Origin of the sequence: Pacificoceanicola onchidii, from assembly GCF_004804335.1 — a bacterium.
Lineage (GTDB): Bacteria > Pseudomonadota > Alphaproteobacteria > Rhodobacterales > Rhodobacteraceae > Pacificoceanicola > Pacificoceanicola onchidii.
This window is the reverse complement of record NZ_SRXY01000001.1, coordinates 839,906-1,061,555: the sequence shown is the minus strand read 5'-3', so window position 1 is coordinate 1,061,555 and position 221,650 is coordinate 839,906. Positions and strand designations below refer to the sequence as shown.

The window sequence follows — 221,650 nt, the reverse complement described above, 5'->3', positions numbered from 1 at the left end:
GGCCGGCATTCCCGAAGGTGTGGTCAACATCGTCACGGGTGACGGGCGTACCGGCGCGGCTCTGGTTGAGCATCCCGACGTGGACAAGGTGGCCTTCACCGGCTCCACCGATACCGGCAAACGCATCATGAAAACCGGTGCGGACACCGTCAAAAAGGTCAGCCTTGAACTGGGTGGCAAGTCGCCGGCGATTGTCTTTCCGGATGCCGAAATGGATGTCACGATACCCGGGCTCGCCACGGGCATCTTCTTCAATGCGGGTCAGTCCTGCACGGCTTCGTCCCGGATCTTTGCGCACAAGAGCGTGTACGACAAGGTCGTGGCTGGCCTTGAAGCGGAGGCCAACAAAGCCATCATTGGCCCCGGTCTCGATCCGTCAACCACCCTTGGACCGATCACGTCGGACGAACAGTTTCAAAAGGTTTGCGGATACATCGATGCGGGACGCAATGATGGCGCCGAGATCGTCTTTGGCGGCAAGCGTTGGGGCAACGAGGGCTATTTCGTCGAGCCGACAGTTCTCGCCAACACCACCAACGACATGTCGGTGATCCGGGAAGAGATCTTTGGTCCGGTCGTGTGCGTCATTCCGTTTGGTGACGACGATGGTCATGACGAACTGGTGCAAAAGGCGAACGACACGGACTTCGGCCTTGGCGCCAGCGTGTTCACCCGTGACATCGGGCACGCGCACAAACTGGCGCGTCGGATCAAGGCAGGGACCGTTTGGATCAACACGCACCTGCCCAACGACGTGGCCCTGCCTTTCGGCGGCTACAAGCAGTCTGGTTATGGCCGCGAAATGGGTTTCGAAGCTGTCGAGCTCTACACCCAGGTCAAAACCGTTCTCGCAAAACTCTGATCAAGAAAACCGTGACTGCCGCCCGCGTGATTGGGCGGCGGTCACAACAGACCATAGGAGGCCGGCATGACGGACTACATTATCGTTGGCGGAGGCTCGGCTGGTTGTGTTTTGGCAAACCGGCTTTCCGCAGACTCGAACGCACAGGTGACACTGCTCGAAGCGGGAGGATGGGACAAAAGCATGTTCATCCACATGCCCGCGGGCTACCTGCAACTGATGAACACGGGGCAGCTTGACTGGGGCTACCACACCGCACCGCAAAAGAACCTCTTTGATCGCAAGATGTTCTGGCCACGCGCCAAGGTGCTTGGCGGCTGTAGCTGCGTCAACGGCATGATCTACATGCGTGGCCATCCGAGCGATTATGACCAGTGGGGGCAGCTTGGGAACCGTAATTGGTCGTATGACGAATGCCTTCCCTACTTCCGCAAAATGGAGACGTGGAAAAACGGCGCGGACAAGTTCCATGGCGGAACAGGGCCATTGCAAACCAGTCTCGGCGCGGTCAATCATCCGCTCGCCAAGGCTTTCATCGAAGCAGGACTGCAAGCGGGCTACCCGGCAAACGGTGACGTGAACGGCGCGGAACAGGAAGGGTTTGGTCCTTGCCCGGGCACGCTGAACGTGAACGGCCGGAAAGTTAAGCGGTCCAGCGCCTCCCAGGCGTACATTCACCCGGTCAAAGACCGCAGCAATCTCAACATTATTACCGGCGCCTATGCGACCCGTGTGATCGTCGAGAATGGCCGCGCCGTCGGGGTTGAATATGTTCAGAAGGGCAAGAAGAAAGTCATCCGCGCTTCGCAGGAGGTGATCTTGTCCGGCGGGGCCATCAACTCGCCGCAGTTGCTTCAGCTTTCGGGTATCGGGGATGCTGAGCATCTCGGATCGCTTGGGATCAAGGTTCAGGCTGATCTACCCGGTGTCGGTGAAAACCTCCAGGATCACCTGGCACTTGGCGTGAAACAACGCACATCACAGCCCGTTTCGCTGTTGCCGATGGTGAACCCGATCCGCTCTGCTATGGCTTTGGGTCAGTATTGGCTGACGGGGGGTGGTCCTGCCGCACACCACGGCATCGAAGCGGTGGCATTTGTTAAACCGCGCGAAGAGGCCATTGCATCGGAACTGCAGTACCACTTCATCATGCTCATGTATGAAGATCACGGGCGGAAGATCATCCCGGAGCACGGATTCATGCCGTACTTCAACATCACGCGGCCGAAAAGCCGGGGCAATATCCGCATCAACTCCACTGACCCGTCCAAGCATCCGACGATCCAGCCGAACTACTTTGATGATCTCGACGATCTTCGGGTAATGCGGGACGGCATCAAGGTGACCCGTGATATCATCGCGCAAAAAGCGTTCGATCCGTATCGGGGCGAAGAATACGCGCCGGGCAAGAACGTGCGTACCGATCAGGAGATTGATGACTTCATCAAAAAGAACACCGAGTCGATTTATCACCCGGTTGGCACCTGCAAGATGGGCTCGGACGATATGGCTGTTGTGGATGATCGTCTGCGGGTGCGTGGCGTAGAGGGGCTGCGCGTCGTCGATGCGTCTGTCATGCCGACCATCCCGACGAGCAACACGAACGCCCCAACGATCATGATCGCCGAACGCGCGTCGGACTTCATCATCATGGGCGAGCAGGGCGCTGCCGTGCAACCGATGTTGCATACAGCCTGACACGAACCGACAATACATCGGAGGGGGCAGGCTACGGCCCCCTCCCAAGAACGAGGCCACGACCCCAATGTCCAAACGCAAAGCCATCATTTCCTGCGCTGTTACCGGTGCCATCCACACACCTTCAATGTCTCCGCATCTTCCGGTGACACCAGAAGAGATCATCAACCATTCATTGGCGGCGGCCGAGGCCGGTGCCACGATCCTGCACCTTCATGCGCGTGACCCTGAAACCGGGCGTCCGACGCAGGATCCGGACGCTTTTCGTGCGTTCCTGCCCCAGATCAAACAGGCCACCGGTGCCGTAATCAATCTGACAACCGGTGGCAGCCCGCACATGCCCGTCGAAGAGCGCATGCGCCCCGCCGCCGAGCTCAAGCCAGAGGTTGCGTCTTTGAACATGGGCTCAATGAATTTTGGTCTGTATCCGATGCTTGACCGGTTCAAAGAATTCAAATTCGATTGGGAGCGGGAGCATCTGGAAAACAGCAGGGATCTCGTGTTCAAGAACACTTTCAAGGACATCGAACACATCTTGCGAACCGGCAATGACAACGGGACGCGGTTCGAGTTCGAGTGTTATGACACCAGCCACCTGTACAGCCTTGCGCACTTCGCGGACCGCGGGTTGGTCAAAGGGCCGTTCCTTGTGCAGACCGTGTTCGGCTTGCTGGGCGGGATCGGGGCCCACCCCGAAGACGTCATGCATATGAAACGGACAGCAGATCGACTTTTTGGGGATGATTATGTCTGGTCCGTTCTCGGGGCTGGGCGCAACCAGATGAACATTGCCTCTATGGCCGCAGCACAAGGTGGAAACGTTCGGGTTGGCCTTGAAGACTCGCTTTGGATTTCTCCCGGAACCCTTGCGGAAAGCAATGCTGATCAGGTCAGCAAAGTCCGCGGCATTCTGGAAGGTCTGAGCATCGAGATTGCAACGCCGGATGAAGCCCGCTCCATTCTGGGACTCAAAGGCGGCGCAAACGTCGCGTTCTGATCTGGACGACGGGCCAATTTACTCGCCGCGGGCCTATGCTCGCGGCGCTCTCTATTTCTTGGAAGCCTTCGGCATAGGCACGATCTTTTCCTGCTCGGAGTCTTCGAGTTTCGATGCGATGTGTTTCTCGTAACGGTGCGCAGAGGATTCCAAATCGTCCTTCAGTGCGTTGAATACACCGTCTTCATCCCGGGCAATCAGTGCATTGATCAGCCTGTCATGCGTTTCCGTTGCGCGTGAAAAAAAGTCTTCAGCATCCCGAATTTCGGCCAGAGCCTCTGCAAGGTAAGGACCGGACCTCATCCAGAGCAGTTCAATCAGCTGTAGCAGAATCTCTGAGCCGGACGCGCGATACAGTGCGAAATGGAACTCCTGGTTGGCTGCCAAAACACCGGCGCTGTTGCCTTCTGCGAGGTTGGATTTCATTTCCAGGTTGTGGCGCGTCATCTTGCCGATCAGAGCATCGTCTGCGTTTTCGACGGCCTGTCGTGCCGCGCTTCCTTCGAGTGAAACCCGAATTGAGGTCAGCTCGACAAACTCGCTGCGTTCAAGCGCCGGAACCTGATAAGTGCGGTTTGCGCGCTGCACGATCATCCGCTCTGCCAGAAGGCGCTTCATGGATTCCCGGACGGGCATTTCGCTGGTGCCGAGCGCCTTGGCCATACTTCGGATCGTCATGGATTGACCGGCCCGAAGCTTGCCCTGCAACAGCGACTGTCGCAGTTGATCGTAGACTCGCTCCGCCAAACTGCGTGTGTCTACCGCTTCCACCGGTCCCGGTTCATTATTCATCGTCTCGCCCTCTTGGCAGGTGTGAACGCACCCTGCGTGGCTTTGCCGATTTCCGCTCTGGCCTCATACCAAGATGGACCGTGGTCCGGCTGCGTTGGTCTCAACATGACTGTTTGTAGTGTATTTGACGCAGCTGAGAAAGAACAGGATTGATCGTAGAGCATTCCTCGAATGCGGATCAGTACCGTGTTGATCATAAAGCGGTTTTCAATTTTCGGGAGGTGAAATTGGTTTTTTCCCCTCCCTGAAGCGGTCGCGATCATTGAGCCGGTGCTTCCTTCTTCCAAAATCGTGCCAGCGACGGGCAAATCCAATGAGAAACCCAGTGCTTCGAAGGGTTTTGGCACGGGAATTGCTTGCCTTTTGGTCAAGCTCCGGCGTGCCGGGCTTGATCTGAACCGAATTTCACTTTGGGAGGACGAGAAACGTGGAACATATGAAATCAAAGCCGACGATCAGTCGGCGCACTTTGCTGAAATCTGGGTCGGCCGCGCTGGGCGGTACTCTGCTCGGAGGGCTGGCCGCGCCCGCACTTGCACAAACGAGCGACGAGCTGACGGTCATGATTGCGCAGCCGCATGTGGGCGGGGCAAAGATCGCTGCCGCGACCTTCGAGGAAAAGACCGGTGTCAAAGTGAACATCGATGTCATCCCGCTGGGCCAAGTCTACCAGCAGGTTGCTCTCGATCAGCAATCCGGTGCGAACCGCTATGATGTTTTCCAGTGCTGGTATTGCACGATTGGCGCCGTGGCGGCGAACGGTCTGGGCCAGGACATCACCGACCTCATCGAGCGGGACAAGGCCGAAATCCAGCCGGATGACTATATTCAAAACGTCTACAATCCCTATTCGCTCTACAACGGTCGCCGTTTTGGGCTGCCATTCGACGGCGACAGCCATGCCCTGTACTACAACAAGGAAATCTTCGAACGGCTGGGCGAAAAGCCGCCAACCACTTGGACTGAGTTGAACGCCATTTCTGCGCGGGTGACGGAACAACTGAAAGGCGATGGCGTTCACGGTCATTCCTTGATCGGACTTCCGGTGCCGCTTCTGAATGTTTCGACGTTTGCAAACCGGGTTGCGAACTTCGGGGCGGAGTTCCTCGACGCGGATGGCAACCCGACCTTGGACACGCCGGAAATGCTTGCCGCTGCGCAGAGCATTGCAGAGCTCGCGCCGAATGCTTCGCCGACACCGCCTGAAGTAGGGTACACCGAAGGGCTGGCCCTGTTCCTGAGTGGCAAGGCTGCGATGACTGAAGGCTGGATGGATCTCGGCATCAATGCGCAACAGGACGCGGATTCCAAGATCAAGGATCAGTGGGGGGTGCTGCCTCTGCCGACGCTTGATGGCGATGCATCCAAGAGCCGCGCGGCGCTGAACGCAGGCTGGAGCCTGTGCCTGTCCTCCAAAACCGAAAAGGAGGAACTCGCTTGGGAATTCCTGAAATGGGCGTCCGGCGTCGAAATGGCTGAGACAATGATCGCTACAAACGGCACCGGGATCGACCCGTTCCGACGGTCCGCGGTCAACAGTGAGGCCTATGTCACGGCAAACGCGCAATCGCAGCCGATCGTCTCGGTTGCTCTGGAAAATGCCATGTCCTGGCCCACCGTGCCGGACGCGCCGCAACTTCTGGAGATTCTGAGCCGCGATCTGGCCTCGATGTTGGCTGGTAACAAGTCGCCTGAAGACACGATGAAAGGTGTTCAGCGCGCTTGGGATCGCATCCTCGGCTAAACTGTGCGCCGCTCGGTTTTGATCGGGCGGCGTTTGCCGTTCATCGCAAAGCGAACTGCCGTTGTCTGCTCCTGTCAACAGGTGGTGTTCCCCAAACCAATGGGGTCGGGGCGTTTTGAGGAACGATAAAAACAAACCAACACACGAGAGGGCAAAACATGCTCAAATTTTTGAAAGCTGCCGCATGTGCAGTTGCCGTGACGTTTCCGGTTGCAAGCTGGGCTGACACTGCTGGCGCTGCATTTTCGGAGGCAGCGACCGCTGTTCTTGACACTGCCGGCTATGCGGTTGTCGCGACCTTCAAGGTCAAGGAAGGCGAGGTTGAACGCTTTGCCGAGGAGATGAAAATCAACGAAGCCGCCAGTAGGATGGAGCCGGGTATTCTTGACTATCGCTCTTACCAGGATCCCAAAACGCCCACGCTTTTCGTAAACTTCGAAGCGTACAAGGACCAGCAGGCTTTCGATGATCACGTGGCAACGCCCCACGTGCAGCGTTTGCTGCCGATCCTCGAAGACATCCTGACCGAGCCGATCGGGATTCAGGTTCTGGTCAACTACTGATCTCATCAAGCGCCGCCAGTGTCCGACATTGGCGGCGCTTTTTCGCGGTAAAGCGGCAAGGACGCGGCACGGTTCTCGCTTTCAGGCCAATCCAAACTGATGGAACTGATCCGGCAGATCATCCAGATCAACTATATCGTCCGTGTCCAGCACAGCGGCATACTTCAGAACGCTCACAAGCTCCCGAATGTTGCCTCTCCAATCATAAGATTTCAGCGCCTTCCTCGCGACAGTGGACATTTGGCCGCTTTTCCCATGGGCTTTGAACATGTCCGTGCACAGACGCTCTATGACATCGTCCTTGTCTTCGCGATTCCTGAGAGCGGGAATTTCGATGCCCACGGAGGCAATGCGGTAGTAGAGATCGCCTCTGAACTTCTTTTCGCTCATTTTCTCTTTCAAGTCGTGAAGTGTCGCGGAAACCACATTGATATCCACGCTGATGGGTACGCTTGAACCCAGCGGTGTGACTTCTTTCTCGGACAGAACCCGCAACAGGCGCACCTGTGAATTCAATGGCATATCGCCAACCTCGTCGAGGAAAAGCGTGCCGCCGTTCGCGTCTAGGACGCTGCCTTGCGAGCCTTCTTTTGCAGCCCCCGTGAACGCCCCAGGCAGGTATCCGAACAGGATGCTTTCGAACAGTTCTTCGGGAATGGCCGCGCAGTTGATCGGGACAAATGGTTTGTTCGCGCGCGAGCTTTCCGAATGCAGGGCCTTGGCAAATGCGCCCTTGCCTGTCCCGGTCTCGCCAGTCAGCAGAATGGACAAGCCACCTTCAAACGCGCGTTCCGCAATGTTCACGGATCTTTGCAGTTTCGAGTTCTTTGCGATCAGGTCTGAGAGGGTGGGCTCCGCAAGGTCTGCTTTTTTGGCGGTTACGGGGCGCCGCCGCGATGCTTTCACGTTGTTTTGAGTCTGGGGGGTCAAGCCGCCAATATTGTGCGATCGGACGTAGAGGTTTTTTGCGTCCTTGTCGCCGAACACGAGCGGTTTGCTGTTTGTGATCGCATCGAAAAGGTTCTCCGGTGTCATGCGCAGCACTTTTTCCAGGTAATTCTTGCAAGCAATTTTCGTATGATTTTTAGGGCTTAGTGGGGATTCATCCGGAAGCGTGGTAGCGATCAGCCGTCCGGAATCGTCCAGCGCCAGAAGCTCGCTGTTGGCGATGTCGCTGAAGGAACTGACGCTTGCGATCTGAAGTACGGAGTACTTTTTGAATCGCTTGGTGAACCAAACGTTTTCGATCCGCTTTGCCGCCTGTTTGACCAACTGAAGGGTGATTTCCTGTTCCGGGCGCGTGGTTTCCCGTGGGGTTGTGACGTTGAGAACAGCCGCGATTCGCCGCTGCGAATCCAGAATCGGCGCCGCTGTGCAGGCCAGGCCGGTCAGGTTCGTGGAGAAATGCTCCTTGGCAACAACGCTGACCGCCGCGCCTGTGCTGATGGCTGTGCCGACACCATTGGTTCCCTGCGCGGCTTCCCCCCAGATTGAGCCGTTATACAAAGAGAACGCGCGGGCGTCGTCTTCAAGGCCGGGCGGAATGAAATTCTCAAGCGTGATGCCCTCACTGTTCGTCAAGGTCACCAAATAATCGTGGTTCTTCAGCCGCAGGAACATGTTCTGAAGCTCTGATTTGGCTTCAAAAATCAGATCATCCAAACGGTCTGACGTCTCTCGCAACTCTCGTTGTGTCAGAACATCCGGTTTTGAAATGCGATCAGCAGAGAGTCCGTACTCCTCCTCGCAACGGATCCAAGAGGCTCTGATATAATTCGGCGTTGGCGATTCCGAACCGCCTGCGCCCCGTACCATGTCCAAACCCATGTCTCTCTCCCCCTGCTTCTGGGGACATCCTCCAACGTCCCTTTCCGTGATCTGTGATCACGAATAAAGCTCGAGGCTAATGGGTTTGCTGGAAAAAGCAACGATTTGTTTGCGTCAGATTAGAAGAAGAAACGATGGGGAGTTAGCTTCTGGCTACTACGGGGCCTCCCTGTTTCCAGACCCTCGTTAGTCATTTCTTCGGCTACTCACCTGCTGAACTTGCGAATAGGCGCCCTCAAGGCAAAAGGCTGGAGAGATAAGGGGGGCTGCCCTGTCCGTCTGATAAGCAATTGTTTAAAAATAAAAATCTCCGGACCTTCATTGGCATTAGAAGAAAAATCGCACGCTTCTTCAGTTTGGCACGATTCCTGCTTCCAGTGTGTTGGCAGCCCTGAATCGCCTCAGGGCGAGAGAAAAATGCCCGAGGGAGGAAGATATGCAGATCTTTGGGACCATGGCGCACAACCGTGAGCGGCCGAGTTTGCCGCATCTGTTGCGCGGCCGGAGCTTGGAGCTTGAAAACCTGGGAAGGCGCACAAGATGAGACCACTCATTCGCAAGAGATCAACAGCAGGCTGGATGATGCTGCTTCCGGTATTGGCCGGTTTGGGCGCGTTCTTCATTTATCCCTTTGTCTACCTGATCGGGCTTTCTTTCAGCAAGTCCACTTTGGCCAACACGTTCCAGAAATGGGTGGGCTGGGACAACTTCGATTGGATGTTCACAGGTACCAACTTCACATCCAGCATCGCGACCACAGTCATTTTCGCAATCACCGTATCAATTGTTCAGCTCATTCTCGGGCTGCTGATCGCATATCTGCTCTACACGTCCGTCAAAAACGGGCGCGTTCTGCGCGCCTTGATTTTGCTGCCTCTGATGACACCGCCGGTCATGGTCGGGATTGCGTGGAAGCTGCTCCTGAGCCCCACCGGGTGGATCAACAGCCTCTTGTCGCAGGCAGGGTTGATCGAGCAGCCGATTTCGATCCTGGGGGATCAGCGGTTTGCCTTTCCGTCCATCATGCTTGCCGATACATGGCAATGGACGCCGTTCATCGTGATCCTGTCCTACGCTGCGCTGCAGTCCCTGCCCGAAGATGTTTTCGAGGCGGCGGCGCTCGATGGTGCGCACGCGCGCACAACTTTCTTCAAGCTGACGCTTCCAATGCTGGCACCTGCTCTGCTGTCGATCCTGCTGATCCGAATGATCATGGCGTTCAAGACCTTTGATCTTGTGTTTGTCCTGACGCAAGGCGGCCCGGGTGGGCAGACCGATGTCTCTACCTACACGATCTGGCGCACGGCGCTGCAGGAGTTCGACCTTGGTCTGGCTGGGGCGCAAACCCTTCTGTTCGCCATCGTTATTTCGCTGGTCACGCTGCCGATCGTGTTTCTGAACAACAAAGCGGAGGCGCGGCTATGAGGACGACGATCCAACAACCCAACTCGCCCCAGAATGGGGAGACGTTCCAGTTCAAGCCTGAGCTCTTGACCCTTTCCAGAACATGGAAGCCAAAGGCCGAGGAAGGCCGTTTGCGCAAGATGATTTTTGTTTGGATCGCGCTGGCAGTGATCGTCATCTTCTTCATGCTGCCCATCGCTTATCTGTTCTCGACCTCGTTCAAATCGCCGGTCGACGTGGTGGACGGCTCGTTTTTCCCGAACGCGGTTGAGGCGGAAAACTGGCCAAGGGCGTTTGCGCAAGTGCCGCTTTGGTCGTTCATGCGCAACTCGATCCTCGCGGCGGCGTTCAGTGTCTTTGTCACCTTGGGCGTGGCCGTGATGGCAACATACGCTATGCTGAAGCTGGAAGTCGGGAAGTCGTTCCTGCCCGATATGATCCTCGCATCCTATGTGGCCCCGCCGATCATTGCCCTGATCCCGATGTTCGTGCTGATGCAAAAACTCGGACTGCTGAATTCGATTGCCGGCATGGTGCTGATCTACGGGCTCATGAATGTGCCGGTCGCCTTCTGGCTCATGCGCAGCTTTGTCTTGCAAGTACCCAAGGCTCTTGATGAGGCCGCATGGCTCGATGGTGCCAGCTACTTCAAAACCTTCTTTCGGGTGACATTGCCGCTGCTCTATCCGGCCATGATCGCGACAGGGCTGATCTGTTTCATCCTGTCGTTCAACGAGTTGCTGTTTGCGCAGGCCATGACGTTCGACTCTGACAGCCGGACACTTCCGGTGGGTATTTCGCTCTTCCAGGGCGAGCGCCGTGTCAACTTCGGCCAGATGGCGGCCGCATCATCGGCTGGGATCATCCCGGTCTACTTCATCGCACTGTTTTGCCAGAAGTGGCTGATCGGTGGCTTGACCCAAGGCGGCGTCAAGTAAGCCAATACCCGGAGAACGAGAAAATGGCGAAAATCGACATTATCAACGTACAAAAATACTACGGATCATATCATGCACTCCGCGAAGTTTCGCTTTCCATCAAGGAAGGTGAGTTCATGGTTCTGGTCGGGCCTTCGGGATGTGGGAAATCCACGCTTCTGCGGTCCATCGCCGGGCTGGAAGATATCTCGGGGGGTGTGATTGCGGCCAATGATCAACCGGTGAACGATCTCTCTCCGCAAGAGCGGAATATCGCGATGGTCTTCCAGAACTACGCGCTCTATCCGCATTTAACAGTGAGAGAAAATCTGGCGTTCAGCCTCAAGATCCACAAGTTCGAAAAGAGCGAAATCGACCGCCGCATCAAATTGGCCGCCGATATGCTTGGATTAACGGACTATCTGTCCCGCAGGCCCAAAGCATTGTCGGGCGGTCAGCGTCAGCGAGTTGCCATGGGCCGCGCGATGGTGCGCGAACCCACGGCCTTTCTGTTTGATGAGCCGCTGTCAAACCTTGATGCGCGGTTGCGTGTGGAAATGCGGACTGAAATCCGCAACCTGCAACGCAAACTGAGAACAACGGCGGTTTACGTGACCCATGATCAGGTCGAGGCCATGACCATGGGCGACCGGATTGCCGTGGTGAACAAGGGGGGCATCGAACAGGTGGGCACGCCGCTTGAGCTGTATCGTGATCCCAACAACATGTTCGTTGCCGGGTTCATCGGCTCGCCTCCGATGAACTTCATCTCCGCACGCGCAGATGGTCATCAGGCGGTGTTGGAAGACGGTCAGGTTGTGACGATTCCGGTGAAAGCGCACGGCGATATCAGCATCGGCCTGCGGCCCGAACACATCTTCCTCGACAAGCTGGAGCATCATCACACACTCAAATGCAAGGAAAGTCGGCATTTTGATCTGGGATCGTCGCTGCAGTACTTCTTTGATCTGAACGGCACTGAAATTGAGGTCTCCGCAAGCGGAGACGTCAGATCGCACAGCGGCGTCGAGATCCAGATCCATTTCGATCCCAACGACCTTCTGGTCTTTGGGGCAGACACGAAGCGGATCCGGTGATGCCAACTCGCTAAAGAGTCGCCCGAAGTCAGCAGGGGCGCTAGGGTGATGCTGCTCCTGCTGTTTTCGGGTTTTACAAAGCTGTTGTCAGGGAGGCTGCCATCGTCTGTGTCGCAAGAAATTCTGAACATCATGATTGCCGTGGGCGGATCGCGCCGTCTTGCGGCCCGCTGAGGGCGTGAGCATGGGCAGTTCCGTCGGCGTTAAGCTTTCCCAGAAGCAGGCTCTTGCGCTAACCCCGGAGCTGGTTCAGTCGATCAAGCTGCTGAGCAAAAGCGGTCCTGAGCTGGACGAGTTCGTAAAGGACCGTTTGGAAGAGAACCCGTTTCTGGAAAAGCCTTCAGACGTCCCAGCGGGGCCCGCGCAGCCTTCGGCAAAAGTGCCGGGCCCCGATCCGGCAGGCGCGCGTTCCATGGGGGCACAATCCAGCGGCGGCTCTGCGTCTGTCAGCACCCAAGATCTGCTTGGCCAACTTCCCGACACAAGCGTTTCCCTTGTGGAGCACATCGCGTCCCAGATCCGATTGCATTTCGAAGACCGCTTGGATCGTTCAATCGCGTTTCAGATTGTCATCTCTTTGGACGAAGACGGATACCTGCGCAGGCCGCTCGAGAGTTTGGCCGCCGAGCTTGGTATCGCCGAAGAACGCGTTGCGACGGTCTTGAGCGCCGTTCAGAGCTTTGACCCGGCAGGCATAGCGGCCCGGTCCTTGGGTGAATGCTTCCAACGTCAGCTGGAGGACAAAGGCCGGTTTCCCCTGACCATGAAGGCGTTACTCGCCAATCTGGACTTGCTGGCCAAGGGCGAGACAAAAAAACTGATGCGCCTTTGCGATGTCGATCGCGAAACACTTGTGGGTATGGTCAACGTTCTGCGCACGCTTGATCCGAAACCAGCCCGCCGGTTCGATTGCGAGCCAGTGCCTCAGGCGGTGCCCGATGTCTATCTGACCAAGAGCGGCGAAGGTGGCTGGAAGGTCGCGTTGAACCCGCAGGCCCTTCCCCGCGTGTTAGTGAATCGGGACTACTATTCCGAAGTTGCCCGCGGACTGGACGGGGAAGAGGAGCGGAAATTCGTTGTTGATTGCATGACAAGTGCTAATTGGTTGGTGCGGAGCCTTGACCAACGCGCGCAAACCATCCTGAAAGTTGCAACGGAAATCGTGAGGAAGCAGGGCCAGTTCTTCTCCCACGGGGCGTCGAAGCTGGTTCCCCTGAGCCGAACCGATGTTGCGGAGACGCTCAAGATCCATGAATCTACGGTTAGTCGAGCGGTCGCCAACAAGTACCTTCAATGCGATCTGGGCGTATTCGATCTCGGATATTTCTTCTCTGCAAAACTCTCCGGCACGGACGGGGAGACCGTGCTTTCGGCGGAAGCTGTCCGACATAAGCTCGTTCAGCTGATCGAGGGCGAAACCCGCGACAAGGTGTTGTCGGACGATGATTTGGCGAGCAACCTGCATGCGGATGGCATCCATATCGCCAGACGCACCGTCGCCAAGTATCGGGAAGAATTGAAAATACCATCGTCTTCAAAACGGCGCAGGCGATTGAAGGCGAACGCCCTGTTGGCGTGATAGCTGCATCGGTCGTTTTCTTGTGAAGCGTGCCGGCTGCGCCGAACTTGGCACAGTTCTTGCTCCTATGTTCATGAGAACTCAAATCGGGAGGATAAGCTCATGAAACTTGCAGGAAAAGTTGCCATCGTCACGGGCGGAAGCAAAGGCATCGGCCTTGCCGTAGCCAAGCGCTATGCAGAGGAAGGGGCGACGGTCGCTGTTGTGTCGCGCAAGCAGACGGATTGCGATGCGGCTGCGGCGGAAATCACTTCTGCGGGCGGCAAGGCGTTCGGGATTGCTTGCGATGTCAGTGATCTTAGCCAGCATCAGGCCTTGATTGACGCGGTTGTCGAAAAGGCTGGAAAAGTGGACATCCTGTTCAACAACGCCGGCGTGTTTGATGCGCGGCTTTTGCTTGATCTGACCGAGGAACACTGGGACTACGTCTGGGACATCAACGTCAAAGGCGCCGCCTTCATGCTGCAAAAAGCGGCACAGCAAATGGTCAAACAAGGTCATGGCGGCCGGATCATCAACGTCTCCTCCGAGGCCGGACGGCGCGGTGCGCGACTGTGTTTCCACTACGGCGCGGGCAAGGCAGCACTCATTCACATGACGCAAACGGCGGCTTTTGAGCTAGCGGAGCACGGTATCAACGTGAACGGGATTGCGCCGGGCGTGATCGACACGGACATGTGGGTCAAGGTGGACCGCCAGTTCGGCGAAGACGCCGGGAAAGAACCCGGTCAGGTCAAGGCAGAGCTCGACAAAATAGTGCCTTACGGGCGTTTTGGCGTGGTCGAAGACATGACAGGCGCGGCTGTGTTTCTGGCCTCCGAAGACTCGGAGTACATGATCGCTCAAACCCTGAACGTTGACGGTGGCCGGGTGCCGGGTTGAGCCGCTCTACCGCCGGGGATTGTGGTTGAGCATCCTTGACAGATCCTGGGTGGGCAACGCTCACCCAGATCGCTTTTGGTACCGCAAACACGAGGTTTGGATTTGCCGACTTATACTTTGGACGGGCTCAGTCCGCGATTGCCGGACACTGGGGACTACTGGATCGCCCCGGACGCCAACGTGATTGGCAATGTCGCACTTGATGATGGCGTCTCGATCTGGTTCGGCTCAACCGTGCGTGGTGACAACGAACTGATTTGCGTTGGTGCCGGGAGCAATGTTCAGGAAAACTGTGTATTGCACACGGACCCCGGCTTCCCACTTCGGATCGGTGTCAATTGCACCATCGGGCACAAGGCGATTTTGCACGGCTGCACAATAGGGGATGGCGCACTGATTGGCATGGGTGCCACGATCCTGAACGGAGCTGTTATTGGCGAAGGTGCCTTGATCGGCGCGGGCGCGCTGATCCCGGAAAACAAAGTCATTCCACCGCGCGCCTTGGTCATGGGCGCGCCGGGGCGGATCGTGCGTCAACTTGAAGAAGCGGAGTCGAAAGGGCTAGAAGCATCAGCAGTGCACTACCAGCAACAGATGCGGCGCTTCAGAGGTGGCCTCGCGGTAGTGTAATAAACCAAATGGAGAGGTAGAGGTCTTGTCCTTATCCGGATTCCCCTGTCTTTCAACAAGTGAACTTCGCAAAGAGGGTATTCCCGAGCCTTGGACGTTCGGCCATGAAGACATTGTCCGGTTTTCAGAACTTGATGTCCTGAACCACGTGAACAATGCGGCTTATGTCGTTTGGCTCGAAAACGCCCGCATTTCGTATTTCGTGAACTACGGGATTTCCGATTACGTCTCCGAAAACCGGCCGACCCTTGTCGTGCGCAGCCTTCAGCTCGACTACCACGCCCCTTTGCATCTGGGGCAAAAGTACATCGTTGCCACCAGAAGTGCGCAGTACGGCCGAACGTCCTGGACGATGAAGCACGCGATCTTTTGTGACGGGGACGTCAAGGCCGAAGCGGCCTGCACGATTGTCACGATCGACGGCAAGACCGGCAAATCCGTCCCATTGAATCAATCGCTCATTGATACGATTTCGAAACGCGATAGCGCGGTGAAACGCGACAGGCGATAAGCGGTTAAGCCTTGGACCGCTGAAGTATCATCCCACGTATCGGTGTGACCTTTGGAAATGGAAACGGCCGCCAACCCGCCAGGTGCACAAAGCCTCGGGCGGACGAGAAAGAATTCTTGTCTCGCAACCGGATCAGCGCCAGAGTTTTTCGGCATGTCCCAATCGATCCGGAGGCTGAGTATGTCGAACCGTCGTTCCAGAGCCGGAGGCCGCGCGGCGCGCGTGGCGTCGCGCATGAACCCCGGAGAGGAGGTTCCGAACCCGGCGCCGTCCGGATTGCCCGGCGGGCAATACCGTCCTTTGACGGAAAGCCAGTGCGCCGCCATTGTTGATGCTGCTTTCCGGCTTTTGGCGACCATCGGCATTGGCGATGTTCCCGAGGTTGTGCTAGACCTTGCACTGGCGCGGGGCTGCAAAATCGATAGTCATGGGCGGCTGATCTATAGCCGCGATTTCGTCGAGGACATCATCGCGTCTACACCGAAATCACTGACGCTCTTTGGTCAGGACCCAAAACATGATTTCGAGGTCAGCAAGCAAGCTGTGCGTTTCGGTACTGGCGGTGCAGCCGTGCAAACACTTGATCTGGAAAGCGGCGCATATCGGCCGTCCACGCTGCGGGACGTCTATGATTTTGCGCGGCTCGCGGATCAATTGGAAAACATCTGCTGGTTCACGCGCTGTTGCGTTGCCACCGATATGGCGGACATTTTCGATCTGGACGTGAATACCGCTTACGCCATAGCGAGCGGTACCACGAAACCGATTGGCAACAGCTTCAGCTTTGGCAGCCACGTGGACGCCTGCGTAGACCTCTTTGATATGATCCTCGGTGAGCCGGGCGCTTTCAAAAAGCGGCCGTTTTGCAAGGCACATATCTCGCCGATCATTTCCCCAATGCGCTATGGTGAGGACGCTGTGGACGTGGCTCAGGCGGCGCTGCGCCACAACATGCCCGTGAACACGATCATTGCCGCCCAATCCGGGGCGACTGCGCCTGCGCCACTGGCCGGCATGTTGGCGCAATCGCTTGCCGAGACCCTTGCCGCGCTGGTTCTCATTGATCTGCTTAAGCCGGGCCATCCGGTGATCTTCTCGAATTGGCCGTTTGTCGTGGACCTGCGCACCGGGGCTTTTGCCGGGGGAAGCGCTGAAATGGCGATCCTCAACGCGGGGTCGGCTCAGCTCACGAACAGCCTCGGGCTCATTTCCGGTGTCGCCGCCTCCATGACAGATTCAAAGCTGCCCGACGCGCAGGCGGGTTATGAAAAAGGGCTGACAACGCTGGCGGCCGGATTGGCCGGCGGCAACTTGGTCTACGAATCCGCAGGCATGTTCGGCAGTCTGCTTGGCGTGTCGTTCGAAGGATTCGTCATCGACAACGATATCCTCGGTTCCGTTCAGCGGGTTGTGCGCGGCGTGGAGGTCAACGGCGAAACGCTGAACCTCGATGCGATAGAACAGGCCATTCGGGGCGAAGGACATTTTTTGGGAGGGGATCAGACCTTGGCCGCGATGCAGCGTGACTACTTCTATCCGCCGCTCAGCGACCGGAACAGTCCGGATGCGTGGGCCGAAGCGGGCGGTGTGGACATGCAGGGCCGTGCAAAAGAGCGGGCAAGAGCGTTGCTCAGCCAGCATTTCCCGACACATATCAGCGCGGCGACCGATGATTTGATCCGCGCACGTCACAAGATTCATTTTCCCAAAGAGCATATGCATTAGCGGATGGCCACACGGACGGCCTGCTTGCAATCAGGAGTGGTGTTCGGCCAAGAATACGCGTTCTATATAGGAGTAATCGCCAATCCGGTTCAGAAGTTTCGAAAGGACGCGCAATGCCCCAGGACGCCCCGATTTGGCAGTGGCCCGCCAACGAAATCGTTCGGGCAACACAAGCCGGATCTGTGTCTGTTTCCGAGGTCACGGAGGCGGCCATCGCGCGCATGGAACAGGTCAACCCTGACCTGAATGCCGTGGTCGAAAGTCTTGCGGATGAAGCAAGGGCACAAGCTGCAGCGCTCGATGCGCAGGGCGCGCCAAAAGGGCCGCTGCATGGCGTGCCGGTCACGATCAAGATCAACGTCGATCAGAAAGGATACGCCACAAGCAACGGTGTGGCCGCGCTCAAGGATCTGATTGCGCCGGACGATGCGCCGGTTGTGCGCAATCTGAAAGCAGCCGGTGCGATTGTGATTGGCCGTACAAACACGCCTGAATTCTCCTTTCGTGCGGATACCGACAACCCGCTGTTTGGGCGCACGCACAATCCTTGGGGGCGGCATGTTTCGCCGGGCGGATCCTCTGGCGGGGCCGGGTCTGCGGTCATGGCCGGGATCGGGGCGTTGGCGCATGGCAATGATATTGGCGGCTCGCTGCGGTTTCCGGCTGCGGCCAATGGGGCGGTTACGGTCAAACCAGGGCTGGGCCGCGTGCCCGCATGGAACCCGAGCCAGTCGGTGGAGCGCGGCCTGCTCGCGCAATCGATGTCGGTGCAAGGGTTGCTTGCACGCAACGCAGCCGATCTGCATCTGTCCATGCCGTCCCTGATTACTCCGGACCCGCGCGATCCGTTTCACGTTCCGATGCCATGGCAGGGGGCGCCTTTGGAGCGCCCGATCCGGGTTGCCTTCACCCGCGATGACCTTGGCTTCGGCCTGCATCCGGAGGTTGGCACGGCACTCGACAAGGCCGCCTCTGCCCTGTCGAACGCGGGCTATGCCGTGGAAGAGGTGGACCCCCCGCTGGCTTTCGAGACCGGAGAGGTCGGATACCGCTCGTTGATGACCGAGGTTCAGGCGCTCCTGAGAGAGGACATTCGCAAATACGGTTCGGAGACGGTGAATGCCTTGTTCGACATCTACTTTGCCGAATATCCGCCGTTCGAGAACCGCGAAGCGCTCGCCATGCTGGCCAAGCGTACCCATTACGCACGGCAGTGGTCCCTGTTTTTGCAGGACTACCCGCTTGTCCTGACCCCGTTCATGGTGACGCCGTTTTTCAAACCGGGCCGCGACACCGAAGGAGTGGACGGCGTGCGCGAAGTGCTCGGGCAGGCGCATTGGTCCTTCATCATGAACTTTCTCGGGTTGCCCGCCGGGAACATGCCGACCCATATCGCCCAGATGCCGGGCGGTGCACAGCCCGTCGGCGTGCAGATCGCCGGGCGCAGATGGCGCGAAGACCTGATCGTCGATGCGATGCAGGCGATTGAGGCGCAGATCCCGCCCGTGTGCACAACGTTGTGGGATCAGATAGGCTGACGCGGACCTTGGCCGGGCTGGTGCAGGAGCGAGATAACAAGACCCGCGCGGAGGTGCCGGGGCTGGGGCGGGTGCCGGTGGTTGGCGGGTTGTTCCGGACGAAGGATTCCTCGAAAGACCGCACGGAACTCATCATCATGATCCGCCCCCGCGTCATTCATAATGCGGCGCAGGCCGGGGATGTGACTGCCTATTGGCGGAATAAGCTCAATGGGGCGAATTCTATTCTGAGCACAGGGCTGGGGGCGCCGCGGCATACGGTTTCGGATGTGGTGCGGTAGGGGAAAGGACGCGAAAAAGGCAACTACCGCAAACTCGTGAGCTGATTATTCCTAGTCTTCGTTGACATCAATGTTAGCCGCCACATTTCTCATATGAATGTCGAATTCGTCAATGTTAGAAAATATTACTACGAAATTCCTATTTTTATCTAGGCAATAGATCTTTCCTTCGTCATCTCCAAGGAACTCTTGGTTTACCACTGCAGGAATTGTTTTCTTAAATATAGCAAGAAGATCGCTTCTGGGGTTTAGCTTCAAGTCATTCAAAGCAGAATCTACCTTTTCCCTGCCAGAAATCACCGTTTTCTTTGCAATTTTTCTCTTTCCGCCCACGTTCTTCAGTCCTCAATCAAGTCAACTTCGGTTGGTTCAGGCTGGTAGGTGCGTGTCTTACCGCTTTCAGGCGCGACACTTGGATTCATGACAACGCCATCGCCGACAGTCATCTTTTTTGTCTCGTAGTCGTATGTAGCGACGCTGTGAACAACGACAACTCCCTTGCCCGTCGCACCCTCGATCTAAGATGGATCAATCTTAGCATCTGACGTCGTCACAAGCCAGAGTTCCTTGGTGCCGCTACCAGGCAAATTCGAAAGTGCATCAATGTGGCCCTGTAGTTGATAATCTCCTGTTTTCAACCCGATGGTGCCACTAGTGGCCTTGACTTCAATAAAGCCGAGGCCGAACCCCTTTTCGCCAGAAGTAATTACTACTCCTTCAAGGCCGAGACGGCTTACTGCTTCTGACACCACTTTACTGTCTGGAATCACGTTGCTCCAACCGTTTTTGCTTAGGACTGCGCGTTCGGCCGAATAATGCTTACTGGTGTTTTTGGGGAGACCCATTGAGCGGAGTACCGCGTTTTCAAATGTGTTGCCACCCCACCAGTATTTTTCTGGTGCTCCTAAAATTTGTCGCCTTGAGGCTTCGTACCACAGCTGAGAAGCGGGCATCGGTTTCATCTCGTTTCCGCTTGGATCCCTCAAATTCACCGGATCGTTGAACGAATAGGAATACCTGTTCGTCCCAACCCCAGCCTTGGTCACCTCGAACCAGTCCGGCTGGATGAACACTGCCAACTCTGGGTCGTAATACCGGGCGTTGAGGTATTGCAGTCCCGCGCCCGCGTCATAGCGCTCACCGATCCAGCCTTTGGTCTCGACAGGCGGGGCGATCTGTTCGATCCAGGGGGACTACTGACAAAAGTCGAACCGACCGCAGTGTTGCGCCGCCAAAAGTGAAGACCTTCGCGCAGATAGCGTTTGCTTCTGGCTGGGATTTGGCGATTCTATGCAGCAAGACAGTGCAAAACAGGACCGTTCCCCATGTTTACCAGACGAACCATGATTGCCTCCCTTGCCGCTTTGGCCACGCCCGGCTTGATCCGGCCCGCTTTGGCCGCGCCGGGGGATTGGGATGGGTGGGATGTTCAGGTGACTCCCGAAGCCTTCGATCTCGAAACCAGCAATCCGTGGGGGCTGCATCCGCGGCTTCTGCCACGGCGGGTCAAGGCGAATGCCGATCTCAAGCCCGGTGATGTGCATGTGGATGCGGTTGCCCGATATCTCTACCACATCGAGGAAGGCGGTACGGCGATGCGCTATGGTGTGGCGATTGGTCGGGACGGGCTTTATGAGCCGGGCGTCTACACCATCAAGCGCAAGGCGAAATGGCCGCGCTGGGTGCCGACCCCGGCGATGATCAAACGCGAGCCCGAGAAATACGCACGATGGGCCGATGGTGGTCAGCCGCCGGGTCCGGGCAATGCTTTGGGCTCAAGGGCCTTGTACCTCTATCAGGGCAGCCGCGACACCTACCTGCGCATTCACGGCACGCCTGCGCCGCGCTCCATCGGAACGCGCGCGAGTTCAGGCTGTGTGCGGATGGTCATGGCCCATATCAACACGCTCTATGACAACGTGGACAAAGGCGTGACCGCCTATCTCTACCCGACGGACGGCAGCCCGCTTTAGAGCCTCAGGTTTTGAGGCGGAGGCTCTAACTCTGAGGGCGGGTGCAGATCGGGTTCCCGGCGGAGGTGCGCAGCGGCAGCTGTGTCGTCTCCACTGGCCCTTTGTGCGTGTACCAGAAACACCCATCCGTCGGGTTGATCCGCGCCGTGGTCAGATCCTGGAACGGCGCCGCGATGGAGGAGACGGAGTCCGGCACGGTCACGATCCCGCCCGTAGGCGCGCCGTCTCCACCGGGAACCGGCTCGCAGGCGGCAAGACCCAAAAGGGCAACTGGCAAGGCAAACAACGTCAAAGTTTTGGTCATTGGGTCCGTTCCACTGATACCGTTTCGCCCAAACTTGCACCGGATTGATCGCACCGCAAGACCGCACCCGCGTTAACCGCTCATCACACTTGCCTGAACGCCGATTCCGGGCCATAGATTGGCACAGGGCAGGCGATGGCGTCGCCAGCGTTATGAGACGCGCCCTACTCACCCATCCTGAACGCCGGGGTCTTGCTTTTCCGTTTGGCGGGGAGGGGAGATCGTTCCTCTTGTCGTCTGCACAACGAAGAGGAATGTTCCGATGGACCGTCCCGATTTTTACCGTTTCCACCAAGGTGACCGCGTTTTGCCGTTCGCTTCCGAAGAATATGATGCGCGGCTTGCGGGCCTGCGCGCGCGCATGGAAGAGGCCGGTGTGGAGGCCTGTGTTTTCACCTCCATGCACAACATCGCCTATTATTCCGGATTTCTCTACTGCAGCTTTGGCCGCCCCTACGGCCTTGTGGTGACAGAGACCGAAAGCGTTACCATCAGCGCCGGCATCGACGCGGCGCAGCCGTGGCGGCGCTGTCATGGTGACAACATCACCTATACCGATTGGAAGAGGAACAACTATTGGCGGGCGATCCTGTCCGTCACCGGCGAAGGGCGTGTGATCGGGTATGAAGGCGATCACCTGACTTTGGCACAGCGTGATCTGCTTGAAGACTTTCTGAAGCCTTCCGCCACGCTTGATATCGCGCCGGCTACAATGGTGCAGCGGATGCACAAATCTCCTGCTGAACTGGCGCTGATCCGGCATGGTGCGAATGTTGCCGATGTCGGCGGTTTTGCGATCAAGGATGCCATCCGCGAAGGCGCGCGCGAGATTGACGTGGCCATGGCGGGCCGTGATGCGATGGAGCTTGAGATTGCGAAACGTTTCCCGGATGCGGAGTACCGCGACACCTGGGTTTGGTTCCAATCCGGAATCAACACCGACGGCGCGCACAACCCGGTTACGGCACGGCAACTGCAACGCGGCGATATCCTGTCGCTCAATACTTTCCCGATGATCTCGGGCTATTACACCGCCCTTGAGCGCACGATGTTTGTCGGAGAGGTCGATGACGCCTCGCTCAAGATTTGGGAAGCCAACGTGGCGGCGCATGAATATGGCATGTCCTTGCTGAAGCCCGGTGCAAAGTGCTCGGAGGTCACTGAGCAGATCAACGCCTTCTTCGCCGAGCGCGACCTGCTGCAATACCGCACCTTTGGTTACGGGCATTCGTTCGGGGTGCTCTCGCACTACTATGGCCGCGAAGCGGGGCTGGAACTGCGCGAGGACATCGACACGATGTTGGAGCCGGGCATGGTCATTTCGATGGAGCCGATGCTCACCATCCCCGAAGGGTCGCCGGGCGCGGGTGGTTACCGGGAGCACGACATCCTGATCATCACGGATGAGGGGAATGAGAACATTACCGGCTACCCTTATGGTCCGGAGTTCAACGTCGTCGGTTAAAGTACAGAAGGGTTACGCCTTGCGTTTGCCGTAAGGCGTTTCCCCAAACCGTGCCTTGAAATGGCGGGACAATACCCCGGCGGAGGTGAACCCGGTGGCCACCGCCACGTCCGTAACGCTCATATCGGTTTCGGCAAACAAAGCCCGCGCCTTGTCGAGCTTGATGTTGCGATAGGTCGAAGCCGGGGCTTCGCCCAGCACGGAGGTGAACAGACGTTCCATATGGCGGCGCGACAGGCCGGCGTTTTCGGCCAGTGTATCGAGCGGCAGGGGCTCTTCGACGTTAGCGTACATGGCGCGCAGCACGTGCAGGAGCTTGGGATTGCGCGAGTCGATGGCGCGCGCGATCGAAGAGCGCTGTTCCCGGTCCGGAGCGGAATCGGCGGTGTTCAGGCACATGTCCGCCACGGCTATGGCAAAGTCTTCCCCGTGATCTTCGGCGATCATCCTCACCATCATTTCAGTCGCCGCGGAGCCACCGCTGCAGGTCACAAGATTTCCATCCACCTCGAACCGTGCGCGGGACGGGGAGAGATCAGGAAAGGCTTCGAGAAACCCCGGCTGGTTCTCCCAATGCAGGGTGAAGCGTTTTCCATTCAGCAGACCGGCCCGCGCCAATGTGCCCGCTCCCGAGCAGATACCGCCAACCCGTCCGCCAAAGCGTGCATGCTTGCGTACCGCTGCAACAAGGTTTTCCGGAGCCATCTGGATACCGTTGTTTCCCGAGCAGACCAGAAGATGAAGATCGCTTGAAATGCAGGACAGGTCGCCCTGGGCGCCTATCTCGATTCCAGAGGACGATTGAACCGGTCCACCGTCGGATGACAGAACACGCCATCCATAAAGCGGCTTTTGCGACAGTTGATTGGCGATGCGCAGCGGGTCAAGCGCCGATGAAAAGGCCAGAAGCGTGAAATCCGGCACCAGCAGAAACCCGAACCACCGGGTTTGGGGCACGCCGTCGAGTGGATATCGAAACGCTCCTGCCGGAATCAGCGCCTCGTTCGGTGCGTTTGGTGTGGTGGTTTTTGTCGTCATGTTTGGCCGAAGTCTGCGTCGGAGCGGTAAGCGCATAATGCAGCCAGAGCCAAACCGGGCGCAAGGGCAGGTCAGTCCGAGTTTCGGACTTCCCGCACCCAGGCGACAATCAGATCGCGGTCTTCGATGTCCATCTCTACCGCGTTGGGCGGCGGCATGGCGTGGCTGAGGCCCGCTTGCAGGTAAATCTGATCCGCATGGCGCGCCACATCCGCCTCGGTCTCCAGCACGATATCCTTGGGCGCCCAGCGGATGCCGTCCCAGGACGGCTCCCGCGCATGGCACATTGAGCAGCTGCCAACCACGGCATAATAGGCGTCTTCGAACCCTTCTGCGCTGGCGTATTTCTCTTCAAAGGGAGTCATGGCGCGGGCTTCGGCCTCTTCATAGGTCTCGCCGCCCCGCACAGACGACAGCCAGGCGATGATCACCATCAGGACTACGGTCACAAACCACGTCCAATGCGGTCCTTTCCCCGTCTTGTGCATGGTGTTGAAGTAATGCCGGATGGTCACGCCGGTCAGGAAGATCAGCGAGGCGATGATCCACGAGTATTCCGTCGCAAACGACAGCGGATAGTGGTTTGACAACATCAGGAAGACCACCGGCAGGGTCAGATAGTTGTTATGCGTCGAGCGCACCTTGGCGATCTTGCCGTATTTCGCATCCGGCGTGCGTCCGGCCTTCAGGTCCGCCACAACGATGCGCTGATTGGGCATGATTTGGAAAAAGACGTTGGCTGTCATGATCGTGGCCGTAAACGCCCCGAGATGCAGCAAGGCTGCGCGCCCGGTGAAAATCTCGTTATAGCCCCATGACATGAACACGAGCATGGCAAAGAGCAGCAGCATCAGCAGCGTCGGCTGCTCGCTGAGTTTGGATTTGCACAGCGCATCGTAGATCAGCCAGCCGACGGTCAGCGATCCGCCCGAAATCAGCACCCCTTGCCACAGAGACAGGTCCGCTTTGGTCGGATCCAGCAGGAAAAGCTCCCCACCCACCCAGTAGACAATCATCAAAAGCGCCGCGCCGGACAGCCACGTCGTGTAGCTCTGCCATTTGTGCCATGTCAGATGCTCCGGCATTTCCGCAGGGGCGACAAGGTACTTCACCGTGTGATAAAACCCGCCGCCGTGGACTTCCCACTCTTCGCCATAGGCCCCTTTGGGCAGGCTCTCCGCCGGTTTGAGCATCAAATCCAAGGCGATGAAGTAGAAGGATGCCCCGATCCATGCCATCGCAGTGATGACATGCAGCCAGCGGACGCTGAAGGCGATCCAGTCCCAGATGATGGCCAGGTCGTACATCGCTCTCTCCTGATTTTCTGTTGCTTTCGCCACACTAGGCTCTTCTTATTACCTCTGCTATCTCTGACAAAAACCAAGCAGCATCAAATAAAACCGAAGAATGTCCTACATCGACAACATCCGCACCTTTGTTCGTGTCTATGAATTGGGCAGCATGTCCGCGGCTGGGCGGGATTTGCGCATTTCGCCGGCGGTGACCTCCTCGCGCATTTCGCAGCTTGAAGAGCACTTGGGCGTACGGCTTTTCCAACGCACCACACGCAGCCTGACGCCGACTGAGCAGGGCAAAAGCTTTTATCGCGGTGCGACGGATATCCTTGAGGCCATCGAAGGCGCGGAGGCGCAGATTGCCAATATCACGGAGAACCTGCGCGGGGCTTTGTACGTTGCCGCGCCTTTGGGGGTTGGTCGGCGTTTGATCGCGCCGCAAGTTCCTAGTTTCCTTGAGCAATATCCGGAGGTGAGCGTCCGCCTGCGTCTGACGGATCGCAAGGTGGACTTGACCACCGAGGGACTCGACCTTTCGTTTTTCCTTGGCCAGCCCGAGGACAGCACCCTGCGTATTCGCAAGATTGCCGATGTGCCGCGCGTTCTCTGCGCCGCGCCGTCCTATATCGCAAAGCGCGGGATGCCGCAGAGCGGGGATGATCTGGTGAAGGACAGCCACGAATGCCTCAGCCTGCGCTTCCCGGGGGCGACGGAGTTTCAATGGCTCCTGACCACCGAGGACGGGCCAAAGCGGTTCCGCGTCTCGGGGCGCTATGAGTGCGACGACGGCGATGTGCTAACCGATTGGGCGCTGGCGGGGCAGGGGGTGGCGATGAAGCCGATTTTTGAGATTGCGGATCACCTTGCCTCGGGCGCTTTGGTGCCGGTTGCTGTGAGTACGCCACCCGAGCCGATCCAGATGGCCTGCCTCTTCACCCACCGCCGCATGCAGGACCCGAAAACGCGCCGCTTCATGGAGTTCATGATCGAGCGGATTGCAGGGCAGGTGCGGGGGTGAGGCCCTGTCCGCGCAGCGGCAAACTCTCCGGGGGAGAGTTCGCGGGCAGAACGGGCGGTACCCCGGACGGGTCGTGATGTGGTTTTTCGACCCCGAAGCGACTTTTTCTAAATTGCCGAGTTCTTCCACATCGAGCCTTCGGTATTCTGGATTGGCGTATATTGCCGCTGATGCAATGGCCTTGAGCGGCCGTTCATCTCACCCCAGGCGCGGAATCAAGGCCGCAGGCCGCCGCGCCATCGACGGGCCGTCCCCACGGCACGGCGATTGGTTTGTAGCTGGGCGTTACACCGGCCTAGCGCGCCAGTGGCTGGGATAAATTGAGGGGATCAACGGTTGCATCGCCGCACCACGGCCCGTCGATAGGCGCGGCTTGAGTTTTTTCCAAGAGGTCCCGGATCAGGCTCGGGACGGGTGTGGGCAATAACTGCACAAGGCCAAATCTCGACATCTGGCCTGCTCACATTCAAAGACCGCTTTGTCCGCAGTCCTGCAGTCCAATCACAGACCAGCGAACGGCGGGCTATACCTTAGACGTTTACGCAAATAGGGACACTCTGAAGAAGTGACTTTCTCGCTCAGAACACCTCAACTCCCCCGATACGTGCTCATCCCATAGGGCGAGAGCAGCAGCGGGACGTGATAGTGCGCGTCCGGGTCTGATGCGCCGAAGCGGATCGGGACTTGGTCGAGGAATAGAATGTCCCCTTCGGCCTGACCAGTGCTGCGCAAGTAGTCCCCGGTGAAAAAGATCAGCTCATAGTGACCAACCTTGAACTTTCCTTCCGGCAAGATCGGCGCGTCTGTGCGGCCATCGGCATTTGTCACCGTCTCTGCTATCTTTTTGTGCGAATTGCCCGAGACACGGTAGAGCGCGATACGGATGCCTTCCGCGGGGCATCCCCGTGCCGTATCAAGAACATGCGTAGTGAGATAGCCTGCCATTGAATGGTCTCCTGTCAAATCTGCGTCTGTTTTTTATGCGGCAGCGCATGGCAAGGGCAAAGGTCCCCTGCCAGAAGGCTCTTTCAAAAAGAATTTGAAAAACTGCCGGCATTTTCTGGTTTATGAAGCGTACAAGCAGAAGGAAAGTCAAGTGACACGTTATCCCCGCGACATGGCTGGATATGGCCCCCGGATCCCCAATGCCAACTGGCCGGGCGGCGCAAAGATCGCTGTACAGATCGTGCTGAACTATGAGGAAGGCGGTGAAAACAACGTCTTGCATGGGGATGCGGCTTCGGAGGCCTTCCTGTCGGAAATCACCGGCGCGGCGCCTTGGCCGGGGATGCGGCATTGGAACATGGAAACCCTCTATGAATACGGCAGCCGCGCCGGGTTCTGGCGGGTGCATGATCTTCTGAAGGATACGCCGATCACGGTCTACGGCGTTGCCACGGCTTTGGCGCGCGCGCCGGAACAGGTGAAGGCGATGAAGGATGCAGGCTGGGAGATCGCGTCGCACGGTCTGAAATGGATCGAACACAAGGACATGTCCGCCGAGGAAGAGCGCGCTCAAATCCGCGAAGCAATCCGTTTGCACACCGAAGTTGTCGGCGAGCCGCCGCGCGGCTGGTACACCGGGCGCTGTTCGATGAACACGATCGATCTTGCCGCCGAAGAGGGCGATTTTGCCTATATCGCAGACAGTTACTCCGACGATTTGCCCTATTGGACGACAGCCGGGGGCCGCGATCAGCTGATCGTTCCCTACACGATGGACTGCAACGACATGCGCTTCGCCATTCAGGCGGGCTACACCCAAGGTGCGGATTTCGAGGCGATGGTGCGCGATGCCTTTGACGTTCTCTATGCCGAAGGGCAGGCGGGTGCGCCCAAGATGATGTCGATCGGCCTGCATTGCCGTCTGATCGGACGCCCGAGCCGCATGGCGGCGTTGAAGCGCGTCATGGACTATATGCAGAGCCATGAGGGGGTCTGGTTCGCCACGCGCGAACAGATTGCCGATCACTGGGCCTCAGAGCATCCCGCGCCCGAAGGCGTGCCGCCGTCGCAGATGGACAAGGAGACCTTTGTTGCCGCGTTTGGCGGGGTGTTTGAGCATTCACCGTGGATCGCCGAAGGGGCGCATGGCTTGGAGCTTGGCACCTATACCGACAGCGCCGCCGGGGTGCACAACGCGCTGGCCCGTGTTTTCCGGTCAGCAAGCGAGGAGCAGCGCCTTGGCGTACTGAATGCGCACCCGGATCTTGCCGGGAAGCTGGCCGCTGCGGGGCGTCTGACCGCTGAGTCTACCGCCGAGCAGGCGGGTGCCGGACTGGATATGCTGACCGACGAAGAGCGAGAGACGTTCACCGAGCTGAACACGCACTACACGGAAAAACACGGCTTTCCCTTTATCATCGCGGTAAAGGACAACACCAAGGCGTCGATTCTTGAGGCCTTCCACCGCCGCATCGACAATGACAGGGCCACCGAGTTCAAAGAGGCCTGCAAACAGGTCGAACGCATCGCCGAATTGCGCCTGATTGAGAAGTTTGGCGCATGAAGATCACGGCGACCCCTTTGACGGCAGAGGCTTTCGCGCCCTTTGGCGAGGTGCTCGACACAAGTGGCGCGCCGGACAAGATCATCAACCAAGGTCTGTGCGGGCGATACCACGATTGCGCCACGCTGGACTTTGACGAAGGAGGCACGGCAGGCATCAGCCTCTTTCAGGCAGAGCTACGAGCCTTGCCTTATGAACTGACCCTGCTGGAGCGCCACCCGCTCGGCAGCCAGGCCTTTCTTCCGATGTCCATGGACGGCTTTCTTGTCATCGTCGCACCGGACGACGCAGGCAAGCCGGGCGTGCCGCAGGCCTTCCTGACGGCCTCCGGCCAAGGGATCAATTTCCACCGGAACACATGGCACGGCGTCCTGACGCCGCTGTCCGGCTCCGGCCTTTTTGCCGTGATCGACTGGATCGGCGACGGCATCAACCTCGAGGAATGGGAACTCGAGACACCGGTTCTTGTTGAAGGACCGGACACTGCAACCTGACAAGACGCCGGGCCAACCGGTGCGCATCATCAACAGAGGGAACACCCATGACTGATACGTCCATCGGAACGCCGGAACAGCTCCGCGATCCCAACTACACGCCGCCAATGATCAAGGCGGTGCCGCTTGGCATCCAGCACGTGCTGGCGATGTTTGTCTCCAACGTCACCCCGGCGATTATCGTTTGTGGCGCGGCGGGCTTTGGGTTCGGTTCGAACTCGCCCGACTTCCCGCAGATGATCTACATGATCCAGATGTCCATGTTCTTTGCGGGCATCGCGACCCTGTTCCAATCCATCGGCCTCGGCCCGGTAGGCGCACGTTTGCCGATTGTGCAGGGGACTTCCTTTGCCTTCATCCCGATCATGATCCCGCTGGTTGCGGGCAAAGGGGTGGACGCCATTGCGGTGCTCATGGGTGGCATTGTTGTCGGTGGCCTCTTCCACGCGGTTCTGGGCCTGTTTATCGGCAAGATCCGCTTTGCCCTTCCGCCGCTGGTGACGGGGCTCGTGGTGACGATGATCGGTCTTGCGCTGGTCAAGGTCGGTATTCAGTACGCTGCAGGCGGTGTTCCTGCCATCGGAAAGCCTGAATATGGCAGCGCCATCAACTGGTTGATGGCAAGCACTGTGATTGTCGTCACGCTGGGACTGAAGTTCTACGCGCGCGGCATGCTGTCGGTCTCTGCCGTGCTCGTTGGCCTGATCGCGGGTTATGCGTTGGCCTTTGCCTTGGGCGAAGTGAACCTTGGCAACGTTGGCCGTGCCGCGAGCTTTGCCCTTCCGAACCCGCTGCACTTCGGCATCGAATTCTCCGTCGCTGCGGTGATCGGTTTCTGTCTGATGTCCTTTGTCTCGGCGGTGGAAACCGTGGGCGATGTCTCCGGCATCACCAAGGGCGGCGCAGGCCGCGAAGCTACGGACAAGGAAATTCAGGGCGCGACTTATGCGGACGGGATCGGCACGGCGATCTCCGGTCTCTTCGGCGCGTTGCCGAACACGTCGTTTAGCCAAAACGTCGGCCTGATTGCCATGACCGGTGTTATGAGCCGCATGGTTGTGACCATCGGCGCGATTTTCCTGATCGTCTGCGGCCTGATCCCGAAAATCGGCGCTGTGATTTCTTCGATCCCGATCGAGGTTCTGGGCGGCGGCGTGATTGTCATGTTTGGCATGGTGGTCGCGGCGGGCATCTCGATGCTGTCTGATGTGAACTGGAACCGCCGCAACATGGTGATCTTTGCCATCGCCCTGAGCCTTGGCCTCGGGCTGCAACTGGAGCCGGGCGCGCTGCAGTATTTGCCGGGCACGATTAAGGTGCTCGCCACCTCCGGCATCCTGCCAGCAGCCGTAATCGCCATCGTCCTCAACCTTGTCCTGCCCGAAGAGCTTTCGGATGAGGCGACCGAAGAGGTCAGCGGCGGCATGGCCGGCCATGGGGGCGGCAGCCTTCCAGGGGAGTGATCCTCAGTCTCTGAAACAAAGAAGCAAAGGCCCCCCAAACGGGGGCCTTTTTCGCGCTGCGCTCTTGATCCGGACCAAGGCTTCAGGCACGCTTGAGCAAGGCCTTGCTCGGGCCTCCGCCCTCCTTTCGGGAAGCATCCCACATGCCGAGCGCCATGATTTTTGGTCTGACGTGCCGGGCAAACACATGCGGAGGGGTTGTGCGTATCGCCCGGCAGAGGAGCAATCCCATGCGTCTTTCCGCACCGCTTTACCGCCTCAAACGCGAGGCGCGCCTGTTGTCCCGCCGTGACGCCATTCCCATGCACGAAGCGCTGGATCGCCTGGCACGGCAGCAGGGCTTCCAACGTTGGAGCCATCTTGCGGCTGAGCAGGCGCGACAATCTCCTGCCGCGAAACTGCTTTCAGACCTTTCGCCCGGTGAGCTTGTGCTGATCGGAGCGCGTCCGGGGCAGGGCAAGACTTCGATGGGTCTGGAGCTGGCAGCGCGGGCGCAGACGCTCGATCGCCTGGGGTGTTTCTTTACGCTTGAATACACGCGGCGCGATGTTGACGTGCTCTTGAGCCGTATCGGCGCATCGCAAACGGAAAGAACCCTGTTGGTTGATACGTCGGATGCAATCTGCGCCAGACATATTCTTGAGCGCTTGGAGTCTCTCGGCAGGCAGGCGCTGGTTGTGGTCGACTACCTGCAACTCCTCGATCAGAAGCGCAGCAACCCACCGCTTGATGCGCAGCTCCGCGATCTCAAAACGTATGCACAGAGAACCGGTACGATCTTCGCCGTGATCTCGCAGATTGACCGCAGTTTTGAGCTGACGGACCGGAATATGCCGGGGCGCGATGACATCCGGTTGCCCAATCCGGTTAATCTGGGCGTGTTTGACCGGCTGTGTTTCCTGCACGAGGGGCAGATTCAGGCTGAACGGGCGGCGTGATTGCACGCCAAATGGGCGGCGAATTGATCCTTCGCCGCCATCTTGAAACACTGACAAAGACGGGGCAGGGTCCGCCTGAAGATCACAGTGAAGGGCCCTCTGAGATGTATAAAAAAGGTGAGGTTTCCTACCAGCCGCTCCCGCTTCCTGACCGGGTGCAAAAGCCTGACGTGGAAGCTTTGGAAGCCGTGCAGGGCTTTCGCGACTACATGCGCAAACGGCATTCCGTCCGGGACTATTCGGATCGGCCCGTGCCCAAGGAGATCATCACCACTTGTATCGAGGCCGCCGCAACCGCGCCTTCGGGGGCGAACCATCAGCCGTGGCACTTTGTTGCGATTTCCAATCCCGAGATGAAAGCCACCATCCGCGAAGCTGCCGAGGAAGAAGAGCGCGGCTTTTATGGCGGCGGTGGGGGTGATGAATGGCTGGCGGCTCTGGAGCCGATTGGCACAGGGGTCGAGAAACCGCACCTGACCAAAGCGCCGTGGCTCATTGTTGTCTTTGCCCAACGGTTCGGGCTGACCGAAGATGGTGAGCGATACAAGAATTACTACGTGCCGGAAAGCGTCGGGATTGCCACGGGGATGCTGATTACAGCGATCCATCAGGCCGGGCTCGTGTGTCTTGAACACACGCCCAACCCGATGAAGTTCCTGCCTGACATGTGCGGACGCCCTTCGCATGAGAAAGCCGTCATGATCCTGCCCGTTGGCTGGCCGGCGGAAGAGGCCACCGTGCCAGCCGTCGCCAAGCGGAAGAAACCGCTGGACGTGGTAATGTCAACGTTCGACTGAGGCTAGAAGTCGACCTCTATCGCAACCCCGCGCTGAACGGCGAGGTCAACAACGGCCGCTGCTGCAGCAAGATCCTGCAGACCCACGCCGGTGCCGTCAAAGAGGGTGATTTCATCGTTCGATGTGCGCCCCGAGTGGGTGCCGTTGATCACGGCGCCAAGCTGAAGGACGTCCTCTTCGCGGATCAGACCATCGGCCACGGCATGTTGCGCCTCGCCGATGCTGATGGACTGCGCGACCTCGTCGGTGAACACTGTTGCGCGGGTGAGCAGCGCGGCCTCGACCTCTTGCTTCCCTTTCGTGTCGGTGCCCATGCAGGCGATGTGCGTTCCGGGTGAGACGTGATCCGCCATCAACGAAGGTGCAAAGGCCGAGGTGATCGAGATGATCACATCCGCATCCCTCATGCCGGGCAGGTCCACCGCGTCGAACGGAACTCCAGCGTCCTTTGCGACTGCCTCAAGGTTCGGAAGCATCTCCGGGTGGTAGTTCCAGCCGATGACCTTCTCGAAACGCCGCTGTTCCAGCGCCGCACGCAATTGAAAGGTCGCCTGATGGCCCGCCCCGATCATGCCGATCACCTTGGCGTCGTTCCGCGCCAAATGTTTGATCGACACGGAAGACGCCGCCGCCGTGCGCAGCGCGGTCAACAGGTTGCCGCCGACCATAGCCGCAGGCTTTCCGGTGTCCGGATCAAACAGGAACACGGTGGACTGGTGGTTGATCAGCCCGCGTTTCTCAAGGTTGTTCGGCCAATAGCCTCCGGCCTTCAAACCCAAAGTCAGACCAGCCTGGTCGAAGCCGCCTTTGAACCCATAAAGCGCGTCTTCATGACCGATGGCTTCGCGCACCACCGGGAAGTTGTAGGCGTCTTTTGCGGCCATCGCTGCAAAGACTTTCTCCACGGCGTCAAAGGCCGCCTCGCGGGTCATCAGACCCGCGATTTCACTTTCAGGAATAAGGAGCATGGTTTGCCTCAGTACGCCTTGCCGCGCGCCGAGACGGGCCAGACCGTCTCAACCTTGCCGTTCCGCACGCCGACGTACCAATCATGTACGTTGGCCGTGGGATCGCAGTGGCCGGGGACAAGCCAGAGTTTGTCGTTGACCGAAAGCACGCCGCCCTTGTCCATGACCACGCCGTGCTCGTCGGAGCACTTGATGTACTCCACGTCGTCGCGGCCAAAGATCACCGGCAAACCGCTGTCCACCGATTGTGCCTTGAGGCCCGCGTCCACGATGGCCTTGTCCGCCTTGGCGTGAGACATAACGGAGGTCAGGATAAAAAACGCGTTCTCCCATTCGCCCCGGTCGATGCGGTTGCCGTCCTTGTCGAGAATCCGGCCATAGTCCGCATCCATGAAAGCGTAAGAGCCGCATTGTAGCTCGTTATAGACACCGGAGTTGCTCTCGAAATAATAAGACCCCGTACCGCCGCCGGAGACCAACTCGCATGCGATCCCCTCGGCCTTCAACCCGTCCACGGCGTCTTTGACCTGCGCAATGGCGATGTCCAGCTTGGCCTTGCGGTCTTCATAGCTGTCCATGTGCTGCATCGCGCCCTGGTAAGCTTGAATGCCGGTGAACTTGAGGCCGTCCGCTGCCTCGATTGCCTTGGCGATCTCGACAACCGCTTCGGTGGTTGTCACCCCGCAGCGCCCGGCGCCGCAGTCAATCTCGACAAAGCATTCTATCTGTGTGCCGTGCTTTTGCGCCCCTGCCGACAGGTCCGCCACATTGGCCACGTCGTCAACGCAAACGATGGTGCGTGCGCCAAACTTTGGCAGTCGGGCAAGGCGGTCGATCTTGGCCGGATCGCGCACCTGATTGGAGACCAGCACGTCTTTGATGCCGCCTCGGGCAAAAACCTCGGCCTCGGAAACCTTCTGGCAGCAAACGCCAACCGCGCCGCCCAGCTGTTCCTGCAACTTTGCCACATCCACGGATTTGTGCATCTTGCCATGCACCCGGTGGCGCATGCCGTGGGCCTTGGCGTAATCGCCCATCTTCTTGATGTTGCGCTCCAGCGCGTCGAGGTCGAGCACAAGCGCGGGTGTCTGAATGTCCGCAGCATCCATGCCGGGTTTCGCCGGGATGTCATAGCCGACTTCGTATTGGTCAAGGTCTGTCATATCTTTCATCTTACTCTTCCTGTTCAGTCGGGCCAGTCTCAGGATGTCATCCAGGGCAGCCGGTCCAGATCAACGTTGCCGCCGGTGACGATCAGGCCAACGCGTTTGCTTTTGAAGGCTTCGGGGTTTTTCAGAACGCAGGCCATCGGCACGGCGCTTGACGGTTCCATCACGATGCGCAGGTGCTTCCAGATCAGCTTCATGGCATCCACGATCTCCTGTTCGGAGGCCGTGTAGATCTCGCTCACGTGGTTGGACACGAAATGCCATGTGCGCTCTTTCAGCGGCACGAGCAGCCCGTCTGCCACGGTCGTTGGCGCGTCATCGGCGATGATGTATCCGGCCTTGAAGCTGCGATAGGCGTCATCCGCCTGTTCCGGCTCTGCCGCGATCACCTGCGTTTCCGGGGCGAGGGTCGCCAGTGTCAGGCAGGTGCCAGAGATCATGCCGCCGCCGCCGATGGGCGCGACAACCATGTCGAGGCCGCCGGTCTGCTCCATGAACTCCTTGGAACAGGTGCCCTGTCCGGCAATCACGCGCGGATCGTTGTAGGGGTGAACAAAATCACCCCCCGTGGCGTCCTGCACCTCGGCGAAGGTGGCCTCGCGCGAAGTGGTCGAAGGCTCGCACTCTGTGATCACCCCGCCATAACGGCGCACCGTGTCTTTCTTGGCCTGCGGAGCGGTGCGCGGCATGACCACGTTGCAAGGAATGCCCCGCCGCATCGCCGCATAGCTCAGGCAGGAGGCATGGTTGCCGCTGGAGTGGGTGGCGACGCCGCGCTTTGCCTCGGCTTCGGACAGGCCGAACACCGCGTTGCACGCGCCGCGCACTTTGAATGCGCCGGGCTCCTGAAAGTTCTCGCATTTGAAGAACAGATCCGCGCCGGTGAGCTCGTTCAGATAAGCTGAGGTGCGCACTTCGGTCCGGCGAATGTACGGTTTGATCCGTTCATGGGCGGCGAGCATGTCCTCATAGGTCGGGATATCCATGGTCATGTCCTTCATGCGGCAGCCCTTTGCGACGTTGCGCGGGTTGCACGGTAGTGTTCCTGGGCAGCGGCGACGCCGGATCCGAGTTTGATCGGGAGGCCGAGATCGGCCATGACCATCTCTGCCGTGGCAAGCCCGGAGAGGGCCATCACGTCCGTCAGGCTGCCCAAATGGCCGATGCGGAAGACCTTCCCCGCCACTTCGCCAAGTCCGGTGCCAAAGGCCACGCCGTAAGTCTGCGCGGCGTGCTCGACAATCTGCGTGGCGTTGAAACCCTCCGGCGTACGAATGGCGCTCACCGTATCAGAGTAGACATCCGGAGAGGTGGCGCAAAGCTCCAGCCCCCAGACGCCCACCGCCGCGCGTACCCCATCGGCGATCCGGGTGTGGCGGGCAAAGACGTTGTCCAGCCCTTCGGCCAGCAGCAACTGGCACGCGTCGTTCAATCCGTTCAGGAGGCCAACGGCGGGCGTGTAGGGGTAGGCATTCGCCGCATAACCCTTGGCCATGTCGCTGATGTCGAAATAGGTGCGCGGGAGCTGTGCGGTTTTGCTGGCGGCAATGGCTTTCTCCGAGAACGCCGTGATGGCAAGGCCCGGCGGCAACATGAAACCCTTTTGCGACCCGGCCACACCCACGTCGATCCCCCAGTCATCGAACCGGAAGTCCATCGAGGCGATCGAACTCACCCCGTCCACAAACAGCAGCGCCGGATGTTTTGCATTGTCGAGCGCGCGGCGCAGCGCCGCGATATCGGATTTCACGCCAGTTGCGGTCTCATTGTGTGTGGCCAGAACGGCCTTGATCTCATGGCTCTTGTCCGCTGCGAGGATTTCCTCGTAGCGATCCGCTGGCAAGCCGTCGCCCCAAGGGGTTTCGATCACCGTAACCTCAAGCCCATGGCGCTGGCACATGTCGATCCAGCGGTGAGAGAACATGCCGTTACGCGCAGCGAGAATGCGATCCCCGGCAGACAGCGTGTTGGTCAGAGCCGTCTCCCAACCGCCCGTACCGGTGCCGGGGAAGATGAAGACCTCGGCCGAGGCGCTTTGCAGAACACGCCGGACGCCGTCCCGCGCCGGATGCAGGATTTGACCGAACAGCGGTGACCGATGATCGATCGTCGGCATGTCGCAGGCTTTGCGCAGCTGTTCGGGGATGTTCGTCGGGCCGGGAATAAACACCGGGTTCTGAAAGCTCATGACTCGTCTCCTTCCGTAGTGACAACCACCTTAAAAGGACCGGGTTTCCGAGGAAATTTTTTTGAAAAAGTATTTCATAATGCTAAATGGGAGGATTACCGCATGAAAAGCAGTGCGTTAGAATTTTTCATAATGTGAATGTCGTTTTCAGAAAGGTAAGAGAAGCCCGATGACCCAAGCCGAATCCCCCCAGCGCAAGCGCGGCAGACCCCGTGGATGGGACGACAAGACGGAACAGAACACGATCAAATCGCTGGACCGGGCGATGGCGGTGTTTGAACACCTGAGCGCAGCCTCCGGCATGACCCTGACGCGGCTTGCCGATGAGACCGGGCAATCCCCAGCCACGGTCTACCGTATTCTTGTGACCCTTCAGGGGCGGGGCCTGGTAGAATTCGATCCCGAAGAACAGGTCTGGCACGTCGGAGCCCGGGCGTTTGCGATCGGCGCGGGATTTCTGCGGCGCACAAGCCTAGTGGAGCGCGCCCGCCCGATCATGAGGCGGCTGATGGAGCAGACCGGGGAGACGGCGAACCTCGGGATCGAAAAGGATGGCGCGGTCCTGTTCCTGGGGCAGGTTGAAACGCGATCTGCCATTCGCGCGTTCTTCCCGCCCGGAACGCTTTCTGCCATGCATGCGTCCGGGATTGGCAAAGCGCTTCTTGCATTCATGGACGCTCGGCGATTGGACTGGGTGCTGAGGGCGCCTTTGGAGCAGTTCACGGAGTGCACACTTACAGAGCCAGATGCCCTGCGTGATGATCTGGCGCAGGCCCGCGCGCGCGGTTACGCGGTGGATGACGAAGAAAAGAATACTGGCATGCGCTGCATCGCGGCCCCGGTGTTTGACATGAACCGCGAAGTTGTCGCCGGGATTTCCGTGTCCGGCCCTGTAAGCCGCATTGGTCCCGATCAAATCGCGCAGCTTAGCCTGCCGGTGATGCAGGCTGCGGCAGAGTTGAGCGAAGCGATTGGAGGTGATCCTACCGCAGGCGAAGGGATGCGTGGCGATTGACGTCCTTGTAGAGCAGGTAGCGGAACTTGCCGGGGCCACCCGCGTAGCAGGCCTGCGGACAGAAAGCGCGCAGCCACATGAAGTCCCCGGCTTCAACCTCAACCCAATCGGCGTTCAGCCGGTACGCCCCCTTGCCCTCAAGCACGTACAGCCCGTGTTCCATGACATGGGTTTCCAGGAAAGGAATGACCGCGCCGGGTTCCAGTGTCACGATGGTCACGTGCATGTCGTGACGCAGATCATTGGGGTCCACGAAGCGGGTCGTCGCCCATTTGCCATCCGTATCCGGCATCGGCGTTGGCGCGACGTCCTGCTCATTGAGGAACAATGGCTCCGGCGTGTCGAGCCCGTCTACCGCCTCATAAGCCTTGCGGATCCAGTGAAAGCGTACAGCGGCATTGGAGGTGTTGCGCAAGCTCCAGTCGCTTGAGGGCGGCAGGTAGGCATAGCCCCCTTCTGTCAGAGTGTGGCTCTCGCCGTCCACCGTGACATCGGCTGCGCCTTCAACAACAAAGAGGACACCCTCGGCCTCCGGGTCCGTCTCGCCACGATCAGAGCCGCCGCCGGGCATCACTTCCATGATGTATTGCGAGAAAGTTTCGGCAAAGCCGGTCATGGGCCGCGCGATGACCCACAGGCGTGTATCTTCCCAAAACGGCAGAAAACTGGTGGTTATGTCACGCATAGTGCCGCGCGGAATCACGGCATACGCCTCTGTGAAGATGGCGCGATCGGTCAGGAGCTGGTCCTGACCGGGAAGGCCGCCTTGCGGGGCATAGTATTTCGAACGCATGGATATGTCCTGACGAGCAACAGTGCTTTGCAGAGTAGGCGGGGCTGGCCGGCAAGGGCCAGAAGAAAAGCACCGACAGCACCCTTCGGAAAGATTTGATAATCGGAAGGGTGGTGCGGGGTGAGGTCCCGGATCAAGTCCGGGACAGGGGTCCTGACCCTAGCGCCCCCGGAAAATCCGCGCTGCCCCAATCATCTCTTCGAGCGATGCAATCCGGTCTGCACTTTCCGAGCGGGCCTGGATCCCGGCGATGAGCGCTTCGATCAGGAAGTTGATGGCGAGGGTCGAATCCCAAGAGGAGGGCGCTTCGACCATGCTGCGGAAGGTGTGCGTGGCGTGTTTTTCGATGGGAGAGCCCCATTGATCGGTGAACAGCACGATATTTCCCTGCTGCTGAACGACGAACTCGGACAGCCGCTCCAGTTGTTTTTCGTAGCGGCGGATGTCGAAAATCACGAGGGTGGTCTGCTCGTTCATGTCGAGCAGCGATTGCGGCCAGACACTGGGCGAGGCGTCGAGCAGCGATACGCCCGGCCGGATAATCTGCAGGTGATTGAAGAAGTAGTTGGCATTGGACCGTGTGATCCTACCGCCGATCAAGTGGATGTTCCGCGATGGATCGGCCATCAGGTCCGTGACGGCCTCGAACTCATCCGCGTCCAGTCGATCAATGGTGGCATTGATGTTTCGGGACATGGCAACCGCGAACTGGCTGATGATGTGGTCGTTTCGGCCATTGATCCGGGAGGTGTCGAGCTTTTCCAAAGGCTCCTTGACCCGCGCGGCGACCTCCTCGCGCATGGCGTCCTGAAACGAGGAAAACCCGTCGAACCCCAGCTTGCGTGCAAGCCGGACAACCGAAGCCGTTGATACTTCCGCGCTTTCCGCGAGTCGGGTGATGGATTGCAACCCGCTCATCAAGCCGTCGTCCAGAAGCGTAGCGGACAGCCGCCTTTCAGCGGCGGTCAAAGTGGCCTGCTGTTCGCGCAGCATGTCGCGGATGAGCGGCGGGGTTCCGGGATCTGCCTCCGTCTTGGTCATTGGCCTTGTGAATCCTCCGAATGAAAAAGAAACAATGTTGACATTTGATCTCTCTCTGTAGTGATCTTTACACAATCAACTCTGGGGGACAAGAAATGGATGCGCTGGGATGGCCATCGGTGGCGGTCATGGGAAAGATCGGGGCGACTCCGTTGGCCTTGGTCTGTGAACATGCCTCTGCCTTTATCCCCCCGGCGCTGGCCGGGCTAGGGCTTTCCGAGGAGGCTAAAACGTCGCATGCGGCGTGGGATATCGGTGCGCTCGATCTCGCAAAGCGATTGAGTGTGCGCCTGTCTGCGCCGCTTGTGGCCGGGCAGATTTCCCGGCTGGTCTACGATTGCAACCGTCCTTTGGAAGCACCGGGCAGCATCCCGAATGTCAGCGAGGTTCATGCGGTTCCCGGCAATCAGGCTCTGACAGCGGCGGACCGGCAAGCTCGGTTCGATGCGGTCCATGAGCCGTTTCACGCCGCCGTGGCGGACGTGCTTGATCGTCAGTTGGCCGCGTTTCCAGGCGCAGTCGCGCTGATTACGGTCCATACGTTTACGCCCGTTTTTCATGGACAACGGCGGGAGGTGGAGATCGGCTTTCTCCATCATGCGGATGCTCGCCTGGCCAAGGCAGCCGTCGCGCATGAAGCGCAAGAAGGACAGATGAAAGCTGCTTTGAACGCCCCGTATTCTGCAAGCGACGGCGTGACATACACTTTGCAAAAACACGCGGATTCGCGCGGCCTGCGGTCCGTGATGATCGAAGTCCGCAACGATCTTGTCGACACACCGGCCAAGGCGGAAACCGTTGCGGATCACCTGGCGCAAACGCTCATGGCCGCGCTTTCGGATGTGCCGGAGGTGGTACAATGATCCTGCTTCATCGCTACATCGCCATAGTGGACCGGATCAATCGCGCCATCGGGCGCTTTGCCATGTACGGCATCTTTGCGCTGATGGCTGTTCTGCTCTGGTCTTCGATTTCGAAAACCTTCTTCACCCCATCGCTCTGGACTCTGGAAATGGCGCAGTTCCTGATGGTGGGGTACTACATCCTTGGCGGGCCATACGCGATCCAGATGGGATCAAACGTGCGTATGGACCTGTTCTACGGCCAGTGGTCCACACGGCGCAAAGCGGCGGTGGACATCGTCACGGTCTTCTTCCTGCTGTTCTACCTCGGCGTTCTGCTCTGGGGCGGGATCGACAGTACGGCCTATAGCTTCAAATACGGCGGCGAACGCAGCCCGACGGCGTGGCGACCCTACATCTGGCCCATCAAGGTCACCATGTGTTTTGGCATTTCGCTGATGTTGCTTCAGGCGGTGTCGGAGCTTTTCAAAGACATTCTGCGACTGCGCGGAGAAGAGGTTCCCACCCATGTCGTATGAATTCATCGCGATCTTCATGTTCGCCACGATGATGGCGATGCTGCTCACCGGACAGCGGGTCTTTGGCGCGATTGGCTTTGTGGCCGTCATCGCAGCGCTTGCGCTTTGGGGGGATCGGGGCGGTTATGATCTCGCGTTCTCCTCGGCCATCAAGCTGATGAAATGGTACCCGCTGCTGACCCTGCCGATGTTCATTTTCATGGGCTACGTCTTGTCGGAATCCAAAATCGCGGATGATCTTTACAAGATGTTCCACGTCTGGATGGGCGGCGTGCAGGGCGGGCTGGCCATCGGAACCATTGGCCTGATGGTGCTGATCTCCGCCATGAACGGGCTCTCCGTTGCGGGCATGGCGATTGGTGCGACCATCGCCTTGCCCGAGCTGCTCAAACGCAACTACGACAAACGCATGGTGACAGGGGTCATTCAGGCCGGATCATCGCTTGGCATCCTCGTGCCGCCCTCCGTTGTTCTGGTCCTTTATGCGATGATCGCGCGTCAGCCGGTGGGGCAGCTTTGGCTTGCCGGTGTTGTGCCTGGGCTGATGATGGCGACGCTGTTCATCATCTATATCGTCATCCGCTGCCGCCTGAATCCGGACCTTGGCCCGGCGCTCAGCCCTGAAGAGCGGGACATGCCCATGGCCGAAAAGCTCGCGCTCCTGCGCGCGGGTCTGCTCCCGGTTGGCATCTTTGCGGTGATGATGGTGCCCTTTGTGAACGGCTGGACAAGCCTTGTAGAAAGCTCCGCCATCGGCGCGATTGCGGCTTTCCTGGCCGCCGTTGCCAAAGGCCGGATGAACCGGCAGGTGTTTGAAACCACAGTGCGCAATACCCTTGGCATCACCTGTATGTTCATGTGGATCATCCTCGCCGCCCTTGCCTTTGGCGCGGTGTTTGACGGGCTGGGCGCGGTGAAGGCGATTGAATCCCTCTTCACCGAGAAACTCGGCCTTGATCCGTGGATGATCCTGATCCTGATGCAGCTCAGCTTTATCCTGATGGGCACGTTCCTTGATGACACCGCCATGCTGGTCATCGTCGCGCCGCTTTATGTGCCGCTGGTCAAGGCGCTGGGCTTTGATCTGATCTGGTACGGTGTGCTTTACACAATCACCTGCCAGATCGCCTACATGACGCCGCCCTTCGGCTATAACCTCTTTTTGATGAAAGCCATGGCCCCGGCAGAGATCACCCTGCGGGACATCTACGGCTCGATCCTGCCCTTTGTGCTGGTGATGGTGGGCGCGCTGGCGCTGGTGATGGCCTTCCCGCAGATCGCGCTTTGGCTGCCGAAAACTGTTTACGGATACTGACAACCATAAGACCCGCAGAACCGGGCCAACCCATTGAATCGACAAGGAGAGAAGACATGACCACAAGAAGAAAGTTCCTCACCTCAGCGGCCGTCGCCCCGGCTGCGGCGCTCGCCACCCCGGCGCTGGCGCAATCGACGATCAAATGGCGGATGCAGACCTATGCCGGTGCTGCGCTGGCCGAGCATGTGATCGATCCCGCGATCAAGATGTTCAACACTATTGCGGGCGACCGGATGCAGATCGAGCTTTTCTATGCCGATCAGCTTGTGCCCACGGGCGAGCTGTTTCAGGCGATGCAGCGCGGTACGATTGATGCGGTGCAGTCCGATGACGACTCCATGGCCTCGCCCACCGAAGTCACCGTCTTTGGCGGCTACTTCCCGTTTGGCTCGCGCTACTCGCTCGACGTGCCGGTGCTGTTCAATCAGTACGGCCTGAACGAGATCTGGGACGCGGAATACTCCAAGGTTGGCGTCAAGCACATCAGCGCAGGTGCGTGGGATCCCTGCCACTTCGCCACCAAAGACCCGATCCGCAGCCTCGCCGATCTCAAGGGCAAGCGCGTCTTTACCTTCCCGACCGCGGGCCGCTTCCTTGCGCAGTTCGGCGTGGTGCCGGTGACCCTGCCTTGGGAAGACATCGAAGTTGCGGTTCAGACTGGCGAGCTTGACGGCATCGCATGGTCCGGCATCACGGAAGACTATACCGTCGGTTGGGCGGATGTGACGAACTACTTCCTGACCAACAACATCTCGGGCGCCTGGGCGGGCAGCTTCTTTGCCAATATGGATCGCTGGAACGAACTGCCGGAAGACCTGCAAACGCTGTTCCGCGTCTGCTGTGACCAGTCGCATTACTACCGTCAGTGGTGGTATTGGGGCGGCGAAGCCTCGCTGCGCGTGAACGGTACCAAGATGGAGCTGACCACGATCCCCGATGAGGAATGGGCCACTGTCGAGGCGGCGGCTGTCAAGTTCTGGGACGAGATCGCAGCGGAATCCGAGACCAAGGCGAAGGTTGTCGAGATCTTCAAGAAGTACAACGCCGACATGCAGAAGGCCGGACGGCCTTATCGTTACGGCTAAGATACAAAAGGCCGGGGCCGCATCGCGCGGCCTCGGTTTCTGAGGAGTAAGACATGGCAGACGATGGATCAAAACAGGACGCGGTCTGGCCGTTGCCGAAGTTTTACTTTTCTGTCGACATAGGCGGCATTGGGAAAATCCCGTTTCAGGAGGTCTCCGGTCTCGATGCCGAAGCCGAGCCGATTGAGTATCGCGCCGATGACACAGAGGCGTTTTCGACCATCAAGATGCCGGGGCTCGCGAACCATGGCAATGTGACGTTGAAGAAGGGCGTCTTCGTCAAGGATAACAAGTTCTGGGACTGGTACAGCCAGATCAAGATGAACACGATCAAACGCGAGAGCGTGACGATTTCTCTCTTGGATCAGGAGGGCAATCCAACCATGGTCTGGAAGCTGAGAAACGCGTTCCCAGTGAAAATCACGGGCACGGATTTGAAGTCCGACGGGAACGAAGTGGCCGTGGAAACCCTCGAGATCGCCCATGAAGGGGTGACGATTGAAAATGCCTGAGGAAGGAAGAGCGCCATGACGTTCGAAGAGTTGAAAGCGGAGGTTGAAGCCGGGATCGTCGATACGGTTCTTGCCTGCATCGTCGATATGCAGGGCCGCCTGATGGGCAAGCGCTTCCACGCCGGGCATTTCGTGGCAAGCGCCTGGGAAGAGACCCATTGCTGCAATTACCTGCTCGCCACCGATCTGGAGATGGCCACGCCCGAAGGGTTCGCGGCCACGTCCTGGGAGAACGGCTACGGCGATTATATCATGAAGCCTGACCTTGAGACGCTACGCCCCGTGCTGTGGCTTGAGGGGACGGTTATGGTGCTCTGCGACGTGCTCGATCATCACACGCATGCGCCGGTGCCGCATTCCCCGCGCCAGATGCTCAAGGCGCAGGTGGCGAAGCTGAAAGAGATGGGGTTCGACGCCATGATGGCGACGGAGCTGGAGTTTTTCCTGTTTGAGAAGAGCTTCGACGAGATCCGCAAAGGCGGCTACCGCGATTTGACCCCGATCAGCGGCTACAACGAAGACTACAATATCTTCCAGACCACCAAGGAAGAGCATGTCATGCGCCCGATCCGCAATCATCTGTGGACTGCTGGCATACCGATCGAGAACTCCAAGGGCGAAGCCGAGGCCGGTCAGGAAGAGCTTAACATCAAGTATGCTGATGCGTTGGCGACGGGCGATCACCACACGATTGCCAAACATGCGGTAAAGGAGATCGCTTGGCAAAAGGGTCATGCGGTCAGTTTCCTGCCGAAGTGGCACCCGGACCGTGTGGGCAGTTCCAGCCATGTGCACCAGTCGCTCTGGAAAGATGGCGCGCCTGCGTTCCATGATCCGGATGACGCACTGGGTATGAGCGCCCTGATGAAGAACTACGTGGCGGGCCTGCTGAAATACGCGCCGGATTACACGTATTTCCTCGCGCCCTACATCAACAGCTACAAGCGTTTCCTCAAAGGCACTTTTGCCCCGACCCGGATCATCTGGTCTGTCGACAACCGCACGGCGGGCTTCCGGCTTTGCGGCGATGGCACCAAGGCCGTGCGGATCGAATGCCGGATTGGCGGCTCGGATATCAATCCATATTTGGCCATGGCGGCGATGCTTGCGGCGGGGATCAAGGGCATCGAAGAGGGCCTCGAATTGCAGCCTCCTGCCGAGGGTGACGTGTATCAGGGTGAGACGGGGCTGATCCCCGGCAATCTCGATGCGGCGCGGGCTACTTTGAAAGAGTCCGCCGTGATGCGCGAAGCCTTTGGTCACGAGGTCGTCGATCACTACTGCCGGGCGGCAGAGGTGGAACTGGAAGAATTCGCGAAAGCGGTGACGGATTGGGAAATTGCCCGAGGGTTCGAGCGGGTTTGAACACCGGGGACCGAGAGGCGCTGCCTCTCGGGCACTCCGGGATATTTTTGCAGAAAAGAAGCAGGGGCGCGGCTCCTGAAATGTGGAGGTTTGGCAATGGGCCGGACATTGGAGTGCATCTCGCCGATAGACGGATCGGTGTTTGCGGCGCGAGAGGTGGCGGATCTGGCCGCCGCGCGCGAGAAGATCGCCGCGATGCGCGTGGCGCAGGCGACCTGGGCGGCGCGTCCGTTGCAGGAGCGGGTTGATCTCGTCATGGCGGGCGTCGCCGCCGTGGGCGCGATGAATGATGAGATTGTGCCTGAACTGGCGAAGATGATGGGTCGTCCGGTGCGTTTTGGCGGTGAATTTGGCGGCTTTAACGAGCGCGCCAGCCATACGGCTGCAATTGCCGAAGAGAGCCTGGCGGACATTGCGGTGGGTGAGGACCAGACCTTCCTGCGTTATATCAAGCGCGTGCCGCATGGGGTGGTTTTTGTCGTGGCGCCGTGGAATTACCCTTACATGACGGCAATCAACACGGTTGCCCCTGCGTTGATTGCGGGGAACGTCGTGCTGCTCAAACACGCAACGCAGACCTTGCTCGTCGGCGAGCGGATGGCACGGGCCTTCCATGAGGCGGGTGTTCCGGCGGATGTTTTCGACAATGTCTTTCTCGATCATGACACCACATCGGCACTGATTTCCGAGAAGGCTTTTGATTTCGTCAACTTCACCGGGTCTGTCGGTGGCGGGCAAGCGATGGAGCGTGCAGCGGCGGGGACCTTCACCGGTGTTGCCACAGAGCTAGGCGGCAAGGACCCAGGTTATGTCATGGACGACGCCGACGTCGATGCGGCAGTGGATACGCTGATCGACGGGGCGATGTTCAATTCCGGGCAGTGCTGCTGCGGGATCGAACGGATTTATGTGCATGAGAGCCTATATGAGACGTTTCTCGAGAAGGCGCTTGCGGTGGTGCGCGGTTACAAGCTGGGCAATCCTCTGGACAGTGAGACGACCATTGGTCCCATGGCAAATGTCCGCTTCGCCAATGAGGTGCGCGCCCAGATCACCGAGGCTGTAGCGGCCGGCGCCACCGCTCATGTCGCGCCCTTTGCAGAGGATGATGGCGGGGCCTATCTGACGCCGCAGGTGTTGACCGGGGTCACCCACGCCATGCGGGTGATGCGCGATGAGAGCTTTGGCCCCGTGGTTGGCATCATGCCGGTGAAAGACGACGCTGAGGCGATCGCGCTGATGAACGACAGCGAATTTGGCCTGACCGCGAGCCTCTGGACAAAAGATGTCGAGCGGGCACAGCGCGTGGGTGATCAGATTGAGACCGGCACGGTGTTTCTCAACCGGGCGGATTATCTTGATCCCGGCCTGTGCTGGACCGGCTGCAAGAACACTGGGCGCGGAGGCGGCCTTTCGGTGATTGGCTATCACAACCTCACACGTCCGAAATCCTACCATCTCAAGAAAGTAACGTCATGAGCCTGACTGGAAACTGGTCGTACCCCACTGCGGTGAAATTCGGGGCAGGGCGGATCGCTGAACTGCCGGAGGCCTGTGCGCAGGCGGGCATGACGCGTCCTTTGCTTGTCACGGACAAGGGATTGGCGGATTTGCCGATCACCCATCAGACGCTGGATATTCTCGAAGCTGCCGGGCTGGGGCGCGCGCTGTTTTCGGAAGTCGATCCGAACCCGAATGAAAAAAACCTTGAAGCGGGTGTTGCGGCGTATCGGGACGGCGGTCATGACGGGGTCATTGCGTTTGGCGGCGGCTCCGGGCTCGATTTGGGCAAAATGGTTGCCTTCATGGCCGGACAGACGCGCCCGATTTGGGACTTCGAAGACATTGGTGATTGGTGGACCCGCGCCGATGCCGACGCGATTGCGCCGATCGTGGCGGTGCCGACGACGGCTGGGACCGGCTCGGAAGTGGGCCGCGCTTCGGTGATCACCGACTCGGTCAGCCATGTGAAGAAGATCATCTTCCACCCGAAGGTGTTGCCTTCCGTAGTGATCTGCGATCCGGAACTGACCGTGGGCATGCCGAAGTTCATCACGGCCGGGACGGGTCTGGATGCTTTTGCGCATTGTGTCGAGGCGTTCAGCAGCCCGCATTATCACCCGATGAGTCAGGGCATTGCCTTGGAAGGCATGCGGCTGGTGGTGGAGCATCTTCCGCGCGCTTACGCGGATGGTACGGATCTGGAGGCGCGCGCGCAGATGATGAGTGCGGCGGCCATGGGCGCGACGGCGTTCCAAAAAGGGCTTGGCGCGATCCATGCGTTGTCTCACCCGATTGGCGCGGTGTTCGGCACGCACCATGGAACAACCAATGCGGTTTGCATGCCCGCGGTTCTGGACCTGAACGCGCCGCTGATTGCCGATCGGTTTGATCGCGCCGCGTCCTACATTGGCGTCGAGGGCGGCTTTGACGGCTTCCGCGCGTTTGTGCAGGACTTCAATGACAGTTTTGCCATTCCGAAAAGACTTGCGGATATGGGCGCATCTGCGGACCGGATTGACGAACTGGTGCCGATGGCTCTGGCCGATCCGTCCTGTGGCGGCAATCCGGTGGAACTGACCGAAGCCAACGTCAAAGCGCTCTTTGAGGCCGTCATCTGAGCGAAACCCTGCCCCGGCCTTGGGCCGGGGCCTTTGCTCTAAGTCACGGTGAATTGCCCCATCATGCCGCAATCTTCGTGTTCCAGAATGTGGCAGTGGTACATGTAGGGCGCCTCTGTCGGGGCGTCGTAGTCAAACCGGACAAGCACTTCTGACCAGCCTTCTTCGACATGCACCATATCTTTCCAGCCCTGCGCGTAGGCGGGCGGCTCCGCGCCGCTTTGGCTCAGGATACGGAAGGAGCAGCCGTGGATGTGGAAGGGGTGAAGCTGATCATCCACGGAAATCCGCCAGATCTCCGTGTCGCCTTTCCGCACGGTTTCATCGATCCGGTCCATTTTCATCGGCAGGCCGTTGATCGCCATCGCCCCGGCGGTGCCGCAGACATTCTCCCAGGCCAAGGCGAGCGCAGAGAGGTCCGCGCCCACGTCCATCTGCAACGCAAACGAACGTGTCACTGTTGCATCTGACCGCTTCGGCGGGGCGAGGGTGGCCAGCGATTTCGGCATGGAGCCGGTGAACCCTTTTTCCGCGGCTCGGGTCAGCGTGAGGGCCGTTTGGGCTTGGTTGCCGCCAAAGAGACTGGCCAAGAACCCGCCGCCGCCACTGAAATCGACCGTGAGCGCGTTGGTTTCAAAGGCACTCATATCAACCAGGATTTCATAGCGTTCGCCGGGCGACATCAGGATACTGGCCGCCTCGACAGGCGATGATAGGAACCCGCCATCCGAAGCAATCACCGTGATCGGCCTGGTTTCCATGGACAGGTCCAGAAAACGCGCATTGCAGGCGTTCAGGATGCGCAGGCGCACCAAACCTGTTGGGACGGTTTGGGCGACGGGTGCAAGCGCGCCGTTGACAACAAGCGTGTCCCCTTCAAATCCGTCTTCGAAGACTTCGGCTGAGAGCGTATAGGTCATCTGGCCACTTTCATCGAACATCTTGTCCTGCAGCACCAAAGTGAAGTCATCGACGCCATAGGTTTTTGGCAGATCCGCCGACAGGCTGGCCTCGTCTTCGATGAGCAGGACACCGGCCAGCCCGTGATAAGTCTGCTGCGCCGTTTTGCCGTGCATGTGTGGGTGGAACCAGTTCATGGAGGCGTGCTGAACAATGGGCACATCAGGGGACCACGTACCGCCGTCCGCGATTTCCTGATGCGGCCCGCCATCTACGTCGCCGGGAATATGCAGGCCGTGCCAATGCAAGGTGGTCACATCGCCAATGCCATTGCTGACGTCGAAGGGCAGGGTCTGGCCCTGTTTGGCCCGTATCACCGGTCCGAGATACCCTTGATTGATGCCCAGTGTCCGGCTCGCGGCTCCGGTGCCGAAATCATGGGTGCCGGGGCCGAGCGTCAGGGGGATGCGGGCGTCTATACCACCTGTCACGTCGGTCATCGGGATCAGGGGCAGCGGGCGGGGCGTGCCTTGCGCCCAGGCAAGTCCGCCGCCTGCCATCAAGATGCCAGCGCCGCTTGCCTTGAGAAAACCTCTGCGGTTCATTAAACCCTCCGATGAATATCAACCTTTGTTGATAAATGATATCGATGGGCAGTTTGTCAACTATGATTGATAAAAGAGACGACAGCTTTCTTGGGCAAAACATCAAGGGCATGATGATGACACTCATCGCCCGCTGGAACGCGCAGATGGACGAAGCCCGCGCCGAGACGGAGTTCGCTGCCGTACGACCCGCTGATATGCGTGTCTTTGCACAGCTGCGTGGACGGACCGTCAAACTGTCGATCATTCACCGCGAGATGGGGTTTTCCCGTCAGGCGGCGCAACAGGCGGTCGACCGATTGGTCAAGCAGGACATGATCACGGTGCAGCCGGATCCGGACAGTCGCCGTGACAAGCTGGTTTCAATAACCGAGAAAGGGCAGCGGTGGCGCGCCATCGCTGCCGATCAGATCAGGCAGATCGAAGCAGAGATTTCGGGAACGATCGGCGAGGATGCCAAAGAAGAGTTGCGCGCGGCGCTGCTGGCCTTGGTCAAGGTTTCCTGACGTCGCCAAACTCCAGCCACGCGCGCTCATCTGTCGAAAGCGCATCGGATATGATCGCCTCATAGGCCTCAAGCTCTTTGTCCGAAAGGTTTCCTTCCCAGGTTCCGCACCGCCCGCTGCGGAAGAAGTCACTGTCAGACTTCATGAAGCCTTTGCCGCCTCCGGGGGCATAGCGCGCGGCGTTGGCTTTCATGTGCGCGAACCCGGCCACCGCAATCAGTTGATCCATGACATGCGGCGGGTGTTCAACCTTCAGTAACCCGGCGACCTTGGCGAACGTCCCCGGCAAATCGCGCAGCATGTCTGCATAGTGGAACACGGTTACATTGTCTTTTTTCGCCCGAGCCAGCGCAGCCTGATAATGCCGTAGAATATGGGCGAGCGGGGCCAGATCGGTATCAAACCCTTCCGCCCCGCCGTCCAGAAACCGCCGGAACGCCACCCCGTCCGGATCGTCCTCTGGATACCACAGGCCAAAGAACGGCATCGGTATGTTCAGAGCGTGTTTGCGGAACGAGAAATGCACGTCAAGCGGATGGCGGAACACACAAATGTACTGCGCTGCACTGTCCAAAGGCAGCCCGTCGAGGGGCGTGTGGCTCTTGAGGCAACGGCGGGCCGTCATGGCCTCAAGACGTTCGGCAACCTCGGCCATGTCCCGCAGACGAATGTCGACCCAGGGCGTCTTGAATGACACGTCCGGTTCCACTTCCGGATCGCCGGACAAGAGCAACGCCACGATGGTCTGCATCCAGGTTGTCCCGGATTTTGGCGGTGTGGCCACGATCACGTCGTCGGGTCGAATGTTTACCCTGTCCCAGCGCCGATTGTCCGTCAGCGGGCCAAGATAAAGTTTGCGATCCGTCATGCCGGGCCTCTTAATCCTCGATTGGGTTCTCGCCGGTGTAGGTCCATCTGTACGCAGGCGGGGTCGGACCTTTATTCCGCCCGCCCTGCTGCATCTGTTCCCAACCATGCGCCATGGCCCCAACCGAGCGGGACAGGCAGAAAAGCCCCCGCGCCAACGGCCCGGCAAACCCCAGTTCAGCGTAGATCACCGCCGTGGCGCCGTCGATGTTCATCGGCACGGGTTTGCCTTTTCGGGCGTTCAACTCGGCCTGCAAAGCCCGCCCGATCCGCGCAAACCGTCCGGATACGATCCCGGCGGCGGCGGCCTCATCGACAAGGTTCATTAGCCGCGGGGCGCGCGGGTCTTCGGGCTTGTGAAAGCGGTGGCCAAAGCCGGGGACGAACGGGCTTTGCTCGGCTTGCCAGCGGTCAACGGCCTTGGCCGTTGCCGTATTCAATGTGGCGCCACCCGTGGCAGCCTCATCAATTTGGGAATAAAGATGGACCGCCTGTTCCCCCGCTCCGCCATGTACGTCGTCCAGCATGTTCACCGCATTGGCCATCGCCCCGTTCAGGCTCAGACCGCAAGTCACGGCCATGCGCGCCGCCGCAATCGAAGGCGCTTGCGGGCCATGGTCCACCGCCGCAACAAGGGCGCATTCGAACAGGCGTGCTTCTGCTTCCGACGGCAGAGCGCCGCGCGTCATCAGCCAGACCATTTGCGGAAAACTGACGTTTCCGATCAACTCTTCGATCGGGTGTCCGCGCATACGGATCTTGCCCGGCGCCATGTCGATGATTTCGGTTTGCCACCAGTCAGACACGTCACTTGTCATATCGCACCGCTTTCCTTCAGGCCGTTGATTTCGGCCTCTGACAACCCGAGGCTCTCCCAGATTTCGCTGTTGTGTTGCCCAAGTTCCGGCGGGGGCGTGTCCACAGTGGGCGCGTCTCCGTCCAGTTTGAATCCGGTTGTGACCACGTCAATATCCCGTCCCACGCCCGGCACGTCTTCGTAGCGGTGCAGGAATCCACGGTCGGCGACCTGCGGCGTCTCCAGCACTTCCGGCACGGTCAAAACCGCCCCGGCGGGCACGCCGATCCGGTTCAACTCCTTGGCCCAATCGCGGGCGTCGCGGGTTTTCAGAACAACTTCCAGCTCCGCGCGCAGAGCGTGGCGATTGGCCTTGCGATCTTCGCGCGTGGCGTAGTCCGGGCGCGCCCGAAGCGCAGCAAGCCCGAGATGGTCCGTCAGCAACACCCACTGCTCATCCTTGTTGGCGGCAATGTTCAGCACGCCGCCTTTACAGGCAAAGGTCCCGGAGGGCGCGGATGTTGGATTTTCGTTACCGTTCGCGCTCGGCTCGACCCCGGCAATCAGGTGGTTGGACACAGCCCAGCCCATGGTGGCCAAAACGGATTCGAGCATGGAGACGTCGAGAAACGCGCCGCGCGGAGAGGCATTCAATGCGGCGGCAACCGCAAAGGCGGCGGTCATCCCGCCCACCGTATCCGCCACAGGATAGCCGACCCGCAAAGGCGCGCTGGCCTCATCCCCGGTAACCGACATCACGCCGGATGCACCCTGGATGATCTGATCATAGGCGGGCCGGTGCACCCAAGGGCCTTCTTGCCCAAAACCGGAAATGGCGCAGTAGATCAGCGCTGGATGACCTGTCTTCAGCGTCTCATAGTCCAGCCCCAGCCGCTTCATGACACCGGGCCGGAAGTTCTCGACCAGCACATCGGCTGTCTTCAACAGCCGCAGAAACAGCGCTTTGCCTTCGGGATGTTTGAGGTTCACTGTGACAGACTTTTTCCCGGCATTCTGCGCAAGGAAAGACACGCCCATTCCGGTCTTGTTCAACTCCGGGTCCGCGCCCAACTGCCGGGCCAGATCACCGCGCCCCGTGGCTTCGACCTTGATGACCTCGGCTCCCATATGGGCCAGCTGGTGGCAGCAAAACGGCCCTGCCAGCACGTTGGTCAGGTCCAGAACGCGGATGCCGGTCAGGGGTTTGGCCATGGGTTCGCTCCGGTTTTACGGGTTGGCAGCGGTGAGCGCCGCGAGGTTCGGCAGCGCCTCGAAGTACCGCGAGATCCCGTCCGTCAGAGGGAACAGATCGGCCTGCAAGGCGTGGTAGATGTCCGGTTTACCATGGAATTGCCGCGCTGTGGGTTTGCCGTCTTCGCCAAGCTCCGGGAACCAGCCGCCTTTGGCATGGTCAACAAAATGGCCTTCGGCAAATTGCCAAAGCTTGCGATAGGCGGCTTCGTCTTCGGTCGTGCCTCCGATCTTCAGCAGCGAGGCGTAAACGCCAATCGCCTCGCACACCGGCCACCAATAGCGATCCGGGATCGCTGGGGTGCCGTCGAAGTTCAGCGTGTAGGCCAACCCGCCGTCCGCACGCCACGCATCGGCCAGAGCGGTGCCTGCAACCGCGCGTGCGGTGTCGACAGCCTTTCCATCCGGGCGGCCGCTCAGGTCCCAATGCTGCAGCTGAAGCCTTGCAAGCTCAAACGAGTGCCCCGGTGTGGTGCCTGCGGGGCGGAACATCGGATTGCCGGAATACTCCGGATCAACCTCCCAATCAGAGGTGTAGTGCTCCGGCAGTCGCCAGTCATAGTCAGGCGCCATCTGCCCCATGAAGAAGTCCAGAATCCGCCCGGCCTTGCTCAGGTAGACCTCTCGGCCCGTCGCTTCAAACGCGCCAAGCAGGGCTTCGACGCCGTGCATGTTGGCGTTCATGCCGCGATAGGTCGAAAACGGTGTCCAGTCGCGGTTCCATTCATCCGCAAACAACCCCGGCCCGTCTTCCCAATAGTGCTGGTCCAGCTTGGCTGTCACGTCATCAATCACCGCATCCGCATCCGGATGCCCGGCCAGTTTTGCGCTCGATCCGGCCAACAGAACGAACACATGACCATAGGCCAGTTTGCGGCTGTCGTGCACCGCATCGCCATCAAGCGCCCAGAGGTACCCGCCGTTGTCCTTGTCGTGGTGATGGCTTTGCAAATAGCGCATGCCCTGATCGATGATTTCATCGCACCCCGTCACACCGGCTGCTTTGCCCAGAGCATAGGAATGAACCAACCGCGTCGTTGTGTGAAGCTCTTGCACGGTGTCAGGCAGCGGCGCGCCGTCGTAGTCCAGCACGTGAAAGCCCGGCTTGTCACCGAGGCTGGCGCGAAACACTTCAAAGAGGCGCAAGGCGTCCTGCGCAAGCCAGCGGCGGTGCACCGGGTCTGTCAGCCAGGTTTTGTCAGTCTGGGATGCGAGGGGCAGTGCCATGGCGTGTTCTCCTGTTTGCGCAGAACCCATAGCAAAGGCGCCACGGACCTCAAGCAAAGATTTTAGCGCTATCAGCCCGCGTAGAGGGTGTTCTGGCCGTCCGCTGCACGCTTGGGCGGAATCGGTGGCGGAGGCGATTAATTCTTGCCCGATCCCGCATGATTTTTCATCATGTGCACAGGGGGGAAGCGCGTTTTTGGTCAAAAATGCGCCTTTGCGTTTCTCATCACAAAAAACCGCCCGGATAGTTCCGGGCGCATCCACTCAGGAGGAACCGTTGTTCAATCGATTTAACGCCGCAGCATTCGCTGCATCCGTCGCCCTCATGGGCCTGTCCACCGCCGCGGCTGCCGAGACCGATGTGCCTTTCGCGCTCGACTGGAAATTCGAAGGGCCGTCCGCGCCTTATTTCCTTGCCGTTGATCAGGGGCTCTTCTCCGACGCGGGCCTGTCCGTTGAAATCAGCGAAGGCAAAGGTTCGCTCGACGCCATTCCAAAGGTCGCCACCGGTGCTTTCCCGGTTGGGTTTGCCGACATCAACAGCCTGATGCGCTTCCTCGATCAAAACCCGGACGCGCCGGTCAAGGCTGTCATGATGATCTATGACAAGCCGCCATTTGCCGTTGTGGGCCGCAAGTCACTTGGCGTTTCGGCTCCCGCTGACCTGCCGGGCAAGGTGCTTGGTGCGCCGCCGCCGGATGGCGCATGGGCGCAGTTCCCGATCTTTGCCGCTGAAAACGGCCTGGATATGAGCGCAATCACCGTGGAGCCGGTCGGCTTCCCGACGCGCGAGCCGATGCTCGCCGAAGGCAAGGTTGCGTCTGTGACCGGATTCTCCTTCTCCTCGACGCTGAACCTCAAGCGTCTGGGCGTGCCTGCCGATGACATCTCGGTTATCCTGATGGCCGATCACGGTGTTGATCTTTACGGCAACGCGATCATCGTGAACACCGATTTTGCCGCTGAGAACCCGGAGGTGGTTTCCGGCTTCCTCGGTGCAATCGCCGGTGGCTGGAAAGCGGCGATTGCCGATCCGGGCACAGCGGTGGATTCGCTGCTCAAGCGCAACCCGGCGGCTGACAAAGACCTCGAAACCGAGCGTCTCCAGATGGCCATCGATGCCAATGTTCTGACTGATTACGTCATGGCGAACGGCATTGGCGGGATCGATGCGGATCGCATGGCCTCCGCCATCGAGCAGACCAAATCGGTCTATGAATTCAGCGCCGAGCCGGATGCGGCGCTCTACTTCGATGACAGCTTCCTGCCCGCCGCTGACGCGCGCATGCTGAAGTAATGGCAAAGGGGCATCGGCGGTCTTCGCCGGTGCCCGCCAGATCCTGAATGACAAATCTCATTGATATCAAGGGCGTGACTCACGCCTACAAAACGCCGAACGGCCCGTTGCCGGTTCTGAACAATCTCAACATGGCTGTGCCGGAAGGGGAGTTTTGCGCCGTTGTGGGCCCTTCGGGCTGTGGGAAATCAACCCTGACACGGCTGGTGGCCGGGCTGATGAAGCCTGACGAAGGGGAGGTCTGGCTGCACGGGGAACTTGTCAAATCCCCCCGCAAGACCGTGGGTATGGCCTTCCAGAACCCCGTCATGCTGGAATGGCGCACCATCCTTGAGAACGTCATTCTGCCGCTGGAAATCGTCGCGCCGCGCATGTCGAAGGCGGACAAGACAGAGCGCGCCATGGAGCTTCTGGCGCTTGTCGGTCTTGAGGGGTTCGAGAACAAGCGCCCCTCCGAACTGTCGGGCGGTATGCGCCAGCGCGCCTCGCTGTGCCGCGCTATTGTACACAAGCCGGACGTTCTGATTATGGATGAACCGTTTGGCGCGCTTGATGCGTTCACGCGCGAGGATCTCTGGCAGACCATGCACGCCCTGCGCGCCAAGGAGCCGTTTACGGCGGTGCTCATCACGCACGATTTGCGGGAAAGCGTGTACCTTGGCGATCAGGTGATCGTTCTTTCCGGACGCCCGGCCACCACGCAATTTGTGCTGGATGTTCAATATCCGGGCGATGGACTGCGTGATCTTGACGGGCTGTACACGCCGGAATGTGCCGACATGCTGCATGTCCTGCGCGACCAGATCAAAATCGCCCAAGGGCGCGAACCGGAGGAGGCGCACTGATGCAGACGCTCAAGAAAATCGCCATTCCGGTGCTTGCCATTTCGGTGTTCGTGGCCCTTTGGGAGCTGCTTGTCTGGGCCAACGGCTGGCCGAATTACGTCATGGCTTCGCCATCGGATCTGCCCGAAGCTTACGCTCGCTTCTGGAACCTCTTCCTGATCGGGAGCTGGCAGACGCTCTGGCGCACTGTTGCCGGTCTTGCCCTCGCCGTTTTCTTTGGCACGCTTCTGGGCATGATCATGGGCTTTTCCAAAATCGCCCGAGATGCGCTGTACCCTTTGCTTGTCGGCTTCAACGCGGTCCCGAAGGCGACGCTTGTACCCGTTCTTGCGCTGCTCTTCATCGGCCAGCACAATTTTAACACGGTGCTGATGGCATTCCTGATCAGTTTCTTCCCGATTGCCGTGTCCGTGGGCATTGGCCTGTCGACGCTGGAGCCGGAGTACCGCGACATTCTGCGCTCCCTTGGGGCCAGCCGGATCACGATTTTCCGCAAGATCGCGCTCCCCAAGACCCTGCCGGAGTTTTTTGGCGCGCTGAAGGTCTCCGCCACGCTGGCGTTTATCGGCACCAACCTTGTCGAGATCATCTCGCCGCATGGCCGGGGTCTCGGGGCGCTGTTCCTCTCCGGTCAGACCAACTCGAACTATCCGCTGATGTTCGCCGTACTGATCGCGCTCGCGGTGCTGGGGATCGTGCTTTACTACGCGGTTGTCGCTTTGGAGCGCATTTTCGCGGGCTGGGCCGAGCGTCCGCAGCACTAAACGTCATGATCATCTCCGCCGGTGCAGTTGCATCGGCGGAAATACGCGCCCGATGTATTTGCTAAATTGCATATTAACCTTTTTCCATGATAGCGGGCATCGGTCAGGGTCTTGCGGCCCATCAAAGTGCCCCTGGGGTGCCGATCACGGCATAAGCGCGGAAGAATAGATGCAATACAGGCATGAGTTTGGCCTTACGGATATTCCGGCGCCTTTGCGGCACCTGTATTTCCAATGGACGGCTCTGAAACAGCCTGGGCGCATTCCGGAGCTTTCGCAGATCAAGTTTGATGTCCTGCTGGAAGAAGATCATGCTCTGGTCGTCGCAGAAGTCGTACGTGATGAAGACGGGAACGCCATTGATTTTGTCGTGATTTTTGTCGGGGCGGCGGTGTCGCGCGCGTCTCAGTCCAACATCGTCGGGCAGCGCCTGAGCGAAGTACCGGGAAAAGGGCCGGGGTCCAACATCTGGGACCTGTATCAGGTCATGGCCTCGCAGCGTGATCCGGTTCTGGCCGCGCTGGACTATGTGGGGCCAAACCCGGAATTCCACTCGACCCGCCAAATCCTGTGCCCATTGCGCGGCGAAGACGGCACGCAGACTGTTCAGTTCATCCTGGCTGATGTCATGTTAAGCGAAGAGCCGGTGCCGAACCGGCCTGAAGACCTGCGCTGGACCGGCCCGCGTTGACGCCACAGATAGGGCGTGCAATCTGACGCCATGCTGGAGATCTTCCTCAAGACACTGCCGTTTTTTGGTTTGATCGGCCTCGGTTACGGGGCCGCAAAAACGCGCTTCTTCTCAGAAGAGGCCGCGGCCAGCATCACCAAATTTGTCTTCTACTTTGCCCTTTCGGCGATGCTACTGCGATTCTCCGCCAATCTCAGCTTTTCCGAGATTTTCGATCCGATGCTGGCCGCCGCCTACCTGTGGGGTACGGCCTTTGTCTATGGCATCGCGATTGGCGTCGCGTTCTTCCGTCGGCTCGATACGGCAACGTCAGCGATCGAGGCGCAATGCGCGGCCATCGGCAACACCGGCTTTCTTGGCGTTCCAATGCTCGCCGTGCTTCTGGGGCAGGAGGCCGTGGGGCCGATTATCCTGATCTTGTCGATTGATCTGATCGTGTTTTCTACGCTGCTGACCATTCTGGTGACCGGAACGCGCGGTGACGCCCGTGGGGCGCGGGTGGTCCGGACCGTATTCATGGGGCTTTTGAAAAACCCGATGATCGTCTCCATCGCCATCGGTCTTGGCATATCTGCTAGCGCCTTGCCGGTGCCGGAGGTGATCAATTCGTTTCTGGAAACACTCGGGGCGGCGGCCACGCCAGGCGCGCTTTTTGCCATCGGCGCTTCTCTTGCGTCCAAGTCCGCAGAGCGGATCGAGGTAGCTGCATGGCTGTCCTTCGCCAAGCTGGTTCTGCACCCGGCCTGTGTGGCGGCCGCTGCTTACATATTCTTTCCGGTGGATGCTTACAAAGCCTCTGTCGCTATTTCGGCCGCAGCGCTGCCAGTGGCGGGCAATGTGTTCATTCTCGCACAGCACTACGGTGTCGCGCCGCAGCGTGTGTCGGCCTCCATCCTTGTCTCCACCGTTGTCAGCATCCTGACCGTCAGCGTTGTGATCGGGCTCGTTTCGGTTCGATAATCGGCCCGCTGTCGCGGGAAAACCCGACTACCCACATGCTGTATGGTTTCCTAAGGTTAACCAATATTTCAGGGAGACCGACATGGAGTTTCAGGAGACTCAGCCCATAGAGCAGGGCTTTGCACCGATTTTCAAAGAACAGATTGCGCCGCATTTGGGTGCTTTGGAAGGGCAGCGGACCGAACTCAAAGCCAAGGGCGCGCAGCAGTTCAAGATCGCGCTTGGCATCGGGGTGGTTCTGGCGATTGCCATCATTGCCTATACGGGCGCATCAGCTGGCGGCATTTTCGGCGGGCTGGGTGCTTTGTTGGTCGCGGTGATTGGCGGCGCGGTGGCCAAGGGGGGACAATCGGGCAAATATACAGGCGCTTTGTCGGACCTGATCATGCCCCCGGTTTGCGACTTCCTTGGCGATACGCATTACGACAAGCGGCCTGGTGAGGTGTTTGACACCCACGCGCTGAGCACCATCGGCCTTGTCGACCTGCACGATCATTCGAACTTCGAGGATCGGATTGCAGGGCAGTATCGTGGTCTGAGTTTCGAGCTGGTGGAGACGCATCTGTCGCAGGACGTGAAGGAAAGCGACGATCGCACCACGTCCAAACAGATCTTCGACGGGTTGCTGATCCGCATTGGTCTGCCGATTCATGCCACCACCGACATTCTCGCAACCCGCGCCGTTGGCAACGTGGGTGGGGCGGTGCTGGGCTTTCTTGCCGGTGAAACCGGGCGCGGCATGCCGTCTGTGGATACGGGCTATGCGCGGTTCGAGGCGCATTACGATCTGCATGCCAAGGAGCCGGATGCCGCGATGACGCTGATGAAAGAGCCCTTGCTCGATGCGCTGATCGACGTGGGCGATGGCGAAGCGGACAAGGGCTCCGAAGGCTTTCGTGCGGCGTTCGAGGGCAAGGGTCTGTGGCTGGCGCTGGCGCGCGACGGCAAGTTCATGGAGATCGGCGGGATCGACACCGGCACTGATCAGATCAATGACACCTTGCATCGGATATTCAGCGACATGGCGTTGATCCGGCGGGTGATTGACCGCCTTCTGGATGACCCGCCCGCCGCGTGAGCGCGCGGACGGCGTGTCTTAGTCCACTTCGATCACGGATTTGTCGATAGCAAGAACGTAGCCGCGCTTGGCCACGTTCTTCACGAGCAACGCCGAAACAAGCTGATTCCCCAGCCCGTCGCGCAGACGTTTGATCCGCATCGCCCCGGCGCTTTCGTCGCAATCGACTTCCGCTTTTCCGGAAATCATCGCTTCGATCTGCGCGCCGGTGAGGATGTCATCATCCATGCGCGCTTCGGCCAGAACAGAGAGCGTTTCCATCAACGCCTCGGTCAGTTTGAACCCGGTGGAGTTGAGGTAAACCGTTTTCTCCTCGCGTGAGATCACAAGGCTTGAAACCTCGATCCCGGACCGCTCGATCTGCGCCATGCGCCGGTTAATCCCGACCAGCATGACCAGAAAAACCAGTGCCGCGATCAGCATGGCGGCGGCAAAGATCAGCAGGACAAAAATCACCATGCGATAGCTGGTCAGCGTGTCGCCAAAGGCGGTGCCGCTCTGCGCCAGAATTTCCAGCAGCTTGATCTCGGACGGGCCGGTCAGAAGGTCATTTTCGACAAAGATCCGCTCTACCCGCGCGTTGAACGCGTTGGCGTCGGGCAGGGTCAGCATCAGCACCGTGGCCACGGCCACCAGCAAAACAACAATCGCCGCGATTCCTCCCGCGACGATTCTGGTCCCGGAGCGCCGGGTGTCAGTAACGGAGGTAGTAGGCACCGGCATTGGCCCTCTTGGCTTCGGATGGCGATTGTTCGGACAGGCCCACGACGTTCAGTAAGACCCAGCCACCCGAGGCCAGACGCGCGGCGGCGGTTTGCTTTGCGGCGGATTTGCCGGGGCAGGCGCCGGGCAGGGACAGGATACCGTAATGCAGGCGCAAGGGGCTGTCCTGCTTGGCCTTGTATTCCACGTAGCACTCCGCCTGCGCGGCGGCAGGCAGGGCGGCCAAAAGGCCCGTGGCGAGGATAAGAGCGGCGATATGTTTCATGTCCCCAACCTGCGCCGGGGCGGCGCGAAATTCAATAACGCTTGGGGTTTGCGGCGTGGTTATCGGATATCCGGGCGGTGTTATTGCTTGGCTTTGAGGGCCGGGGTCAGGGTTTTCTCACGGGCCGCCGATCAGTCGGAGGCCAACCCAAAGATCATTCGATTTGCCCAAAGGAGAACCCCCATGTCCCGCAAATTCATTACCGGAGTGCTTATTGTTGCGGCCACCATCACGGCCCTTGCCACGGCACCTGCCCGCGCGGGTGACAGAGACCAGCTGCGCAAGGTTATCATTGGCGCCACGGTCTTCTACCTCACCGCACGCATGATCGACGAGCTGTCGCGGCAGGGCGTTCGGATTGATGGCCAACGGCACAGCTATGACTATGACAGGGGCCGTCGTCATGACTGGGACAAGCCGCGTCACCGCCGCGTCCTGCCGGGAAGCTGTGTGCGCAAGATCGAAATCCGCGACAAGTCGCGCCGCGTGATGCCCTATCGGTGTCTCAAGCGTAACAATGTCCGAGTGCACCGTCTGCCGGATCGCTGCGAGATCAACTGGCGTGGCCGCAACGGCATGCGCACCGGCTACAAGGTGCGTTGCCTGAAACGTCAGGGCTATGAGATCGCACAACGCTGGTAACGGAATAATCGAGCAGAGCAGGGGAAGGGCGTCTTTCGGGGCGCCCTTTTCTCTCGGAACTGAAGTGACAAGCTTATTAGGGTTTGACAAAATTTGAAATCAAGCCGGAAGAGCTTGGCAAGTCGATGACTGCTCAGTAAGCTAATCTAATAATAAAGAATTTGAGCCGAACGATAAGGCGTACCAGTGATATGGCAACAACACTCCCTCTCTTGGATAAGGTCATTTTTTCAACCGTGGAGGAAGCCGAGGAACGTGTCGAAACGGCCCTCGAATGCGATATTCTTTACTACTACGGAGAGTTGCGGACTGGTGCGGTTCCCTATTTTCGAGATGTGGTCGAGATTTTATGTGATCGCCAGGGAAAACGCGATGCACTAGGTTTGTGCCTGACTACGCCGGGCGGGCAGGCAGAAGCTGTTGAAAAAATGGTGGAAATAATTCGTCACCATTACGACTACTTTTACACTATTGTACCGCGAGCTGCGATGTCAGCCGGAACTATTCTGTGCATGGCTGCGGACAAAATCTACATGGATTATGCATCGTCCCTTGGGCCTATTGATCCTCAGGTTCCTGACCGGGAGGATAAGTTTCTGGTGCCAGCTTTGGGATACCTGGATAAAGTTAACGAGATGTTGGAGAAGAGTCGAGATGGTACGATTACCCCGGCGGAGTTTCAAATGCTGCAAAATCAAGACTTGGCAATGCTTGCCTTTTATGAACAGTCAAAGAACCTATCGGAGTCACTTCTGAAAAAGTGGCTGACAGATTACAAATTTAAAGATTGGGATACGCATCGTACGAACAACCCAGGCGCCCCTGTCACTTACTCTGAAAAGCTGGCTAGAGCGGAAGAGATTGCCGCCAAGCTTTCGAATAATCAGCTTTGGCATTCTCATGGGCGTATGATCGGTATGCAGAAGCTGCGAGATGAGTTAAGGCTTGAGATCGAAGACTACGGGTCGGTGACTGAGCAGCGAGAGGCAATCCGCCGATATTGTGACACATTGACCGGGTACCTTGAGCGTCAAGGTTCTCCGTTCTATATATTTAATCGTCACGTTCAGTAGGAGTAGAGCATGTCGATCGTTGAGAAAGTGGAAGTCGCTCTCAACAATGATGAGCGCACCCGTGATGTAAATTTTGAAGAGCAACTCAAGGCTTACGAAGAGTTTCGGAAGCGTATGGAGGCGGCCGGTGTTGCGCCCAACAAGCAGGATTTCAGCATTCCTTTGATCGAGAGAATCGGTACGTTCAGCTTTTCGAGTTGATGTGACTGTTCAGTTCTTCCGCATATGGACAGTGCGGATGCGAGCGATTATCTCGGCAGGATGGCCAAGAAACCGCAAAAAGCTGCTGACCCGAATTACAAGGTGATCGCCGAGAACCGGCGCGCACGCTTTGACTATGCCATCGAGGAAGACATCGAGGTTGGCATCATTCTGACTGGCTCTGAAGTCAAATCCCTGCGGGAGAACTCTTCGAACATCGCCGAAAGCTATGCGGCGGTCGAAGAAGGCGAGCTGTGGCTGGTGAACTCCTACATCGCGCCTTATGAGCGCGCCATGTTCAAACATGAGGAGCGTCGCCGCCGCAAACTTCTGGCCTCCAAGCGCGAGCTTTCGCGGATGTGGAACGACACCCAGCGCAAGGGCATGACGCTTGTGCCACTGGTGATGTACTTCAACCACAAGGGCAAGGTGAAGCTGAAGATCGGCATCGCCAAGGGTAAGAAGAACCACGACAAGCGCGAGACCGAGGCCAAACGCGATTGGTCCCGTCAGAAGCAACGGCTTCTCAAGCAGGGATAGAGGCTGCGGGGAATTCCCGTGATCTTTCCCGGCGACCGGACTGGGCCAATCTGTCACACCCATATCCGCCCGATGAGGGCGCGAACAAATGGGTGAGAGTATGGAATTGATTGCAAGCTTGCTGGCCGGTGCGGTTGGCGGAAACGCGGCCGGTGGCCTCCTGAAGAACCTCAATCAGGGAACCCTGATCAACTCGCTTGCGGGCATCGTCGGCGGGGGCCTCGGCGGCACGATCCTGAGCATGCTGGGCGCGCCGGATGCGGCAGGCGCAATGGGCGAAGCGGGTGGTCTCGACATCGGTTCCCTGGTTGGTCAACTCGCCGGTGGCGGTGTTGGCGGTGGCGTGATGCTGGCGGTCGTCGGCTTTATCCGCAACGCCGTCAGCAAATAAGCGCGACGCATGGGGCATGGTGCTGCAAATGCAGCCCATGCCCTTGTCAGTCTGCGCTGCCGGGACTAAGGACGAAGAGACTTTTCCTTAGATTCCCGGGGGCGTTCCCATGGCCAACGATGATCCCAAGACGCTGGTGTCGACCGAGTGGCTGGCGCGGCATCTGAAAGACCCGGATCTGCGCATTCTGGATGCCAGCTGGTATCTCCCCGGCATGGGCCGTGACCCCAAGGCGGAGTATGAAGCCGGTCACATTCCGGGCGCGCGTTTCTTCGACATCGACGAGATTTCCGACGGGCGATCCGATCTGCCGCATATGGCCCCGCCGATCGAGAAGTTCATGTCCCGGATGCGTGCCATGGGTGTCGGCGATGGTCATCAGGTGGTGATCTACGACGGCAAAGGCCTGTTCTCCGCCGCCCGCGTGTGGTGGACCTTCAAACTGATGGGCAAGGATGACGTCGCGGTGCTGGATGGCGGCCTGCCAAAGTGGACCGCCGAAGGCCGCGAGATCGAAGACATGCCACCACTGGTACGCGACCGTCACATGACGGTGCAACGCCGGGCCAACATGGTGCGGGACGTCACGCAGGTCTCGGCCGCGTCCAAACTCAAGGACCATGAAATTATCGACGCACGCGGCGCGGCTCGGTTCCGCGGTGAAGCGCCAGAGCCGCGCGAGGGCCTGCGCTCCGGGCATATTCCGGGCTCCAGGAATGTTCCGTTTGACACGCTTCTGACCGAGGCAGAGACCATGAAAGAGCCCGCGGCGCTGAAAGCCGTGTTCGAGGCAGCGGGTGTGGACCTGTCCAAACCGGCGATCACCACCTGCGGCTCCGGCGTAACGGCAGCGATTCTCAGCCTTGCGCTCGAGCGCATCGGTAAAACCGATCATTCATTATATGACGGGTCTTGGAGTGAGTGGGGGCAATTCCCCACGCTGCCCGTCGCGACCACAGAGGACTGACAGATGTTCGAATCCCTCAAGGAGCAACCAGCGGATAAAATCCTTGCGCTTATGCAGGCGTACAAGGAAGACCCCCGCGAGCAGAAGATCGACCTTGGCGTCGGTGTCTACAAGGACGCCAGCGGCAACACCCCGATCATGCGTGCCATCAAGGCGGCGGAAAAGCAGCTGTGGGATAAGGAACAGACGAAGGCCTATACGGGCCTTGCCGGGGATCCGGCCTATGGTGACGCGATGGTCTCCTTGGTTCTGGGCGACGCGGTGCCCCGCGCCAACGTCGCCGCGGCAGCGACGCCGGGCGGTACCGGCGCGGTGCGTCAGGCGTTTGACCTGATCAAGATGGCGAACCCGTCGGCAAAGGTGCACGTCTCTGACCCGACATGGCCGAACCACCTGTCGATCCTCAAGCACATGCAGGTCGAAACGGTGATGTACCGCTACTTCGACAACGACACGCGCGGCGTCGATTTCGATGGCATGATGGCGGATCTGGAAAAGGCGGATGCGGGCGATGTGGTGCTGGTGCACGGCTGCTGCCACAACCCGACGGGCGCAAACCTGAACATGGTGCAGTGGAAAGAGCTCGTTGCACTCCTGAACCGCAAAGGCCTGATCCCAATGGTCGACATCGCCTATCAGGGCTTTGGCGATGGGCTCGAAGAGGACGCGCAGGCAGTGCGCCTGATCGCTTCCTCCTGCCCGGAGACGCTGATCGCGGCCTCCTGCTCGAAGAACTTCGGCATCTATCGCGAGCGCACCGGTCTTCTGATGACCGTCGCGAACGAAGGCGGCAACCAGAAGCTCAATCAGGGCACGCTGAACTACCTCAACCGCCAGAACTACTCCTTCCCGCCGGACCACGGCGCGCGTTTGGTGACCATGGTTCTGTCCGATCCGGCCCTGCGCGCGGATTGGGCGGCTGAACTGGAAGAGGTGCGCCTGTCGATGCTGGGTCTGCGTGAGCAGCTGGCGTCGGAACTTCAGCGTCTGTCCGGCTCGGACCGCTTCGGCTTCATCGCCCAACACCGCGGCATGTTCTCCCGCCTCGGCGCGAGCCCGGAGCAGGTGGAAAAAATGCGTGCGGATTCCGGCATCTACATGGTCGGTGATTCTCGCCTGAACATCGCGGGCCTGAACAAGACGACTGTGCCGATCCTCGCCAAAGCGATCATCGACGCGGGCGTTTGATCCGTGCGCGAGGCGGGGCATAGCCCCGCCCTACGGTAAGGTGCGATTTAGAGAAACGGCGTCTCTGCAGGAGGCGCCGTTTTTCTTGGTTTTTGCCCAAGAATAGACCGGGGTCATCCGTGCGCCGTGCGGCTGTCTTCCGGGGCGTCCGCGCGGTCTTCCGGACCATAATCGCGCAGGACATGGCAAACTTTGAGCCGGTAGTCTTCGAACAGGTCCTTGCGGCCCGCCGATTGCGCTTTGCGGTGCTGGGCCAACTGACGCCAGCGGCCCACCGCTGCCTCGTTTTCGAAGAAACTGATGGAGAGCAGCTTCTGCGGATTTGTCAGACTCTGAAATCGCTCGACGCTGATGAAGCCTTCGATCTCTTCTACCAACGGACGCATTTCAGCAGCAATGTCGAGGTAAGCGTCGGTCTTACCGTCTTTTGGTATGACTTCGAAGATAATGGCGATCATAGTTGTCTCCTCCCCCTGTGCTTCTTTTCTGTCCAAATATCCCGGGGGAGTCACGCACTTGTGCGGGACGGGGGCAGGGCCCCCGGTTCCTCCGTCGGGGCAGATGTCAGGAACGGGCGCAGGAGCGCCATCGGATGCGCCCGGAGCGAAAGGCGCAGGGCAACGTAATCTTCAACCACCTCCTGCCCAAGGCTCATGGCGGGCAGGTTGGCGGCAGGCTCATGAATGGCTTCCCCGTCCATATCCAGTGCAAAGAGCGGCAGTTCCGGCCCGTTGGTCAGCGCCTTGGCCTCCCAAAGTGCGGAGCGGCGGGGCAGGTCCAGAGCGGCGAAGCAATCCGCCTCGGCCAGACGCGCCAGCAGCTGCGGGCCAAGCCCTGCCCGTCGCCAGACATCGCGCACCGTGGTATAGCCATTGCCGCGTGCCGCCGTGATCCAGTTTGCATCCTCTTCGGCCAGCCCCTTGATCTGCCGAAACCCGAGGCGCAGGGCCAGGCCGCCGCCTTCGTCCGGCTCCATCCGGTTGTCCCAGAAGCTGGCGTTGATGCAGACGGGGCGCACCGTGACCCCATGTTCGCGCGCATCGCGGACGATCTGCGCCGGGGCGTAGAACCCCATCGGCTGGGCATTGAGCAGGGCGCAGGCAAAGATGCCGGGGTGGTGCCGTTTGATCCAGGCCGAAGCATAGACCAGCAGGGCAAAGCTCGCCGCGTGGCTTTCCGGAAAACCGTAAGAGCCAAAGCCTTCGATCTGGGAAAAACAGCGCTCCGCAAAATCCTGATCGTACCCGTTATTCGCCATGCCGCGCAGGAACCGCGTGCGAAATTCGGAGACATTGCCGTGCTTCTTGAAGGTGGCGAGGGAGCGGCGCAGGCGGTCCGCTTCCTCCGGTGAAAACCCCGCGCCGGTGATGGCGATCTGCATGGCCTGTTCCTGAAACAGCGGCACGCCGAGCGTTTTGCCGAGCACCTTGCCCAGCTCATCCGACGGAAACTGCACCATCTCCTCGCCATTGCGGCGGCGGATGTAAGGGTGAACCATGTCGCCCTGGATGGGACCGGGGCGGATGATGGCGACCTCGATCACCAGATCATAGAAACAGCGTGGTTTCATGCGCGGCAGGAAGTTCATCTGCGCCCGGCTTTCGACCTGAAACACCCCGATGGTGTCCGCATCGCAGAGCATGTCATAGACGCGTGCATCCTCGGGCGGCAGGGTGGCGAGGCTATGGGTCTTGCCGTGGTGAAAGGTGATCAGGTCAAAGGCCTTGCGGATGCAGGTTAGCATCCCGAGGCTGAGCACATCGACCTTCAGGATGCCAAGCGCGTCGATGTCATCCTTGTCCCAGCAGATCACCGTACGGCCCTCCATGGTGGCGTTTTCGATCGGGACAAGCTCATCCAGCCGCCCTTCGGTGATGATGAACCCGCCCACGTGCTGGCTCAGGTGCCGGGGGAAGCCCATGATCTCGCGCACGAGGGCAAGCGTCAGGCGCAGTTGCCGGTCACCCGGATCAAGCCCGATCTCGCGCAGGCGGTGATCCTCTACCGCTTCATTCGAAAAGAACCCCCAAAGCTGTGAGGACAGCGCGCCGATGGTGTCCTGACTGAGCCCCATGGCACGGCCCACTTCGCGGATCGCCCGCTTGCCCCGGTAATGGATCACCGTGGCGCAAAGCCCCGCGCGATGGCGGCCATAGCGCTCATAGATGTGCTGGATCACCTCCTCGCGCCGCTCATGCTCGAAATCCACGTCAATGTCCGGCGGTTCATCCCGCGCCTCGCTGACGAAGCGCTCAAACACCATGGTGCCGACCTCGGGGCTGACGGAGGTCACGCCGAGCGCATAGCAGACCACCGAATTGGCCGCAGAGCCGCGCCCCTGACAGAGGATATCGCGCGAGCGGGCAAAGGCGACGATGTCGCGGACGGTGAGGAAATAGGGTTCGTATTTCAGCTTGGCGATGAGGGTCAGCTCATGCTCCAGCATGGCGCGCACCTTGTCCGGCGCACCCTGCGGGTAGCGCCAGCCGAGGCCCTCATGCGCCAGCCGCGAAAGCCGTTCCGTGGCGGTTTCCTTATTGGTGATCTCGGACGGGTATTCATAGCGCAGCTCGGCAATGTCGAAGGTGCAGGCCTCCGCCAGCGCACTGGCCCGATCCACGGCATCTGCATGTGGCCCCAGCAGGGCGCGCATCTCACCCTCCGAGCGCAGTCTTTGTTCGGCATTGGCCAAGGCAGACCGGCCAAGCTGGCTGACCCGGCAACCGCTGCGAATGGCCGTCAGAACATCCGCCATGCGCCGCCGCGCGCCGTGGTGCATCACCGGGGTTGCGGTTGCCACCGTCGGCAGGCCAAGGCGGTTTGCCAAAGCGGCCAGCTCGTCCAGATAGGCTTTGCCCTCACCGCGGTAGGCCGGGGCCAGCGCCAGTGCCATCTGCCCGGCAAAGCGGCGCGACAGCTGGTCCGCCTTTGCAGCCCATCCGCCCGCGCCGGGCGTCTGCCCTTGTGCCTGTGACGGCGGGTGCAGGATCAACCGCAGCCCCGGCATGTCCGGGGGCAAGTCCTCAAGGCCGAGGTCGCAGGCGCCTTTCTCGGCCCTCAGCCGCCCTTTGGAAACCAGGCGGCAGAGCCCGCGCCAGCCCTCCCGCGTGGCGGCCAGACAGGTAATCTCCACCTCATCACGAAACACCAGCCGCGCCGCCGGGATCAGCCGGGGTACCCGGTCGATGCAGATCTGCGGGGGCTCCCCCGGATGCCCCTCGGGCAGGGGCGGGCCAATTGCGCCATCCTTCGCCTCGAACCTGTGGCGCTCCGAGATCTGGTGGCGGATTTCCTTGGCCTGGCTGTGCGCGCGCACGATCCCGGCCACGGAGTTCACATCGGCTATGGCAATCGCCTCAAGGCCCAGCAGCGCGGCACGTTCCATGTACTCCTCGGGATGAGACGCCCCGGTGAGAAAGGTGAAGTTCGACGTGATGCACAGCTCCGCAACCATGCACCTTTATATGTTCTCTTTTTGTTCCATGGCGAGTCCTTCCGCCTCCATCCTGGCAAAAAGACCCAAAACCGGGCCAAACCCCGTCTGTTTGCAAATCCGCCCCCCAGCGCATACCCTGCGCGCCAATCAAGAGCACCCGGCGCCCCGGCCTCTTTTCCACGAATCTTCCCCACACGCATTGGAGCCCCCATGACGCAGGTTAAATCCGGCGATACCGTTCGCATTCACTACACAGGCACGCTCGCGGACGGCAGCGTCTTTGATAGCTCGCAAGGGCGCGATCCTCTGGAATTTCAGGTTGGTTCCGGACAGATCATCCCCGGCCTCGACAAGGCCATTCCCGGCATGACCGCCGGCGAGAAGAAAAAAGTCGACATCCCGGCAGACGAGGCCTACGGCCAGCCGAACCCGCAGGCCATGCAAACCGTGCCGCGCGCCGACATTCCTGCAGACATCCCGCTTGAGGTCGGCCTGCAACTGCAGGTCCAGACACCCACCGGGCAGGTCATGCCGGTGACCGTGACCGAGATGACCGAAGAGCAAGTGACGCTGGACGCCAATCACCCGCTGGCGGGCAAGGACCTGACCTTCGATTTTGAGCTGGTCGAGATCGTGTGACCGGCCACAGGCCTTCACACCAATCCGTAGGGCGGGGTTATACCCCGCCCTTTTTCTTGGACACCCCTTTCAGCTGCGCAGCACAATAGCTACGGTCAGCCAAAACTGCCGGAGGACATCTCTATGCCCATGCACATGGCCGATATCGGCGGGCTTCGCCTGCATTACCGCATCGACGGACCGGAAGACGGCACGCCGGTTGTCTTTGCGAACTCGCTTGGCACCGACTTCCGCCTTTGGGACCCGATCCTGCCGCTGCTGCCCAAGGGCCTGCGCATCCTGCGATTTGACAAGCGAGGTCATGGCCTCTCCGATTGCCCGCCCGGCCCGTATTCCATGGGAAACCTCGTCAGCGATACGGCCAAGCTCATGGATCACCTCGGATTCAAGGACGCCATCTTCGTCGGGCTCTCCATCGGCGGCATGATTGCCCAGGGGCTTGCGATCAAACGGCTTGATTTGGTCCGCGCCATTGTCCTGTCCAACACCGGGGCCAAGATCGGCACCCGCGACATGTGGCAGGACCGCATCGACGCGGTTGCCAAGGGCGGTCTTGCCGCCGTGGTGGACCCAACCATGGAACGCTGGTTCGCCAAACCCTTCCACGCCACCGAAGACTTTCACGCCTGGCGCAACATGTTCCTGCGCAGCCCGGCAGAAGGCTGGATGGGCTGCGGTGCGGCGATTGCCGGAACGGATTTCATCACACCAACGTCTGGCCTGCGCCTGCCTGCGCTTGGCATTGCGGGCAGCGAAGATGGCTCCACCCCGCCGGATCTCGTGCGCGAGACACTGGCACTCATCCCGGGTTCCGACATGAAGCTGATCAAGGGCGCGGGCCATCTGCCCTGCGTCGAAAAACCGGAGGAGTATGCGGCGATCCTGACCGATTTCCTGAAGGCGCAGGGCGCGGTCTGAGCGTTTGGCCCGGTTCCTGCTGATCCACGGGGCGTGCCATGGGGCATGGGCTTGGCGTGATGTGATTCCGGCGCTTGAGACGCTGGGCCACGAGGCACGGGCCATCGACCTGCCATCTCATGGTGCGGACCAAACCCCTGCCTCAAAGGTCACCCTCGAAACCTACGCCGAAGCCATCGTCGCCGCGCTGAAGCTGGACACGATTCTCGTTGGTCACTCGATGGGCGGTTTCCCGATCTCCCGCGCGGCGCAGATCGACCCGCGCAACATCGCGCGATTGGTTTATCTGTGCGCCTATACACCATGGCCGGATCTCAGCCTGAGCGAGATGCGCAAGCTGGTGGACGAGCAGCCTCTGGTCCCGGCGTTCCGGCGCGGCGCGGATGGCGTGACAATGACCTTCGACAAGAGCATGGCCCCCGATCTTTTCTACCACGATTGCCCGCCCGAAACCGTGTCCTTCGCGCTCGGAGCGCTTTGCCCACAACCCATCGCCCCGATGCAAACGCCCTTGCCGAACCATGCCGAAGTCACCCTGCCGCGCAGCTACATCACCTGCCGGGACGATCGCGCCATTCCGCCGGGGCTGCAGGAGCTGATGGCGGCCAAACTCCCGGCGCAGGACCGGCACAGCCTGCCTAACTCGCACTCGCCGTTCTTTGCCGCGCCCAAGGCCCTTGCCCAAGTGCTCGACAGCATCGCCCGCAGCGCCTAAACGAAGGCGAACCACAGGAGCACAGCCATGCCCGCATCCCCCTTCGACAGCGCCCATCTCAGCCCGCTTTTCCCCACCGGAGAGACCGCGCGCCTGTTCTCCGACAGCGCCGAGGTGCGGGCCATGATGCTGGTCGAAGGGACGCTGGCGAAGGTGCAGGGCGCCCATGGCGTCATCCCCGAGATTTCAGCCGCCGCCATCCATCGCGCCAGCCTCGAATTGCAGATCGATCCGGGTGGTCTGGCCAAGGCCACCGGCGAAAACGGCGTCAGCACCCCTGCCGTCGTTGCGGCGTTCCGCGAGCTGATGCAAGCGCCGGAGCACGCGCAATACCTGCACTGGGGCGCCACATCGCAGGATATCCAGGACACGGCCCTGATGCTCCGACTGCGGCAGGCGCTGGGCCACGCGGAACAACACTTGGGCGCGATCCTCTCTGGCCTCGCGTCCCTTGCCGAAGACCACGCACACACCCCCATGGCCGCCCGCACTTATGGCCAACACGCCACGCCGACCACCTTCGGCGCGCAGGTGGCGCAATGGGGCTGGCCGCTTGTGACGCTCAGGGCCGAATTGGCGGACCTGCGCGAAACCTGCCTGCTCGTCAGCCTGTCCGGCGCAGCCGGAACAGCCTCCGTTCTGGGCCCGGATCCGGCGGCTATTCGTAAGGAACTTGCCGAAAAACTCGGCCTCGGCGATCCGCAAAGAAGCTGGCACACGGACCGCACCCCGATCCTGCGCATCGCAGGTTGGATGAGCCGCGCCGCGCTCGCCTGTGGCAAGATGGGACAGGACCTGATCCTCGCCACGCAATCCGGCATCGGGGAAGTCATCCTCGGCGGCACCGGCGCCTCTTCCACCATGCCGCAGAAACAGAACCCCGTCGCGCCCTCCGTGCTCAAGGCTCTCGCGGCCCATGCGCAAGGTCTGCAGGCCACGCTGCAAGGTGCTGCGGTGCATGGTCAGCAACGCGATGGCGCCGCGTGGTTCACCGAATGGCTGACGCTGCCACAATTGGTTCTGACAGCCACGGCGGCGCTGACACACGCCGCCGGGCTGGCTCAATCCATTCGGCCCAATGCGCAGGCCATGCATAATGCCCTGGACGGCACCGGGGGGTTGATCCTCGCCGAGGCGCTGTCCTTTGCCCTCGCCGAACACATGCCGAGGCCCGAAGCACAGGCCGCGACCAAGACGCTCTGCGCAAAGGCTCGCGAAACCGGCACGCCGCTCGAAGAGATCGCTTTGGCCGCTTATCCGGCCCTCTCAAAGGCCCTTTTCGAGACCAAAAGCCAGACCGGAACCGCCCCCGAAGAGGCCCGCGCCTTCGCAGCCGCCGCGCGCGGCTGACCCTTCGCGACATCCCCGGTCGCATTCCGGCTTGCAACGCACAAAACCCCGGCGCACCCTCCTTTCAAACTTCGCAGGGGGCGGCTTACCGGCTGTTTCTTTGTGCTCAAAATATCCCGGGGAGTCGCCGCAGGCGGCGGGGCAGCGCCCCAAACTCGCCCCCAACCGTTTGCGAAAGGCCCTGACATGAAGCTGCAAGACCTCGACATCATCGTCACCGCCCCGCCGCATCCGGGCTGGGGCGGGCGGTATTGGATCCTCGTCAAACTCACGACGGCTTGCGGCATCACTGGCTGGGGCGAGTGTTATGCCGCTTCCGTCGGGCCGGACGCCATGCAGGCGGTGATCAGGGACGTGTTCCAAAGGTATTTCGAAGGCGAAAACCCCGAGAACATCGAGCGCCTCTTCCGCCGCACCTATTCCTCCGGGTTCACACAGCGCCCGGACCTCACCGTCATGGGCGCTTTTTCCGGGTTGGAGATCGCCTGCTGGGATATTCTCGGCAAGCAGCGCGACCGGCCAGTCTGGGCGCTCATTGGCGGCATGATGAACGAGCGTATCCGCGCCTACACCTACCTTTACCCGCTGCCAAAGCACAATCTGACGGATTTCTGGACAAGCCCGGACCAGGCGGCAGAGGCCGCCGCCGATTGCGTTGCGCGGGGCTACACGGCCGTCAAATTCGATCCCGCCGGCCCTTATACCATGCGCGGGGGCCATCAGCCCGCCATGTCTGACATCACGCAATCCGTGGCTTTCTGCAAAGCCATCCGCGAAGCGGTGGGCGACAAGGCGGACCTGCTCTTCGGCACTCATGGCCAGTTCAACACCCATGGCGCAATCCGGCTTGGACAGGCGCTTGAGCCGTACAACCCGCTCTGGTTCGAAGAGCCGATCCCGCCAGACAACCTGCTGGAGTTTGCCGAGGTTGCCCGTGCCGTGCGCATTCCCGTCGCCACCGGGGAGCGGATGACCACCCGTTCGGAGTTTGCCACGGTCCTGCGGTCCGGCGGGACGAAGATCCTTCAGCCCGCCTTGGGACGGGCCGGGGGCATCTGGGAGTGCCGCAAACTTGCGGCCCTCGCCGAAAGCTTCAACGCCGAAATGGCTCCGCATCTGTACGCGGGCCCCATCGAGTGGGCCGCCAATATCCAGCTGGCCACGGCGATTCCCAATCTGTTGATCGCCGAAACCATTGAAACCGATTTCCATGATGACCTGATCAAAGGCAGCATTCGTGTGGAAGAAGGTTTTGTTCCCGCGCCGCAGGCCCCCGGCCTTGGCATCGACGTGGACGAAGCGCTGGCCCGCGCGCATCCCTACACCGGCTCGGGCCTGCATCTCGAAATGCAGGATGCGCCCTGCAATTACGCCGAAGGCAACGATTTCCAGGGCGGTGCCCCGGCCAGCGATCCCTGATCTCGCCTTTTGAGAATCGCGCTGGTATACTGCCTCAAACGCCAATTCGAGATGTAAGCCGTGAACGTCCAGAACCCGCCCGCACCACCCAGCGAAATGGCCTCGAACGCCGCCGATGCCGCCGCGTTTCTCAAAACTCTGGCGCATGAGGGTCGCCTGATGATCCTGTGCCATCTTGGCTCGGGTGAAAAATCCGTGGGTGAGCTTGAAGAGCTTCTGGGCATTCGCCAGGCCGCCGTCAGCCAGATGCTGGCCCGTCTGCGCGAAGAGGGCCTCGCGGTGACACGGCGCGACGGCAAAACGATCTACTATTCCCTCGCCGATGAAAACACCTCGCGTGTGATTGGTCTTCTGTACGAGATGTTCTGTGCGGGGCCGGATGGCGACTGCGCCTGAGACCGGCTTCACCGGCCCAGACCTCTGCAGGCTGAGCGCTCGTCAGGCAGTTGACGCGCTGAAATCCGGGGATGTGTCGCCGGTCGAGCTTGTCGAAGCGTCCCTCGCCCGGATCGAACAAACCTCCCCGGCCATCAATGCCACTGTCACGCTCTGTGCGGAGCGCGCCCTGGAGGCCGCGAAGGCGGCGGATCGGGATAGCCCGCTGGCCGGGCTTCCGATTGGCATCAAGGATCTGACCCCTGTCGCTGGCGTGCGCACCACATGGGGCACACCTGGTCTTGCGGAATTTGTCCCCAAGGTATCCGATCCTCTGGTGCAGCGGCTGGAGGCACGCGGCGGCGTGGTCATGGGCAAGACCAACTCCCCGGAAATGGGGGCCGGGGCCAATACCTTCAATCCGGTGTTCGGGGCCACGGTGAACCCCTGGGACGCCCGCATGAACGCGGGCGGCTCTTCGGGTGGCGCAGCGGCCAGTCTGGCTGTGGGCGAGACATGGCTCAGCCATGGCTCGGATCTGGGCGGCAGCCTGCGCACGCCGGCCAGTTTCTGCGGCATTGTCGGCCTGCGGCCTTCGCCGGGTATCGTTCCGGGCGGCTCAGATCCGTTTGATACCTTGCCGGTACAAGGCCCCATGGCCCGGGATGTCGCCGATTGCGCGTTGTTCCTCGATGTGATGGCCGGGAGCGCGCCCTCGGCCCCGCTCTCCAGTCATGCGCCCGCGCAGAGTTATCTCAGCGCCTGCCTCGCTCCGGCGGGCGACATTCGTATCGCGTTTTCTGCGGATCTTGGCGGCTGGGCGCCGGTGACTTCGGAGATGGAAGACATTTTGCGTACGGGCCTCTCGGCCCTGACCGGCGAAGGGGTCTCTCTGGAAGACGCAAGGCCGCCTCTGCGCGGTGCCGAAGCGTGTTTCCGGACCCTGCGCGCGTTGGGCTTCTGGGCCGGTGCCCGTCAGACACCGGAGCGCATCACACGCCAGTACAAACCGGCGCTCAAACAGAACATCGCCGATGGCGCAGCGCTGCGCCCCGAAGATATTGCAGACGCGTTGATCACCCGCACGCGGCTCTTTACGGACATGGCGGACTTCCTGTCAGAGTTCGACGTGTTGGCCTGTCCGGTAACCGGCTTGCCGCCGCTGCCGCAGGAGATCGAATACCCCACAGAGGTGGCAGGGGTCCCGTCCCGAGATTACCTGTCCTGGCTGTGTTTTGCATTCCCGGCGACCCTGTGCAGCCTGCCTGCCCTGTCTTTGCCGCTTGGCTTCACACAGAGCGGCTTGCCGGTTGGTGTGCAGCTGATCGGCAAACCGCGCGGCGAAGGGCGGCTTCTGCAAATCGCGCGTGCATTGGAGGCCCGCATCGGGTTTGCACAACGTCCAATTGATCCGATCGTTCGGTAAATCTGTTCAGGGAAACGGGCGTTTACGCCCGGTGGTAGGGGCTTCCGGCCATGATGGAGGCGGCGCGGTAGAGCTGTTCTGTCAGCATCACCCGAACCAGCATGTGGGGCCAGACCATCTTGCCAAACGACAGGCTCATGTCCGCCTCAGCCCGCAGGCTCGGGTCAATCCCGTCTGCGCCGCCAATCACAAACGCCAGATCGCTCGCGCCGTCGTCGCGCACGCGGCCCATCCAAGTGGCAAACTCCGGTGACGTCATCAGCGCGCCGCGCTCATCGAGGCAGCAAAGCGTGGCGCCCTCGGGCAGGGCGCGCCGCAACAGCGCCGCCTCGCCGGCCATGCCGCCGCCCTTGCGGTCATCTACTTCATGAACAGAAACCGGGCCGAGGCTGAGCGCCCGCCCGGTTCGGTCGAATCGTTTGATGTAGTCGTCGATCAGGTCGCGTTCCGGCCCCTTGCGGAGACGGCCCACCACGCAAAGATGGATGCGCATCAGCGGGTCACGCGCCGCCCGGCGCTGCCCCCTTGGACATCGGCACCCACATCTTTTCGAGTTGGTAGAACTCGCGCACTTCCGGGCGGAAGATGTGAACCAGAACGTCGCCGCTGTCGATCAGGACCCAATCGCCGGTTTCCTTGCCTTCGATCTTGGCAAGCACACCGCAGTTCGATTTGAGAACGTCCAGCAGTTTCTCGGCAATTGCAGTCACTTGCCGCGATGACCGGCCAGAGCAGATCACCATGTGGTCACACACGGAGGTCTTGCCGCGCAGGTCAATCTGCACGATCTCTTCGGCCTTGTTTTCATCGAGACTTTGCATGACTGCGGCCAGCACATCTTCGCTGGTCACTTCGATCCGGGCGCCCGCTTTCAATGCGGAACCGGGTTTCGCGGCATCAGCCGTACCTGCATTCGGAGTCAGGACAATGTCCTCCTTACAATCGCGCCGCAAATGGCCCCGGCGCCGGGTTTTCTCACGATAGCACCAAAGGTGCTCAATCTCAACGATGGCCCGCCGGGCTCGGGGCGGTGTCAGGCAAACTCCCGCTGCACGTAGAGAAAGCCCACATAAGCAAGCCAGGCCAGCGCCACAAGCCATGCGCCGCGCTGAATACGTGTGGTTTTTCGATGCAGCGCGACATAATCAGCGAGGTCCTCGGGGATTTCGCCCTCTGGAGGAAGGTAGTCCGGTTCTGGCCCCACCTGCCGTTGCAGACGCGTCGGCAAATCGCGAACGGCGCGTTTCAACCGGTTGCGCCGCCATTGCTGTGCGCCGAGCCAGATCATGATGAAGACCGCAAACAGGCTGAAAAGCGGGGTGGGTTGCATGGCGGGTGGCCTTTGAGGGCAGACAAAAAACGAGCACCTGTCATCGCAGGCCCGCCTCGGACTGTACAGCGGTTTTGCGCAGTCTTGCGGCAGTTCACAGTTTTACATGCGAATAAGTCGCAAATGCATTGACCTCTTGAGAATGACTCGCATATAGATCCGTAAAAGGAGAGTTTTCATGACTTTGAGTCGCCGCCATGTGCTTGCCGGCCTTGTCGCCAGCCCGCTGCTCGCAAAACCTGTTTGGGCCGCCGGGATGCTCAATGTCATTGCGACCACCGGTATGATTGCGGATGCCGCACGCGCGATTGCCGGGGATCAGGCCGAGGTGCGTGCTCTTATGGGTCCCGGGACCGATCCCCACGGCTACCGCCAGACACGGTCTGACATCGCGGCCATGGCACGGGCTGACCTGGTTCTTTACAACGGTCTCTACCTCGAAGCGCAGCTTGAAGAATTCCTCGAAGGTCTGGCGTCCCGCGTGCCTGTTGTGGCCGTGGCCGAGGCTCTGCCGAAGGCCCGGCAGCGCGCGCATGAGGACTACGAAGGCCGGTCGGATCCGCACATCTGGATGGCGCCTTTGCTGTGGAAATCCGCTGTCATGGCCACGCGCGATGCGCTGATCGCGCAACGCCCGGAGTCGGCCCAGGTCTTCACCGCAAATGCAGACGCTTACATGGCCGAGCTTGACGGGCTACATGGCTATGCGCTTGAGCAGCTTGGCAAAGTGCCGGATGCGGCGCGGGTGCTGATTTCGGCGCATGACGCGTTTGGCTACTTTGGCCAGGAGTATGGTTTCGAAGTGATGGGGATTCAGGGCATTTCAACGGAATCCGAAGCCGGGTTGCAGCGGATCGGCGAGATGGTCGATTTGCTCGTGTCCCGCAACATCAAGGCCGTCTTTGTGGAAAGCTCCGTTTCCGATCGCAACATCCGGGCGCTGATCGAAGGCGCGGCGGCGCAGGGTCATGAGGTCAAGATCGGCGGCGAGCTGTTCTCGGACGCCATGGGCGAGCCGGGCACCTACGAGGGCACGTACCTTGGCATGTTTGATCACAACATCACCACCCTTGCCGGGGCCTTGGGGGCAGATGTGCCGCCGGGCGGCATGGCAGGCAAACTCAAGGCGGGCGGCTGATCCATGAGCCCGCGCGATATGGCCTATGAGGCGTCCATGACCGAGGCAACTCTTGCGGGCAGCCCGTTTGTCGTACGCGGGTTGACCGTGGCCTATGACGCCGAAGCCGTTGTTCAGGACGTCGACATGACCGTATCGGCGGGCAGCATGACGGCCATTATCGGCCCGAATGGGGCGGGAAAATCGACGTTGCTCAAGGCGGCGCTGGGCATTGTCAGACCGCTGGCCGGGGCGGCGCGTTTCTGGGATGCCCCTCTTGCGCAAAGCCGTCGCCGCATTGCCTATGTCCCGCAGCGCGCCAGTGTCGACTGGGACTTTCCGACCCGGGTAATCGACGTGGTCTTGATGGGACTCTATCAGGAACTTGGGCTCTTCCGCCGCCTCAGTGCTCGGCACAAACAGGCTGCCATGGCCTGTCTGGAACGGGTTGGCATGCAGGACTTCGCCGAACGCCAGATCGGTCAGTTGTCCGGCGGGCAACAACAGCGGGTCTTCCTCGCCCGCGCATTGGCGCAGGGGGCGGATCTGTATCTGCTGGACGAACCTTTTGCCGGGGTCGACGCGGCGACGGAAGCGGCCATCATCGCTGTATTGAAATCCCTGCGGGACGAGGGGCGCACGGTGGTTGCGGTGCATCATGATCTGTCGACGGTGGCGCAATACTTTGACCATGTCTTTGTCATCAACCGGCATCGCGTCGCCGAGGGGCCGGTTGTCGAGGCCTTCACACAAACAACGCTCGACGCGGCCTATGGCGGGCGCGTTCGCTTGAGCGACTGACATGCTGTTTGACGCCTTGACCCTGCAACTCGGGTACAACGCCGCTCTGGTGGCGCTGGGGGCGTCGGCGCTTGGTCTGGCGGCGGGTGTTGTCGGCGCGTTCCTCTACTTCCGCAAACGCTCGCTTGTGTCAGATGCGGTGAGCCACGCCACTTTGCCGGGGCTGGCCCTTGCTTTTCTCGCAATGGTCGCGCTTGGCGGGGACGGCAGGACATTGCCCGTTCTCATGCTTGGATCCGCGCTGTCGGCCTGGATTGGGCTTTTGGTGGTCAGCTGGCTCACCCGCCGCACCCGGCTGCGCGAAGACGCAGCCATCGGCGCGGTCCTGTCGGTGTTCTTCGGCTTTGGCATTGTCCTGATGACCGTGATCCAGAGCATGCAGAGCGGGCGGCAGGCGGGGCTGGACGGTTTTCTGCTTGGCTCCACCGCCGGGATGCTGCGCAATGATGCGATCGTGATAGCCATTGGCGGGGTTCTGGTGCTCGCGGTGGTCTGGTTGCTGCGCAGACCGCTTCTGCTGACCGCTTTCGACGAAGGCTTTGCCGAGGTGCAGGGGATCAACACGCACCGGCTTGATCTAGCGCTGATGACGCTGGTGCTGGCCGTCACGGTTGTGGGGCTGAAGATCGTTGGGTTGATCCTGATTGTCGCCCTGCTGATCATTCCCGCCGCAGCCGCACGCTTCTGGTCTGACAATGCCGTGCGGGTTGTCCTGCTCTCAGGTGTGTTTGGCGCTGTCTCCGGTCACGTTGGCGCGGCGCTTTCGGCCACCGCCCCAAGCCTGCCAACCGGGCCGATCATCGTGCTTGTGGCCACGGCACTGTTCACCGTGTCGATGTTCTTCGCGCCAGGGCGCGGCGTGATCGCGGGCATGATCCGCCACGCGCGGATGCGGGGGCGCGTCGATGGGATTTGAATTTGTTGCCCTGTCGCTGCCGCCCTTGGTCATCGGCGTCTTTGCCGCCATGGCCTGTGCGCTGCCGGGGAACTTCCTGTTGCTGCGCAGGCAGGCGCTGATCGGTGACGCCATCAGCCACGTGGTGCTTCCGGGAATCGTGGTGGCTTTCCTCGTCACCGGTGTGATCGCCGCCATTCCAATGATGATCGGCGCGGCAGGGGCCGCTCTGATCTCGGTCTTGCTGATCGAAGCGGTCCGGCGCTATGGCAAGGTCGAGCCGGGGGCGGCGATGGGTGTGGTCTTTACCGCCATGTTCGCGGCGGGCGTGTTGTTGCTGGAGCAGAGCGATACCTCTTCGGTTCATCTCGACGTAGAGCACGCGCTCTATGGCAATCTCGAAAGCCTGATCTGGCTGGATGCTGTGGGGTGGGCCTCGCTCGTGGACTGGCAGGCGCTTGTGCTTCTGCCGCCCGAGCTTTTGCGCATGGTGATCACCTTTGCAGGCATCGCGGTCCTTACGCTCCTGTTCTGGCGTCCCATGGCGCTTTCGACTTTCGACGAAGGGTTCGCCCGCTCGCTCGGCTTGCCGACCGGGATGATCGGGCTTGGCATCGTCGCCATGGCCGCGCTGGCCGCTGTTGCGGCTTTTGACGCGGTTGGCTCGATCATCGTGATTGCCATGTTCATCTGCCCGCCTGCCACCGCGCGGCTCATGACCAACCGGCTCGGGCATCAGGTGGTCTGGTCCCTGTTCTTCGCGGCCCTGTCGGCAGTGCTTGGCTATGTTCTGGCAGGCTACGGCCCGCTTTGGCTCGGGGCTTCGGATTCCGTCTCGGCCGCTGGCATGATTGCCACGGTCTCTGGCCTGCTGCTCGGCGGCGCAGCCCTGTTTGCCCCGCACCGGCAGAGCTGAATGGCGGGCCGCAGGGCCTGCCGGACCGGATTGAGTCTTTGCACCAAGAAAAAGCAGGGATCGTGTTTTCCATCCGCTTCCGCTGTGTCACTCTCGCACCGACACGAAGAGGAGCGCGTGTATGACGATCAAGGTCTGCATTTTCGATGCCTACGGCACATTGTTCGACGTCACTGCCGCTGCCCGCACCGCCGCGGAGCAGCCGGGGCAGGGCAAGCTGGCCGAAGTTTGGCCGACACTGGCCGCAGATTGGCGGGCAAAGCAGTTGGAATACAGCTGGTTGCGCGCTGTTACTGGCGATTACGTCTCGTTCTGGCAAGTGACGCAGGACGGGCTGGATTGGTCGATGGAGAAAGCCGGTCTGGACGATCCTGAACTGCGAGAACTGTTGCTTGCGCTCTACTGGGAGCTGGCCGCCTACCGCGAAGTGCCGATGATGCTCGCCACGCTCAAGGCCAAGGGGCTGTCCTGCGCAATCCTGTCCAACGGCAGCCCCGACATGCTCGAGGGTGCTGTCGATCACTCCGGCATTGGCCTCTACCTGGACGATGTGCTCTCGGTAGAGGACGTGGGTATCTTCAAGCCCGCCCGCGCGGTCTACGACATGGTCGGCGCGCGCTTTGGCTGCAAACCGGACGAGGTGCTGTTCTGCTCGTCCAACGGCTGGGACGCCGCAGGGGCCGCGTCCTATGGATTCAACACCGTTTGGGTCAATCGCATGGGTTTGCCCATGGACCGCCTGATGGCCAAGCCGACCCATGTCTTGCCTGATCTCACAACTATCCCGGAGCTTGTCTGATGCCGCGTTTCTTTGCTTCTGATGGTGTTGCGCTGAACTATCTGGATGAAGGCGAGGGTCTCCCGGTCCTGTGTCTCGCCGGGCTGACGCGGGATGTGCATGATTTCGACTATGTTGCGCCGCATCTGGACGGCGTGCGGTTGGTCCGTATGGACTATCGCGGACGCGGCGAGTCCGACTGGGCACCACATGAGACCTATCAGATCCCGATCGAAGGCCGCGACGCGCTGGAATTGCTGGATCATCTCGGGATCGAAAAGGCCGCCGTACTGGGCACCTCGCGCGGCGGGCTGATCGCCATGGTGCTGGCTGCGACGGCGAAGGACCGTCTGTTGGGCGTGGCGCTGAACGACATCGGGCCGGAGATCGCCGATACAGGGCTGGAGGTGATCAAGGGGTATCTTGGCAAAGAGCCGCCCTGGAAAACCTACGAAGAAGCTGCCGAAGCCCGGCAAAAGGCCATGACCGCATTTCAGAACATGCCCGAAGGGCGTTGGCTCGAAGAGGCCCGCATGCTCTACCGCGAAAGCCCCGCCGGCTTGCGGATCACCTATGATCCGAAACTTCGCGATGCGGTGCTGGGCGGCGGCGCTCAGCCTGCGCCGGACCTCTGGCCTCTGTTTGATGCGCTCGCCGGTCTGCCACTCTGTGCCATTCGTGGCGCGAATTCCGACTTGCTGTCTTCAGAGTGCTTTGCCGAAATGCGCAAGCGCCGCCCTGACATGATCGCCACGGAAGTGCCGGATCGCGGGCACATTCCGTTCCTCGATGAGGCGGAATCGCTGGACGCCCTGCAGCGCTGGCTCAAGATGCTGGCTTAAGGCGCGACGAATACCCGGCTTGGGTGCAGCTCACCGCCGCGCAGCGTACCGACAGCAACAGCCTGGCCTTCGAAAGAGGCCCAGGCTTCGTCGCCGTATTCCAGATCCGATGCCAGCACCATGCCAGGGTTGCCGTTGCGCAGGCGCGCCATGCCTTCCGCCGTTGCCTTGACCTCGGGCAGGTCCGCCAGCCCCTCTTCGAGCGGGCGCAGGTGGGTGTCGAGCTCCGGCGTTTTGGCCATCCTGTCGATGTCTTCGATGCTTAGCCCGTCTTCGGCCTCAAACGGACCGGACCAGATGCGACGCAGATGCAGAACGTGGCCGTGACAGCCCAGAGCTTCGCCCAGATCACGGGCGATGGAACGTACGTAACCGCCTTTGCCACATACCATTTCCAGCTCGACGTGATCCGCGTCGGGCCGGTCTGTCATGATCAGTTCGTCAACGAAAAGGGGACGCGCAGCGATCTCCATCGTCTCGCCATCACGGGCGCGTTTGTAGGCGCGCTCCCCGTCAATTTTGACAGCTGAAAACTGTGGCGGCACCTGCATGATGTCACCGATAAAATTGTTCAGACATTCCTTGATCTCATCATCGCCGGGCCGCGTATCACTTTGCGCGAGGAGTTCGCCTTCGGCATCGTCGGTGTTTGTGGACTGGCCCAACCGGACAACAAAGCGATAGGCCTTGAGCGCGTCGGTGATATAGGGCACGGTTTTCGTGGCTTCCCCTAGGGCAACCGCCAAAACACCCGTTGCTTCGGGGTCTAACGTCCCGGCATGTCCGGCTTTTTTGGCTTCAAGCGCCCAGCGAACCTTGTTGACGACCGCAGTCGAGGTCATGCCCGCCGGTTTGTCGATCACCAGCCACCCGGAAATGTCGCGACCTTTGCGCTTGCGTGCCATCTTCTGTCCCCTTCGATGAGGCGCGCGGCGTATCAACGCCACGGCAAACTGTCAATTGTTCTAAAATTTGGAGCCTGGAATACACCGAACGTCAAACCTCTCTTGGCTAGGTTGCTCGGGAATTTTGGGCTGCGGTGAAAGTTATTCCATGACCATGAAACCAGAGGGCATTATCCGGCAGTACGCGCTTGATGGCGAAAACGGGGAGGCGCTTCGCCGCGTTGCTGGGATTGTCGAAGACCACATCGATGATGTGTTGACGTCGTTCTACGACAGGGCGCAGAAAAATGCGGAGGCCAGTTCGTTTTTCAGCGGGCCCGAGCAAATGGCAAGAGCGCGCGCGGCCCAGAAAATCCACTGGTTGCAGCTGTTTGCAGGCACGTTTGACGACGCGTATTTTGCCTCTGTGAACCGGATTGGCGCCACGCATGCGCGCATCAAACTGCCTATCCACACTTACATGTCGGCCTATGCGCGGGCGGCTTCGGATATTCTGGATGTTGTCGTGCAAAAAAGCAGCGGACGGTTCGGGATTTCCGCGAGAGCCCGGGCGCAGATCAGCGCCGCGAACCGCGCCTTTACGATGGATATGGCGCAGGTGATCGAGGTTTACGAGCGGCTCGTCCAAGAAGAGCAGGCGCGCGCGTTTTCCTATCTCGACACAGCCATCGGAACGATGGCGAACGGGGATTTGACCCACCGCATTCCAGCGCCGTCACCCGATGGTTTTCCAGAAAGCTTCAGCGATGTGCGGGAGCACTTGAACTCTGCCGTGGGCAACCTGTCCGGAACGCTGCGCCGGATCGGATCGCGGACCACGGATCTTGCGTCATCGGCAATCGACATTGGAGGCGGAATTGACGATCTGGCTCGCCGGACGGAAAATCAGGCCTCCGCGCTGGAAGAAACCGCCGCGGCGATGGAAGAGTTGTCCAACAGCGTCCGTGAAGCGACAACCGCCACGGACAGCGCCAAGACGGTCGCGGAAGAAGCGCAACAGGAGTTGGAAGACGGGATCAGCCTGATCCGCGACACCAGCGATGCGATGACACGTATCCAAGCGTCGTCTGACCGCATTTCCCAGATTATCGGAGTGATTGACGACGTATCCTTCCAGACCAATCTGCTGGCCTTGAACGCCGGGGTCGAAGCCGCGCGCGCCGGGAATGCCGGGCGCGGGTTTGCCGTTGTGGCGAATGAGGTCCGCACTTTGGCGACAAGCACGGCCGAAGCAGCGGGAGAGATCAAGAAACTGATCAACGAAAGCGTGGATGAGATCGAATCCGGCGCGAAACTGGCCGAAAACGTGGCCCAGGCCTTCTCTCAAATCATGGAGCGATTCAGCAAGGTGTCCGACTTGACCGCGATGGTGGCCTCTGGCGCAAAGGAGCAATCGCGCGCCGTGGTCGAGGTGAACACGTCCATTGCCCAGATCGACCAGATCACGCAGCACAACAACGCCATGGTCGAAGAAACCACGGCGGCCACGCAGGTCATGAGCGGTTGTGCAGCAGAAGTTCAGGACATGCTGGCCCAGTTGCGCTTTTCCAAGGAAGAGCACGAAGTGGCGCTGCGTCCTGCCGATCAAGCGGTGGTCAGTGCCCGCGTGGCCTGAGCGCGGCAGAGCGGTCCAGAACCGAGTTCACAGCGTCCAGCGCGGCACGAATAGGGGGATCGTTGCGCGCCTCGTTGTGGCTCACCAGCCATTCGTCATGGCTCAGACCGTCGATCGGCCCTTCGAGTTGCGTCAGCCCGCGCTCCGTTCTGCCCACAAATGTCGGTAGGACGATGCGACCGAAGCCGGAGAGCGCGAGATCAAGGCACAGGCGCGTGTCACGGGCGGTGGTGGCGATGCGCGTGGCGTGGTGTTGGTGGACCCAGCGCTGCGATGGCGGCAGCGGCACATCGTCGGGCAGAGTGACGTACTGCTCCGCCGATCCGGGTTGCCCGTAAACCGCGTAATCGATCCTGCGGATGCGCTGGCGCGCCAACCACGGATGGTCGGCTGGTTTGTTGCGGATGCCGATGTCGGCCTCCCGGCGAGCGAGGTCCAGGGGCGCGTTTGACGGAACGAACTCGGGCAGCCAGCCTTTGTCCGGATCCGGTTTCAGGGTGTTGGCAAGAAGGCGGGATGTCCAGAAGCCTGCGGTGATCCGCACGCGGCGCGGCCCGGTTTCGGCGGTTTGCCAGCGGGACACCTTGCGCCGGATGGCGGCAAGGTCGGCCACCTCCCGCGCAAGTGCGCGCCCTTCGTCGCTGAGCGCATACCCTGCGCGGCCCCGCAGGAACAGAACCTTGCCGCTGGCCGTCTCAAGTTTTCCCATACGCCGTGACAGCGTCGGGAGCGGCACGCCGCTGGCTTTTGCGGCCTCCGTCAGCGATCCGCCTTCGGCGACAAGCAGCAGAAGGGCAAGATCGTCGAGGCTCATTTCACTTTCATTCATGAAAGCAGGGTTGCGCAGGCTGTCAGTATTTTCAAGCTTGGTTGCTGGGTAGGGTGCAGATCTTCCGATCCTTCAGTTTTCAGGAATGAAATACGATGACCATGCCCATGCTGATCCAACCGCTAAAAGCGGCAGACGCAAAACAAACGGAACAGGAGATCATCAAGGCGCGCATCCGCAGCCGCGCCAAATGGCGGCGCAGGCAATTCAGGCTGCGGGTTCTGGCTTTGATCCTGGGGCGAAGAAAGGACGCACTCAGGTCCGAGTACCGGCAAACCGTTCCTGCCAGTCTTCGCGCTCAGCATCGGTGATCTTGCGGAACGTCACCTCTGGCACGGCGAATGCGTCCCCCTCTTTCATCACGCCCAATGCTGCGGCCACGTCTTCGGGCCAGTCGGTCACGTCGGACATCATGGCTTCGCGCAATTGCGCCGAGGCGTCGGGGATGAACGGCGCGGAGATCACCGCGTAGAGGCGGATCAGGTTCAGGGCGAGGCGGATCTGGGCTGCTGCCTGATCCGGGTCCGTCTTGAAGGTGGTCCAGGGCGCAACCTCTTGCAGGTACTCGTTGCCGAGCACCCAGGCCGCGCGCAGGGCGCTTGCGGCCTTGCGCACTTCGATGGCTTCCATGTGGCCTTCGTATTCGCGGATCTTGGCGGTCAGATCTGCGATCAGCTTCTCCTCCGCCGCGCCATAGCTGCCCCCCGCCGGGACGGCTTCGGAGAACTTGGAGCGGCAGAATTTCGTGACGCGAGAGGCGAAGTTGCCCAGAACGTCAGCAAGGTCTTTGTTCACGGAGGATTGGAAATTTTCCCATGTGAACTCGGAATCCGAGGATTCCGGCGCATGAGACAGCAGCCACCAGCGCCAGTAGTCCGCAGGCAAGATTTCCAGCGCCTGATCCATGAAGACACCACGCCCGCGCGAGGTGCTGAACTGGCCGCCGTCGTAGTTCAGGTAGTTGAACGACTTGATGTAATCGACCAGCTTCCACGGCTCGTTCGACCCGAGGATTGTTACCGGGAAGGAAAGCGTGTGGAACGGCACGTTGTCTTTGCCCATGAACTGGGTGTAGCGCACGTCGTCCGCGCCTTTGTCGGTACGCCACCAGCGTTCCCAATCGTCGCCTTTGCCAGCGTCGACCCATTCCTGCGAGCAGGCGATGTATTCAATCGGCGCGTCGAACCAGACATAGAAGACCTTGCCTTCCATCCCCGGCCACGGCTGATCGCCTTTCATCACCGGCACACCCCAATCGAGATCGCGGGTGATGCCGCGGTCCTGCAGGCCGTCACCGTCGTTCAGCCACTTCTTGGCAATCGAGGTGGTCAGCACGGGCCAGCCTTCGCGGGTGTCGATCCACTCTTCGAGCCGGTCTTTCATGGCCGATTGGCGCAGGTAGAGGTGTTTGGTTTCGCGCATCTCCAGGTCGGTGGAGCCGGAAATGGTGGAATGCGGATTGATCAGGTCAACCGGGTCCAGCAGCTTGCCGCAGTTGTCGCATTGATCGCCGCGCGCGTCCTCAAACCCGCAGTTCGGGCAGGTGCCTTCGATATAGCGATCCGGCAGGAAACGGCCATCCGCATGGGAATACATCTGCGTTTCCGAGGTCTCGCGTATCAGCCCCTCATCATCGAGACGGGCGGCGAAATGCTGGGTCAGCTTGCGATTCTGCTCCGAGGAAGACCGGCCAAAGTGATCGAACGACAGGCGGAAACCTTCGGCGATTCTGGCCTGGACTTCCCACATTTCGGCGCAGTAGTCCGCGACGGGCTTGCCTGCCTTGGCGGCAGCAAGCTCTGCAGGGGTGCCGTGTTCATCGGTGGCGCAAAGATATAGGACTTCGTGTCCGCGTGCGCGCTGGTAACGGGCGTAGAGGTCGGCAGGAAGCTGGCTCCCGACAAGATTGCCAAGGTGCTTGATCCCGTTGATGTAGGGAATGGCGGAAGTAATCAGATGTCTGGCCATGGCGCACCTCTTGTACGGTTTGCGCGGTGATTAGCGCATGGCGGCGGCAAGGGCCACAGGGATTTGCGCATGAGGTTGCGCCCGCCGCAGCTGGGTTGCCGAACGGGTTGGAGCGTTTGTTCTGTAGAAGCCTGAAAAGGGCGGCCGCCAAGATACGGATTTTCACGGCCGGGGTGTTCAATCCCAGCTTATTCGTCTGATCAGATCGAACATCCCCCTTTGGGGCTGCCCGCAACGGTTTGGTGAGGACCGCGCGGATCAATCCGAAGTTTCAGTTGGTACCGTTGGTGAAAGTGCCGCGCAGGGATGAACGGCAGGTTACAGCACCGCGCGGTGGAGCGCAGGCCCCTCGGGCCTGTGGTCGCGATCAGTATGGCATCGGGTGCGCCTTGTGCGCGGTGTCGATGGCGTCCAGCATCTCCGGGGTCAGCGTCAGCTCGGTGGCACCGAGCAGGTGTTTGAGCTGATCCTCATGAGTCGCGCCAAAGATCGAAGAGGCAACAAAGGGCCGTCGCGCGGACCAGGCGAGCGCCATGTGGGCCGGGTCAACGTCAAAATCGCGGGCAATCTTCAGATAGGCATCGACGGCGTCAAACACCCGCTCCGATGTGCGCCCGCCCATCTCCGGGGAGACCGACATGCGCGAACCTTCTGGCACGGCACCATTCTGGTATTTGCCGGTGAGAAAACCGGTCCCAAGGGGCGAGAACGGCAGGAGGCCCACATCTTCGTTGACCATAAGCTCGGCGAGATCTGTATCGGCGAGACGGCACAGCAGCGAATACTCGTTCTGAATCGAGGCAACGCGCGGCCCTCCGGTCTCTTCTGCAACCTTCAGCCACATGGCCGTGCCCCACGCGCTCTCGTTGGAGAGGCCAAAGGCGCGCACACGCCCCTTTTCCACTTCGCGTCCCATGGCGCCAAGCACGTCATGCATATGTTGCAGCGTGTCTTCGCGGTTTTGGGAGGACGGATCGTAGCGCCAGTTCTGGCGGAACATGTAGCTGCCCCGGTTCGGCCAGTGCAGCTGGTAGAGGTCGATGTAGTCGGTCTTGAGCCTTTTGAGCGAAGCCTCAACCGTCTGCGGGATCAGATCGCCGGAGATCGGCGCGCCGTCGCGCACATGTCTCATGCCCGCGCCGGAGATCTTGGTGGCCAGCACGTACTCCTTGCGGCGCCCGGTCTTTTCGAACCAGCTGCCCAGAACGCGTTCGCTGTCACCGATGGTCTCGGCTTCGATCGGGTTGACCGGGTACATTTCGGCGCAGTCGAGCATGGTGATGCCCGCATCAAGCGCCATGTCCATCTGGCGATGGGCCTCGGCCTCGGCTGTGTGGCGTCCAAAGGTCATTGTGCCGAGGCAGAGCTCGGAGACGGTGATGCCGGTGCGGCCGAGCGGGTTCATTTTCATGACGGGTTCCTGTCGTAGGCGTTTGCGCCAACATAGTCGTGTTTCAGGGGATGCCAAGGCCGGAGGGTGCCGAATCTCTTTAAGAACAAAAAGAGAACATGTATCTTGCTTGGCATGAAGCCTGTTGATCCGCTCCTGTCCCGCCGTCCGCACCGTCCGCCGCCCGCGCTGACGCTCTGGGACGAGGTGCGCCTGCCCTATGCGCGGGTGCACGAGATTTGTGGGCGGGCGCGGCGGACGCTGGCGCTGTGGCTGGCGCGGGAAGTGCGGGGGGAGGTGTTCTGGCTGTCGCTGCCCCATGCCGGGGCGGGGGGCATGGGCGGGGCCTATGGGGTGAACCCGGATGGCATGTCGGAGATGGTGGAGCCGGGGCGGGTGACCTTCATCACCCCCGGCAGCGTTGCGGATCTTTTGTGGTGCATGGAAGAGGTGCTGCGCGCGGGCTGCGTGCCGCTGGTGGTGGCGGAGATGCCCGAGCCGCCGGGCATGACGCCGGTGCGGCGGCTGCACCTTGCGGCGGAGAGGGGCGCTGGGGGCGGGCTGTGCCAGCCGCTTGGCCTTTTGCTAACACCGGGCGAAGGCGGTGCTGCGGGGATCGAGACGCGCTGGAGTCTTGCGCCTGCACATGCCCCAGCGCGGCGGTTGTGGCGGTTGGAACGGCTGCGCGCGCGGATGTTGCCGCCGAAGGGCTGGTGGAGCGATGGTGCGGGACTTGAAGGGGGTGCGGGGCAAAGCCCCGCCCTACAGAGTGTTGGTGCCGAGGGATGACCGGGTGTTGCAATCTCGGCCGGTTCACCCAACCCGGCGCGACGCGGCCTGATCGGCAAGCAAGCGCTGCGCTTTTTGCCGCTGCACATGTGAGAACGGCCAGTCCTCTGCCCGCTCGACAAGACCGGCTTCAACAGGGGCGAGACGGCAGTATTCCAAGTGGACGCGCAGGTCTTCCGAGCCGCGGATATGGTGCTCCCAGAATCGCCGCTGCCAGACACCTGCATCTCCGCGCTGCGGCTCCCGTAGGGCGGGGCTCTGGCCCGCCTCCCGCAGAGCACGGCTGAACCGGCCCTTGATTGCGCCCCAACGGGTGGAATAGTCGGAATCGCCCTCCGGCATGCGCCAGATCGCGTGCATCCGGTCCGGCAGAACAACCCAGGACAGGACCGTTACGGGACGCTCCCCAAGGGTCAAACCCACCGCCCATCGCAGCGTGTTTACCTCGCGCGTCAGAAGGTCCGCGCCCACCCGTGCGAGGTAGAGTGAAAAGAAGATCGTGCCGCCCGGCACCCGCATGCGTCTGTATTGAGCCATGCCCTGCAGACTGACAGATCATGGTTAAACAAAGCTGAAAGGGACAAAACGACATGGGCCGTCGTATCCTGCCGTGACACCGTACCCTTTGTCTGATTGTGTGCCTTCATGCGCCTCATCGTCTCTTTCGCCGCCCTGTTCCTGTCTGTCATCCTGTTGCAGCTCTCCTCCGGTGGTCTGGGCCCGCTTGATGCCTTGTCCGGCTTTGTGCTGGGCTTCTCCAACACGCAGATCGGTCTGCTGGGTTCGGCGCATTTCCTCGGGTTCTTCGTGGGGTGCTGGTGGGCGCCGCGTCTGATGGGCAGCGTCGGACACTCGCGCGGGTTTGCGGCCTTTACTGCCTTGGGAACCATCGGGATCCTCGGCCATACCCTGTCGCACGACCCCTATGTCTGGGCCGCGCTCCGGGTCGGGCAGGGGATGTGTATCGCCGGGTGTTTCACGGTGGTTGAGGCTTGGCTGCAGGCAAAAGTGACCAATGAAACGCGCGGGCGGGCGATGGGAGCCTACCGCGTCGCCGACATGGGAGCGTCGCTGGTGGCGCAGCTGCTGATCTCCGTTCTGGAGCCAGCCCACTACAGCGCCTACACCCTGCTTGCTCTTGTCTGCTCTGCCGCACTGCTGCCGCTGACACTGACCCGTCTGAACCAGCCAGAGGTGCCGGAGGCCCCGCGCCTTGTCCCCGGCCTCGCGTGGCACCGTTCGCCTCTGGCCGTCGCAGGTGTGCTTGTCGCGGCTCTGTCCAGCGCGAGTTTCCGCATGGTGGGCCCGCTCTATGGCACCGGGGTTGGGCTTGCCAATGCGCAGATCGCCGTGTTTCTCGCGGCCTTCGTTGCGGGCGGAGCGATTGCGCAAATGCCGGTGGGATGGCTGGCGGACAAATATGATCGCCGTCTTGTGCTGATCTGGCTGTCGGTCGCCGCTATCGTGAGCTGCGTTCTGACCGCGACGGTGCAGGGCTTGCCCACGGTCGGGATCATGTTGACGGCGGTGATTTTCGGACTGACGACTTTCCCGATTTATTCGGTCTCCGCAGCCCACGCGCATGACTTCGCGGCCTCCCATGAGAGGGTCGAGCTCTCGGCAGCACTGATGTTCTGGTATGCGGTTGGGGCCATCGCAGCGCCGTGGGTGGCCTCGGCCCTGATCGAGAACTACGGCCCGCCCGCCCTGTTTGCCATGATCGCCGTGGGGCATGCGATACTGGTTGTGTTTGGCGTAATCCGGATGCGCGCGCGTCCGGTATCCGAAGAGCGTACAGCCTATGTTTATGCACCGCGCACCTCCTTTGTGGTGGGGCGGCTCATGGCGCGGTTCCGGGAGCCGGAGCCAAAGGAACCGGAAGAGGACGATCAGGCGAAGCGCTGAAGGGTGCGCAGGTGATCCGGCATGGCGCGGGACGTGACGCTGGCTTCTTTGACAAGGTGGTCAAAGTGGTCGGTGAACGCGGCAATGCGGTTTGTGTCGCGAAACGCTAAGTAGGTCTGACCCAGATACAGTACAGAGAGCAGCGGGCCGAAGACAGTGATCGGCGCGGAATAGAGCCGTCGCGCATCGAACAGGCAGAGACGCAGCCGTGGGTAGAGGCTCTCGGTCAGATCGATCAGGTGATCCAGCTGCGCCCGGCGGGTCTCTTTGCCCAGGCCTTCGTAGTACCCCGAGCCTTTGGCAAAGCTCTCGATTTCGTAGAGTGGCATAGCGATTTCATAATCTGAACGGGAGATCCGCATCCATTCGATCCGGTCGCTGGCGGCGTTGATCGCCTGCTGGGTCGTGCGGCCCAGATGAGGGCCGTACTCCCATTCGAGTGTGGCGCGTGTCTTGAGCATGTCCGGCAATCCGGCCGGTACATGACGGATCTTGTACCCCTCGGCCTCCCGATGCCAGCCGAAGATGGTCTCGTCGATCAGCGCGCGGGGCGCTTCCGAGACGCTCATGGCGGTTGCAAGCAGGTCCTCGGCGCTTTCGGGACGATCCGACAGGCCCAACAACCAGTCACAGGAAACGCCGAGCGTCTCGGCACAGGCCGCGACCAGATGCGCATTGGGAAGGCGCGCGCCGTCGTCCTTCAGAACCTGCGAAATCGTGGACCGGTCCACGCGGATATCGCGCGCGAGGGCGGTCTGATTGGTGCCAGCCTGTATCATGGCCTCCGTCAGACGGGTCCGGAGAAGGGCGGCGCGGGCGCGTTTGTCTGATAAATCCATCACATCGTGATAAATATCATATCTGGGGATTTTTGTTAATCAAATCCAGAATTCCCACAAAGCTCACGGTTTCGTTATCTCCACTTGAGGTTTCAGGCCAGGAGGTTGCCCATGGACGAACAGCAGATCACGCGCAGGATGCAGCAATTTCGGTCTTTGGAATGGCCGACGCTTGGCTTGCTTATCCTGTGCTACGTGCTGTGGGGACTGGGCATTACGGCTGCGGCGGACCTTTGGCTGCCGCTGGGCATGGTCTGCGTCGCGCTGGGCGCGGCGCTGCATTCCTCGCTCACGCATGAGATGCTGCACGGCCATCCGTTTCGTTCGGCATTCTGGAACGGCGTTCTGGTGTTTCCGGCCTTGTCGCTGGTTGTGCCATATCTGCGGTTCAAGGACACGCACCTTGCGCACCACCGCGATTCACTGCTCACGGACCCTTATGATGATCCGGAGAGCAATTATCTGGACCCGGCGGTCTGGATGCGCTGGCCGCGATGGATGCGCGCTTTGGCGCGGGTGAACAACACGCTGGCGGGCCGCATGCTGTTTGGCCCGGCGATCGGGACATGGGCCTTTGTCAAAGGCGATGTTGCGGCCATGAGAGGCGGCGATCAGCGGGTTTGGCTCGGATGGCTGCTGCACATCCCTGCGGTTTTGGTTGTCTTTTGGCTCTGGGCAACGTTCTCTGCTCTGCCGCTCTGGGCCTTTCTGGCCTCGACCTATGCGGCGCTGTCGATCTTGAAAATCCGGACCTTCCTTGAGCATCAGGCGCACCTTGAGGCGCGCGGTCGGACGGTCATTATCGAAGACCGGGGACCTCTGGCCCTGATCTTTCTCAACAACAACCTTCACGTGGTCCACCACATGCATGCGGCGGTGCCGTGGTATCGCCTGCCTCGCCTCTACTATCAGAACCGCGCACGCTACCTGACCCGGAATGAAGGGTATCGATACAGCTCTTACGGCGAGATCTTCCGCAAGTATTTCTGGAAGGCCAAGGACCCTGTGCCCCATCCTCTCTGGCCAAAGTCTTAACGGGCGGTCATAGCTGGCGGCATGGAACTCTGGATCATTGCCACACTGTCGGCGGCCACCTTTCAGACCGTCCGCTTCATGCTGCAAAAGCTGCTGGCCGGCGGAACTCTGTCAGCAACGGGCAGCACCTTTGCCCGGTTTGCCTATGCGGCCCCGGCTGCCCTTTTGGTGACAGCGGGCTACCTCCTGATCAGCGAGCAACAGGTGCCTGCGCTTGGCGCATCCTTCTGGCTCTGGGCCGTGTTCGGTGGGCTTGGTCAGATCCTCGCAACGGTTTTGGTTGTTCTGACCTTTTCCGAACGCAACTTCGCCGTGGGGATCACGCTCAAGAAGACCGAAGTGCTGCAAACAGCGTTGCTCGGGCTGATTGTATTGGGCGAGGCGATCTCCTTTGGCGGATGGCTGGCGATCCTGATCGGAATGGCGGGAGTGCTGATGCTCTCGCAGACGCCGGGCTCGGCCGATGCGTTCTTCTCGGGCCTGCGCAGCAAAGCCGTCGTTCTGGGGCTCGGCTCCGGTTTGTTCTTTGCTATTGCAGGGGTGGGTTACCGAGCCGCCACACTGGCCATTCCTTCCGATGACCCGGTGCTGCGCGCCGCAATCAGCCTTGTCTGCGTTACAACGATGCAGGCCTTGAGCATGGCGATCTGGCTTTCTCTGCGCGAGCCGGGACAGATCACCAAAGTCTGGCAGGCGCGCGGAACCGCCATTTGGCTGGGGGTGACCTCGATGGCGGGAACACTCTCGTGGTTCACGGCCTTCACGCTGCAAACGGCTGCCTATGTCTATGCGTTGGGTCAGGTGGAGCTGATCCTTTCACTCGCCGCATCGGTCCTGTTCTTCAAGGAAACGGTTACGCGGCGCGAACTCGGCGGGATCGGGCTTTTGACCCTATCCATCCTCGCCCTGATCCTCATCGCCTGAGCAACGCATCCGCTTCTTTGTGCTCGAAATATCCCGGGGTCCGGGGCAGCGCCCCGAAGAAATTTTGCCCCGTCAAAATTTTCCCCTGCCAGGCCAACACGTCGTGACGCAGCGTTGGTCGTGACTTGGCGCGCGGGTTGATGTGTTCTGCCAAGAGCCATCGCCAAAGGAACCCGTGCGCCATGACATCCCACCCTCACATGCTTGCCCCGCTCGATCTCGGGTTTACCACCCTCAAGAACCGCGTGCTCATGGGCTCCATGCACACCAATCTTGAAGAGACCGGCGACTGGAACCGGGTTGCGGAATTCTATGCGACGCGCGCGCGGGGTGGGGTCGGCCTGATGGTGACAGGCGGCATGGCGCCGAACCGCGAAGGTGGCGTGTTTCCGGGCGCCGCGGGACTGTTCACCGAGCAGGACATCGCAAATCACAAGCTGGTCACGGACCGGGTGCATGACGCAGGCGGAAAAATTGCGATGCAAATCCTGCACGCGGGTCGCTATGCCTACAGCCCGGATTGCGTTGCGCCCTCGCCGGTCAAATCCCCGATTTCGCCTTTTCCGCCCAAGGAACTTGATGAAGAGGGGATCGAAAAACAGATCGCGGACATCGCGACCGCCGCTGCCCGCGCCAAGGAGGCAGGCTACGATGGCGTCGAGGTGATGGGCTCCGAAGGATACTTCCTCAACCAGTTTATCGTCACCCACACCAACAAGCGCGAGGACCGCTGGGGCGGCTCATATGAGAACCGCATCCGCCTGCCGCTGGACGTGGTGCGCCGCGTGCGGGAAGCCGTAGGGCCGGATTTCATCGTCATCTACCGGCTGTCTATGATTGATCTCGTACCGAACGGGTCGAGCTTTGACGAGGTTGTGCAGCTTGCCCAGGCAATCGAAAAAGCTGGAGCGACGATCATCAACACCGGGATCGGCTGGCACGAGGCCCGCATTCCGACCATTGCCACCTCGGTGCCCCGCGCGGCCTTTGCCTGGGTGACCAAGAAGCTGATGGGCAAGGTGGGAATCCCTGTAATCACCTCGAACAGGATCAATACGCCGGAGGTCGCCGAAGAGGTTCTGAGCACAGGCTGTGCCGATATGGTCTCACTCGCGCGCCCGTTCCTGGCCGATCCTGATTTCGTGTCGAAGGCGGCGGCGGGCAAAGCGGCAGAGATTGCGCCCTGTATCGCCTGCAACCAAGCCTGTCTGGACCACACATTCTCGGGCAAAGTGTCGAGTTGCCTTGTGAACCCGCAGGCCTGCTATGAGACGGAGATTGTCCTGTCACGGGCCGAGACGCCCAAATCTGTTGCGGTTGTCGGCGCCGGCCCCGCGGGTCTGTCGACAGCGATTGCTGCGGCGGAGCGCGGGCATTCGGTGACGGTTTTTGACAAGGACACACAGATTGGCGGTCAGCTTAACTTGGCGAAACAGGTGCCGGGGAAGGAAGAATTCCACGGTCTGGTCGACTGGTTCGCAGCAATGGTTGCGGCGCAGGGTGTCGCCTTGCGGTTGGGGGAGGAGGCCAATGCCGAAAGCCTACAAGCGTTCGACGAAGTGATTATCGCGACAGGCGTGACACCGCGCGATCCGGGCATTCCGGGGCAGGATCATGCCAAAGTGCTGGGATACATCGACGTTCTGAAACACGGTGCGGAGGTTGGTGATCGTGTGGCCGTGATTGGTGCTGGCGGGATCGGGTTTGACGTCTCGGAGTTCCTCGTAACAGGCGAAAGCCCGACCGAAAGCCTGCCGGACTGGCTACGGGAATGGGGCGTGACGGACCCGGAAGAGCATCGCTCCGGCCTTGCCCCGGAAGGCCCGCAGCCGGATGCGGCCGTGCGCAAGGTGACGCTCCTGCAGCGCAAGCCGGAACGCCCGGGCAAACGTCTCGGCAAGACCACGGGCTGGATCCATCGGGCCGCGCTGAAGATGAAAGGCGTCGAGATGAAGGCGGGTGTGAACTACGAGCGCATCGACGATGAAGGCCTGCATATCTCTTACGGTGAAGCGCGGGAGCGGCCTGAGATTATCGCTTGCGATACGGTGGTGCTTTGTGCCGGACAGTTGTCGAACCGGACTTTGGCGGATGAGCTGGAGGCGCGGGGCGTGGCGTGCCACGTCATCGGCGGCGCGGATGTGGCAGCAGAGCTTGACGCCAAACGCGCAATCGATCAGGGCACCCGGCTGGCCGCGACGCTCTGAGGGTTCTATCGGGTCGGCGGGTGCCGCTCGTTCGCCTTGAAGGCGAACCACGCCCACCCACCGACCCGCTTGGCGCGTTTATTCAACCGTGATGGTGATCTGTTCGGACATCACCGGTGTGCTGTGCGGAACGTGCCCGGCGTCGCCCAGAACGAGTTGCAGGGTGTGTTTGCCCGGTTCCAGCTCCAGCGTCACTTCGGTCTGGCCGCCGCCGAAATGTTTGTGATTGTCGTCGGCCGGAAGGCCATATTGCATCTCCTCCATGCCATCTTCGCCTTCACCAAACGGCGGGCGGTTGACCAGCAGGTGGTGGTGGCCGGTGTTTTCCTTTTCGACACCCGAAGGTGCAACGCCCATGCCCTTGAGGCCAAACACAACCGTGAGTGGGCTGGACACCGTATCCCCATCGGAAAGGTTGGCGAAGTAGACTGAAGCCCCGTCAGGCGCTGGGGTTTCGCCGCCCTGTTGCGCAACCAGGGGGCCTGCTGCCAACAGGGCGAGAGCGGTAAGTGCACTGCGAATAAACATGGGGGTCCTCCTCTGGTTCCCTCTGGAAGGATAGGCCAAACGCCGTGATTGGCACGTGATTTCTTGACTTAAGGCTGGCGCGCCCGTCGTTTCCGGCTGGCGGACAGCCCCGGCAATTCCTCTCAATTGTCGCTGCGCTGCCCAAGTTCAGCCCCAGTTCCGGGGCAAAACCCTTGGAACACGGAACGCAGAAAGAGAGCCGAGCATGGACCGACTCACGGAAATGGAAGCCTTCGCCACCGTAGTGGATCAGGGGGGCTTTACCGACGCCGCGAAGAAGATGGGGATTTCCAAATCCGCCGTCTCGAAACATGTGTCTTCTCTGGAAGCGCGCCTCGGTGCGCGCCTGCTGAACCGGACGACTCGCCGCGTCTCACCCACGGAAATCGGCCTCGCCTACTATGACCGCGCTCGGCGCGTTCTGAACGATGCGGGAGAGGCGGATGCGCTTGTGACGTCGATGCAATCGGCGCCGTCTGGCCTTCTGCGGATTTCGGTGGCGACGGATTTTGGTGTAAACCATCTTTCGCCGGTTCTCGGGGATTTCCTCGCCGAGTTCCCGGACATCACGGTGAACATGGTGCTGAACAACCGCTATGTAGAGCTGATTTCGGAAGGTTTTGACATGGCAATCCGCATAGGGGAGCTGGAAGACAGCACCCTGCGTGCGCGCAAGTTGACGGAAACGACGAAGCGCATGATCGCCTCGCCGAAGTATTTCGAACAGTTTGGCCGCCCGCAGCGGATCGACGATCTGAACGAGCACAAGCTGCTGCACTACTCCAACCAGTCCTCCGGCAATGTCTGGAAGCTGACCGCCCCGTCCGGGGAAAAGCGTCAGGTCCGCACCGCAGGTTGGCTGACGGTGAACGATGGGCAGTCCTTGCTCAATGCCTGCACCGCGGGCCTCGGCATCGCTTACCTGCCGTCCTATCTCTATCACGAAGCCATGGAAGAGGGGCTGGTCGAAGAGGTCATCCCGGATCTGCCGATCGAAACCCAAGGCATTTACGCGGTTTACCCGCCGGGCCGCTTTACCCAGCCGAAGGTACGCGCGTTTATCGACTTTCTCGTGCATGCCTTTGCCGAGAAAGGCCCCAACGGCTGGTGACCCACTCTCTTGGTCACAAGAAAAAAGCCCCGGATGTCCGGGGCTTTTGCATTTTGGGAACCAGCTTTGGCATTCGGATTAGCGGAGTTTTTCCAGCTCGGGATCAATGTAGAACAAGCGGTTCGGCAGGCTCACCTTTTCCAGCTCGCCAAGGATCACCGTTGTCTGGTTGCCATCGCCATCCGTGATGATCCACTGCCGCAGTTGCACCGGGTTGCCGGTGAACTTGAGCTGGATGGTGCCGTATTCCGGGCGTTTCGGATCCTGCGCGGTCACGGTGGTGGCGGTGCCGTCATAAGAATGCCCCCGCACCATCCCTGCGCGCGTCAGATCCACGTTGCGATCAAGGATGATCGACAGCGGTGTTTGTTTCAGCGGATAGGTCTCAGGCTGGGCGTTCAGCTTGCGGTCCAGGATATAGACTGCTCCGGCGGACGCGAGCACAAGCGCCCGTTCCGGCGGGTTGTAATCGAACCGCACCTTGCCGGGGCGTTTGATGGCGATGGTTCCGGTCGAAATCGTGCCATCCGCGTTGATCTGGGTAAAGCTGCCCTGCGCCGACTTGATGGTGTTCAGGTACTTGGAAATCGCACCAAGCGACAGTTGCTGAGCCTGTGCGGGCAGGGCCGAGAGGGTGCCAAGGGCCAGAAGACCTGCGGTGAAAGCTCTGCGATACATACGTGTTCCTTCCTGCTCGGGATGCCGTGTTTTTGGCATGTTGGCGCAGGTTAAGCGATAACGCGCGCCCTTGCCCTTCGATATCGGCGGCATATGGCCGGGGTTCAAGGGGAACTGCGGGGGCATCGGCGTCTTGATGCCGGTCTCTCCTGCGTCAAAAGTTCAGGGCCGGTGTATCGGTAAGCGGCGCGGGCCTGTCCGTCAGCGGTGACAACAGCATCAGGCATTCCGGCTTGCGTCCAATCCCAAGACCATAGGCGCAACAGGCATAAGTCCCCGGCGGCACGGGTAAACGCAGGATCTTCTGTCCGCCACCATGCACGGTAACTGTGCCGGATGGAGCTTCGAGAACGCCGACCTGAGTCGCCTCTCGCAGCCTACGAAACTCTTTGCTTTGCGGCTCTACGGGGCCGCTCTTGTGAACACGCAGGCGAACCTTGACGATGCCATCGCCGCCAAATCCCACGAAATAGAACCCTTGGCGCTCCATGACTTTGTGAAAAGGGCCGTCGGCGTTCATGTCGAATGCACCGGCTTCAGAATCGGCCACAAGGACGCCGCCGATTTCGACATCAAGCGTCATGGCTTTCTCGGCGGCGATCAGGGGCTCAGGCAAACCCAGCATGTCCCGCCGTTTCAACATGAGCCGTGCGCGCGCCATGTGGTATGTCTGCGGCCAGCCGTGGACCATGGCGCAGCGGGTGAGGGCCTCCAAAGCCACGTCGAGCGCCGCGACATCGGTCAACGCCCCGGCTTTCTCCAGTTGCAACGCCTCGAAACCAAACGTGCGCGCCGCCTTGCGCCTCTGGGGTAAGGGGAGGGCGTCGGCCTGCGCCATCGCCCGTGCCAACTCATCAACAGTCACATCACCCTGCTTTTGCTTGGTTCAACTGCCCGTTCAACAGATCTGGTCGAAGGCGTGCCGGCTTACTGCTGTTCGGGAACCAATATCTCGCGTTTGCCCACATGGTTGGCTGACGACACGACACCCTCATCCTCCATCTGCTCCACAAGCCGCGCGGCCTTGTTGTAGCCGATGCCAAGTTTGCGCTGGATGTAGGATGTGGAACACTTGCGGTCCTTGATCACGATGCCAACGGCCTGATCGTAAAGCGCATCCTCGCCATTGGTGTTGCCGCCGGTGTTCAGGCCAAGAACCGCATCAATGCCGTCTGCCTTGTCATCATCGGGACCCTGTACAACGCCGGAGACATATTCAGGCGGGCCAAAGGCCTTGAGATGGTTGACGATTTCTTCGACTTCCTCGTCCGAGCAGAACGGCCCGTGGCAGCGCGTGATTTTCGCCCCGCCAGCCATATAGAGCATGTCACCCATGCCCAGCAGCTGCTCTGCGCCCATCTCGCCGAGAATGGTGCGGCTGTCGATTTTCGAAGTCACCTGGAAGGAAATCCGGGTCGGGAAGTTGGCTTTGATCGTGCCGGTAATCACGTCCACCGAAGGCCGCTGCGTGGCCATGATCAGGTGAATGCCAGAGGCGCGGGCCATCTGGGCAAGACGTTGAATGCAGGCTTCGATCTCTTTGCCCGCGACCATCATCAGGTCGGCCATCTCGTCGACGATGACGACGATGTAAGGCATTTTCTTGGGCTCGAACTCTTCGGTCTCAAACACCGGCTCGCCGGTCTCGTCGTCAAAGCCGGTTTGCACCGTGCGGCTGAACATCTCGCCTTTGGAGAGCGCATCCGCCACGCGGCCGTTGTAGCCGTCGATGTTGCGCACGCCCATCTTGGACATCTTGCGATAGCGATCTTCCATCTCACCAACGACCCACTTGAGCGCGACAACCGCCTTTTTCGGATCGGTCACAACCGGCGAAAGCAGGTGCGGGATGCCGTCGTAAACGGACAGTTCCAGCATCTTCGGATCGATCATGACAAGGCGCAGATCCTCGGGCGACAGCTTGTAAAGTAGCGACAGGATCATGGTGTTGATGGCTACGGACTTACCGGAGCCGGTGGTCCCCGCGATCAGCAGGTGAGGCATCTTGGCCAGGTTCGCGACAACGGGCTCGCCGCCAATGTCCTTGCCCAGGGCAAGGGGCAGGGCGTGCTTGCCATCGCCGTAATCGCGTCCGGTCAGGATTTCGCGGAAAGAAACCATTTCGCGGTTGTCGTTCGGCAGTTCGATCCCGATCACGCTGCGGCCCGGAACGGTGGAGACGCGGGCAGAGAGGGCCGACATGCTGCGGGCGATGTCATCCGCGAGGCCGATCACGCGGGAGGCTTTAAGACCCGGCGCGGGCTCAAGTTCGTACATGGTCACAACCGGGCCGGGGCGGACCGAGACGATCTCGCCTTTGACGCCATAGTCATCGAGCACGGATTCAAGCATCCGGGCGTTCTCTTCGAGCGCTTCATCGGACAGCACATGCCGTTCGATGCGGTCCGGCGACATCAGAAGGTTCAGCGGCGGGAGTTCGTAGTCCGGCTTGTGATCGTCGAATTTGAGCTGTGGCTGGGCTTCTGCCTGCGCGCGCTTGGACGGAACCATCGGCTTGCGAACCGGCTGTTGGACAACCTTCTTCGGCTCGGGGGCCGGGGAAACGTGGCGCTGAACCGGGGCAGGGGCCGGGGTGTCGAGAATGACGGCCTCGTCCTCGACATCGCCATAGTCGTCAAAGTCACGCATCTCGCCGTAGGCCGCCCCGTTTGCATCGGGATCAATGGAAGCGAACTCCTGAACGCCCTTGTCCTCGGGCCATGTTTCAATGGCTTCGGCGACGTTCAGCGGGGCTTCGTCCACGAGGCTGGCAGGGGAGGGGGGCACAGCGGACACCGGCGGCTCGACACGCGCAGAGGCGGTGAGCGGCGGCTCTGCCCGCGCGGCACCGGGGGCCGGGTTGAAAATCAGCGGCTTCGGCCCGTGGCCTCGCCCTTTGGTCAGAGGCTTGCTCGGGTCCGCAGCGGGGGCCTTGGCAACCGCCGGATTGGTGCCGCGACGGGCGCGGATCACGTCAGCGATCTTGGCCTTCACGCGGTCTTCGCCGGGGGCGTCCACGTCGTGATCCATGACCGCCTCGACCATTTCCGGCTCCGGCATGGCTTGCGGCTCGTCATTGCGGCGGATCAACGAAGGCATGCGGGACAGGAACCCGGCCTTTTCGCGCGGGGCTTCCGGCAGGTCGTCGTCCTCAACCACGAAGTCCGTCGGCTCTTCGTCATAGATCGGGCTTTCCGCGCGGCGCACCCTGAGGGCGGCGGTGACAGTCGGCTCAGTGATGGCTTCTTGTGCAGCCGCCCATTCCGCGGCCTCTTCAGCTTCCACGCGGCGGCGTTCGCGGCGCTCGGCACCTGCGGCCTGCATCTTCTGTGCGGCGCTCACGGCCCCGCCTGCGCCTTTGCCCAGAAGGGACATGATATTGGCGTAGGTCATCACAACGCCCAGCAACAGGAAACGCCCGATGGAGCGAACCTCGACGCGGGTGAAACCAAGAACAAAAGCCCCGAAAACCACGATGACCGCGCCAAGGAGCAATTGCATCAGCTTGAGGCCAAGCCCCGGATCAAGTGGCATGAGGTTCAGCAAGGAGCCCATCATCATGTCGCCAAACAGGCCGCCAAGGCCGAAGTTGTGGCTCCAACCGGCGCTTTCTGTCAGGCCCGAGGCATAGACCGAACACAGAGCAACCCAGATTGGGGCAAAGACCAGACGGGACAGCGGGCCAACTTCGTCGCGGTGCAGGGCGAGGCGTGCCCCCCAGACGAGGAAACAGGCGGCAATGGCCCAGCAGCCCCAGCCAATGACCATGAAGAGCGGCGCGGCAATGGAGGCGCCAATGCGGCCCATCCAGTTCTGCACCGGCGCGTCCGTAGCCGTCATGAAGGAGGGATCGTCCGGCGTGTAAGAGGCGATCATGGCAGCCGCCATCAGACCGACAGCGACCAGAACAAGCCCGAGCAATTCGCGCCCGCGTTTCTCCAGCGTCAATGCCGTGTCGGTGTCAAACAGGGGGTCGCGCCCCCGGGACTGATAACTTGCCATGCCTCGCCTCGTTTTTTTGTTTTTAGCCGCAGTCGCCATACAGACAGTCCCTGATCAACGTCAGACCGGCTTCGGTCTCGTCATAAGGGGCCACAATGGCCACGCGGATATAGCCCTTCCCGGGATTGCCGGTTGGGGTGTCTTTCGAAAGGTATTCACCCGGCAGCACGCGCACGCCGGTTTCCTTCCACAGTTTCAGTGTCGCGGCCTCGCCGTCCTCTACCGGCAACCAGAGGAACATGCCCGCCTGCGGCGGCATGTAACCCGGAACATTGCCGAAGATGCGGTCGGCCAGATCGTATTTGGCGCGGTAGAGTCCGCGATTCTCCGTGACATGCGCTTCATCGTTCCAGACAGCTGCGCTCGCCTTCTGCAGCGGCAGGGGCACCGGTGCGCCCGAATAAGCGCGCAGCTGCTTCATGCGTCTGATGCTCTCTGGCCCACCCGCGACAAAGCCGGAACGCAGGCCCGGAAGGCTGGAGCGTTTGGAAAGCGACTGGAAGGTCAACACGCGCTCCGGATCCGCGCCAAGGCGCTCTGCCATGGTCAGGGCACCGGGAGGCGGCGTATCGCGATAAATCTCGGAGTAACACTCGTCGGCCATGATCTGGAAATCATGCTTCTCGCCAAGGGTGATCAGGGCGTCCCAATACGCCTCATCTGCGATCACACCCTGCGGGTTGGCGGGGGAGCAGATGTAGACCATGCTGGTTCGGTTCAGGACCTCTTCTCCGACGCTGGTGAAATCCGGAAGATGGCCGGTTTCTGCAGTGGCGGGCACAAAGATCGGTTCCGCCCCGACCGAAATGGCCGAAATCATGTAGACCTGATAAAACGGGTTCGGCATCAGAACAGCCGGGCGCAAACCGTTTTTCGTCTCCGGGCAGAGCGCCATTCCGGCATTGTACAGCGCTTCGCGCGTGCCATTGACGCTCATGATCTGCGTGTCGGGATCCAGAGAAACGACGTAGCGCCTGTTGATCCAACCCGCGATGGCCTCGCGCAGTTCCGGGGTGCCGTCATTTGCCGGATAGCGCCCGAAGTCGGCTGCGTTGTCCGCGATGATATCCGCTATCCAAGCCGGAAACGCGTGTTTCGGCTCGCCAATGGACATGTGGCGCACGGGGCCACCAGCCTCATGCACATTCAATAGCGCCCGCAGACGCGGGAACGCATAAGCCGGTAGGTTCGAGAACCGCTCGGGGAACATCTGGTTTCGCTTTGTACTGCCTCAGGGTGCGGGATCATTGTCGCCCCGCATTGAAGTCAGAGTACGAAATCCGGGGGGGCACTGTCCAGAATCTTGGCGGGGTGCCGCACGGGTGTGGCCGGAATGTCGCAAAAATGTTGCGGTGTATATATTGATGTCCGTCGCAGCGGAAAGTTTTGCTGGAACAAAACTTTGGTAGGGGCTCTGCCCCGCGCCTCAGGCGCTCCCCGGGATATTTGCGGCACAAAGAAAATCAGGCGCTGAGGGCCTGTTCCGCTGCTGCGGCGATCCGCAGGAGGCGCTCTTCGGCCATGGGCGCGCCCATCAGGCTGATACCGCAACCGGGGGTGCCGGTTGGCAGAGTGATGGCGCAGCCGCCCATCAGGTTGCCTACACGGGTATTGCGCAGGGTGATGAGATTTTCTTTCACGTAGTAGTCGCCCTGCTCCATGAGTTTGTCGATCTTTGGGGCCGTGTTCGGCGCTGTTGGGCAGAGGACTGCGTCAAACCCTGCCGTGGCGGCCAACCATTCGGCCCGAACAGCATCCAGCCGTTGCCAGGCCGCGACGTAATCGGCGCCCTTGGGCAATGCCCCGGCGGCAAAGCGTTCACGAATGGGCGGGAACATGAGATCGGGGTCAGCCTCGATCGCCGCGCCCCATGTGCCCCAGGCTTCGGTGGTGTAGAGGATGCCCGCATCTCCCATCGGACCATCAAGGGCGGGGAAGTCGAAGGGAACAATCTCGGCTCCGGCGGCTTTCAACGCTTCCAGTGCCGCAGCGTAGGCCTTGGCTGGGTCACCGCGCAGGTCGTCCATCACGATGGTTTGCAGGGCGGCGAAGCGGCATCCCTCGAGGTGTGCGCCGCGCAGGTCAATCGGCTTGCCTCCCTCAAGTACGGCAAGCATCAGGGCGGCGTCTTCAACGGTTTGGCAGAGCGGGCCGACGGTGTCGAACCTGGCCGCAAGTGGAACGACACCTTTGAGGCTGAGCCGACCGGACGTTGTTTTCAGCCCGACAAGGTCGTTCCAGACCGAGGGAATCCGCACCGACCCGCCCGTGTCGGATCCAACGGCAGCCGCGGCAAGGCCAAAGGCAACGGAGGCGGCCGCTCCCGAGGATGAGCCACCAGCGACAGCATCGGGATCATTTACGCAAGGCGGGGATTGCGTAACAGGGTTCAGGCCAAGGCCGGAGAAGGCCAGTTCGGACATGTGCGTCTTGCCAAGACAGACAAGCCCGAGCGCCGTGGCACTTTGCAGGACTTCGGCATCGCGCTCCGGAACGCGCCCGCGCAGAAGGTGCGATCCGGCTTCGGTGACGGTTCCGGCGGTGTCGAAGAGGTCTTTCCAGCTGACAGGAACCCCATCGAGCAAAGACAGGCGTTGTCCGGATCTGGCGCGCGCCTGTGCGGCCCCGGCTTCGGCGCGGGCGCGTTCCGGCGTGAGGCGGGCATAAATGCGGGGGGCCATTGGATGGGCCTCGATGGCGCTCAGGAAATACTCCGTCAGATCAACCGGATCGATGGATCCTGCCCCGATTCCGCGACCCAGTTCTGCTGCGCTCATTTTGGAAAAATCGTTCATACCATCATCCTTTTGCCCAAGCCGACGGTAGCGGCAGCGCGGCGCATGGACAATCCCGATAAGGCGCGCATATTCAGGCCTATGGATAGCGATCTGATCATCATCGGTGGCGGTCTGAACGGCCCCGCCCTTGCTCTTGCCGCCGCGCAGGCCGGCTTAAGCGCTCTTGTCATTGACGCCTTGCCCGTCAGTACGCGCGAGGCGGGTGATTTCGATGGGCGCGGCTATGCTCTGGCCTTGTCATCGAAGCGCATGCTGGAGGGGCTCGGGCTTTGGCAAGGCCTTGCGGAAAACGCGCAGGCGATGAAAGAGATCAAGGTTTCTGACGGCCGGGTGGGCGAAGCTGAGGTCTTCCTGGGCCTGCATTTCGATAGTGCCGAGATCGAAGAAGGTCCGATGGGATACATGGTCGAGGATCGCTATTTGCGCCGTGCCCTGCTGGCCGCGATGGATGCAGAGAGCAGAATCACCCACCGCGCCGGTGAGACGGTGATTGCACAGGAAACCGGACCGTCCGGTGCGTCCGTGACGCTGGCCAGCGGCGAAGTTCTGACATGCCGGTTGATCGTTGGTGCAGATGGTCGCCAGAGCGGCACCTGCGCGCGAGCCGGGATCAAGCGCACAGGCTGGGGGTATGGCCAGACGGCGCTGGTTTGCGCCATTGCGCATGAGTTGCCGCATGGCGGCGTTGCGCACCAGTTGTTCCTGCCGCCCGGCCCTCTGGCGATTCTGCCGCTGACAGGCAATCGCAGCAGCATCGTCTGGAGCGAGACGGATGCGCAGGCGCGTGCCATCAACGCCTTGTCCGATGAGAAGTATCTGGAGATTCTGCGGCCGCGTTTCGGTGATTTCCTCGGCGAAATAAGCCTCGCGGGCGGGCGCTATACTTATCCTTTGAACCTGACTTTGGCGAATGCCTTTGTTGCCGAGCGTGTGGCACTTGTTGGTGACGCGGCCCATGGTATGCACCCGATTGCAGGTCAGGGGTTGAACGCTGGCTTGCGGGACGTGGCCGCTCTGGCGCATGTGATCAGCCATGCGGTTCGGCGCGGAGAAGACTTCGCCAGCCCGCAGGTTCTGGGGCGCTATCAAAGCTGGCGCCGCTGGGATACGGCTTCGCTGGCGGCGGCGACGGACGTCTTTAACCGATTGTTCTCGAATGACAATCCATTGCTTCGGGTTGGCCGGGATATCGGGATGGCGCTTGTTGGCAAGGCGCCCGGTTTGCGCCGCTCGTTTATCCGCGAGGCGGCGGGGCTGACCGGGGAGTTGCCCGATCTCATGAGACTTTGAGCGCAGCGCGCCTGTAGGGCGGGGCTCTGCCCCGCCGCCCTTTCCAAGACCGGGTCCGCGTGCCACAAATGCGCGGGACATATGGAGGGGCGAGGCAGATGATCCAGAAATGCGCAATAGTCACGGGCGCGGCCCGGGGGATCGGGCTGGCAACCACAGATCTGTTTCTGGAACAGGGCTGGCGCGTGGCCATGGTGGACTACGACGTTGAGGAGTTGTCGGCGGTTTCGGCCACGCGTCAGAACGTCTTGTCCTTGCCGTATGACGTATCAAACCCGCAGGACGTCAACCGAATGGTGTCGGAAACTCTTGAATGGTCAGGGTGTATTGATGCGTTGATAAACAATGCAGGAATTGCCGAGTTCGGTCCGATTGCAGAGTGCTCTTTCGAGATGTGGCGACGTGTGATGCAGACCAATCTGGACGGGGTTTTCCTCTGTTCGCAAGCGGCGTCGGAGGCTTTGAAGGCAAGCAGCGGGGCGATTGTGAACATCGGTTCGATTTCCGGTTTGCGCGCCTCGACCCTGCGCGTCGCCTATGGCACGTCAAAAGCGGCTGTCATTCAATTGACCAAGCAATATGCGGCGGAACTTGGTGAATTTGGGGTGCGCGTGAACTGCGTCTGCCCCGGGCCGGTCAGGACGAAACTGGCCATGGCGGTGCATACACAGGAGATCATCGACGCCTATCACGATGCGATTCCCCTGAACCGTTACGGCTCCGAGCGGGAACTGGCAGAGGTCATCTGTTTTCTGGCCTCCGAAAAGGCGTCTTATGTGACGGGGCAGGTGGTGGCTGCGGATGGCGGGTTTGAATCGACGGGCGTTGGCCTGCCGGCATTGCGCGATTGAAGGTGCCTAAAAGAAAAGCCCCGGAGCATGTCCGGGGCTTTGATGTTGTCTTGGCTGCCTTTGCGGTTAGCTGGCAACCTTGCCGTAGATTTTTGCAATTTTTTCAATCGCCTCGAGCGGCGGAAGCTCTTCGCTTTCCCCGGTCCGGCGGCTTGTCACTTCGACCACGCCGTTCTTGAGGCCGCGCGGCCCAACCGTGATCCGCCAAGGCAAGCCGATCAGGTCCATCTTGGCAAACTTTGCCCCAGCGCGATCAGAGGTGTCGTCGTAAAGCGGCTCAAGCCCGAGGGCGCTCAAAGCCTTGTAGAGAGACGCGCAGGCCTCGTCCGCCGCCTCGTCACCTACCTTGAGGTTCACGATGCCGCAGTGGAACGGGGTAACGCCTTCGGGCCAGATGATACCCTTCTCATCATGCGAGGCTTCGATAATCGCGCCCAGAAGACGGGAGACGCCGATGCCGTGCGAGCCCATGTGGACGGGCACCTTGCCGCCTTCGCTGTCCTGCACCATTGCGCCCATGCTTTCGGAATACTTGGTGCCGAAATAGAAGATCTGCCCGACCTCAATACCGCGTGCAGTGCGGCGGCGTTCTTCCGGCACCTCGGCAAACACGGCTTCGTCATGAGTTTCGTCAGTGCGGGCATAGCGGGAAGTGAATTCTTCCAGAACCGCCTGGCACTGCTCGACGGAATCGTAATCAATCTCGCGGTCGCCGAATTTCAGGTCGGTGATCTCGCTGTCATAGAAAACCTCGCTCTCGCCGGTATCGGCAAGCACAAGGAATTCATGGGTGTAGTCGCCGCCGATCGGGCCGCCGTCGGCGCGCATCGGGATCGCTTGCAAGCCCATGCGCTCATATGTGCGCAGGTAGCTGACCAGATGCCGGTTGTAGGCGTGCAGCGCGTCTTCCTTGGTGAGGTCGAAGTTGTAACCGTCCTTCATGTAGAATTCGCGCCCACGCATTACGCCAAAACGCGGGCGGATCTCGTCACGGAACTTCCACTGGATGTGGTAGAGCGTCAGCGGCAGGTCTTTGTAGGACGACACGTTCGAGCGGAAGATGTCTGTTACCAGTTCTTCGTTTGTGGGGCCATAGAGCATGTCACGGCCGTGGCGGTCGGTGATGCGCAGCATTTCCTCGCCATAGGCATCATAGCGCCCGCTTTCCCGCCAGAGATCCGCCGATTGCAGCGTGGGCATCAGGAGCGGAATGTGGCCCGCGCGTTGTTGCTCTTCGTGCACGATGGTCTCGATGTTCATCAGAACCTTGTAGCCCAGCGGCAGCCACGAGTAGATCCCGGCGCTGGCCTGTTTGATCATGCCGGCGCGCAGCATGTAGCGGTGCGAGACGATCTGCGCCTCGGCGGGCGTTTCCTTGAGGACGGGCAGGAAGTAACGGGACAGGCGCATGGGGGAACCCTTTGAATAGGCGTGATTGCGAGGGGTTTTGCGGGAATGCAGGGCCGTTTGCAAGGGCTGTGCGCGCCAGCCTGCTCAGCGAGACAGATCGAAGGCCTTGCGCATCACGGTTGGCAGATCGGCGGGAGAGAAATCGGCTTGATCAACAAACTCCCCGCGCAACGGCTTGCGGTCCATCGGGACAAGCGCAGTCTTGACCGTCAACCGCAGGTGAAAATGCGTGAAGGTATGGCGCGCTTCGCCGTTCAGAGTTTTCCATTCGGCGCGAATCGGAGTGGCTTCCTCTGGCGTGCCTTCGATCCAGTCCGACCCGGGCCAGCCGAGCATGCCGCCAAGCAGGCCGCTGTCCGGTCTGCGCTCCAGCAGGATCGCGCCGTCCACACGCCGTGCCACGTAAGCAATTCCATGGCGGATGGGTTTCTTCTTCTTGGGCGTTTTCTTGGGCAACTCTTCGGCTGTTCCGGCATCCCAGGCCGCGCAGTTGCGACGCCAGGGGCAGAGCCCGCAGGCCGGGCGTTTGGGGGTGCAGATTGTGGCACCAAGATCCATGACAGCCTGCGCGTAGTCTCCGGGCCGCAGATCGGGGGTCAGACTGGCCGCGTATTCCGTCAGAACCGTCTTGGCGCCCGGCAGGGGCTGATGCTCGTCGAAGAGACGTGCCATGACCCGTTCGACATTGCCGTCAACAACAACTTCGGAGCGGTCAAACGCAATCGAAGCCACCGCCGCCGCCGTGTACCGCCCGACGCCGGGCAGTTCGATCAAGGCGTCATGGGTGTCCGGGAACACACCGCCAAATGCATCGCGTACAACACGGGCGCATTTCAGCAGATTCCGCGCTCGGGCGTAGTATCCAAGCCCGGCCCAGGCCGCCATGACATCCGCGTCCTGCGCATTGGCGAGCTCAACAACCGTGGGCCAGCGCGCGGTGAACTTCTCGAAATAGGCTTTGACCGCTGCAACTGTGGTTTGCTGGAGCATGATTTCCGACAGCCAGACGCGATAGGGGTCTGGCACGATCCCGGCACGCCGCGCACCGGGGCTGATCCGCCACGGCAATTCACGTGCATGGCGGTCATACCACTCCAGAAGGTCGGCCGATTGGGCGCTCTCACGCAAGTTTGATCTCCTTAAGGAAACATGAATTCCGGGGCTGACGGACCCGCCGCGCAGCACTAGGATAGCGTCACGCCGGGAGAGTCAAACCATGACCAGACGCAAGACAACCACCTACGGCTTTGCCCATACGGCAAAGCTGCTGGAAGGCAACATACGCAAGGCCTCTGAATCGCGGGGGTTTGCCCAGTCTCGGGTTCTCACACATTGGGAGGAAATCGCGGGGAGTGATGCCGCGAAGATTTCTCGACCTGTCGATATTTCTTATTCTCGTCAAGGATTTGGCGCGACGCTTACGCTTTTGACGACCGGCGCGATGGCGCCGATGCTCGAAATGCAAAAGGAGCCTTTGCGCGAGCGGATCAATGCGGTTTACGGCTACAACGCCATCACCCGCATTCGGATTACGCAGACGGCGGCGACCGGATTTGCCGAAGGTCATGCGGACTTTCGGCACCGTCCAAAACCGACGGAAAAACCGAAACCCTCATCGGAGCAGATCACGCGGGCGCGCTCGGCAACAACCGAAGTGGGCGATCCGGGGTTGCGCGCGGCGCTTGAACGTCTGGGGGCAAACGTCTTATCCAAGAGCGAACGCCGCTGAGCGCAGCCCGCTCAAATGGTCACACCACAGGAAGAGGCCTTCCCCATGAACCGAATTCTCGCCACCACCGCCATTGTGTTTGCCGTTGCCGCGGGCGGCTATTGGTTTGTCTCGCAGTCCGGCAATGAGACCGCCATGGCCGCGCAGGCCGAGAGCGTTGGCGATGCCTCCGGTACCTCGGCAGAGTTTGGCATCACCGAGATGACCATGGGCGATCCGGACGCGACGATCGAGATCATCGAATACGCCTCTTTCACCTGCCCGCACTGCGCGACGGCCCATGCCAATCTGGTTCCGCAGGTCAAGGAAAACTATGTCGACACCGGCAAGGTCAAGTTCACCCACCGCGAGGTGTATTTCGACAAATACGGCATGTGGGCGTCGCTCATTGCGCGTTGCGGCGGTGAGGCGAAGTATTTTGGTATCATCGACCTGATCTACAAAGGCCAGGCGCAGTGGGCACGGGCTGGAAATGACGCGGCGATTGCGGACGAATTGCGCAAGATTGGCCGCCTGGCCGGCATCGGCAAGGATGAATTGGACGCCTGCATGTCGGATGGCGAAAAGCTCAAGAACCTTGTGGCTTGGTATCAGGCCAATGCAACCGCGCATGAGATTCAATCGACACCGTCCTTCGTGGTCGATGGCAAGAAATACGCAAATATGAGTTACGCAGAGTTCTCTGCCATTCTGGATGAGAAACTCGGCGAATGAGTAATGACAAGGCGGCCCCACGCGGCCCGCTGGAAGGACTAAAGGTCATTGAATTGGCGCGCATTCTGGCTGGCCCCTGGGCTGGCCAGACCTTGGCCGATCTCGGCGCGGATGTGTTGAAAATCGAGGCCGCGCAGGGTGATGATACGCGCCAGTGGGGGCCGCCGTTCATAGAGCGTGAAGACGACCGTTCCGCCGCCTACTTCCATTCCTGCAACCGGGGCAAGCGGTCTGAAGTGGTCGATCTGGCGTCAGACGCGGGCCAGGCGCGCATGCGGGCGCTGGTCGCGGATGCAGATATTCTCATCGAGAATTTCAAGGTTGGGGGCCTGAAGAAGTACGGCCTCGACTATGATAGCCTCTCAGTCGTCAACCCGCGCCTGATTTATTGCTCCATCACCGGGTTTGGGCAGGACGGCCCTTATGCCCACCGTGCCGGCTATGACTACATCATTCAGGGCATGTCCGGCCTCATGTCGATCACCGGTGATCCCGATGGACAGCCACAGCGCGCTGGCGTGGCGGTGACGGATCTTTTCACCGGGCTTTACTCGGTTGCAGGCATTCTGGCGGCGGTGCATCAGCGTTCGGTGACCGGGCGAGGACAGCATGTGGACATGGCCTTGCTCGATTGCGCCGTTTCCGCCACGGCCAATCAGGCGATGAACTACCTCTCAACGGGCAATCCGCCGGGGCGGACCGGGAATTACCACCCGAACTTAACGCCTTATCAGGTTTTTGACTGTTCCGATGGGTTCATCATCATCGCAACAGGCAACGATGCGCAGTATCAGCGGCTGTGTGCCTTGCTTGGGCTGGACGACATGGCAACCGCACCCGCGTACCGGACGAACGCGGATCGCGTGCAGAACCGGGCGGAGATGATCGACCGGCTATTGACGGCGACGCGGAAATGGACGAAAGCCGACCTGCTTGCGGGCTGTGAGGCGAAAGGTATTCCAGCGGGGCCAATCAACGACATGGGTGAGGTCTTTGCCGATCCGCAGGTTCAGGCGCGGGGCATGCAGATCACGCCGGACGGGGTGCCGGGCGTGCGCTCGCCATTCCGCTTTTCCGATGCAGAGCTGGTGCTGGACAAATCTGCGCCAAAGCTCGGCGAGGGATAGGCAGGCCTTACGACGGGTATTCCGTCAAGCTTCCCAATCCATCCTCAGTTCCAAAAGCCCGTCGTCGCCATCCCGCGTGACACCGCTTTTTACGAACCCTTCGCGCTCGTAAAATGCATGGGCGCGGGTGTTTGGGGCGTGGGTCCAAAGGTGCAGGCGCGTGCGCCCTTCCTTGACGCGATCAACCAAAGCTTTGCCCGTCCCGCTGCCGGGATTGGACGTGTATAGCCCGACGATCAGCGACTCGTCGGGGTTAAACGACAAATACCCTTCGACCGGATCACCAGCGACCCAGAACTCCCGAACGGGAATGCCCTGCTGCATGATGTCGACCAGCGTTCCATACGGCATCGGATCAGGCATCCAGGCCGTGCGATCGACCCAGGAATGCACGATGCGCGCACAAGCCTCTGCGTCCGCCGGAGTGCCGCGTCGAATCCTCATACCAGATGATCCACCACCATCAGATTTTGCGCGAGGGTCTGAACCTCGTCCAGATACCGTGCGACCAATTTCGGATCATTGGGCGCGGCGCTGACGCCGGGGGCGATCTCGCGGTTCAGGACCGATTGGATGGCAAGCGAGACCGGCACGGAGACCAGCCGGGCCATGGCGGTGCCGCGCGCGTCCCCCCAGGCGTCCATGACATAGGTCTTGTGCCAGACCGGCGCGCCCTCGCGCTCGGCCTTGAAATCCACGCAAAGCACCACGCGATCCGGTTCGCCCTCGTCATAAGCGTTTTCTTTCAGCAGCTTGTCGGCGATCTCCTGAAGCCGCGCGTCGCTGGCTTCGGGGGCCTCGGCGAAAATGCCTTTCCACGCCTCGGCCCATCCGTTCAGCCGCAGGGTACCGCGCACGAAGTCCTGCACTTTCCACGACGGCTCGAATCCGTAGTCTTCCATGAATGGCAGGCTGTCGCGGTTCGGATAGACCTCGAATGTTTCTGGCACGGGCAGAGGCGCGTCGTAGCGGCCAAGCGCGTCCCATGGCTTGGAAACGTTGAGCTCCGAGAAATGCCGAATCGAGCGAGACGGCGATTTCAACGCCTTGAGCACGCCAACCGGGGCCCAGCTGAACTTGTAGCGGAAGGCGTTCGGAATCTTCGGAACGCCGCCGCAATAGCTGAGGAAACTCACGGTGTTGTCTGCTGCATAGACAGGAGAGGCCTTGTAGTCCGCCACGAGATGGTGGGCCATCAAATGGTCGATGCCCGGATCAAGCCCAATCTCGTTGACGAGCCGAACGCCAGCCGCTTTTGCTTTGGTATCCAGGGCGCGCATCTCCGGTGCGATGTAACTGGAGGAGACAAAATTCGCGCCTTTCGCGATGGCGATCTCTGCCAGCGGCACGTGCCAGTCACCGGGCAACATGGAGACGATGATGTCATCCGCTTTCACGGCCGCTTCGAGCGCTTCGGGAGAGAAGGCTTCGATCTTGTCCGTCAGATCACCGACGGCCTCCTGCGCTTTTGCAATAGTTCGGTTCCAGACCGTTACGTCTTCGCCCGCCTCGATCAGCCGTCGCAGGCCGGGAACGGTAGAAAGCCCTGTGCCGCACCAATGGATTGTCATGCGTTGTCCTCCGGCTTGTGTTCGTCAAAGATCGCTTTCGCCCGGCCCCAAACGCCTGCGTCGATCTGGTCCAGCGTCTCCAGCCACGGCAGCATTTGCCCGGCAAAGTCGATGGACGATTCCAGGGGCAGGAGAGACGGCAGATTGTCGATGGCCATCACGTCGAGCACCGGATCGCTGGCGGCGCGGGTCACGGGCGTTTGCCAATTGGTTTCCAGATCGTAGACCTTGACCGGCGAGAAGTCCGATTGCGGATCGCAAGCAATGTCGCCAATCACGCGGAGCGCGCGTTTGGCCTCTTTCGCCTCCGCCGGAACAAAGACAGGGCAACCCGGCGCCGCAAGGATGCAGTTGAAGAACATGGCGTGTTCAAGCACTTCCGGGAAGGGGCCGCCGTGTGCCGTTTCCGCCATGTCCCACTTGGTGACGGGGATGTTCAGTGCTTCGCACAGATCAGACGCGCCGGTGCCAACGCGGCCCAGAGCCCCAATGACAAGGGCGTCCTTCGGGGTGTTGTCTGCCAGGGCGGCGCGCAAATCGGACAACATGGCCTCCGAGTTGGGCCAGGTATCCACGGGCGGGCAAATCTCTCCCCGGGCCTGGGCCGCCCAAGCCAGAACCGAGACCGCGGCCCCGGCATAACCGGCCCAATAGCCAAAAGCGGCCACGCGGCGACCGTCCTCGTTCAGCAGGTATTCAAGGTCATAGAGCGTGCCGCCCCCGGCAGCAAAACGCTCCAACAGGCGCGCACCCGCGGCCTGACCTTTGTAAGCGTGACCGAACATGATGTGGCGGTGCGGCAGAGGGGTGCCGTCGTCAGGCAATTCTTTCAGGCCGTAGATGATCGCATCGGATGGTGCGCCGGTCCATGCGCCCTCTGCGGCAACCTCTGCTCCGGCTTCAACAAAACCGCCCAAGGGAATCGCCCGTGCTAGGCTTTTCTCTACAGTGATGCGAAAACCCTTTGCCTTCAGAGCCTTCACCCCTTCCGGTGTGATGCCAACACGTTCTTCGTTCGGACGGCTCTCGGCGCGAATCCACAGGTGTGTCATGTCTTGCCCCTTCGGTTTCATGGGGCACGCTAGTACAGGGCAAAGCCGGGTTAAAGGTGGCTTCTCGCGTGTTGGCGCTCTGGCGTGTCGAGATGCGGGATCGCGTTGAACTGGGTCAGGGCAAGGCCGGTAGACAGCGGCTGAATGCGGTGCAGCGAGGAGTTTTCGATGGCAAGACAGGCATGGGCCATTGCAGGAAGATCGAGCCGCATCACGATTCGCATGGCCATCCCGATCAACCCGCCAGACGTCACCACAAGCGCGCGGCCATCGCCCTCGGCGATGTCTCTCAAGGCATCGCTGACGCGGTTCTCGAAATCTGAAAAGCTCTCAGCCGGGTTCTCGATCTTGCCCGTCTGCCAATAGCTCAGCAGCAAGGGCAGGTGGTCGATGAAGCCTTCGCGGTCCTGCGGAATCGGAATGGCGTGTTGTGTTTCAAGCGCCGTGGCGAGATCGAAATAGGCCATCTCGTTGAGTCGGGGATCCTGCACAACAGGGGCCGCGCAATCAGGGTCGATTCCCGTGGCCGTTTCCACGTGCCGGCGCAGGGTTCCGGAGTAGACCCGCGCGAAACGCTCCCCCGCCGTGCGGAAGTACGCCCCAAGCCATTCTGCCTGCTGCCAGCCAAGCGGGCTGAGCTTGTCATAGCTGCCTTCGTCGCGGGCATCGGAGTTGGCCTGACCGTGACGGACCAAGGTGACATGGGACATGGGTTGGCTCCTTTGCCTTGGTGCTTACGCGCCTGATCGTCCGAGGAAAAGAGGCAGCGTAGCATGAGTTCTGCTGCAACGCCGCATAGGCTGGAAAAGCCCGCTGGGACAGGTTAGATAAGTTGAGATCAAGTATGGAGCATGGCGTGAATTTAGATCACGGCGGGCGCACGACGCGCGATGGCATTCGGATTTATCAAGAGGTCGACTTTGCAGGCATGCAAAAGGCCGGCGCCTTGGCGGCGCAAATCCTCGATGAGGTATCCGAACATGTATTTGTCGGCCAAACCACGGGCGCGATTGACGATTTTATTCGCAACCGTGTGAACGAGGCGGGGGCCGTTTCCGCGACCATTGGGTACAAAGGGTATCAGCACGCCAGCTGTATTTCCGTCAATCACGTGGTTTGTCACGGGATTCCCGGCTCCAAGACGCTGAAGGATGGTGACATCCTTAACGTGGATGTGACCGTGATCGTGGACGGCTGGTTTGGCGACACCTCGCGCATGTATGTCGCAGGCAAGTTGGGGCGCAAGGCCGAGCGCCTGATCCAGGTCACCCATGACAGCCTGATGCACGGAATCGATGCGGTCAAGCCGGGCAACACCTTTGGCGACATTGGCCACGCGATCCAGAGCTATGTCGAAGCCAACCGCATGTCCGTTGTCCGCGATTTCTGCGGGCATGGGCTTGGGCGCGTGTTTCACGCACCGCCGAATGTGCTGCACTATGGACGTGCGGGCACAGGCCCGGTGCTCGAAGAAGGTATGTTCTTCACCATCGAGCCGATGGTGAACCTCGGGCGCCCCGAGACCAAGGTCCTGAGCGATGATTGGACAGCCGTGACCCGCGACAAGTCGCTTTCGGCGCAGTTCGAGCATTCCGTGGGTGTGACCGCCAATGGCGTCGAGATCTTCACTTTGTCGCCAGGCGGAACCTTCCACCCGACGTATTGACGCCCGTCTCAGGCAAAGGCGCCGTCTCGCGCTTCTTTGTGCTTCAAATATCCCGGGGGTCCGGGGGCAGCGCCCCCGGCCTGTTCCGGAAAATCAACAACCTACCACTGCCAGAGCGCTGGCACGAACTGGTAGCCGTCCCCTGACTTGCGCACATGCCCGACACCGGGGAAGGGGAAGTGATAGCCCAGCACCGCCATTCGATCCGTCGCGGCCATGTCCAGCAGGCGCTTGCGCGTGGCAACGGTCTGATCGCCGTCCATGTCCGTGCTGTTGTACCATTCGGGCCGGACAAAGTTCAGGTAGGCGTGGTTCATGCAATCGCCCAGAGCGATGAGCTGGTGACCTTGCGATTCCACCACCACGGCCATGTGCCCCGGCGTATGACCCGGGGTATCGATCACGCGAACACCCGGCACGACCTCCTGTTCGTTGGAGAGCAGCGTCCAGTCCGCCCCTTCGGTCTCGATCGAGTTGACCGCGCCGACGGTGAACTGTTGCAATTCCGGGGGCATCGCCGCAGCCAGCCCATCCTGCATCCAGAAGTCATGCTCCGCCTGACCGAGGAAATAGGCCGCGTCCGGCAGGATCGCCTCGTCGAAATCGTCGCGAATACCCCAGATGTGATCCGGGTGGGCGTGGGTGATGACCACATGTGTGATGTCCGCCGGATCGATTCCGGCGGTTTCCAGATTGCCAAGCAAGGCTCCGGCGGTTGGCATGAACCGCGTGCCAGAGCCAATGTCGACCAGAACCTTCGCATCGCCCAGTTCGATCACGAGGTGATTGGTGTGCGCATAGTTGGACGTCGTCGACAGGAAGTAGGATTCCAGCAGGGCTTTGACTTCGTCTGGGTCCGCATTGGTTCCTGTTCCGGCGATCGGAATGTCCAGCCTGCCGTCCGAAACAACCGTCAGTTTCGCGTCACCCAACGTGAAACTGAAATGCGCGGCGTTGCCGGTGGCAGGCGGACTCAGCTCGGCGCGGGTCGCCACGGGCAAGGTCAGTGCAGGGGCCGCGGCCGCCATGCTCAGTATCTCACGGCGGGTTGGTTTGAAGATGGACATGGTTCCTCCCAGCAGAATGCACACATTCGCATGTGATTGTATCATCCCGCGCCGCAAATACCAGCAGGTCGGCACGCCGGGAAATTCAGGCCCGATTTCCCCGATAAGAGAGAAAGTTTCCCGACATCAACCGGTTGCCGTGAAACCCGGTCCTTTTCGTTTTGCGAGTGACTTGCAACAGGGTGGGTAACCTCGTAAATAACCACCGCCGCTGCAATGCAGCACACTTTTGGTCCCACGAAAAGGAGACCCCGATGACCCGACCGATCCGTACTGCCGCTCTGGCAATAATTGCTGGCCTTTTGGCTCCAGCTGCACTCGCACAAGACGTAACGTTGCGTTTCCAACATTTCGTTTCGCCAAATTCAGCGAACCCGAAATACTTCATCGAACCATGGGCAGAGAAGGTTGAAGCGGAGTCCGACGGCCGCATCAAAGTCGAGATTTATCCCTTCATGCAGCTGGGTGGCGCAGCCCCGGAGCAGTACGACCTGATCGTTGATGGCGTGATCGATGGTGGCTGGGTCATTCCCGGCTACCAGGGCGGCCGCTTCCCCGAAGCCGAGGCGCTCGAACTGCCGTTCCTCGTGACCAAATCTGCCGAAGAGGCGAGCCGGGCCGCGTGGGAATTCACGCAAAAGCACCTCGCGGACGATTTCGCAGAGGTACACCTGATCGCGGCGCACATGCACGGGCGTGGGCTTGTCCACAAGAAGGGTGCGGCGATTGAAACCGCTGCTGACTTCGAAGGTCTGAAACTGCGCGGTCCGTCCCGTCCGGCGACGCTGTTGCTCGACAAGCTGGGTGCAACACCGATCGGCATGCCGGTCCCCCAGTTCCCCGAAGCCCTGTCTAAAGGTGTCGTGGACGGCGGTGTGATCACCTGGGAAATGTCGCCGTCGCTGAAGCTGGACGAGCTGACGGACAGCCACACGGACGTGGCCGGTGAGAACTCGCTCTACAACCTCTATTTCATCTGGGCGATGAACAAGGAGAAGTACGAGAGTTTGCCGGACGATCTGCGCGCGATCATTGATGCCAACTCGGGTCTCGAAACCAGCGCCTGGGCAGGCCGCGCGCATGACACGGGTGATGCGGATGGCAAAGCCATCATGACTGCTTCCGGCAACGAGATCGCCACCCTGTCCGAAGCCGCCACAGCCGAGATCCGCGCCAAAGGCGACGAGGTCATCGCCGACTGGATCGTCGAAATGAACGGTCGCGGCTTGCCGGGTGAGGCGCTTGTTGAGGACGTTCGCATGCTGGTTGAGAAAACCTCGGAACAGCCCGAAGGCTGATCAAACAGAAGGGGCGGCCGTGAGGGCCGCCCCTTTTCTATTGCGCTGACAGCAGCGTCACCGTGGTGTCGCCATAGCGCCGGTGTTCCAGTAGATCGAACCCCTCTGGCGCGATTTGCGGTGCATTTTCTTCCCAGACAATCAAGGCTTCTGGCGAGATCCAGCCCGTAGTCTTGGCGCTGGCCAGCGCTTTCTCCCCAAGCGCCTTGCCGTAAGGCGGATCCAGAAAGACCAATTGTGCGGGTGCATCCGCGGCTGGCAATCGCAAGGCATCTGCCCCGATCAGGCGAGCCTGATCATGGCAGTCCAGAAGGCTCAGGTTCTCCCGGATCAGTTTCTGCCCACTGCGGCCCTTCTCGACAAAGGTGACATAAGCCGAGCCGCGTGACAGGGCCTCCAGCCCCAACGCGCCCGTCCCGGCAAAGAGGTCAAGCACGCGGGTGCCGTCAAACGGCGTGCCGAAACGCCCGCCGCCCAGCATGTTGAACAGCGCCTCCCGCACGCGGTCCGTTGTCGGGCGCAGATGTGCTCCGGGATCGCCTTTGCCGACGGTCGCCAGCTTTCGCCCGCGATAGGTGCCGGCAATGATCCTCACGCTTTCAACAGAACCTTGAGGTTGGTGTCCGGGTCCGCGATGGCCTCGGGCGATGGGCTCTTGCCCGCCTCGATGAGACGCTTGCCGACCATATAGGCCCGGCTGTCGTTCATGGCGTCGAGCGCGATGAGCGTGTCACCGGCATAGTACCAATGCGAAACTGCGCCATTGTCGCCTTCGCGTACGATAATACGGTCATAGCCCGTGCTGAGCCCCGCGATTTGCAGTTTTACGTCGTATTGATCAGACCAGAACCAGGGCTTAGCCTCATAATCCCGGCCAGCGCCCATGATGTTGTCCGCGACAAGCTCACCCATGTCGATGGCATTGCCGACGGATTCAAGCCGCGCCTGAACACCGTTGGCCGGATAGCTGGCGCAATCGCCCGCCGCCCAGATGTGCGGATCGGAGGTGCGCCCTTGCGCGTCCACCTTGATTCCGTTGTCAATCTCGACGCCTGCGGCTTCGGCCAGATCACTGGCAGGCAGAATGCCGACCCCGACGATGACAAAATCGACGTCGAGCGTGGTTCCATCGGCCAGCTCTGCGCCCGTGACCTTGTCTTCTCCGAGAATCCGCGACAGGCCAACGCCTTCGCGCAGGTCTACGCCGTGGCTCTTGTGCAGGTTGCGGAAATAGGCGGAGGTTTCCGGCGAGGCGACGCGTTGCAAAATGCGGTCAGCGGCCTCGACCAGCGTCACGTGCAGTCCCAGCTTGCAAGCGCCCGCCGCCGCCTCAAGACCGATATAACCTCCGCCGACGATGAGAACCTTCGCGCCTTCGCGAAAACGCGGAGCCATGCTGTCCACATCGGCCAATGTGCGCACTTCGCAAACACCATCAAGCGCACCGCCAATCGCGGCGGGCAGACGGCGGGGTACGGAGCCGGTGCAAAACACCAGATCGTCATAGGCGATCTGCTCAGCCCCGGCCGTTACGGTGTTGGTGCCGCGATCAATGGAGTCCACACGCAGGCCGGTTCGCAGCGTGATGTTCTGGTCGCTGTAGTAGCTTTCCGGGCGTAGATAGAGCCGCGCCAGTTCCATGTCGCCCAGCAGGTAAGCCTTGGAAAGCGGCGGGCGCTGATAAGGGGGCGCGGGCTCTTCACCGATCACGGTCACCGACCCTTCGTATCCCTTGGACCGAAGGCGCGCCACAAGACTGGCTGCGGCCTGCCCGGCTCCAACAACTACGACACCTGCCATTTTTCTCGCTCCCGCTTTCCCTTTGCTCAGAGGACCCTATAGTCTCGGATCAGGAAAACGCAATTGCAGGAAAGCGCGAGATATGACGATTCAAGCAGGTGATACGCTGCCGCAAGCCACTTTGGCGCGGATTGGAGAAAACGGACCCGAGCAAGTGGCTCTGGAGACGCTGACCAAAGGGCGTAAAGTGGTGATTTTTGCTCTGCCGGGGGCCTACACCGGCACCTGTACAACCGCCCATGTGCCCAGCTTCATGCGCACCCGCGATAGCTTCGCCGAGAAAGGCGTAGACGAAGTGATCTGCCTGTCGGTCAACGATCCCTTTGTCATGGGAGCCTGGGGCGAAAGCACGGGGGCCACGGCGGCAGGAATCACCATGCTGGGCGATCCCGAATCCGCCTTTACCAAGGCCGTAGGAATGGACTTCTCTGCGCCCCCTGCTGGACTGATTGATCGCTCTCGCCGCTACGCCATGGTGGTCGATGACGGCACAGTTACTGTTCTGCACGCAGAAGAGAACCCGGGCGTTTGTGAAACTTCCGGCGGCGAGGCCTTGCTCGCAGCGTTGTAACCAATCGCGGGCCGGGCCCTAGAGAAACGGGCCTTGGTTTCTTCTCTGTCAAAATATCCAAGAAGGCGGGGCATAGCCCCGCCCTACAGGCTGTCGAGCTTGCGGGCCAGTTTGGCATCCAGTGAGGACAGACCGCCAACGTCATGGGTGGTGAGCGTTACCTCAACGGTGCGATAGACGTTCGACCATTCCGGGTGGTGGTTCCATTTTTCCGCCCAGAGCGCTGCACGGGTCATCCAGCCGAAGGCTTCGGTGAAGTCCTGGAACTGGAACGTCTTGTAAATGGCGTCGCGGCCATCAACCATGGCCCAACCGCTTTCAAAGAGCGGCTCCAGCATGGTTTTGCGGGCGGTGTCGGATAGCAGCTCTGTCATTGTTGCTCCTCCTCGTTGGCTTTGCGGAACGGGCCGTAGGCGGTCAGGATCTCGATGTCTTCCCCAACCGCTTGGCGCTCTTCCGCCAGATAGCGCGCGACCGCATCGGAAAAGCCCTTGTCGGAGATCCAATGCAGCGAATGCGTCTCCTTTGGCAGGTAACCGCGCGCCAGTTTGTGCTCGCCCTGCGCGCCGGCCTCCACGCGGGACAGCCCATGCGCAATTGCGAAATCGATGGCCTGATAGTAACACGCTTCGAAGTGCAGGCAGGGATGATCTTCTATGCAGCCCCAATACCGGCCGAACAGCGCGTCTCGACCGATGAAATTGAGCGCCCCTGCAACCGGGATGCCGTCCCGTTCGCAGAGCACCAGCGCGATATCGTCGCGTAGCGTCTGCTGCGCGATCTCAAAGAAGTCGCGCGTCAGATAAGGCGTCCCCCATTTGCGTGCTCCGGTGTCCTGGTAAAACTGCCAAAAGGCATCCCAATGCTCCGGGAGAATGTCCGCGCCAGTTACTGTCCGGATGACACCGCCAAACGCTTGTGCCACACGCCGTTCCTTGCGGATGGTCTTGCGTTTGCGTGAACTGAGGCTGTCCAGAAAGTCGTCAAAGGTTTCGTACCCGTTGTTTTCCCAGTGAAACTGCTGAGTCGTTCGCCGCAATAACCCCATGTGCTCACCTGCCAATGCTTCGGCTTCGGTGCAAAAGGTAATGTGTAGCGAAGAGACCTCGTTCTGCGTGGCAAACTCGACGGCCCCTTGGGTCAGCGCCGCCAGTCCGGTGGCGTCTTCTCCCGGTTTGGTCAGAAACCGGCGCCCGGTGGCCGGTGTAAACGGCACTGCGATCTGAAGTTTGGGGTAGTAGCGTCCCCCTGCGCGTTCCCAGGCATGCGCCCAATTGTGATCAAAGATGTATTCGCCCTGACTGTGACCCTTGGCGTAGAGCGGCGCAACGCCGATCAGGGTGCCGTCCTTTTCCGCCGTCAGATAGCGCGGCTCCCAGCCTGTGCCCGGCCCAACGGATCCGCTGTCTTCCAGAGCCTTGAGGAACCGGTACGTGGTGAATGGATCAAAAGGGCGGCCTCCGTCTTCGGTTTCTGGGCAAGCGCAGGCGTCCCAATCCTCCGCTGAAATAGCGGAGAGGGATGTAAGCAGATTGACGGAAATCAGGGGGCCTTGGGATTGCTCGGTCATGGAACCACTATTTGGCCCCTCTGGGGGTGTGATCAAGCGCGGTAGCCTTCAAATGTGACATTGTCCGCCACCCGCCGCGCCCGTGCCTCTTCGCTTGGCGAGCAGACTGTCCAACAAAGCACCGGCAAGCCCCGGGACTTCACCTGGGCGACGGCGGGTGACGAAAGATCCACCCAGTCGTGGGAGATGAAGTCCGCTTGGGCGCGGCCCAGATCAGGGATGTTTCTCAGATGGCGGCGTGTTTCGTCTGGCAAGGTTGGCCAGTTCTCGGAGGTGTAGCCACAGGTGGTGATCCCGCGCGGAATTTCTGGAGCCATCTGCGCCAGTTGAACAACAGAATGCGGGTTGAATGACATCAGCGCTGCGGGTCCGTTGTACCCCTCAAGGGCCGCGACTGTTGCCTGCTCCAGCGCGCCAACGCCTGCGCCCATTGCGCCATCCTGGTCTTTCAGTTCAATCAGGAGCGGGACGCGTCCCGCGACAAGGTCCAAAACTTCGGCCAGCGTCGGGATGCCCTCATCACCGTGCTTCAATGGTATATCCGCAAGTTCTTGTACCGTGCGGCGCCGGATGGCCCCGGTCTCGGGTGTCAGCCGCTGCAATTGGTAGTCATGAAACACCATCGCCGCATCGTCCCGAGACAATTGCAGGTCCAGTTCTATGCTGTATCCGGCGTTGATTGCGGCCGCGAACGCAGCACGTGAGTTCTCGGGCCGGCCCGCCGCGGTATCGTGATAGCCACGGTGCGCGATGGGCCGGTCAAGGAAGACCTTGGGCAGTGCGGGCATCAGGCGAGCTCGAAGATGCCTTCGATCTCGACGGCCACGCCAAGTGGCAGCGCTGCTGCGGATACGGCAGAGCGGGAGTGACGGCCTGCATCGCCGAGCACCGCGACCATGGTATCCGATGCCCCGTTGATGACCTTGGGCTGATCCGTGAAATCCGGGGTGGAATTGACGAAGCCGGTCAGCTTGAGAACGCGCTTCAGCTTGCCCAAGTCACCACCACAAGCGGCGCGCACCTGTGCGAGTAGGCTTAGTGCGCAGCTTTGCGCGGCGGCGGCCCCGGCTTCGACGTCCATGTCATCACCGAGTTTTCCGCAGATCAGCGCGCCGTCCTTCATGCTGATCTGGCCGGACACGTACAGCGTGTTACCGGTCAGAACATAAGGGACATAGTTCGCCGCCGGGGCGGGTGCGTCGGGCAAGGTCAGGCCGAGTTCTGTAAGCCGGGATTCGATCGCGTTGCTCATGGCATATCCTCCAAAGTTTGCGGCGACGCTAGTGCGGCGCGCGTGGATTGGAAACACCTTGCGGCGTCTTCCTTCGGAGTTTTTACGGCATGGGTTCAGCTTTCGCGGAACGCCCTTGCGAAATAGTCGGCGAAGGGTTTGACCAGATAGGCCAGCGGTGTCCGGTCCTCTGTGCGGATGAATGCCTCGACCGGCATGCCGGGAATCAGCGCCGTGCCTTCCGGTAGACGGGTCATTTCGCCGGGGTTCAGCTGGATCTCGGCGCGGTAGAAGCTGACTTGCGAAGCCTCGTCTTCGAAGGCGTCCGCCGAGATTTGCACAACCTGACCAAAGAGTTCCGGGGTGGTGCGCTGATCGAGCGAGGCAAAGCGTAACACCACGTCCTGCTGTTCAAAGAGCTGATCGATGTGGATCGGCTCCACACGGGCGGAAATCACCAGAGGCCGGTCTTGCGGGACAAGATACATCACAGGATCGGCGGGCAGAATCACGGAACGGGGGGTAAAGACCGTGAGACCGTAGACCACGCCGCCAACGGGGGCCGTGATTTCCATGCGGCTGAGCCGTTCGATCAGGGCGCGGCGCTGCTCTGCCAGTTCCCGTTCGTTCGATTGCAGATCGCGCAGCGTGGTGATGGCTTCCTCTCGGCGTTCGGTTTCAAGGCCGAGGATCTGGATGTCGATCTCGGTGATCCGCCCTTCGGCCTGTGCTTTCTGCGCGGTCAACTCACCGGCTGTGCCAAGCAGCTTTGCCTCCTCACGTTGCAGTGCAAGCACGCGGCTGGCCTGTGTCAACCCGTCCCGGAGCAGTTTCTGCTGGCCTTCCAGTTCCTGATTGATCAGCGCGAGTTGCTCTTTCAGCGCCTCCTGCTGGGCATCAATGCCACGAACCTGGTCTGCAATCTGGTCGACCCGTTTTTGCAGTTGATCAATCTGGCGCGCGATGGAGTCGGCGCGAGCTCGAAACAGATTGCGCTGGCCCTCGACAAGTTCGGCGACCTCCGCCTCGGAGATGGCGCGCGCCAAAAGTGTTTCGTCAAAGGAGATGGTTTTGGTGCCGTCGCGCTCTGCCTGAAGTCGCCCACGCCGCGCCACCAGTTCGAAATACTGCCCTTCGACGATGGTCAGTTCGGAGCGCAGAAGCGTCGGGTCCAGCTTCAGCAACGATTGCCCCGCTGCAACCGTGTCGCCTTCGTCCACCAGAATTTCGGAGACAACGCCGCCGTCCGGATGCTGGACGATCTGCCTGTTCTGATCGACCTGGATTTGCCCTGAGGCGACAATGGCCCCGGAAATCTGTGAGGTTGCGGCCCAGGTGCCAAATCCGCCGATCAGGACCAGCAGCGCAAGACATCCGACGATCATCGGGGCGCGGAGCGAGAAGCTTTGCGGCGCGCTCATTGCAGGCCTCCCTGACCGGTAGCCTTCCGGATTTGCTGATGGTTCTGCACGACCTTCTTCAGAACATCGTCCCGCGGTCCAAAGGCCACGGCATTGCCGCCTTCAAGCATCAACAGCAGGTCGCATTCCTTGATCGCGGCGGGGCGGTGGGCCATGATCATCACGGACTTTCCCTCGCTTTTCAGGCCGCGAATGGCGCGGTTGATGGCTTCGGTTCCCTCGTTGTCCAGGTTGGAGTTCGGCTCATCAAGCACGATCAAGACCGGATCGCCAAACATTGCCCGCGCTAATCCGATGCGCTGCATCTGTCCTCCGGAGAGACGCCCGCCGGTGGCCGTGACCCGTGTGTCATAGCCATCAGGCAGCTTGAGAATCATCTCATGCGCATCCGCCTTGCGCGCGGCTTCGACAACTTTGTCCGCATCGGGCGTTTGCGACAGGCGCGCGATGTTTTCCGCAATGGTGCCGTCAAACAAGGTGACGCGTTGCGGCAGGTAGCCGATGTGTTGACCAAGCGTATCGGGCCCATATTGATCAAGCGTCGCCCCGTCGAGCCGGATCTTGCCGCCCGCGGGCCGCCACACCCCGGTGACTGCGCGCGCAAGGGTGGATTTGCCCGAGCCGGACGGGCCGATGACACCAAGCGCTTTGCCGGGCGGGAGTGTGAAGTTGACCACACGTAGAGCAGCTTGCGACTCGCCGGGCGGAACAACGGTGAGAGATTGCGCTTCAAGCTTGGCTGCGGGGCGCGGCAACTCCGTGCGGGGCGCTTCGGCCGGGACTTCGCCCAGCAATTGGGCCAGAGATTTCCAGCTTTTCCGAGCCTGCTGTACCAGTGCCCATTGCCCAACCGCCAACTCGATCGGGGCCAGTGCGCGCCCCATCAGGATCGAGGCGGCGATCATCGCGCCGGGCGTCAACTCTCCCTTGAGCACAAGCCAGGCACCCAAACCCAGCATGGCCGATTGCAGCAGCAGGCGGAACGTCTTGGTGATCGTTGTGAATGTTCCGCTCAGGTCTGACGTGCCGAGCTGGGCAGTCAAGGACGCTTTGCGCGCGGCAATCCAGCGCTCGAACGCATCGCGGCGCATGCCAAGCGCGGTGACCATTTCGGCCTCGGAGCGGATTTGCTCCGCGACCTTGTCAGACCGCGCGGCGGCGATTGTTGTCTTCAGGGTCGGCGTCTTGGTGGTCATCTGGTTGAGCAAGGCCACCACAATGAGCACCACGCCACCTGCAATCGCCATTACGCCGAGCCACGGGTGGAAAATCAGGATCGCAGCGAAAAAGACCGGCGTCCACGGCATGTCGAAAAAGCTCATGGCAACCGGGGAGGCGATAAAGCGTTGTACGGTTTCCAGATCGCGCACGCCAGATTGCGCAACGGCGTCGTTCTTTACTGCCGAGCGCCGCAGAACCGCATCAAAGACGCGCAGGTCGAGCGCCGCCTGAAAGCGCGCCGCAACACGGCCCATGACGCGCCCGCGGACAAAATCCAGAATGCCCATCATCGAGTAGAGAAACACGACAAGCACGGACAAAGCGACCAGAGTCGCCTCTGACCGCGAGCCTAGAACCCGGTCGTAGACCTGCAACATGTAGAGAGGGCCGGTGAGCATCAGCAAATTGACAAAGAAACTGAACAGCGCCGCGAACCAGTAATACGCCCGGCTTTGCCGCCGCGCTGCGCGCAGTTCATCCAACCCGTGTTGTACTGTTTCTGATTGCATCAGCGAAAGTTTGCCTTACCCGTCTCTCTCCCCAAATTTGCTGTGGTATACAGACCAAATGTCGGGGCATGTCTCCATTGTGTCACAAGATCGTTGAAACGAGTTGTCACCGTTGGGTGTCTCGTTAAATGATTTTATGTAGGCTTTTAGGAAACCATGGGAGGTTTCCAAAGGGAATTGAAGAAAGCTGCCGCAAATGCGTAAAGCCCGTGTGATTTTTGTTGGTCTTCTGTTGACGGCTCTCGCCGCGTGTTCGGTGCCGGGCCCCGGGGGCGCACCGGATGGCATTCATGATCCGTATGAAGCCACGAACCGCAAGGTGCACAACTTCAACCGCCGCCTCGACAAAGGCTCTGTTAACGGTGCCGGTGCATTTTATGTGAACGCCGTCCCGGAGGGGGTTCAACGCAATATCTCCAATTTCGCAGATACTTACGCCACGCCCAGCTATGTGGTGAACCAGGTTCTGCAGGGGCGGCCCGGGCGCGCGACGAAAAACACCCTGCGTTTTGTCATCAATGCGACACTGGGCTTCGGGGGGCTTGCGGATGTGGCGTCCGACCTCGGCCTGACCGAAGACGACACTGATTTTGGCGAAACCCTGCATGTTTGGGGAGCACCGGAAGGCGCGTATCAGGAACTGCCACTTCTGGGCCCGTCGACCGAACGGGACACCGCCGGGCGTGTTGTCGATCTGTTCACCAACCCGCTGAGCCGGATCATTCCCTCGCCGGAACGCTACAGCGGGTCGGTTGCGACCTACCTCGACAAGCTGGGCGATCGGGCCAAATATGCCAGCACTGTGGATTCTATCCTACACGACAGCGCGGACAGTTACGCGCAGTTACGCTTGATCTATCTGCAAAATCGTCGCCATGAATTGGGATATGGAACCGACGAAGACTCCAGTTTTGTTGACCCTGACGCCATTGATACGGAGGGTTTCTGAATGAAACCGATGCATTTCTCCCGCCGCAGTTTCACGCTTGGGGCCGCTGCTGCCCTGCTCAGCACTGCCGCACTGCCCGGAGCCGCTCTGGCCGCCACGGCAGCGCAGGCGGAGGCACTCGTTGGTAAACTGGTCTCGGACATCAACAAGGTGATCGGCTCCGGCAAATCGGAAGGTGCGATGATCAAGGACTTCGAGCGCATCTTCAAAAAATACGCCGATCTTCCGACAATTGCTGCCTCGGCGCTGGGCGTCGACGGCCGCCGCGCGACATCCGCTCAGAAGAAGGCTTTTACCAACGCCTTTACCGGTTACATCTCGCGCAAGTATGGCAAACGGTTCCGGGAGTTTATCGGCGGTGAAATCCGCGTCGACGGCTCCAAGTCGGTCAAGAACGCCTTTCAGGTCAACGGGACAATGATCCTGCGAAACGAAGCGCCATTCGACGTGACGTTCTTTGTCGGCAAGAAAAGCGGCAAGTTCTACAACCTCTACCTTGAGGGCGTGAACATGCTGCTGACGGAACGCACGGAAATTGGTGCCATGCTCGACAAGCGGCGCGGCGACATCGATGCGATGATCGCGGACCTCAAGAAAGCTGGCTAAGCAGCTTGGTCCGAATCTGTAGTCAGACGCGCAATGAAATGGCAGTCTGGCGAACATGAAGGATCAGGCTGACATTCCAAAGATGACTGCGATGCGCCCGCCGTCGCAGGTGATGCGGCTGGCGCGCATGGGGGCGATGTTTCCCACGCGCTTGTCTTTTCTGCGTGTCCTGCTGCGGCAGCTTGCAGACGAGCGCTCCAAGATGACGCGGACCGTTTGGGCCATCGACGATGAAGGCTTTGGTCACGCGGTCTATTCGCTGACGCTTGGAGGCCATGACTACAGCCTTGTTGCAGTGTCCAGCGCATTGCCGGACGAGGCGCGGTCAGATCGGGTGATCGCCACTGCATGGGATACGGCTTATGTGCTGTATGACGGGAAGCCCGATCAGGACGAGATCGCCCGGATCGTCGCGACAGCCCCTCTACAGGAGGCCGGCCGTTTCACGGAACGAGACCTTGTTCTGAGCCGGGCCAACAAATCTGTGCGGCTATTTTCCCATATCGTGGATAGGCTGAGAGCCGGTCAGCAGCCGGATGCTGCGCTGATCAATCAGGTTGGGTACCTGATGCGGACCACGGCGGTTTACGGGAACGGCAAGTTCGGCATAGCCGACCGCGGATTGATCGAGGACCGCCCGGGGCTGTCCGGTCCATTTGCCGCCGAGATGCTGACGGTCTGGATGATCCGAACGTTTACCCATGATCTGGCGGAGCATCTTGGCGGGGGAGCGCTGGACCAGGATCTGAAGCGGCATTTGGGTATCGGAAACGCAACGGGTCTCGGAATGGCCCCTTTCCTCGTTTCTCATCCGGTTTTGCTGAACAATTGGATGCTTGCCCGGGAAACCGCGCTTGCGCGGGTGCGGGCGCAGGAGATGCGGGAGGACAAACGCACATTGTTGCTTGGGAACGTCCGACGGGCCGCCGATCATCTTGCGGAATGGGCGGTGCCTGATCCGGCGCATCAGTCGCGGATAGACAAGCTGCGGCAGGAATGGCCCCGGATCGAAGCGCTGATTTCAAACCATGTGGGTGCAATCGACGGGTTGTTTCGCCAAGGCGAGACTTTCAGCCTTGAGGCACAGGAGTTGCTTGTCGCCTTGCTGATCGAGGCCTTCCCGGAGCTGGTGGACGATCTGGCAGCTGGCATGCATGATCCGATCGGGTTGTGCACACGGCCGTTTGATGACGCAGCTGACGTTCTGCAGGCGATTGAAGCGCTCTACGGATGGGCTTTGGATGTCGATTTTGATGCGCCGGAGGCGCAGCACCAGTTCTGGTATGTCTCCGCCGCCAAGCAAGAGCCGCGTCTTGGCGTGCGCAGTGCAGAACCGGGGGCGGACCTTGAAAGCCCGCTGGACATTGCACGGCGGGTTCAGGCGCTGCACCGTGCCTTGAAACCGGGCATGGATCTTGCGGCTTTCCGCAAGGCGCACCCGGAGCATGAGCTTGCCTTGACCCGTGTGCTGACCAACGCCGTGCATCCCTATTCCGAGATTCAGGACAACCTGATTGGGGAAGACTGTCTGCCGATCGACATGCTGCGCTGCAAGCTCGCTTTCTTTGGCGCAACAAAATTTGATCCAAAGTCAGACCGCTGGACGCGCATCACTCTGGCGCAGGGCGCGCCTTTGCCGGAAGATATCGAGAAGGGAATCGGGGATGATTGGTGGTTGAAAGGGCTGACGGCATGAGCCGCTCTGCAAATGAGATCATGACTTTGGCGCAAAAGGCCGCGCGCGGGGCAGGGTTTCCGCCGCATCAGGCCGACCGCTTTGGGCGGGCGGCGGCTGTGCATTTGGCGTCCGGGCACGGGACAGAAGCCCTGCGCCGCGCACTCACCGACGCCAAAGATAGCCCCATATTGCGCCTGCCGCTTCTGATGGACGATATGCTCCGGGCGATGGATCAGCTTGGCGGCGATGTTGAACTGACATTGCACCCCGGTGACGAGCCGCTTGCCCCGGCCTATGCCCGGCTGCTGCCGATTCGGGTGAAGGAATGTAGTGTTCTGGAACCTGAGGATCGCCAGAACCGCTTGCGGGTGGTGTTGGACCCGATGATGCCGGGAAAGCCGTCTTTTCCGCCGCGCATCCACGCGCCAGACGCCTTCATCGAAGAACTCTCCGCCCTTGCGGAGAAGACGTTTGTACCGGAGAGCGCCGCGTCGCGCTCTGCCGGGGCTGGCGCGGGTGAGATTGACAACGACTGAAGCTGGTCAGGCGCCCTCGAACATCAAGTGGACCTTGACCGCCCGGCTTCTGTCCCCGGCGGTTTCGAAAGCGGTCGTGGCCTCTTCAAGCGGGAACTGCCCGGTGACCATCGGGCTGACATCCAAGCCCCCGGTGCGGATCAGTCGCACGGCCTCGTGAAACTCGATATGGCGAAAGCGTTGTGTGCCCTGCCATGTCATTTCCTTGCCAACGATGGCACTTAACGGAACAGAAGCCTGGCCGCCCGTTCCTACCTGAACAATCCGCCCCTGCGGCCGCACAGCGGCCATCGCGCCCTGAATGGCAGGCGAGGCACCGGAGCATTCAAAGACCACGTCAAAGTGGCCCTTGCCGTTTGAGAAACGCTCCATCCGCGCGCCGTTCCGGCTCATGTTTATGACTTCTGTGGCACCCAAGGCCTCGGCCACACCCAGCGGGACGTCCTGCAAATCCGTTGTGACGATCTCGGCCGCCCCGGCCTGTGCCGCGACGGCTGAACAGAGCGCACCAATCGGGCCCGCCCCCGTCACGAGCACGCGTTTGCCCATCAAATCACCGGCCATGTGGCGGGCATGCAGGCAAACGGCCAAGGGCTCCGCACAGGCCGCAGCGCTCAGATCGACATTGCCCACGGGCACGCATTGCTCGGCTTCCAACACGATACGATCCCGAAACAGCCCTTCGTAATGCGGAACCCGCATGGCGGAGCCACGGAACCGCATGTCCTGGCAATGCGTCGTCATGCCCTTGAGGCAGTAGTCGCAGTTCATGCAGGGCCGGGAAGGGTTGATTGCCACGTGGGTGCCAACCTCCAGATCCGTAACTCCATCGCCCAAAGCGATGATTGTTCCGGCCGCTTCATGGCCAAGGATCATCGCGCCTTGAATACGAAACGGTCCCAAGGCGAATTCATGAAAATAATGCAGGTCAGACCCGCAAATCCCGCCCGCGCTGACCGCAACCATGACTTCGCCCGGTCCGGGCTGTTCAATCCGGGTTGTCTCGATCCGGATGTCGTGGACGTCTCGAATGCGGCAAACGCGCGTTTCCATCGGCTGTCCTTTCCTAAGGCGCTGCATCAGTTGCGCGCCGTCTCCCGTTCCAGTCTTTGCCGGGCGATGCGTTCATTGGCCTGTGCTTTGCGATCCGAGAACAGGGCGCTCTCGACATAGGACAGGTGATCTTCAATCCCCTTGCGTGCGGCTGCGCCGTCGCGGGCCTGTAGGGCATCGTTTATGACACGGTGCTGATCCAGCAGCGCCTCTCGATTGGTCCGCTGGCGGAACATTATTTTGCGGTTGTAGAAAACGCCTTCGCGCAGCAACTGATACATGGAGCGCATCATGTGCAGCATGATCACGTTGTGGCTGGCTTCGATGATCGCAAGGTGAAAATCGGCGTCGAGCCGGGCCTCGTCGTCTGGATTGCGCTTCCCATGGGCGGCGCACATCTTGTCAAAGATGTTCTGGATCACCGCCAGATCACTGTCGCTGCCAAACTCGGCGGCGCGTTCGGCGGCGAGCCCTTCCATGTCGCGGCGGAAAGTGAGGTAATCGAAGACGGCCTCATCATGACCTTTGAAGAGTTGCACAAGCGCGTCCGAGAAAGCGCTGCCAAGCACATCGGTGACATAGATCCCGGCACCCGCCTTGCTGGTGAGCAAGCCGCGCTCTTGAAGTTCTGCAATGGCCTCGCGCAGGCTGGGGCGGGAGACGGCGAGTTGCTCGGCCAGCGCCCGTTCAGCCGGCAGACGCTCGCCGGGGCGAAGTATGCCGCGCAGGATCAGTTGCTCGATCTGGCGAACAACGGCAGTGGACAGCTTTTCGGGTTGAACGGGGCGGAAGGGCATGGCTCACCTGCTTGAATTGGTCAAATGATATGACCGGAAGCAGGTTTGGGCAAGACGGGTTCAAATTCCGTGAACGGAATTTGCAAAAATCTTCGAAGATTTTTGCGCGCACCCTACCAACGGGTCAGCGCAGCTTCGTCTTCATCTTTCGCAGCCACCCAATTGGTTCCCTGCCCGCCGTGCTCCTTTTTCCAGAAAGGCGCGCGCGACTTGAGGTAGTCCATGAGGAACTCTGCGGCTTCAAAGGCGTCGACGCGATGCGGGGCTGCGGTGGCGACCATCATGATCTTTTCGCCAGGCGTCATGCGGCCATAGCGGTGGATCACCAGGACATCGCCCAAAGACCAGCGTTCCAACGCTTCAGTGGCGATTTTCTCCAGCGCCTTTTGCGTCATGCCCGGGTAGTGCTCGATCTCCATCGCATCGAGGTCCCCGGTCGCCAGGTCCCGCACGATACCGGTAAACGTCACCACAGCGCCCATGTCATGGTGCCCGCTGGCGAAGTCTTCCGCCTCGCGCCCGAAATCAAACGGCGCTTCCTGCACGGTGACGCGCATCGCTCAGCCTCCGGTCATCGGCGGGAAGAACGCCACTTCACGCGCGCCTTCGATGGAAGCGTCAAAATCGGTCAAGTCCTGATCCACAGCCACACGCAAAGCGGACAGATCGGAAAAGGCGACCTCGTAGCGTTCCTCGCGGGATTTCAGTTCTTCAACCAGATCCGCAACGGTTTTGGCGGAGGTCTCCACGCGTTCCTTCGGCACGCCGATGCGTTCGCGCACCCATGCAAAATACAGAACATCCATTTCAGCGCTCCTCCTTCAGGAACGGCAGGGCTTTGCTGTAGTAGTCCCACCCGGTAATCAACGTCAGCGCGGCGGCAAGCCACAGCAGGACAAGCCCGATGTTCCCCGCCCAGACCATGCCAGCGTATTTCCACCGCAGACCAAGCGTATCCTCGACGGCCCCGTCCAGAATGTCGCCAACCATGGCTTCATCCATGCCGAAAATGCTCATTCCGAGGTAATGCTCGAACACGCCCTGGGCAAACAGAACGGCGATGGCGACCATCTGCAGCGTGGTTTTCCATTTCGCGAGCTTGGTCACTTTCAGCGTACCAGCGGTGTCGCCGAGGTATTCGCGCAAGCCCGAGACAAACACCTCGCGGAACAGGATGAAAGTCGCAGGCAAGACCAGCCACGGCGACATCGACGAATAGCCGACGATCACCATGAGCGCGATCACCACCATCGCCTTGTCGGCAATCGGGTCGAGCATCGTGCCGATCTTGGTTTCCTGTTTCCAGGCGCGGGCGAGGTGCCCGTCAAACCAATCCGTGACAGAAGCCACAAGGAACAGGATCAGCGCCGCCCAATCTGCGAAAGGGCGGTTGAAGTACAGGAACATCACCGCCACGCCGGGTGCGGCGAGCAGGCGCAAAACGGTCAGGATATTTGGCAAAGTCCATATCATCGTGCCTTAACTATCCCGTAACGGAGAAAGGGGGAAGAGAGCATAAAGGGACGCACGCGTTATTCAGCCCGTCGTGACAGTTGATCAATGAACCGCGCGCGGGCCTCTGGTACAGGGTCGTCGCCCAGATTTGGCGCGAGATGATGCTCGAAGAAATGTCCGGTTGTGCCCAGGGCCTGCACGATTTCGGTGTTGGAGGCCTCGCCTTGGCCAAGCAGAACCGGGGGCAGGGGAAGGAGGCGCGGGGCCCAGTCGCCTGCGCCGGAGCGCGATACGGCCCGGCCGGTTTTCGGTGAGACGTAAATGAGGTCCTCAGTGCCGCCTGTCACAGCGCAGGAAGCCAGGTCCAGCGCAAAGCCGAGATCTTCGAGCAGCGACATTTCCCAACGCAGATAGGCCAAAGGCCAGAGGTCTGGCTGTCCCATCAGGTCCAGAAGGCTTTCGCTGCGGCGATACAGCGGTACGTGCGGCTCTCTTTCAGGGAGGCTGAAAGACAGGAGCGCGAGCACAGCGTTCAGACCCGATAACATCAGCCGATTTGCCATGGCCAGATGCGCCCGCGCGCGTTCCGGTTCGGCCCGGAACGCACCCATATGCTCTTCGAGCCGGGCCGACCATCGCAGATCAAGCTGTGCCCCGGGTTGCAGGTGCGGGACCATCTTGCGCGAGGTGCCGCCCTTCATCACGCCCAGATGCCGACCATGGTCTGGTGTGAAGACCTCCAGAATCACGGAGGTTTCCCCATGTTTGCGAGTGCTCAGAAGAATCCCGGTATCGCGCCATTCCATTGCGCGACTATTGGCCGGGCGAAGGCAACTGGCAAGGTCGTGACTTGCCAAATCCACTGCGCCGCGCATCTTTGAGGCCATGATGGATTACTCTTCGCGCGCGCGGCTGGTGGCAGCCTTGATTGCACTCACCGCAGCGGTGACCCTTGCAACGCATATCAACATCGGGCTGACGCGGCATCCAGACCGCACGCTTTTTGTCGAACTGTGGCGCACGGGACGGTATTTCACGATTCTCACCACGTTTATGGTTGTGGTCCTCTTCGCGCGCGTCGCGTTTTCGGGGCGTCTTACACAAGGATGGGCTGCGGGAATAGCGCTGTGGACCGCGATTGTGTCCATCGTCTACCATGCTCTTTTGGCGCGGGAGTTGTCCGGTTTGCGGCTTTACGTCGATCATGGGATGCACACGGTGATCCCGATTGCCGTTGCTCTTTGGTGGCTGGCTTTTGCGCAGACCTCCGCTTTGCGGTACACCCATTCGGCTTGGTGGCTGTTATGGCCGGGGCTCTACATGGGCTACGCGCTGCTGCGCGGAGAGATTGACGGGCGACATCCGTATTTCTTTCTCGATCCGCCTCTGATCGGCTGGCCAAAGGTTCTGATGTGGATCCCTACACTGGCGCTGGTGTTCTGGGTTTCAGGGCTTGGGCTGATCTGGCTGGGACGCCGGATCAACCGAGACCGTCCTGATCGAGAAGATGCCGCCCGAGGCGATCTTCAACCTCGATAACCCAGAGGTCAGGGTCAAACCCGCGCTGACGGGAAATCGCGGCGTCCACCTCGGCTTCCGGTCCACTGGCCAGTTCGGTCCAGACGCGTTCGCCGCTCATCAGATCGAAGGACCGGGTAAAGGCCTTGGCGGTGCCGTCCAAAGGCGCTTGTTTGACCAGAACCGCCCCGGAGGTGTCATCGCCATGTGCCACGACAAAGGCCGGAATGTCGGCGAAACGCAGCCGCGCAATGTAAGCGTCAACCCAGAAGCGCGCCGTTAGCCGTGCCTCAGGCATTGCCGTCGCGGAAATCGAGACCCATTTCGGAGTAACGCTCTTTCTCTTCGAGCCAGTTCGAGCGCACTTTCACCTGCAGGAACAGGTGAATCTTGCGCCCCAGAAACTCGGCCAGTTCTTCGCGCGCGGCTTTTGAAATCGCCTTGATCGTCTCACCCTTGTTGCCAAGGATGATCCCTTTGTGCCCGTCGCGCGCCACATAGATCACCTGATCGATGCGGGCGGAGCCATCCTTGCGCTCTTCCCAGCTCTCGGTCTCAACCGTCAGCTGGTAGGGCAATTCCTGATGCAGGCGCAAGGTCAGTTTCTCCCGCGTCATCTCGGCGGCGATCATACGCAGCGGCAGATCTGCGATCTGATCTTCGGGATAAAGCCACGGCCCTTCCGGCACCTCGTCAGCGAGCCAGGCGCGCAGGTCTTGCACGCCGCGCCCCTTCTCGGCGGAGATCATGAAGGTCTTCACGAAGGGAAAAGCCTCGTTCATGTCCTGTGTCAGCGCCAGCAGAACATCGGGCTGAACCTTGTCGATCTTGTTGATCGCAAGCGCAATCTGGCGGCCCTTGGGCAGTTCCTGAAGCCCATCGATAATGCGTTTCACCCCCTCGGTGATGCCGCGATGGGCCTCGATCAGCAACACGATGATATCCGCATCTGCAGCCCCACCCCAGGCGGCGGCGACCATGGCGCGATCCAAACGGCGTTTGGGCTGGAACAGGCCGGGTGTATCGACAAACACCAACTGGCTGTCCCCTTCGAGCGCCACGCCCCGGATGCGGGCGCGGGTGGTCTGGACCTTGTGGGTCACGATCGACACCTTCGCCCCGACCATGCGATTGGTCAGGGTAGACTTGCCCGCGTTGGGCTCTCCGATCAGGGCGACGAATCCGGCGCGTTCTGTCATGGGTGCGATCCTAATGCTTGAAGACATGGCCTTTAGCGCGGATCACCGCCTCGCGCCAGCCCTGCCATCGCGCCAAAGCGAGTAGATGCCCGCAGCAACGATCAAAGCTGCGCCGCCAAGGGTCATGGTATCGGGACGTTCACCAAACACAACGTAGGCCAGGATCAGCGCCACGATCAGCCGCGAATAGCGGAAGGGCGCGACGACGGAGACCTCGCCGGTGCGCATTGCGGCTGTCAGGGCGGTGTAGGCGATAACCCCGCAGAGTGCAGTGCCGCAAAGCAGGAGCGCGGCGTAGGGAGACGGCGCGGAAGGCATGCCCGGCTCAAAGGCCATGATGACCAACCCGGCAAAGGTCACCACCGCAAAGCCCAGAACGCCCAACTGTGCGGAGCGAATATGCGGCGGGCTTGTGCGGGTTGCCACGTCCCGGCCTGCAAAGCCGATCATGCCCAAAAGCGCAAAGATCGCGTTGGCCTCGATCCCTTCGGGTGACGGGCGAATGATAAAAAGTACCCCGACGAACCCCACCGCCATGGCCGCCCAGCGATGCGGCCCGATCTTTTCTCCCAGAAACAGACCGGCGCTTGCCATGACCACCAGAGGGGCGGCTTGCAGAATGGCGGATGTGGTCGACAGTGGCGTGTAAGCGAGGCTCAGGGCAAAGAACAGGCGTCCGCAAATCTCAAACCCAGTGCGGATCAACAAAGGCTTCTGCAGGTAAGCGGTATCCCAAAGCGCCAACCCCTGCCGCTTTGCGTAAACCGCATAAATCGCCATGGCGATCAGGCCGAACTGGACCGTGGCCATGCCAGCGGTCACGCCGCCCGAGCCGGTGGCGGCTTTGAAAAACGCATCTTCTATGCCAAAGCCCAGCATGGCCAGCATCATCCAAAGACTGCCTTTGAGGTTATCGGTCATGCCCAACTCGCGCGTGATTTCCGGCACCTAGGCCTGAAAAACAGCTCGATACAAGGGGCAAGACAGCAGGGCGTGCGTTAACTTTCTGGCAAGAATGTGGCTTCTCTAAAATCAAAGACAAAGTTATGCCTTATTTCAGACAAACCGGACGCCTCGCGGGGGCAGGGCGTTGGGACTGTAGCGAAGACAGACACGCGCATTGGAGCCGCCATGCCCCGCAGCACGAGTACAGATGATCCTTACGCCCTGCTTGGCGTGAAGCCCACAGATGATTTCGAGACGATCCGGGCAGAGTGGCGCAGGTTGGTGAAAACCTATCATCCCGATGTCTGGTACGGATCCGAGCGTGCGGCCACGCGCCGCCTGATGGCGATCAATGACGCGTTCGACGAGATTTCCGTGATGCACAAACGCGCGCGTGAAGAGGCTGAACGGGCTACGAAAGCCCCGCGATCGGAGCCTCAGACCAAGCGCGCCAAACGTCCGCAGCCCAAACCGCGCGCGGCGTCCAAACCCCGGCCCACGCCGCCCATGCGCGCGCAGCGCCCAAGTCCTTACGCCGAGCGATTTGATCAGGCGCGGGCCGCGTTCACGGAAAAAGACAAAGCCAAGGTTCAGGCATTCGCCTGAGAGAGACGCGAAAGCAGCGCTTTGGCGGCTTCCTGTTCCGCCTGCCGCTTGTTCCCGGCGGTCGCTTCGGCGGTGTCACCTGTTGGGAGGCGGGCCTCCATGGTGAACATGGGAGCATGATCCGGCCCGCTTCTACCGATCTCTACATATGAGGGTGGTTGCAGGCCGCGTGCCTGGGCCCATTCCTGCAGGGCGGTCTTGGCGTCCTTGGCGTCGTCTTCGACGTTTGCAACCCGGTCCCCCCATAGGCGCAAAATCAGGGTCTGAGCTTCGTCAAAACCGCCGTCGAGATACACCGCAGCAATGACCGCCTCCATGGCGTCGCCCAGAAGCGCCATCTTGCGCCGGCCACCCGTCTTCTGCTCGGAGCGGCCCAGTTTCAACGCAGCGCCGATATCGACCTCGCGGGCGACATCCGCGCAGGTTTCCTTGCGAACAAGCGCGTTGAAACGCGGCGCAAGCTGACCTTCGGTTGCGCCCGTGTCATGCTCCAGCAGCGCCTGCGCCATGACAAGCCCGAGCACACGGTCGCCAAGGAACTCCAGACGCTGGTTGTCTTCACGCCCCGGCCCGGACATGGAGCCATGCGTCACCGCCTGTCGGAGCAAGGTGGGTGTCTTGAACCGGTAGCCAAGGCGCTCCTGCAGCGCTTCGAGATCGGCGGAAACTTTCACGCGGGCCTCAGTCAATCGCCTGGAAATACCGGTCGCTGCGCCATGTCCAGAAGAACAGCATGGAGCGTCCGGCGGAAGAGAACATTACACGATCCGCCCGGCCAATCAGGTTTTCATAAGGCACAAAGCCGACACCGCCCGCGATGTTCGGCACGCGGCTGTCCGAGGAGTTGTCGCGGTTGTCGCCCATGAAGAAATAGTGGCCTTCGGGAACAGTGTAGACAGAGGTATTGTCAGAGCCCTGAGCCGTGATGTTCAGGATGCTGTGCGAGACGCCGCCGGGCAGGGTTTCGACGAACTTCGACTTGCTGCATACGCCGCCATCGCCGACGGGGCCGTTTTCGCAGCGCGGTCGCAGGCGCTGAGGGCCTTGTTCTTCGGCGATTTCTTCGAAGGTGCCATTTGGCTCAACCGAAACCGGCGAGCCGTTGAGGAAAAGCACGCCCTTGCGCATCTGCACCTTGTCGCCGGGCAGGCCGATCAGACGTTTGATGAAGTCGCGGCCCGAGACCGGGTGCCGGAAGACCACCACGTCTCCGCGCTCAGGTTCGGAACCAAACAGGCGCTTGTTGTCGCCGTCGAACACGCCGCAGATGTCCTTGGCGTCGATGTTCAGGCCGAAACGCGGGGCAATCACGGAGGGGCAGGAGGCATAGGAATAGCCGTAGGCCATCTTGTTCACGAAGAGGAAGTCGCCGATCAGCAGCGTATCCTTCATGGAGCCCGATGGAATCCAGAACGGCTGAAACAGGAATGTCCGGAAAACGCCCGCGATCAGCAGCGCGTAAACGACGGTCTTGATCGTCTCGACGATCCCGCCGCTCTTCTTTTCTTCGGTGGCCATGCCTGAAAACCCTTTGCCTCAATAGACAAGCGCTACATGAGCGCCCACGGGCCGGGTGTCAAGCGACGGGCGGTTTGCCTGCGGTGATCGGGCGGGCTTCGATCATCACCACGGCCTGTGCCCAAGGGTGATCATCGGTCAGCGTGACGTGAATGATGGCCTCGTGCCCGTCCGGTGTCAGACTGTCGAGTCGTTCCTTGGCCCAGCCGGTCACTTCCATGACAGGTTGCCCGGTCCGCAGGTTGCGCACATGCATGTCTTTCCACGCGATCCCCATGCGCAACCCCGTGCCGAGCGCCTTCGAACAGGCCTCTTTCGCGGCCCAGCGTTTGGCATAGGTCCCGGCCACATCGCGCCGCCTTTCGGCCTTGGCCTGCTCAACTTCTGTGAAGACCCGATTGCGAAAGCGGTCGCCGTATTTGTTCAGAACCCTTTGAATGCGCTCGATGTTCGCCAGGTCCGTGCCGATACCGAGGATCATCTATTCGAGCACCCATGTGTCAATCTGCCCGGTGGCCTGGTTGAGAATGATCCGGATCGGGCGTTCATAGGGCTGGCTGGTTTGGAAATCGTACATCTGCACGGGCAGTGTGAAGATCAATCCCTGCGCCGGGTCATAGTCCGCCGAGAGTGCGTCAAACCGCATGCCGGAAAAGCCCATGCCGTTGCTGCCAATCAATCGGCACTGCCTGTCGCCCAGTTCTCCAAACGGCGGGGACAGGATCAGAAGGTAGGCCCAACCTGCCGCTGGCTCGATCGTGTCGAGCATGGCGAGCCGGACCTTGCCATTGGAGAAGGTGCGTGTGTGCGCCTCCCAGGGTTCGGGGATGTTGCGGGCTGAGGCCTGCCAGTCACAATCCATGACCTGTGGTCCTTCGGCCAAAGCCGGGAGGGCGAGGCAAGCAAACAGTGCTGAAAGACGTTTGAGCATAATGTGACCCTTCTCTGGTTCAGGGCACCTTAGCACAGCCGGTCCAGCGGTCACGCCCGGGCGTCATCCATCAGGCGCCGCATCTCGCGAATGGCAGGCTCAAGCCCCATGAAGATGGCCTCGCCAATAATGAAGTGGCCGATGTTCAGCTCCATCACCTCCGGGAAGGCGGCTACGGGGGCAACCGTCTCGTAGGTCAGCCCGTGACCTGCGTGCACTTCAAGTCCGAGCGAGTGACCGAACGCGGCCATGTCCCGCAACCGGGCCAACTCCGCATCGCGTTCGTCGAACCGCCCTTCGGCGTGGAAGTCGCAATAGGCCCCAGTATGCAGTTCGATCACTTGCGCCCCAATGCGGTTCGCGGCTTCGATCTGCGCCTGATCGGCAGCGATGAAAATCGACACCCGGCAACCCGCGTCGCGCAGCGGCGCAATGAAATGCGCCAGACGGTTTTCGTCCTTGGCAACCTCAAGCCCGCCTTCGGTGGTCCGCTCCTCGCGCTTTTCCGGCACGATGCACACGGCATGGGGCTTGTGGCGCAGCGCGATGGCCTGCATCTCGTCCGTCGCCGCCATCTCGAAGTTGAGCGGAAGCGAAAGCGCGTCCATCAGTCCGTCGATGTCTTCGTCCGAAATGTGACGCCGGTCCTCGCGCAGGTGCGCCGTGATGCCATCAGCCCCCGCCGCTTCAGCGATTTTCGCGGCGCGAATGGGGTCGGGATAGGCGCTGCCGCGCGCGTTGCGCACGGTGGCCACATGGTCGATGTTGACGCCAAGCCGCAGGCGTCCGGCGTAGTCAGTCATCTGATCCTCCTAGGTCTTGCTCAAGACATAGGGCGTCGGCCACAGATCAAAAAGCGAAGAATTGTAGCGATACAGGGGATTTGATCAAACGGATCAGTCCGCGCGGCCTTCGGCCTCCTTCTTCTTCTTGAGAAGTGCGAGCTTGGCCTTGATCTGCCCTTTGCGGCGATTCTTGTAGGCGGTGATCAGCGGCAGCGAGACATAATAGGCGACGATCCCGCACAGGATACCGGGCAGGATGCCGCCGATCATATAGGGGTAGAAAACCTCATCGTAGAAAATGCCGAGATCGCGCCAGGACACGGGATCGCCCTGAAAAACGGCCCAAAGGTTGTTCCACAGATCCTGCCCGGCCTTGACGAACTTTTCCACCAGCCCGCCATGATGTTCAGGTCCAACCCGGCCATTTTCGACGCCTAGCAGCCAGTACCCGGTGTTCAATGCAGCGACACCAATGGGAACATAAGTCAGAGGATTGCCAAAGAATGTAGACAACAGGGCGGCCAGGATATTGCCACGCAACAGCCACGCCAGAACGCCGGCGACCAGAAAGTGCAGGCCGTAAAATGGTGTGAAGGTGGTGAAGACCCCGGCGAAAATACCCCGCGCGATGCGGTGTGGCGGGTCAGGCAGGCGGGTCAGGCGGTGTCGGACGTATTGAGCCGCGCGTCCCCAGCCGCCACGCGGCCAGAGTAGTTCCCGGAGTATCTGAAGCACCGGGCGTCTATCACGCCTTTTGAAGACCAATACCTTGCCTTTCCAATCACTCCGCCGCTGCGGCCGGGGCAGCGGCCAAAGCCGGATCACGCCGCCGATCCAGAGAAGCAACGTTGCTCTCTGCTTCGAGCGCGGTCATGACCGAATGCAGGTGCTCTGCGTCCCGCAAGTCCACATCTATGACCAAGCGATAAAAATCCGGTTTCCTGTCGCTGAATCGCAGGTTGGAGATATTGGCCCTTTGTTCACCAATCAATGTGCAAATCCGTCCCAGTACGCCTGCATCATTGGTGATGGTGAGTTCAAGTGACACTGTGTAGACCGCAGGGTGCGATCCTTCGGCCCAATGCAGATCCATCCAGCGATCTGTCTGGTCTTCGAATGCCTCTAGCGCGGCGCAGTCAATGGCATGAACAGAAACACCTTTTCCCCGGTGGGTCAGGCCGATGATCCGTTCGCCGGGCAGCGGCTGGCAGCATTTCGCGCGCTGAAAGGCCTGTCCGTGCTCGAGCCCGATCACCGCGCGTTTTTCCTCGATCAGGGCGCCGTCCTGAATGGCGAGGTTGGGGTAGACCGATTCGACGACCTCTCGCGCGGTGAGTTCCGCACTACCGACCCGGGCCAAAAGTGTCTCGGCGTCATCAAGGCGCAGAGTCTTGGCCGCAGTTTCCAAAACCTTGTCCGTGGCTTTCTTGCCCGCGTTTTCAAAGGCGGCCCGCACAAGTTCATTGCCGAGCTTGGCGTAGCGTTCCTTGTTCGCCTCCCGAAGCGCGCGGCGGATGGCCGTCTTGGCCTTGCCGGTTTGCGCAATATCGAGCCAGGTCGCCTGCGGCGCCTGTCCTTCGGCGGTGATGATGTCCACGGATTGGCCATTCTTGAGCCGCGTCCAAAGCGGAACGCGTAGCCCATCTACCTTGGCCCCGACGCACGCGGAGCCGATGCGCGTGTGAATGGCATAGGCAAAATCCAGCGGCGTCGCCCCTTTGGGCAGCTTCACCACGTCGCCCTTGGGTGTGAAGCAAAAAACCTTGTCCGAATACATCTCGAGCTTGACCGCTTCGAGGAAGGCATCGTGATCCTCCTCAGCGTCGAATTGCTCGGTCAGGCCCGCAATCCACTTCGCGGGATCGACGGCAAAGGGGTTCTGCGCGCGTACGCCATCTCTGTAGGACCAATGCGCGGCAACGCCGGTTTCGGCCACTTCGTGCATTTGCCGCGTGCGAATCTGCACCTCGACCCGCTTGCCATCGCGGCCCGACACGGTGGTGTGGATCGAGCGGTAGCCGTTGGATTTCGGTTGGCTGATGTAATCCTTGAACCGCCCGGGCACCGCGCGCCAGCGCTGATGGATCGCACCAAGCGCCGTGTAGGCATCGCTTTCGGTGCGGGTAATCACGCGAAAGCCGTAAATGTCCGACAGGCGGGAGAAGCCGATCTTCTTTTCCTGCATCTTGCGCCAGATCGAATAGGGTTTCTTGGCCCGGCCAAAAACCTCAGCTTCAATTCCGGTGCGCTCCAACTCATAGCGCATGTCAGAGGTGATCCGGTGGATCACGTCGCCGGTCTCTTTCTGCAGGGTGACAAAGCGGCGAATGATGCTGGCGCGGCCTTCCGGGTTGAGCACACGGAACGCCAGATCCTCCAGCTCTTCGCGCATCCACTGCATCCCCATGCGTCCGGCAAGCGGCGCGAAGATGTCCATGGTCTCGCGGGCCTTTTGTACCTGCTTCTCGGGGCGCATCGCTTTGATCGTGCGCATGTTGTGCAGCCGGTCGGCGAGTTTGACGAGGATGACCCGCAAGTCCTTCGACATGGCCATGAACAGCTTGCGAAAGTTCTCGGCCTGTTTCGATTCGCTGGATGACAGCTGCAGGTTTGTCAGTTTGGTCACGCCATCAACGAGATCGGCCACTTCCCGGCCAAAACGTTCTTCGACCTCCGAATAAGAGGCCCGGGTGTCTTCGATGGTGTCATGCAGAAGCGCGGTGATGATGGTCGCATCATCAAGCTGTTGCTCTGTCAGGATGGCTGCAACGGCAACAGGGTGCGTGAAATAGGGTTCGCCCGACTTGCGGGTCTGCCCGTCATGCATCTCGCGGCCATACTCATAGGCCGCGAGGATCAGCTTTTCGTTGGTCTTCGGGTTATAATTGCGGACGAGTGCAATCAGATCTTCGGCAGCGATCATCCACGATCAACCTTTTGGTATTCAGCCCTGACCTTGCGCCTCCATGAGCGCGCGCAGCAGCTTTTCTTCGGACATGTCGTCTTCTTGCGGCTTGTCCTGTTCGGCACCCATCAAAAGCGCCATGGCGTCTTCTTCGGGCTCGTCAACTTCGATCTGGGTCTGGTTCGACTCGATCAGGCGCTCACGCAGTTCATCGGCAGACTGGGTTTCCTCGGCGATCTCGCGAAGGGAGACGACCGGGTTTTTGTCGTTGTCACGATCAACGGTGATCGCGGCACCGGCGGAAATCTCGCGGGCACGGTGCGCGGCGAGCATCACCAGGTCAAATCGGTTCGGGACCTTGTCGACGCAATCTTCAACTGTAACGCGGGCCATGGGGCGCTCCTATATCCTGCGGGGCCGTCAGAAGGGCTTCCCTTACCTTGGAAAGCCAGTGTTGACAAGGCGAAAGGGGTTCACAAGGCGGTCATGTCCCGCCGCAAGTCCTCCGGAAGCGCGTCCGTCATTTCACGGACGGTCTTTCGCAATACCGGATGCCGCCAATCCGGGGCAATATCGCACAGAGGGACAAGCACAAAAGCGCGCTCGTGCATTCGCGGGTGAGGCAGGATCAACTGGTCGGGTGAGGACGTCATTTGCTGCTGAAGGGGAAGATTTTGCCAATGCTTGAATGTCGGGGGGTCGGGCGAGACCATGTCGCCAAAACTCAGCATGTCGAGATCAAGCGTGCGGCTTCCCCAACGGACTTCTCGCTCTCTTTCGAAGTCCGCCTCGATGCGGTGAAGGATGGCCAGGCAGTCCGGTGCGCTGCCGGGCCCCACAACTTCTGCGCAAGCGTTGGCATAATCCGGACCGGTTCCGGCCGGAAAGCAGGGTGTCGCGAAAAATCGGCTAACCCGCCTTAGGCGCAGCCCATTTTGGGAAAACGCCTGCAGCGCGGCTTTCAGTGTGCCTGCCGGATCCCCAGCTTTTGATCCAAGATTTGACCCCAGTGCGATGAGCATTCTTACACCTTCTGATCTTCGCATACTATCCTTATGGGGGAGCAATTCCCCTTGAATAACGTCACAATTCCTTTAACCTTTAACACGGCTCTGCCTTCTTTTTCACACTCACGATTTCAGGCGGACCACTTTGTAAGGAAGGACATTTCATGTTTTACAAAGACGAGCGGCTCGCGCTGTTCATCGACGGATCCAACCTCTATGCGGCTGCCAAAGCCTTGGGGTTCGATATAGACTACAAGCTCCTGAGACAAGAGTTTGCGCGTCGCGGCAAGATGGTAAGAGCCTTTTATTACACGGCTTTACTGGAAAACGACGAGTATTCTCCGATCCGCCCTCTGGTCGATTGGCTGCACTACAACGGGTTCACCATGGTCACGAAACCGGCCAAGGAATACACCGACAGCCAGGGGCGCCGGAAGGTCAAAGGCAACATGGATATCGAACTGACGGTCGATGCCATGGAGCTTGCGCCGCGTGTCGATCACATCGTTCTGTTCTCTGGTGACGGTGATTTCCGGCCGCTGGTCGAATCGCTTCAGCGTCAGGGAGTTCGCGTTTCGGTTGTATCAACAATCCGCAGCCAGCCCCCGATGATTGCCGATGAACTGCGTCGCCAAGCGGACAATTTCATCGAGCTTGATGAACTTCGCGACGTGATCGGGCGACCGCCGCGCGAGGTTCCGGCGGAACGCAGTTTCGAGGTGGCAACCGGCAAATGATCCGCACATCGGCCTGATGGGGACGGTCGCACTGTGAGTTTCATTTCGGTTGATATGCTCGCTTCTCTGGGCGGGCTCTTCCTGGCGGCCTTCGGGGCCGCCACTCTTTTGCCGTTCCAGTCAGAAGTGGTTTTCGTCGCCTTGCAGGTGGCGGAGGCCGCGCCTTTGTCGGCCATGATTGTGGTCGCGAGCATCGGCAACACGCTTGGTGCCGTGGTCAATTACATCATGGGCCGCGGTGTTGAGCGGTTCCGCGGCAGTCGGTGGTTTCCGGTTCGGGACAAAAACCTCGCCCGCGCGCAGGAATGGTATGCGCGTTACGGAATCTGGACGCTGCTTTTCAGCTGGGCCCCTGTCGGCGACGCCTTCACCGTTATCGCCGGGATCATGCGCACGCCGTTTTGGCTTTTCCTGGGTCTCGTGACCATCGCCAAGACAGGCCGGTACATTGTTTTGGCGTGGCTTACGGCACAAGCGCAGGGGGCTGTTTAAGCGGCCCTTTGCCTTCGGGGCTGGACCTGTGGCGTCTCAGGCATTACCTCGCCATAACAAGGAGACCTGCGATGACCGACAGCCAAGCAAAGACACTGACGCTCTACCTCGCAGCACCGCGAGGGTTCTGCGCGGGTGTGGACCGTGCGATCAAGATTGTCGAAATGGCGCTGCAGAAATGGGGTGCGCCGGTCTATGTGCGGCACGAGATTGTACACAACAAATACGTTGTGGACGATCTGCGGTCCAAAGGCGCGGTCTTTGTCGAAGAGCTCGAAGAATGCCCCGACGATCGCCCTGTCATCTTTTCCGCGCATGGCGTTCCCAAGACTGTACCGGCCGCCGCGGCAGCCCGTGACATGGTCTATGTGGACGCAACCTGTCCGCTGGTGTCGAAGGTGCATATCGAAGCCGCCCGGCACTCCCAGAACGGTCTTCAGATGATCATGATTGGGCACGCGGGGCACCCGGAAACAGTTGGAACCATGGGGCAATTGCCGGACGGCGAAGTGCTTTTGGTTGAAACGCCGGAGGATGTGGCAACAGTCGAGGTGCGTGATCCGGAACGCTTGGCTTTTGTGACGCAAACCACGCTCTCCGTGGACGACACCATCGATATCGTGGCCGCGCTCAAGGAGCGGTTCCCTTCCATTGTCGGCCCGCACAAGGAAGACATCTGTTACGCCACGACCAACCGTCAATTGGCGGTGAAGGCGATTGCATCAGATTGTGATGCTTTGCTGGTCGTTGGGGCACCAAACTCGTCAAACTCGAAGCGTTTGGTTGAGGTGGCCTCGAAGGCAGGCTGCTCTTATTCGCAGCTGGTCCAGCGCGCCGCCGATATTGACTGGCGCGCGCTTGAGGGTATTCGCAGTGTTGGGATCACAGCCGGGGCCTCCGCGCCGGAAGTGCTGATCAACGAGGTGATAGACGCCTTCCGCGCGCGCTACGACACAACCGTTGAACTGGTAGAGACGGCTCAAGAGAACGTCGAGTTCAAGGTGCCGCGCGTGCTGCGTGAGAAGGTTTAGCCCTAAGCCGTCTTGCCCTTCGTGCTTCGCGCGCCATTTTGACCGATACCCTGTTTCTCTTGGATCTGGTCCGCAAAGGAGATGCCCGTGCAAGACGTTCCTCGCTCTGCCCTGATCCTCGGGTTGGCCGGTGTCTTGCCTTTTTCCTGGGGTGCTCTGACGGTTCTTGTCCCTGATCTGGCGGACTGGACGATCCGAACAATCGGATCGCGCTTTGCCGGGCCTTACGTGCAATTGTTCTATGGCGCGGTGATCCTGGCCTTCATGTCCGGGGTTCTTTGGGGTTTTGCCACCAAGGCTGAGGGTCCGGGGGCCGCGACAGGCTATGCGCTTTCAACCGTACCCGCCCTCTGGGCTTTTTTCATGACAGGCGGGGGTCCGACATCTGCCGGGATTGCCCTGATCGCCGGGTTTCTTGCGCTGCTGCTTCTTGACTGGCAGTTCTGGCGTTGGGGTTTGGCCCCTGCGTGGTGGATGAAGCTGCGCGTGCTTCTGACAGGCCTTGTTGTCTTGTGTCTTGCCATCGGGGTTTTTGCCTGACGGACGGGGCTTCTCTTTCGCAAGAGCATGGCTAGACTGGCGGACACCGTATCCGTGAAAGGCTCCGCCATGTTATCCATGCAATTCCTGATGACCGCCTTCGTTGTTGTGCTCGCGCCGGGCACCGGCGTTCTCTATACGCTCGCCGTCGCGCTGGGGCAGGGGCGGCGTGCGGCGATTGCCGCGTCTGTCGGCTGCACCATCGGGATCGTACCGCATCTCGCGGCGGCCAGCCTTGGGCTCGCGGCATTGCTCCATACATCGGCGCTGCTCTTTACCGTGGTCAAGATGATCGGCGTGGCTTACCTGCTGTGGCTGGCTTGGCAGGCCTTGCAGGACGGCGGGGCTCTGTCTGTGGATGCCGAGGCCAAACGGCAAAGCATGACGCGCATCGCGACGCGGGGCGCGCTGATCAACATTCTCAACCCGAAGCTTTCGGTGTTCTTCCTGGCGTTGTTGCCGCCGTTCCTGTCTGGCGATCCGGCTTCTGCGACGATGGAAATGGCCCTGCTGGGTGCCGTGTTCATGGCGATGACGTTTGGTGTTTTCGTGATCTACGGCCTGTTCGCGGCTCAAGCCCGCGATTGGGTGCTGGGCAGTCAACGGTTGATGCGCTGGCTGAACCGCAGCTTTGCCGCCCTGTTCGCCGCACTTGCGGGCCGGCTTGCGCTGGAGCGGGTGTAAGCGATGAGCGATTCTGTCACGATTGACGTCTACGACATGCGGGCGGGAGAATATGCGGAGGTGACTGCATCCGATGCGCCCGACGCCACACTGAGCGCCTTCATGGCGCGACTGCCTGACAAGGCGCGGGTTCTGGATCTCGGCTGTGGACCCGGCGCCTCTGCCGGGTTCATGGCCCAGGCCGGTCATGACGTTGAAGCGTGGGACGCGTCCAGCGGCATGGTCCGTCTGGCTCAGGAAAAACCGGGGGTTCAGGCCCGGCAAGCCAGTTTCGACGATCTGGCGCAGGTTGATCCGCAGAGTTTCGATGCGGTATGGGCAAACTTCTCGCTCCTGCACGCGCCGCGCAAGGCGATGCCGCGCCATATCTCTGAAATTGCCCGGATTTTGAAGCCCGGTGGTCTGTTTCATATCGCGGTGAAGTCGGGATCCGGGGAGAAACGGGACAAGATTGGACGTCTCTACAGCTTCTACACTCAGGACGACATTACAGGTCTGCTGCTGGACGCAGGGCTGACGCCCGGCGAATACCAGACTGGGCGTGATAGGGGACTTGACGGCAGCCTGTCGGACTGGATATCCGTCACGGCCCATGCCTGATTTATTTGCTTACACAGACGGAGCCTGCTCCGGAAATCCCGGCCCCGGTGGATGGGGTGCGCTGCTCCAAGCCAAGGACGGAGAGACGCTTGTCAAGGAGCGCACGCTCCAAGGCGGTGAGGCGCAGACCACAAACAACCGGATGGAGTTGCTGGCGGCGATCCATGCGCTTGAATCCCTGTCGCGGGCGTCACGGATCACCGTTGTTACCGACAGCGCCTATGTGAAGAATGGCGTCACGGGTTGGATTCATGGCTGGAAACGCAACGGCTGGAAAACTGCGGCCAAGAAGCCGGTCAAGAATGCCGAGTTGTGGCAACGTCTGGACGAGGCCCAGGCCCGGCATGACGTCACGTGGGAATGGGTAAAGGGCCACGCCGGTCATCCTGAGAACGAACGCGCGGATGAGCTGGCCCGAGCAGGTATGGCCCCGTTCAAGTAGGACGACACGTGGTATCCAAGGTGGCGGAAAATTTTGCCGGGACAAAATTTTGATTGGGGCGTTGCCCCGCCGCAGCGATGCTGCGACTCCCCAGGATATTGGAAGCACAAAGAAACAGGGCGCGGGTTTGCCCGTGTTTTGAGTATTCATCGGCGCGGCGAGCCGCTAAGGGGTTGATGCATGACCCTGCTCGACTTTCTTGACTACACCTCTGTTCTGGTTTTTGCGCTGACGGGTGCGCTGGTGGCGAGCCGGGCGCAGCTTGATATCGTTGGATTCGCGTTTCTTGCCAGTTTGACCGGTCTGGGTGGCGGGACCTTGCGCGATTTGCTTTTGGACCGCACCCCGATCTGGATTGAAGATCCCAAGTACCTAGCGCTGACGTGCGCAGCGGCGGTCGTCGTGTTCTTTTCAGCGCATCGGTTTGAAAGCCGCTATGCCGCGATTGTCTGGCTTGATGCCGCCGCGCTTGCAGTGGCGGTTGCTGCCGGGGCAGGTATTGCGCAGGGTCTCGGATCGCCGTGGCCGATTGTTCTGGTCATGGGCATTGTCACCGGCAGTGTCGGTGGTCTCATGCGAGATGTGGTCGCGAATGAAGTGCCCCTGGTGCTGAAGCAAGGCGAGTTGTACGTGACCTGTGCCTTTGCAGGTTCTGCGGCTTTGGCGGTGGCGGCTGCACTTGGTCTTGAAGCGGGCATTGCGACGATGGCCGCTGTGCTGGCCACCTTTGCGTTGCGGGCAGGGTCCATTGCTTTTGGCTGGAAACTGCCCGTCTACAAGCCGCGTCCGCCGCGCAGGTAGCGGTTACTGCAGATCACCAAACGCCCGTTTGAGACGCTCTGCGGCTTCGACCACGTTTGCGCGGGTGGTGCCGAAGTTGAACCGCAGGAACGTTTCGCCGCCGGAGCCAAAAGTTGGGCCGTGATTGGCGGCGATTTTTGCGTCCTGTTCGACGCGGCGGGTGAACTCGGCGCGATCCATGCCGGTGCCGGAGAAATCGACCCAAGCCAGGTATGTGGATTCCATCGGCATAGAGGCCACGCCCGGGATGCCTTCGATTGCCTGATCAAAAATCTTGCGATTCTCATCTAGGTAAACTGTCAACTCGTCCACCCAGGCCGCGCCCTCGGGCGAATAGGCGGCGGTGACCATGTGCAGGCCAAAGGAGTTCGGGGAGATGCCGAGACCTGCCATCCGGGCAGCAAAACGAGCGCGCAGGTCGTCATCGGGGATGATGACATTGCCGGTATGCGAGCCTGCGATGTTGAAGGTTTTGGTGGCGGCGGTGAGCATGACAAGCCGCTCTTCGACATCGCCGCCGATCAACGGCATTGTCGTATGCTTGTGGCCGGGCATCACGAGGTCTTCGTGAATTTCGTCGGAGATGAGGATCAGATCGTGCCGTTTGGCGAACGCGGCGACGCCTTTGAGTTCGGCCCGGCTCCAGACCCGGCCGCCGGGATTGTGCGGCGAACACAGGATGACCATGCGCTCGTCGCCTGTCATCTGGGCGTCGTAGGCGTCGAAGTCCATCTCGTATTTGCCATCCCGTTGGACCAGCGGGCATTCGACAACCGTCCGCCCGGCGGCTTTGATGACGCGGGCAAAGGCGTGGTAGACGGGCGTAAACAACACCACGCCATCCCCGGGGTTGGTGTAGGCATCGACGCAAAGACCTGTGGCGTTGACAAGACCATGGGTGGTGAAGACCCATTTGGGGTCAATCTGCCATCCGTGTCGCTCCTGCATCCACCATTGGATGGCGTTCAGATAGGCGCCATCGTTGCCGAAATAACCGTAGATCCCATGATCCGCCATGTTTTGCAGCGCCGCTTGAACGCAGTCTGGCGGGCGAAAATCCATATCCGCAACCCACATGGCCAAACCGCCTTCCGCAGGAACACCATAGATCGGTTCCATCATGTCCCACTTGGAACAATGGCTGCCAAAACGGTCGATGGTCTCGTCGAAACGGCTCATGGGCGGTCCTTTCCTGCTGATTGGCTTATTCGTCGCCGGAAGTGCGCGGCTCTGCAAGGGCGAAACGTATAGCGGTTGCCTTTGGCCGGGTATCGCAGTTGCGATTTGTGGCACTTCGCCCTAAATCAGCCGCATGAAGCGGAACATACTCATTCACCCCGATCCACGCCTGAAGAAGGTTTGCGAAGGCGTCGGCGATTTGTCGGACGATCTGCGCAGCCTTGCGGATGACATGCTCGAAACCATGTATGATGCGCCGGGCATCGGCCTCGCCGCTCCGCAGATCGGCGTGCTGTCGCGGCTGATTGTGCTGGATTGCGTCAAGGCGGACAGCGAAGCACCGCGCCCTTTGGTGATGTTCAACCCCAAGATCATTGCGGCGTCGGACGAAGAGAATGTCTACGAAGAGGGCTGCCTGTCGATCCCGGATCAGTACGCGGAGGTGACGCGGCCCAAGGTTGTCGATGTGGAATGGATCGACCGGGACGGCAACGTCCAGACCGAGACATTTGACGGGCTTTGGGCAACCTGCGTTCAGCATGAAATTGATCACCTCGATGGCAAGCTGTTCATTGACTATCTCAAGCCGCTGAAACGCCAGATGATCACACGCAAGATGGTCAAGCTCAAAAAAGAGCTGGCGCGGGAGAAGGCGTGAGCGTTCTGGAGATCGTGCAATGGCCCGACGCCCGACTGGCGCGGCTTTGTGCACCTGTTTCGGACATAGAGGCGCTGAAGGCGGATATCCGCGATCTGTTCGAGACCATGTATGCCGCCCCCGGACGCGGGCTCGCGGGCCCCCAGATTGGTCTCATGAGCAGGGTCTTCGTGATGGACGCCGGTTGGAAAGATGGAACCAAGACACCTTTGGCCTGCATCAATCCGGAGATCACGGAGCGTTCCGATGAAAAGATCACCGGACCGGAAGGGTGTCTGTCGATGCCGGGAGTCACGGCGGACGTTGTTCGCCACGCGCGCATCACGCTGGCTTTTTCGGATTTGATTGGAGCGCGACAGTCAATGGAGATGACCGGTGCCGAAGCAATCATTGCGCAGCATGAACTTGATCACCTCGATGGTGTGATGCACTTCGACCGGCTGGAGACACAGGCGCGCGCGGCGCTTCTGAAAGATTACGAGGCCTTGGCATGACGGTCCGAACTTGCATTCCCTACCCCGACAAGCGGCTCAGGACCGTGGCGGACCCGGTGGAGGAGATCACCGATGAGGTCCGCGCGGTCTGGCAGGACATGATCGATACGATGGAGGCGATGCCCGGTGTTGGCATGGGCGCGCCGCAAATCGGGGTGCTGCTGCGTCTGGCGGTTGTCGACGCATCCGAGGCGCGTGGTCAGGCGGTGCGCATGGCAAACCCGGAGATTCTGCATGCGTCGGTAAAACTGCGCGACCATGAAGAGGCGTCACCGAACTTGCCCGGGGTGTCGGCAAAGATATCCCGCCCGCGCGCCGTGACGGTCCGTTTAATGGACGAGGCCGGCGAGACGGTGGAACGCGATTTTGTCGGGCTGTGGGCGACGTCGGTGCAACATCAGATCGATCACCTGAATGGCAAACTGTTTATCGATCATCTGAGCAGGACCAAACGCGATATGCTGGTCAAGAAGTCGAAGAAACTCGCCAAGGGTGCGGGGTAAAACCCCGCCCTACAGATGCGCAGTCTCTAGGGTCACTGGATCGAACAGGGATCAATCTGCGCGCGGGTCCGTAGGGCGGGGCTGTGCTCCGCGCTGTTTGCGGGTAAGTGAACCGGGAAGAAGCAGGGGAGCCGCAACATGCGTCTGGTTTTCATGGGCAGTCCGGAATTTTCCGTGCCGGTTTTGGATGCGTTGGTTGAGGCCGGGCACGAGATTGCATGTGTTTACTGCCAACCGCCGCGTCCGGCCGGACGCGGCAAGAAGGATCGACCAACCCCGGTGCAAGCCAGAGCAGAGGCCTTGGGGTTGCTAGTCCGGCACCCGGTTTCCTTGAAAACCGCGGAAGAGCAGGCTGCGTTCGAGGCTTTGAACGCAGACGTTGCGGTCGTTGTGGCCTACGGTTTGATTCTGCCGCAGGCTGTTCTGGACGCGCCGAAGCAAGGCTGCCTGAACATCCATGCCAGCCTGTTGCCCCGCTGGCGCGGCGCGGCGCCCATTCACCGGGCGATCATGGCGGGCGACGCTGAGACCGGTGTGTGCATCATGCAGATGGAGGCGGGGCTCGACACTGGTCCCGTGTTGATGCGCGAGGCTTTGGCGATTGGGGATGAGGAAACAACCGGCGCGCTGCACGATCGCTTGAGTGCAAAGGGCGCGAGACTGATTGTCGAAGCATTGGACGCGCTGCCCAACCTTGACCCGGTAGAGCAGCCCGAAGAAGGCGTGACCTATGCCGCCAAGATCGACAAGGCCGAGGCCGCCATTGACTGGAGCCAACCCGCCGAAGTGGTCAGTCGGCAGATCAGAGGTCTTGCGCCGTTTCCCGGTGCATGGACGCTGCATCGTGAGGCGCGGCTGAAATTGCTCGGTGCGCGCGTGGCGCAAGGGCAGGGCACCTCCGGTGAGGCGCTTGACGATGCATTCACCATTGCTTGCGGAACGGGTGCAGTGCAGATTACGCGTGCACAGCGCGCCGGTAAGGGGGCTCAGGACGCAGAGGTTTTCCTGCGCGGCCACCCCATTGCCGCAGGCGCACGGCTTGGAGGCTGACAGATGTTCCCAGTTCTCATCGGAACCGTCGTGATTGCGGGCATCGTGGGCTATGCCTCGGAAAAGTCTGGCTTCACGCATAATGGCATTTTGCAAAGCATCATCATTTGCATTGGCGGCGCGTTTCTCGCCTATTTTGTCCGGTTGATGTTTGGCATTGGATTCGGCTCGGCGGGTCTGAACGCCATTGCGTCCTCAATCGGGGCGTTGATCATCGTGCCGTTCCACTGGCGCAAGTAGAGGGAGTTTTCGAATGAGCATAATCTGGTTGATCATCGTCGGTGCAGCCGCCGGGTTCCTGGCCACGCGCTTCATGAACCTGCAGCTGGGCACCTTGCAAACTATCGGCATCGGTATCGGTGGAGCGCTGATCGGCGGGCTGATCCTGCGTTTCCTGCTTGCGGTGACCGGAATGCTGGCAGGGCTCGTGGGGGCCGTTCTCGGGGCGATGCTGCTGCTCTGGGCTTTCAAGACTTTCATTCAGAAGTAACACGCGCCCGTACCGGCGATCTGTGCATCGCTGCGCGGCCTCTGCGCGGGGATGTGGATTTGTTTTGGCCGGTGTCTGGCATAGCTCCTAAGCCAACGTTCAATGGAGGCGCAGATGGGACAGTTGGTTGATGGCAAATGGCAGGTGCAATCCCTGAGGGCCTTGTCCAAGGATGGCGCCTTTACCCGCAAGGCTTCGCAGTTTCGCAATTGGATTACGCCCGACGGCGCAGCAGGCCCGACCGGCGAGGCAGGCTTTGCCGCGGAAGCAGACCGGTATCATCTGTATGTCAGCCATGCATGTCCATGGGCGCATCGCGCGCTGATCTTTCGCAGTCTCAAAGGGCTTGAGCCCCTCATTTCGGTGAGTGCCGTGCATCCGGATATGCTGGACGATGGCTGGTCCTTCGAAACCGACGGTGCGGGCGCGACAGGCGACGCGCTCTATGGTTTGCCCTTCTTGCGCGATCTCTATGTCAAAGCTGACCCGTCTGCCACGACACGGGTCACCGTTCCAGTGCTTTGGGACAAAACACGCCAGACCATCGTATCAAACGAAAGTGCGGAGATCATTCGCATGTTCAACAGCGCGTTTGATCATCTGACCGGAGAACCCTCGGACTACTATCCGTCGGACCTGAGGTCAGAGATCGACACCGTGAACGCGCGGATCTACGACACCCTGAACAACGGTGTGTACAAAAGCGGTTTCGCGACAACACAGGAAGCCTATGAGGCCGCAGTATACCCGTTGTTCGAAACACTGGATTGGATCGAGGCGCGTCTTGAGAGTAAACGGTATCTCGTTGGACCTCGGATCACGGAAGCGGATTGGCGGCTCTTCACCACGTTGATCCGGTTCGACAAGGTGTATCACGGTCACTTCAAATGCAACCGCAAGCGCATCGTCGATTATCCGAATATCTGGGGGTATTTGCGCGAGTTGTACCAATGGCCCGGCGTGTCGGAAACCGTGAACTTCCATCACATCACGCGGCACTACCATTTCAGCCACGAATCGGTGAACCCGCATCGGATCGTGCCCATCGGCCCTGATCTTGATTTGCTCGCACCACATGGACGCGGCGCTCTGGAAGCCGTCTGATCAGGCGTTCAGCCGGCCGTGGTGATCGACCATGGCGGCAAGATCGGAGGGTTCCGTGGCGCTGGTGACAAAAGCACAGGCGTTTGCGCAGTGCTCAAAGATGGACCCGTCCGAGAAAAAGCGCGTGTTGGTCACAAAGATGACTCGGGCCTCCGGCTGCCGGAAACTGGCGTAATCCGAGACCGAAAGGGAACTACCCCGCTCCAGAACGAGGTCCAGAATGATCACGTCAAAGGTCAACTCTTGCAGCAGGTCGTAAGCCGCCTCATCGCTCGTGGCCGTGTGAACCAGCCAACCCAGCCGCTCTAGGTGCTTCTTCCAAAGCGCGGCCAGCGCAGGATTGCTTTCGACAATCAAGACCATCAGGTGACATCTCCGGGGCATACGTACAGGCGCACGGGGCGCGCTGAGTGTTTGACCAATGTTGAACGAAAGTCTGAAGAAAGAATTAATGCGTTGGTAACTTCTATGAAGAATTCGTGAACTGTCGGCGGGGTGCTGCCTGCATCCGCTTGCCGATACAGGATGCCCTGTTAGTGTGCGCGGCAAGAACGATGAATTCGGGAGGTGTCATGCGGTTTCTCAGCTTGGTTTCAGCGATGTCAGTGCTCATCGCCAGCGCAGTTTCTGCTCAGGAAGCGATCCCCTGCGGCGGTGGGTTTTCGGCCTTCAAAGAGGGGCTGATCGCGGAAGCCGTCTCGAAAGGGCATGAAGAGGCGACGGCCCGGCGTTTTCTTTCGGGTGCCACGCAGTCGCAAAGCGTCCTGAAAGCCGACAAGCGGCAGGGCATCTTTCAGGACCCTTTCATCACCTTTTCACGCAAGCTGATCTCGCAGAACCGCCTCGACAAAGGCCGCCAGATGGGCCAGCGGTATGATGCGGTCTTTGATCGGGTCGAACAGGAATACGGCATCTCCCGCGGTGTTCTTCTTGCCTTCTGGGCCTTTGAGACGGATTACGGCTCTTTCCAGGGGGACTTCAACACACTCAACGCGCTTGTGACCCTGGCTCATGACTGCCGCCGCCCCGAGATTTTCCGCCCGCAGATCTTTGCGGCGCTGTCGCTCTATGAAAACGGCGATTTTGATCCGGCAAACACGACGGGGGCTTGGGCCGGTGAGATCGGCATGGTGCAGATGCTGCCCAAGGACATCCTTGAAAACGGGGTTGATGGTGATGGCGACGGTCACGTGATGCTCAAGACCTCCGCCCCGGACGCCCTCCTGTCCGGTGCCAAGATGCTGTCTCACTTGGGCTGGCGCTACGGCGAGCCGTGGTTGCAGGAAATCCGCTTGCCGCAGGGCTTTGACTGGTCATTGACCGGATTGCAGACCGAAATGAGCGTGGCGGATTGGGAAAAAATCGGCGTCCGCGCACGCGATGGGCAACTTGATGACGGGCGGCTGATGGCCTCAATCATTCTGCCGCAGGGCAAGGATGGTCCCAAGTTCCTCGCATACCCGAACTTTCGGGTCTATTTCGAATGGAACCAGAGCTTCACCTATGTGCTGACCGCTGCGTATTTCGGGACGCGGCTGACGGGTGCGCCTGTCTATGATGCAGGAAGCCCGGCACAGGGTCTCGAAGGCGCGCAGATGAAAGAGCTGCAACGCAAGCTCGACGCGCGTGGGTTTGATGTTGGCGCGATTGACGGGATTCTCGGGGCGGGAACCCGCGCCGCTGTCCGCGCTGTGCAAAAGGAGCTTGGGTTGCCGGTGGATGGTTGGCCGACCATGGCGCTTTTGAGCAGGCTGTAGTCCGCGCAAGACGGTCGCCTCAAACCCACTACAGCCGGTAGGGCGGGGCTATGCCCCGCCGTTCTGCTACGGAATGATTTCGAACTTCGTCACATCGACCATGCCGCGATCTGTGATCTTCAGCGCGGGGATGACGGGCAGTGCAAGGAAGGCCAACTGCAGGAATGGCTCTTCCAATGTTACGCCCAAAGAGCGGGCCGCATCGCGCAAAGGGATCAGGTCGTCCCGCACCCGTTCGAACGGCTCCAGCGACATCAACCCCGCCACCGGCAAGGCAAGTTCCGCAAGGATCTTCCCGCTCGAGGCGACAACAAACCCGCCTTCTATGTCAGACAGCCGGTTCGCCGCCAGAGCCATGTCTTCATAGGTCACGCCGACGCAGGCGATGTTGTGGTGGTCGTGGCAAACGGTTGAGGCTATGGCCCCTGCCTTGAGGCCGAACCCTTTGACAAATCCATTGGCAATGTTGCCGTTCTTGCCGTGGCGTTCGACCACTGAAATGCGGATCAGGTCTCGGCTCACGTCCGGCGCTTTGTCACCGTCTACAATCGCAATGTCTTCATGCAGGTGATCCGTCAGGATCTGCCCCTCGCGGATGCCAATTACATCTGTGTTCGTCCGATTGCCACTGGCGCGAAAATCCTTTGCAGTGACCTTGGGGGCTTTGACCGATCCTCTGCCCACAGGCTCCAGCACCTGCCGCGCGGCAAAGGCTTTTTCCGTGACCTGAACACCGGCAGCCCAGACATGCCGCGCATTGCAGCCCTCCAAACTGTCTATGGCGACGATATCAGCGCGTTTGCCCGGCGCGATCATACCGCGATCCTTCAACCCAAAGGCTTCGGCTGCGGACAGCGTTGCCGCCCGATAGGCGGCTAGAGGTGAGGTGCCAAGCCGGATCATCTCGCGGATCATGTAGTCAAGGTGCCCGTGTTCGGCGATGTCGAGCGGATTTCGGTCGTCCGTGCACAGGCACATATACGGCGCGGTTGCATCGGTCAGCAGAGGGCGCAAGGCGTGCATGTCCTTGGACACAGATCCTTCCCGGATCAAGACACGCATACCCTTGCGCAGTTTTTCAAGCGCCTCTTCGGGTGATGTCGCCTCATGCTCGGTGCGAATACCGGCGGCGACATAGGCGTTCAAGTCCTTGCCGGAAAGCAAGGGACAATGGCCGTCGATATGGCCGCCTTCGAACAGGGCCAGCTTGTCCATGCAGTCCGGATCGCGATGAATCACGCCGGGGAAATTCATGAACTCGGCAAGGCCCAGTCCTGACGGATCCCCCATCAACGCTGCGATCTCTGACGCGGGCAGCTCCGCCCCGGCGGTCTCCATATGGGTTGACGGCACGCAGGACGAGAGCTGTACCTTAATGTCCATCAGCGTGCGGCGAGAGGCTTCCTGGAAATACCGGACCCCGGCTGCGCCGATCACATTGGCGATTTCATGTGGATCGCAGATCGCGGTGGTCACGCCGCGCGGGGCGACGCAGCGGTCAAACTCGAACGGTGTGACAAGGGAGGATTCGATGTGCAGGTGCGTGTCGATGAAGCCCGGAACAAGGATCAGGCCGCTGACATCGACAACGTCGCGCCCGTCATAAGAGTCACATGTCCCGACAATCGTATCACCACAGATAGCGACATCGCCTTCGAGCAAAGCGCCCGTGATCAGATCGAGCACACGCCCGCCCCGCAAAACCACGTCCGCTTTTTCGTCGCCACGTCCTTGCGCGATACGTTGCACCAGATTGGCCATGTTACACCTCATTGAAACTCTGGATGCATCCTGACACAGCTGGTGGCGGGGGGCGAGACGCATCACAAGGCGCTTGTCATATTGCGTAGTGCGCCATGGAAACATGCGATACCTTCCGAAACATGCCGGATTCGCCGCCAGAACAGCCGTTTTCAGGCCGCTCTTGTTGCAAAACGTCCGAAAAGATGATCTTTGACTGACCAGTCAATAAAAAACAGGGAGATCTATCATGATCCGCACAACGACCTCCGCACTTGCGCTGAGCCTTGCTGCCGGGGCTGCCTTTGCCGACTGTTCCTCCGTCACTTTCTCCGATGTGGGCTGGACCGACATCACAGCGACCACCGCGGCCACGACCCTGGTGCTGGACGCTTTGGGCTATGAGACGGACATCAAGGTTCTGTCCGTTCCGGTAACCTATACCTCCATGGCCAAGGGCGACATCGATATCTTCCTCGGCAACTGGATGCCTACGATGGAAGCGGACATTGCGCCGTATCGCGAAGCGGGCACCGTTGATACCGTGCGCGCCAACCTGGAAGGCGCGAAGTACACGTTGGCCACAAACGCTGCCGGCGCCGCGCTTGGCATTGATGATTTTTCCAAGATTGCGGCTCACGCTGATGCTCTGGATGAGACGATCTACGGCATTGAGCCGGGCAACGACGGCAACCGCCTGATCATGGATATGATCGACGCCAACGCCTTTGATCTTGAAGGGTTCGACGTCAAGGAAAGCTCCGAGCAAGGCATGCTGGCACAGGTTGGTCGTGCCGATGGCCGTGATGAGCCTGTTGTTTTCCTTGCATGGGAGCCGCATCCCATGAACGCGAATTACGACCTGACTTATCTCACGGGGGGCGACGACTATTTCGGTCCGAACCTCGGTGGCGCGACGGTCTTTACCAACACACGGTCTGGCTATGTGGCCGAATGCCCGAACGTTGGCGCGCTTCTCAACAATCTCGAGTTCAGCCTCGCGATGGAAAACGAGATCATGGGCGCGATTCTGGATGATGGCGCCGATCCTCAGGACGCGGCCAAAGCCTGGCTCAAGGCCAACATGGGTGTTCTTGATGGCTGGCTGGCTGGCGTGACCGCAATGGACGGAAGCGATGCCAAAAGTGCAGTCATGAGCGCGCTCGAAGGCTGAACGCAGCCTTGATTGGCACCCCGAAACCCGGGTGCAGGAAGTTGGAATCGGCAGGGCGGCAACGTCCTGCCGTTTTTTATCATTTGAATAAAAATCATTTCTAAGCAGAGCGTTAAAGAGTGCTTCAGATTCGCATTGTAGTTGCCTCCCAATCACTGTGACGGTGAGCGGAGAAAAGCTATGGGTCTCAGAACGGCAATGATGCTGGCCCTGATGCCGTTGGTCTGCCTTGTGGCATACCTTGGGATCAAGGACGGACGGGCATCCCTGGAACATATCAACAGGATGAGCGACGTTGGCAGGCTTGCGCATCACGTCGAAAAAGTGGGCGACGTTATCCATGAGTTACAGAAGGAGCGCGGCTATTCCGCCGGCTTTACCGCATCCAAGGGCAAGAATTTCAGCGACGCGCTCAAACAGCAAAGGTCCGACACCGATGCTGTGCTCTTGACGCTTGAACCGGTTATTCCGACTCTGCAGGATCTTTACCCCGAGGAGATGGCGCGCGCCGTGACTGGTTTGGAGTCCTTGCTGGCTCAACGCAGTACGATCGACGCCTTTGAAACAACGGTTCCGAAGCTTGCCGGTTATTATACCGGGATAATCAATGCCCTGATCTCGGTGTCAACGCACGCCAGAACGACGCCATCGGTTGAAAGTGTCAACACGCTGCTTGAGGCGCAGCAGTATGTCTCCTTGGCAAAGGAGGCGGCGGGCCTGGAACGCGCCATGGGGGCCACAGGACTTGGCTCAGAAGCGTTCCCAGACGCGATTCACAAGCGATACACCAGTCTTGCAGCCCGGCAGATGGGGTTCCTTGCCAGGGCCGAAGCCGTGTTGAAACGCGACGGTTTCCAGGCTGATCTGATGTCCACAGGAGCAGCCCAGACGGCAGATTCCATGCGGCAAACGATACTCTCATTGCCGTATGGCGGGGATGTCGGGAGCCTGACCGCGCCCGAATGGTTCGCGGCGTCGACGGCTTGGATCGATGCATTGCGGGAAGTGGATATCGCGCTCGGTCAGGAGATTGCCGGCGCGGCTGCGCAGGCAGAGGCGTCAGCATGGACACTGATGCAGCGTGAGACATTGATCGGCGTATTGGGCGGTTTGATCGGGTTCAGCCTCGCAGGCTGGTTCGTGGAGCGCGTTACTCGCAAGCTCAAAACGATGATCCAAATCATGAACGAATTTATCGACGGAAACTTTGAGGCATGGGTCCCGTTTTTGAAGGACAGTGGCGAAATTGGCGTTATGGCAAACGCTGTTTATCGTTTCAAGCAACTCAGCAAAGAGGCCATGCGCAAGAAGGAAACCGATGAAGCGCAACTGAATGCGAAGCACCAGGAGGTAGTCGATCTGGTGACAGAGGGCCTCAATGCCTTGAGCCAAGCGGATCTCAGTTTGAGTTTCGATGATCCACTAGCGGCCGAATACGATGAGATTCGCGCGGATTTCAATGTGACCGTCGCAAATCTTCGGCAGGTTATGGAAGACATTTCCAAATCCGTGAACGACTTGGAGGTGCGATCCGAGACGATGATGCACAGCGCATCCGATCTCGCACAGCGCACCACGCAACAAGTTGGACAGATCAAGGCAACAGCTGAGGCGACTGCTCGGCTCAGCCAGGGTGCTGAAGGGACCAAAGCGGCTATTGGTGGGGCCAAAGAGATGGCCGACGAGGCGAAATCGCGCGCCCAGAAGTCCGGGGAAACCGTATCGGAGGCGGTTGCCGCCATGGATCGAATTTCACAGTCCTCTGATCGCATTGGCCAAATCACGACCATGATCGAAGACTTGTCTTTCCAAACCAATCTGTTGGCGTTGAATGCAGGGGTCGAAGCCGCGCGCGCTGGCACGAGCGGCAAAGGATTTGCTGTTGTTGCAACAGAAGTCCGGGCACTTGCATCGCGTTCGGCGGACGCTGCCATGGAGATCAAGTCACTGATCAGCGAAAACGTGCATCAAATTGAAAGCGGGGTGCAATTGGTTGACCGAACGGGAGAAGAGCTTCAGTCGATCATCGAGCAAATCCTGAAAATCGATGAATCTTTGTCCACTGTCACGGAAGTCGCCGGAAGCCAGGTGCGTGACTTGGGGGATCTGAAAAACACGATGCAGGATCTTCGCGATTTGACGGGTCAGAACCTCGCTTTGGCTGACCAAAGCCAGAACAACTCCGATTCTCTGCGCGGTGTCGCCCAATCCCTGTCTTCGATTGTATCCGGTTTCAACCTGGTAAGGCGGGCCGCCAAGTCTCCGAGCAGCGAACAAGCGGCTTAAATCCGTGTAGCAAACCCGATTTTGCGGCAAGCCGCAGGCTGTGCCGGTTCGCTGTATGCATGTTTGACCAGTAAACGGCTTCACAACGCGATCTTGAATTGTTTATATTGACTGAACAGTCAATAAAACTTCCTCTTCGACAAGATCAAAGGAACGCGCGTGAACTGGTTGACCGAACACAAGCTCCCAGTCGGAGATGTCGCTGAAGCGCTCTTCGATTGGTTACAAAAGAACGGCGCGGTCATTTTTGACGGCATGGCCCTGTTCATGGAGGCGCTGATCGACGGCATTTTGTGGTGTCTGCAAACACCGCCCGAACTGCTCGTCATTTCAATCATGGTTTTAGCAACGGCCTATCTGCATCGCGAGTGGAAAACGCCTGCTCTTGTCGCCTTCGGCTTCTTGTTCATCTTGAACCAAGGCTACTGGGAAGAAACGACCGAAAGCCTGACACTTGTCCTTTCGGCTTGCGTCGTCTGCATGGGCATCGGTGTTCCAATCGGTATCGCCGCCGCACACAGACCGCGCCTTTACGCGTGGATGCGGCCGGTTCTTGACTTGATGCAAACCTTGCCAACCTTTGTCTATCTTATTCCCGCCATTGTGTTTTTTGGTATCGGTATGGTTCCGGGACTGATTGCGACCGTGATCTTCGTGGTTCCGGCACCGATCCGGTTGACCTACCTCGGGATTTCCTCCACGCCGAAGGCCCTTGTGGAGGCTGCCGACGCTTTTGGCGCGACACCTCGCGAAAAGCTCTGGAAAGTGGAGCTTCCCGCTGCACTGCCGCAGATCATGGCCGGGCTGAACCAGACGATCATGCTTTCATTGTCGATGGTGGTTATCGCGGCACTGGTCGGGGCAGATGGCCTTGGTGTGCCGGTCGTGAGGGCGCTCAACCGGGTCGATACGGGCCTTGGTTTCGAAGCGGGTCTGATTATCGTGGTGGTCGCCATCATGCTCGATCGCGCGTTGCGCTGGGGAGACGGCAAATGACGGCAGTTCGTTTTGACAATGTGTCGATCATTTTCGGCGACAAACCGAAAGGGGCCTTGCCTTTGGCGGACCGCGGCCAAAGCCGCGCGGAAATCCAGGAAGCGACAGGGCAGGTCTTGGGCGTGCACGATTGTGCGCTGGAAGTTCAGGAAGGGGAAATCCTTGTCCTGATGGGACTGTCGGGGTCCGGGAAATCCACGCTGTTGCGCGCGGTCAATGGGCTCAACCCGGTTGTGCGCGGTAAGGTCGAGGTGAATGACGGTTCAGCCATGGTGGACGTCACCGATGGCGACGCCAAGACTCTGCGCAGAATGCGGCAGTCGCGCGTCGCAATGGTCTTTCAACAATTCGGGCTACTGCCGTGGCGGACAGTACGGGAAAACGTGCAGTTTCCGCTCGAGTTGGGTCATGCGGGCCGTGCGCAGCAAAAAGACATGGACGCGGCCACGACGGACGCAATCGAGATGGTTGGCTTGGCGGGATGGGAAGACCGCAAGGTCGGCGAATTGTCCGGAGGCATGCAGCAACGGGTTGGCCTTGCGCGCGCCTTTGTGACCGAGGCACCAATTCTGTTGATGGACGAGCCGTTCTCCGCGTTGGATCCGCTGATCCGCACCAAACTGCAGGACGATCTGCTTGATTTGCAGCACAAGCTCAAACGCACGATCATTTTCGTCAGTCACGACTTGGACGAAGCCTTCAAACTGGGCAATCGCATCGCGATCATGGAAGGCGGTCGGATTGTCCAGCTTGGTACGCCGCGCGACATTTTCTCGAACCCCGCCTCCGACTATGTGGCCGACTTTGTAGCCAACATGAACCCGCTGGGCGTCTTGACCGCCTTTGATGTCATGGAGCCGGGTGAGGGCCGCGAGTCAGTTGACGCGGAAACCCCAATCCGGGATCTTCTGCCGCGCCTGAAAGACGGGCCGTTGAGTGTGGTGCAGGGCGGAGCCGTGCGCGGCCGGGTCTCTGCGCAGAGCATCCTGGCTCGGCTCGCAGAGTCCGATCAGGCGTAAACGCGGTCACCAAAGATAGCAGAGCCAACGCGGATGTGCGTGGCACCAAAGGCGACGGCCTGCTCGAAATCACTGCTCATGCCCATCGACAGGCCGCTCAAGCCGTTTCGTTCTGCGATTTTGCGCAACAGGGCGAAGTGCAGTGAAGGCGTCTCGGTCGCCGGCGGGATGCACATCAGGCCTTTGATCGGCAGGTCAAGCGCACGGCACTCGGCGACGAACCCATCCGCTTCGGAGGGGGGCACGCCAGCCTTTTGCGGTTCTTCGCCGGTGTTCACCTGCACAAAAAGCTCCGGGCAGCGACCGGTTTCTTGAGCAATACGCGCGATCGCCTTGGCGAGCTTAGGGCGATCAACCGTGTGAATGGCGTCAAACAGTTCCATGGCCTGGCGGGTTTTGTTGCTTTGCAGGGGGCCGATCAGATGCAACTCCACGCCATCGAACCGGTCCTTGAAATCCGGCCACTTTCCGGCGGCCTCCTGCACTTTGTTTTCGCCAAAAACGCGATGACCGTCGGCCAGAACCGCCTCGACCCGCTCATTGGGTTGGACCTTGCTAACCGCCAACAGGGACACGTCGGAGCGATCCCGCCCCGCCTCTGCACAGGCTTTCTGAATACGGTCTTCGATATCGGTCAGTCCCAAGGATCGTCTCCCCATGCGGTCAAGAAGGGCTCAAGCTCGGCTTCGAAACGCCGCCAAGCCTCGCGGCGTCCGGCATGAATGGGTTGGCGCACTTGTGCAAGGCTCAAAGTTTGAACCGCGCCTTTTGCCTTATGGAAATCAAGACATTGCGGCTCCCAATCAAGGCCTGCAGCTTCCAAAAGAGCCCGCGCCTGCGGCTCCGGGTCACTGACTAGCGCTTCGTAATGAACCTCATGTAAAACGCCGGGCAGACGCTCCTTCCAGTGGTTGACCACCCGGCGGAACCGTTTGATCTCATGGGCAATTTCAGCGAGATCGCAGCCATAGCGGTGCGTTCCGATGGCAAAGAAGTTCTTGTAGATTGACAGTGCGATGTCGCGTGGGTCGCGATGAACAACAATGATGCGCGCGCCGGGCATGGCGCGATGGATCAGGCCGAAGATCATGTAACTCTGGATCGCCTTGTCCGTAATAACACCACCCTGTGCGCCGCTGTCTCTTTGCGCGAGGCGTCGGTAGTGCGCGGCGTAATCGGTCAGAGCCTCGGGCTTGGCAGCATCCAAAGATTTCATGGCTTCTGCGGCCCCGAAACGGGCATAGGCCTGTTTCAGGGCATGGACCATCTCACCTCCGGCGCTGGCCTGACTATGGGCTGCGATCACCTGCTCAACAAGAGTAGTGCCGGAGCGCGGCATGCCGGTGACAAAGACAGGGCGGGGATCGCCCGCTTCCCCTATCGAAGAGAGATCGCCAGATTGCGCTTTGAGAACCGCGTCAATCTCGCGGTCCTTGGAGTTCGGATCGATCGGGGCGAGTTTCAGCTGCGCCGCATTGGCACGCTTCAAGAACGGGAAAACTTTGCCGGTCTCGCCCAGGTCTTCCATCACTTTGGCCAAGGCAAAGCCGAGGTGCACGCGGCCCAGATCGTTAAGCCGGGGGTTATTCCAGAGCTTGATCATCTGCCGGACGAGAGGATCGCCTTTGCGCGGCTTCATTGCGCCGAAGTGGATACGGTAGAGCTCTGGCTCGTTCGGATGGCGTTTGAGCAGCTTTCGCAGAATGTCGGAGGCTTCGTCAAAGCGGCCCTGGCCCTGCAGGAAACGGGCTTTATCCGCTTTGGGGCCGATGGCTTTTTGATCGAGGGCGATCAGGTGATCATAAGCTTGGAGAGAACGCTCCGCGTGCCCGGTTCGCGTGAAACGCTCGGCAGCTGCTTGCCAGAGCTTTGTAGCCTGAGGAGCGAGCTTCAGCGCGGCGTCCGTATGGGTCAGAAACGTATCGGTATCACCATTTTCGAACGCAATTGTTGAAAGAAAGGCATGGGCCGCCGCATGGCCGGGGTTGGCAAGAACAAGCTTCTGAAAAGCGTCGCGGGCTGGGCCGGTTTTGCCAGCGGCGTGCAGGCTTTGCGCCTGTGCAAACAGCGCGGCCTGTTCCTGTGGAGACATCATCAGCATGGCAGTCCTTTCTGCCACGAGCGCGGCAGGTTTCCTTGCCATCCCTTTTGCACAAAAGAAAAGAGCGGGCGCAAGGCCCGCTCTTCCCTTAGCCGATTGGCTGAATGTCCTTAGAAGGACATTGCAACACCCAGCGAGAACGTGTCGTTGGAGAAGTCGCTACCACCCAACTCAACGTCTTCGTGACCGTAGCCGAGCTGTGCTTCAAGACCGCCACCAAGATCGTAGTTCACAGCCAGACCGTAGCCTTTGGACTGCAGATCGTCGATGCCGAACAGGTCGTTGTACACACCGTAGTTGAAGCCGATGGTCAGAGCGTTCATCGAGTAGCCGAGGCCGAGAGCCCAATGGGTTTCGGTTTCGTCGTTCAGACCGGCAATGTCCGAGTAGTTCGCTGCGGAGTAGTTCAGGCGAGCCTGCAGGCCGTTGTTGAACGTGGTGTCGAGGCTGATACCCCAGACATCGGAGCGCGCTGCAACACCACCGAATGCGACAACGGCACCTTCAAAGGTAGTCGCTGCGCCGGCTGCTGCAGATGCGAGAACCGCAGTTGCGTCTGCGAAGTCTTGGTCGCCGGACTGGTAACCGATGCCCACGCCGAGGTCGAGACCTGCGAGTTCAGCGGAGTAGCGAACACCAATACCCCAAACCGGGTCAAAAGTGCCGGTGTCGTCGATTTCGGCCGACAGGTACGCGGTGAAGCTGTTGAAGCTGTACTCGAACTGAGCGATCTGACCGTCGTAGGAACCGTCGAGGCCTGCGTTGCCGTTGAAGCCCATGTGCCAGGTTTCGGAGTCGTCGATGGAACCACCGATGTTGACTTCCTGCATGGCTGCGTCGAACGCGCCGTCAACGTCGCCCATGGTGAGCTTGGCGTTGCCGAATGCAACGAAGATGGTTTCGCCGCCTTGGGTGGTGTTGGCGAAAGCACCATTTTCGTCGAGGTCGACTTTTGCACCGAAGGTCAGACCGTTGTCTGCTTCACCGGTCATGGTGAAGGTAACGTCGATGTCGGTGTGGAACTGGGTGACGTCGCCGTAGCGGGAGCCGCCCACGATACCCATTTCAGCGGAGCCGGACAGAGCGATGTCTGCCGATGCTGCGCCCGCGGTAGCAACCAGTGCGGTGGTCGCGAACAAAATCTTTTTCATGTTTCCCTCATGTGTTCAAAGGCACGTACCAAACCGGGTTGCCCGGCGTTGATGGGGTGATCTATGCGCCCTGAGGCCCACCCTTTGCAAGCGATGGACAAACGCAGCCCGCAACAAGCGGGTTTGTGATGCGCAATTGCCACAAGCGCTTTCCCGGGCTTGGTTCCGCAGCCTCAAATGGGCAGATTTCCGCCAGTTTTGAAGCCGCTGCACAGATGTGGCCCTGCGGCCTTCTTGTACTTCAGGCAAGTTTCGTGGAGGGGCCACACGGGGATTCTCCTGGCTCTCCACAGGTTCCGGGCGCAACAGGCCGCCGATTGCAATGACGGCTTGCCGCTTTGGCGCGGCGCGAGTATTCAGGGACAAACCGGGAATTCGGCAGGAGGCTGCAAATGGGTATTAAACGGTCGACACGAGGGTTGGGGCTGCTTGCAGTTCTGCTTGTCCTGTCCGGGTGTGGCGTTTTTGGAAACCGTGATGGCCGTCCGGTCGAAACCGAGGATCCCCAGGAAACGCTGGATCAGATTGTATATGGTGATCGCGGCCGTCCGCGTGGAACCATTTGGGATATTTTCCGGGAACGGCCGGATCAGGGCCAGATCGGCTCCGTCAATAAGTATATCTGGAACGCAGCGCTTGAGACGCTGGATTTCCTGCCGGTGCAGTCGGTCGATCCGTTTTCGGGCGTCATTATTACGGGCTTTGGAACGCCGCCGGGCGGCGGCAGGGCGTATCGCGCCACGATCTACGTGAATGATCCCGCGCTTGATGCCCGGTCTTTGAATGTTGCGCTGATGACGCGTGGTGGACCGGCGTCGGCATCGACGGTACAGGCGATCGAAGATGCGATCCTGACCCGCGCTCGTCAGTTGCGCGCGCAGGACAGCAATCTGTAAACGACGGTTTCGCAACGCGATGCGGTCGGTAGGGCGGGGTTGTACCCCGCCTTTTTATTTAGTCGCGCGCGGGACGTGGCTCCAGAGCGGCCAGTCGGTCTACCCATGAAAGGTGCCGGGGCAGACAAACTGTCTTCAGATCATAGCGCTGCCGCACGTACGCCCGCGCGTTCCGGCCAAGCCGCGCCCGTGCGTCCGGATCATCCAGAAGCGCGCACAGTCGATCCACCAGAGTGTCTTTATCAAAGAAGTCGACCATGCGACCGGTCTCGTCCTCGGTCAGAACTTCGCGGACCGGTTCCGTGCCAGAGGCAAGGATGGCGCATTCCGCGCTCATCGCTTCAAGAAGAGACCAAGACAGGACAAACGGATAAGTCAGATAGACGTGAACTGTGCTGACTTGCAGCATGGACAGGTACACATAGTAAGGAACGCGGCCCAGAAAATGCACCCGGTTCCAATCCGGATCCGGAATCCGCTCGCGCACTTCGTCTATGAAAATCTGTTTCCAGCTTTTTCCTTCGGGCGGTTTTGACCCGTAACTCACCTCGTCCCCACCGATCAGCACCACGTGGGCGTTCGGGCGGCGTTTTAGGATGTCCGGAAGGGCGCGCATAAAGATGTGATAGCCGCGGTAAGGCTCCAGGTTGCGGTTGATGAAGGTGATCACCTCATCGTCACGCCCCAAAGACAGGCCCTCCCGCACCAGCAGCCGGGCTTGGGGATTGGGCACGACAAGGTCTGTATCTACCCCGTCATGCGCTACGGTGATCCGGTCCTGCCACTCTGCCGGGAAGCTGGAGGCCTGAAACCGTGTCGGAGACAGGCCCGCGTCCATGACTTCTTCATGCAGGCGGTTGTTCAGGTTTTTCATGCGAATCCGCAGCCCATCCGCGTCCGGATTCTTGGACGGGAACTCGGGGTCGAAGTTCATGAAAGGCTGGGAGGTGAGGTGATACAGCTCACAATAAAGGCCAAGCCGTGCCTTCGGCCAAACATCCTTGAGAAACATCGACTCGCCCCAGCCGTGATGCGCGCAGATCACGTCCGGCTCGAACCCCTGCGCCTTGAGCGCCATGGCGCCGCGATAACAGGACGTGGCGCGCAGCAGTTTTGTCTCAAAGTCCGAAAGCCAGGGATGAATGCCCTTGGTGCTGCTGCCCTTCACCGCGTAGGGGATGATCCGCACACCTTTCCAGGTCTGGGCTTCCTTGACCTTGCAGGTCAGCGCCACAACCTGATGCCCGCGCGCTGCAAGCGCCGGAGCGAGATGCTTGTACTGTCCGGGGAAATTCTGGTGGATCAGAAGGATTTTCATGACGGCCCGGCCTCGAATGGCTTTTTGTCTCTTCTTGCCACGGGTTTCGCTATTGCGCAAATTCGGGGGGCGTGGAGGGAAAACAATGCGGATCATTGTTCATGCGGGGTTTCACAAGACCGGAACGTCTTCGGTTCAGATCGGCCTGCTGCAAAATCGAGAAGCTCTGGCTGAACATGCGGCCATCTTCCTGCGCGACGACATCCTGCCCATGGTCAAGGCTGCCCGGCGCTTCTCGATTCAACGTGATCCGGAGAGCCTTGGCGGGTTTTCGACGCGCAGCGCCCGGTGGTTGTCAGGCCTGGGAGAGCAGCAATGCACGATCCTGATCGCCACCGAGGATATCGTCGGGGCGATGCCGGGGCGCGTTGGGGTTCAGGACTACAGCGCTCTGCCGCCGCTCATGCAGGCCCTGGAAGCCGCCGCGCAGCAGCGTTTTGGCGATGCTCTTGAATTCGTGGTTTACCTGTCGACCCGCGCGCCGGACCGTTGGATCGAAAGCCTTTGGTGGCAACACTTGCGCAGCACACGCTTTTCCATGTCACTTGACGAATACCGGCAGGAGACAGCCCAAACGGCCAAGCTATCGCGCGTGGTTGATGATGTGCGCGCTCACCTGAAGACAGGGCGTGTCGTCTGCCATGCGTTGGAAGACCTGACGAAAAGCCCGGAAGGCGTCATGACACCGATCAACGATCTTCTGAATCTGCCGCAGGCCTTGCGGCTTCCCGTGCCCGAAACGGTCAACCAGCGCCCGGACGTCGGGCTGGAGCCGGTGTTTTTGGCCCTCAACCGCTCTGGTTTGCCGGATGAGCTTGTCTCGCGATCCAAAAGGCAATTGCTCCGATCATTGCGTCGACAGGTTGAATAAAGGGGGCCGGTGACGCCCGGCACTGGACGACTCCCGCGCAAAACCCTATCACGCCTGCCAAACCTGCCCGTTTGAGGAATACCCCGGATGTCCCGTTACGATCCCGCCACTATCGAGCCGAAATGGCAAGCCGCCTGGGAAGAGGCCGAGACCTTCAAGGCCACGCGCACAGAGGATAAGCCGAAGTATTACGTGCTGGAGATGTTCCCCTATCCGTCGGGCCGCATCCACATTGGTCACGTGCGCAACTACACCATGGGTGACGTGATTGCGCGTTATAAGCTCTCGACGGGGCATAACGTGCTGCACCCTATGGGGTTTGACGCCTTTGGCATGCCGGCGGAGAACGCGGCGATGGCTTCTGGCGGGCACCCCAAGGACTGGACCTATTCCAACATCGACACGATGGTCGGGCAGATGAAGCCGCTTGGCTTTGGTCTCGACTGGAGCCGCATGTTCGCCACTTGCGATCCGGAATACTATGGCCAGCAGCAGGCGCTTTTCCTCGACTTCCTCGAAGAGGGGCTGGTTTACCGCAAAAACGCCGTGGTGAACTGGGATCCGGTCGATATGACCGTGCTTGCCAACGAGCAGGTGATCGACGGCTGCGGCTGGCGCTCTGGCGCGCCGGTGGAGCGCAAGGAACTCACGCAGTGGTTCTTCAAGATCTCCGACATGGCAGGCGAGTTGACCGACGCGCTTGAAACGCTGGATGATTGGCCCGCCAAGGTGCGCCTGATGCAGGAGAACTGGATCGGCCGGTCGCGCGGTCTTCAGTTCGCCTTTTCGACCGTTGATGGCCCGGAAGGGTTTGACCGCATCGAGGTCTACACCACCCGCCCGGATACGCTCATGGGCGCGTCCTTTGTGGGCATTTCGCCGGACCACCCGCTCGCCAAACATCTCGAAGCGCAGGATCCGAAGGTTGCCGAGGCCGTGGCCGAGATGCGCAAGGGCGGGACCACCGCCGAAGCCATCGAAAAGGCAGAGAAGCTGGGGTATGACACCGGTCTCACCGTGCGGCACCCCTTTGACACGGCTTGGGAGCTTCCCGTCTATATCGCCAACTTTATCCTCATGGATTACGGCACGGGCGCGATTTTTGGCTGTCCGGGGCATGATCAACGCGACCACGATTTCTGCCGCAAGTACAACCTGCCGATCATCGACACCTTCCTGCCGGTAGACGGGGAATTCGACATTCAGGCAGAACCGTTTGTTCCGGCAAAAACCGAAAAGGTGCGCTACACGCGCCTCGTTGCAGGCGCGGAGATCCAGACCGGCGATCAGGGCGTCGAGGCAACCATCGACTTCTGCGAAGAGAAGGGCGTGGGCCAGGGCGTGACGAAATTCCGTCTGCGCGATTGGGGCCTGTCCCGTCAGCGCTACTGGGGTTGCCCGATCCCGATTGTCTACTGTGACGCTTGCGGCGTGGTTCCCGAGAAAAAAGAGAATCTGCCGATCGAATTGCCGTACGAGAATGGCAACGAGCCGATTGATTTCTCGGTCCCGGGCAACCCGCTTGATCGCCACCCAACGTGGCGCGATTGCGCGTGCCCGAAATGCGGCGCGCCTGCAACGCGTGAGACCGACACGATGGACACCTTTGTCGATTCGTCCTGGTACTACGCCCGCTTCACCGCGCCGCGCGCCACCACGCCGACGGATATGGCCGAGGCCGCGTATTGGATGAACGTCGATCAGTACATCGGTGGCATCGAACACGCGATCCTGCACCTTCTTTACTCGCGCTTCTTTGCGCGCGGCATGATCAAGACCGGTCATTTGCCCGAGAAGTCTGCCGAGCCGTTCAATGCGCTGTTCACCCAAGGCATGGTGACCCACGCGATTTACCAGACCACAGGCGAAGATGGCCGTCCGGTCTATCACTACCCCGAAGCGGTTGAACTGCGTGACGGCAAAGCTTTCTTGAAGGACGGCGGTGCGGAGGTGGAGATCATCCCCTCTGCCAAGATGTCGAAGTCAAAGAACAACGTCGTTGACCCGGTGGAGATCATCCGGGCCTTTGGCGCGGACACCGCCCGTTGGTTTGTCCTCTCCGACAGCCCGCCGGAGCGGGACGTGGAATGGACGGCCTCTGGCGCAGAAGCCGCGAACAAGCACCTTGCCCGCGTGTTCCGCATCGCATCCGAGATCGCTGGCGCTGATGTGCCGCCGACGAAAGAGGACGAGGCGCTCATCAAGGAGACGCACAAGGTCATTCACGATGTGACCATGGGCGTGGAATCCTTCGGCTTCAATGCGGCCATTGCCAAGCTCTACGGCTTCACCAACACGCTCTCGAAGTCCCGTGCCGGAACCGAGGCCAAGAGTTTTGCGGCCAAGACCCTTGCCCAGCTCATGTCTCCGATGACCCCGCACCTGTCCGAGGAAATCTGGACCATGCTTGGCGGCGAGGGTCTGATCGCCAACGCCGACTGGCCGAAAGCGGATGAGGCGATGCTGGTTGAGGACACGGTTACTTTGCCGATCCAGATCAACGGCAAGCGCCGCGCGGAGATCGCGGTGGCCAAGGATCTGCCGAAGGAAGAGGTTGAAAAGATCGTCCTCGCGCACGAAGCTGTGGTGAAGGCCCTCGATGGGGGCCAGCCGAAAAAGCTGATCGTGGTGCCGGGGCGGATCGTCAATGTGGTTGTCTAAACGCAAATTCCTGCTCTCAACGCTGAGCCTCGCCGGGCTCAGCGCCTGCGGCTTCTCTCCGGTCTATGCTCCGGGCGGATCGGGGAATCGGTTGCTGAACCAGGTGGCTCTGGATGCACCGGAAGCGCCAAATGACTACCTCTTCAACCGCCGCTTCGAAGAGCGCATGGGCCGCGCCTCCGGGCCGTATTTGCTCAGCGTGTCGAAATCGGTGGACCAGCAGGACCTCGGCAGCACAACCACAGGCAACACCACGCGCTACCGCTTGCTGGGGCGTGCCAATTACGTACTCAAGGACGCTACGGGCGCGATTTTGACCTCCGGCAAAACCGATGCCTTCTCCGGCTACTCCACCACCGGCTCGACAGTGGCGACGCTGGCGGCTGAACGTGATGCTTCGGAGCGGCTGATGATCCTGCTCGCCGATCAGGTCATCGACAAGCTCATTTTGTCGGCGGGCGACTGGCCGAATGAAGCTTAACCCCCGCGACGCCAACGCCTTTTTCGCCAAGCCCGATCCAAGTGTGGCCGGGCTGCTGATCTTTGGCGAAGACACCATGCGGGTGGCGATGAAGCGGCAGGAGGTGATCTCAAACATCACCGGGCCGGGCGCCGAAGAGGAAATGCGTCTGACACGCATTGCAGGGGCGGAGCTGCGCAAGGAACCGGCGATGTTGCTCGATGCGGTGAAGGCGCAGGGCTTCTTTCCGGGGCCGCGCGCGGTGTTGCTCGAAGAGGCGACCGACGGCTTGTCGAAAACCGTGCAGGCGGCGCTGGATGATTGGCAGGAGGGTGACGCACAGATTGTCGTGACGGCGGGCCAGCTGACGGCGAAATCGGCGCTTCGCAAGGTGTTTGAAGGCAGCCGCAAGGCCATGTCCGCCGCGCTTTACAACGATCCCATGGGGCGCGCCGAGATCGAAGCCGAGCTGGCGCGGGCGGGTCTCCGGGAGGTGCCGCGCGAGGCTATGGGCGCGCTGGAAGAGCTGGCGCGCAGCCTGACACCGGGGGATTTTCGCCAGACTCTGGAGAAGATCGCGCTTTTCAAGCTGGACGACGCCGCGCCACTGACGTCCGAGGAAGTGGAGTTGATGGCACCCGCCTCCGTCGAGGCGGAAATGGACGAGATTTTCCATGTGCTGGCCGAAGGCCGAACCGCCGAAATCGCCCCGGTGATGCAGCGCCTCACCGCGCAAGGGGTTGCGCCGGTCACGCTGCTGATCATGGGTGCACGCCACTTCCGAACTTTGTTTGCCCTGGCCTCTGCGCCGGGCGGACCAGCTCAGGGGATTGGCCGGATCAGGCCGCCGATCTTTGGCCCGCGCCGGGACCGGATGCTGCGGCAGGCCCAAGGATGGCGCGTGTCACGGCTCGAAGAAGCGCTGGAGCTTTTCATGGAGACGGACCTGACCCTCAGGTCAGCGGGTCAGAAAGCGCCCGCCATGGCGCTGGTCGAGCGGGCTTTTGTCAGGCTCGCGTATATGGCGCGGCGCTGATCCGCAGGGGGTCGAGGGCAAAGCCCCGCCCTACGGACCGTTCCGCCAACCCCACCGGCTGGATCAGGATTTGTCGGTCACGTTCTCTTTGAAGGCAACCTCGAACTCGGCCTGCTTTTCAGCGCTGGCCTCGGTCTGATACTTGGACTTCCACGCGTCAAACGGCATGCCGTAGTAGATCTCGCGGGCCGCGCCCTTGTCCATTTCTATGCCACGTTCGTTGGCTGCTTCCTGATACCACCGAGACAGGCAGTTCCGGCAGAACCCGGCGAGGTTCATCATGTCAATATTCTGCACATCCGTGCGCTCTTCCATCAGGTGCTGGCGCAGGCGGCGAAAGGCGGCGGCTTCCAGTTCAATGCGGGTTTGGTCATCCATCGGTGTCTCTCCCAAGTGTCGTTGTTTCAATCTCAATCCGGAACCTGCGTCAGCGCCTGTTCCAGCATCGGCGCGAGCCTTGCCCCCCAATGTGCCTGCGCAACGTCCGTTTCGATCAGGTCATTGCGCAGTTCGATCAGCGTATTGTTGCGCCCGTGGTGGAGCGCATGTCGGTCAACAGCGTCGCCCGGCAGATGGCCGGGGTAGGGCTCGTTGCGGCCGACTGTCAGATCCGGTTCCGCCTCAAGCAGGGCGATGAAAGGATCGGACAAGCGCCTGTCCCAAGCATGCAGGATGCCCACATGCCACGGCCGTGTAGGCCTGCCGCGCAGCTGCCGCGTGAAACTGTGCACTGCCACGATCACCGTATCATCCTGCCGCGCCGCGAGGCGGGCATAAGCGTTGTGATAGGGCCGGTAGTATGCGTTGAGGCGGCGTTCCCGCTCCACCGCATCGGCACCGCGATTCGCCGGAATGACCGAGCCGTCGTAAAGCTTCATCAGCAGCGTCGGATCATCTTCGCCACGATTGGGGTCAATCACGAGGCGCGAAAAGTTCGACAAAAGCACCGGCGCGCCAAGCGCCTCACCAAGCGCCCGCGCCACACCCGCCGCTCCGGGATCAAAGGCGATGTGCCGTTCCATGTCCGCTTCGGGAAGGCCAAGGCTGTCTCCGATGTCCGGCGGAACGGTGTTTGCAGCATGGTCACAGGTGATCAGCCAGCGACTCTTACGATCTTCGCCTTCGATGCTATAGGGGTGGTATGTCATGGTCTCTTCATCTCTTGCATGCAACAGATAGGACAGATGCCGGGCAAAGGGAATTGCGGGATTGAGCCGCACGTGTTAGCGGTAACGCGAATTTGGGCAGGGATCATCAGCGCGAGGCTTGTTGGGATGTCACCCTGTCCGGGATGACGGCCTCGCCAGGAGAAACGATATGAAAAGAGATCGCAACGTCAAGATCGTCGCGACATTGGGACCGGCCAGTTCCACTTATGAAATGATCCGCGCTTTGCACGAGGCCGGCGCCGATGTGTTCCGTCTGAACATGAGCCACGGCAAGCACGAAGAAATCGCCGAGAAACACCGCATTATCCGGCAGGTAGAGAAAGACCTCGACAGCCCGATCGCGATTCTGGCGGACCTGCAGGGGCCGAAACTGCGCGTGGGCGAGTTTGCCAATGGTGAAGAAGAGCTGGAATGGGGAGAGGCGTTCCGTCTTGATCTCGATCCCGCCCCCGGCACGCACAAGCGGGTCACGCTGCCTCACCCGGAGATTTTTGAGGCGCTCACCGTTGGGTCGCACCTGCTGGTGAATGACGGAAAGATCCGCCTACGCGTGGAGGAATGCGGTGAAGACTTCGCCAATTGCACCGTTATTACGGGCGGTACGATTTCGAACCGCAAAGGTGTGAACGTGCCCGACGTGGTGTTGCCTCTGGCGGCGCTGTCGGAAAAGGACCGGAACGATCTGGAGTTTGTCTGCTCGCTTGGCGTTGATTGGCTTGCGCTCAGCTTTGTGCAGCGGCCAAAGGACGTTTGGGAAGCGCGCGAACTGGCCGATGGCCGGGCGGCCATCCTGTCCAAGATCGAGAAACCGGCGGCCGTTGAAGCTTTCGACGAGATCATGGAAGTCTCTGACGGCATCATGGTGGCGCGCGGCGATCTCGGTGTGGAACTGCCCGTGCAGAATGTCCCGCCGATCCAGAAACGGCTTGTGCGCAAGTGCCGTGCGGCCGCCAAGCCGGTGATCGTTGCTACGCAGATGCTCGAATCAATGATCGAATCCCCGATGCCCACACGCGCCGAGGTGTCGGACGTGTCCGGTGCGATCTATGAAGGGGCGGATGCGATCATGTTGTCGGCAGAATCGGCAGCGGGTCAGTACCCCATTGAGGCGGTGACGACGATGAACAACGTCGCCATCGAAGTGGAGAGCGATCCAACCTACCGCGAAATCATCGAAGCTTCCCGGCACGCGCACCGTGCCTCCGTGGCCGATGGTATCGTGGCGGCGGCTCGGGAAATTGCCGAGACCACCGACATCAAGGCGATCTGCTGCTTCACCTCATCGGGCACCACGGCGGCTCTGGTTAGCCGCGAACGCCCTCGTGTGCCGATCATTGCCATGACAAGCCTGCGCGGCACGGCGCGGCGCATGTCCTTGCACTGGGGCACCATGACTGTGATGACGGGTGAGCTTGAGCGCTTCAAACAGGCGGTGGTCAACGCGGCGCGTGCGGCTCGCAAGAACGGCTTCGTCGAAGAGCACGATCAAATCGTGGTCACCGCCGGTGTGCCGTTCAACGTTCCGGGCAGCACAAATATCTTGCGTGTGGCGCCTTGCGACGAACGTTTGATCTACAGCACCGACCCGGAGTAACCTGCGCTCGAATTTAGCAGGAGTCTGGAATGGACCCGGATACCACTTTGGTTGTCGGCATGGTCTTGGCCGTGCTGGCAATCCCGGCGATCGTGTCGGCCTTTTCCGACGGGCGCGCACCGCGTGTGGCCGCCATGGTTGCCATCCTGGCCGGAGGGCTGATGGTCTACGCCATTCAGCAAAAAGAGGGTGGGTATCGCTTTGGCGATCTGCCCAGCGTTGTATACCGGGTAATCGGCGATCTGATCTGATCGATTGCGCGGCGCGGCGGATGAATCTTCCGCGAATCCCCTTGCCAAAAAGGAAACGCGCTTCTATACGGCGCGCTCCAACCGTGCGTCCGGCTCTAGAGGCATGCCGAGTCGCGCGATGTAGAAGGAGACCGAAATGCCCAAGATGAAGACGAAATCGTCTGCCAAAAAGCGCTTCAAGGTAAGCGCCACCGGCAAAGTGATGGCAGGTCAGGCTGGCAAACGCCACGGCATGATCAAGCGCCACAAGAAGTTTATCCGCGACGCGCGCGGCACGACAACTCTGTCGGAGCCCGATGCAAAGATCATCAAGGGCTATATGCCCTACGACCGCTAATCAGGAGGTTTAGATATGTCCCGAGTTAAAGGCGGAACAGTCACGCACGCGCGTCACAAGAAGGTTATCAAGGCAGCGAAAGGTTACTACGGCCGCCGCAAGAACACCTTCAAGGTCGCGGCCCAGGCCGTCGACAAGGCCAACCAGTACGCAACCCGCGATCGCCATAACCGCAAGCGTAACTTCCGCGCCCTGTGGATCCAGCGCATCAACGCGGCCGTTCGCGCACACGACGAGGCCCTGACCTACTCCAAGTTCATCAATGGTCTGAACCTGGCCGGCATTGAAGTGGACCGTAAGGTTCTCGCCGATCTCGCCGTTCACGAACCCGAGGCATTTGCCGCGATCGTGGATCAGGCCAAGGGCGCGCTGTCCGCATAAGCGTCAGCCCCTTGCGCACTACGAACCCCGCCCGGCTTCGCTGCGGCGGGGTTTTTCTTTGCCTGTCGATTCGGGACTGGCCGTTCCCTCCCCATTGGGGAGGGTTAGGGTGGGGCAGCTGTGCTATATATCCAGATTGCACCTGACATCAGCCCAGATTAGGCTGGATCCATGGCCATTCCCGTCGAAACTTTCCGCCTGATCCCGGGCCGCCAGGGCACGCTGCAGGCGCGTATTCAGCAGATGGTTGCCGAGGGCATCCTCTCCGGGCGATTTCGTCCCGGCGAAAAGCTTCCGTCCAGCCGCGGGCTTGCCCAGCATCTCGGCGTCAGCCGGATTACCGTGACGCTGGCTTATACGGAGCTCTTGGCCAACGATTACCTGACCGCGCGGGGACGTTCAGGCTACTACGTCAGCGAAAATGCTCCTGAACCGCCGGATTTCGGGCCGCTTGCGCCGAGGAAAGACCGGGTGGACTGGGAAGCGGCCTTTGCTCAGACCTTCAGCGCGGGGCCCGCGCTGGGCATGGACAAGCCGCAGGATTGGGCGCGGTTTCGTTATCCGTTCATCTACGGTCAGGCAGACCCCAAGCTGTTCGACCATGCCAACTGGCGGCTTTGCGCGACGCAGGCTTTGGGGGCCAAGGATTTCTGGGCGCTGACGCAGGATCAGTTTGATCAGGACGATCCGGAACTGGTCAGCTTCATCGCCCGCCACACCTTGCCGCGCCGAGGGATTCAGGCAGGCCCGGAAGAAATCCTGATCACGCTGGGCGCGCAGAACGCCCTGTGGCTGGCGGCGCAGGTGCTGGCGTCTCGAGGCCGCAAAGTCGCTATTGAAAACCCCTGCTACCCGGCCTTGCGGCAAATCCTGAGACAGTGTGGGGCCGATGTAAAGGCCGTGGACGTGGACAACGAAGGCTTACCGCCGGAGGCATTGCCCGAGGACGCGCAGGTCATTTTTACCACGCCAAGTCACCAATGCCCGACCTCCGCGACCATGCCGATGGCGCGGCGGACCGATTTGCTGGCCCGTGCCGCAGAGTTGAACGCGCTGATCGTTGAGGATGACTACGAATTTGAGATGTCCTTCCTCAAGGCCCCCAGTCCAGCCCTCAAAAGCCTCGATGAAGACGGGCGCGTGATTTATGTTGGCAGCTTTTCCAAGTCCCTGTTTCCGGGCCTGAGGCTTGGCTATCTGGTGGGGTCAGCCCCGTTCATACGCGAGGCGCGCGCCCTCAGGGCCAGCATGTTGCGCCACCCGCCGGGCCACATTCAACGCACCGCAGCCTACTACCTGAGCCTTGGCCACTACGATGCACAAATCCGCCGCATGGGCCGGGCGCTGGGCGAAAGGCGTCGGGTTATGGAGAAGGCCATTGCCGCGCACGGGCTCGAGATCGCCGGCAAAGGCGCACATGGCGGCTCCAGCATCTGGATGCAGGCGCCGGAAAACGTGGATACCAAGGCCCTCGCGAAAATTCTGCGCGCGCGGGATGTGCTGATCGAACCAGGCGCGCCGTTCTTTGATGGCGCCGAAGTGCCGGGGCGGTACTACCGCTTGGGCTACAGTTCGATTCCGTCTGAGCGGATCGAAGCCGGGATTGCGCTGATTGCGGCGGCGCTTGCGCCCGGGAAGCTGTCGGGCTAACCCGAGCGCATGAGAATTATTCGCGACTACCAGTACGTCCGCCCGGAAGACCGCGGTGCCAGCGTTGCCATCGGCAACTTCGATGGCGTGCATCTCGGGCATCAGGCCGTGATCGATCTCGCGCGAAAGGCCGCGCCAGACGCCAAACTGGGCATTCTGACGTTCGAGCCGCATCCGCGCGAGTATTTCGCGCCCGACGCCCCCGCGTTCCGCCTGATGAGCGCCGATGCCCGCGCGACCCGGCTTGAACGGCTCGGGGTCGAGCGGCTCTACCAGATCAACTTCAACATGGCCCTGGCCTCGCTGACCCCGCGCGCCTTTGCGGAACGGGTCATCCGCGACGGACTTGGGCTGTGCCATGTGGTTGTGGGGAAAGATTTCTGTTTCGGCAAAGGACGTGCCGGCTCGGTAAAGGAGCTTCAGGCCTTTGGGGAAGAGATGGGTTTTGGCGTGACCGTCGCCGATCTGCTGCAAACCGGGGGGCAGGAGATTTCCTCGACGGCCATCCGCACCGCACTTTCCGAAGGCCGTCCTCGCGATGCGGCTGCCGGTCTTGGCCATTGGCACCGCATTGAAGGCGAGGTCATTGGCGGCGAACAGCGTGGCCGCGTGCTCGGCTATCCGACTGCCAACATGAGCATCGATGGTCTGCACCCTCCCGCCTTCGGCGTTTATGCGGTGCTCGTCGAGGTTCTGGATGGGCAGCACAAGGGCAAATACCACGGCGCGGCCTCCGTCGGCGTGCGACCGATGTTCGATGGCCAGTTCCCCAATATCGAAACCTTCCTCTTCGATTTCACCGGCGATCTTTACGGCGCGACCCTGTCCGTTGGCCTTGTCGAATACCTGCGGCCCGAGTTGAAGTTCGACAGTCTCGATGCGCTGGTTGAACAGATGAAAGCGGATTGCACCAAGGCCCGCGATATTCTGAGCGGTCTATGAGCGAGGATCCGATCGCACGCGGTGGCCTTGCTCCCCGGTTCTGGGAGCGCAAGGCGCTGACCGACTTGAACGAGAAGGAATGGGAGGCGCTGTGTGACGGCTGCGGCAAATGCTGCATGAACAAGCTGGAAGACGAGGACACCGGCGAGGTCGCGATGACCCGTGTCGCCTGCCGCCTGTTCGACGACAGCACCTGCCGCTGTGCGCAGTATTCGATCCGGCACCAGTTTGTGCCCGAATGTATCGTGATGAAGCCGTCGAACATCGACCAGCATGCTTATTGGATGCCCCAGACATGCGCGTACAAACGCCTCTATGAGGGCAAGGCATTGCCAAGCTGGCATCCGCTTCTGACCGGCACCGCCGAAAGCGTTCATGCGGCAGGCGTGTCCATGCGTCATGACACGGTGCCGGAGTTTGAAATCTCCGACGAAGATTGGGAAGATCACATCATCGAAGAGCCGATGGGAGACGCGTGATGGATTTTGCTTCAGACAATGGCGGGCCGGTACATCCGAGCGTGTTCGAGGCGCTCAAGGCGGCCAATGACGGGTATGCCATGGGCTACGGCAATGATCCTTTGACCGCCGAAGTCACTGCGCGCATCCGCAATTTGTTCGAAGCGCCGGAAGCGGCGGTCTATTTCGTCGGGCTGGGGACTGCGGGCAATGTTCTGGCGCTTTCGACGCTGGTTCAGCCGTTCGAGACGATCTTTTGCACGCCTATGTCCCATATCAATGTGGACGAGTGCAACGCCCCGGAGCTGTATACCGGCGGGGCGAAGCTGACCTTGGTGCCCGGCACGGATGTGATGACCCCAGAAGCCCTGCGAACGTCTATCGAGGCCGAGGGCAATCGCGGCGTACACGGCCCGCAACGGGGCGCGGTGTCGATCACCAACGTGACCGAAGAGGGCAACGTCTACACGCTGGAGCAAATCCAGGCGCTCTGTGACGTGGCCAAGGACTACGATCTGCCGGTGCATCTCGACGGTGCCCGCTTTGCAAACGCCTGTGTCGCGCTGGGCTGCACCCCGGCGGACATGACGTGGAAGCGCGGCGTTGATGTGGCTGTTTTTGGTGGGACCAAGAACGGGCTGATGGGCGTTGAGGCCGTTGTTTTCTTTGATCCCAAAAAGGCGTGGGAGTTCGAGCTTCGCCGCAAGCGTGGGGCGCAGCTGTATTCCAAACACCGCTACCTCGCCGCACAGATGCAGGCCTATCTGGAGCGGGACCTGTGGTGGGACATGGCGGCGCAGGCCAATGCCACTGGCTCCAGCCTCCGCGCAGGCCTTGAGCTTGCGGGTTTCGAAGTGGTCAACGACAGCCAGGCCAACATAGTCTTCTTCCGCGCAACCGGCGCGCAGCACAGGGCGCTGAAAGACGCCGGGGCGATCTATCACATCTATGGCGCAGAGCCGCAGGGCGATGAGGGCAGGGCGATTGGCAGACTGGTCTGCGACTGGTCCATGACCCAAGAGACCGTGGACCGGTTCCTGTCGCTTCTGGAAGGCCTTCGGTAGGGCGGGGTTCTACCCCGCCACCTCAAAAAATCAGTTCAACTGGAAGTGCAGCGCGTAGCTGCCGTCTTCGAAGGCGCCGAACAGATCCGGGATGTCCGGATGATCCACTGGCTCACCGGAGTAATCCGCAACGAGATTCTGTTCGGAGACATAGGCCACGTAGAAGCTCTGATCGTTCTCCGCCAGAAGGTGATAGAACGGCTGCTGCTTTTTCGGACGGGAGTCCTCGGGGATGGCCTGATACCATTCTTCGGTGTTGGCAAACTGCGGATCGACATCAAACACGACACCACGGAACGGATGCTTGCGGTGGCGGACGACCTGGCCCAGATGATATTTTGCGCGTTCACGGATCATGACATACCTCTCATGGCCAATTTACATTGAATTGGGGCGAAGAGTCCAACTTCAGGACACAAATTCGCCGGAAACACTCTGTGAAGCGGTTACCAACAGTCTGAGAGACAAGCGCGATTCCCTGTCGAGCGCAAGGGGGGGCACCGTGCGTTGCACACTCTTGCCGACGCGCGGAAATGTCATTTCATCGCCGACAGGTTTCCACTAAGATGGGGCCAAGAGACTACAAATAGTCCAACAAACAAAAGGCGAGAGGCAGATGAGCAAGTGGCTTCGCGCGTTGGTGATCGTACTTCTGGCGGCGTCCTGCGGCGGCGGCGGATCCGGCAAGGCACCACGCGATCTTGATAATGCGTGTTCGATCCTGAAACAGCGGCGTGGCTATCTGTCCGCGTTCAAGGCGGCTGAGCGCAAATGGGGCGTCCCGGTCCACGTACAGATGGCGACGATCTATCAGGAGAGCAAATTTGTCTCCGATGCGCGCACGCCGCTGCGATACAAACTCGGCGTGATTCCCGTTGGGCGGCAAAGCTCGGCCTATGGCTACAGCCAGGCGCTGGACGGCACGTGGAAAGAGTATCTTCGCGATACCGGCAAGCGGAACGCGCGGCGCGACAACATTCGCGATGCGACGGATTTCATGGGCTGGTACATGGCGCAATCGCGTGATCAGCTTGGCATTCCTCTGAGCGACGCACGATCGCACTACCTTGCCTATCACGAAGGGCGCACCGGCTATCGTCGTGGGTCTTACAACGGCAAGGCATGGCTTCTGCGGGTCTCATCCGAGGTTGGCGAGCGTTCCCTCGTGTACCAGCAGCAGTTGCGCTATTGTCGGGGTGTGCGCTGAAGCCGCCCTGCGCTTCCGTCGCCGCTTGCATTCCGGCCCTCCTGTGGTAACTCCCCTCCGACGCTGAGACGCGATGCGGAGTAAGGTAAGATGCAGGATCTGCGCGATAAGTACATTGCCGCCATTGGTGAAGCCTCGGATGAGGCCGGGCTGGAGGCCTTGCGCCTCGCCGCCGTGGGCAAGAAGGGCGAGATCAGCCTGAAAATGCGCGAGCTGGGGAAGATGACCCCCGAAGAGCGTCAGATCGCCGGCCCGGCACTGAACGCGCTGAAGGATGAGATCAACGCTGCTTTGGCGGCCAAGAAAGCCGCGCTTGCTGATGCTGCGCTGAATGAGCGTCTCAAGGCGGAATGGCTCGACGTGACCCTGCCGGTGCGCACCCAGCGCCAGGGCAGCATTCACCCGGTCAGCCAGGTGACCGAAGAGGTCACAGCGATTTTTGCCGATATGGGTTTTGCCGTGGCCGAAGGGCCGCAGGTGGACAGCGACTGGTACAACTTCGATGCGCTGAACATTCCGGGCCACCATCCGGCGCGCGCCGAGATGGACACGTTCTACATGCACCGCGCCGAGGGGGACAATCGTCCGCCGCATGTGCTGCGCACGCATACCTCGCCAGTTCAGATCCGCCACATGGAAGCCAACGGCGCGCCGTGCCGCATTATTGCGCCGGGCCGCGTCTATCGCGCGGACTATGACCAGACGCACACGCCGATGTTCCACCAGGTCGAAGGCCTTGCCATTGACAAGGACATCTCCATGGCGAACCTCAAATGGGTGCTGGAAGAGTTCTTTTCCGCCTTTTTCGAGATCGACGGGATCAAGACCCGCTTCCGCGCCTCGCACTTCCCCTTCACGGAGCCGTCTGCCGAGGTGGACATCCAGTGTTCCTGGGAAGGCGGGCAGCTGAAGATCGGCGAGGGCGACGGCTGGCTGGAAGTGCTTGGCTCCGGCATGGTGCACCCGAAGGTTCTTCGGGCTGCGGGTGTGAACCCGGACGAATGGCAGGGCTTTGCCTTTGGCATGGGCATCGACCGGATCGCCATGCTGAAATACGGTATCCCGGACCTGCGCGCCTTCTTTGCCTCTGACTTGCGCTGGCTTCGGCACTACGGCTTTGCGTCTTTGGACGTGCCGACGCTGCATGGCGGCTTGTCGCGGTAAGTCAGAACAGAGGTTTCACCGTGCAGTTGCACGGCGACCAACGCGCCGCCTTTGGCGGCGCGTTTGCTTTGGGGCGCTGCCCCGACGCAGCAAGCTGCGCCTCCCCGGGATATTTGTGGCACAAAGAAACGAGAGCGCTGTGGAACCCGGTTGACCGGTTCAGAACAGCATCGGTTCGGCGTCCATTTCCTCTTTGGACGGCGGCGCTACCCCGGGAAGGCTGGCAGCCTTCTGACCCGGCTTCAACTCACCTCGCAAAGCAAGCAGCATGGTGCGGTGATCCGCCTTGTGTTTGACCGTGGCGATGTTGCGGGCGGCGGTTTGGCGCAGGAACTCTTTCCAGGGTTTTTCAGAAAGCCCTTGCGCCACGTTGAATTCAGGCTCGCCAAAGCCCTGCTCATAAACACGTTTGCCAAGCAGGACGGCCTGGAACGTCTGGTGACCAAAGAGGTGGACCGTCTGCAAATCCAATGGCCCCGGAAGGCGGCGTTTCCAGACGTCGAGATTCGCGGCAAGGCTGTCCGGCACCTTCAACTGAGTGCGTGCATCGATCCAATAGGGATCATCCGTGCGATTGCCGAGCAGGTAGTGCAGGCAGATGAAATCGCGCACTTCGTTGAACATGCTGTCGGAAATCTGGTTGTAGCGGTTGATCGTGGCGGCGTCGTAATCGCTGTCCGGGAAGTAGCGCAGCAGCCAGCGCAAACCCATGTCGATCATGTGGATTGCCGTCGATTCCAGGGGCTCGATAAACCCGCCGGAGAGGCCCAGGGCGATACAGTTCTTGACCCAGGCCCGACGTGAACGCCCGACGCGGATCGGGATGACGCGCGGTTCTGCGCCGTCGGGGGCGCGGCTGCCGAGGTGCGCCAGGAACTCGTCCCGCGCTTGATCATCGGTGCGGTGGGCGGAGGAAAAGACGTAGCCGGTACCAACACGATTGAACAAAGGCACGTTCCAGACCCAACCTGCGCCAAGCGCAGATGAAGAGGTCGCCGCGGGCAGTTTCATCGGATCAACATGGGGGATTGGCAGGGCCATGGCGCGGTCATTGCCGAGATATTCCCCGTAGTCCTCGAACGGCTCATCCAAAGCGCCGCGAATGACCAGACCTTTGAAACCGGTACAGTCAATCACGAGATCGACCGGGTGCCGCCCGTGATCGCGCAACTGCAGCGCCGCGACATAGCCCCGCTCGTCCAGTTCGACATCATCCACATCCGCGAGGATATGCTCGACACCGCGCGCGCGGCCTGTCTCGGCCAGAAGCCCGGCAAACTTGCCCGCGTCAAGGTGATAGGCATAACCGGCCTTGGGCATGGGATCGTCCTTGCCGTTGAAGGAGATCGGGCACTTGTGCGCGTTCAGCAAGTCAATCAGCGGCGAAAAGGATTGGATGTAATCCCGCTTGCCCGCGCCATAGGTGCGGAAGTGGTAGCCTATGTCGACCCCGTTCAACGCCGGGGCGGAGGTGAAAGGGTTCATGTAGTCGATCGGCTTGCCCTTGTGATCGACATTCCAGCCCCGGAACATCACGCCCATTTTGAACGAGGCATTGCAGCGGCGAAAGAACTCCTGCTCGTCGATCCCCATGTCCTTGATCGTGACCGGCATATGCGGAACGGTGGCCTCGCCCACGCCCACGGTTGGCACATTGGGGCTTTCGATCAGGGTGATCTTGATGCGGCTGCCGACCTTGCTGCGCAGAAGCGTGCCCGCAAGCCAGCCCGCCGTGCCGCCGCCGACGATGGTGATGGAAGTGATGGGTTTCGCCATGTTGTGCTCGCTCCCCGCTGGCCTCTTGTTTTCCCTAACGTCAAGCCTACGGCGAGGCTTTGCGTTTTCCAAGCGTTCCAAGGCGGGCTTGGGCTTTCCCTTGGACGGGGGTTCCGGTATGGACTGCGCCAAACCGTACGGACCTTGGGATTTTTGGCATGAAATTCACCCTCTCCTGGCTGAAAGAGCACCTCGACACCACCGCCTCCGTCGATGAGATCGCAGAGGCGTTGACGGACCTTGGCCTCGAGGTCGAAGGCGTTGAAAACCCGGGCGAGAAGCTGAAGGCCTTTACCCTGGCCAAGGTTGTCGGCGCCGAGCAGCATCCCGATGCGGATCGCCTGCGCGTGTGCCGGGTGATGACCGACGAAGGCGAAAAGCAGATCGTCTGCGGCGCGCCGAATGCGCGCGAAGGGATCACCGTGGTTCTGGCCAAGCCGGGCGACTACGTGCCGGGCATCGATGTGACGTTGTCCGTGGGCAACATCCGGGGTGTGGAATCGCATGGTATGATGGCGTCCGAGCGTGAGCTGGAGCTGTCGGACGAGCACAACGGCATTATCGAATTGCCGTCCGGTGACGTTGGCCAGACCTTTGTCGACTGGCTGGCAGAGAATGATCCGGCCAAGGTCGATCCGGTGATCGAGATTGCCATCACGCCGAACCGGCCCGATGCATTGGGCGTGCATGGTGTGGCACGGGACTTGGCGGCACGGGGCCTCGGCACGCTCAAGCCGCTGAAAGAAGAGCGCGTTTCCGGCGCGTTCCCCTGTCCGATCAGCGTGACAATTGACGAGGACACCGCCGGGGAGGGCGGCTGTCATGTCTTTGCCGGACGTCTGATCCGCGGCGTTCAGAACGGGCCGAGCCCGGCGTGGTTGCAGGATCGCCTGCGTGCGATTGGCCTGCGTCCGATTTCGAAGCTGGTGGATGTCACCAACTTCTTCACCTTTGACCGGAACCGCCCGCTGCACGTCTTCGACGCCGCCAAGGTGCAGGGTGGGCTGCGCATTCATCGCGCAGAGGATGGCCAGAACCTCGTTGGCCTCGATGAGAAGACCTACGCGTTCAGCGCGGGGCAAGTGGTCATCTCCGACGACAAAGGTGTCGAATCCATTGGCGGGATCATGGGCGGCCTCGAGACGGGCTGTACTGATGAGACCGTGGATGTGTTCCTTGAAGCGGCCTTTTGGGACAATGTTCAGATCGCGACCACCGGGCGCGCACTCAAGATCAATTCCGATGCGCGTTACCGGAACGAACGCGGGATCGATCCGGGCTACAACATGCAGGCGATGGACGATGCCACGCGGATGATCCTTGATCTCTGCGGCGGCGAGCCGTCGGAGGTTGTTGTCGCGGGCGCGGTGCCGGATGTGAGCCGGGCCTACAAGCTCGATGCAAAGCGCGTGATTTCGCTGGTTGGCATGGAGATCCCCGAGGCAGAGCAGCGTCAGACGCTAACCGCGCTTGGCTTCCGCATGGAAGGCACCATGGCGCATGTGCCCAGCTGGCGCCCGGACGTTCTGGGTGAGGCGGACCTTGTGGAAGAGGTGGCGCGGGTTGCCTCTCTGACCAAGCTGCAGGGCAAACCGCTGCCGCGCATCACGACGGGCGTGCCCCGGCCGATCCTGTCTCCGCTGCAGAAGCGCGAACAGATTGCGCGCCGGACCAGTGCCGCCTTGGGGTACAATGAATGCGTGACCTATTCCTTCATCGACAGCGCCGGTGCGGCGCTGTTCGGTGGCGGCGATGACACAACGAAGCTGGCCAACCCGATCAGCAGCGAGATGAGCCATCTGCGCCCGTCGCTGCTGCCGGGCCTGTTGCAGGCGGCTGCGCGCAACCAGGCGCGTGGCTTCAACGATCTGGCGCTGTTTGAGGTAGGCGCGGCTTTCTCCGGCGGCGAGCCGGGCGAACAGGCGCTGCAGGTCGCAGGCATTCTGGTTGGCAACACCGGACCGAAAGACGTGCATGGCGCGTCCCGTCCGGTTGACCTGTTCGATGCGAAAGCCGACGCGGAGGCGGTTTTGTCTGCCATTGGCGCTCCCGCGAAGATGCAGGTGATGCGCACCGGGCCGGAGTGGTGGCATCCGGGCCGTCACGGTGTCTTCTGCCTTGGCCCGAAGAAAGTGCTTGGCATCTTTGGCGAGATTCACCCGAAAGTGCTCTCCGAACTGGATGTGAAAGGACCCGCCGTTGGCTTTGTTCTTTTCCCGCAGGAGGTGCCGTTGCCGCGTAAAACCGGGGCAACCCGCGGCGCGCTCAACATTTCGGACCTGCTCCCGGTTGAACGCGACTTTGCCTTTGTGGTGGATGCATCCGTGCAGGCTCTCGACCTCGTCAACGCCGCTCAGGGCGCGGACAAGGCGCTGATCGAAAGCGTTCGGGTGTTTGATGAATTTGTGGGCGGCAGCCTCGGTGACGGCAAGAAATCTCTCGCGATCACCGTGCGTATGCAACCGACCGACAAGACCTTGAAAGAAAAGGACATCGAAGCGGTTGGCGCGAAGATTGTCGAGAAGGTCCAAAAGGCGACGGGCGGAACCCTGCGCGGGTAACGCGTTACTCCATTTGCCGAATTAAAAAAGGCCGGGCGCTAAGCCCGGCCTTTGTTTGTTGAGGGCATCAGCCGCCCTGCTTCTTTCCGTGACCTTGCCCCATGCCGCCACCGCGCCGCATGGCAAAATCTTCAGTGGTGATGACACCGTCGCCGTTTTCATCCATGTTCTCGATCCAGACAGAGGCCTGTGAGACGAACTCGTCGCGGCTGACCAGACCATCCTTGTCGAGATCGTTGGCGGCCAGTTTCATCCCGTCCGCAGCCCGTTTCATGGTGCCCCGGCCATGCCCGCCCTGGCTTTTCATGTCATTGGCGCGGGCTTCGTCAAACAATGCGTATTCCTCGGCATCGAGAAAACCATTGTCGTCGGCATCAAATGTCAGGAACACGTTCCCGCGCCGCTCGGTTGCCTCTTCGACAGAAACTGATCCGTTCCCGTCCAGATCCCAGTTCTCAACAAAATGCTGGCCCGGAACACCCCCGGCAAAGGCGACGGCAGGCGCGGCGGCGAGAAGAGCGGCGAGTGCGATGGATTTCATGATTCATTCCTCAGTTTTATATTCTATAATCGTTATACGTTTGCGCCCTGCTCCCCCGTCGCGGCAGGATGACGCAGGCGGTAGCGGGGTATAACCCCGCCCTACGTCATGTTTCGCTGGCAAACTCGTCGAACGCAGCGAGTGCCTTGGCCGCGTACATCAGCCCGGGGCCGCCAGACATCTGAATGGCGGTTCCCAGCGCTTCGGCGGCCTCTTCGCGGGTAACACCGGCACGAATGCAAGCGCCCACGTGGCTGGTGATGCAATCTTCGCACCGCAAAGCAACCGCGATCCCCAGGGCAATCAGTTCCTTTTGCTTGTGCGACAGAGCGCCATCCGGGCTCGCGGCCTGTTCAAGACTGACAAATCCACCGAATGTATCGGGAATGGTCTTACGCAGATTGCGAAGATTGTTCCGGGTTTCGCTGAACTTTTCTTTGTACGACATATTGCGCTCCTGAGATGTGTTTTCGCCGTCTCAAGACCATGGATGCGCAAGGCTGGCTTTGAGGTGGATCAAGGGGCGTAGGGTCAACTTTTTTGCGCCAGCGCAGAACTGTGACATACTTCGCCCGATGCCCGGATTGAGGGCGCACGCGTTTTTGAGAAAGGAATTGGCGATGTTTGTTCAGGTTCAGCGACACTTGCGCGCTATTCTGGGTGTCATGAGCGGTTTGGTTCTGGCGATGCACGGGCAATTTGCTCATGCGCAGGGAAAGGAACTTTCGGTCGATGACTCATTCATCAGCAATGAGCTGTGTGTCGGCAGTGACTGCGATGGTAGCGAACCCTACGGGGCGGATACGCTAACGCTCAAGGACGGAGCACTCAAACTGCTCTTCCATGACACGTCACTGGCTGTCCTGCCCGATCGCAACTGGTCGATAGAGACCGGCCTGACGAGCCTCGAAGAGTTTGTCATTCGGGATGTGACTGCCGGGGTGCTCCCATTCCAGATCGCCGGGGATGCTCCCAATGCTGCGCTTTTCGTAGCGGATGATGGCGACATTGGTCTCGGCACGACAATTCCGGCAGCGGATATGCACATCGTAGAAGATACCTCTTCGGGCGTTGCGCTGCGTCTGCAAACGGCGACGGGCAACTCGGCGTTTGACCGAACTTTCGAACTGGACTTGAGTTCGACCTGGGTGAGTTTAGAGAACGTGTTGAACACCACCCGGCCTTTCCGGGTTCACGTCAACGCCCCTGAAAATGCATTTCAGATCCGAAGCAGCGGCAATGTTGGAATGGGTCTGAGCGGCGCGTCCGATGCGCTGCACATTCAGCGCACGGATGGTACTGCCGGGATCACCGTAGAAAACACCAGTGGCGCGGGGCAGGCCGTGCGCGAGATGTTCCGTATGGTAAACCATGGCGGATCCTACTTCACACTGGTCAACACGGCGACATCCAATGAGTGGTATTTTGTCCATGAAAACAACCCTCAGGGCCGGTTCATGATCAACCATTCCGACGGCGGTCTGCAGATGGGCCTGACCAGGGATGGCGACATGACCTTGCTCGGTGAGCTGTTCACCGCCGGGTCCTGTTCGGCTGGCTGTGACCGGGTGTTTGACGAAGACTACCCCTTGCCGACCATCGCCGAACAGGCGGCCATGATGCGCGAGATGAGGCATTTGCCTAACGTTGGCCCCACGCCCGAGGACGGCCCGTTCAACATCACCAGGATGACCGGCGGGATGCTCAATGAGTTGGAAAAAGCGCATCTCTTTATCGTCGAACTGAGCGAAGAAAACGCGGCGCTGAAGGCGCGGGATGCAGAACTGGCTGCCAAGAACGCCGATCTCGAGGCCCGGTTGGCCGCATTGGAGGCGCTGCTTCTGAAGCAATAAAGATCAAAGGCCCCGCCGATTGGGCGGGGCCTTCAAAGGAACTCTTGGGAAGGTCGCCGGTTTGAGCAGCTTACCCGAGCAGGCGGCGTGCAATCACCTGCGCCTGGATCTCGCCTGCACCCTCAAAGATATTCAGGATACGCGCATCGCAAAGGATGCGGCTGACAGAGTACTCCAGCGCAAAGCCATTGCCGCCATGGATCTGCAGCGCATTGTCCGCCGCAGCCCAGGCCACGCGCGCGCCCAGAAGTTTCGCCATGCCTGCCTCAAGGTCACAGCGGCGACCATGATCCTTCTCCCAAGCGGAGAAGTAGGTCAGCTGACGGGCGATCATGATCTCGACGGCCATCATGGCCAGCTTGCCGGACACACGCGGGAAGGCGATCAGGGATTTGCCGAACTGCTTGCGGTCCTGCGCATACTTCATGCCAACATCCAGTGCGGATTGCGCAACGCCGATGGCGCGGGCGGCGGTCTGGATGCGGGCGCTTTCGAAGGTTTCCATGAGCTGTTTGAAGCCCTTGCCTTCCTCGCCGCCGAGCAGGTTCTCGCCCTTCACATGGAAGTTGTCGAAGCCAAGCTCATACTCTTTCATGCCACGATAGCCGAGCACTTCGATCTCGCCGCCAGTCATGCCCTCCGTCGGGAATGGCGCCTCATCGGTGCCCGGCGTTTTCTCGGCCAGGAACATGCTGAGGCCCTTGTAATCCGAAGTATTCGGGTCGGTGCGGGCCAGCAGGGTCATGACATGGGTACGCGCGGCGTGGGTGATCCAGGTCTTGTTGCCCGTCACCTTGTAATCGCCGTTCTCATCCTTGACCGCGCGGGTGCGCAGGGAGCCAAGGTCAGAGCCGGTGTTCGGTTCGGTAAACACGGCCGTGGGCAGTTTCTCACCGGAGGCGAGCGCGGGAAGCCATTTCTGCTTCTGCTCCTCGGTGCCGCCCGCAATGATCAGCTCTGCCGCAATCTCGGAGCGGGTGCCGAGCGAGCCGACGCCGATGTACGCGCGGGACAACTCTTCGGAAACGACGCACATGGAGGCTTTGGACAGACCGAAACCACCGTATTCTTCGGGGATGGTCAGGCCAAAGACACCCATTTCGGCCAGTTCCTCGATGATTTCCATCGGGATCAGTTCGTCCTTGAGGTGCCATTCGTGCGCGTAGGGCTCGACCTTGTCGACAGCGTAGCGGCGGAACTGCTCGCGGATCATCTCAAGCTCTTCGTCGAGCCCGGTCTTGCCCATGGTGATCTCGGCGGACTGCTCTTCCATCAGTTCGACAAGGCGCGTGCGCGCTGCGGCTGAATTGGCTTCAACCATCAGCTTGCTGATTTCCGGGGTGTTCAGAACGGCGATCTCATCTTCGGTCAGTCCGATGTCGCGCAGTCGCACGAACTCGCCCTGGTTCATCGGGATGCCACCGCGGATCTGCGCGAGATACTCGCCAAAGCCGATCTGCAGAAGAAGCTGGTCAATCTCACCAAAGGCGCCGTTTTCTGTCTGGCGCTCGGCCCATTTCTGCATCTGACGCAGGGACTCAAGGTAAGTGGCCAGCCACGCGAGGCCATGTGCGACGGTTTGGTTTGCTTCCAGCATGCCGCCGGAGACGCGGCCATCAACGCTGACCAGCTCCCGAACACGGGTGCGGGCCGTCTCGAATACCGTTTCAACCGGGGCAATTGCCGCGCCGGTCAGAGCGAGCAGATCGGGAAGAAGGGCGCCCGCGATCATCGGGTCTTGTCCATCATGGGCCATGAATCACGTCCTCTTTTATAGGGTCGGGTCTGGATAGCCATTTCGCAGGTGCAGCGCAACAAAAATACCCGGTGGCGCGACAAGTTGTTCAATTGTTGCGCGGCTTCGGCTGGATCGGGTGAGTGGGGCGCATGAAGTTTACGCTCAAAAACAGCCATGGATCAAAAATCGTGTCGATCGCTGCAGGTGCGATGCTGTTTTTCGTCAGAGATATTTTCGCTGGCGAGATAAAGACTGTATCAGGCTGACTATGGACGCTTTCATTCCCGAACTCACCCCGGCCCTCTGGCTTTCTGCCATGGGTATTGCTCTGATCGCGGGGATCGTCAAAGGCCTTGTGGGCTTTGCAATGCCGATGATCCTTGTGTCAGGGCTGTCGAGTTTCCTGTCCCCGCATCTTGCGCTCGCCGGGCTGATCCTGCCGACCGTGGTCACCAACAGCATGCAGGCGCTGCGGCAAGGGCCGACGGCGGCGCTGGGATCCGTCAAACGGTTCCGGCGTTTCCTTCTGGTTGGCCTCGTTTGCCTGTTGGCATCCTCCATGCTGGTCGCCGTTCTACCGGCCCGCGTGTTCCTGTTGGCCATCGGTTTGCCGGTTGTGGGGTTTGTGCTGCTGCAGCTTTCGGGCTGGAGCCCGAAACTGGAAGGAGAAAACCCGCGTCTGGAAATGGGAATCGGCGCGTTCGCCGGGTTCATCGGTGGCGTCTCTGGCGTCTGGGGGCCGCCGACGGTGGCCTATCTGACAGCGCTGGGCACGGAAAAGCGCGAACAAATGCGCATTCAGGGGGTGATCTATGGTTTGGGCGCCGTGGCGCTGCTCGTCGCCCATATCGGGTCCGGCATTCTGAATGCCAGTTCGGTCTGGCTCTCACTGGCGCTTTTGCCGCCAGCCGTGTTCGGCATGTGGCTGGGTGGGCTCGTGCAGGACCGGATCGATCAACGTGCCTTCAAACGGGCGACCTTGATCGTATTGCTGGTGGCCGGGCTCAACCTTCTGCGGCGCGCGCTTTTCGGCTGAGCCCGGCGCGGGACTTATTCGCCAGAGACCAGAGCTTCCAACGCGGACAGCCGTGCCTCCTGCGCGGCGACCTGGGCTTTCAACGCTGTGTTCTCTTCGTGCAGATCCACGATGAAAAGATGGGCCTTCTCCAACTCGTTGAGCATCCCGCCGGTCATCTTGGTGATGTTGAAGGGGCCGTCCTCGGGCGTGGGGCCGACGTTCGGCAAATGCTTCATCTCGCGCATCATCGCGGCCTGTTCTGCAATGCTCGGCAGCGGGTAGTCCTCATCAAATACCCGGTCACACCCGGCAGCACAGGACCCGGCTGTGAACAACTCGCCCATCAGGGTCATGTCCCCGGTCCGGGTCAAAGCCATCTGGATGCCACCATCCGAATGGTTGATCATGAAACGGCCCTGCGTGTTGTTTTCGTGCACGTAGTACCATGAGTTGCCCGTCGCCGTGTTGACCAGCGAGAAGTAAGACCCACCGTTGTTGCGCAGCTCGATCAACTCGCGCGCTGCGGTGACCACGTTGTTTTCTTCCACGCGGATTCTGCCAAACCCGTTGTCCCGCACAATGTGAAGCGCGGAGCCGGGGTTGCTCGTGCCGTTGCCAATGTTGCCTTCCTGACTGATGCGCAGGGAGTCCGTCGGGGCGTTCTTGAAGATCGAGAAAGGGGTGGTGTTGTTGTTGATGTCCCGAATGTAGACGTTGCCATGATTGAACAGCATGTCCCATGTCTGGGCCGGAAACCCGCCAGCCGCCGATTGTTCGAACCGGATGGTTGGAGAGTTGTTTGATATGATGTGCAGCTCGCGCTGTGGCAATCCGGTGCCAAAGCCCACAGCTCCGTCGTCATCCACGGCCAGACTGTTGGACGGAGCATCGCCCTGGATGACGAAGGGCCGCGTGTTGTTGGACAGGTTCTCGATGGCAAACAGCTCATCCCCGCCCGCGAAATCCTCATTGGCTCGAAGCATCCAGTTGTTGGAGGGAAATGAGCTTGTTGACGTTGACGTGTCGATAAACTCGACGCGCGGATAAAGATGCTTGAGGCGCACGACGGCCTCACCGGAATCGTAGTTTTCCGGATCGGAGCAATCCTGCCCAACGCACAGGCTGTTGTAGATGATGGTATCGTCGTTGATGACGTTGTCAGCGAAGGCCGCCGGTGCAGCGATCAAGCCGAGAACAATGGAAAAGCCGGTCAGGCGCATATCTAAACTCCCGTTGAAATGCGCGCACTGTACACGAATTGCAGGCAAAACGGCATTCCGGTATTCCGGGACTGCGGCAGTGATCGGAGCCTAGTCCGCCAGCAAGGCGTCAACCCGCTGGCGCAATTCGGCTAGAGCGCGCCGGTCCGCTTCCAATTGGGCCACGCGCGCTTCAAGTTCCACGATGTAGAGATGCGCTTTTTCCAACTCGTTAAGCATCCCACCGGTCATCTTCGTGATGTTGAAGGGGCCGTCTTCCGGCGTCGGGCCGACGTTAGGCAAATGCTTCAACGCGCGCATCATCGCGGCCTGTTCGGGGATGGAGGGCAGCGGGTAGTCTTCGTCAAACACTCGATCACAGCCTGCCGCACAGGACCCGGCGGTGAAAAGCTCGCCCATCAGGGTCATGTTTCCGTCCTTGGTCAGCCCCATCTGAATGCCGCCGTCGGAGTGGTTCACGAAGAACCGGCCCTGGGTGTTGTTTTCGTGGACAAAATACCACTCGTTGCTGGTGGCGGTGTTGGCGAGGGTGAAGTAGGAGCCGCCGTTGTTCTCCATCTTGAACATCTCGCGCGGCGCTGAAACAGACGACGTATCCAATAGGTGAATTCTGGCAGCCCCGCTTTTCTCAATGGTCAACGCGGTTGCACTGTCCAGATCCTTTGTGCCCATGCCGATGTTGCCACTGTGGTCGACCACAAAGGCATCGGGCGGGGCGCTTAGCTCAAATCGCACAGGTGCAGAGTTTGCCGTGCCTGCGCGGGAAATTTCGAGAACACCATTCACGTTGTTCCCATCGTCTTTGATAAGCCGGACATTGGCCTCCATGTCGAGGACGGCAAGCCCGCTCGTGTAGAACCCTTCCAAGCGAATGGTCGGATTGGTCCCGCCGCGAATATCCAAAGTGGCTTCCGGCAAGGTGGTTCCGAACCCGACGTTCCCGGAATCGTCCACATAAAGCGCCGCCGGAGATGCGCCCGCCTCGATCTGGAACGGCACAATGTCGGAAGAGACATCCCTGATCCGAAAGAAGGACAGATCCGTCGCAGCATCGTCATTGATCTCGATGCGCCAGTCGTTGTTTGGAAAGCCGGGATCGCTCGAGGCGTCGATGAAATCGATGCCGGGCTTCAGGCTGTTGAGGCGCAATGTCACCGGATCACTGCCGTAGTTTTCCGTCGTGGCGCAGTCAGCGCCGATGCAAAGCCTGTTGTGAATGGTGGTATTCGTGTTGATCAGATTTTGCGCTGTCAGTGGCGTGGCCAGAAACAGAAAGGCGGCAGCAGTCGAGAATTTACGCATGAGGCACTCTGGGAATTGACAGTATGACGAATGGCCGAGGATGGCCGGAATTCGAAAAAGGTTAATGGCCCGCGCATCTTTAAGTCAAGAAATCCTCCCCGCCGGGCAAACGCACGTAAGGGCAAGGAGGTGAAGGTCACAGGGGTGTCACCGCGCTTGCAGAAGCGCTTCCAGCGCGGCAAGACGGGCTTCTTGCTCCGCGAAACGATCGGCCTGCGCCGCCAAAGCATCCTTTTGCGTTTCGATCAGCGCCTGTTGCTCAAGGGTATAAAGCGTCAGCTCTTCGACCTTCTTCAGCAGCGTCATCTGCATCTGCGTCATATCGAGCCCGTTCGCTTCGATCTCTGCCGCCGAAGGCACCTCGGGCAAGTGGCTGTTGTCTTCGATAAACGCCTGCACGTCTGACAGCGGGCGCAGCGCGTAGTCCTCGCCAAAGACGTAATCGGGCACGTCGAGCTGCTGACCGCCTGCGGAAATCGTGCCCAGAACGGACAGGTTGCCGTCCTTCGTCAGGCTCATTTGCAAACCGCCATCGGAATGGTTGATCATGAAGCGGCCCTGCGGGTTATGTTCATGCACGAAGTACCACTCGTTTTTCGTTTGCGTGTTGGCCAGTGTGAAATACGAGCCGCCCCGGTTGCTCATATGGAACATCTCGCGCACAGCGAAGCTGCTGGCTGTCGAGTTCTCAACCCGGACCCCGGCGGTTCCATCATGGCGAAAGACATGCAACGCAGTGAACGGATTGGGCGTGCCGACCCCGACATTGCTGTTGCTCGCAACTTCCAGCGAGGAGGTGGAAGCGCCCGGACGGATCTGAAATGGAATCTCGAGGGCGACGTTATCGTAAATGTAAAAGCCGGCATTATTGCCGCGCAGATCCCATGTGTAAGGCGCACCGGTGTTTTCTTCGAGCCGGATGCTCGCTTCGGAGCCGGATTGATCCACGATGTGAAGGCTGGCGGCCGGGATTGATGTGCCAAGCCCGATCCTGCCGGTGTCCGCGATAAAGAGTGCGTTATCCACGCTGTCGCCCTCGATATAGAGCGGATTGGTGCCTCCGCTGGCATCCGTGATAAAAAACGCCTCTCCTTCTCCGTTGCTGCCGGTGGTCTCGTTGGCGCGAATGGTCCATCCACGGTCTGGGAAGCCGGTACTTGAGGTGTCAACAAATTCGATCTGCGTATTGTTTGCCTTGAGGCGAATGGTGCCGTCAAACGTGCCGTTCTTGGCCTCCCCATCGACACAGCCAGGCCCCACACAAAGCAGCGTCGCCGCAAATGGAGTGCCGATTATGACGTCGTCTGCCTGAACAATGTCCGCGAAGGCCGTGCAGGGCAGGCCCATCAATAGAATGCCGGATGTGATCAGTGTGCGTTTCATGGAATGGATCTCCCAAGATCTTGTCCCGAACAGCAGAAAAGCGGGTTCGGATGCCAAGTGATGAATGCAAACGCGGCTCTGCCAGGGGCGGGCCGCATGTCGGAAAAAAGGCTTATGGTATCGTCCTTCGTCAGCCCGATCCTGTCAATCCTGTCCTCTGGCGTGACCTAAGGATCTGAAAAAAATGAACAGTTTCATGTGTCCGTGGAGAGCCCCGGCTGTCGGAGATCTGCCAGAGAAAGTGCTCCCTGCGCGCGAGGGAGCACATTTGTACGAAGCGGCCCCACGCAACCGTGATGCCGGGTCGGCGAGGATTTGCGTTCTGCTCTTGTCCTTTTTGCCCGGTGCTTCACTATGTGTGGCAGGGAACATATGGAGAGCGCGCGCCACACATTTGGCCCGCATCTTTTCGAGCTGGAACAATGACCACACACCGCCGTGCCTCGCGTCTTGCGAACCTATTGGGAACTTTGGTTCTTTCCCTGGTGGCTTGTCAGGCAAACGCCTTTAGCGGCTCGCTGCGGGTTGAAGGCGGCGATGACGAAATGGAGGCCATGCTCTCGCAGGCCTCGCTTGTTCTTGCCGCCGAAGCAGAGGGTACAACCAATCCTCAGGATATTCTCGCCGCGGCGCAAGCGGATTACGGCCGATTGGTGGGCGCGCTTTATGATGCGGGGTACTTCGGCCCCATCGTCAGAATTCTGATCGACGGGCAGGAGGCCGCCGCGCTGCCGCCGCTCACGCGGCTGCCTGCGGTGAAGAAAGTCCGAATCCTGATCAATCCCGGTTCGAAATTCAAATTTGGACGCGCCGATGTAGGCCCCTTGGCGCAAGGCACGGTCCTGCCAGAGAACTTCCGGCCCGGCAAAACCGCCAAGACTGGCGCCATCCGGGACGCTGCGCTCGCCGCTGTCGATGGCTGGCGCAATATCGGGCATGCCAAGGCCGACGTTTCAAACCAGCAGATCACCGCCCGTCACGCCGCCTCTGAACTTGATGTGACGCTGGCCATTGCGCCGGGGCCCTTGGTGCGCTTTGGCCGCACGAATGTGAGCGGTGAAAGCGCGGTCAAGGAAAGCCGCATCCGCGAAATCGCGGGCATCCCGAGGAAAGAGGTTTTCGACGCAGCCGTCCTCGAAGCCGCCGCAAAACGCCTCAGAGGCACCGGCACCTTCAGTTCCGTAACATTGCGCGAGGGGGACCTGAACCCAGACGATTCCATGGACATCGCGCTTGCAGTGACCGATGCCAAACCTCGCCGTTTCGGCTTTGGCGCAGAGCTGCACTCCTCCGAAGGCGTTATGCTCTCGGCTTTCTGGCTGCATCGCAACTTCCTTGGCGGGGCGGAACGGTTTCGGGTCGATGGCGCGGTCTCGGGGATCACCGGGAATGCGGACGATCTCGATTATTCGATCTCCGTCAGTCTCACCCGCCCGGCCACGATCACACCAGAGACGGACCTCTTCATTCGCGCCAGCCTCGAGCAGCTCTCCGAACCGACGTATTTCTCGCAGCAGGCGGATGTGACCGTTGGCTTCGAACGCACCGTGTCCGACACGCTGACCACCGAAGTTGGCATCGGCTATCGCTATTCAGATGTCCGCGATGATCTCGGCAACCGGACCTTCTCGCATCTCACTCTACCGCTTGCGCTGACCTGGGATCGCCGCAGCGACACGCTCAACCCAAGGGACGGCACGTTTTTGCGATTTGAGGCCATGCCATACGCGGGCCTTGGCGGCAGCGCCTCAGGCGGGCGCATCTACGGCGATCTGCGCGGCTACAAGGCGGTTGGAGAAACAGAGAAACTGGTGCTTGCCGCACGTCTGCAACTCGGATCAATCGTCGGCTCCTCCATCGCGGACACGCCGCCGGACCTGCTCTTTCATTCCGGCGGCAGCGGCACGGTTCGCGGACACAGTTATCAGTCGCTCGGCATCTCCTCAGGCGGCAATGACACGGGCGGGCGCTCGTTCATCGGGATCGCGGGCGAGGCCCGGCTGGACTTCACCGACACGCTTGGCGGCGTCGCTTTCTATGACGCCGGGTACATCGGCGCGAACAGTTTCCACGATGACACCGGCGGCTGGCACAGTGGTGCGGGTCTTGGGCTGCGCTACCAAACAGGGATTGGTCCGATCCGTCTGGATGTAGCCACGCCTTTGAGCGGCGAGTCTTCTGGTGTACAACTCTACCTCGGCATCGGGCAGGCGTTCTGATGCGCTGGTTTCTGGTTCCGATCGTGATCCTGTTCCAGATGGTGGCCTCCATGGGGCACGCGCAGGAAGACAAGGACCGCCTGACCCGTTTCCTCGAAGAGACACTCTCCGGGGCGGGCCGGCAGGTGACGGTCGAAGGCTTCCGCGGTGCTCTCAGCTCCCGCGCCACCATGGATCGATTGCTGATTTCAGACGATGACGGGGTCTGGCTTGAACTGACAGATGCGGTTCTGGACTGGAATCGCGCCGCCATCTTCGGTGGGCGGATCGAGATCAATGAGCTGACCGCCGCCTCAATCCGACTTACCCGCCTGCCTGCCAGCGAGAGCCAGACCAGCCCGGAAGCCACGCCGTTTGCCTTACCAGAGCTGCCGGTCAGCGTTGACATTGGCAAGATCGAAGCCGCTCGCGTGGAGATTGGTGCCCCCGTCGCTGGGGTTGCCCTGATCGCGTCCATCAACGGCAGCCTCCGTCTCGAAGGTGGCGAAGGCGCGGCCAAACTCGACATTTCCCGTCTGGATGGTCCGCAAGGCGCTTTCGATCTCGCGGTCAGCTATGGCAACGCCTCCGAGGTGCTTGTTGTCGACGTCACCGTGAGCGAAGGGCCCGGCGGCATCGTGGCAACGCAACTCGGTCTGCCGGGTGCGCCCGCGCTGGAGCTGACTGCCTCCGGCAATGCGCCCATCGACGACTTTACCGCCGAGGTGCACCTGCGGAGCAATGGTCAGGACAGGCTGTCGGGGCAGGTCGAAACCGTCGCGGGTGGCGATGACAGCGCGCCCCGGATCCTGCAGGTTGATCTCTCCGGTGATCTCGCCCCGCTTTTTGTGCCGCAATATCAGGACTTCTTTGGCCCGAATGTTGCGCTGAACGCCCGCGTCAGCCTTTACCCCGAAGGCCGCGTTGTGCTGGACGATCTCACGGCCAGTGCTGCTGCCCTGCGCTTGAACGGCTCATTCGCCTTGGGTGCAGACGGTTTGCCAAAGCGCTTCCAGCTTGACGGAGTTCTTCGCGACCCCGGCGGCGCGCCCGTCCTTTTGCCGATCCCCGGGCCGCAGACCCGCGTGGACAGCGCGCAGATCACCGCCGGTTTCGATGCCGAGGCCGGGCAGCAATGGCGCCTGTCTGGCGATTTGCTTGGACTGCGCCGCGATGATCTTGCCCTTGGCGCGCTTCAACTCACTGGCGGCGGCGTGATCGTGCCGGGCAACACCCCACGCGTTACGGCGCGTATAGATGCAAGCGCAAAAGGTATTGACCCTGCCAATCCCGGCCTGCGCGAAGCGCTGGGCGATGCGGCGAAATTTGGAGCGGACATCGCTTGGCAAAGCGGCGCGCCCATCCGCTTTGGCGATCTTGAACTAAGCGCCGAAGGGATGTCGCTGACCGGGGCGGGCACATTTGATGCGGCAGCGGGTGAGCCTGTACTCAAAGGCACATTGGACGCTGACGTCGCAAACCTCTCCCGGCTGTCGACATTGGTCGGTCAGGACCTCGCAGGGCAAGCCGATATGGCAGTGTCCGGGCAAGTCTTTCCTCTCAGCGGCGGGTTTGATTTGGATCTCGTCGCCACCGGGGAGGCTCTATCCGTCTCGATCAAGGGTCTGGACGACGTCCTGCGCGGCCAGAGCCGCATCGCTTTGTCAGTTCTGCGCGATACCAACGGTCTGACCGTGCGCAGCGCAACGGTGCAAGGCAATGGCGTCGGGCTTCAGGGGCAGGGCGTGTTGACCTCAGAGGGCACGTCGCAACGCTTCACGGGCACGCTTGATGCGCAACTTGCCAGTCTCTCCCCGTTCTCCCATCTTGCCGGACGCAGCTTGGGCGGTGCCTTGGACGCGCGTTTGAATGGCTTCGCTCTGCTGGATGGAAGTCAGTTCGACTTTGATCTCAAGGCTGATGCGCAGTCTCTTGGGGTCGGCATCCCGGACGTGAATGCTCTGCTGACCGGGCCAAGCACACTGGACCTGTCCGCCAAACGGCAAGACGGGGCCATCACTCTGCGCCGTGCTTCTCTTGATGCCAGCGGGGGCAGCTTAAGTGGGACGGGCACGCTCAAAGGAGCAGACGGCACGCTCGATTTCAACGCCCGGCTGGCCAATCTGGGGCGCTATGTGCCAGCCCTCGCCGGGGCTGCTGCTGCGTCGGGGCGTGCCGTGCTTCAGAACGGCGATCTGACGGTCACTCTGGACGCCAACGGCCCGCGCGCCACACAAGTGAAAGCTGATGTCGCCCTGCCAAACGGAGGCTCGCCGAGCGCGCGGTTCGATGCACGTATCGGATCGCTTGCCTGGCTTGCACCGGAGCTCGCGGGCCCTGCCACGGCCAGCGGCACGGCGCGACAATCCGGTGGCGATTGGGTGCTGGATATCAACGCCACGGGCGCGGGCACCCTTCGTGCTGCGGTGACAGGCCGCGTGGCGCCGGACGCTGGCTCCGCCAATCTGGCGATCAACGGAGCTTTGCCCCTTGCCCTGCTCAATGCGCGGATCAGCCCCAATGCCTTGCAAGGCATGGCTGATTTCAACCTCGGTCTGAACGGTCCGCTGGCCTTGTCTTCCCTCAGCGGCGAGATCACCACCACGGCCGCGCGTCTGGCCGTTCCCAGCCTGCGCAACGCGCTCAAGAAGATCAGCGCTACGGTGCGTCTGGGCGGTGGCACAGCGTCCTTTGAAACGCGCGGTCGGCTTGATTCCGGCGGGAAGGTGGGGGTGCAGGGGCGCGTGCGCATGGCGGCGCCCTTTGTGACAGAGGCGGTGGTGGCCCTCGACGATCTGAAGATCACCGATCCGGAACTCTACGAGGCGCGCGCGAGCGGTCAGTTGCGCCTGAGCGGGACCGCGCCGTCCAATCTCGCGCTGACGGGCAACCTGAACCTTGACCAAACGGAGCTGCGCGTGCCGTCAACCGGGATAAGCTCATTTGGCGACATTCCCGCGATCACGCATATCGGCGAGCCCTCCGCCGTGCGGCAAACCCGCAGCTACGCCGGGTTGCTCGACGTGACCGGGGCCGGGCGCACAGGAGGCAGCGGGGCGCTTTCGCTGGACTTGCAGATCAACGCGCTCAATAAGATTTTTGTGCGCGGGCGTGGATTGGACGCGGAACTGGGCGGCTCCCTGCGCCTGACCGGTACGTCTGCCGACGTCATTCCAGAGGGGCGTTTCGACCTGATCCGCGGGCGGCTTGATATCCTTGGCAAGCGTTTGACGTTGGAAGAGGGGGACATCCGGTTGCAGGGTGACCTGATCCCGAACCTGCGGCTTGTGGCGCAGACATCGGCGGAGGACACAACCGTGTTCATCACCGTCGAAGGGCCTGCGGATGCGCCACAGATCACGTTCACCTCTGATCCTGCCTTGCCCGAAGACGAGGTGCTCGCGCGGTTGCTTTTCGGCAAGGACATCCGGTCAATCTCGGCCCTGCAGGCGGTGCAACTGGCTTCGGCCGTGGCGACGCTGGCCGGGAAAGGCGGTGTCGGGATCATCGAGAACCTGCGGCGCTCGACAGGCTTTGACGATCTGGACGTTACCAGCGACGAAAACGGCGGCGCGACGGTCCGGGCAGGCAAATACATCAGCGACAATGCTTATACGAACGTGGAAATCGACAGTCAGGGAGAGACGTCCATCAACCTGAACCTCGATTTGACCAACTCGACGACCGTGCGTGGGCGGGTCGGCTCGGACGGCTCCACCGGGATCGGCTTGTTTTTCGAAAGGGATTACTGACCCTTATCCGGGCTGGATTTTGGCCTCCCCGGTTTCGCCCCGCGCGCGGACAAAGGCCACCAGATCGTCCGGGCTCAAGGGCTTGGAAAAGTGGTAGCCCTGCAAAACAGTGCAGCCAATTTTCCGCAAGGCCGCCACGTGATCCTCGGTTTCGACACCTTCTGCGGTGACGCTCAAGCCAAAACACTCCGCGATTTCAACGATGGCCTGAACGAGCCGTCGATACCGGGCTCCTTCCGTCACCGGACGGATCACTCTTCGGTCGATTTTCAAGGCGTGCGGGTGGATCTCCATCAACGCAACGATGGAGGCATGGCCGGAGCCGAAGTCATCAATTTCGATCTCGATTCCCCGTTCGCGCAATTGATCCAGATGGAAGCGGAACAGATCGCCCTCCTCTTCGATCAGGATCGACTCCAGTAGCTCAAACGCCACGCGCGTCCCGCCTTGCAAAATGCGCTCGGCCCCCGCGAGGATCGTCGGATCGCGCATGCGCCCAGAACTCACGTTGAATCCGATTTTCGGTACATTGATGTTCTGCCCTCGCCACTTCGAGAGCAAGCCGCAGGCTTTTTCGAGCATGATGCTGTCAAGCTCTGGCACGATTCGCATCTGCTCCGCCACTTTCAGGAATCGGTCCGGCCCCAGGATTCCGTGCTCCGGATGCTGCCAGCGCAGCAGGGTTTCAACCCCACAAAGCGCCCCGGTTCGCGCGCAGACCTGAGGTTGGAAAAACGGGACAAACTCATCGCGGGTGAGCGCAAGTTGCAGGTCCGTGGCGGTTTGCCGATCCGCAAGGATCTCGGATTGCAAGGACGGCGTGAACAACTCGGTTCTGTTGCGCCCCAGCTCCTTGGCGCGAAACAAAGCGGCATCAGCAAAGTAGAGAACATCCGGGCCCACATCGGCGAGGTTTTCGACATGCGCGATGCCGAAACTGGCTTCGATCTGGCACCGGTGGCCGGCTTGTTCAAACGGTTCCGCCAGAAGGGCCTGGATCTCACCCACGCGCGCTTGCGCGCTGCGCTCGTTTGCGTCGCTGGCAAGCAGAACTGCAAACTCATCCCCGCCAATCCGAGCCGCAAGGTCCTCTTCTCGCAGGGTTTTACGGATGGTACGCGCGATTTGCCGGAGCACTTCGTCGCCCACATCGTGCCCAAGCGTATCGTTTATGTGTTTGAACCGATCGCAGTCGATACGGATCAACGTGCAAGGCAGAGGCGCGGCGGCACGCCGTGCCTCCCGGACACGGTCATCCAGAGTTTTGTCGAAATAACGCCGGTTTGCGAGCCGTGTGAGCGCGTCATGGAAAGCCTGCCATTCGCTTCTTGATCGCATCGCCTCCGCGCGTTTGTTGGCGCGGCGCAGGTCCTGCTCCCTGCGCATGTCTGGTGTGACATCGTGCACCGTTCCAATCCAGACTGCTGCGCCATCTTCCAGAACCTGCGACGTTGCCGAACCGGAAAGCCACAGGACCCCGCGTTCGGGATGTTTGAAACGAAAGCGGTGACTCCAATGCCCGCCTTCGGTGAGCGAGGCCTCCATCGATGCGTTGAGCGCTGCGAAATCCGCGGGGCGCATACAGTCGCGGACACGGTGCCAAAAACGATCGGCTTCGTCGGCTTCGAGCCCCAGAAGGTCGAGCAAGTGCCCGCTGCAGTACCGTAACACCCCGCGGCGCGTCGCGTCGCGGTACAGTTCGAAAATCCCGGCGGGCGCATTGTCTGCGATTGTGGTCAGCTTGCGATGAGCCTGTTCCAGAGCCTGGCTGGCCTCAACGGCGGCCCGCCGGGCCAGAACCCGTTCCGTGACGTCGATCACGTTGGCAAACCAGGTGATCGCGCCATCCTGCTCCGGCGCGGGTGTGGCAGAGCACATCAGCCAGCGCGTGCCGTGCTGAGGGTGCTGGATCCGTATCTGCCGGTGAAAGTCCGACAAATCGCGTTTTGACTGCGCCATGGCCTTGAGGACAGGGATTGCATCTTCCGCAATGACGGTCTGAAGGAGGGATGCGCCGTCCTTGCGGAGCGCGGTTGCCTCGACGCCGAGCAGCAGTGGCAGTTTCTCGCTGAAATAGGGCAGTGAGTAGCGTCGACCTGGCGCTTGCCGGAATTCGAACAAGGCACTCGGAGCATTGTCAACAAGTTGCTTCAGTCGTTGATAGGCGCGTCCGTCGCGGATCATGTACGCGTCCGCGTCTCTTGTGGCCACGGCGCGAGCCTGTTCCTGGCCCAGAAACACAGGCGCGGAATCCTCGCTTTGCAGACGGCGCACAGCGTACCGGACTTGCTCTGACCCGATATGAAGCATGGGTGCCGGGCGGCTTGCTGTCTGGGGATCGTGGCTTGCGGCGATGCGCTGCAGACGAGTGCGGACGTCGGCTGACAGGATCTGAGGCGAGGCGAGCCGGGTCATGGCGGGCACGTCCAGCTGATGCTGCCAAACGAAAGCCGCGTTGACCACGATGATATCGCCGTCTTCGCTGGCGAGCCATGCTGCGGTCTTGGCTTCCGCGAAAAACTGTCTGAACGCCGAAAAGGCGCGGTCATCAATCATGGAACGTCTCGTGCGGCGTCTGCATCTCGGTTTACCCACAAAGTCTGAAGGAGGCCCTAAGATCGCCGGGCCTTTGCGCCGCGATGGAATTGACCCCGATGCTGCGGGGTGGCATGACGGGCAGCGCAAATGTTAGCGAATGACAGTGGGCGGGAGTCGTCAAAGCCATGCCAAACAACGCAGTGAAATGGATCGCAGCGGATTGGGGAACCACGCATCTGCGCGTCTGGCTTATGGACGGGGCGGATCAGGTGATCGGTCATCGGTCTTCTTCGCGGGGCATGGGCGGCCTGAGCCCGGACGCCTTTGAGCCCGCTTTGCTGGAATGCATCGGTGAGGACCTGCCGGATAAGGAAACGCCGGTTGTGGTCTGCGGCATGGCGGGCGCGCGGCAAGGATGGACCGAAGCGCCCTACGCAGCCGTCCCCTGCAAGGTGCCGGGCGTGGAGCGCGCCACCCGTGCCCCGACCCAGGACACGCGCCTCAAGGTCTACATCCTGCCGGGCCTCAGTCAGGCCAAACCGGCTGACGTCATGCGCGGCGAGGAAACCCAGATCGGCGGCTTTCTGGCCGGCGAGCCGAAATTCGACGGCGTGCTGTGCCTACCCGGAACCCATTGCAAATGGGCGCATATTTCCGCCGAAGAGGTGGTGTCTTTCCGGACCTATATGACCGGCGAACTCTTTTCCCTTCTGAGCAAGCAGTCCGTCCTGCGCTTTTCCATCGGGGATGGCTGGGATGAGGCGGCGTTCGAAGAGGCGCTCACGGACACCCTGTCCCGCCCCGCCGGGATCGGCGCGGATCTGTTTTCCTTGCGCGCCGCGCAACTGCTGCACGATCAGTCACCCGATGTCGCCCGTGCGCGCTTGTCCGGCCTCCTGATCGGTCTCGAACTGGCCGCCGCGAAACCCTACTGGATTGGGCAGGAGGTTGTGATCCTCGGCGATGACACCCTTGCCCAAGCCTATGAACTGGGACTGAAAAGCCAATCCGCATGGTGCCGCCGGGTGCCCGCGGAGGGCGCAACCTTGCAGGGGCTCAAAGCCGCCCATGCGCAACTGAAAGCAAGCTCATGAGCCGCGAACTGATCGCCATCCTTCGTGGAGTTACCCCAGCCGAGGCCGCCCCGATGGCCGAAGCCCTGATCGAGGCCGGGATCACCAAGATCGAAGTGCCGCTCAACTCCCCCGATCCTTTTGACAGCATCAAGTCCATGCTGGACGTCTCGGAAGGCCGGGCAGAGATTGGCGCAGGCACCGTTCTGGACCCTGCAGACGTCCAGCGGCTGGCCCAGATGGGCGCGCATCTCGTGGTCTCGCCGGACTGCAACCCGCGTGTGATCGTCGCCACCAAACAGGCGGGCATGTTGTCCTATCCGGGTGTCTTCACCGCCACCGAAGCCTTCACCGCCCTGCGCAACGGTGCCGATGGGCTGAAGTTCTTCCCCGCGTTCAAACTCGGCACCGATGGCATCGCCGCGCTCAAGGCGGTGTTGCCAGCCGAGGCGAAGACCTATGCGGTCGGCGGGGTCGGGCCAGACAATTTCGCAGACTGGCTGAACATTGGAATCACCGGCTTTGGAATCGGTTCGAACCTGTTCAAACCGGGCCGCTCCGTGGCGGATGTGGCGGCGCGGGCGGTGGACATGTCGGCAGCTTATGATGCGGCGCTTTCCGGCTCCTGAAACCCCGGCTTTGCCTTTCCTGAAACATCTTGCGCCTGCCTTGGTCCATCGCCCCATTGGGCGAGACCAACAAGGGAGCGCGCAATTTGAGCATTCACACCCGGATCGTTGACGACCTGATCGCCAACGACATCCGTTTCATGACCACCGTCCCATGCAAACAGCTGGCCGGGGTCATCGAAGAGATCGACAACCGGCCCGAGATCCGCCATGTCCCGGCCAACAAGGAAGACGAAGGCATGGGGCTCTGTGCCGGGGCGCACCTCGGCGGGCAGCGCAGCGCAATCATCATGCAAAACACGGCGCTGGGCGTGACGATCAACACGCTGGCCACGCTGATCCAGTTCTACCGCATGCCTTTGCCCATGCTGATCAGCTATCGTGGCGAGATTGGCGAGCCCGTCGCCTGCCAGGTGGAAATGGCCGTTCACACCAAGGCGCTCTTGGCGCAGCTGCACATCCCCACGTATCACTTCCACCGCCGGTCTGACGTGGAAGAGCTTGATGGCATTCTGAAGTATTGCTTCATGGCCTCCAAACCGGTGGCGATCCTGACCGATGCAACCTTCTGGAAAGGAGAGCTCGCATGATCCGCGCCGATATCCTCCGAGACATTGCCCCGATCCTGCGGGACCAACTGGTGGTCTGCAACATCGGCATCCCGTCGCAGGAACTCTATGCCATCGATGATCAGCCCTCGAACTTCTACATGCTTGGCACCATGGGGCTGGCCTCTTCCATCGGCCTTGGCCTTGCGCTGTCGCAATCGAAACCTGTGATTGCCATCGACGGCGACGGCTCCGTGTTGACCAACCTCGGCACCCTGCCAACCATTGGCAACAACGGCGACGGGCACCTGATCCTGCTGATCATCGACAATGGCAGCTATGGCTCTACCGGCGATCAGCCGACGTACACCGGGCGGCGCACCTCGCTTGCGGGCATGGCACGCGCCGCGGGCTGCGAACGGGTTGTCGAGATCGATGGCTCGGACACCGGTGCCGCGCTCACTGAGGCGCTTGGCACCAAAGGGACCACGGTCATCGTCTGCAAATGCGACAGCGGGAACGAGACAATGCCGGTCATTCCGCTCGATCCCGTCACCATTCGCGATCGGTTCATGCAGGTCGTGAACAGCTGATCTCCTGTTAGACCATGTCCCGCCTCCTTACCGTCGGGGCGGGACTTCAAAATCCTGTCGATTTCCACGGCAAACCGGCGCTTTTTCGGGCGTTTCGCGGAGATTGACAGGTTCATGTCAGTTTTTCCCCCGATGGTCAGCGCCGCGCGGCGCTTCGGGAAAGAGGGTCGCTCGACGGGAGGATCCTTGTTCGAAACGCTGTGGGAAGCGCGGGTAGCCCGCGCTTCGACCGCGCGTTCCCCTCTCGTTTTCCGACTTTCCCAAGAACCGCTGGCGCGGCGCTCCTGATCCGGAACGGGCAGGGTTCTCTCGCCACCCGATCCGCTTTAGGAACCCTTATGACCACACGTATTCTCATCCCCTCCGGCGTTCTCGGTCTTGGCTTCGAAGAAGAAGCGCTCTGGTGCGGGGTCGCCGCAAAGCCTGATCTCATCGCCATCGACGGCGGCTCCACCGACAGCGGCCCGGCCTCGCTGGGCACGGGCACTTCGAAATATGCGCGCGCGGCGATCAAAGCCGAGTGGCGCGTGTTGATGAAGGCGCGGGCAGAGGCAGGCGTGCCTTTGGTCATCGGCACCTGCGGCACGGCGGGGGCCGATGCGCATGTGGATTGGATGTTTGAGATCACGCGGGAGTTGGCGGCAGAGCTTGGCCAGTCGCTCAAGATCGCCCGGCTCTACTCCCAACAGTCGCCCGAAACCCTTGCCGCGCGCTTTGACCAGATCACCCCGCTCGATCCGGCCCCTGAGGTCAGCGTCGAAGACCTTGGCAGCATGAACCGCATTGTCGCCCTCGCCGGGGCAGAGCAAATTCAGGAAGCACTGAACACTGGCGCGGATATCATCCTCGCCGGGCGCACCACGGACACCGCCATCATCGCCGCCCTGCCGCTGGCGCGCGGCGAGCATCCGGGCGCGTGCTGGCACGGGGCCAAGATCGGCGAATGCGGCGCGCTGTGTTCGTCCGACCCCACTTCCGGCGTTATCCAGATCGATTTCGATCAGACTGGTTTCACCGTCACTCCGCTGGCGACGGGCGCAAAGTGCACGCCGCATTCGGTCTGCGCCCATATGCTCTATGAAAACTCGGACCCGTTCATCCTCTATGAGCCGGGCGGCTATCTTGATGTGACCGAGGCGGACTATACCGCGCTCGATGATACGTCCGTCCGCGTGACAGGGGCCGAATGGCACCCCGGCGATTACACCGTCAAACTCGAAGCCGCGCGCACGGCCGGGTTCCAAACCACGCTGCTCGCCGTGCTGCGCAATCGCCGTTACGTGGAAAACGCGCAGGAGTGGGCAGACAAGCTGCTTGCCTTTCTGGACACCAAACTGGCCGCGTCTCTCGATTTGCCGCGCGAAGCTTACACCATCGACATCCGTCTGATTGGCGTCAACGGCGCGCTTGGTGCATTGGAGGCGCGCAAGGGCGATCCCACCGAAGTGGGGGCCTTTGTCATCGTCACCGCCCCGACACAGGCGGACGCCACGGAGATCGCCAAGCTGATCAACCCGTTCCTGCTGCATTATCCGCTCACACGGGACGAGGAACTGCCCACCTTCGCCTTCCCCTACAGCCCGGCGCATTCCGAACGCGGGGCGCTTTACGCGTTTGCGATGAACCACATACTGAAGTTGGAGGCACCCATGGACGCCTTCCGCCTTGAAACGGAGACCCTCTGACATGCCCACACTCGCTCAGGAAACCGTCAAGATCCGGTCCAAGAACGCGGGCCCCTTCTGGGTCACCGTGGATCTGTTCTGCGGCACGTCAGAGGCCTTTGACAGCATTCGCGGCAGGCTCTCGTCCGAGGCTGTCGCAGATCTTTACCGGGTCGATGCCGCCCGGCTTAAACGCTTTGACATTGCCCGGCTGAATGTCATCAAGTTCAGCTTCCCCCGGCCCGTGCCTCAAGGTGCGCCGCTCGACCGCGATCAACATGGCGCGCAATATGCGACGCTCCTGGAAGAAATGAGCCTTGCCTAAACCAAACGGCATCGTGCTGACACTGGGCATCGCCGCCCTCGGCGCGGTGCTCTTTGTCGTGACGGGTCTGCCGCTTCCGCTGCTGCTCGGCCCGATGATGGCCTGTCTCTGTGCGGGACTGGCTGGCCTGCCGCTCAAAGGGGTGGGGGCCTTTGGCACCTTCATGCGCACTTTTCTCGGCGTTGCCGTGGGCAGCGCGATCAACCCCGAAGTGGTCGCGCAGATACCATCCTACCTGAACACGCTGGTCTTTGTGCCTGTCTTTGTCGCGATCATCGGGCTGACGGGCTATCCCCTGCTGCGCCGCGTTTTTGGCATGGACCACGCCACTGCCTTTTATTCGGCCATGCCGGGCGGTCTGCAGGACATGCTGGTCTTTGGCGAAGAGGCGGGCGGCGACGTGCGGGCCATGTCTTTAATCCATGCAACACGTGTTCTGGTCATCGTCACCATCGCACCAATCCTGATGCAATGGTTCTGGCAGGTCGATCTGACCGCGCCTCCGGGTCTGTCGGCGCTGGACACGGATCCTGTGGAAATCGGACTGATGGTAGCCGCTGGTTTCATTGGCTGGAAGGTCGCGGCGCGGGTTGGCCTGTTCGGTGCGTCCCTGCTCGGGCCGATGATCCTGACGGCGATCCTGTCCCTTTCGGGCGTGATTACCCACAGGCCCCCGGCGGAAATCATCTGGGCGACTCAATTCTTCATCGGCATTGGTGTCGGGGTGAAATACGTCGGCATCACGGCGCGCGAGATCAAGCTGTTCGTCGGGGCAGGGCTGGCCTTTGCCTTGCTGCTCTCGGTTATCAGTCTCGGGTTTATCGAAGCGATCCACCTCGTCGCGCAGGCCGATCACCTCGAAAGCTTCCTGTCCTTCCTGCCCGGGGGGCAGGGCGAAATGGTGGTGATTGCCATCGTCGTCGGGGCGGACCTGTCGTTTGTGGTCACACACCACCTTTTCCGGCTGATCATCGTCATCACACTGGCTCCGATCATCGCCAAATGGATGGCGCGCAAGGACAGGGGAACCGGGGCATAGCCCCGGCCTGCGGACCGTCCCGAAGCGACAATGTGTTCTACCAGAGACGCCCGATCCGGCTGGCGTCAAAGATCGCTGCGTGCACGTTGCGCCCGGCCACCGCGTCACCAATGCGGTAAAGATCAAAGGCGGCGCCCGGCTGTTTCTGCGGGAAAGGCGCAGCTTCGCCGTTCAGCAAGGCGCATTGATCCACTTCCCCGCCGTTGCGCGACAGGGGTTTGAGGTCGAAATACAGCCCGTCCAGCGGTGTGATCCCCTGATTGACCACAACCCGATCATAGAGTGCCTCGGTCACATCCGGTACATAATCCGAGCCGATCTGAGCACGCAGGCGGTTGCCGTCCCGCGCCAGTCCCACCAGCCGCCGCGCCACGGTCATGGTCACACCGGCAGGTTGCAGGCTGCGCATGTAAGGCACGAGGTTCATGCCCATGACCTCCGGCGCCATGCCCCGGTCCCGCGTCATCAGCTCCACCTCGCAACCGGCCGCCGCCGCAAGCTCCGCCGCTTGCAGCCCGACGTGGTCGCCCACGTCATCGTAAATCAAGACCTTGCCCGCAGGCTTCACATCCCCGGACAGGACATCCCACCCGCTGATCGCAAGCGCATTGCCGTCCTCCAGAATGGTTGTCTCGGCCATCCCGCCTGTCGCCACGATCACCACATCGGGCGCAAGCGCGGTGACATCCCCGGCCTCCGCGTAGGTGTTGAACTGAAACGCCACATCCCGCGCCGCACATTGCGCCATGCGCCAGTCGATGATCCCGATCATTTCCCGCCTGCGCGCGGATTGCGCGGCCAATCTAAGCTGCCCGCCAGGCTCTGCTGCGGCCTCAAGCACTGTCACCTGATGCCCGCGTTCGGCTGCAACGCGCGCCGCTTCCAACCCGCCGGGTCCCGCCCCGATGATCACAACGCGTTTCGGCTCTGCCGCCTTGCCGAGGTCGTGGGGAAGGCTGAGCTCCCGCCCGGTAGACGGATTGTGAATGCACAAAGCCTCGCCTCCGGCATAAATCCTGTCCAGACAATAGGTTGCCCCAACGCAGGGCCGAATGTCATCCTCACGCCCTTCTGCGATTTTCCGGACGATGTGCGGCTCTGCCATATGCGCGCGGGTCATGCCGACCATGTCGAGCAGCCCCTCCGCCACCGCATGACGCGCCGTGGCCACGTCCGGTATGCGCGCGGCGTGGAAGGTCGGTAGACCCACCTCCGCCCGTATCTTTCCCGCGAAATCCAGATGCGGCGCGCTGGCCATACCCTGAACCGGGATCACGTCGGTGAGGGTCGCATCCGTGTCCACACGCCCCCGGATCACATTCAGGAAATCTACCATGCCGCTGTCCTTCAGCGCATGGCCAATGGCAATGCCTTCTTCTTCGCTGATACCTCCGGCTTGTAGATCATCCGCGGTGTAGCGCAGGCCGACAATGAACTCCGGCCCAACGCGCGCGCGGATCGCCGACAACACATCAAGCGAGAATTTCATCCGGCTTTGCAGGGTCTTCGCGCCGTATTCCCCGTCCAACTCGTTGAGATGACCGGACCAGAACGCATCCATCAAATGCCCGTAGGCTTCCAGCTCGATCCCGTCGAGACCGGCGTCCTTCATCCGCTCCGCCGCATCGGCGTAATCACTGATCACCCGCGCGATGTCCCAGTCTTCCATGACCTTGGGAAAGGCCCTGTGTGCCGGTTCGCGTTTGCCGCCCGGAGCCAGCGTGGGCAGCCAATCGCCCCAATCCCAACGCGAGCGCCAGCCCAGATGCGTCAGCTGGATCATCACCGCACAGCCCTCGTCCTGACACGCCCGGGCCAGTTTCGCCATCCAAGGCACAACTTCGTCCTTGTAGGCCAGGATGTTGTTGAAGGCAGGCGGGCTGTCGCGTGAGACCAGCGCGGACCCGGCGGTCATCGTCAACGCAACCCCGCCCTTCGCCCGCTCCACATGGTAGGCGCAATACCGCTCTTTCGGCATGCCGTCCTCGGGGTAGGCCGGTTCATGGCTGGTGGTCATGATCCTGTTCTTCAGGGTCAGATGTTTGAGCGTATAGGGTTGAAGCAGGGGATCGCGGCGCATGACTGGCTTTCTTCTTGACTACTCGAAAGACTGCGCCCGGCAAAGATGCGGCACAAGGCCCAAGGCGTCAAACTCTGTCCTGTCCGCGACGCGCTGGACGGGCCTGCAGTTTGGGCATACCCATTGCAGGAGACCGCCTGCTGACGAGGACCACCATGACCCAGACCACCCGCCGCGCCGCCGATCACCTCGTTGACCTTCTGGTGGCGCAGGGCACCCGCCATGTCTTTGGCGTGCCGGGCGAGAGCTACCTTGCGGTGCTCGATGCGCTGCACGAGCGCGACGGGATCGACTTTGTCACCTGCCGTCAGGAAGGCGGGGCCGCCATGGCCGCCGATGCTCATGGCCGTATGACGGGCCGCCCCGGCATCTGCATGGTCACGCGCGGGCCGGGGGCCACCAACGCGAGCGCGGGTGTGCATGTGGCCTATCAGGACAGCATCCCGATGATCCTCTTTATCGGGCAGGTGGCCCGCGACATGGTCGAGCGTGAAGCTTTTCAGGAGATCGATTACCGCCGCATGTTTGGCCAGATGGCCAAATGGGTGACGCAGATCGACGATGCCTCGCGCATGCAGGAATACATCTCGCGCGCGTATCGCGTGGCGCTGTCCGGGCGTCCCGGTCCGGTGGTCATCGCCTTGCCCGAAGACATGCTCTACGACGAGATCACGCTCCCACCCGCGCCGCGCTACATCGAACCGCCGCGCTATCAGCCCGCGCCGGGCACGCTGGAGGCCTTGAAAGAGGCCATCGCCAGCGCCGAGCGGCCCTTGATCATGGCCGGAGGCGGCAACTGGACCGAAGCGGGCATCGCGGCTTTGCAAAGCTTTGCCGAAACCCAAGGCATCCCGGTCACCGTCAGCCTGCGCTCGCAGGGTCTCTTCAACAACGATCATCCGAATTACGCCGGGCATTTCGCCGTGGGCAAGGTGCCTTATCTGGCCGAAGCTCTTAACGAAACGGACCTGCTTATCGCCATTGGCCCGCGTCTTGGGGAGATGACAACCGATGGCTACACGAATCCCAAACCGCCTGTGCCCGCCCAACGGCTTGCCCACGTCTTCCCGGAGCCGGAGGAACCCGGCCGGGTCTATGAGCCGGAGATTGCGCTGATCTCCGACACGGAGAGCTTCTGCAAAGCGGTCGCCGCATGGGAGCCGATTGCGCCCGAGCGGTTTGCGCCGCGCTGCGAGAGCCTGCGCGCGGCCTACAAGCAATTCAACGCCGTGACTTCCGTGAACAATGACACGCTCGCCCCGCTCTACAAACACCTCTCGGACACTGTGCCGTCAGATGCCATCATGACCAACGGCGCGGGCAATTACGCCGCGTGGCTGCACCGGTTTCACCGCTATCGCACCCCGCGCAGCCAGCTTGCGCCGACATCTGGCTCCATGGGCTACGGCCTGCCCGCCGCCATCGGTGCGGCGGTGGCCACGCCGGAGCGGGAGGTTTATGCGCTCGCCGGGGATGGCTGTTTCATGATGACCTGTCAGGAGCTGGCGACGGCTGTGCACCACGGGCTGCGCCTGACGGTGATCGTGGTGAACAATGCCCGATACGGGACGATCCGGGTGCATCAGGAACGCGAGTTCCCGGGGCGGGTTTCGGGGACAGAGATGATCAACCCGGACTTTGTCGCCTTTGCCAAATCCTTCGGGGCAGGGGCGGCCCGCGCCACGGATCTGGACGGTTTTGCGACGGCGCTGGAGGAGGCCCGCGCGCGGGGCGGGGTGAACCTCATCGAAATCGTACAGGACCGCGACTTGCTCGCGCCGGGCAAACGTCTGGGCTGATCTTCGGCTCAGCTCTGCCGCAACCGGCCCGCGATAAACGCAGGCAATCCCGGCTGGCAGCCAAACGGCTCCAGCCGCAACCCGGCAAAGCCCACCGCGTCCAGAGCCTCGGGCAGATCGTCCAGAACATGCCCGCGTTTCATGTTGAAGAACGGCAGGCAGATCGCCTTTTCGCCAAGCCCCGCCGCGCTCTCGGCCAAATAGGGCGCTTCCTCGACAAACCCGCAGCGGATGTCCCGAAAAGCGACGCGCGTCCCAATTTCCTGGGCAAAACCGCGCGTCACCGATGCCGGTTTGTCGCTCCGCCCGGAGCCATGCGCCGCGACAAACAAGGCGGTCTCTTCCGCCGCCCAACCTTTCGCGCTCAACTCCCGCCGGAGCCAATCCGCTGTCCAGTCCGGCAGGTCCGGGTCCAGCCCGAAAGGCGCAAGCTGCTGCACGTCGAAGCCCGCCAATCGCTTGGGCAAGGCAACTTTGGTGAACCACCCATCGGCCATGAAAAACGGATAGATGAGCGCCCCCGGATGCCCCTCCAAAGCCGCCTCCAAGACGCCAGGCGCAGCCAGCGTCGCGCCGATCACCCGATCCTCGGGCAAAGCGTTTTGCACCTCGGCGGCCAAGGCTTTGATCTCTGCCTCGCCCACCTCCGGCTCCGATGGTTGCCCGTGGCTGACGATCACCGCGTATCGGCTCATGTGGTATCCCCTGCTGCGCTCACAGCAGATATAACGCGCTCAAACCAAAGGCCAAGTCAGCGCAGCGCCCGTTTCATCCCGGCTTCGGGAAAACAGGTTGCGGCCTGACCCTTCGCCTCCTGCCAGCGCCCGATCGAACGCCGCGTCTTGAACCCCGGCAAGCCATCCGCGCCGCCCACGTCATGCCCCATCTTCTCCAAGGCGCGCTGCATCACCGCCACGTCGGAGCGCAACAGCCCGCCGACTTTGCCCCAACGCCCTGAAAAATCACCCATGCCATACTGAATGCGATCCCCCACATGGCCCACAAACAGCGCGTAAAGGTCGCTCTTGTTGTACTCCTTCAGAACGTAGAAATTCGGCGTGACGATAAAGGCCGGCCCGCTGCGCCCGGCGGGCATGAGCAGATAGCCTTCGCCGCGCCGTTCATGATCCGGGAAAGCCTTGCCGCTGATCCGGCGGATGCCCATGTTCTCCCATTGGCTGATGCGTCTGCCCTGATCCGGGCCCTCAAGCGTGCAGGAAACAGAAGCAGGCACCACCACCTCGAAACCCCAGTCGCGCCCCGTCACCCAGCCATGCTTGTCCAGATAATGGCCAATGGATTCAATCGTATCCGCCTCGGACCCCCAGATATCCGCCCGCCCATCGCCATTGCCGTCGGCGGCGTATTTCAGAAAGCTTGAGGGCATGAACTGCGGCTGGCCCAAAGCCCCCGCCCAACTGCTTTTCATCGCCTTGCCCGGTGCGTGACCGGCCTGCGCGATCTGCAAAGCCGCCACCAGCTCATTCGCGAAATAGTCCTTGCGGGTGCTCATGAACCCCTTTGTCCCCAGCACCTCGAACACATTGTTGCGGATCGGGACCTGCCCGTATCCGCTCTCGCGCCCCCAAATCCCGAGGATGATCCGTCCAGGCACGCCGGTCCGCTTTTCGGTTCGCGCCAGAGCCGAAGCATGGCGTTTCATCATCTGCCGTCCGACGCGGGTTGCGCCGTCAATGCTGCCTCGGTTGAAGTATTTCCCCGGCGAGCCAAACTCCGCCTGCCGCTGTTTGCGCGGGCCAGAAGGTTTGCTGCCCGGTGGCACCAGATCCGGCAGTTTCCAGTTCAGGGAAACCCCGCGAAACGCGCTGTCAAAGGTACGCTTCGAGACGCCCTTTGCCTTGGCGCGCGGCCAGATCTCCGAGGTCAGCCAGCGTTGAAACTGCGCCTCGACCTGCGCCTTGTTCTGGGCCGAGACCAGCCCCGGCAGGCTCATCAGAAAGACAAGGAAAACAACACGCAGCATGATCGGGACCTCGGGTTCAAAACGCTTGACCCGAGCCTAGCGCCTGACGCGCCGTCTGTCTTTTCAACTCATTTTGAAAGGCGTAACTTCGCCGGTCCGTCAGGCGGGCTTGCGCCGGGAGGTGACAAAAGTGATCACGAGCCCCGCGATGTAGGCCAGGGATGCCAGAACCAACGTCAGCCAAAGGTAGGTGAACAGCGCCGAGGCGATCAGCACCGCGCCCACCATCAGGTACCGCGCATGTTCACGCCGGATGGTGATGTTCTTGAATGATGGCGTCGGCAGGCGGCCGATCATCATCAGCCCGACAACCAGCAGATAAGCTGCGATGACCTCTGCGGGCAGATGCGGGTCTTCGTGGAAAAGAAACGCCAGATACATCGGCAAAAGCGCAAGCATCGCCCCGGCAGGCGAGGGCACACCGACAAAATGATCGGTGGCGGGTTTGTCCTCAAGGCGGCTCATGACGTTGAACCGAGCCAGTCGCAGCACGCAGCAGATCGTGTAAACGAGCACAACGATCCAACCGATGCCCCGGAAGTCATGCAAGGCCCAGGCGTGCAGGATCAGCCCCGGCGCGACGCCGAAATTCAGGAAATCTGCAAGGCTGTCGAGTTCCGCCCCGACGGAGCTTTGGCAGCGCAAAAGCCGGGCCAGCCGCCCGTCCAGACCATCCAGAATCCCCGCAAACAGGATCAGCTTCACGGCGTTCTGAAAATCACCGTTGTATCCAAATCGAATGGCCGTCAGCCCGGCGCAGATCGCCGCGATGGTCAGCAGGTTCGGCAACAGGTGCAGCACCGGCAGCTTGGACTTCTCGCGGGGGGCGGTGACCTGTTCGGGCTCTGACATGGTTTATTGTGTCCGCGCTTGCCGCGCCGGGGCGCTGGACGCCAGATCGGCCAGAA

General features: G+C 60.6%; 223 protein-coding genes and 1 pseudogene (2 of these 224 cut by a window edge). 128 read left to right on the top strand and 96 right to left on the bottom strand.

Features of this window, described 5'->3' with window-relative positions:
* From E4662_RS05205 to kce, 3 genes are all read left to right on the top strand, one after another.
* Positions 1 to 862, top strand: the 3' portion of a protein-coding gene (locus tag E4662_RS05205; protein WP_136440177.1) for an aldehyde dehydrogenase family protein. It extends 638 nt beyond the left edge of the window; the window shows 862 of its 1,500 coding nt (coding positions 639–1,500); its start codon lies off the left edge, out of view; its stop codon occupies positions 860 to 862.
* 66 nt (positions 863 to 928) lie between these two features.
* The gene (locus E4662_RS05200; RefSeq protein ID WP_136440176.1) at positions 929 to 2,560 is read left to right on the top strand and encodes a choline dehydrogenase; all 1,632 of its coding nucleotides are present in this window, start codon (positions 929 to 931) and stop codon (positions 2,558 to 2,560) included.
* Positions 2,561 to 2,627: 67 nt separating this feature from the next.
* A complete protein-coding gene (kce, locus tag E4662_RS05195; protein WP_136440175.1) occupies positions 2,628 to 3,557 on the top strand; it encodes a 3,5-dioxohexanoate:acetyl-CoA acetone transferase in 930 nt (309 codons plus the stop codon).
* A gap of 51 nt (positions 3,558 to 3,608) precedes the next feature.
* Here kce and E4662_RS05190 read toward each other — a convergent pair whose 3' ends face one another.
* Both E4662_RS05190 and E4662_RS05185 read right to left on the bottom strand, forming a co-directional pair.
* Positions 3,609 to 4,349, bottom strand: coding sequence for a GntR family transcriptional regulator (locus tag E4662_RS05190; RefSeq protein ID WP_136440174.1), 741 nt, complete (start codon positions 4,347 to 4,349; stop codon positions 3,609 to 3,611).
* The gene (locus E4662_RS05185; RefSeq protein ID WP_168797893.1) at positions 4,346 to 4,720 is read right to left on the bottom strand and encodes a hypothetical protein; all 375 of its coding nucleotides are present in this window, start codon (positions 4,718 to 4,720) and stop codon (positions 4,346 to 4,348) included. The genes E4662_RS05190 and E4662_RS05185 overlap by 4 nt, the downstream gene beginning before the upstream one ends.
* A gap of 65 nt (positions 4,721 to 4,785) precedes the next feature.
* Between E4662_RS05185 and E4662_RS05180 the strand changes: the two genes are divergently transcribed.
* Positions 4,786 to 6,093 carry an ABC transporter substrate-binding protein gene (locus E4662_RS05180; protein WP_240705129.1) on the top strand — a complete coding sequence of 436 codons (1,308 nt, stop codon included), beginning with the start codon at positions 4,786 to 4,788 and terminating at the stop codon, positions 6,091 to 6,093.
* Positions 6,094 to 6,251: 158 nt separating this feature from the next.
* Entirely contained in the window at positions 6,252 to 6,656 is a 405-nt protein-coding gene (locus tag E4662_RS05175; RefSeq protein WP_136440171.1) for a putative quinol monooxygenase, read from the top strand.
* A gap of 81 nt (positions 6,657 to 6,737) precedes the next feature.
* Here E4662_RS05175 and E4662_RS05170 read toward each other — a convergent pair whose 3' ends face one another.
* Positions 6,738 to 8,483 carry a sigma-54-dependent Fis family transcriptional regulator gene (locus E4662_RS05170; protein WP_136440170.1) on the bottom strand — a complete coding sequence of 582 codons (1,746 nt, stop codon included), beginning with the start codon at positions 8,481 to 8,483 and terminating at the stop codon, positions 6,738 to 6,740.
* Between the two features lie 540 nt (positions 8,484 to 9,023).
* Between E4662_RS05170 and E4662_RS05165 the strand changes: the two genes are divergently transcribed.
* From E4662_RS05165 to E4662_RS05120, 10 genes are all read left to right on the top strand, one after another.
* The gene (locus tag E4662_RS05165) at positions 9,024 to 9,908 is read left to right on the top strand and encodes a carbohydrate ABC transporter permease (protein ID WP_136440169.1); all 885 of its coding nucleotides are present in this window, start codon (positions 9,024 to 9,026) and stop codon (positions 9,906 to 9,908) included.
* Positions 9,905 to 10,825 carry a carbohydrate ABC transporter permease gene (locus E4662_RS05160; RefSeq protein ID WP_206080246.1) on the top strand — a complete coding sequence of 307 codons (921 nt, stop codon included), beginning with the start codon at positions 9,905 to 9,907 and terminating at the stop codon, positions 10,823 to 10,825. The genes E4662_RS05165 and E4662_RS05160 overlap by 4 nt, the downstream gene beginning before the upstream one ends.
* 23 nt (positions 10,826 to 10,848) lie before the next feature.
* A complete protein-coding gene (locus tag E4662_RS05155; RefSeq protein ID WP_136440168.1) occupies positions 10,849 to 11,901 on the top strand; it encodes an ABC transporter ATP-binding protein in 1,053 nt (350 codons plus the stop codon).
* A 184-nt stretch (positions 11,902 to 12,085) separates the two neighbouring features.
* On the top strand, positions 12,086 to 13,480 hold the full coding sequence (rpoN, locus tag E4662_RS05150; protein ID WP_136440167.1) for an RNA polymerase factor sigma-54: 1,395 nt from the start codon (positions 12,086 to 12,088) through the stop codon (positions 13,478 to 13,480).
* Between the two features lie 102 nt (positions 13,481 to 13,582).
* Entirely contained in the window at positions 13,583 to 14,362 is a 780-nt protein-coding gene (locus tag E4662_RS05145) for a glucose 1-dehydrogenase (RefSeq protein ID WP_136440166.1), read from the top strand.
* 102 nt (positions 14,363 to 14,464) lie between these two features.
* Positions 14,465 to 14,992 carry a gamma carbonic anhydrase family protein gene (locus E4662_RS05140; protein WP_136440165.1) on the top strand — a complete coding sequence of 176 codons (528 nt, stop codon included), beginning with the start codon at positions 14,465 to 14,467 and terminating at the stop codon, positions 14,990 to 14,992.
* Positions 14,993 to 15,017: 25 nt separating this feature from the next.
* The gene (locus tag E4662_RS05135) at positions 15,018 to 15,503 is read left to right on the top strand and encodes an acyl-CoA thioesterase (RefSeq protein WP_136440164.1); all 486 of its coding nucleotides are present in this window, start codon (positions 15,018 to 15,020) and stop codon (positions 15,501 to 15,503) included.
* Between the two features lie 180 nt (positions 15,504 to 15,683).
* Positions 15,684 to 17,228 carry a trimethylamine methyltransferase family protein gene (locus E4662_RS05130; RefSeq protein WP_136440163.1) on the top strand — a complete coding sequence of 515 codons (1,545 nt, stop codon included), beginning with the start codon at positions 15,684 to 15,686 and terminating at the stop codon, positions 17,226 to 17,228.
* Positions 17,229 to 17,341: 113 nt separating this feature from the next.
* Positions 17,342 to 18,766 (top strand): amidase family protein, encoded by a 1,425-nt coding sequence (locus E4662_RS05125; RefSeq protein WP_136440162.1) that lies wholly within the window; start codon positions 17,342 to 17,344, stop codon positions 18,764 to 18,766.
* A gap of 20 nt (positions 18,767 to 18,786) precedes the next feature.
* Positions 18,787 to 19,047, top strand: a complete 261-nt coding sequence (locus tag E4662_RS05120; RefSeq protein WP_168797892.1) for a type II and III secretion system protein — start codon at positions 18,787 to 18,789, stop codon at positions 19,045 to 19,047.
* A 51-nt stretch (positions 19,048 to 19,098) separates the two neighbouring features.
* On the opposite strand, the gene E4662_RS05115 is transcribed toward E4662_RS05120, so the two are convergent.
* Positions 19,099 to 19,380 carry a hypothetical protein gene (locus E4662_RS05115; RefSeq protein ID WP_136440160.1) on the bottom strand — a complete coding sequence of 94 codons (282 nt, stop codon included), beginning with the start codon at positions 19,378 to 19,380 and terminating at the stop codon, positions 19,099 to 19,101.
* Between the two features lie 185 nt (positions 19,381 to 19,565).
* A complete protein-coding gene (locus E4662_RS05110; protein ID WP_276606299.1) occupies positions 19,566 to 20,192 on the bottom strand; it encodes an RHS repeat-associated core domain-containing protein in 627 nt (208 codons plus the stop codon).
* 180 nt (positions 20,193 to 20,372) lie between these two features.
* Between E4662_RS05110 and E4662_RS05105 the strand changes: the two genes are divergently transcribed.
* A complete protein-coding gene (locus E4662_RS05105) occupies positions 20,373 to 21,020 on the top strand; it encodes a L,D-transpeptidase (protein WP_136440158.1) in 648 nt (215 codons plus the stop codon).
* A 25-nt stretch (positions 21,021 to 21,045) separates the two neighbouring features.
* Here the strand turns inward: E4662_RS05105 and E4662_RS05100 are convergent, their stop codons facing one another.
* Entirely contained in the window at positions 21,046 to 21,324 is a 279-nt protein-coding gene (locus tag E4662_RS05100; protein ID WP_136440157.1) for a hypothetical protein, read from the bottom strand.
* Between the two features lie 262 nt (positions 21,325 to 21,586).
* On the opposite strand from E4662_RS05100, the gene E4662_RS05095 reads away from it, so the two are divergent.
* Positions 21,587 to 22,789 (top strand): aminopeptidase P family protein, encoded by a 1,203-nt coding sequence (locus E4662_RS05095; protein ID WP_136440156.1) that lies wholly within the window; start codon positions 21,587 to 21,589, stop codon positions 22,787 to 22,789.
* Positions 22,790 to 22,801: 12 nt separating this feature from the next.
* On the opposite strand, the gene E4662_RS05090 is transcribed toward E4662_RS05095, so the two are convergent.
* Both E4662_RS05090 and E4662_RS05085 read right to left on the bottom strand, forming a co-directional pair.
* Entirely contained in the window at positions 22,802 to 23,827 is a 1,026-nt protein-coding gene (locus tag E4662_RS05090; RefSeq protein WP_136440155.1) for a GlxA family transcriptional regulator, read from the bottom strand.
* A 71-nt stretch (positions 23,828 to 23,898) separates the two neighbouring features.
* Positions 23,899 to 25,134 carry a urate hydroxylase PuuD gene (locus E4662_RS05085; RefSeq protein WP_136440154.1) on the bottom strand — a complete coding sequence of 412 codons (1,236 nt, stop codon included), beginning with the start codon at positions 25,132 to 25,134 and terminating at the stop codon, positions 23,899 to 23,901.
* Positions 25,135 to 25,234: 100 nt separating this feature from the next.
* Between E4662_RS05085 and E4662_RS05080 the strand changes: the two genes are divergently transcribed.
* The gene (locus E4662_RS05080) at positions 25,235 to 26,140 is read left to right on the top strand and encodes a LysR family transcriptional regulator (protein WP_136440153.1); all 906 of its coding nucleotides are present in this window, start codon (positions 25,235 to 25,237) and stop codon (positions 26,138 to 26,140) included.
* 588 nt (positions 26,141 to 26,728) lie between these two features.
* On the opposite strand, the gene uraH is transcribed toward E4662_RS05080, so the two are convergent.
* A complete protein-coding gene (gene uraH / locus E4662_RS05075) occupies positions 26,729 to 27,085 on the bottom strand; it encodes a hydroxyisourate hydrolase (RefSeq protein WP_136440152.1) in 357 nt (118 codons plus the stop codon).
* 151 nt (positions 27,086 to 27,236) lie between these two features.
* Here uraH and puuE point away from each other — a divergent pair, with 151 nt between their 5' ends.
* From puuE to E4662_RS05050, 5 genes are all read left to right on the top strand, one after another.
* On the top strand, positions 27,237 to 28,649 hold the full coding sequence (puuE, locus tag E4662_RS05070; protein WP_168797891.1) for an allantoinase PuuE: 1,413 nt from the start codon (positions 27,237 to 27,239) through the stop codon (positions 28,647 to 28,649).
* The gene (locus E4662_RS05065; protein ID WP_136440151.1) at positions 28,646 to 29,143 is read left to right on the top strand and encodes an ureidoglycolate lyase; all 498 of its coding nucleotides are present in this window, start codon (positions 28,646 to 28,648) and stop codon (positions 29,141 to 29,143) included. Before puuE ends, E4662_RS05065 begins: the two co-directional genes overlap by 4 nt.
* Positions 29,144 to 29,190: 47 nt before the next feature.
* Positions 29,191 to 30,606, top strand: a complete 1,416-nt coding sequence (locus E4662_RS05060) for a uracil-xanthine permease family protein (protein WP_136440150.1) — start codon at positions 29,191 to 29,193, stop codon at positions 30,604 to 30,606.
* Between the two features lie 230 nt (positions 30,607 to 30,836).
* On the top strand, positions 30,837 to 31,544 hold the full coding sequence (locus tag E4662_RS05055; protein ID WP_136440149.1) for a DNA helicase: 708 nt from the start codon (positions 30,837 to 30,839) through the stop codon (positions 31,542 to 31,544).
* Between the two features lie 104 nt (positions 31,545 to 31,648).
* Positions 31,649 to 32,341 carry a nitroreductase family protein gene (locus E4662_RS05050; RefSeq protein ID WP_136440148.1) on the top strand — a complete coding sequence of 231 codons (693 nt, stop codon included), beginning with the start codon at positions 31,649 to 31,651 and terminating at the stop codon, positions 32,339 to 32,341.
* A 2-nt stretch (positions 32,342 to 32,343) separates the two neighbouring features.
* Here E4662_RS05050 and bhcD read toward each other — a convergent pair whose 3' ends face one another.
* From bhcD to bhcA, 4 genes are read right to left on the bottom strand one after another with little or no spacing between them, the layout of a single operon-like run.
* Positions 32,344 to 33,309, bottom strand: coding sequence for an iminosuccinate reductase BhcD (bhcD, locus tag E4662_RS05045; protein ID WP_136440147.1), 966 nt, complete (start codon positions 33,307 to 33,309; stop codon positions 32,344 to 32,346).
* Positions 33,310 to 33,317: 8 nt separating this feature from the next.
* Entirely contained in the window at positions 33,318 to 34,481 is a 1,164-nt protein-coding gene (gene bhcC / locus E4662_RS05040; RefSeq protein ID WP_136440146.1) for a 3-hydroxy-D-aspartate aldolase BhcC, read from the bottom strand.
* Between the two features lie 29 nt (positions 34,482 to 34,510).
* Entirely contained in the window at positions 34,511 to 35,479 is a 969-nt protein-coding gene (bhcB, locus tag E4662_RS05035) for a beta-hydroxyaspartate dehydratase BhcB (protein WP_136440145.1), read from the bottom strand.
* On the bottom strand, positions 35,476 to 36,666 hold the full coding sequence (gene bhcA, locus E4662_RS05030) for an L-aspartate--glyoxylate aminotransferase BhcA (protein ID WP_136440144.1): 1,191 nt from the start codon (positions 36,664 to 36,666) through the stop codon (positions 35,476 to 35,478). The genes bhcB and bhcA overlap by 4 nt, the downstream gene beginning before the upstream one ends.
* 169 nt (positions 36,667 to 36,835) lie before the next feature.
* Here bhcA and bhcR point away from each other — a divergent pair, with 169 nt between their 5' ends.
* Entirely contained in the window at positions 36,836 to 37,681 is an 846-nt protein-coding gene (gene bhcR / locus E4662_RS05025) for an HTH-type transcriptional regulator BhcR (RefSeq protein WP_136440143.1), read from the top strand.
* Here the strand turns inward: bhcR and E4662_RS05020 are convergent.
* Both E4662_RS05020 and E4662_RS05015 read right to left on the bottom strand, forming a co-directional pair.
* Positions 37,650 to 38,474, bottom strand: coding sequence for a bifunctional allantoicase/(S)-ureidoglycine aminohydrolase (locus E4662_RS05020; protein ID WP_136440142.1), 825 nt, complete (start codon positions 38,472 to 38,474; stop codon positions 37,650 to 37,652). The genes bhcR and E4662_RS05020 overlap by 32 nt on opposite strands.
* Positions 38,475 to 38,633: 159 nt before the next feature.
* Entirely contained in the window at positions 38,634 to 39,515 is an 882-nt protein-coding gene (locus E4662_RS05015; protein WP_136440141.1) for a MurR/RpiR family transcriptional regulator, read from the bottom strand.
* Positions 39,516 to 39,610: 95 nt separating this feature from the next.
* On the opposite strand from E4662_RS05015, the gene E4662_RS05010 reads away from it, so the two are divergent.
* From E4662_RS05010 to E4662_RS04975, 8 genes are all read left to right on the top strand, one after another.
* A complete protein-coding gene (locus tag E4662_RS05010; protein WP_136440140.1) occupies positions 39,611 to 40,378 on the top strand; it encodes an N-formylglutamate amidohydrolase in 768 nt (255 codons plus the stop codon).
* Positions 40,375 to 40,896, top strand: coding sequence for a TRAP transporter small permease subunit (locus E4662_RS05005; protein WP_136440139.1), 522 nt, complete (start codon positions 40,375 to 40,377; stop codon positions 40,894 to 40,896). Before E4662_RS05010 ends, E4662_RS05005 begins: the two co-directional genes overlap by 4 nt.
* The gene (locus tag E4662_RS05000; RefSeq protein WP_136440138.1) at positions 40,886 to 42,211 is read left to right on the top strand and encodes a TRAP transporter large permease; all 1,326 of its coding nucleotides are present in this window, start codon (positions 40,886 to 40,888) and stop codon (positions 42,209 to 42,211) included. The genes E4662_RS05005 and E4662_RS05000 overlap by 11 nt, the downstream gene beginning before the upstream one ends.
* Before the next feature lie 56 nt (positions 42,212 to 42,267).
* Entirely contained in the window at positions 42,268 to 43,299 is a 1,032-nt protein-coding gene (locus tag E4662_RS04995) for a TRAP transporter substrate-binding protein (protein WP_136440137.1), read from the top strand.
* Between the two features lie 53 nt (positions 43,300 to 43,352).
* Entirely contained in the window at positions 43,353 to 43,811 is a 459-nt protein-coding gene (locus tag E4662_RS04990) for a phage tail protein (RefSeq protein ID WP_136440136.1), read from the top strand.
* Between the two features lie 15 nt (positions 43,812 to 43,826).
* Positions 43,827 to 45,176 carry a glutamine synthetase family protein gene (locus E4662_RS04985; RefSeq protein ID WP_136440135.1) on the top strand — a complete coding sequence of 450 codons (1,350 nt, stop codon included), beginning with the start codon at positions 43,827 to 43,829 and terminating at the stop codon, positions 45,174 to 45,176.
* Positions 45,177 to 45,272: 96 nt separating this feature from the next.
* Positions 45,273 to 46,655 carry an aldehyde dehydrogenase family protein gene (locus E4662_RS04980; protein WP_136440134.1) on the top strand — a complete coding sequence of 461 codons (1,383 nt, stop codon included), beginning with the start codon at positions 45,273 to 45,275 and terminating at the stop codon, positions 46,653 to 46,655.
* Complete coding sequence (locus E4662_RS04975) at positions 46,652 to 47,797, top strand: iron-containing alcohol dehydrogenase (RefSeq protein WP_136440133.1); 1,146 nt, start codon at positions 46,652 to 46,654, stop codon at positions 47,795 to 47,797. Before E4662_RS04980 ends, E4662_RS04975 begins: the two co-directional genes overlap by 4 nt.
* Positions 47,798 to 47,835: 38 nt before the next feature.
* Here the strand turns inward: E4662_RS04975 and E4662_RS04970 are convergent, their stop codons facing one another.
* Positions 47,836 to 49,302, bottom strand: coding sequence for a multicopper oxidase domain-containing protein (locus tag E4662_RS04970; RefSeq protein WP_136440132.1), 1,467 nt, complete (start codon positions 49,300 to 49,302; stop codon positions 47,836 to 47,838).
* Between the two features lie 62 nt (positions 49,303 to 49,364).
* On the opposite strand from E4662_RS04970, the gene E4662_RS04965 reads away from it, so the two are divergent.
* Positions 49,365 to 49,808: a MarR family winged helix-turn-helix transcriptional regulator gene (locus E4662_RS04965; RefSeq protein WP_168797890.1), complete on the top strand. Its 444-nt coding sequence runs from the start codon at positions 49,365 to 49,367 to the stop codon at positions 49,806 to 49,808.
* On the opposite strand, the gene E4662_RS04960 is transcribed toward E4662_RS04965, so the two are convergent.
* Genes E4662_RS04960 through E4662_RS04945 form a run of 4 tightly spaced genes read right to left on the bottom strand, consistent with a single transcriptional unit; the run spans position 49,795 to position 53,949 of the window.
* A complete protein-coding gene (locus E4662_RS04960; RefSeq protein WP_168797889.1) occupies positions 49,795 to 50,676 on the bottom strand; it encodes a sulfotransferase domain-containing protein in 882 nt (293 codons plus the stop codon). The two genes, E4662_RS04965 and E4662_RS04960, sit on opposite strands and share 14 nt — an antisense overlap.
* Before the next feature lie 10 nt (positions 50,677 to 50,686).
* Positions 50,687 to 51,493, bottom strand: a complete 807-nt coding sequence (locus E4662_RS04955) for a citryl-CoA lyase (protein ID WP_136440129.1) — start codon at positions 51,491 to 51,493, stop codon at positions 50,687 to 50,689.
* Positions 51,490 to 52,683, bottom strand: a complete 1,194-nt coding sequence (locus E4662_RS04950) for a CaiB/BaiF CoA transferase family protein (RefSeq protein ID WP_136440128.1) — start codon at positions 52,681 to 52,683, stop codon at positions 51,490 to 51,492. The genes E4662_RS04955 and E4662_RS04950 overlap by 4 nt, the downstream gene beginning before the upstream one ends.
* A gap of 15 nt (positions 52,684 to 52,698) precedes the next feature.
* Positions 52,699 to 53,949 (bottom strand): AGE family epimerase/isomerase, encoded by a 1,251-nt coding sequence (locus E4662_RS04945; protein WP_136440127.1) that lies wholly within the window; start codon positions 53,947 to 53,949, stop codon positions 52,699 to 52,701.
* Between the two features lie 277 nt (positions 53,950 to 54,226).
* Here E4662_RS04945 and E4662_RS04940 point away from each other — a divergent pair, with 277 nt between their 5' ends.
* The 6 genes from E4662_RS04940 to E4662_RS04915 all read left to right on the top strand — a co-directional run bounded on the left by E4662_RS04940 (position 54,227) and on the right by E4662_RS04915 (position 59,584).
* Positions 54,227 to 55,246: an ABC transporter substrate-binding protein gene (locus tag E4662_RS04940; protein ID WP_168797888.1), complete on the top strand. Its 1,020-nt coding sequence runs from the start codon at positions 54,227 to 54,229 to the stop codon at positions 55,244 to 55,246.
* Between the two features lie 47 nt (positions 55,247 to 55,293).
* On the top strand, positions 55,294 to 56,091 hold the full coding sequence (locus tag E4662_RS04935) for an ABC transporter ATP-binding protein (protein WP_136440126.1): 798 nt from the start codon (positions 55,294 to 55,296) through the stop codon (positions 56,089 to 56,091).
* Complete coding sequence (locus E4662_RS04930) at positions 56,091 to 56,855, top strand: ABC transporter permease (protein WP_136440125.1); 765 nt, start codon at positions 56,091 to 56,093, stop codon at positions 56,853 to 56,855. Before E4662_RS04935 ends, E4662_RS04930 begins: the two co-directional genes overlap by 1 nt.
* A gap of 169 nt (positions 56,856 to 57,024) precedes the next feature.
* Positions 57,025 to 57,546, top strand: coding sequence for a hypothetical protein (locus tag E4662_RS04925; RefSeq protein WP_136440124.1), 522 nt, complete (start codon positions 57,025 to 57,027; stop codon positions 57,544 to 57,546).
* 30 nt (positions 57,547 to 57,576) lie between these two features.
* Positions 57,577 to 58,506: an AEC family transporter gene (locus tag E4662_RS04920; RefSeq protein ID WP_136440276.1), complete on the top strand. Its 930-nt coding sequence runs from the start codon at positions 57,577 to 57,579 to the stop codon at positions 58,504 to 58,506.
* An 82-nt stretch (positions 58,507 to 58,588) separates the two neighbouring features.
* The gene (locus E4662_RS04915) at positions 58,589 to 59,584 is read left to right on the top strand and encodes a DUF3137 domain-containing protein (RefSeq protein WP_136440123.1); all 996 of its coding nucleotides are present in this window, start codon (positions 58,589 to 58,591) and stop codon (positions 59,582 to 59,584) included.
* 18 nt (positions 59,585 to 59,602) lie between these two features.
* Here the strand turns inward: E4662_RS04915 and E4662_RS04910 are convergent, their stop codons facing one another.
* The gene (locus E4662_RS04910) at positions 59,603 to 60,307 is read right to left on the bottom strand and encodes a winged helix-turn-helix domain-containing protein (RefSeq protein ID WP_136440122.1); all 705 of its coding nucleotides are present in this window, start codon (positions 60,305 to 60,307) and stop codon (positions 59,603 to 59,605) included.
* The gene (locus E4662_RS04905; protein ID WP_136440121.1) at positions 60,279 to 60,572 is read right to left on the bottom strand and encodes a hypothetical protein; all 294 of its coding nucleotides are present in this window, start codon (positions 60,570 to 60,572) and stop codon (positions 60,279 to 60,281) included. Before E4662_RS04905 ends, E4662_RS04910 begins: the two co-directional genes overlap by 29 nt.
* Positions 60,573 to 60,755: 183 nt before the next feature.
* Between E4662_RS04905 and E4662_RS04900 the strand changes: the two genes are divergently transcribed.
* The 7 genes from E4662_RS04900 to E4662_RS04870 all read left to right on the top strand — a co-directional run bounded on the left by E4662_RS04900 (position 60,756) and on the right by E4662_RS04870 (position 65,574).
* On the top strand, positions 60,756 to 61,214 hold the full coding sequence (locus E4662_RS04900) for a hypothetical protein (RefSeq protein ID WP_136440120.1): 459 nt from the start codon (positions 60,756 to 60,758) through the stop codon (positions 61,212 to 61,214).
* A 191-nt stretch (positions 61,215 to 61,405) separates the two neighbouring features.
* Complete coding sequence (locus E4662_RS04895; protein ID WP_136440119.1) at positions 61,406 to 62,287, top strand: SDH family Clp fold serine proteinase; 882 nt, start codon at positions 61,406 to 61,408, stop codon at positions 62,285 to 62,287.
* A 9-nt stretch (positions 62,288 to 62,296) separates the two neighbouring features.
* Positions 62,297 to 62,488, top strand: a complete 192-nt coding sequence (locus E4662_RS04890) for a hypothetical protein (protein ID WP_136440118.1) — start codon at positions 62,297 to 62,299, stop codon at positions 62,486 to 62,488.
* 60 nt (positions 62,489 to 62,548) lie between these two features.
* Positions 62,549 to 63,028 carry an SsrA-binding protein SmpB gene (gene smpB, locus E4662_RS04885; RefSeq protein WP_136440117.1) on the top strand — a complete coding sequence of 160 codons (480 nt, stop codon included), beginning with the start codon at positions 62,549 to 62,551 and terminating at the stop codon, positions 63,026 to 63,028.
* Positions 63,029 to 63,128: 100 nt separating this feature from the next.
* Complete coding sequence (locus E4662_RS04880; RefSeq protein WP_136440116.1) at positions 63,129 to 63,419, top strand: hypothetical protein; 291 nt, start codon at positions 63,129 to 63,131, stop codon at positions 63,417 to 63,419.
* A gap of 109 nt (positions 63,420 to 63,528) precedes the next feature.
* Positions 63,529 to 64,386, top strand: a complete 858-nt coding sequence (gene sseA, locus E4662_RS04875; RefSeq protein ID WP_136440115.1) for a 3-mercaptopyruvate sulfurtransferase — start codon at positions 63,529 to 63,531, stop codon at positions 64,384 to 64,386.
* Between the two features lie 3 nt (positions 64,387 to 64,389).
* On the top strand, positions 64,390 to 65,574 hold the full coding sequence (locus tag E4662_RS04870; protein WP_136440114.1) for an amino acid aminotransferase: 1,185 nt from the start codon (positions 64,390 to 64,392) through the stop codon (positions 65,572 to 65,574).
* Between the two features lie 113 nt (positions 65,575 to 65,687).
* On the opposite strand, the gene E4662_RS04865 is transcribed toward E4662_RS04870, so the two are convergent.
* Positions 65,688 to 66,032: an antibiotic biosynthesis monooxygenase family protein gene (locus tag E4662_RS04865; protein ID WP_136440113.1), complete on the bottom strand. Its 345-nt coding sequence runs from the start codon at positions 66,030 to 66,032 to the stop codon at positions 65,688 to 65,690.
* 50 nt (positions 66,033 to 66,082) lie between these two features.
* Positions 66,083 to 69,028, bottom strand: a complete 2,946-nt coding sequence (locus E4662_RS04860; protein WP_136440112.1) for an error-prone DNA polymerase — start codon at positions 69,026 to 69,028, stop codon at positions 66,083 to 66,085.
* A gap of 192 nt (positions 69,029 to 69,220) precedes the next feature.
* On the opposite strand from E4662_RS04860, the gene E4662_RS04855 reads away from it, so the two are divergent.
* The 7 genes from E4662_RS04855 to E4662_RS04825 all read left to right on the top strand — a co-directional run bounded on the left by E4662_RS04855 (position 69,221) and on the right by E4662_RS04825 (position 75,852).
* A complete protein-coding gene (locus tag E4662_RS04855) occupies positions 69,221 to 69,649 on the top strand; it encodes an FKBP-type peptidyl-prolyl cis-trans isomerase (RefSeq protein ID WP_136440111.1) in 429 nt (142 codons plus the stop codon).
* A gap of 129 nt (positions 69,650 to 69,778) precedes the next feature.
* Positions 69,779 to 70,567, top strand: a complete 789-nt coding sequence (gene pcaD, locus E4662_RS04850) for a 3-oxoadipate enol-lactonase (protein ID WP_136440274.1) — start codon at positions 69,779 to 69,781, stop codon at positions 70,565 to 70,567.
* A gap of 4 nt (positions 70,568 to 70,571) precedes the next feature.
* Positions 70,572 to 71,282, top strand: coding sequence for an alpha/beta fold hydrolase (locus tag E4662_RS04845; RefSeq protein ID WP_136440110.1), 711 nt, complete (start codon positions 70,572 to 70,574; stop codon positions 71,280 to 71,282).
* Between the two features lie 27 nt (positions 71,283 to 71,309).
* Positions 71,310 to 72,632: a class-II fumarase/aspartase family protein gene (locus tag E4662_RS04840; RefSeq protein WP_136440109.1), complete on the top strand. Its 1,323-nt coding sequence runs from the start codon at positions 71,310 to 71,312 to the stop codon at positions 72,630 to 72,632.
* A 186-nt stretch (positions 72,633 to 72,818) separates the two neighbouring features.
* The gene (locus E4662_RS04835; RefSeq protein WP_136440108.1) at positions 72,819 to 74,051 is read left to right on the top strand and encodes a mandelate racemase/muconate lactonizing enzyme family protein; all 1,233 of its coding nucleotides are present in this window, start codon (positions 72,819 to 72,821) and stop codon (positions 74,049 to 74,051) included.
* Between the two features lie 96 nt (positions 74,052 to 74,147).
* Positions 74,148 to 74,447 (top strand): ArsR/SmtB family transcription factor, encoded by a 300-nt coding sequence (locus tag E4662_RS04830; RefSeq protein ID WP_136440272.1) that lies wholly within the window; start codon positions 74,148 to 74,150, stop codon positions 74,445 to 74,447.
* Entirely contained in the window at positions 74,431 to 75,852 is a 1,422-nt protein-coding gene (locus E4662_RS04825) for an amidase (RefSeq protein WP_136440107.1), read from the top strand. Before E4662_RS04830 ends, E4662_RS04825 begins: the two co-directional genes overlap by 17 nt.
* Before the next feature lie 22 nt (positions 75,853 to 75,874).
* On the opposite strand, the gene rlmH is transcribed toward E4662_RS04825, so the two are convergent.
* From rlmH to E4662_RS04810, 3 genes are all read right to left on the bottom strand, one after another.
* Entirely contained in the window at positions 75,875 to 76,345 is a 471-nt protein-coding gene (gene rlmH / locus E4662_RS04820) for a 23S rRNA (pseudouridine(1915)-N(3))-methyltransferase RlmH (protein WP_136440106.1), read from the bottom strand.
* Positions 76,346 to 76,352: 7 nt separating this feature from the next.
* Positions 76,353 to 76,673, bottom strand: a complete 321-nt coding sequence (gene rsfS, locus E4662_RS24290; RefSeq protein WP_240705127.1) for a ribosome silencing factor — start codon at positions 76,671 to 76,673, stop codon at positions 76,353 to 76,355.
* Positions 76,674 to 76,885: 212 nt separating this feature from the next.
* A complete protein-coding gene (locus E4662_RS04810) occupies positions 76,886 to 77,182 on the bottom strand; it encodes a hypothetical protein (RefSeq protein ID WP_136440104.1) in 297 nt (98 codons plus the stop codon).
* A gap of 178 nt (positions 77,183 to 77,360) precedes the next feature.
* On the opposite strand from E4662_RS04810, the gene E4662_RS04805 reads away from it, so the two are divergent.
* The 6 genes and pseudogenes from E4662_RS04805 to E4662_RS04780 all read left to right on the top strand — a co-directional run bounded on the left by E4662_RS04805 (position 77,361) and on the right by E4662_RS04780 (position 82,531).
* On the top strand, positions 77,361 to 78,320 hold the full coding sequence (locus E4662_RS04805) for a metal ABC transporter solute-binding protein, Zn/Mn family (protein ID WP_136440103.1): 960 nt from the start codon (positions 77,361 to 77,363) through the stop codon (positions 78,318 to 78,320).
* 3 nt (positions 78,321 to 78,323) lie between these two features.
* The gene (locus E4662_RS04800; protein WP_136440102.1) at positions 78,324 to 79,100 is read left to right on the top strand and encodes a metal ABC transporter ATP-binding protein; all 777 of its coding nucleotides are present in this window, start codon (positions 78,324 to 78,326) and stop codon (positions 79,098 to 79,100) included.
* 1 nt (position 79,101) lies between these two features.
* Positions 79,102 to 80,004, top strand: a pseudogene (locus E4662_RS04795) (metal ABC transporter permease); the annotation flags it as partial.
* 1 nt (position 80,005) lies between these two features.
* Positions 80,006 to 80,911, top strand: a complete 906-nt coding sequence (locus tag E4662_RS04790) for a metal ABC transporter permease (protein ID WP_136440100.1) — start codon at positions 80,006 to 80,008, stop codon at positions 80,909 to 80,911.
* Between the two features lie 121 nt (positions 80,912 to 81,032).
* A complete protein-coding gene (locus E4662_RS04785) occupies positions 81,033 to 81,710 on the top strand; it encodes a haloacid dehalogenase type II (protein ID WP_136440099.1) in 678 nt (225 codons plus the stop codon).
* Positions 81,710 to 82,531: an alpha/beta fold hydrolase gene (locus tag E4662_RS04780; RefSeq protein WP_136440098.1), complete on the top strand. Its 822-nt coding sequence runs from the start codon at positions 81,710 to 81,712 to the stop codon at positions 82,529 to 82,531. Before E4662_RS04785 ends, E4662_RS04780 begins: the two co-directional genes overlap by 1 nt.
* On the opposite strand, the gene truB is transcribed toward E4662_RS04780, so the two are convergent.
* A complete protein-coding gene (gene truB, locus E4662_RS04775; RefSeq protein WP_136440097.1) occupies positions 82,528 to 83,436 on the bottom strand; it encodes a tRNA pseudouridine(55) synthase TruB in 909 nt (302 codons plus the stop codon). The genes E4662_RS04780 and truB overlap by 4 nt on opposite strands.
* A gap of 148 nt (positions 83,437 to 83,584) precedes the next feature.
* On the opposite strand from truB, the gene E4662_RS04770 reads away from it, so the two are divergent.
* Positions 83,585 to 85,051 (top strand): methyl-accepting chemotaxis protein, encoded by a 1,467-nt coding sequence (locus E4662_RS04770; RefSeq protein WP_136440096.1) that lies wholly within the window; start codon positions 83,585 to 83,587, stop codon positions 85,049 to 85,051.
* Here the strand turns inward: E4662_RS04770 and E4662_RS04765 are convergent.
* The 3 genes from E4662_RS04765 to E4662_RS04755 all read right to left on the bottom strand — a co-directional run bounded on the left by E4662_RS04765 (position 85,032) and on the right by E4662_RS04755 (position 89,259).
* A complete protein-coding gene (locus tag E4662_RS04765; protein ID WP_240705118.1) occupies positions 85,032 to 85,865 on the bottom strand; it encodes a LysR family transcriptional regulator in 834 nt (277 codons plus the stop codon). The two genes, E4662_RS04770 and E4662_RS04765, sit on opposite strands and share 20 nt — an antisense overlap.
* Positions 85,866 to 86,135: 270 nt before the next feature.
* Entirely contained in the window at positions 86,136 to 87,848 is a 1,713-nt protein-coding gene (gene metG / locus E4662_RS04760) for a methionine--tRNA ligase (RefSeq protein WP_136440094.1), read from the bottom strand.
* Positions 87,849 to 88,215: 367 nt separating this feature from the next.
* Positions 88,216 to 89,259: an aldo/keto reductase gene (locus E4662_RS04755; RefSeq protein WP_136440093.1), complete on the bottom strand. Its 1,044-nt coding sequence runs from the start codon at positions 89,257 to 89,259 to the stop codon at positions 88,216 to 88,218.
* 114 nt (positions 89,260 to 89,373) lie between these two features.
* Between E4662_RS04755 and E4662_RS04750 the strand changes: the two genes are divergently transcribed.
* Positions 89,374 to 90,027 carry an ImuA family protein gene (locus E4662_RS04750; RefSeq protein ID WP_136440092.1) on the top strand — a complete coding sequence of 218 codons (654 nt, stop codon included), beginning with the start codon at positions 89,374 to 89,376 and terminating at the stop codon, positions 90,025 to 90,027.
* Between the two features lie 24 nt (positions 90,028 to 90,051).
* Here the strand turns inward: E4662_RS04750 and E4662_RS04745 are convergent, their stop codons facing one another.
* Positions 90,052 to 90,564 (bottom strand): REP-associated tyrosine transposase, encoded by a 513-nt coding sequence (locus E4662_RS04745; protein WP_136440091.1) that lies wholly within the window; start codon positions 90,562 to 90,564, stop codon positions 90,052 to 90,054.
* 108 nt (positions 90,565 to 90,672) lie between these two features.
* On the opposite strand from E4662_RS04745, the gene E4662_RS04740 reads away from it, so the two are divergent.
* The gene (locus E4662_RS04740) at positions 90,673 to 91,932 is read left to right on the top strand and encodes an MFS transporter (RefSeq protein WP_136440090.1); all 1,260 of its coding nucleotides are present in this window, start codon (positions 90,673 to 90,675) and stop codon (positions 91,930 to 91,932) included.
* Here the strand turns inward: E4662_RS04740 and E4662_RS04735 are convergent.
* Positions 91,917 to 92,771 carry a helix-turn-helix domain-containing protein gene (locus tag E4662_RS04735; RefSeq protein WP_420819254.1) on the bottom strand — a complete coding sequence of 285 codons (855 nt, stop codon included), beginning with the start codon at positions 92,769 to 92,771 and terminating at the stop codon, positions 91,917 to 91,919. The two genes, E4662_RS04740 and E4662_RS04735, sit on opposite strands and share 16 nt — an antisense overlap.
* 111 nt (positions 92,772 to 92,882) lie before the next feature.
* Here E4662_RS04735 and E4662_RS04730 point away from each other — a divergent pair, with 111 nt between their 5' ends.
* Together E4662_RS04730 and E4662_RS04725 are read left to right on the top strand one after the other, a co-directional pair.
* Positions 92,883 to 93,806 carry a fatty acid desaturase gene (locus E4662_RS04730; RefSeq protein ID WP_240705117.1) on the top strand — a complete coding sequence of 308 codons (924 nt, stop codon included), beginning with the start codon at positions 92,883 to 92,885 and terminating at the stop codon, positions 93,804 to 93,806.
* Between the two features lie 21 nt (positions 93,807 to 93,827).
* Positions 93,828 to 94,730: a DMT family transporter gene (locus E4662_RS04725; RefSeq protein WP_136440088.1), complete on the top strand. Its 903-nt coding sequence runs from the start codon at positions 93,828 to 93,830 to the stop codon at positions 94,728 to 94,730.
* Here the strand turns inward: E4662_RS04725 and E4662_RS23995 are convergent.
* Positions 94,720 to 94,884, bottom strand: coding sequence for a hypothetical protein (locus E4662_RS23995; protein ID WP_168797887.1), 165 nt, complete (start codon positions 94,882 to 94,884; stop codon positions 94,720 to 94,722). The genes E4662_RS04725 and E4662_RS23995 overlap by 11 nt on opposite strands.
* A gap of 28 nt (positions 94,885 to 94,912) precedes the next feature.
* Between E4662_RS23995 and E4662_RS04720 the strand changes: the two genes are divergently transcribed.
* Complete coding sequence (locus E4662_RS04720; RefSeq protein ID WP_136440087.1) at positions 94,913 to 96,937, top strand: FAD-dependent oxidoreductase; 2,025 nt, start codon at positions 94,913 to 94,915, stop codon at positions 96,935 to 96,937.
* A 78-nt stretch (positions 96,938 to 97,015) separates the two neighbouring features.
* Here the strand turns inward: E4662_RS04720 and E4662_RS04715 are convergent, their stop codons facing one another.
* Complete coding sequence (locus tag E4662_RS04715; protein WP_136440086.1) at positions 97,016 to 97,465, bottom strand: DUF4399 domain-containing protein; 450 nt, start codon at positions 97,463 to 97,465, stop codon at positions 97,016 to 97,018.
* Positions 97,466 to 97,670: 205 nt separating this feature from the next.
* On the opposite strand from E4662_RS04715, the gene E4662_RS04710 reads away from it, so the two are divergent.
* Positions 97,671 to 98,576: a LysR family transcriptional regulator gene (locus tag E4662_RS04710; RefSeq protein ID WP_136440085.1), complete on the top strand. Its 906-nt coding sequence runs from the start codon at positions 97,671 to 97,673 to the stop codon at positions 98,574 to 98,576.
* Positions 98,577 to 98,654: 78 nt separating this feature from the next.
* Here E4662_RS04710 and E4662_RS04705 read toward each other — a convergent pair whose 3' ends face one another.
* The 5 genes from E4662_RS04705 to E4662_RS04685 all read right to left on the bottom strand — a co-directional run bounded on the left by E4662_RS04705 (position 98,655) and on the right by E4662_RS04685 (position 106,051).
* Positions 98,655 to 99,254, bottom strand: coding sequence for a LolA family protein (locus tag E4662_RS04705; RefSeq protein ID WP_136440084.1), 600 nt, complete (start codon positions 99,252 to 99,254; stop codon positions 98,655 to 98,657).
* 154 nt (positions 99,255 to 99,408) lie between these two features.
* Positions 99,409 to 100,119 carry a hypothetical protein gene (locus E4662_RS04700; protein ID WP_136440083.1) on the bottom strand — a complete coding sequence of 237 codons (711 nt, stop codon included), beginning with the start codon at positions 100,117 to 100,119 and terminating at the stop codon, positions 99,409 to 99,411.
* Between the two features lie 62 nt (positions 100,120 to 100,181).
* On the bottom strand, positions 100,182 to 103,256 hold the full coding sequence (locus tag E4662_RS04695; RefSeq protein WP_136440082.1) for a DNA translocase FtsK: 3,075 nt from the start codon (positions 103,254 to 103,256) through the stop codon (positions 100,182 to 100,184).
* A gap of 22 nt (positions 103,257 to 103,278) precedes the next feature.
* Complete coding sequence (locus E4662_RS04690; RefSeq protein ID WP_136440081.1) at positions 103,279 to 104,466, bottom strand: aminotransferase class I/II-fold pyridoxal phosphate-dependent enzyme; 1,188 nt, start codon at positions 104,464 to 104,466, stop codon at positions 103,279 to 103,281.
* A gap of 253 nt (positions 104,467 to 104,719) precedes the next feature.
* A complete protein-coding gene (locus tag E4662_RS04685) occupies positions 104,720 to 106,051 on the bottom strand; it encodes an amidase (RefSeq protein WP_136440080.1) in 1,332 nt (443 codons plus the stop codon).
* A gap of 45 nt (positions 106,052 to 106,096) precedes the next feature.
* Here E4662_RS04685 and E4662_RS04680 point away from each other — a divergent pair, with 45 nt between their 5' ends.
* Complete coding sequence (locus E4662_RS04680) at positions 106,097 to 107,344, top strand: UbiH/UbiF/VisC/COQ6 family ubiquinone biosynthesis hydroxylase (RefSeq protein ID WP_136440079.1); 1,248 nt, start codon at positions 106,097 to 106,099, stop codon at positions 107,342 to 107,344.
* Positions 107,345 to 107,442: 98 nt separating this feature from the next.
* Entirely contained in the window at positions 107,443 to 108,195 is a 753-nt protein-coding gene (locus E4662_RS04675; protein WP_136440078.1) for an SDR family NAD(P)-dependent oxidoreductase, read from the top strand.
* A gap of 66 nt (positions 108,196 to 108,261) precedes the next feature.
* Here E4662_RS04675 and proS read toward each other — a convergent pair whose 3' ends face one another.
* Positions 108,262 to 109,605: a proline--tRNA ligase gene (gene proS, locus E4662_RS04670; protein ID WP_136440077.1), complete on the bottom strand. Its 1,344-nt coding sequence runs from the start codon at positions 109,603 to 109,605 to the stop codon at positions 108,262 to 108,264.
* An 84-nt stretch (positions 109,606 to 109,689) separates the two neighbouring features.
* Positions 109,690 to 110,733 carry an A/G-specific adenine glycosylase gene (gene mutY / locus E4662_RS04665; RefSeq protein WP_136440076.1) on the bottom strand — a complete coding sequence of 348 codons (1,044 nt, stop codon included), beginning with the start codon at positions 110,731 to 110,733 and terminating at the stop codon, positions 109,690 to 109,692.
* Positions 110,734 to 110,821: 88 nt separating this feature from the next.
* Between mutY and E4662_RS04660 the strand changes: the two genes are divergently transcribed.
* The 3 genes from E4662_RS04660 to E4662_RS04650 are packed head-to-tail and all read left to right on the top strand — an operon-like array spanning position 110,822 to position 113,175.
* Positions 110,822 to 111,334: a DUF721 domain-containing protein gene (locus E4662_RS04660; protein ID WP_136440075.1), complete on the top strand. Its 513-nt coding sequence runs from the start codon at positions 110,822 to 110,824 to the stop codon at positions 111,332 to 111,334.
* Between the two features lie 45 nt (positions 111,335 to 111,379).
* Complete coding sequence (locus E4662_RS04655) at positions 111,380 to 112,048, top strand: DsbA family protein (RefSeq protein WP_136440074.1); 669 nt, start codon at positions 111,380 to 111,382, stop codon at positions 112,046 to 112,048.
* The gene (locus E4662_RS04650) at positions 112,045 to 113,175 is read left to right on the top strand and encodes a CaiB/BaiF CoA transferase family protein (RefSeq protein WP_136440073.1); all 1,131 of its coding nucleotides are present in this window, start codon (positions 112,045 to 112,047) and stop codon (positions 113,173 to 113,175) included. The genes E4662_RS04655 and E4662_RS04650 overlap by 4 nt, the downstream gene beginning before the upstream one ends.
* A gap of 24 nt (positions 113,176 to 113,199) precedes the next feature.
* On the opposite strand, the gene E4662_RS04645 is transcribed toward E4662_RS04650, so the two are convergent.
* From E4662_RS04645 to E4662_RS04630, 4 genes are read right to left on the bottom strand one after another with little or no spacing between them, the layout of a single operon-like run.
* A complete protein-coding gene (locus E4662_RS04645; RefSeq protein ID WP_136440072.1) occupies positions 113,200 to 113,619 on the bottom strand; it encodes a GNAT family N-acetyltransferase in 420 nt (139 codons plus the stop codon).
* Entirely contained in the window at positions 113,616 to 114,746 is a 1,131-nt protein-coding gene (locus E4662_RS04640) for a saccharopine dehydrogenase family protein (RefSeq protein ID WP_136440071.1), read from the bottom strand. Before E4662_RS04640 ends, E4662_RS04645 begins: the two co-directional genes overlap by 4 nt.
* Positions 114,743 to 115,798: a saccharopine dehydrogenase gene (locus E4662_RS04635; RefSeq protein ID WP_136440070.1), complete on the bottom strand. Its 1,056-nt coding sequence runs from the start codon at positions 115,796 to 115,798 to the stop codon at positions 114,743 to 114,745. The genes E4662_RS04640 and E4662_RS04635 overlap by 4 nt, the downstream gene beginning before the upstream one ends.
* Positions 115,799 to 115,848: 50 nt before the next feature.
* Positions 115,849 to 116,508, bottom strand: coding sequence for a histidine phosphatase family protein (locus E4662_RS04630; protein WP_136440069.1), 660 nt, complete (start codon positions 116,506 to 116,508; stop codon positions 115,849 to 115,851).
* Between the two features lie 134 nt (positions 116,509 to 116,642).
* Here E4662_RS04630 and map point away from each other — a divergent pair, with 134 nt between their 5' ends.
* Positions 116,643 to 117,464, top strand: coding sequence for a type I methionyl aminopeptidase (gene map, locus E4662_RS04625; RefSeq protein ID WP_136440068.1), 822 nt, complete (start codon positions 116,643 to 116,645; stop codon positions 117,462 to 117,464).
* Between the two features lie 101 nt (positions 117,465 to 117,565).
* Here map and E4662_RS04620 read toward each other — a convergent pair whose 3' ends face one another.
* The gene (locus tag E4662_RS04620; protein ID WP_136440067.1) at positions 117,566 to 118,531 is read right to left on the bottom strand and encodes an MBL fold metallo-hydrolase; all 966 of its coding nucleotides are present in this window, start codon (positions 118,529 to 118,531) and stop codon (positions 117,566 to 117,568) included.
* A gap of 254 nt (positions 118,532 to 118,785) precedes the next feature.
* Between E4662_RS04620 and E4662_RS04615 the strand changes: the two genes are divergently transcribed.
* Positions 118,786 to 119,829, top strand: a complete 1,044-nt coding sequence (locus E4662_RS04615) for a TRAP transporter substrate-binding protein (protein WP_136440066.1) — start codon at positions 118,786 to 118,788, stop codon at positions 119,827 to 119,829.
* Between the two features lie 37 nt (positions 119,830 to 119,866).
* Here E4662_RS04615 and rsmD read toward each other — a convergent pair whose 3' ends face one another.
* Complete coding sequence (gene rsmD / locus E4662_RS04610; protein WP_136440065.1) at positions 119,867 to 120,424, bottom strand: 16S rRNA (guanine(966)-N(2))-methyltransferase RsmD; 558 nt, start codon at positions 120,422 to 120,424, stop codon at positions 119,867 to 119,869.
* Positions 120,421 to 121,629, bottom strand: a complete 1,209-nt coding sequence (locus E4662_RS04605; protein WP_136440064.1) for an NAD(P)/FAD-dependent oxidoreductase — start codon at positions 121,627 to 121,629, stop codon at positions 120,421 to 120,423. The genes rsmD and E4662_RS04605 overlap by 4 nt, the downstream gene beginning before the upstream one ends.
* 82 nt (positions 121,630 to 121,711) lie before the next feature.
* Here E4662_RS04605 and E4662_RS04600 point away from each other — a divergent pair, with 82 nt between their 5' ends.
* On the top strand, positions 121,712 to 122,200 hold the full coding sequence (locus E4662_RS04600) for a peroxiredoxin (protein WP_136440063.1): 489 nt from the start codon (positions 121,712 to 121,714) through the stop codon (positions 122,198 to 122,200).
* Between the two features lie 83 nt (positions 122,201 to 122,283).
* On the opposite strand, the gene E4662_RS04595 is transcribed toward E4662_RS04600, so the two are convergent.
* From E4662_RS04595 to E4662_RS04570, 6 genes are all read right to left on the bottom strand, one after another.
* Complete coding sequence (locus E4662_RS04595) at positions 122,284 to 122,574, bottom strand: 4a-hydroxytetrahydrobiopterin dehydratase (protein ID WP_136440062.1); 291 nt, start codon at positions 122,572 to 122,574, stop codon at positions 122,284 to 122,286.
* On the bottom strand, positions 122,571 to 123,770 hold the full coding sequence (locus E4662_RS04590) for a GNAT family N-acetyltransferase (protein WP_136440061.1): 1,200 nt from the start codon (positions 123,768 to 123,770) through the stop codon (positions 122,571 to 122,573). Before E4662_RS04590 ends, E4662_RS04595 begins: the two co-directional genes overlap by 4 nt.
* Before the next feature lie 32 nt (positions 123,771 to 123,802).
* Complete coding sequence (locus E4662_RS04585; protein ID WP_168797898.1) at positions 123,803 to 124,561, bottom strand: glycerophosphodiester phosphodiesterase family protein; 759 nt, start codon at positions 124,559 to 124,561, stop codon at positions 123,803 to 123,805.
* A complete protein-coding gene (locus E4662_RS04580) occupies positions 124,558 to 125,022 on the bottom strand; it encodes a RidA family protein (protein WP_136440059.1) in 465 nt (154 codons plus the stop codon). The genes E4662_RS04585 and E4662_RS04580 overlap by 4 nt, the downstream gene beginning before the upstream one ends.
* 95 nt (positions 125,023 to 125,117) lie before the next feature.
* Complete coding sequence (locus tag E4662_RS04575; RefSeq protein ID WP_136440058.1) at positions 125,118 to 126,422, bottom strand: HlyD family type I secretion periplasmic adaptor subunit; 1,305 nt, start codon at positions 126,420 to 126,422, stop codon at positions 125,118 to 125,120.
* On the bottom strand, positions 126,419 to 128,152 hold the full coding sequence (locus E4662_RS04570; RefSeq protein WP_136440057.1) for a type I secretion system permease/ATPase: 1,734 nt from the start codon (positions 128,150 to 128,152) through the stop codon (positions 126,419 to 126,421). Before E4662_RS04570 ends, E4662_RS04575 begins: the two co-directional genes overlap by 4 nt.
* A 196-nt stretch (positions 128,153 to 128,348) precedes the next feature.
* On the opposite strand from E4662_RS04570, the gene E4662_RS04565 reads away from it, so the two are divergent.
* The 4 genes from E4662_RS04565 to E4662_RS04550 are packed head-to-tail and all read left to right on the top strand — an operon-like array spanning position 128,349 to position 131,921.
* On the top strand, positions 128,349 to 129,101 hold the full coding sequence (locus E4662_RS04565) for an MlaA family lipoprotein (protein WP_136440056.1): 753 nt from the start codon (positions 128,349 to 128,351) through the stop codon (positions 129,099 to 129,101).
* A gap of 9 nt (positions 129,102 to 129,110) precedes the next feature.
* Complete coding sequence (locus E4662_RS04560; protein ID WP_136440268.1) at positions 129,111 to 129,707, top strand: MlaC/ttg2D family ABC transporter substrate-binding protein; 597 nt, start codon at positions 129,111 to 129,113, stop codon at positions 129,705 to 129,707.
* A 55-nt stretch (positions 129,708 to 129,762) separates the two neighbouring features.
* Complete coding sequence (locus E4662_RS04555; RefSeq protein WP_136440055.1) at positions 129,763 to 131,403, top strand: hypothetical protein; 1,641 nt, start codon at positions 129,763 to 129,765, stop codon at positions 131,401 to 131,403.
* Complete coding sequence (locus E4662_RS04550; protein ID WP_136440054.1) at positions 131,400 to 131,921, top strand: DUF3726 domain-containing protein; 522 nt, start codon at positions 131,400 to 131,402, stop codon at positions 131,919 to 131,921. The genes E4662_RS04555 and E4662_RS04550 overlap by 4 nt, the downstream gene beginning before the upstream one ends.
* Before the next feature lie 6 nt (positions 131,922 to 131,927).
* On the opposite strand, the gene E4662_RS04545 is transcribed toward E4662_RS04550, so the two are convergent.
* The 6 genes from E4662_RS04545 to recO form a co-directional block, all read right to left on the bottom strand.
* The gene (locus E4662_RS04545) at positions 131,928 to 132,974 is read right to left on the bottom strand and encodes an L-idonate 5-dehydrogenase (protein ID WP_136440053.1); all 1,047 of its coding nucleotides are present in this window, start codon (positions 132,972 to 132,974) and stop codon (positions 131,928 to 131,930) included.
* A 26-nt stretch (positions 132,975 to 133,000) separates the two neighbouring features.
* Positions 133,001 to 133,771, bottom strand: a complete 771-nt coding sequence (locus E4662_RS04540; protein WP_136440052.1) for a FadR/GntR family transcriptional regulator — start codon at positions 133,769 to 133,771, stop codon at positions 133,001 to 133,003.
* 113 nt (positions 133,772 to 133,884) lie between these two features.
* Positions 133,885 to 134,328 (bottom strand): molybdenum cofactor biosynthesis protein MoaE, encoded by a 444-nt coding sequence (locus E4662_RS04535; protein WP_136440051.1) that lies wholly within the window; start codon positions 134,326 to 134,328, stop codon positions 133,885 to 133,887.
* 3 nt (positions 134,329 to 134,331) lie between these two features.
* Entirely contained in the window at positions 134,332 to 134,577 is a 246-nt protein-coding gene (gene moaD, locus E4662_RS04530; protein ID WP_136440050.1) for a molybdopterin converting factor subunit 1, read from the bottom strand.
* 1 nt (position 134,578) lies between these two features.
* Positions 134,579 to 135,244 carry a CDP-diacylglycerol--glycerol-3-phosphate 3-phosphatidyltransferase gene (gene pgsA, locus E4662_RS04525; protein ID WP_136440049.1) on the bottom strand — a complete coding sequence of 222 codons (666 nt, stop codon included), beginning with the start codon at positions 135,242 to 135,244 and terminating at the stop codon, positions 134,579 to 134,581.
* Positions 135,245 to 135,303: 59 nt separating this feature from the next.
* Positions 135,304 to 136,032: a DNA repair protein RecO gene (gene recO, locus E4662_RS04520; RefSeq protein WP_136440048.1), complete on the bottom strand. Its 729-nt coding sequence runs from the start codon at positions 136,030 to 136,032 to the stop codon at positions 135,304 to 135,306.
* 82 nt (positions 136,033 to 136,114) lie between these two features.
* Here recO and E4662_RS04515 point away from each other — a divergent pair, with 82 nt between their 5' ends.
* Complete coding sequence (locus E4662_RS04515) at positions 136,115 to 136,765, top strand: Pr6Pr family membrane protein (RefSeq protein ID WP_168797886.1); 651 nt, start codon at positions 136,115 to 136,117, stop codon at positions 136,763 to 136,765.
* Here E4662_RS04515 and E4662_RS04510 read toward each other — a convergent pair.
* From E4662_RS04510 to E4662_RS04500, 3 genes are read right to left on the bottom strand one after another with little or no spacing between them, the layout of a single operon-like run.
* Entirely contained in the window at positions 136,707 to 137,042 is a 336-nt protein-coding gene (locus E4662_RS04510) for a DUF1491 family protein (protein WP_136440046.1), read from the bottom strand. The genes E4662_RS04515 and E4662_RS04510 overlap by 59 nt on opposite strands.
* Positions 137,035 to 137,943 carry a GTPase Era gene (gene era, locus E4662_RS04505; RefSeq protein ID WP_136440045.1) on the bottom strand — a complete coding sequence of 303 codons (909 nt, stop codon included), beginning with the start codon at positions 137,941 to 137,943 and terminating at the stop codon, positions 137,035 to 137,037. The genes E4662_RS04510 and era overlap by 8 nt, the downstream gene beginning before the upstream one ends.
* Positions 137,944 to 137,985: 42 nt before the next feature.
* Positions 137,986 to 138,864, bottom strand: coding sequence for a DMT family transporter (locus tag E4662_RS04500; RefSeq protein ID WP_136440044.1), 879 nt, complete (start codon positions 138,862 to 138,864; stop codon positions 137,986 to 137,988).
* 210 nt (positions 138,865 to 139,074) lie between these two features.
* Here E4662_RS04500 and E4662_RS04495 point away from each other — a divergent pair, with 210 nt between their 5' ends.
* A complete protein-coding gene (locus E4662_RS04495; RefSeq protein WP_136440043.1) occupies positions 139,075 to 139,494 on the top strand; it encodes a J domain-containing protein in 420 nt (139 codons plus the stop codon).
* Here E4662_RS04495 and rnc read toward each other — a convergent pair.
* The 9 genes from rnc to folK all read right to left on the bottom strand — a co-directional run bounded on the left by rnc (position 139,479) and on the right by folK (position 146,655).
* Positions 139,479 to 140,168: a ribonuclease III gene (gene rnc / locus E4662_RS04490; RefSeq protein ID WP_136440042.1), complete on the bottom strand. Its 690-nt coding sequence runs from the start codon at positions 140,166 to 140,168 to the stop codon at positions 139,479 to 139,481. The two genes, E4662_RS04495 and rnc, sit on opposite strands and share 16 nt — an antisense overlap.
* Before the next feature lie 7 nt (positions 140,169 to 140,175).
* Positions 140,176 to 141,012 carry a signal peptidase I gene (gene lepB, locus E4662_RS04485; RefSeq protein WP_136440041.1) on the bottom strand — a complete coding sequence of 279 codons (837 nt, stop codon included), beginning with the start codon at positions 141,010 to 141,012 and terminating at the stop codon, positions 140,176 to 140,178.
* A 58-nt stretch (positions 141,013 to 141,070) separates the two neighbouring features.
* Complete coding sequence (acpS, locus tag E4662_RS04480; protein WP_136440040.1) at positions 141,071 to 141,493, bottom strand: holo-ACP synthase; 423 nt, start codon at positions 141,491 to 141,493, stop codon at positions 141,071 to 141,073.
* The gene (locus E4662_RS04475) at positions 141,494 to 141,943 is read right to left on the bottom strand and encodes a hypothetical protein (RefSeq protein WP_136440039.1); all 450 of its coding nucleotides are present in this window, start codon (positions 141,941 to 141,943) and stop codon (positions 141,494 to 141,496) included.
* Positions 141,944 to 141,993: 50 nt separating this feature from the next.
* A complete protein-coding gene (locus E4662_RS04470) occupies positions 141,994 to 142,746 on the bottom strand; it encodes a pyridoxine 5'-phosphate synthase (protein ID WP_136440038.1) in 753 nt (250 codons plus the stop codon).
* 93 nt (positions 142,747 to 142,839) lie between these two features.
* The gene (locus tag E4662_RS04465; RefSeq protein WP_136440037.1) at positions 142,840 to 143,493 is read right to left on the bottom strand and encodes a DUF2062 domain-containing protein; all 654 of its coding nucleotides are present in this window, start codon (positions 143,491 to 143,493) and stop codon (positions 142,840 to 142,842) included.
* 16 nt (positions 143,494 to 143,509) lie between these two features.
* The gene (locus E4662_RS04460) at positions 143,510 to 145,651 is read right to left on the bottom strand and encodes a RelA/SpoT family protein (protein ID WP_136440036.1); all 2,142 of its coding nucleotides are present in this window, start codon (positions 145,649 to 145,651) and stop codon (positions 143,510 to 143,512) included.
* Positions 145,652 to 145,672: 21 nt separating this feature from the next.
* Positions 145,673 to 146,026: a DNA-directed RNA polymerase subunit omega gene (gene rpoZ, locus E4662_RS04455; protein ID WP_136440035.1), complete on the bottom strand. Its 354-nt coding sequence runs from the start codon at positions 146,024 to 146,026 to the stop codon at positions 145,673 to 145,675.
* Between the two features lie 80 nt (positions 146,027 to 146,106).
* Positions 146,107 to 146,655, bottom strand: a complete 549-nt coding sequence (gene folK, locus E4662_RS04450) for a 2-amino-4-hydroxy-6-hydroxymethyldihydropteridine diphosphokinase (protein ID WP_240705115.1) — start codon at positions 146,653 to 146,655, stop codon at positions 146,107 to 146,109.
* A gap of 149 nt (positions 146,656 to 146,804) precedes the next feature.
* On the opposite strand from folK, the gene E4662_RS04445 reads away from it, so the two are divergent.
* The 8 genes from E4662_RS04445 (at position 146,805) to E4662_RS04410 (ending at position 151,967) form a co-directional block, all read left to right on the top strand.
* Positions 146,805 to 147,377, top strand: coding sequence for a LabA-like NYN domain-containing protein (locus E4662_RS04445; protein WP_136440033.1), 573 nt, complete (start codon positions 146,805 to 146,807; stop codon positions 147,375 to 147,377).
* A gap of 54 nt (positions 147,378 to 147,431) precedes the next feature.
* Complete coding sequence (locus E4662_RS04440; protein WP_136440266.1) at positions 147,432 to 147,869, top strand: YqaA family protein; 438 nt, start codon at positions 147,432 to 147,434, stop codon at positions 147,867 to 147,869.
* 71 nt (positions 147,870 to 147,940) lie between these two features.
* The gene (gene ispH, locus E4662_RS04435; RefSeq protein WP_136440032.1) at positions 147,941 to 148,900 is read left to right on the top strand and encodes a 4-hydroxy-3-methylbut-2-enyl diphosphate reductase; all 960 of its coding nucleotides are present in this window, start codon (positions 147,941 to 147,943) and stop codon (positions 148,898 to 148,900) included.
* A gap of 87 nt (positions 148,901 to 148,987) precedes the next feature.
* The gene (locus tag E4662_RS04430; RefSeq protein ID WP_136440031.1) at positions 148,988 to 149,440 is read left to right on the top strand and encodes a DUF3429 domain-containing protein; all 453 of its coding nucleotides are present in this window, start codon (positions 148,988 to 148,990) and stop codon (positions 149,438 to 149,440) included.
* Between the two features lie 69 nt (positions 149,441 to 149,509).
* The gene (locus tag E4662_RS04425; RefSeq protein WP_136440264.1) at positions 149,510 to 150,124 is read left to right on the top strand and encodes a LysE family translocator; all 615 of its coding nucleotides are present in this window, start codon (positions 149,510 to 149,512) and stop codon (positions 150,122 to 150,124) included.
* A gap of 3 nt (positions 150,125 to 150,127) precedes the next feature.
* A complete protein-coding gene (locus E4662_RS04420) occupies positions 150,128 to 150,724 on the top strand; it encodes a class I SAM-dependent methyltransferase (protein ID WP_136440030.1) in 597 nt (198 codons plus the stop codon).
* Positions 150,717 to 151,166 carry a ribonuclease HI gene (gene rnhA / locus E4662_RS04415; RefSeq protein ID WP_136440029.1) on the top strand — a complete coding sequence of 150 codons (450 nt, stop codon included), beginning with the start codon at positions 150,717 to 150,719 and terminating at the stop codon, positions 151,164 to 151,166. Before E4662_RS04420 ends, rnhA begins: the two co-directional genes overlap by 8 nt.
* A 180-nt stretch (positions 151,167 to 151,346) precedes the next feature.
* The gene (locus E4662_RS04410; protein ID WP_136440028.1) at positions 151,347 to 151,967 is read left to right on the top strand and encodes a trimeric intracellular cation channel family protein; all 621 of its coding nucleotides are present in this window, start codon (positions 151,347 to 151,349) and stop codon (positions 151,965 to 151,967) included.
* Positions 151,968 to 151,970: 3 nt separating this feature from the next.
* Here the strand turns inward: E4662_RS04410 and E4662_RS04405 are convergent, their stop codons facing one another.
* On the bottom strand, positions 151,971 to 153,146 hold the full coding sequence (locus E4662_RS04405) for a MalY/PatB family protein (protein WP_136440027.1): 1,176 nt from the start codon (positions 153,144 to 153,146) through the stop codon (positions 151,971 to 151,973).
* 133 nt (positions 153,147 to 153,279) lie between these two features.
* On the opposite strand from E4662_RS04405, the gene def (E4662_RS04400) reads away from it, so the two are divergent.
* The 7 genes from def (E4662_RS04400) (at position 153,280) to E4662_RS04370 (ending at position 157,445) form a co-directional block, all read left to right on the top strand.
* Complete coding sequence (gene def / locus E4662_RS04400; RefSeq protein WP_136440026.1) at positions 153,280 to 153,804, top strand: peptide deformylase; 525 nt, start codon at positions 153,280 to 153,282, stop codon at positions 153,802 to 153,804.
* Positions 153,801 to 154,298 carry a peptide deformylase gene (gene def, locus E4662_RS04395; protein ID WP_136440025.1) on the top strand — a complete coding sequence of 166 codons (498 nt, stop codon included), beginning with the start codon at positions 153,801 to 153,803 and terminating at the stop codon, positions 154,296 to 154,298. The genes def (E4662_RS04400) and def (E4662_RS04395) overlap by 4 nt, the downstream gene beginning before the upstream one ends.
* Entirely contained in the window at positions 154,295 to 154,801 is a 507-nt protein-coding gene (gene def / locus E4662_RS04390; RefSeq protein WP_136440024.1) for a peptide deformylase, read from the top strand. Before def (E4662_RS04395) ends, def (E4662_RS04390) begins: the two co-directional genes overlap by 4 nt.
* Before the next feature lie 138 nt (positions 154,802 to 154,939).
* Positions 154,940 to 155,851: a methionyl-tRNA formyltransferase gene (gene fmt / locus E4662_RS04385; protein WP_136440023.1), complete on the top strand. Its 912-nt coding sequence runs from the start codon at positions 154,940 to 154,942 to the stop codon at positions 155,849 to 155,851.
* A gap of 3 nt (positions 155,852 to 155,854) precedes the next feature.
* Positions 155,855 to 156,091 carry a hypothetical protein gene (locus E4662_RS04380; RefSeq protein ID WP_136440022.1) on the top strand — a complete coding sequence of 79 codons (237 nt, stop codon included), beginning with the start codon at positions 155,855 to 155,857 and terminating at the stop codon, positions 156,089 to 156,091.
* Positions 156,092 to 156,104: 13 nt separating this feature from the next.
* A complete protein-coding gene (locus E4662_RS04375) occupies positions 156,105 to 156,341 on the top strand; it encodes a GlsB/YeaQ/YmgE family stress response membrane protein (RefSeq protein ID WP_136440021.1) in 237 nt (78 codons plus the stop codon).
* A 114-nt stretch (positions 156,342 to 156,455) separates the two neighbouring features.
* On the top strand, positions 156,456 to 157,445 hold the full coding sequence (locus tag E4662_RS04370; RefSeq protein WP_136440020.1) for a glutathione S-transferase family protein: 990 nt from the start codon (positions 156,456 to 156,458) through the stop codon (positions 157,443 to 157,445).
* Here the strand turns inward: E4662_RS04370 and E4662_RS04365 are convergent, their stop codons facing one another.
* Positions 157,446 to 157,811, bottom strand: coding sequence for a response regulator transcription factor (locus E4662_RS04365; RefSeq protein ID WP_136440262.1), 366 nt, complete (start codon positions 157,809 to 157,811; stop codon positions 157,446 to 157,448).
* Between the two features lie 206 nt (positions 157,812 to 158,017).
* On the opposite strand from E4662_RS04365, the gene E4662_RS04360 reads away from it, so the two are divergent.
* Positions 158,018 to 159,202 carry a lytic murein transglycosylase gene (locus E4662_RS04360; protein ID WP_136440019.1) on the top strand — a complete coding sequence of 395 codons (1,185 nt, stop codon included), beginning with the start codon at positions 158,018 to 158,020 and terminating at the stop codon, positions 159,200 to 159,202.
* 66 nt (positions 159,203 to 159,268) lie between these two features.
* Here E4662_RS04360 and ade read toward each other — a convergent pair whose 3' ends face one another.
* Positions 159,269 to 160,963 (bottom strand): adenine deaminase, encoded by a 1,695-nt coding sequence (ade, locus tag E4662_RS04355; RefSeq protein WP_136440018.1) that lies wholly within the window; start codon positions 160,961 to 160,963, stop codon positions 159,269 to 159,271.
* 229 nt (positions 160,964 to 161,192) lie between these two features.
* Here ade and choX point away from each other — a divergent pair, with 229 nt between their 5' ends.
* From choX to choV, 4 genes are all read left to right on the top strand, one after another.
* Complete coding sequence (choX, locus tag E4662_RS04350; RefSeq protein WP_136440017.1) at positions 161,193 to 162,116, top strand: choline ABC transporter substrate-binding protein; 924 nt, start codon at positions 161,193 to 161,195, stop codon at positions 162,114 to 162,116.
* 180 nt (positions 162,117 to 162,296) lie between these two features.
* Positions 162,297 to 164,402 (top strand): methyl-accepting chemotaxis protein, encoded by a 2,106-nt coding sequence (locus tag E4662_RS04345; RefSeq protein ID WP_136440016.1) that lies wholly within the window; start codon positions 162,297 to 162,299, stop codon positions 164,400 to 164,402.
* A 159-nt stretch (positions 164,403 to 164,561) separates the two neighbouring features.
* A complete protein-coding gene (gene choW, locus E4662_RS04340; protein ID WP_136440015.1) occupies positions 164,562 to 165,398 on the top strand; it encodes a choline ABC transporter permease subunit in 837 nt (278 codons plus the stop codon).
* On the top strand, positions 165,395 to 166,417 hold the full coding sequence (choV, locus tag E4662_RS04335; RefSeq protein WP_136440014.1) for a choline ABC transporter ATP-binding protein: 1,023 nt from the start codon (positions 165,395 to 165,397) through the stop codon (positions 166,415 to 166,417). The genes choW and choV overlap by 4 nt, the downstream gene beginning before the upstream one ends.
* Here the strand turns inward: choV and E4662_RS04330 are convergent.
* The 3 genes from E4662_RS04330 to E4662_RS04320 all read right to left on the bottom strand — a co-directional run bounded on the left by E4662_RS04330 (position 166,408) and on the right by E4662_RS04320 (position 169,669).
* Positions 166,408 to 167,076 (bottom strand): YggS family pyridoxal phosphate-dependent enzyme, encoded by a 669-nt coding sequence (locus E4662_RS04330; protein ID WP_420819253.1) that lies wholly within the window; start codon positions 167,074 to 167,076, stop codon positions 166,408 to 166,410. The two genes, choV and E4662_RS04330, sit on opposite strands and share 10 nt — an antisense overlap.
* Positions 167,052 to 168,518 (bottom strand): tetratricopeptide repeat-containing sulfotransferase family protein, encoded by a 1,467-nt coding sequence (locus E4662_RS04325; protein ID WP_136440260.1) that lies wholly within the window; start codon positions 168,516 to 168,518, stop codon positions 167,052 to 167,054. Before E4662_RS04325 ends, E4662_RS04330 begins: the two co-directional genes overlap by 25 nt.
* 110 nt (positions 168,519 to 168,628) lie before the next feature.
* Entirely contained in the window at positions 168,629 to 169,669 is a 1,041-nt protein-coding gene (locus E4662_RS04320) for a porin (RefSeq protein ID WP_136440012.1), read from the bottom strand.
* Positions 169,670 to 170,061: 392 nt separating this feature from the next.
* Between E4662_RS04320 and E4662_RS04315 the strand changes: the two genes are divergently transcribed.
* Entirely contained in the window at positions 170,062 to 170,565 is a 504-nt protein-coding gene (locus E4662_RS04315) for a DUF3576 domain-containing protein (RefSeq protein WP_136440011.1), read from the top strand.
* Between the two features lie 58 nt (positions 170,566 to 170,623).
* Here the strand turns inward: E4662_RS04315 and E4662_RS04310 are convergent, their stop codons facing one another.
* Positions 170,624 to 171,883, bottom strand: coding sequence for a glycosyltransferase family 4 protein (locus tag E4662_RS04310; RefSeq protein WP_136440010.1), 1,260 nt, complete (start codon positions 171,881 to 171,883; stop codon positions 170,624 to 170,626).
* A gap of 85 nt (positions 171,884 to 171,968) precedes the next feature.
* On the opposite strand from E4662_RS04310, the gene E4662_RS04305 reads away from it, so the two are divergent.
* From E4662_RS04305 to holA, 4 genes are all read left to right on the top strand, one after another.
* Entirely contained in the window at positions 171,969 to 172,754 is a 786-nt protein-coding gene (locus E4662_RS04305; protein ID WP_136440009.1) for a hypothetical protein, read from the top strand.
* 87 nt (positions 172,755 to 172,841) lie between these two features.
* A complete protein-coding gene (gene leuS, locus E4662_RS04300; RefSeq protein ID WP_136440008.1) occupies positions 172,842 to 175,415 on the top strand; it encodes a leucine--tRNA ligase in 2,574 nt (857 codons plus the stop codon).
* Complete coding sequence (gene lptE / locus E4662_RS04295) at positions 175,402 to 175,896, top strand: LPS assembly lipoprotein LptE (protein WP_136440007.1); 495 nt, start codon at positions 175,402 to 175,404, stop codon at positions 175,894 to 175,896. Before leuS ends, lptE begins: the two co-directional genes overlap by 14 nt.
* On the top strand, positions 175,886 to 176,911 hold the full coding sequence (holA, locus tag E4662_RS04290) for a DNA polymerase III subunit delta (protein WP_136440006.1): 1,026 nt from the start codon (positions 175,886 to 175,888) through the stop codon (positions 176,909 to 176,911). The genes lptE and holA overlap by 11 nt, the downstream gene beginning before the upstream one ends.
* A 63-nt stretch (positions 176,912 to 176,974) precedes the next feature.
* Here holA and E4662_RS04285 read toward each other — a convergent pair whose 3' ends face one another.
* Together E4662_RS04285 and E4662_RS04280 are read right to left on the bottom strand one after the other, a co-directional pair.
* Positions 176,975 to 177,289, bottom strand: a complete 315-nt coding sequence (locus E4662_RS04285; protein ID WP_136440005.1) for a DUF1244 domain-containing protein — start codon at positions 177,287 to 177,289, stop codon at positions 176,975 to 176,977.
* Positions 177,290 to 177,321: 32 nt separating this feature from the next.
* The gene (locus E4662_RS04280; protein WP_136440004.1) at positions 177,322 to 178,059 is read right to left on the bottom strand and encodes an N-formylglutamate amidohydrolase; all 738 of its coding nucleotides are present in this window, start codon (positions 178,057 to 178,059) and stop codon (positions 177,322 to 177,324) included.
* A gap of 169 nt (positions 178,060 to 178,228) precedes the next feature.
* On the opposite strand from E4662_RS04280, the gene pyk reads away from it, so the two are divergent.
* The 8 genes from pyk (at position 178,229) to E4662_RS04240 (ending at position 184,757) form a co-directional block, all read left to right on the top strand.
* Positions 178,229 to 179,674 (top strand): pyruvate kinase, encoded by a 1,446-nt coding sequence (gene pyk / locus E4662_RS04275; RefSeq protein ID WP_136440003.1) that lies wholly within the window; start codon positions 178,229 to 178,231, stop codon positions 179,672 to 179,674.
* A gap of 29 nt (positions 179,675 to 179,703) precedes the next feature.
* Positions 179,704 to 179,925, top strand: coding sequence for a hypothetical protein (locus E4662_RS04270; RefSeq protein ID WP_136440002.1), 222 nt, complete (start codon positions 179,704 to 179,706; stop codon positions 179,923 to 179,925).
* Between the two features lie 136 nt (positions 179,926 to 180,061).
* Positions 180,062 to 180,262, top strand: a complete 201-nt coding sequence (gene rpmI / locus E4662_RS04265) for a 50S ribosomal protein L35 (RefSeq protein ID WP_136440001.1) — start codon at positions 180,062 to 180,064, stop codon at positions 180,260 to 180,262.
* Positions 180,263 to 180,277: 15 nt separating this feature from the next.
* Positions 180,278 to 180,643 (top strand): 50S ribosomal protein L20, encoded by a 366-nt coding sequence (rplT, locus tag E4662_RS04260; RefSeq protein ID WP_136440000.1) that lies wholly within the window; start codon positions 180,278 to 180,280, stop codon positions 180,641 to 180,643.
* Between the two features lie 171 nt (positions 180,644 to 180,814).
* The gene (gene pdxR, locus E4662_RS04255) at positions 180,815 to 182,293 is read left to right on the top strand and encodes a MocR-like pyridoxine biosynthesis transcription factor PdxR (RefSeq protein ID WP_136439999.1); all 1,479 of its coding nucleotides are present in this window, start codon (positions 180,815 to 180,817) and stop codon (positions 182,291 to 182,293) included.
* A gap of 9 nt (positions 182,294 to 182,302) precedes the next feature.
* Positions 182,303 to 183,235 carry a bifunctional riboflavin kinase/FAD synthetase gene (locus tag E4662_RS04250; RefSeq protein ID WP_136439998.1) on the top strand — a complete coding sequence of 311 codons (933 nt, stop codon included), beginning with the start codon at positions 182,303 to 182,305 and terminating at the stop codon, positions 183,233 to 183,235.
* Complete coding sequence (locus E4662_RS04245; protein WP_136439997.1) at positions 183,232 to 183,714, top strand: YcgN family cysteine cluster protein; 483 nt, start codon at positions 183,232 to 183,234, stop codon at positions 183,712 to 183,714. The genes E4662_RS04250 and E4662_RS04245 overlap by 4 nt, the downstream gene beginning before the upstream one ends.
* Positions 183,714 to 184,757: a threonine aldolase family protein gene (locus E4662_RS04240; RefSeq protein WP_136439996.1), complete on the top strand. Its 1,044-nt coding sequence runs from the start codon at positions 183,714 to 183,716 to the stop codon at positions 184,755 to 184,757. The genes E4662_RS04245 and E4662_RS04240 overlap by 1 nt, the downstream gene beginning before the upstream one ends.
* Before the next feature lie 30 nt (positions 184,758 to 184,787).
* Here E4662_RS04240 and hspQ read toward each other — a convergent pair whose 3' ends face one another.
* Entirely contained in the window at positions 184,788 to 185,114 is a 327-nt protein-coding gene (gene hspQ, locus E4662_RS04235) for a heat shock protein HspQ (protein ID WP_136439995.1), read from the bottom strand.
* Between the two features lie 259 nt (positions 185,115 to 185,373).
* Between hspQ and E4662_RS04230 the strand changes: the two genes are divergently transcribed.
* Together E4662_RS04230 and pheS are read left to right on the top strand one after the other, a co-directional pair.
* Positions 185,374 to 185,964 carry a transglycosylase SLT domain-containing protein gene (locus tag E4662_RS04230; protein WP_136439994.1) on the top strand — a complete coding sequence of 197 codons (591 nt, stop codon included), beginning with the start codon at positions 185,374 to 185,376 and terminating at the stop codon, positions 185,962 to 185,964.
* Positions 185,965 to 186,054: 90 nt separating this feature from the next.
* Positions 186,055 to 187,128: a phenylalanine--tRNA ligase subunit alpha gene (gene pheS, locus E4662_RS04225; RefSeq protein ID WP_136439993.1), complete on the top strand. Its 1,074-nt coding sequence runs from the start codon at positions 186,055 to 186,057 to the stop codon at positions 187,126 to 187,128.
* Positions 187,129 to 187,287: 159 nt separating this feature from the next.
* Here pheS and E4662_RS04220 read toward each other — a convergent pair whose 3' ends face one another.
* Complete coding sequence (locus E4662_RS04220; RefSeq protein WP_136439992.1) at positions 187,288 to 188,904, bottom strand: tryptophan halogenase family protein; 1,617 nt, start codon at positions 188,902 to 188,904, stop codon at positions 187,288 to 187,290.
* 158 nt (positions 188,905 to 189,062) lie between these two features.
* Between E4662_RS04220 and pheT the strand changes: the two genes are divergently transcribed.
* Entirely contained in the window at positions 189,063 to 191,465 is a 2,403-nt protein-coding gene (gene pheT / locus E4662_RS04215) for a phenylalanine--tRNA ligase subunit beta (protein ID WP_136439991.1), read from the top strand.
* Between the two features lie 67 nt (positions 191,466 to 191,532).
* Here the strand turns inward: pheT and E4662_RS04210 are convergent, their stop codons facing one another.
* Together E4662_RS04210 and E4662_RS04205 are read right to left on the bottom strand one after the other, a co-directional pair.
* Positions 191,533 to 192,006: an EF-hand domain-containing protein gene (locus E4662_RS04210; protein WP_136439990.1), complete on the bottom strand. Its 474-nt coding sequence runs from the start codon at positions 192,004 to 192,006 to the stop codon at positions 191,533 to 191,535.
* A gap of 106 nt (positions 192,007 to 192,112) precedes the next feature.
* Entirely contained in the window at positions 192,113 to 192,454 is a 342-nt protein-coding gene (locus E4662_RS04205; protein WP_136439989.1) for a carboxymuconolactone decarboxylase family protein, read from the bottom strand.
* A gap of 172 nt (positions 192,455 to 192,626) precedes the next feature.
* On the opposite strand from E4662_RS04205, the gene E4662_RS04200 reads away from it, so the two are divergent.
* Positions 192,627 to 193,859, top strand: a complete 1,233-nt coding sequence (locus tag E4662_RS04200; protein WP_136439988.1) for a hypothetical protein — start codon at positions 192,627 to 192,629, stop codon at positions 193,857 to 193,859.
* 70 nt (positions 193,860 to 193,929) lie between these two features.
* On the opposite strand, the gene E4662_RS04195 is transcribed toward E4662_RS04200, so the two are convergent.
* Positions 193,930 to 195,615 carry an acyl-CoA dehydrogenase family protein gene (locus E4662_RS04195; protein WP_136439987.1) on the bottom strand — a complete coding sequence of 562 codons (1,686 nt, stop codon included), beginning with the start codon at positions 195,613 to 195,615 and terminating at the stop codon, positions 193,930 to 193,932.
* A 250-nt stretch (positions 195,616 to 195,865) separates the two neighbouring features.
* Here E4662_RS04195 and E4662_RS04190 point away from each other — a divergent pair, with 250 nt between their 5' ends.
* The gene (locus tag E4662_RS04190) at positions 195,866 to 196,633 is read left to right on the top strand and encodes a sulfite exporter TauE/SafE family protein (RefSeq protein WP_136439986.1); all 768 of its coding nucleotides are present in this window, start codon (positions 195,866 to 195,868) and stop codon (positions 196,631 to 196,633) included.
* A gap of 14 nt (positions 196,634 to 196,647) precedes the next feature.
* Here E4662_RS04190 and E4662_RS04185 read toward each other — a convergent pair whose 3' ends face one another.
* The 3 genes from E4662_RS04185 to E4662_RS04175 all read right to left on the bottom strand — a co-directional run bounded on the left by E4662_RS04185 (position 196,648) and on the right by E4662_RS04175 (position 200,520).
* Positions 196,648 to 197,835 (bottom strand): hypothetical protein, encoded by a 1,188-nt coding sequence (locus E4662_RS04185; RefSeq protein ID WP_136439985.1) that lies wholly within the window; start codon positions 197,833 to 197,835, stop codon positions 196,648 to 196,650.
* A 90-nt stretch (positions 197,836 to 197,925) separates the two neighbouring features.
* Positions 197,926 to 199,137 (bottom strand): hypothetical protein, encoded by a 1,212-nt coding sequence (locus tag E4662_RS04180; protein ID WP_136439984.1) that lies wholly within the window; start codon positions 199,135 to 199,137, stop codon positions 197,926 to 197,928.
* A 147-nt stretch (positions 199,138 to 199,284) separates the two neighbouring features.
* On the bottom strand, positions 199,285 to 200,520 hold the full coding sequence (locus E4662_RS04175; RefSeq protein WP_136439983.1) for a hypothetical protein: 1,236 nt from the start codon (positions 200,518 to 200,520) through the stop codon (positions 199,285 to 199,287).
* Between the two features lie 422 nt (positions 200,521 to 200,942).
* Between E4662_RS04175 and E4662_RS04170 the strand changes: the two genes are divergently transcribed.
* Together E4662_RS04170 and E4662_RS04165 are read left to right on the top strand one after the other, a co-directional pair.
* Positions 200,943 to 202,739, top strand: a complete 1,797-nt coding sequence (locus E4662_RS04170; protein ID WP_168797885.1) for an autotransporter assembly complex protein TamA — start codon at positions 200,943 to 200,945, stop codon at positions 202,737 to 202,739.
* Complete coding sequence (locus E4662_RS04165; RefSeq protein ID WP_136439981.1) at positions 202,739 to 206,470, top strand: translocation/assembly module TamB domain-containing protein; 3,732 nt, start codon at positions 202,739 to 202,741, stop codon at positions 206,468 to 206,470. The genes E4662_RS04170 and E4662_RS04165 overlap by 1 nt, the downstream gene beginning before the upstream one ends.
* Positions 206,471 to 206,473: 3 nt before the next feature.
* On the opposite strand, the gene E4662_RS04160 is transcribed toward E4662_RS04165, so the two are convergent.
* Complete coding sequence (locus tag E4662_RS04160) at positions 206,474 to 209,026, bottom strand: putative bifunctional diguanylate cyclase/phosphodiesterase (protein ID WP_136439980.1); 2,553 nt, start codon at positions 209,024 to 209,026, stop codon at positions 206,474 to 206,476.
* Between the two features lie 167 nt (positions 209,027 to 209,193).
* Between E4662_RS04160 and E4662_RS04155 the strand changes: the two genes are divergently transcribed.
* The 7 genes from E4662_RS04155 (at position 209,194) to E4662_RS04125 (ending at position 214,879) form a co-directional block, all read left to right on the top strand.
* Positions 209,194 to 210,102: a 2-dehydro-3-deoxygalactonokinase gene (locus tag E4662_RS04155; protein WP_136439979.1), complete on the top strand. Its 909-nt coding sequence runs from the start codon at positions 209,194 to 209,196 to the stop codon at positions 210,100 to 210,102.
* Complete coding sequence (locus tag E4662_RS04150; RefSeq protein WP_136439978.1) at positions 210,099 to 210,710, top strand: 2-dehydro-3-deoxy-6-phosphogalactonate aldolase; 612 nt, start codon at positions 210,099 to 210,101, stop codon at positions 210,708 to 210,710. Before E4662_RS04155 ends, E4662_RS04150 begins: the two co-directional genes overlap by 4 nt.
* 86 nt (positions 210,711 to 210,796) lie before the next feature.
* Positions 210,797 to 211,300: a sulfopyruvate decarboxylase subunit alpha gene (locus tag E4662_RS04145; RefSeq protein WP_136439977.1), complete on the top strand. Its 504-nt coding sequence runs from the start codon at positions 210,797 to 210,799 to the stop codon at positions 211,298 to 211,300.
* Positions 211,297 to 211,851, top strand: coding sequence for a sulfopyruvate decarboxylase subunit beta (gene comE, locus E4662_RS04140; protein ID WP_136439976.1), 555 nt, complete (start codon positions 211,297 to 211,299; stop codon positions 211,849 to 211,851). Before E4662_RS04145 ends, comE begins: the two co-directional genes overlap by 4 nt.
* Before the next feature lie 338 nt (positions 211,852 to 212,189).
* Positions 212,190 to 213,536: an acyclic terpene utilization AtuA family protein gene (locus E4662_RS04135; protein ID WP_136439975.1), complete on the top strand. Its 1,347-nt coding sequence runs from the start codon at positions 212,190 to 212,192 to the stop codon at positions 213,534 to 213,536.
* 1 nt (position 213,537) lies between these two features.
* A complete protein-coding gene (locus E4662_RS04130) occupies positions 213,538 to 213,840 on the top strand; it encodes a DUF4387 family protein (RefSeq protein WP_136439974.1) in 303 nt (100 codons plus the stop codon).
* Positions 213,833 to 214,879, top strand: a complete 1,047-nt coding sequence (locus E4662_RS04125; protein WP_240705114.1) for an AbrB family transcriptional regulator — start codon at positions 213,833 to 213,835, stop codon at positions 214,877 to 214,879. The genes E4662_RS04130 and E4662_RS04125 overlap by 8 nt, the downstream gene beginning before the upstream one ends.
* A 37-nt stretch (positions 214,880 to 214,916) precedes the next feature.
* Here E4662_RS04125 and E4662_RS04120 read toward each other — a convergent pair whose 3' ends face one another.
* On the bottom strand, positions 214,917 to 216,959 hold the full coding sequence (locus tag E4662_RS04120; protein ID WP_136439973.1) for an NADH:flavin oxidoreductase: 2,043 nt from the start codon (positions 216,957 to 216,959) through the stop codon (positions 214,917 to 214,919).
* A 155-nt stretch (positions 216,960 to 217,114) separates the two neighbouring features.
* Between E4662_RS04120 and E4662_RS04115 the strand changes: the two genes are divergently transcribed.
* Positions 217,115 to 218,758 carry a thiamine pyrophosphate-dependent enzyme gene (locus tag E4662_RS04115; protein WP_136439972.1) on the top strand — a complete coding sequence of 548 codons (1,644 nt, stop codon included), beginning with the start codon at positions 217,115 to 217,117 and terminating at the stop codon, positions 218,756 to 218,758.
* 8 nt (positions 218,759 to 218,766) lie between these two features.
* Here the strand turns inward: E4662_RS04115 and E4662_RS04110 are convergent, their stop codons facing one another.
* The 4 genes from E4662_RS04110 to E4662_RS04095 all read right to left on the bottom strand — a co-directional run.
* A complete protein-coding gene (locus E4662_RS04110; protein ID WP_136439971.1) occupies positions 218,767 to 219,453 on the bottom strand; it encodes a sirohydrochlorin chelatase in 687 nt (228 codons plus the stop codon).
* Positions 219,454 to 219,509: 56 nt separating this feature from the next.
* The gene (locus E4662_RS04105) at positions 219,510 to 220,742 is read right to left on the bottom strand and encodes a lytic murein transglycosylase (protein WP_136439970.1); all 1,233 of its coding nucleotides are present in this window, start codon (positions 220,740 to 220,742) and stop codon (positions 219,510 to 219,512) included.
* A gap of 99 nt (positions 220,743 to 220,841) precedes the next feature.
* Positions 220,842 to 221,594 carry a CDP-diacylglycerol--serine O-phosphatidyltransferase gene (gene pssA, locus E4662_RS04100; protein ID WP_136439969.1) on the bottom strand — a complete coding sequence of 251 codons (753 nt, stop codon included), beginning with the start codon at positions 221,592 to 221,594 and terminating at the stop codon, positions 220,842 to 220,844.
* Between the two features lie 3 nt (positions 221,595 to 221,597).
* A protein-coding gene (locus tag E4662_RS04095) for a phosphatidylserine decarboxylase (protein ID WP_136439968.1) crosses the window boundary here: on the bottom strand, positions 221,598 to 221,650 show its end. Its footprint extends 640 nt past the window's final position; 53 of the gene's 693 nt are visible here — the last part of the coding sequence; its start codon lies beyond the right edge, outside the window; it ends in the stop codon at positions 221,598 to 221,600.

What these genes read in the sequence shown, in the direction of transcription:
- E4662_RS05200 (WP_136440176.1), top strand. Translation starts at nt 929, where the DNA reads ATGACGGACTACATTATCGTTGGCGGAGGCTCGGCTGGTTGTGTTTTG.
- kce (WP_136440175.1), top strand. Translation starts at nt 2,628, where the DNA reads ATGTCCAAACGCAAAGCCATCATTTCCTGCGCTGTTACCGGTGCCATC.
- E4662_RS05190 (WP_136440174.1), bottom strand. Translation starts at nt 4,349, where the DNA reads ATGAATAATGAACCGGGACCGGTGGAAGCGGTAGACACACGCAGTTTG.
- E4662_RS05180 (WP_240705129.1), top strand. Translation starts at nt 4,786, where the DNA reads ATGAAATCAAAGCCGACGATCAGTCGGCGCACTTTGCTGAAATCTGGG.
- E4662_RS05175 (WP_136440171.1), top strand. Translation starts at nt 6,252, where the DNA reads ATGCTCAAATTTTTGAAAGCTGCCGCATGTGCAGTTGCCGTGACGTTT.
- E4662_RS05170 (WP_136440170.1), bottom strand. Translation starts at nt 8,483, where the DNA reads ATGGGTTTGGACATGGTACGGGGCGCAGGCGGTTCGGAATCGCCAACG.
- E4662_RS05165 (WP_136440169.1), top strand. Translation starts at nt 9,024, where the DNA reads ATGAGACCACTCATTCGCAAGAGATCAACAGCAGGCTGGATGATGCTG.
- E4662_RS05160 (WP_206080246.1), top strand. Translation starts at nt 9,905, where the DNA reads ATGAGGACGACGATCCAACAACCCAACTCGCCCCAGAATGGGGAGACG.
- E4662_RS05155 (WP_136440168.1), top strand. Translation starts at nt 10,849, where the DNA reads ATGGCGAAAATCGACATTATCAACGTACAAAAATACTACGGATCATAT.
- rpoN (WP_136440167.1), top strand. Translation starts at nt 12,086, where the DNA reads ATGGGCAGTTCCGTCGGCGTTAAGCTTTCCCAGAAGCAGGCTCTTGCG.
- E4662_RS05145 (WP_136440166.1), top strand. Translation starts at nt 13,583, where the DNA reads ATGAAACTTGCAGGAAAAGTTGCCATCGTCACGGGCGGAAGCAAAGGC.
- E4662_RS05130 (WP_136440163.1), top strand. Translation starts at nt 15,684, where the DNA reads ATGTCGAACCGTCGTTCCAGAGCCGGAGGCCGCGCGGCGCGCGTGGCG.
- E4662_RS05125 (WP_136440162.1), top strand. Translation starts at nt 17,342, where the DNA reads ATGCCCCAGGACGCCCCGATTTGGCAGTGGCCCGCCAACGAAATCGTT.
- E4662_RS05105 (WP_136440158.1), top strand. Translation starts at nt 20,373, where the DNA reads ATGTTTACCAGACGAACCATGATTGCCTCCCTTGCCGCTTTGGCCACG.
- E4662_RS05100 (WP_136440157.1), bottom strand. Translation starts at nt 21,324, where the DNA reads ATGACCAAAACTTTGACGTTGTTTGCCTTGCCAGTTGCCCTTTTGGGT.
- E4662_RS05095 (WP_136440156.1), top strand. Translation starts at nt 21,587, where the DNA reads ATGGACCGTCCCGATTTTTACCGTTTCCACCAAGGTGACCGCGTTTTG.
- E4662_RS05090 (WP_136440155.1), bottom strand. Translation starts at nt 23,827, where the DNA reads ATGACGACAAAAACCACCACACCAAACGCACCGAACGAGGCGCTGATT.
- E4662_RS05085 (WP_136440154.1), bottom strand. Translation starts at nt 25,134, where the DNA reads ATGTACGACCTGGCCATCATCTGGGACTGGATCGCCTTCAGCGTCCGC.
- E4662_RS05080 (WP_136440153.1), top strand. Translation starts at nt 25,235, where the DNA reads ATGTCCTACATCGACAACATCCGCACCTTTGTTCGTGTCTATGAATTG.
- uraH (WP_136440152.1), bottom strand. Translation starts at nt 27,085, where the DNA reads ATGGCAGGCTATCTCACTACGCATGTTCTTGATACGGCACGGGGATGC.
- E4662_RS05065 (WP_136440151.1), top strand. Translation starts at nt 28,646, where the DNA reads ATGAAGATCACGGCGACCCCTTTGACGGCAGAGGCTTTCGCGCCCTTT.
- E4662_RS05060 (WP_136440150.1), top strand. Translation starts at nt 29,191, where the DNA reads ATGACTGATACGTCCATCGGAACGCCGGAACAGCTCCGCGATCCCAAC.
- E4662_RS05055 (WP_136440149.1), top strand. Translation starts at nt 30,837, where the DNA reads ATGCGTCTTTCCGCACCGCTTTACCGCCTCAAACGCGAGGCGCGCCTG.
- E4662_RS05050 (WP_136440148.1), top strand. Translation starts at nt 31,649, where the DNA reads ATGTATAAAAAAGGTGAGGTTTCCTACCAGCCGCTCCCGCTTCCTGAC.
- bhcD (WP_136440147.1), bottom strand. Translation starts at nt 33,309, where the DNA reads ATGCTCCTTATTCCTGAAAGTGAAATCGCGGGTCTGATGACCCGCGAG.
- bhcC (WP_136440146.1), bottom strand. Translation starts at nt 34,481, where the DNA reads ATGAAAGATATGACAGACCTTGACCAATACGAAGTCGGCTATGACATC.
- bhcB (WP_136440145.1), bottom strand. Translation starts at nt 35,479, where the DNA reads ATGAAGGACATGACCATGGATATCCCGACCTATGAGGACATGCTCGCC.
- bhcA (WP_136440144.1), bottom strand. Translation starts at nt 36,666, where the DNA reads ATGAGCTTTCAGAACCCGGTGTTTATTCCCGGCCCGACGAACATCCCC.
- bhcR (WP_136440143.1), top strand. Translation starts at nt 36,836, where the DNA reads ATGACCCAAGCCGAATCCCCCCAGCGCAAGCGCGGCAGACCCCGTGGA.
- E4662_RS05020 (WP_136440142.1), bottom strand. Translation starts at nt 38,474, where the DNA reads ATGCGTTCGAAATACTATGCCCCGCAAGGCGGCCTTCCCGGTCAGGAC.
- E4662_RS05015 (WP_136440141.1), bottom strand. Translation starts at nt 39,515, where the DNA reads ATGACCAAGACGGAGGCAGATCCCGGAACCCCGCCGCTCATCCGCGAC.
- E4662_RS05010 (WP_136440140.1), top strand. Translation starts at nt 39,611, where the DNA reads ATGGATGCGCTGGGATGGCCATCGGTGGCGGTCATGGGAAAGATCGGG.
- E4662_RS05005 (WP_136440139.1), top strand. Translation starts at nt 40,375, where the DNA reads ATGATCCTGCTTCATCGCTACATCGCCATAGTGGACCGGATCAATCGC.
- E4662_RS05000 (WP_136440138.1), top strand. Translation starts at nt 40,886, where the DNA reads ATGTCGTATGAATTCATCGCGATCTTCATGTTCGCCACGATGATGGCG.
- E4662_RS04995 (WP_136440137.1), top strand. Translation starts at nt 42,268, where the DNA reads ATGACCACAAGAAGAAAGTTCCTCACCTCAGCGGCCGTCGCCCCGGCT.
- E4662_RS04990 (WP_136440136.1), top strand. Translation starts at nt 43,353, where the DNA reads ATGGCAGACGATGGATCAAAACAGGACGCGGTCTGGCCGTTGCCGAAG.
- E4662_RS04985 (WP_136440135.1), top strand. Translation starts at nt 43,827, where the DNA reads ATGACGTTCGAAGAGTTGAAAGCGGAGGTTGAAGCCGGGATCGTCGAT.
- E4662_RS04980 (WP_136440134.1), top strand. Translation starts at nt 45,273, where the DNA reads ATGGGCCGGACATTGGAGTGCATCTCGCCGATAGACGGATCGGTGTTT.
- E4662_RS04975 (WP_136440133.1), top strand. Translation starts at nt 46,652, where the DNA reads ATGAGCCTGACTGGAAACTGGTCGTACCCCACTGCGGTGAAATTCGGG.
- E4662_RS04970 (WP_136440132.1), bottom strand. Translation starts at nt 49,302, where the DNA reads ATGAACCGCAGAGGTTTTCTCAAGGCAAGCGGCGCTGGCATCTTGATG.
- E4662_RS04965 (WP_168797890.1), top strand. Translation starts at nt 49,365, where the DNA reads ATGATTGATAAAAGAGACGACAGCTTTCTTGGGCAAAACATCAAGGGC.
- E4662_RS04960 (WP_168797889.1), bottom strand. Translation starts at nt 50,676, where the DNA reads ATGACGGATCGCAAACTTTATCTTGGCCCGCTGACGGACAATCGGCGC.
- E4662_RS04955 (WP_136440129.1), bottom strand. Translation starts at nt 51,493, where the DNA reads ATGACAAGTGACGTGTCTGACTGGTGGCAAACCGAAATCATCGACATG.
- E4662_RS04950 (WP_136440128.1), bottom strand. Translation starts at nt 52,683, where the DNA reads ATGGCCAAACCCCTGACCGGCATCCGCGTTCTGGACCTGACCAACGTG.
- E4662_RS04945 (WP_136440127.1), bottom strand. Translation starts at nt 53,949, where the DNA reads ATGGCACTGCCCCTCGCATCCCAGACTGACAAAACCTGGCTGACAGAC.
- E4662_RS04935 (WP_136440126.1), top strand. Translation starts at nt 55,294, where the DNA reads ATGACAAATCTCATTGATATCAAGGGCGTGACTCACGCCTACAAAACG.
- E4662_RS04930 (WP_136440125.1), top strand. Translation starts at nt 56,091, where the DNA reads ATGCAGACGCTCAAGAAAATCGCCATTCCGGTGCTTGCCATTTCGGTG.
- E4662_RS04925 (WP_136440124.1), top strand. Translation starts at nt 57,025, where the DNA reads ATGCAATACAGGCATGAGTTTGGCCTTACGGATATTCCGGCGCCTTTG.
- E4662_RS04920 (WP_136440276.1), top strand. Translation starts at nt 57,577, where the DNA reads ATGCTGGAGATCTTCCTCAAGACACTGCCGTTTTTTGGTTTGATCGGC.
- E4662_RS04915 (WP_136440123.1), top strand. Translation starts at nt 58,589, where the DNA reads ATGGAGTTTCAGGAGACTCAGCCCATAGAGCAGGGCTTTGCACCGATT.
- E4662_RS04910 (WP_136440122.1), bottom strand. Translation starts at nt 60,307, where the DNA reads ATGCCGGTGCCTACTACCTCCGTTACTGACACCCGGCGCTCCGGGACC.
- E4662_RS04905 (WP_136440121.1), bottom strand. Translation starts at nt 60,572, where the DNA reads ATGAAACATATCGCCGCTCTTATCCTCGCCACGGGCCTTTTGGCCGCC.
- E4662_RS04900 (WP_136440120.1), top strand. Translation starts at nt 60,756, where the DNA reads ATGTCCCGCAAATTCATTACCGGAGTGCTTATTGTTGCGGCCACCATC.
- E4662_RS04895 (WP_136440119.1), top strand. Translation starts at nt 61,406, where the DNA reads ATGGCAACAACACTCCCTCTCTTGGATAAGGTCATTTTTTCAACCGTG.
- E4662_RS04890 (WP_136440118.1), top strand. Translation starts at nt 62,297, where the DNA reads ATGTCGATCGTTGAGAAAGTGGAAGTCGCTCTCAACAATGATGAGCGC.
- smpB (WP_136440117.1), top strand. Translation starts at nt 62,549, where the DNA reads ATGGCCAAGAAACCGCAAAAAGCTGCTGACCCGAATTACAAGGTGATC.
- E4662_RS04880 (WP_136440116.1), top strand. Translation starts at nt 63,129, where the DNA reads ATGGAATTGATTGCAAGCTTGCTGGCCGGTGCGGTTGGCGGAAACGCG.
- sseA (WP_136440115.1), top strand. Translation starts at nt 63,529, where the DNA reads ATGGCCAACGATGATCCCAAGACGCTGGTGTCGACCGAGTGGCTGGCG.
- E4662_RS04870 (WP_136440114.1), top strand. Translation starts at nt 64,390, where the DNA reads ATGTTCGAATCCCTCAAGGAGCAACCAGCGGATAAAATCCTTGCGCTT.
- E4662_RS04865 (WP_136440113.1), bottom strand. Translation starts at nt 66,032, where the DNA reads ATGATCGCCATTATCTTCGAAGTCATACCAAAAGACGGTAAGACCGAC.
- E4662_RS04860 (WP_136440112.1), bottom strand. Translation starts at nt 69,028, where the DNA reads ATGGTTGCGGAGCTGTGCATCACGTCGAACTTCACCTTTCTCACCGGG.
- E4662_RS04855 (WP_136440111.1), top strand. Translation starts at nt 69,221, where the DNA reads ATGACGCAGGTTAAATCCGGCGATACCGTTCGCATTCACTACACAGGC.
- pcaD (WP_136440274.1), top strand. Translation starts at nt 69,779, where the DNA reads ATGCACATGGCCGATATCGGCGGGCTTCGCCTGCATTACCGCATCGAC.
- E4662_RS04840 (WP_136440109.1), top strand. Translation starts at nt 71,310, where the DNA reads ATGCCCGCATCCCCCTTCGACAGCGCCCATCTCAGCCCGCTTTTCCCC.
- E4662_RS04835 (WP_136440108.1), top strand. Translation starts at nt 72,819, where the DNA reads ATGAAGCTGCAAGACCTCGACATCATCGTCACCGCCCCGCCGCATCCG.
- E4662_RS04830 (WP_136440272.1), top strand. Translation starts at nt 74,148, where the DNA reads ATGGCCTCGAACGCCGCCGATGCCGCCGCGTTTCTCAAAACTCTGGCG.
- E4662_RS04825 (WP_136440107.1), top strand. Translation starts at nt 74,431, where the DNA reads ATGGCGACTGCGCCTGAGACCGGCTTCACCGGCCCAGACCTCTGCAGG.
- rlmH (WP_136440106.1), bottom strand. Translation starts at nt 76,345, where the DNA reads ATGCGCATCCATCTTTGCGTGGTGGGCCGTCTCCGCAAGGGGCCGGAA.
- rsfS (WP_240705127.1), bottom strand. Translation starts at nt 76,673, where the DNA reads ATGCAAAGTCTCGATGAAAACAAGGCCGAAGAGATCGTGCAGATTGAC.
- E4662_RS04810 (WP_136440104.1), bottom strand. Translation starts at nt 77,182, where the DNA reads ATGCAACCCACCCCGCTTTTCAGCCTGTTTGCGGTCTTCATCATGATC.
- E4662_RS04805 (WP_136440103.1), top strand. Translation starts at nt 77,361, where the DNA reads ATGACTTTGAGTCGCCGCCATGTGCTTGCCGGCCTTGTCGCCAGCCCG.
- E4662_RS04800 (WP_136440102.1), top strand. Translation starts at nt 78,324, where the DNA reads ATGAGCCCGCGCGATATGGCCTATGAGGCGTCCATGACCGAGGCAACT.
- E4662_RS04790 (WP_136440100.1), top strand. Translation starts at nt 80,006, where the DNA reads ATGGGATTTGAATTTGTTGCCCTGTCGCTGCCGCCCTTGGTCATCGGC.
- E4662_RS04785 (WP_136440099.1), top strand. Translation starts at nt 81,033, where the DNA reads ATGACGATCAAGGTCTGCATTTTCGATGCCTACGGCACATTGTTCGAC.
- E4662_RS04780 (WP_136440098.1), top strand. Translation starts at nt 81,710, where the DNA reads ATGCCGCGTTTCTTTGCTTCTGATGGTGTTGCGCTGAACTATCTGGAT.
- truB (WP_136440097.1), bottom strand. Translation starts at nt 83,436, where the DNA reads ATGGCACGCAAGCGCAAAGGTCGCGACATTTCCGGGTGGCTGGTGATC.
- E4662_RS04770 (WP_136440096.1), top strand. Translation starts at nt 83,585, where the DNA reads ATGACCATGAAACCAGAGGGCATTATCCGGCAGTACGCGCTTGATGGC.
- E4662_RS04765 (WP_240705118.1), bottom strand. Translation starts at nt 85,865, where the DNA reads ATGAGCCTCGACGATCTTGCCCTTCTGCTGCTTGTCGCCGAAGGCGGA.
- metG (WP_136440094.1), bottom strand. Translation starts at nt 87,848, where the DNA reads ATGGCCAGACATCTGATTACTTCCGCCATTCCCTACATCAACGGGATC.
- E4662_RS04755 (WP_136440093.1), bottom strand. Translation starts at nt 89,259, where the DNA reads ATGAAAATGAACCCGCTCGGCCGCACCGGCATCACCGTCTCCGAGCTC.
- E4662_RS04750 (WP_136440092.1), top strand. Translation starts at nt 89,374, where the DNA reads ATGAAGCCTGTTGATCCGCTCCTGTCCCGCCGTCCGCACCGTCCGCCG.
- E4662_RS04745 (WP_136440091.1), bottom strand. Translation starts at nt 90,564, where the DNA reads ATGGCTCAATACAGACGCATGCGGGTGCCGGGCGGCACGATCTTCTTT.
- E4662_RS04740 (WP_136440090.1), top strand. Translation starts at nt 90,673, where the DNA reads ATGCGCCTCATCGTCTCTTTCGCCGCCCTGTTCCTGTCTGTCATCCTG.
- E4662_RS04735 (WP_420819254.1), bottom strand. Translation starts at nt 92,771, where the DNA reads ATGGATTTATCAGACAAACGCGCCCGCGCCGCCCTTCTCCGGACCCGT.
- E4662_RS04730 (WP_240705117.1), top strand. Translation starts at nt 92,883, where the DNA reads ATGGACGAACAGCAGATCACGCGCAGGATGCAGCAATTTCGGTCTTTG.
- E4662_RS04725 (WP_136440088.1), top strand. Translation starts at nt 93,828, where the DNA reads ATGGAACTCTGGATCATTGCCACACTGTCGGCGGCCACCTTTCAGACC.
- E4662_RS04720 (WP_136440087.1), top strand. Translation starts at nt 94,913, where the DNA reads ATGACATCCCACCCTCACATGCTTGCCCCGCTCGATCTCGGGTTTACC.
- E4662_RS04715 (WP_136440086.1), bottom strand. Translation starts at nt 97,465, where the DNA reads ATGTTTATTCGCAGTGCACTTACCGCTCTCGCCCTGTTGGCAGCAGGC.
- E4662_RS04710 (WP_136440085.1), top strand. Translation starts at nt 97,671, where the DNA reads ATGGACCGACTCACGGAAATGGAAGCCTTCGCCACCGTAGTGGATCAG.
- E4662_RS04705 (WP_136440084.1), bottom strand. Translation starts at nt 99,254, where the DNA reads ATGTATCGCAGAGCTTTCACCGCAGGTCTTCTGGCCCTTGGCACCCTC.
- E4662_RS04695 (WP_136440082.1), bottom strand. Translation starts at nt 103,256, where the DNA reads ATGGCAAGTTATCAGTCCCGGGGGCGCGACCCCCTGTTTGACACCGAC.
- E4662_RS04690 (WP_136440081.1), bottom strand. Translation starts at nt 104,466, where the DNA reads ATGTTCCCCGAGCGGTTCTCGAACCTACCGGCTTATGCGTTCCCGCGT.
- E4662_RS04685 (WP_136440080.1), bottom strand. Translation starts at nt 106,051, where the DNA reads ATGAACGATTTTTCCAAAATGAGCGCAGCAGAACTGGGTCGCGGAATC.
- E4662_RS04680 (WP_136440079.1), top strand. Translation starts at nt 106,097, where the DNA reads ATGGACAATCCCGATAAGGCGCGCATATTCAGGCCTATGGATAGCGAT.
- E4662_RS04675 (WP_136440078.1), top strand. Translation starts at nt 107,443, where the DNA reads ATGATCCAGAAATGCGCAATAGTCACGGGCGCGGCCCGGGGGATCGGG.
- proS (WP_136440077.1), bottom strand. Translation starts at nt 109,605, where the DNA reads ATGCGCCTGTCCCGTTACTTCCTGCCCGTCCTCAAGGAAACGCCCGCC.
- E4662_RS04660 (WP_136440075.1), top strand. Translation starts at nt 110,822, where the DNA reads ATGACCAGACGCAAGACAACCACCTACGGCTTTGCCCATACGGCAAAG.
- E4662_RS04655 (WP_136440074.1), top strand. Translation starts at nt 111,380, where the DNA reads ATGAACCGAATTCTCGCCACCACCGCCATTGTGTTTGCCGTTGCCGCG.
- E4662_RS04650 (WP_136440073.1), top strand. Translation starts at nt 112,045, where the DNA reads ATGAGTAATGACAAGGCGGCCCCACGCGGCCCGCTGGAAGGACTAAAG.
- E4662_RS04645 (WP_136440072.1), bottom strand. Translation starts at nt 113,619, where the DNA reads ATGAGGATTCGACGCGGCACTCCGGCGGACGCAGAGGCTTGTGCGCGC.
- E4662_RS04640 (WP_136440071.1), bottom strand. Translation starts at nt 114,746, where the DNA reads ATGACAATCCATTGGTGCGGCACAGGGCTTTCTACCGTTCCCGGCCTG.
- E4662_RS04635 (WP_136440070.1), bottom strand. Translation starts at nt 115,798, where the DNA reads ATGACACACCTGTGGATTCGCGCCGAGAGCCGTCCGAACGAAGAACGT.
- E4662_RS04630 (WP_136440069.1), bottom strand. Translation starts at nt 116,508, where the DNA reads ATGTCCCATGTCACCTTGGTCCGTCACGGTCAGGCCAACTCCGATGCC.
- map (WP_136440068.1), top strand. Translation starts at nt 116,643, where the DNA reads ATGGAGCATGGCGTGAATTTAGATCACGGCGGGCGCACGACGCGCGAT.
- E4662_RS04620 (WP_136440067.1), bottom strand. Translation starts at nt 118,531, where the DNA reads ATGTCCATCTTCAAACCAACCCGCCGTGAGATACTGAGCATGGCGGCC.
- E4662_RS04615 (WP_136440066.1), top strand. Translation starts at nt 118,786, where the DNA reads ATGACCCGACCGATCCGTACTGCCGCTCTGGCAATAATTGCTGGCCTT.
- E4662_RS04605 (WP_136440064.1), bottom strand. Translation starts at nt 121,629, where the DNA reads ATGGCAGGTGTCGTAGTTGTTGGAGCCGGGCAGGCCGCAGCCAGTCTT.
- E4662_RS04600 (WP_136440063.1), top strand. Translation starts at nt 121,712, where the DNA reads ATGACGATTCAAGCAGGTGATACGCTGCCGCAAGCCACTTTGGCGCGG.
- E4662_RS04595 (WP_136440062.1), bottom strand. Translation starts at nt 122,574, where the DNA reads ATGACAGAGCTGCTATCCGACACCGCCCGCAAAACCATGCTGGAGCCG.
- E4662_RS04590 (WP_136440061.1), bottom strand. Translation starts at nt 123,770, where the DNA reads ATGACCGAGCAATCCCAAGGCCCCCTGATTTCCGTCAATCTGCTTACA.
- E4662_RS04580 (WP_136440059.1), bottom strand. Translation starts at nt 125,022, where the DNA reads ATGAGCAACGCGATCGAATCCCGGCTTACAGAACTCGGCCTGACCTTG.
- E4662_RS04575 (WP_136440058.1), bottom strand. Translation starts at nt 126,422, where the DNA reads ATGAGCGCGCCGCAAAGCTTCTCGCTCCGCGCCCCGATGATCGTCGGA.
- E4662_RS04570 (WP_136440057.1), bottom strand. Translation starts at nt 128,152, where the DNA reads ATGCAATCAGAAACAGTACAACACGGGTTGGATGAACTGCGCGCAGCG.
- E4662_RS04565 (WP_136440056.1), top strand. Translation starts at nt 128,349, where the DNA reads ATGCGTAAAGCCCGTGTGATTTTTGTTGGTCTTCTGTTGACGGCTCTC.
- E4662_RS04560 (WP_136440268.1), top strand. Translation starts at nt 129,111, where the DNA reads ATGCATTTCTCCCGCCGCAGTTTCACGCTTGGGGCCGCTGCTGCCCTG.
- E4662_RS04555 (WP_136440055.1), top strand. Translation starts at nt 129,763, where the DNA reads ATGAAGGATCAGGCTGACATTCCAAAGATGACTGCGATGCGCCCGCCG.
- E4662_RS04550 (WP_136440054.1), top strand. Translation starts at nt 131,400, where the DNA reads ATGAGCCGCTCTGCAAATGAGATCATGACTTTGGCGCAAAAGGCCGCG.
- E4662_RS04545 (WP_136440053.1), bottom strand. Translation starts at nt 132,974, where the DNA reads ATGGAAACGCGCGTTTGCCGCATTCGAGACGTCCACGACATCCGGATC.
- E4662_RS04540 (WP_136440052.1), bottom strand. Translation starts at nt 133,771, where the DNA reads ATGCCCTTCCGCCCCGTTCAACCCGAAAAGCTGTCCACTGCCGTTGTT.
- E4662_RS04535 (WP_136440051.1), bottom strand. Translation starts at nt 134,328, where the DNA reads ATGCGCGTCACCGTGCAGGAAGCGCCGTTTGATTTCGGGCGCGAGGCG.
- moaD (WP_136440050.1), bottom strand. Translation starts at nt 134,577, where the DNA reads ATGGATGTTCTGTATTTTGCATGGGTGCGCGAACGCATCGGCGTGCCG.
- pgsA (WP_136440049.1), bottom strand. Translation starts at nt 135,244, where the DNA reads ATGATATGGACTTTGCCAAATATCCTGACCGTTTTGCGCCTGCTCGCC.
- recO (WP_136440048.1), bottom strand. Translation starts at nt 136,032, where the DNA reads ATGGAATGGCGCGATACCGGGATTCTTCTGAGCACTCGCAAACATGGG.
- E4662_RS04515 (WP_168797886.1), top strand. Translation starts at nt 136,115, where the DNA reads ATGGATTACTCTTCGCGCGCGCGGCTGGTGGCAGCCTTGATTGCACTC.
- E4662_RS04510 (WP_136440046.1), bottom strand. Translation starts at nt 137,042, where the DNA reads ATGCCTGAGGCACGGCTAACGGCGCGCTTCTGGGTTGACGCTTACATT.
- era (WP_136440045.1), bottom strand. Translation starts at nt 137,943, where the DNA reads ATGACAGAACGCGCCGGATTCGTCGCCCTGATCGGAGAGCCCAACGCG.
- E4662_RS04500 (WP_136440044.1), bottom strand. Translation starts at nt 138,864, where the DNA reads ATGACCGATAACCTCAAAGGCAGTCTTTGGATGATGCTGGCCATGCTG.
- E4662_RS04495 (WP_136440043.1), top strand. Translation starts at nt 139,075, where the DNA reads ATGCCCCGCAGCACGAGTACAGATGATCCTTACGCCCTGCTTGGCGTG.
- lepB (WP_136440041.1), bottom strand. Translation starts at nt 141,012, where the DNA reads ATGGCCACCGAAGAAAAGAAGAGCGGCGGGATCGTCGAGACGATCAAG.
- acpS (WP_136440040.1), bottom strand. Translation starts at nt 141,493, where the DNA reads ATGATCCTCGGTATCGGCACGGACCTGGCGAACATCGAGCGCATTCAA.
- E4662_RS04475 (WP_136440039.1), bottom strand. Translation starts at nt 141,943, where the DNA reads ATGCTCAAACGTCTTTCAGCACTGTTTGCTTGCCTCGCCCTCCCGGCT.
- E4662_RS04470 (WP_136440038.1), bottom strand. Translation starts at nt 142,746, where the DNA reads ATGACTGACTACGCCGGACGCCTGCGGCTTGGCGTCAACATCGACCAT.
- E4662_RS04460 (WP_136440036.1), bottom strand. Translation starts at nt 145,651, where the DNA reads ATGATCGCTGCCGAAGATCTGATTGCACTCGTCCGCAATTATAACCCG.
- rpoZ (WP_136440035.1), bottom strand. Translation starts at nt 146,026, where the DNA reads ATGGCCCGCGTTACAGTTGAAGATTGCGTCGACAAGGTCCCGAACCGA.
- folK (WP_240705115.1), bottom strand. Translation starts at nt 146,655, where the DNA reads ATGCTCATCGCACTGGGGTCAAATCTTGGATCAAAAGCTGGGGATCCG.
- E4662_RS04445 (WP_136440033.1), top strand. Translation starts at nt 146,805, where the DNA reads ATGTTTTACAAAGACGAGCGGCTCGCGCTGTTCATCGACGGATCCAAC.
- E4662_RS04440 (WP_136440266.1), top strand. Translation starts at nt 147,432, where the DNA reads ATGCTCGCTTCTCTGGGCGGGCTCTTCCTGGCGGCCTTCGGGGCCGCC.
- ispH (WP_136440032.1), top strand. Translation starts at nt 147,941, where the DNA reads ATGACCGACAGCCAAGCAAAGACACTGACGCTCTACCTCGCAGCACCG.
- E4662_RS04425 (WP_136440264.1), top strand. Translation starts at nt 149,510, where the DNA reads ATGTTATCCATGCAATTCCTGATGACCGCCTTCGTTGTTGTGCTCGCG.
- E4662_RS04420 (WP_136440030.1), top strand. Translation starts at nt 150,128, where the DNA reads ATGAGCGATTCTGTCACGATTGACGTCTACGACATGCGGGCGGGAGAA.
- rnhA (WP_136440029.1), top strand. Translation starts at nt 150,717, where the DNA reads ATGCCTGATTTATTTGCTTACACAGACGGAGCCTGCTCCGGAAATCCC.
- E4662_RS04410 (WP_136440028.1), top strand. Translation starts at nt 151,347, where the DNA reads ATGACCCTGCTCGACTTTCTTGACTACACCTCTGTTCTGGTTTTTGCG.
- E4662_RS04405 (WP_136440027.1), bottom strand. Translation starts at nt 153,146, where the DNA reads ATGAGCCGTTTCGACGAGACCATCGACCGTTTTGGCAGCCATTGTTCC.
- def (WP_136440026.1), top strand. Translation starts at nt 153,280, where the DNA reads ATGAAGCGGAACATACTCATTCACCCCGATCCACGCCTGAAGAAGGTT.
- def (WP_136440024.1), top strand. Translation starts at nt 154,295, where the DNA reads ATGACGGTCCGAACTTGCATTCCCTACCCCGACAAGCGGCTCAGGACC.
- fmt (WP_136440023.1), top strand. Translation starts at nt 154,940, where the DNA reads ATGCGTCTGGTTTTCATGGGCAGTCCGGAATTTTCCGTGCCGGTTTTG.
- E4662_RS04380 (WP_136440022.1), top strand. Translation starts at nt 155,855, where the DNA reads ATGTTCCCAGTTCTCATCGGAACCGTCGTGATTGCGGGCATCGTGGGC.
- E4662_RS04375 (WP_136440021.1), top strand. Translation starts at nt 156,105, where the DNA reads ATGAGCATAATCTGGTTGATCATCGTCGGTGCAGCCGCCGGGTTCCTG.
- E4662_RS04370 (WP_136440020.1), top strand. Translation starts at nt 156,456, where the DNA reads ATGGGACAGTTGGTTGATGGCAAATGGCAGGTGCAATCCCTGAGGGCC.
- E4662_RS04360 (WP_136440019.1), top strand. Translation starts at nt 158,018, where the DNA reads ATGCGGTTTCTCAGCTTGGTTTCAGCGATGTCAGTGCTCATCGCCAGC.
- ade (WP_136440018.1), bottom strand. Translation starts at nt 160,963, where the DNA reads ATGGCCAATCTGGTGCAACGTATCGCGCAAGGACGTGGCGACGAAAAA.
- choX (WP_136440017.1), top strand. Translation starts at nt 161,193, where the DNA reads ATGATCCGCACAACGACCTCCGCACTTGCGCTGAGCCTTGCTGCCGGG.
- E4662_RS04345 (WP_136440016.1), top strand. Translation starts at nt 162,297, where the DNA reads ATGGGTCTCAGAACGGCAATGATGCTGGCCCTGATGCCGTTGGTCTGC.
- choV (WP_136440014.1), top strand. Translation starts at nt 165,395, where the DNA reads ATGACGGCAGTTCGTTTTGACAATGTGTCGATCATTTTCGGCGACAAA.
- E4662_RS04330 (WP_420819253.1), bottom strand. Translation starts at nt 167,076, where the DNA reads ATGGGGAGACGATCCTTGGGACTGACCGATATCGAAGACCGTATTCAG.
- E4662_RS04325 (WP_136440260.1), bottom strand. Translation starts at nt 168,518, where the DNA reads ATGCTGATGATGTCTCCACAGGAACAGGCCGCGCTGTTTGCACAGGCG.
- E4662_RS04320 (WP_136440012.1), bottom strand. Translation starts at nt 169,669, where the DNA reads ATGAAAAAGATTTTGTTCGCGACCACCGCACTGGTTGCTACCGCGGGC.
- E4662_RS04315 (WP_136440011.1), top strand. Translation starts at nt 170,062, where the DNA reads ATGGGTATTAAACGGTCGACACGAGGGTTGGGGCTGCTTGCAGTTCTG.
- E4662_RS04310 (WP_136440010.1), bottom strand. Translation starts at nt 171,883, where the DNA reads ATGAAAATCCTTCTGATCCACCAGAATTTCCCCGGACAGTACAAGCAT.
- E4662_RS04305 (WP_136440009.1), top strand. Translation starts at nt 171,969, where the DNA reads ATGCGGATCATTGTTCATGCGGGGTTTCACAAGACCGGAACGTCTTCG.
- leuS (WP_136440008.1), top strand. Translation starts at nt 172,842, where the DNA reads ATGTCCCGTTACGATCCCGCCACTATCGAGCCGAAATGGCAAGCCGCC.
- lptE (WP_136440007.1), top strand. Translation starts at nt 175,402, where the DNA reads ATGTGGTTGTCTAAACGCAAATTCCTGCTCTCAACGCTGAGCCTCGCC.
- holA (WP_136440006.1), top strand. Translation starts at nt 175,886, where the DNA reads ATGAAGCTTAACCCCCGCGACGCCAACGCCTTTTTCGCCAAGCCCGAT.
- E4662_RS04285 (WP_136440005.1), bottom strand. Translation starts at nt 177,289, where the DNA reads ATGGATGACCAAACCCGCATTGAACTGGAAGCCGCCGCCTTTCGCCGC.
- E4662_RS04280 (WP_136440004.1), bottom strand. Translation starts at nt 178,059, where the DNA reads ATGACATACCACCCCTATAGCATCGAAGGCGAAGATCGTAAGAGTCGC.
- pyk (WP_136440003.1), top strand. Translation starts at nt 178,229, where the DNA reads ATGAAAAGAGATCGCAACGTCAAGATCGTCGCGACATTGGGACCGGCC.
- E4662_RS04270 (WP_136440002.1), top strand. Translation starts at nt 179,704, where the DNA reads ATGGACCCGGATACCACTTTGGTTGTCGGCATGGTCTTGGCCGTGCTG.
- rpmI (WP_136440001.1), top strand. Translation starts at nt 180,062, where the DNA reads ATGCCCAAGATGAAGACGAAATCGTCTGCCAAAAAGCGCTTCAAGGTA.
- rplT (WP_136440000.1), top strand. Translation starts at nt 180,278, where the DNA reads ATGTCCCGAGTTAAAGGCGGAACAGTCACGCACGCGCGTCACAAGAAG.
- pdxR (WP_136439999.1), top strand. Translation starts at nt 180,815, where the DNA reads ATGGCCATTCCCGTCGAAACTTTCCGCCTGATCCCGGGCCGCCAGGGC.
- E4662_RS04250 (WP_136439998.1), top strand. Translation starts at nt 182,303, where the DNA reads ATGAGAATTATTCGCGACTACCAGTACGTCCGCCCGGAAGACCGCGGT.
- E4662_RS04245 (WP_136439997.1), top strand. Translation starts at nt 183,232, where the DNA reads ATGAGCGAGGATCCGATCGCACGCGGTGGCCTTGCTCCCCGGTTCTGG.
- E4662_RS04240 (WP_136439996.1), top strand. Translation starts at nt 183,714, where the DNA reads ATGGATTTTGCTTCAGACAATGGCGGGCCGGTACATCCGAGCGTGTTC.
- hspQ (WP_136439995.1), bottom strand. Translation starts at nt 185,114, where the DNA reads ATGATCCGTGAACGCGCAAAATATCATCTGGGCCAGGTCGTCCGCCAC.
- E4662_RS04230 (WP_136439994.1), top strand. Translation starts at nt 185,374, where the DNA reads ATGAGCAAGTGGCTTCGCGCGTTGGTGATCGTACTTCTGGCGGCGTCC.
- pheS (WP_136439993.1), top strand. Translation starts at nt 186,055, where the DNA reads ATGCAGGATCTGCGCGATAAGTACATTGCCGCCATTGGTGAAGCCTCG.
- E4662_RS04220 (WP_136439992.1), bottom strand. Translation starts at nt 188,904, where the DNA reads ATGGCGAAACCCATCACTTCCATCACCATCGTCGGCGGCGGCACGGCG.
- pheT (WP_136439991.1), top strand. Translation starts at nt 189,063, where the DNA reads ATGAAATTCACCCTCTCCTGGCTGAAAGAGCACCTCGACACCACCGCC.
- E4662_RS04210 (WP_136439990.1), bottom strand. Translation starts at nt 192,006, where the DNA reads ATGAAATCCATCGCACTCGCCGCTCTTCTCGCCGCCGCGCCTGCCGTC.
- E4662_RS04205 (WP_136439989.1), bottom strand. Translation starts at nt 192,454, where the DNA reads ATGTCGTACAAAGAAAAGTTCAGCGAAACCCGGAACAATCTTCGCAAT.
- E4662_RS04200 (WP_136439988.1), top strand. Translation starts at nt 192,627, where the DNA reads ATGTTTGTTCAGGTTCAGCGACACTTGCGCGCTATTCTGGGTGTCATG.
- E4662_RS04195 (WP_136439987.1), bottom strand. Translation starts at nt 195,615, where the DNA reads ATGGCCCATGATGGACAAGACCCGATGATCGCGGGCGCCCTTCTTCCC.
- E4662_RS04190 (WP_136439986.1), top strand. Translation starts at nt 195,866, where the DNA reads ATGGACGCTTTCATTCCCGAACTCACCCCGGCCCTCTGGCTTTCTGCC.
- E4662_RS04185 (WP_136439985.1), bottom strand. Translation starts at nt 197,835, where the DNA reads ATGCGCCTGACCGGCTTTTCCATTGTTCTCGGCTTGATCGCTGCACCG.
- E4662_RS04180 (WP_136439984.1), bottom strand. Translation starts at nt 199,137, where the DNA reads ATGCGTAAATTCTCGACTGCTGCCGCCTTTCTGTTTCTGGCCACGCCA.
- E4662_RS04175 (WP_136439983.1), bottom strand. Translation starts at nt 200,520, where the DNA reads ATGAAACGCACACTGATCACATCCGGCATTCTATTGATGGGCCTGCCC.
- E4662_RS04170 (WP_168797885.1), top strand. Translation starts at nt 200,943, where the DNA reads ATGACCACACACCGCCGTGCCTCGCGTCTTGCGAACCTATTGGGAACT.
- E4662_RS04165 (WP_136439981.1), top strand. Translation starts at nt 202,739, where the DNA reads ATGCGCTGGTTTCTGGTTCCGATCGTGATCCTGTTCCAGATGGTGGCC.
- E4662_RS04160 (WP_136439980.1), bottom strand. Translation starts at nt 209,026, where the DNA reads ATGATTGATGACCGCGCCTTTTCGGCGTTCAGACAGTTTTTCGCGGAA.
- E4662_RS04155 (WP_136439979.1), top strand. Translation starts at nt 209,194, where the DNA reads ATGCCAAACAACGCAGTGAAATGGATCGCAGCGGATTGGGGAACCACG.
- E4662_RS04150 (WP_136439978.1), top strand. Translation starts at nt 210,099, where the DNA reads ATGAGCCGCGAACTGATCGCCATCCTTCGTGGAGTTACCCCAGCCGAG.
- comE (WP_136439976.1), top strand. Translation starts at nt 211,297, where the DNA reads ATGATCCGCGCCGATATCCTCCGAGACATTGCCCCGATCCTGCGGGAC.
- E4662_RS04135 (WP_136439975.1), top strand. Translation starts at nt 212,190, where the DNA reads ATGACCACACGTATTCTCATCCCCTCCGGCGTTCTCGGTCTTGGCTTC.
- E4662_RS04130 (WP_136439974.1), top strand. Translation starts at nt 213,538, where the DNA reads ATGCCCACACTCGCTCAGGAAACCGTCAAGATCCGGTCCAAGAACGCG.
- E4662_RS04120 (WP_136439973.1), bottom strand. Translation starts at nt 216,959, where the DNA reads ATGCGCCGCGATCCCCTGCTTCAACCCTATACGCTCAAACATCTGACC.
- E4662_RS04115 (WP_136439972.1), top strand. Translation starts at nt 217,115, where the DNA reads ATGACCCAGACCACCCGCCGCGCCGCCGATCACCTCGTTGACCTTCTG.
- E4662_RS04110 (WP_136439971.1), bottom strand. Translation starts at nt 219,453, where the DNA reads ATGAGCCGATACGCGGTGATCGTCAGCCACGGGCAACCATCGGAGCCG.
- E4662_RS04105 (WP_136439970.1), bottom strand. Translation starts at nt 220,742, where the DNA reads ATGCTGCGTGTTGTTTTCCTTGTCTTTCTGATGAGCCTGCCGGGGCTG.
- pssA (WP_136439969.1), bottom strand. Translation starts at nt 221,594, where the DNA reads ATGTCAGAGCCCGAACAGGTCACCGCCCCCCGCGAGAAGTCCAAGCTG.